Here is a 230686-nt window from a genome sequence, read left to right on the forward strand (position 1 = left end):
TTCTCAGCCCCTTATAATGCGCCCCACTTCCAGCGACAACGGAACGCGAAACTCCTTGAGATTCAACGAGTTAGCGATTTTGAAGCGGTTGGAAGCGCTTTAGTCTCCGGATTGAATGCGGTGAAAAAGGTGGTTGACAGCAGGTTGTAACGCTGTAGAATTCGCCTCCCGCTTCAAGAGGTAGTGAAGCGAGTCAAGTGGTTGATGTTTCAAAGGTTTTAACGAAAACTTCTGAAAATAAACGCTTGACACGAAATGAGGAAAGCGTAGAATGCGCGCCTCGGTTGAGACGAAAGAATCAACCAACGCTCTTTAACAACTGAATCAAGCAATTCGTGTGGGTGCTTGTGAGTTGGACTGATGGTCAACAGATTATCAGCCTCACAATGACTCATACGAGAATTCGAATGAGTTTTTCTTCGTTATACGAAGATTGCGATGGCTGAGCCAGGTTTAGGGTTTTCTCAAAACCCAAAAGCAGTATTGAACTGAAGAGTTTGATCATGGCTCAGATTGAACGCTGGCGGCAGGCCTAACACATGCAAGTCGAGCGGCAGCACGGGAGCTTGCTCCTGGTGGCGAGCGGCGGACGGGTGAGTAATGCCTAGGAATCTGCCTGATAGTGGGGGATAACGACCGGAAACGGTCGCTAATACCGCGTACGTCCTACGGGAGAAAGTGGGGGATCTTCGGACCTCACGCTATCAGATGAGCCTAGGTCGGATTAGCTAGTTGGTGAGGTAATGGCTCACCAAGGCGACGATCCGTAACTGGTCTGAGAGGATGATCAGTCACACTGGAACTGAGACACGGTCCAGACTCCTACGGGAGGCAGCAGTGGGGAATATTGGACAATGGGCGAAAGCCTGATCCAGCCATGCCGCGTGTGTGAAGAAGGTCTTCGGATTGTAAAGCACTTTAAGTTGGGAGGAAGGGCTGTAGGTTAATACCTTGCAGTTTTGACGTTACCGACAGAATAAGCACCGGCTAACTCTGTGCCAGCAGCCGCGGTAATACAGAGGGTGCAAGCGTTAATCGGAATTACTGGGCGTAAAGCGCGCGTAGGTGGTTTGCCAAGTTGAATGTGAAATCCCCGGGCTCAACCTGGGAACTGCATCCAAAACTGGCAGGCTAGAGTATGGTAGAGGGTGGTGGAATTTCCTGTGTAGCGGTGAAATGCGTAGATATAGGAAGGAACATCAGTGGCGAAGGCGACCACCTGGACTGATACTGACACTGAGGTGCGAAAGCGTGGGGAGCAAACAGGATTAGATACCCTGGTAGTCCACGCCGTAAACGATGTCAACTAGCCGTTGGGGTCCTTGAGACTTTAGTGGCGCAGCTAACGCATTAAGTTGACCGCCTGGGGAGTACGGCCGCAAGGTTAAAACTCAAATGAATTGACGGGGGCCCGCACAAGCGGTGGAGCATGTGGTTTAATTCGAAGCAACGCGAAGAACCTTACCAGGCCTTGACATGCAGAGAACTTTCCAGAGATGGATCGGTGCCTTCGGGAACTCTGACACAGGTGCTGCATGGCTGTCGTCAGCTCGTGTCGTGAGATGTTGGGTTAAGTCCCGTAACGAGCGCAACCCTTGTCCTTAGTTACCAGCACGTTAAGGTGGGCACTCTAAGGAGACTGCCGGTGACAAACCGGAGGAAGGTGGGGATGACGTCAAGTCATCATGGCCCTTACGGCCTGGGCTACACACGTGCTACAATGGTCGGTACAGAGGGTTGCCAAGCCGCGAGGTGGAGCTAATCTCACAAAACCGATCGTAGTCCGGATCGCAGTCTGCAACTCGACTGCGTGAAGTCGGAATCGCTAGTAATCGCGAATCAGAATGTCGCGGTGAATACGTTCCCGGGCCTTGTACACACCGCCCGTCACACCATGGGAGTGGGTTGCACCAGAAGTAGCTAGTCTAACCTTCGGGAGGACGGTTACCACGGTGTGATTCATGACTGGGGTGAAGTCGTAACAAGGTAGCCGTAGGGGAACCTGCGGCTGGATCACCTCCTTAATCGACGACCCAGCCACTCATAAGCACCCACACGAATTGCTTGATTCGATTGTAAAGACGATTAGACCCTATATAGGTCTGTAGCTCAGTTGGTTAGAGCGCACCCCTGATAAGGGTGAGGTCGGCAGTTCAAATCTGCCCAGACCTACCAGTTTAGGGGCCATAGCTCAGCTGGGAGAGCGCCTGCCTTGCACGCAGGAGGTCAGCGGTTCGATCCCGCTTGGCTCCACCATGTCCCTTGTGAGAATACAGAAACCAGCGTTCGTATCGAACCTTGCTTTCTGGTTTTTCCAGAATCGTTCTTTAAAAATTTAGGTATGTGATAGAAATTGACTGAAGCTGTGCTTTCACTGGCACAGTTCAGGTCAAGGTAAAATTTGTGAGTATCTACTTGCGGATTTTCGGCGAATGTCGTCTTCACTCATACAGCCTCAGATTGTTTGGGGTTATATGGTCAAGTGAAGAAGCGCATACGGTGGATGCCTTGGCAGTCAGAGGCGATGAAAGACGTGATAGCCTGCGATAAGCTCCGGGGAGTCGGCAAATAAACTGCGATCCGGAGATCTCTGAATGGGGGAACCCACCTAGGATAACCTAGGTATCTTGTACTGAATCCATAGGTGCAAGAGGCGAACCAGGGGAACTGAAACATCTAAGTACCCTGAGGAATAGAAATCAACCGAGATTCCCTTAGTAGTGGCGAGCGAACGGGGACCAGCCCTTAAGCTGTATCGAGATTAGTGGAACGCTCTGGAAAGTGCGGCCATAGTGGGTGATAGCCCCGTACACGAAAATCTCTTTGCAGTGAAATCGAGTAGGACGGAGCACGAGAAACTTTGTCTGAACATGGGGGGACCATCCTCCAAGGCTAAATACTACTGACTGACCGATAGTGAACCAGTACCGTGAGGGAAAGGCGAAAAGAACCCCGGAGAGGGGAGTGAAATAGAACCTGAAACCGTATGCGTACAAGCAGTGGGAGCAGACTTGTTCTGTGACTGCGTACCTTTTGTATAATGGGTCAGCGACTTATATTCAGTGGCGAGCTTAACCGAATAGGGGAGGCGTAGCGAAAGCGAGTCTTAATAGGGCGTTTAGTCGCTGGGTATAGACCCGAAACCGGGCGATCTATCCATGGGCAGGTTGAAGGTTAGGTAACACTGACTGGAGGACCGAACCGACTACCGTTGAAAAGTTAGCGGATGACCTGTGGATCGGAGTGAAAGGCTAATCAAGCTCGGAGATAGCTGGTTCTCCTCGAAAGCTATTTAGGTAGCGCCTCATGTATCACTGTAGGGGTAGAGCACTGTTTCGGCTAGGGGGTCATCCCGACTTACCAAACCGATGCAAACTCCGAATACCTACAAGTGCCGAGCATGGGAGACACACGGCGGGTGCTAACGTCCGTCGTGAAAAGGGAAACAACCCAGACCGTCAGCTAAGGTCCCAAAATCCTGGTTAAGTGGGAAACGATGTGGGAAGGCTTAGACAGCTAGGAGGTTGGCTTAGAAGCAGCCACCCTTTAAAGAAAGCGTAATAGCTCACTAGTCGAGTCGGCCTGCGCGGAAGATGTAACGGGGCTCAAACCAGGTACCGAAGCTACGGGTGTCACTTAGGTGACGCGGTAGAGGAGCGTTCTGTAAGCCTGTGAAGGTGAGTTGAGAAGCTTGCTGGAGGTATCAGAAGTGCGAATGCTGACATGAGTAACGACAATGGGAGTGAAAAACTCCCACGCCGAAAGACCAAGGTTTCCTGCGCAACGTTAATCGACGCAGGGTTAGTCGGTCCCTAAGGCGAGGCTGAAAAGCGTAGTCGATGGAAAACAGGTTAATATTCCTGTACTTCCGGTTATTGCGATGGAGGGACGGAGAAGGCTAGGCCAGCTTGGCGTTGGTTGTCCAAGTTTAAGGTGGTAGGCCGAATACTTAGGCAAATCCGGGTGTTCAAGGCCGAGAGCTGATGACGAGCGCTCCTAGAGTGCGAAGTGGTCGATGCCATGCTTCCAGGAAAAGCTTCTAAGCTTCAGATAACCGGGAACCGTACCCCAAACCGACACAGGTGGTTGGGTAGAGAATACCAAGGCGCTTGAGAGAACTCGGGTGAAGGAACTAGGCAAAATGGCACCGTAACTTCGGGAGAAGGTGCGCCGGCCAGGGTGAAGCATTTACTGCGTAAGCCCCGGCTGGTCGAAGATACCAGGCCGCTGCGACTGTTTATTAAAAACACAGCACTCTGCAAACACGAAAGTGGACGTATAGGGTGTGACGCCTGCCCGGTGCCGGAAGGTTAATTGATGGGGTTAGCGCAAGCGAAGCTCTTGATCGAAGCCCCGGTAAACGGCGGCCGTAACTATAACGGTCCTAAGGTAGCGAAATTCCTTGTCGGGTAAGTTCCGACCTGCACGAATGGCGTAACGATGGCGGCGCTGTCTCCACCCGAGACTCAGTGAAATTGAAATCGCTGTGAAGATGCAGTGTATCCGCGGCTAGACGGAAAGACCCCGTGAACCTTTACTATAGCTTTGCACTGGACTTTGAGCTTGCTTGTGTAGGATAGGTGGGAGGCTTTGAAGCGTGAACGCCAGTTTGCGTGGAGCCAACCTTGAAATACCACCCTGGCAACCTTGAGGTTCTAACTCAGGTCCGTCATCCGGATCGAGGACAGTGTATGGTGGGTAGTTTGACTGGGGCGGTCTCCTCCCAAAGAGTAACGGAGGAGTACGAAGGTGCGCTCAGACCGGTCGGAAATCGGTCGTAGAGTATAAAGGCAAAAGCGCGCTTGACTGCGAGACCCACACGTCGAGCAGGTACGAAAGTAGGTCTTAGTGATCCGGTGGTTCTGTATGGAAGGGCCATCGCTCAACGGATAAAAGGTACTCCGGGGATAACAGGCTGATACCGCCCAAGAGTTCATATCGACGGCGGTGTTTGGCACCTCGATGTCGGCTCATCACATCCTGGGGCTGAAGCCGGTCCCAAGGGTATGGCTGTTCGCCATTTAAAGTGGTACGCGAGCTGGGTTTAGAACGTCGTGAGACAGTTCGGTCCCTATCTGCCGTGGACGTTTGAGATTTGAGAGGGGCTGCTCCTAGTACGAGAGGACCGGAGTGGACGAACCTCTGGTGTTCCGGTTGTCACGCCAGTGGCATTGCCGGGTAGCTATGTTCGGAAGAGATAACCGCTGAAAGCATCTAAGCGGGAAACTTGCCTCAAGATGAGATCTCACTGGGATCCAGAATCCCCTGAAGGGCCGTCGAAGACTACGACGTTGATAGGTGGGGTGTGTAAGCGCTGTGAGGCGTTGAGCTAACCCATACTAATTGCCCGTGAGGCTTGACCATATAACACCCAAGCAATCTGCCAAAGCGCAGATGCGGTGGTGAAGCGACACAGCCGAAAATGCGCACCGATACACACAAAAATCACATACCTGAATTCGCTGCAACGCTCAGGCGCGGCAGCTACCGAATTTCTTGACGACCATAGAGCGTTGGCACCACCTGATCCCATCCCGAACTCAGCAGTGAAACGACGCATCGCCGATGGTAGTGTGGGGTCTCCCCATGTGAGAGTAGGTCATCGTCAAGATTCAAACCCGCAGAACCCCAATCGTGAAAACGATTGGGGTTTTGTCTTTTTCAAGCATCAGAAAAATGACCGGCACAACCCGATACCTTGCGGCGAGGCCGGGAGCCCGCGTAGGGTGTCCACCTTCGGCGAGCCTAAACGGATTTCTTCAATGCCCGCGTCCCCCATCATCCCTGGCTTTATGGTCATCCATGGCAATCAGCCGGAGGACCTGCGCAGCCTGATCCTGGGCGTGATCCAACGTTACCCGCTGGAGCCGCTGGAAAACGAAACAATCCTCGTACAAAGCAATGGCATTGCCCAATGGCTGAAGATGGCTCTGGCCCAGGACCCCGATGATGAACAAGGCGGTGGTTGCGGCATCGCTGCCGCCCTGGACGTGCAGTTGCCCGGCACATTCATCTGGCGCCTCTACCGCGCCGCCTTGGGCAAAGACAACATTCCTGCTGAATCACTGCTGGACAAAGCCCCGCTCACCTGGCGTTTCATGCGCTTGCTGCCGGCGTTGATGAACGAGCCGCACTTCGCACCGTTAGCGCGCTTCCTGCGCGACGACAACGACCTGCGCAAGCGCTATCAACTCTCCGAGCGGCTGGCTGACCTGTTCGACCAATATCAGGTCTACCGCGCCGATTGGCTGGAAGACTGGGCGCAGGGCCGCCACCAGTTACGTGACCACAAAGGCCATGCCAAACCGTTGGCCGAGCAACACCGCTGGCAAGCAGAACTGTGGAGGCACTTGCTGGCCGACGTCGGTGAAAGTGGCATGGCCCAGAGCCGTGCCGGGGTGCACCAGCGCTACCTGCAACATATGGCCAACGCCACGGAGGCTCCTCACGGCCTGCCCAGGCGGGTGATCGTCTTCGGCATCTCCTCGCTACCGGCGCAGGTGCTGGATGCTTTGGCTGAGCTTGCACGCTTCTGCCAGGTGCTGCTCTGCGTGCACAACCCTTGCCGGCACCACTGGGCCGACATCGTTGCCGACAAAGACCTGCTGCGCCACGCCTTCAAACGCCAGCAACGTAAAGCCGGCACCCCGCAGGTGCTCGACCCTGCCACCCTGCACCAGCATGCCCAGCCCTTGCTCGCCGCCTGGGGCAAGCAGGGCCGCGACTACATTCACCTGCTCGAACAGTACGACGACCCGCAAAGCTACCGCGAGCAGTTCAACGATGGCCGCATCGACCTGTTCAGCGAGGTGAGCAGCAACACCCTGCTGGGCCAGCTCCAGGACGACATTCTCGACCTGCGCCCCCTGCGGGAGACCCAGGAATACTGGCCTGCGGTCGACCCACAGGCGGACCACAGCCTGCGCTTTCATGCAGCCCACAGCGCCCAGCGTGAAGTGGAGATCCTCCACGACCAACTGCTCGCCCAGTTCAGCGAAGATCCCACGCTCAACCCCCGTGACGTGATCGTGATGGTGCCGCAGATCGACACCTACGCCCCGCACATCCGCGCCGTATTCGGCCAGCTCGAGCACCGAGATCCCCGCTACATCCCCTTCACCCTGGCCGACCAGAGCCAGCGCGGCCGCACGCCGCTGCTGATCGCGCTGGAACACCTGCTCAACTTGCCGGAAAGCCGCTTCGCCGTCAGCGAAGTGCTCGATCTGCTCGACGTCCCGGCCCTGCGCAACCGCTTCGGCATTCATGAAGCCGACCTGCCGACCTTGCGGCGCTGGATCGAAGGTGCCGGCATCCGCTGGGGCCTGGATGCTACTCAGCGCGCCAGCCTTGGGTTGCCGGAAGGCATGGAGCAGAACAGCTGGCGCTTTGGCCTGCGGCGCATGCTTCTGGGCTATGCAGTGGGCAACGGCGAGGCCTTCGAAGAGATCGAGCCGTTCGACGAGATCGGCGGCCTGGATGCCGCACTTATCGGCCCGCTGGCTGCACTGCTCGACGCCCTCGACAGTGCCCACCAGGCACTCAGCCAGCCAGGTACGCCAGAGCAGTGGGGCGAACGGCTGCAAACCTTGCTGCGGCGCTTCTTCAGTGCAAGTGATGAGCAGAGCGAGTATCTGCTGGTGCAGCTGGAAGCCCTGCGTGACCAATGGCTGGAAACCTGCGAAAGCGTCGGCCTGGTCGAAGCGCTGCCGCTGGCTGTGGTGCGCGATGCCTGGTTGGCTGGTGTCGACCAAGGCAACCTTGGCCAGCATTTTCTCGGGGGCTCGGTCAATTTCTGCACCCTGATGCCGATGCGCGCGATTCCCTTTCGCCGCGTCTGCCTGCTGGGCATGAACGACGGAGACTTCCCCCGCGCCCAGCCGCCGCTTGATTTCGACCTGATGGGCAGTGACTACCGCCCCGGTGACCGCTCACGCCGCGAGGACGACCGCTACCTTTTGCTCGAAGCCTTGCTCTCGGCCCAGGAGCGCCTCTACATCAGCTGGGTAGGGCGCAGCATCCGTGACAACAGCGAACGCCCTGCATCGGTGCTCATCGGCCAGCTGCGCGACCACCTGGCCGCCGGCTGGAGGCTGGCAGATGGCGGCGACTTGCTGCACGCACTGACCACCGAGCACCCATTGCAGCCGTTCAGCCTCCAGTACTTCCAGGCCAACAGCCCGCTCGCCAGCTATGCCCGCGAGTGGGAAGCGCTTTACCAGCACCACCCCGCACCGATGGCCGAAGCACCACTGCCGATGCTGCCATTGCAGGAGCCTCTGGACCCGACCCTGCTGCAAGACTTCCTGCGCCAGCCCGTGCGGCACTTCTTCCGCCAGCGGCTGAAGGTCTATTTCGAAGCCGTGGAGCCCCCAGTGCCAGAGGCTGAGCCTTTCAGCCTGGATGGCCTGGAGCGCTATACCCTGAGCGAAGCACTGCTGGCCCAAGCGATTGCCCATCCGCAAGAGTTAGCAGCCGAACACCTTTCCCGCGCTGCGGTTCGTTTGCAAGGGCAGGGCGCGCTGCCCATGGCCGGCTTTGGCGAGATGGCCCAGGCCACCCTGGTGGAGCCGTTGCCTGCTTTGTTGCAACGCTACCACCAACTGCTGGAACGCTGGCCTGAGCCATTGCAGGGCGCGCTACCAGCCCGTTTCGAACATGCCGGCATCGTCGTCGAGGGTTGGTTGGCCGGGCTGCACCGTGGCGAAAGCGATGAATTGCTGCATGCCACGCTGGTGGCAAACGCGTTGGGCGACGGCCCGAAGCGCAAATGGCATCGCCTGCTGCGCAGTTGGGTCAACCATCTGTTCACCTGCTCACAAGGGCACCGGCTCACCACGGCGCTGGTGGCCACCGACTGCACCTTGCTCTTGCCGCCGATGGACCGCATTCACGCCGAGGAACACCTGGCAGCCCTGCTCGATGCCTGGCGCGTCGGTATTTGCAGCCCGCTGCCGGTCGCCACGCGCACGGCCTTTGCCTGGCTGCGTGAAGGCGACCCGGAAAAGGCCCAGGCGCTGGCCAGGCCGGTTTATGAGGGCGATGCCAACATCAGCGCCGAGCGCGATGAAACCGCAGCCCTGGCCCGCCAATACCCGGACTTCGCCAGCTTGGCCGACGGTGGCGGCTTCGCCCATTGGAGCCAGGCGCTCTATGGGCCGATCATGGCGGCTGGATGGCAGCACCAACCCGCCCAGGAGGGCGCCGAGTGAGCGAAACCTTGCCCCTGGCGCTGCGCTTTCCCCTGCGCGGCAGCCAACTGATCGAAGCCAGTGCCGGCACTGGCAAAACCTTCACCATTTCGGCGCTTTACCTGCGCCTTGTGCTGGGCCACGGCACGGTCGATACCGCCTTTGGCGAGCCGTTGCTGCCGCCGGCGATCCTGGTGGTGACGTTCACCGACGCCGCCACCAAGGAGCTGCGCGATCGCATTCGCGCACGCCTCGCCCAGGCCGCGCGCTACTTTCGCGAAGAATGCCCAGCCCCCGATGGCCTGGTCGAAACCCTGCGTGAAGCCTGGCCGGTCGACCAATGGCCGCTGTGCGCCAACCGCTTGGACGTAGCTGCGCAGTGGATGGACGAAGCCGCCGTATCGACCATCCACGGTTGGTGCCAGCGCATGCTGCGCGAGCACGCCTTCGACAGCGGCAGCCTGTTCACCCAAACCCTGGAGCCTGACCACAGCGACCTGCTCGGTGAAGTGGTACGCGATTACTGGCGGCGCTTTTGCTACCCATTGGCTGGCCCCGCGTTGCAGTGGGTCGACAGCCAATGGGGCACCCCCGACAGCCTCGCCGCCAAGGCGCGGCCGTTGTTCGCCAGCGCCGAACCGGATGCAGCGCTCGGTGAGCTGAGCCTGCTGATCGACCGTGAACTCCAGGCCCGCGAACAAGCCCTTGAGCAGATCAAAGCCCCGTGGGCGGATTGGGCCCGTGAGCTGCGCGAAGTGTGCCGCGCCGCTGTGGCGCAAAAGCAGGTGGATGGCCGCAAGATGCAGGCGCGCTTCTTCGAGCCCTGGTTCGACAAGCTGCTGGCCTGGGCGCAGGACCCAGCGCAGACCGTGCTCGACCTTGGCACCGGCTTCACCCGCCTTACGCCAGAGGGCATGGCCGAGGCCTGGAAGGGCGAGCCGCCAGAGCACCCGCACTGCCCGCGATGCAAGCGCTGCCTGGGCAACTGGCGGCATTGCCCGACCCTTCCAGCGCGGCGCTTGCCCATGCTGCCGCCTGGATCCGCTTGGCCTTCGATGCGCAAAAGCGCCAGCGCGCCGAGATGGGCTTCGACGACATGCTCACCCGGCTCGACCACGCCCTCGCCGGCCCCTCCGGCGACAGCCTGGCGCAATTGATTCGCCAGCAGTTCCCGGTGGCAATGATCGACGAGTTTCAGGACACCGACCCGGTGCAGTACCGGATCTTCGATTGCATCTACCGCATCAGCGCCGACGACCCCGCAACCGGCCTGTTCATGATCGGCGACCCGAAGCAGGCGATCTACGCCTTCCGCGGCGCCGACATCCACACCTACCTGATGGCGCGCCGGGCCAGCGCCGGGCGGCTGCACACCCTGGGCACCAACTTCCGCTCGACCCAGCCGATGGTCGATGCGGTGAATCACCTGTTCCTGCATGCCGAACAGCGGCCGCAAGGGCGGGGCGCATTCCTGTTTCGCGGCCCCGACGGTGACAACCCTGTGCCGTTCCACGCGGTTCAGGCTCAGGGCCGCCCGGAACACTTGGTGATCGATGGCCAGGCCCAGCCGGCGCTGACCTGCTGGCACCTGGCCGAAGACCAGCCGCTGAGCCTTGCTCAGTACCGCCGGCAGATGGCCGACAGCTGCGCCAGCGAAATCACCCGCCTGCTCAATGCCGGCACACACAATGCTTGTGGCTTTGCTGCCGACGGGCAGCCGTTCAAGCCCCTTCGCCCTGCCGACATCGCCATTCTGGTGCGCGATGGCCAGGAGGCCCGGCTGATTCGCCAGGCGCTGGATGCACGGGCGGTGCGCAGCGTTTACCTCTCCGACAAGGACTCGGTGTTCGCCACCTGGGAGGCGCTGGACGTGCTCGCCTGGCTCAAGGCGTGCGCCGAGCCTGATGCCGAGCGCAGCCTGCGTGCGGCACTGGCCAGCCTGACCCTCGCGCTGCCGTTGGCGGAGCTGGAGCGCTTCAATCAGGACGAGCAGGCCTGGGAGAGCACGGTGATGGCCTTCCGCAGCTACCGCGTGCTCTGGCACAGCCAGGGCGTGCTGGCCATGCTGCGGCGGCTGATGCATGACTACGACCTGCCTCGGCGCCTGGCCGCGCGCACTGATGGCGAGCGTACCCTCACCAACCTGTTGCACCTGACCGAGCTGCTTCAGCAGGCGAGCGCCACCCTCGACGGCGAACAGGCACTGATTCGCCACCTGGCCGAGCAGTTGCACGGCGGCGCGGCAGGCGAAGAGCAGATCCTGCGTCTGGAGAGCGACGAGCAGCTGGTGAAGGTCATCACTGTGCACAAGTCCAAGGGCCTGGAGTACCCGCTGGTGTTCCTGCCGTTCGTGGCCAGTTGCAAGCCGGTCGATGGCAAGCGCCTGCCGCTCACCTGGCATGACGATCAAGGCCGCGTGCAATTGAGCCTGGTGGCTGACGAAGAGATCGTCGCCCGCGCCGACGACGAGCGCCTGGGCGAAGACCTGCGCCTGCTCTATGTGGCACTGACTCGCGCCTGCCACGCCTGCTGGCTTGGCCTGGCCGACCTCAAGCGTGGCCAGAGCAAAACCTCGGTGCTGCATCAGAGCGCCATCGGCTACGTGCTCGGCGGTGGTGCCCCGCTGGCGAATAGCGCAGGCCTGGGGCAGTGGCTACAGGCGCTGGCTGCCGGGTGCCCTGGCATCGCTGTCGAACCGCTGCCGGAGCCCGAAGCCTGCGTGTTCACCGCCCCGGCACAGGATCTTCCCCTGCGGGGCGCGTTGATTCCGACCCGGCGCGCGGCAGAAAACTGGTGGATTGCCTCCTACAGCGCCTTGCGCATCGCCGATGGCCTGGCGGCCGACTCACCACTGGCGCAAAAGCTCGCCGACGACGACCGCGTTGCCGTGCCCGGCCCGCAGGCAAGCAGTGGCGACATCCACGCCTTCCCACGCGGCCCCGGCCCCGGCACCTTTCTGCACGGGCTGCTGGAGTGGGCTGGCGAAGAAGGTTTCGCCAGCGTCGCCGCCGACCGGCCGCGCCTGCTCGACAGCGTGGCGCGGCGCTGCAACCGCCGCGGCTGGGAAGGCTGGATCCCGACGCTCGCACCTTGGCTCGAGCGTTTGCTGCAATTGCCGATGCCCCTGCAAGGCGCAGCCCCGGCCAGCCTCACCGAGCTTGCCAGCTACCGCACCGAAATGGAGTTCTGGTTCGCCAGTGACCAGGTGGACGTCGGCCAGCTCGACGCATTGGTGCAGCGCCACACCCATGCCGGCCTGCCGCGGGCGGGCGCGTTGGGGCGGCCGCTCAACGGGCTGTTCAAGGGCTTCATCGACCTGTGTTTCGAGCACGAAGGCCGCTATTACGTTGCCGACTACAAATCCAACTGGCTCGGCCCTGACGCCAGCGCCTACCTGCCCGCCGCCATGGAGCAGGTGATGCTCGAACACCGCTACGACCTGCAATACGTGCTCTACCTGCTGGCGCTGCACCGCCAGCTCAGCGCGCGCCTGCCCGGCTATGACTACGACCAGCACGTCGGCGGCGCGCTGTTCATCTTCCTGCGCGGCCTGGAGGCTCCGGGCCACGGCGTGTGCCACCTGCGCCCGCCGCGGGTGCTGATCGAAGCCCTGGATGCGCTGTTCAAGGGCCAGCCGCTGCCCGAGGAGGCCCTGTCGTGAATTCCCAGGACGACCTGTTTCCCGAAACCCTGCCCGGTGCCACCGCGCAGGGCGCGCCGGCGCTGCAGAGCGTGCCTGCCCTGCTGGCGCTGTTCGACGCCTGGGCCGAGCGCGGCTGGTTGCGCGCGCTGGACCGCGCGTTCACCGGCTTCCTTGCAGAACGCTGCCCTGATGCCGAGCCGTTGGTGCTGCTGGCCGCCGCCCTGGCCAGCCACCAGCTTGGCCATGGCCACGTGTGCCTGGACTTGCGCCAGACCCTCGCCGAGCCGGACTTTGCGCTGTCACTGCCGCCCGAAGGCGACCTCAGCAGTGGCGCCCTCATGCTGCCTTCGGCCCTGCTGGCCGGTGTCGATGCCGCGCAGTGGGCCGAACGCCTGGCCGCTTCGCCTTTGCTTGCCGGCCCCGGCAGCCCGATGGTGCTGGCCGGCACGCGGTTGTACCTGCGCCGCTACTGGCATTACGAACGGCAGGTGGATCACAACCTGCACGCGCGCCTGCGCCAACGCCAGGCGGTCGACGCCGACACCTTGCAGCGCCTGGAGCAACTGTTCCCGGCAGAGCGCAACGGCCGCACCGACTGGCAGAAGCTTGCCTGCGCCCTGGCCATGCGTTGCAACCTGAGCATCATCACCGGCGGCCCCGGCACCGGCAAAACCACCACCGTGGTGCGCCTGCTGGCGCTGCTGCAAGGCCCGCGTGTGGCCGCCGGGCAGCCGCTGCGGATTCGCCTGGCCGCGCCTACGGGCAAGGCCGCTGCGCGCCTGACCGAGTCGATCGGCGCACAGGTGCAAGGCTTGCAGGTCGATGACGCGGTCAAGGCACGCATCCCGGTAGAGGTGACCACCGTGCACCGGCTGCTGGGCAGCCGCCCTGGCACTCGGCATTTTCGCCACAACGCGGCCAACCCGCTGCCGCTGGACGTGCTGGTGGTAGACGAAGCCTCGATGATCGACCTGGAGATGATGGCGCACCTGCTGGCTGCGCTGGCGCCCAGTGCGCGCCTGGTGCTGCTGGGCGACAAGGACCAGCTCGCCTCGGTGGAAGCCGGCGCGGTGCTGGGCGACCTGTGCCGTGACGCCGAACACGGCCGTTACTCCCCGGCGACTCAAGCCTGGCTGGAGCAAGTGGCCGGGGCTGCGCTCAACGAGCCGGCGCTGTTGCCGGGAGGTGAACAGCAGTACCCGCTGGCTCAACAGGTGGCGATGCTGCGTTATTCCCGGCGCTTCGGCGAGGGCAGCGGCATCGGCGAACTGGCGCGGCGCGTGAACGCCCAGGACGCCATTGCAGCCCGGCGCGCCTTCAGCGAGGCAGCCTTTGGCGACCTGCATCACCTGGCCCCGGGCAACCAGGAGGGGCGCGCCATGGGCCCGCTGCTGCTGGGCACCAGCGAGCTGGCCGGTTACCGCGATTACCTGGCCCTGATCCCGCAAGGCCGGCCGCCTGCCGGCGAACCTTTGGCCTCACCCGCTTGGGCAGAGTGGGCGCGCGCGGTGCTGGCCGCGTTCGACCGTTTCCAGTTGCTCTGCGCGGTGCGCAAAGGGCCTTGGGGCGTGGAAGGGCTCAATGCCCGCGCCCAGGCGATGCTCGCCAGTGCCGGCCTGATCGACCCACGCAGCCGTGGTACGAAGGCCGCCCGGTGCTGATGACCCGCAACGACTACGGCCTGGGCCTGATGAACGGCGACATCGGCATCACCCTGAGCATGCCCCAGGCTGATGAGCCTGGCCGCCAGGTGCTGCGCGTGGCCTTTCCGCGCAACGACGGCCAGGGCGGCGTGCGCTTTGTGCTGCCCAGCCGGCTCAACGACGTGGAAACGGTCTACGCCATGACCGTGCACAAGTCCCAGGGCTCGGAGTTCGAGCACACCGCGCTGGTGCTGCCCGAGGCGCTGAACCCGGTGCTGACCAAGGAGCTGATCTACACCGGCATCACCCGCGCCAAGCAGGTATTCACGCTGGTCGAGCCACGTGCCGGGGTATTCGAAGAAGCAGTGCGGCGCCGCGTCAAGCGCCTGAGCGGGCTGATGCTCGAAGCGCCCGAGGGTTAGCCGCCGAGCTTGACCTCGCCTTTCATCACGTTGGCGTGCACCGGGTAGGAACAGAAAAAGCTGTAGGCGGTGCCGGCCTTGAGCAGCGCAGTGTCGAAGGTCACGCTGTCCTGCTCGCCGGCGCCGATCAGGCGGGTGTGCGCCAGCACGCGGCTGTCGCCGGGCTTGAGGTAGTTGTTGCTTTCACCTGCATCCTGGCCGTCGGCGTCGATGCCTTCGAGGTCATCGGTCTTGGCCAGCACCCAGTTGTGGCCCATCACGCTCACAGGCATTTCACCGGGGTGCTTGAGGGTGACGGTGAAGGTCTTGCAGCTTTTCGGGATTACGATTTCGCTTTTGTCGTAGGTCATCTGGTCGGTGCCGGCGATATCGGTGCTGCAGGCGTCATTTGCCCAAACAGGGGCCGTGGCGAGTGCGAAAAGGGCCGCGATGAGCGTTCGAGCGTTCATGTAACATCCTTAAACAAAATGGGCGGGCGGGCGCTCAAGCGCCGTTTACCGGCATAAAGACGAGCCCGTGCGCGGCGTCTTTATGAAAGCGCGCTCCCTGAGCCTGAATTTCATCTGCCGCCGTTCGTTGCTCAGGCTGACGAGAACTCAAGAACCGACGGAATCAGTGCAATGCTCAAAACAAGGCGAGGCTGGGTGGCCGGTGTGATCGGGGTAGCGGCCCTGGCGTTGCTGGGAATGAAGATGCACAACGCCGGCCCCAGCGCTGCAGGCCTTGAAACCGAAACCCTCGGCACTGGCGACATCGAAGCCACGGTCAGCGCCATCGGCAAGCTCAAGCCGCGCAATCAGGTGGAAGTCGGCGCCCGCACCTCCGGGCAGATCGACCGCATCCTGGTGAAGGTGGGCGACCACGTCGAGCGCGGCCAGTTGCTGGTGGAGATCGACCCGCGCATTCCGCAGGCCACGGTCGACGCAGGCCGCGCCCAGATCGCCAACCTGCGCGCCCAGATCGTCGAGCAACAGGCGCAGTTGCAACTGGCCAGCCGCCAGCGCGCGCGCCAGCAGGCGATGCTCAAGGATGGCTCCACTCGCCAGGAAGACGTCGACACAGCGCTCGCCGCCTACCAGACCGCCGCCGCGCGCATCGACCAGCTCAAGGCGCAGGTCAAGCAAACGCAGTCGACTCTGAGTGGCAGCGAAGCCGAGCTGGACTACACCCGCATTTACGCCCCGATGGCCGGCACCGTGATCGCGCTGAACGCCGAAGCCGGGCAAACCCTCAACGCCACCTATCAGACCCCCAGCGTGCTGCGCATCGCCGACCTCTCTGCGATGACCGTGTGGACCGAAGTTTCCGAAGCCGACGTAACCAAGGTGCGCGCCGGCATGCCGGTGTACTTCACCACCCTGGGCGGCGAAGGCCGGCGTTGGGCCAGCAGTGTGCGCCAGGTGCTGCCGGCGCCGCCCAAGCCCGAGGGCCAGACCGACAGCACCCCGCTGGCGCCCACCCAGAACAAGGTGATCCTCTACACTGCGCTGTTCGACGTGGACAACCCCGATGGCTCGCTGCTGCCGCAGATGACCGCGCAGGTGTCTTTCGTCGCCGCCTCCGCCAAAGGCGTGCTGCGCGCACCTTTGCCGGCCCTGCGCCCGAACAGGGACAAGCCCGGCCAGTACCTGGCGCGGGTGCTCAACGACAAGGGCGAGGTGGAAGTGCGCGATGTGCGCCTGGGCGTGCACAACCGCCTGGACGCCGAAGTGCTCAGCGGCCTGGCACCCGGTGAGCGGCTGGTTACCGGTGAAAGCGGCGGCGATGGCGAGCCGTCGAGGTTCCAATGGTGACTGCCGAGCCGCTGATTGCCCTCAAAGACATTCGCAAATGCTACGGCGGCGGCGACAGCCCGGAGATCGAAGTGCTGCGGGGCCTGTCGCTGAACATTCATGCCGGTGAGTTCGTCGCCATCGTTGGCACCTCGGGCTCGGGCAAGTCGACGCTGATGAACATGCTCGGCTGCCTCGACCGCCCCAGCAGCGGCACCTACCACTTCGCCGGGCGCGATGTGGCCGCGATGAACAGCGATGAGCTGGCCTGGCTGCGCCGCGAGGCCTTCGGCTTCGTGTTTCAGGGCTACCACCTGATCCCGACCGGCACCGCCCAGGAAAACGTCGAGATGCCTGCGGTGTACGCGGGCATGTCGGTCGCCAGGCGCCACGAGCGCTCTGCGCAGCTGCTGGAGCGGCTGGGCCTGGGCGAGCGCATGGGCCACCGCCCCAATCAGCTTTCCGGCGGCCAGCAACAGCGGGTGTCGATTGCCCGCGCTTTGATGAACGGCGGGCGCATCATCCTGGCCGACGAACCTACCGGCGCGCTGGACAGCCGCAGTGGCCAGGAGGTGATGGCCTTGCTGCGCGAGCTGTCGGCGCTGGGCCACACGGTGATTCTCATCACCCACGACCGCAAGGTCGCCGACCAGGCCCAGCGGGTGATCGAGATCCTCGACGGGCAGATCGTCGCCGACAGCGGCCCGGCCGTTCCGCCAGAGGGGCAGCAGCAACTGGCGCTCAACACCGATGCTCACGGCGCATCGTGGCTGGCAGACCTGGCCGAGGCCGGGCGCGCGGCCTGGCGAGTGATGTGGGTGAACCGCTTTCGTACGGCCCTGACCTTGCTGGGCATCGTCATCGGTGTGGCCTCGGTGATCGTGATGCTCGCCGTCGGCCTCGGCGCGCGGCAGCGGGTGGTGGCGCAACTGGGCGCGCTGGGTACCAACCTGATCTTCCTGTCTTCGGTAGGGGAGAGCTCGCGCATTCCCGGGCGCAGCATCACTTTGCAGGATCTGGAGGCGCTGGAAAATATCCCCAACATCACTCACATCCTGCCCAACGTCACCGGCAACAAGGTCATCCGCTTCGGCAGTGTCGACACCCAGACCTATGTGCGCGGCACGGGGGCAGCGCTTCCGGTGTTGCAGACCTGGCCGGTGGGCAAGGGCACCTTCTTCGACGAACGCGACGACCAGCAATTGGCAAGCGTTGCCGTACTCGGCGCCAAGGTTGCCAAAACACTGATGCCGGACATCGATAACCCGGTCGGCCAGCAGATCCTGATCGACAACACGTTATTCCTGGTGATTGGTGTGATGAGCGAAAAAGGCCGGCTGACCGGCGACCGCGACGATGACGATGTGGTGTTCGTGCCGTTCAACACAGGCGGCGTGCGGGTGTTCGGCCAGCGCGAGCCGACCTACACGGTGCTGGCCGTGCATGATCTGGCGCGCATCACGCAAACCCAGGAGGCCATCGAGGCGATGCTGCTCAAGCGTCACGGCATCAAGGACTTCGCCACCGGCAACGCGGCTGCCAGCATCGCCGCCCAGGCCAAGACCCAGGACAGCATGACCGTGATGCTCAGCCTGATCGCTGCGGTCTCGCTGGTGGTCGGCGGCATTGGCGTGATGAACGTGATGCTGATGACTGTGCGCGAGCGCACCCGCGAGATCGGCATCCGCATGGCCACCGGCGCCCGCCAGCGCGACATCCTGCGTCAGTTTCTCACCGAGGCGGTGCTGGTGTCGCTGGTGGGCGGCGTGGTGGGCGTGGTTGCAGGCTTGCTGATCGGCGGTGCGCTGATCGCCTGGGAGGTGCCGCTGGTGTTCTCGGTCAGCGGCATCCTGGGGGCCTTTGCCTGCGCGCTGTTCACAGGCTTGTTCTTCGGTTTCATGCCGGCACGCCAGGCGGCGCGCCTGGATCCGGTCACAGCGTTGGGGAGTGAATGATGGATGTGCGCTGTAGCTTGATCCTGGCGGTTTTGCTGGCCGGCTGCACGGCGGCCGATGGCCCGCCGCAGCCGCCACAGCCTGCGTTGCCCGCGCAGTGGCGCAGCCCGGTCACCCCGGAGGCTGTGCAGGTGGATGCGCAGTGGTGGCAGGCTTTTGGCAGTGCCGAATTGAGCGCGCTGATCACTCAGGCGCAGGCGTCGGGGCTGGACGTGCAAGCGGCCGCAGCCCGCGTGTTGCAAGCCGAGGCCGCTGCCCGTGCCAGCGGCGCAACCCTCTGGCCAACCCTCGATGGCGCGGTCGCCAGCACCCATGAAGGCCGGCTGGGTGGCAACGCGTCGGTGGACGACAACAGTTATTTCGTCGGCCTGCAAGCCAGCTTCGATCCCGACCTGTGGGGCCGCAACCGCGCCCTGCGCGACGCTGCGCTGGCGCGCCTCAAGGCCCGGCGTTTCGACCGCAGCGATGTGCAGCTGACGCTCACCAGCAGCGTGGCCGATCAGTGGCTTTTGCGGGTGAGCCTCGGTCAGCGCCTGGCGATTGCGCGGCTGAACCTGAGCAACGCCGAGCGGGTGCTCGATACCGTCAGCTCGCGCCAGCGCGCCGGCAGCGTTACGCCGCTGGACCTGGCCCAGCAGCGCGGTGTGGTGGCCGAGCAGCGCAGGCAGGTGAGCAGCCTGCAGCAGCAAGCCAGTGAGGCGGAGATTCGCCTGGCCTTGTTGCTCGGGGTGCCGGTGCAGCAAGTCAGTGTGCGCACCGAGTCGCTCGACAACCTCGCTTGGCCACAGGCCAATGCCGGCCTGCCCGCCGAGCTGGTGCTGCGCCGCCCGGACGTGGCCCGCGCCGAGTCGGACCTGGCCGCCGCGCAAGCGGACGTGAAAGCCGCCCGCGCGGCGTTGTTGCCCAACATCACCTTGGGGTTGCAGGTGGGCGGCAGCGCCGAGCATTGGTCCCGCGTGTTCGACAGCCCGGTGTACGCGCTCACCGGCAACCTGGTGGCGCCGATTTTCAACGGCGGCAACCTGCGCGCCCAGCGTGATGAAGCGCAAGGGCGCAAAGAAGAGTTGCTGGTCGAATACCGCCGCGCGCTGATCACGGCGCTGACGGACGTTGAGTCCGGGCTCAACGCCGCCGGTGGCATCGAGGGGCAGTTGAGCGCGCAGGACGAACAACTGGCTCAGGCCAAGGAAGCTTTCCGCCTGGCCGAGTCACGCTACCGCGCAGGTGCTGAAACCCTTCTGGTGCTGCTCGATGCACAGCGCTCGCTGTACACCGCCCAGGACGAATGGGTGCAACTGCGCCTGCAACGGTTGCAGGCCAGTGTTGCGTTGTTCAAGGCGTTGGGTGGCGGCTGGCGTCGGGCTTGAGGACTAGCCCGTTGCACGTCGCCCGGCAAGCCGGCCTCCCACTTTTTGATGTGCGGCGCAGGGTCTTCAAGTGGGAGGGCGGCTTGCCGCGCGACGTGCTAGCCCTCAGGCCTTAGCCAATTCCACCGACTTGCGGCAATGCACCAGTGCATCGCGAATCATGAAGTTCACCAGGGTCGGCGACACGCCCAGCTCCTTGGCGATGTCCTTCTGCTGCACCCCGTGCAGGCGATACATCTCGAAGGCATAGCGCGTGCGCGCCGGCAGTTCCCCCAGGGCGGAGTCGATCTGCGCCAGGGCTTCATGGTTGAGGTTGTTCACCTCCGGTGTGTCGCTGGGGTTGCAGGCGTAGAGGCCCTCTTCCTCGCTGCCGGAGTACTTGAGCTCCATCGCCTGCTTGCGATAGTGATCGATGGCCAGGTTGCGAACGATGCGGAACACATAGTTCACCTGCGCCTTGAGCGGCAGGGTGATGTTCTTGATGCTGGAAAGACGCAGAAAGGCATCCTGCACAACGTCTTCCGCTCGGCTCGGGCAACCGGTGATACGCGCGGCGGTCTTGACCAGCGTCGAACGATTTTCGACCAACGCCTGGAGCAAGGCCGGGGCGGCCACGGTGTTGCACTCTAAGGTTCCAAGGTCCTGCATGGTTGCACCTTTGCGACGAGAAGTTGCGACAAGGTCGGGTCGTCCTTGCGACGCCGAGCAAGGTACTGGCGCTGATAATGGTTGTCAAATAAGAATATTTACTCTTTGAATCACTTTTTCATCTAAAAAGGAACTTTGCCGGAAAGGTGGCTGTGCGCCACCATGGTGCGCGATCCGCTACCCGCACCGTTTTGGCAATCCTTCTTCCGAGAAAAGTAGATACCAATCATTACCGTTCTCCTGCCCCCAGCTTAATTTTCCCCTCGCTCGGTCCGTCATCGTCGGCAAGGACCGAGGCGTAGCCGCCTCGTTGGCATACGCAATGAGCAGGTGAACCCATGTTGAAGACCTTCGAACGGCCCGCGTCTGTTGCCGCGGCTTTGATGCGCCATGCGTCTGCCCGGGGAAGCGAACCGGCGCTGCGCTTTCTGAGCGCGGATGCCGAAGACGGTGAAGTGCTCAGCTATGCCCAGCTCGATATGCGCGCGCGCGGCATTGCCGCTGCCCTTGGCCAGCGCCTTGAGATCGGCGCGCGCGCGGTGCTGCTGTTTCCCAGCGGCCCGGATTACGTCGCGGCGTTCTTTGGCTGCCTTTATAGCGGCGTGATCGCCGTGCCGGCCTACCCGCCGGAAAGCCACCAGCCGCAGCACCTGCGCCGGCTGGTGTCGATCATCGAAGACGCCCGCCCCGGCGTGATTCTCACGGTCGACGCCTTCGCCGGCCCCTTGCGCGAGATGGCCCTAGCCCTCGGCCGCCCACTGCCCGACGTGCTGGCGGTCGACACCCTGGCCTGCGACCTGGGCGAACACTGGCCGGCCCCTGAAGTGCCCACCTCGGCCACAGCCTTCTTGCAGTACACCTCCGGCTCCACCGCCACGCCCAAGGGCGTGCAGGTGACCCACGGCAACCTGGAAGCCAACGAGTGGCTGATCCGCCAGGGTTATCGGATCGGCGAAGGCGACTGCATCGTCAGCTGGCTGCCGCTCTATCACGACATGGGCCTGATCGGCGGCCTGCTGCAAGGCATCTACAGCGGCGTGCCGGTGGTGTTGATGTCGCCGCAATACTTCCTGGAGCGCCCGGTGCGCTGGCTCGAAGCGATCACCCGCTACCACGGCACCATCAGCGGCGGCCCGGATTTCGCCTACCGCCTCTGCCATGAACGCATCGCCGAGGCCAAGCTGGCCGAGCTGGACCTCTCCAGCTGGCGCGTGGCGTTCTCCGGCGCCGAGCCGATCCGCCAGGACAGCCTCGAGGCGTTCGCCGAGCGCTTCGCACGTTGCCACTTCAATCGCACCCAGTACCTGGCCAGCTACGGGCTGGCCGAAGGCACACTGTTCGTCACCGGCGGACGGCCGGGGCAGGGCATTGCAGCGTTGCAACTGGACGCCGAGGCATTGGCTGCCCACAAGGCTCGCCCCGGCAAGGGGCCGGTGCTGATGAGCTGTGGCTGGGAGCAGCCGGAGCACCCGCTGATGATCGTCGAGCCCGAGACCGGCCGCGTGCTGGCCGATGGCGAGGTGGGCGAGGTCTGGTCCTCTGGCCCGAGCGTCGCCAACGGTTACTGGCGCAACCCGGAAGCGACCGCGCAGGCGTTCGTCGAACGCGACGGCCGCACCTGGCTGCGCACGGGCGACCTGGGCTTTCGCCACGAAGGCGAGCTGTTCGTCACCGGGCGGCTCAAGGACATGCTGATCATCCGTGGGCAGAACCTCTACCCGCAGGACGTCGAGCGCACCGTCGAAGACCAGATCGAAGTGGTACGCAAAGGCCGTGTGGCAGCGTTCGCCATCGAGCGCGATGGCCAGGAGAGCCTGGGCGTGGCTGCCGAAATCAGCCGCAAGGTCGCCCGCCAGTTGCCGCTGGATGAGCTGGTGCAGCAGATTCGCCAGGCCGTGGCCCAGGAGCACCGCGAAGCCCCGAGCGTGGTGGTGTTGCTCAACACCGGTGCCTTGCCGAAAACCTCCAGCGGCAAGCTGCAACGCTCGGCCTGCCGCGTGCAGTTGCTGGAGGGCAGCCTCGACACACTGGCGGTCTGGCAGGGCGGCGAAACCACCGTTACCGGGGCGAATGAGGCCGAGCAAGCCAGCGCCGCGCCGCTGCCCGAGCGTGTCGCAGCGATCTGGAAGCACGCCCTGAAGGCCGAGTACCTGGCGGCCAGCACGCATTTCTTCGGCCATGGCGGCAACTCGATCCAGGCCATCCAGATGATCGCCGAGCTGCGCGACCAGCTGAACCTTGAAGTCGAGCTGCGCGACCTCTACCAGTTCCCCGAGCTGGGCACCTTCACCCAACACCTGGAAAGCCTCTGCCAAAACGGCCCGAGTGCGCGCATCGAACGCCAGGCCGACGGCGCCTGGCTGCCGCTCTCGCCCGGCCAGCATCGCCTCTGGCTGCTGGCGCAGAAAGAACCCGACAGCACCGCCTACAACATCCCGGGCGGGCTGCACCTGCGCGGCGAAGTCGACCCCCAAGTGCTGGGCCGCGTGTTCGCGCAGTTGCTCGAACGCCACCCGGCCTTGCGCACGCAGTTCGTGGAGCAGGGCGATGAGCCCCGCCAGCGCGCGGTTGCGGCCGAAGGCTGGCAGGTGCAGCACGACGACCTGAGCGACCTGGACGCAGCCGGCCGCCAGGCGCGCGCCGAGCGCATTCGCCATGAAGAAGCCCACCACCGCTTCGACCTGGCTCAAGGCCTGCTGCTGCGGGTGCGCCTGGTGAGCCTGGATGAGCAGGAACACCTGCTGCTGGTGACCGTGCACCACATCGCCGCCGACGGCTGGTCGCTGGGCATCGTGCTGGAAGAGTTCGCCCGCCTCTACGGTGCCGAAAGCCAGGGCCAAGCCCTTGAGCTGCCCGCGCTGGCGCTGCGCCCGGCCGACATCGCCGCCTGGCAACAGGCCAACCCCGCGCCCGAGCAGGAGCTTGCCTACTGGCAGCAGCAACTGGCCGGCGAGCACGAAGCGCTGGCGCTGCCGTATGACCACTTGCCCACGGGCAGCGCAAGCCCGGCTGCGCGGCTCACCAGGAAGCTCGACAAAGCCTTGTCCCAGCAAGTGCTGGCGCTGGCCAAACAGCAAAAAACCACGCCCTTCGTGGTGCTGATGGCGGCTTTCCAGGCCGTGCTGCACCGTTACACCGGCCAGGCCGATATCCGCCTCGGCGTGCCCAGCGCTGGCCGTTACCTGCCGCAGGCCCAGGGCCTGGTGGGCTTTTTCATCAACACCCAGGTGCTGCGCGTACAGCTCGCGCCACGCCAGCCCTTCGCCGCGCTGCTGGCTACGGGCGCCGAGCACCTGGCACACGCCCAGGCGCACCAGCGCGTCGACTTCGAAGTGGTCGCGCGTGCGCTGGGCAATGCACAGCCTTTCGAGGTGATGTTCAACCACCAGCAGCGTGACCTCGGCGCGCTCAAGCGCTTGCCAGGCCTGCTCGCCGAAGAGCTGCCGTGGAACAGCCAGCAGGCCAAGTTCCCGCTGCAACTGCACACCGAGCAAGATGCCCAAGGCCGCATCAGCCTGGCCTTCGACTACGCCACCGAGCTGTTCGACCGCGCCACGGTCGAGCGCCTGGCCGGGCATTACCAGCGGCTGCTGGCCCATGCCTGCGAGCAACCTGAGCAAGCCCTCGAAGACCTGGCGCTGCTGCCCGACACCGAGCGCGACCAACTGCAACGCTGGAGCCAGGGCCCTGCCACACCTGCCGCCGCCCTGGTGCCGCTGCGCCTGCTGAGCCAGGCAGGTGCAACTCCCGATGCGGTTGCCCTCATCAGCAGCGCCGGCCAGCTCACGTACGCGCAGCTCGACGCCCGCGCTGAACAGCTGGCGCGCCACCTGCGTGCTCGCGGCATTGGCCCGGAGTCGCGCGTGGGCCTGCTGGCCGAGCGTTCGCCTGAATTGATGATCGCGCTGCTGGCGGTGATCCGCGCGGGCGCCGCCTGGGTACCGCTGGACCCGACCTACCCCCAGCAGCGCCTGCGCTACATGCTCGAGGACAGCCAGCAAGCCTTGCTGATCGGCCATCGCGCCCTGATCGACGCCGTCGCGCCGCCCGAAGGCCTGGCCACGCTGGCGCTCGAAGATCTGGCCAGCCTTGACGCGCTGCCCGCCAGTGCCCCGGCCACCGTGCTGCCCGGCAACCTGGCCTACGTGATTTACACCTCCGGCTCCACTGGCCAGCCCAAGGGGTGGGCATCTCCCACCAGGCCCTGGCCGAGCGCTTGCAGTGGATGCAGGCTGAATATGGGTTTGGCGCCCAGGACGTGTTCCTGCAAAAAGCCCCGCTGAGCTTCGATGTGTCGGTGTGGGAATGCCTGCTGCCGCTGGTCTGCGGCGCGCGGCTGGTGCTGGCCGACCCCGGCGACCAACGCGACCCGGCGCGCCTGGCGCAGTGGGTGCGCGAGCAGGGCGTGACCGCGCTGCACTTCGTGCCGCCGCTGCTGCAACTGTTCATCGAAGAACCCGCCGTCGCCAAGTGCCACAGCCTGCGCCTGGTGTTCTCCGGCGGTGAGGCGCTGTCGGTGGAACTGGCCCGGCGTGTGCGCCAGTGCCTGCCGGGTGCGGCGTTGCACAACCGCTATGGCCCGTCCGAGGCGGCGATCAACGCCAGCCATTGGGCGGTGCGTGAGGATGAGCACGGCCGTGTGCCGATCGGCCTGCCGCTGGGCAACAGCCTGTGCGCGGTGCTCGACGCCAGCGCCCAGCCGCTGCCGGCCGGGGCTGCCGCCGAGCTGTTTCTGGGGGCGTGGGCCTGGCGCGAGGCTACCTCGGCCGGGCGGCGCTGACCGCCGAGCGGTTCGTTCCCGCCGAGGGCGGCATGCGTCTGTACCGCAGCGGCGACCGCGCCCGCTGGCGGGCCGACGGCGCCCTGGAATACCTGGGCCGGCTCGATGAGCAGGTGAAGCTGCGTGGCTTTCGCCTAGAGCTGGAAGAAATCCGCAACCAGTTGCTGGAGCAGGCGGGCGTGCGCCAGGCCGCCGTGGTGCTGCGGGGCAGCGCCCAAGGGCCGCTACTGGTGGCCTACCTGTGCGCCGATGAGGCCGATGACGAGCTGTTCGAAAGGATCAGAACCGCCCTGGCCGAGCGCCTGCCGGAGTACATGGTGCCCGCGCAGTTCGTGCGCCTGGCCAGCCTGCCACTCAGCCCCAGCGGCAAACTCGACACCAAGGCCCTGCCTGAGCCCGAATGGCAAGCCCGTGAATACACCGCCCCCGTCACCGACACCGAGCAACGCCTGGCAGCCATCTGGGCCGAAGTGCTGGGCCTGCCGCAGGTGGGTTTGAACGATGACTTCTTCGCACTCGGCGGCCACTCGCTGCTGGCAACCCGCATCGTTGCCCGTGCCCGCCAGGCCTTCGACGTGGAGCTGCCATTGCGCAGCCTGTTCGAAGCGACGCGCCTTGATGATTTCGCCGCCTGGGTCGAGCGCGCCCGCGCCGCTGGCCAGCGCGACAGCCAGGGCGCCATCGCGCACATCGACCGCAATCAGCGCGTGCCGCTGTCTGCCTCGCAGCAGCGCATGTGGTTCCTCTGGCAGATGGAGCCGGGCAGCCCCGCCTACAACGTCGGCGGCATGGCGCGCCTGCGTGGTGAGCTGCACATCGAGCTGTTCGACCAGGCCCTGCAGGCCCTGATCGCCCGCCACGAAACCCTGCGCACCACCTTCCCCAGCCAGGCCGGCAAACCCTGGCAGCGAGTAGCGGCCGAATCGAACCTGGTGATGCAGCGCCTGGACCTGCGCACCGCCGACACGGCCCAGCTGCAACAACGCCTGCAAGCCCTGGCCGATGAGCAGGCGCACCAACCCTTCGACCTGGAGCGCGGCCCGCTGCTGCGGGTGTGCATGGCCCGCACCGGCGAGCAGGAGCACCACCTGGTAGTCACCCTGCACCACATCGTCACCGAAGGCTGGGCGATGGACGTGTTCGCCCGCGAGCTGAGCGCGCTCTATGAAGCACTGGTGGCCGGCGAACCGTCGCCTTTGGAACCGCTCGCCGTGCAATACCTGGACTACAGCGTGTGGCAACGCCAGTGGCTGGAAGCCGGCGAAGGCCAGCGCCAGCTTGCCTACTGGCAAACCCAGCTGGGCAGCGAGCACCCGCTGCTGGAAATGCCCAGCGACCGCCCGCGCCCGGCCGTGCAGAGCCACGACGGCGAGCTGTACCGCTTCGACCTGAGCCCTGAGCTGGCCGCCCAGGTGCGGGCCTACAACCAGCAGCATGGCCTGACGCTGTTCATGACCATGGTCGCCAGCCTTGCCGCGGTGCTCTATCGCCATAGCGGCCAGCCGGACCTGCGCATCGGCGCGCCGGTGGCCAACCGCACCCGCCCTGAAAGCGAAGGGCTGATCGGCGCCTTCCTCAACACCCAGGTGCTGCGTTGCCAGCTCGATGGGCAGATGAGCGCGCAAGCGCTGCTGGCGCAGGTGCGTGGCACGGTGATCGACGCCCAGTCGCATCAGGATTTGCCCTTCGACCAACTGGTCGAAGCCCTGCAACCGCCGCGCAGTGCGGCCTACAACCCGCTGTTCCAGGTCATGTGCAACGTGCAGCGCTGGGAATTCCAGCAAAGCCGCCGCCTGGCCGGGATGCAGGTGGACTACCTGCTCAACGATGCGCGGGCGACCAAGTTCGACCTGTACCTGGAAGTCACAGACCTCGACCAGCGCCTGGGCTGCTGCTTCACCTACAGCCGCGACCTGTTCGACGAGCCGCGCATCGCGCGCCTGGCTGAGCACTGGCGCAACTTGCTGGCGGCGATGGTCAGCCAGCCCGAGCAGCGCCTGGCCGAGTTGCCGATGTTCAGCCAGGGCGAGGCCGCCGGCGGCTTTGCCGGCGAGCCGGGCACCCAGGCCCGTGGCGAAACCCTTCACCAACTGTTCGCCGAGCAAGCGGCGCGTACGCCTGAAGCCGGCGCGCTGACCTTCGCCGGTACCACCCTCAGCTATGCCGCGCTCGACCGCCGCGCCAACCAGCTCGCCCACCACCTGCGCCAGCGCGGCGTGGGCCCGGAGGTGTGCGTGGGCCTGGCGCTGGAGCGCTCGGCGGAAATGGTCATCGGCCTGCTGGCGATCCTCAAGGCCGGCGGCGCTTACGTACCGCTCGACCCGGAGTACCCGGCCGAACGCCTGCACTACATGATCGAAGACAGCGGCATCCAGCTGTTGCTGGGCAGCCAGGCGCTGTTCGACAGCCTCGGCGAGCTGCCGGCAGGTGTCGGCTGCTGGGCCGTCGAAACCGATGCCGCCGCGCTCGATGCGCTGCCGGTTGCCGCGCCAGCGGACCTCGCCGGCCCTGGAAACCTGGCCTACATCATCTACACCTCCGGCTCCACCGGCCGGCCAAAAGGTGTGGCAGTCGCCCATGGCGAGATCGCCATGCACTGCCGGGCGGTGATCCAGCGCTTCGGCCTGCGCAGCAGCGATTGCGAGCTGCATTTCTATTCGATCAATTTCGACGCTGCCAGCGAGCGGCTGCTCACGCCGTTGCTATGCGGCGCCCGCGTGGTGCTGCGCGCCCAGGGCCAGTGGGGTGCCGAGGAGATCTGCACGCTGATCCGCGAGCAGCAGGTCAACATCCTGGCCTGCACGCCCAGCTACGGCAGCCAACTGGCGCAGTGGCTGGCCGGGCGCGGCGAGCGCCTGCCGATGCGCCTGTGCATCACCGGTGGCGAGGCGCTGACGCCTGAACACCTGCAACGCATCGGCGAAGGCTTTGCGCCGCAGCAGTTCTTCAACGCCTACGGCCCGACCGAAACCGTGGTGATGCCGATGGCGAGCCTGGCCCCTGCGCAGTTGCCCATTGGGGCGCTGAGCGTGCCGATCGGCAGCCTGGTGGGCGACCGCGCTGCCTGGCTGCTCGACCATGACCTGGCGCCCCTGCCGCAAGGCGCGGCCGGGGAGCTGTACCTGGGCGGCAAAGGCCTGGCCCGTGGGTATCACGCACGCGCCGCGCTCACCGCCGAACGCTTCGTGCCCGACCCCTATGGCGCCCCAGGCGCGCGGCTGTACCGCAGCGGCGACCGCGTCAAGCAGAACGCCGAGGGCCTGGCCGAGTACATCGGCCGCATCGACCAGCAAGTGAAAGTGCGCGGTTTCCGCATCGAGCTGGGCGAGATCGAAGCGCGCCTGCTGGAGCACCCGGCGGTGGACGAGGCCGCCGTGCTGGCGGTCGATACGCCCGCTGGCCGGCAACTGGTGGGCTACGTTGGCACGCGTGCCATTGATGAGGGCCTGCGCGAACAGCTCAAGGCGCACCTGCGTGCGCAACTGCCCGACTACATGGTGCCGGCGCACCTGAGCCTGCTCGAACGCCTGCCGATGATGCCTAACGGCAAGCTCGACCGCCGCGCGCTGCCAGCGCCGGACCTGAGCGCCGCCGCGCAGGCCTACGCCGCGCCCCGCGATGAGCGCGAGAACGCCCTGGCCCAGGCCTGGCAGGCGGTGCTCGGGCTCGAGCGCGTCGGGCTGGACGACAACTTCTTCGAGCTGGGCGGTGATTCGATTCTGTCGATCCAGGTGGTGAGCCGCGCTCGCCAACTCGGCTGGCACTTCAGCCCGCGCGACCTGTTCCAGCACCAGACCGTGCGCGAGCTGGCACCGGTTGCCAGCCGCGAGCAACTGCGCCAGGCCGAGCAAGGCCTGATCGAGGGCGGCAGCGGCTTCACGCCGATCCAGCGCTGGTTCTTCGAGCAACCCATGGCCAACCGCGCGCACTGGAACCAGGCGCTGCTGTTCGAGCCGGCCGAAGCGTTGGACGGCCAACGGCTGGAGGCCGCGCTGCAAGCGCTGGTGCAGCATCACGATGCCCTGCGCCTGCGTTTCACCGAAGGCGCCGAAGGCTGGCAGGCGCGGCATGCTGCGCCTGATGGGGCGCCGATTCTGAGCCAACACCACGTCCCTAGCCTTGAGGGCTGCACTGCGCTCTACGAGCAGGCCCAACAGAGCTTGAACCTGGCGAATGGCCCCTTGCTGCGTGCCGTACTGGTCACCGACGGCGAGGGCGCCCAGCGCCTGCTGCTTGCGATTCACCATCTGGTGGTGGACGGCGTTTCCTGGCGCGTGCTGGTCGAAGACCTGCAGAACCTCTACCGGCAACCCGAAGCGGCGCTGCTGGCCAAGACCAGCGCCTTGCGCGACTGGGCCGCGCGCCTGGCCGCCTACGCCGGCAGCGAGTCGCTGCGTGAAGAACTCGGCTGGTGGCAAGGCCACCTGCAAGGCCCTGCTGCCGCGCTGCCGTGCCCGCGCCCCGAAGGCGCCAACACCGAAGCAGAGGCTGCGCAGGTGGTGGTCGGGCTGGGCGCCGAGCACACCCGGCAACTGCTGCAACAGGCGCCAGCGGCCTACCGCACCCGCGTCGACGACCTGCTGCTCAGCGCCCTGGCGCGGGTGCTGTGCCGCTGGGCCGGCCAGCCCAGCGTGCTGGTGCAACTCGAAGGCCACGGCCGCGAGGCGCTGTTCGATGAGCTGGACCTGACCCGCACCGTTGGGTGGTTCACCAGCACCTACAGCCTGCGCCTCACCCCGCAGGCCGAGGTGGGCGCCACCCTCAAGGCGATCAAGGAGCAATTGCGCGCCGTGCCGCACAAGGGCCTGGGCCATGGCGTGCTGCGTTACCTCGCCGATGCACCGGTTCGCCAGGCCATGGCTGCGCTTCCTCAGGCCGCGGTGACCTTCAACTACCTCGGCCAGATCGACCAGGGCTTTGCCGGCGCGTTGCTGCAGCCGCTGCAAGGCGGCGCCGGGGCGGTGCATGACAGCCAGGCGCCATTGCCCAACGAGCTGTCCATCGACGCTCAGGTGCAGGGCGGCGAGCTGAGCCTGCGTTTCACCTTCAGCCAGGCCCGCTACGACCAGGCAACCATCGAGGCCAAAGCCGCCGAGCTGGTCGATGAACTCCAGGCGTTGATCGCCCATTGCCTGGAGGAGGGCGCCGGTGGCCCGACGCCGTCGGACTTCCCGCTGGCCCGCCTGACCCAGGCGCAGCTGGACGCGCTACCCGTGCCGGCGGCCGACATCGAGGATGTCTACCCGCTCACGCCGATGCAGGAGGGCCTGTTGCTGCACACGCTGCTGGAACCCGGCACCGGCATCTACTACATGCAGGACCGCTACCGCATCAACGCGGTGCTCGACCTGCCGCGCTTCTGCGCCGCCTGGGAGCACGTGGTCGGCCGCCATGAAGCTCTGCGCGCCTCGTTCAGCTGGAGCGAAGGCGAAGCGATGCTACAGATCATCCACAAGCCCGGCGCAGCCCAAGTGGAGTTGCTCGACTGGAGCGAGCAGGCCGAGGCCGACAGCGAAATTCGCTTGCAGGCGTTGCACAAGGCCGAGCGCGAAGCCGGCTTCGACCTGCTGCGCCGGCCGCCTTTCCATTTGCGGTTGATCCGCGTGGGCGAGGCGCGCTACTGGTTCATGATGAGCAACCACCACATCCTCATCGACGCCTGGTGCCGCGGCCTGCTGATGAGCGACTTCTTCGAGCGCTATGCGGCGCTGTGCGAAGGCCGCCCCGCGCAGTTGGAGAGTGCCCCGCGCTACCGCGACTACATCGCCTGGCTTGGCCATCAGGATCAGGCCGCCTCCCAGGGCTGGTGGCGTGAAACCCTGCGCGGTTTCGAGCGGCCCACGCCGCTGCCCAGCGACCGCCCGATCCTGCGCGAGCAGGCTGGCGCAGTGCCGGTGCAGGATCGCTACACCCGCCTGCTGCCGGAACAGGGCGCGCGGCTGCGCGAGCTTGCCCAGCGCCACCAGCTGACCATCAACACCTTCGCCCAGGCCGCCTGGGCGCTGGCCCTGCGCCGCTACAGCGGCGACCGCGACGTGGTGTTCGGCGTGACCGTGGCCGGGCGCCCGGTGGAGCTGCCCGCGATGCAGCGCACCGTGGGGCTGTTCATCAACAGCATCCCGCTGCGGGTGAAGCTGCCGGGTGTGGGCGAGTGCCTGAGTGTGCGCAACTGGCTGCGCGGCCTGCTCGACAACAACATGCAGCTGCGCGAGCACGAATACCTGCCGCTGGTGACGATCCAGGACTGCAGCGAGCTGCCCAAGGGCCAGCCGCTGTTCGACAGCCTGTTCGTGTTCGAGAACGCCCCGGTCGAAGCCGGGGTGATGGACCAGGCCAAGACCCTCAACGCCACGTCCGATTCGGGCCGCACCCACACCAACTTCCCGCTGACGGTGGTGTGCTACCCCGGCGACGACCTGGGCCTGCACCTGTCCTACGACCCGCGCTGGTTCAACGACGACACCATCGAAGAGCTGCTGAGTGAGTTCAAGCGCCTGCTGCTGGCCCTGGCCGACGACCTGGATGGCGAGGTGGCGGCCTTGCCGCTGATCGCGGAGGCCGAACAGCAGCAACTGCTGCAAGCGCACAACCGCAGCGAGGCGGGTTACCCGCTGGAGGCCGGCTATACACGGCTATTCGAAGCGCGCGTGGCGGCGCACCCGCAGCGCGTGGTCGCCCAGTGCAGCGGCGAGCAGCTGACCTACGCCCAGCTCGATGCTCAGGCCAACCGCCTCGGCCATGCGCTGATCGAGGCCGGCGTCGGCTTCGACCAGCCGGTGGCCTTGCTGGCCGAACGCGGGCTGGGCTTGCTCGGCATGATGATCGGCGCGTTCAAGGCCGGCGCCGGTTACCTGCCGCTGGACCCCGGCCACCCCGAACAGCGCCTGCTGCGCATCCTGGAGCTGAGCCGTGCGCCGGTGCTGGTGTGCAGCCAGGCCTGCCAGGCGCAGGCACAGGCGGTGCTCGCTGCGCTGGGAGGCGTGAGCCAAGCGCGCCTGCTGGTGTGGGAAACCGTGCAGGCCGGCGGCTATGCCACCGCCGCCACCGGGCGTTACGTCGGCCCGCAGCACCTGGCCTACGTGATCTACACCTCCGGCTCCACCGGCCTGCCCAAAGGCGTGATGGTCGAGCAGGCGGGCATGCTCAACAACCAGCTCGCCAAAGTGCCGTACCTGAACCTCGGCGAGCAGGACGTGATCGCCCAGACCGCCTCGCAGAGCTTCGACATCTCGGTGTGGCAGTTCCTCGCCGCGCCGTTGTTCGGCGGCCAGGTGCGTATCGTGCCCAACGCCATCGCCCATGACCCGATCGCCTTGCTCGACTGCGTGCGCGACACCGGCATCAGTGTGCTGGAGAGCGTGCCCTCTTTGATTCAGGGCATGCTCGCCGAAGGCACTGCCGCCACCGGGCAATTGCGCTGGCTGCTGCCCACCGGCGAGGCGATGCCGCCGGAGCTTGCGCGCCAGTGGCTCAGCCGCTACCCGCACGTGGCGCTGGTCAACGCTTATGGCCCGGCCGAGTGTTCCGACGACGTGGCGTTCTTCCGCGTGGACGAGGCCTCCACCGCCGGCACTTACCTGCCGATCGGCACGCCGACCGACAATAACCGCCTGTTCGTGTTCGACGGCGCGCTGGACCTGGTACCCGGCCGTGCTACCGGCGAGCTGTGCATCGGCGGCACCGGCGTGGGCCGTGGCTATGTCGGCGACCCGGTGCGCACCGCGCTGGCCTTCGTCCCGCATCCGCACGGCCAGGCCGGGGAGCGGCTGTACCGCAGCGGCGACCTGGCGCGGCGCCGCGCCGACGGGGTGCTGGAATACGTGGGCCGGGTCGATCACCAGGTGAAGATTCGCGGGTTCCGCATCGAGCTGGGCGAGATCGAGTCACGCCTGCACGAACAGGCCGAGGTGCGCGAAGCCGCCGTGGCCGTTCAGCAAGGCCCGAACGGCGCTTACCTGGTCGGCTACCTGGTGCCGGTACAGGCCCTGGCTGCCGCTGACCCCGCTACCCGCGTGGTGGCGCAGAGCGAGCTGTTCGAGCGGCTCAAACAGGCGCTGCGTGCCACCTTGCCCGACTACATGGTGCCGCTGCACTGGTGCCTGCTCGACCGCCTGCCGCTCAACGCCAACGGCAAGCTCGACCGCAAGGCGCTGCCGGCGCTGGAGATCGGCCAGGTGCAGGCGCAAGCCTACATGGCGCCGCGCAACGAGCTGGAGGCGACACTGGCCGGGATCTGGGCGCAGGTGCTGAAAGTGGAGCGGGTGGGGGTGCATGACAACTTCTTCGACCTGGGCGGGCATTCGCTGCTGGCCACGCAAATCGCCTCGCGCCTGCAAAAGCAGCTGCAGCGCAGTGTGCCGTTGCGGGCGATGTTCGAGTGCCACAGCGTCGAGGCGCTGGCCAGCTACATCCAGTCGCTTGAAAGCAGCGCGCTCACCGAGCAGAAGGCCGACCGCCTCGACGACCTGATGTCGCGGCTCGAAGCCTTGTAACGGCGGGTAAAGGCGAGAAGGGCTCAACCGTCTTTCTCGCAGAATCTTTGCGTTTCGATGGAGAACCGATCCATGAACAGTGCAGTGGCCGAATCGCTCGCTCGCGGGGAGGGCGCCGAGCAGGGGCTCTTCCAGTTCGAAGACAACCCCTTGCTGCAACGCCAGAAGCAGCAGGAGTCCAACGCCCGCAGCTACCCGCGGCGCATTCCGCTGGCGCTCAAGCGAGCACGTGGTGTGCATGTCGAGGACGTCGAGGGGCGGGTGTTCATCGACTGCCTGGCCGGCGCCGGCACCCTGGCGCTGGGGCACAACCACCCGGTGGTGGTCGAGGCGATTCAGCAGGTGCTCGCCGACGAGCTGCCGCTGCACACCCTGGACCTCACCACGCCGGTGAAAGACCGCTTCGTGCAGGACCTCTTCGGCTTGCTGCCCGAGGCCTTGGCACGCCAGGCCAAGGTGCAGTTCTGCGGCCCCACCGGTACCGACGCGGTGGAAGCAGCGCTCAAACTGGTGCGCATCGCCACCGGACGCAGCACGGTGCTGGCCTTCAGCGGCGGCTACCACGGCATGAGCCAGGGCGCCCTGAGCCTGATGGGCAACCTCAAGGCCAAGGCGCCGCTGGGCGCACTCACCAGCCAGGGCGTGCAGTTTTTGCCGTTCCCTTATGACTACCGCTGCCCGTTCGGGCTGGGCGGAGAGGCGGGTGTGCAGGTCAACCTGCGTTACCTGGAAAACCTGCTCAGCGACCCGGAAAGCGGCGTGCAGCCGCCGGCTGCGGTGATCGTCGAGGCGGTGCAGGGCGAGGGCGGCATGATCCCGGCCGCCGACAGCTGGCTGCGCGGCCTGCGCGAGATTACCCAGAAGCACGGCATCGCCCTGATCGTCGACGAGATTCAGGCCGGCTTCGGCCGCACCGGCAGGATGTTCGCCTTCGAGCACGCCGGCATCGTGCCGGACGTGGTGGTGCTGTCCAAGGCCATCGGCGGCAGCCTGCCGTTGGCGGTGATGGTCTATCGCGAAGGCCTGGACCAGTGGCAGCCCGGTGCCCACGCCGGCACCTTCCGCGGCAACCAGATGGCCATGGCTGCGGGCTCGGCGGTGATGCGCTACCTGCGCGAGCACGACCTGCCCGGCCACGCCGCGCGCATGGGCGAGCGGCTGCAGGGGCAGCTCAAGGCCTTGCAGGCCGATTTTCCGCAGATCGGCCAGGTGCGCGGCCGCGGCCTGATGATCGGTGTGGAGATCGTCGATCCGCAGCGCCCGGCCGACAGCCTCGGCCACCCGCCTCACGACGGCGCGCTGGCCTCGCGGGTGCAGCGCGAGTGCCTCAGGCGCGGAATGATCATCGAGCTGGGCGGCCGCCATGGCAGCGTCGCGCGGTTCTTGCCGCCGCTGATCATCAGCGCCGAACAGATCGACCAGGTGGCGCAGATCTTCGCCGCCGGCTTCGCGGCCGCCGTGAAGGGCTAACTTTTCGCCGGGCTCGCCCGTTTCCAGCTTATCGGCCACGGCAGTGGCGCCTTACTCGCCTCAAGGAGCAATACCCATGACATCCGTATTCGACCGCGAAGACATCGTGTTCCAGGTGGTGGTCAATCACGAAGAGCAGTACTCGATCTGGCCGGACTACAAAGAAGTTCCCAACGGCTGGCGCACGGTGGGCAAGAGCGGCCTGAAGAAAGACTGCCTGGCCTACATCGAAGAAGTCTGGACCGACATGCGCCCGCTGAGCCTGCGCCAGCAGATGGACGCCGCCGCCGCTGCCAACTGAGGCTCAAGACATGCCGCAACTGACCCTGTACTGCCTGCCCTATTCGGGCGCCAGCGCCATGGTCTACAGCCGCTGGCGCCGCAGTTTGCCGGAATGGCTGAGCGTGCAGCCGGTGGAGCTGCCCGGGCGTGGCGCACGCCTGGGCGAGCCGTTGCAGACCGACATGGCAGCGCTGGCCGGGCAACTGGCCGATGAGCTGCTGCCGCGCCTGCAACAGCCCTATGCGCTGTTCGGCCACAGCCTCGGCGCGCTGCTGGCGTTCGAGATGGCCCATGCCCTGGGCGAGCGCAACGCACCGGCCCCGCTGGCCTTGTTCGCTTCCGGCACCGCCGGCCCGAGCCGGCGCGATGACTACAAGCAGGGCTACTCGACGCCCAAGAGCGACCAGGAGCTCATCAACGAACTGCGCACCCTGCAGGGCACCCCGGAAGAGGTGCTGGCCAACGCCGAACTGATGAGCCTGACGCTGCCGATCCTGCGCGCCGACTTCCTGCTGTGCGGCCGCTATCGACAGCGCGAGCGCACGCCGCTGGCATTGCCGATCCATGTACTGGGCGGCAAGGAAGACGAAAGCACCATGGAGCAACTCCTCAGCTGGCAGAAGGAAACCGCCACCGGCTTTTCGCTGGACATGCTGCCGGGCGGGCACTTCTTCATCCATGAGCACGAGGCGCGGGTGCTCAAGCTGCTGCGTAATTACCTGCAAACGGCGCTGCGCCGGCCGGTGCAGCCGCTGGCTCGGGTGGGTTGATCCGCCCCGTCACACCTTGATTCCGGTGGAAGGGCGATTTGCCATGCGGCAGGCTGCATCAGCCTGAGGCCTGATCATCGCCCGGCGAGCCGGCCTCCCACTGAAACTCTGCGGCGCACTTGAAATGGTGGGAGGGCGGCTTGCCGCGCGACAAGCTGCATAAGCCTGAGGCCTGACCATCGCCCGGCAAGCCGGCCTCCCACTAAAACTCTGCGGCGCACTTCAAATGGTGGGAGGGCGGCTTGCCGCGCGACAGGCTGCATAAATCTGAGGCCTGACCATCGCCCGGCGAGCCGGCCTCCCACTGAAACTCTGCGGCGCACTTGAAATGGTGGGAGGGCGGCTTGCCGCGCGACAGGCTGCATAAATCTGAGGCCTGACCATCGCCCGGCGAGCCGGCCTCCCACTGAAACTCTGCGGCGCACTTGAAATGGTGGGAGGGCGGCTTGCCGCGCGACGTGCCCCCACTAAATCACCCCCCAACCCCTTCGTTTGTCTGACATCGCCCGGTTGTCAGGACACCCCTTGCCATGAATGCAGAACAGGCCCTCAAACTCGCCCGCCGTTTCATCGAGCTGCCGCTGGAGAAGCGCCGGCTGTTCCTGGCCGGGCTGCAAGCCGAGGGAGTGGCCTTCCCGGTGCTGCCGATCGCCGCCGGGGTGGAAGTGCCCGAGCGCGAGGGGCTGTCCTATGCACAACAGCGCATGTGGTTCCTCTGGCAACTCGACCCCGCCTCGGCCGCCTACAACCTGCCCATGGCGGTAGGCCTGCGTGGGCCTGTGAACATCACCGCCCTGCGCCAGGCCTTCGAAGGCCTGGTGGCGCGCCACGAAACCCTGCGCACGCGCTTCGTGCAACTGGGCGATCAGGTACTGCAACGGGTCGACGCCACGCAGCCGGTGACTGTGCGCCAGGACGACCTCAGCGCTCACGCAGCCCCGGACGCGGAGGTGGAGCGCATCGCCGACCTGGAAGCCCAGGCACCGTTCGACCTCGTCGACGGCCCGCTGTGGCGCGTGCGCCTGTTGCGCGTGGCGGCCGACCACCACGTGCTGCTGCTGACCCTGCACCACATCGTCGCCGACGGCTGGTCGATGAACGTGCTGATCGAGGAGTTCGTGCGCCTGTACGACGCTGCCGCCCAAGGCCAGGCCGCCGGCCTGCCGCCGCTGGCGATCCAGTACCGCGACTACGCCCTGTGGCAGCGCAGCTGGCTGGAAGCCGGTGAGCAAGCCCGCCAGCTGGCCTACTGGCAAGCCCAGCTGGGCGACGACCATGCCCCGCTGGAAATGCCGCTGGATCATCCGCGCCCGGCCCAGCCCAGCTACCGCGGCGCACGCCATGAATTCAGCCTGGACGCCACGCTCACCGAGCGCCTGCGCGGCCTGGCCCGGCAGCACAACGTGACCCTGTTCATGGTGCTGCTGGCCAGTTTCAAACTGCTGTTGCAACGCTACAGCGGCCAGCGCGAGGTGCGCGTCGGCGTGCCGATCGCCAACCGCAACCAGGCCCAGACCGAAGGGCTGATCGGCTGCTTCATCAATACCCAGGTGCTGCACACCGACCTGGATCCGCTGCTGACCGTGCCGCAGTTGCTGGCTCGCGTGCGCGACACTGCGCTCGGCGCCCAGGCTCATCAGGAGCTGCCGTTCGAGCGGCTGGTCGAGGCGCTCGACGTGCCACGCAATGCCCAGTCGCCGCTGTTCCAGGTGCTGTTCAACCACCAGGCCAACGTTGCCGATGTCGAGGAGATTCGCCTGGCCTCGGGCCTGAGCCTGGCGCGCATGGCGCTGCGCAAGCACAGCGCGCGCTTCGACCTGGCGCTGGACACTCACGAACGCGGCGGGCAACTGCACGCTGCCTTCACCTACGCCCTCGACCTGTTCGATGAGGCCAGCATCGTCAGCCTCGGTCAGCACTGGCTGAGCCTGGTCGAAGCGCTAGCTGCCCAGCCGATGCTGGGGATCGGTGAGCTGGCACGCGTGACGGCCGAGTCCGTGAACACCCAAGCCATCACCCAACCGACGATGCTGGTACCGCAATGGACCGAACAGGCCAGCGTGCCCAGTACCTTGGCTGTCGTCGCCGGCGATGACCGCTGGAGCCATGCCGAGCTGCGCCAGCGCGCCGACGCGGTGGCTACCCATCTTCACGCCGCCGGCGTGCAGCCAGACGAAGTGGTCGGCATCGTCGCCGACCGCAGCGCTGCGATGCTCGCCTCGATCATCGGCGTATTGCGCGCCGGCGCCGCCTACCTGCCGCTGGAACCGGAGCAACCGACAGAGCGCCTGCAGTTCATGCTCGCAGGCAGTGGCGTGAAGCGCGTGCTGGCGCCCGCTGCCTGGGCCGCGCAATTGCCCGCAGGCGCCTTGCGTATCGACCCGGCGACCCTGCCGGCCGGCCAGCCCTTCAGCGCGGTGGCCGTGCAACCCGGCAACCTGGCCTACGTGATCTACACCTCCGGCACCACCGGCCAGCCCAAGGCCGTGGGCATCAGCCATGGCGCGCTGGCCAGCTACTTGAGCGGCGTGTTCGAACGCCTGCCGATGGACGCGCTCGGCAGCCTGGCGATGGTTTCCACCCCGGCCGCCGACCTCGGCCACACCGTGCTCTTCGGTGCGCTGTGCACCGGTAAAACCCTGCACCTGCTAAGCAAGGACCTTGTGCTGGACGCCAGCGCCTTCGCCGCTTACCTCGCCGCCGAGCGCATCGATGCGGTGAAGATCGTGCCTTCGCACCTGCAAGCACTGCTCGGCGAGGGCCGTGACGCACTGCCGGCACGCTGCCTGGTGCTGGGCGGCGAAGCGGTGCCGGCCAGCCTGCTGGCGCGTATCCGGCAACTGGCGCCGGAGCTGGCGGTGATCAACCACTACGGCCCCACCGAGACCACCGTGGGGGTCATCACTGCACCGCTGGCCGGCCAACCGCTGCTCGGCACGCCGCTGCGGGGCGTGCGTGCGGCAGTGCTCGATGGCGGCCTCCATCCGGTGCTGCCGGGCGTGAAGGGCGAGCTGTACCTGGGCGGCGCCAGCCTTGCCCGTGGCTACCTGGGCCAACCCGCGCTCACGGCCGAGCGCTTCGTGCCGGCCGCTGGTGGCGAGCGGCTCTACCGCAGCGGTGACTGGGTGCGCCAGGATGCCGAGGGCTGCCTGCACTTCGTCGGCCGCATGGACGGCCAGGTGAAAATCCGCGGCTACCGCGTGGAACTGGCCGAGATCGAAAAACAACTCGCAGCCCTGCCGGGCATCCGCCAGGCCGTGGTGCGCGTGCTGGGCGAAGGCGAGGCGCGCCACCTGGCCGGCTGGCTGGTGGTGGAGCACGCCCCGGAATCAGGCGAAGCCGCCCTTGAGCATTTGCGCGGCCTGGCCCGCCAGCGCCTGCCCGAGCACATGCTGCCCAGCCACCTGATGCTGCTCGAGCACCTGCCGGTGACCGCCAACGGCAAGCTGGATGCCAAGGCGTTGCTGCTGCCACAGGCGCAGGTCACCGAGTACATCGCCCCGCACACCGAGCTGCAAACCCAGGCCGCCGCGATCTGGGCGCAAGTGCTGCAGGTGCCGCAAGTAGGCTTGGGCGACAACTTCTTCGCCCTGGGCGGCCACTCGCTGCTGGCGACCCAGGTGGTTGGCCGGCTGCGCCAGCAACTGCAACTGGACGTGCCGCTGCGCCTGCTGTTCGACACCGCCGACCTCGGCGCCTTTGCTGCTGAGCTACAGCGCTTGGAGCAGGGCACCGGCCAACCCATCGCCGTGCTAGATCGCAGCGGCCCGCTGCCGCTGAGCCCGGCGCAGCATCGCCAATGGCTGTTCTGGAAGCTCAACCCCTCGAGCGCCGCCTACAACACCCCCATGGCCGTGCGCATGCGCGGCACGCTGGACCGCCAAGCCCTGCAAGCGGCTTTCGACGCTCTGGTGGCGCGCCACGAGTCGCTGCGCACCCGCTACGTGGAAGTCGATGAACAGCCACATCAAGTCATCGAAGCGGCGGCACCTGTGGCCCTCGTCGAGCAAGACCTGCGCGGCCAGCCCGCCAGCGCGGTGGCGAGCCAGGTCGAGGCCGAAATCCTCGCCACCTTCGACCTTGAGCACGGCCCATTGCTGCGTGCGCGCCTGCTGCAGGTGGACGACGATGAACACCTGCTGGTGATGACCCTGCACCACATCGCCTCCGATGGCTGGTCGATGGGTGTGCTGGTGCGCGAATTCGCCGCCTTCTACAACGCCCGCGCACGCCAGCAGGCCCTGGTGCTGCCAACGCTGCCGGTGCACTACGCCGACTACGCCAGCTGGCAGCGCGAGCAGCTGGAAGGCGGCTTGCTCGATGAGCAACTGAGCTACTGGAAAACCCAGCTCGAAGGCGACTTCAGCGTGCTGCAACTGCCGACTGATCGCCCACGCCCCGCGTTGCCCAGCTACCGGGGCGGCAAGGTCGACCTGCGCCTGCCGCCCGAGCTGGTCGAGCGCCTGCGCCAGCTCGCCAGCGGCAGCAACGCCACGCTGTTCCACGTGTTCCTGGCCGCCTTCGCCTTGCTGCTGTCGCGCTACAGCGGGCAGAGCAGCCTCAACATCGGCGTGCCGATGACCCACCGCAACCGCCTGGAGCTCGAAGGCCTGGTGGGCTTTTTCGTCAACAGCGTGGTGGCGCGGGTCAAGGTGGACGCGCTGGGCAGCGTCGAGCAGTTTCTCGCCAGCGTGCGCGAAACCGCCCTGCAGGCCCAGGCACACAAGGACACGCCGTTCGACCTGCTGGTGGACGCCCTGCAACCGGCGCGCAACCCGGGCCACAACCCGCTGTTCCAGGTGATGTTCAACCACCTGCGCGATGTCGGCGAGCGGGTGAACGGCGCGGCGCTGGAAGGCTTGCAGGTGGAGGAGGTGGTGCTGCCGGAGCGCACGGCGCAGTTCGACCTGGCACTCGACACCAGCGAGCGCAGCGATGGGGTGCTGGCCACGTTCAGCTATGCCAGCGACCTGTTCGACGAAGCACGCATCGAACACCTGGCCGAGCATTGGGTGAACCTGCTGCGCAGCATTGCCAGCAGTGCGAGCGGGTGCGTTGGCAGCCTTTCGATGCTGAGCGCCGCCGAGCGCCAGCGCGTAGCGCACCACTGGAACCTGCCTGCTCGCAGCTTCCCGGCCGGGCAGTTCGTGCACCGGCTGATCGAGGCCCAGGTGCAGCGTACGCCTGACGCACCGGCCCTGGTGCTCGGCGGCGAGGAGATGACCTACGCAGCGCTGAACCGCGCCGCCAACCGCCTGGCCCATCGCCTCATCGAACTGGGCGTGGGGCCGGAGGTGCGGGTCGGCATCGCGGTCGAGCGCTCGCTGGAGATGGTCGTCGGCCTGCTGGGTGTGCTCAAGGCCGGCGGCGCCTATGTGCCGATGGACCCGGAATACCCCGCCGAGCGCCTGGCCTACATGCTCGAAGACAGCCAGATCGCGCTGCTGCTGACCCAGGCAAGGCTCACCGAGCGCCTGGCCACCGCCGGGCCGGTGCACCTGCTGGCGCTCGACGCCGACGACCTCGGCAACTACAGCGCGGAAAACCCGGCCAACCGCGCACTCATCGATAGCCTGGCCTACGTGATGTACACCTCCGGCTCCACCGGCAAGCCCAAGGGCGTGAGCATCGCGCACCGGGTGCTGGGCACCTTTGCCCAGGTGGCGGCGGATTATTCGCACCTCACCGCCCATGACCACGTATTGCAGTTCGCCACCCTGAGCTTCGACGGCTTCGTCGAACAGCTTTATCCGGCGCTGTGCGTCGGTGCGCGAGTAGTGCTGCGTGGTAACGGCCTGTGGAGCACCGAAACCCTGCGTGAAAACATCCAGCGCTACGGCGTGACGGTGGCCGACCTGCCAGCGGCCTACTGGAAAGTGCTGGCTCTGGAAGGCAGCGCTGCGGGCCTGGCCAGCCTGCGCCAGGTACACGTGGGGGGCGAGGCGATGTCCACCGAGGCGCTGGCCGCCTGGTTGCAGGCCGATACCCGCGGCATCCGCCTGCTCAACACCTATGGCCCCACCGAAGCCACGGTGGTCGCCACCACCTACGATTGCGCTGCCCCGAGGCGGGCGCGGTGCCCATCGGCAAGCCGCTGTTCGGCCGCGCCACTTATGTATGCGACAGCCAGCTGGAACTGGCCGCCCCCGGTACCCTCAACGAACTGTTGATCGCAGGCCCCGAGAGCCTGGCGCGTGGTTACCACAACCGCCCGGCGTTGACCGCCGAGCGCTTCATTCCCGACCCGTTCAGCGAGCAACCGGGCGGGCGCCTGTACCGCACCGGTGACCTGGCCCGCGCCCGTGCCGACGGCGTGCTCGAATACGCCGGGCGCACCGACCACCAGCTCAAGATCCGTGGCTTTCGGATCGAGCCGGGGGAGATCGAAGCGCGGTTGCTGGAGCAGCGCGCGGTGGCCAACGTGGCCGTCATCGCCCAACCGAGCGCAAACGGCCCGCAACTGGTGGCCTATGTGGTGCCCCGCGATGTTGCGCTGGCCGAACCCGGCGAGGCCCAGGCGCAGCTGTGCCAAAGGCTGCGCGAGGCGCTCAAGGCTGAGCTCCCGGCCTACGTGCAGCCCGCGCACCTGATGCTGCTCGGCGCACTGCCCCTGACCCTCAACGGCAAGCTCGACCGCAATGCCCTGCCTGTGCCGAACGGGTCAGCGCGGCAGGACGCCTACGTGGCACCGGCCACTGAGCTGGAACAGGCGGTGGCGGGTATCTGGCAGGCATGCCTGAACGTCGAGCGCGTGGGCCTGGCCGATGACTTCTTCCAACTGGGCGGGCACTCGCTGCTGGCCGTGCAGATCGTATCGAGGATCCGCCAGCAGCTCGAGCGGGAAGCGGGCTTGGGCAGCCTGTTCGCCCATCCGGTGCTGGGCGATTTCGTCGCCACCCTCGGTGACGCCAGCGCGCCTGCGTTGCGTATCGAAGCGGCCGAGCGCAGCGGGCCGATGCCGCTGTCTTCTGCGCAGCAGCGGCAGTGGATTCTCTGGCAACTGGCGCCAGAAAGCCCGGCCTACAACATCCCCAGCGCGCTGAGCATCAGCGGCCGGCTGGACGTCCGCGCCCTTGAACGCAGCTTCGGGGCGCTTGTTCAACGCCACGAAGTGCTGCGCACCACCTTCAGCGCCATCGAAGGCGAGCCTTGGCAAATCATCCACCCGCACGCCGATGTCGCCCTTGCGCAGTACAGCCTGGCGGCCGATGAGGTTCAGGCGTTCATCGCGGCCCAGGCCCGTGTGCCCTTCGACCTCGGCAACGGCCCGCTGCTGAGGCTTGCGCTGTTGTCGCTGAGCGCAGATGAACACGTGCTGCTGATCGTTCAGCACCACATCGTCTCCGACCAGTGGTCCATGGGCGTCATGGTCAAGGAACTGCTGGCGCTTTATGGCGCCTTCAGCACCGGGGCGCAGCCCGCGCTCCAGGCGCTGCCGATCCAGTACGCCGACTACGCCCACTGGCAGCGCCAGTGGCTGAACAGCCCGGCACAGGCCCAGCAGCTGGCGTATTGGGTGCAGCAACTGGGTGGCGAGCAGCCCGTGCTGGAACTGCCGCTGGACTACCCGCGCCCCGCCACCCAGGCCCACCGCGCCGGGCGGGTGGAGGTGACGTTGCCGCCGGCCCTGGCCCAGGCGATTCGTGGGCTGGCAGCCCGCCATGGCATGACCTCCTTCAGCGTGCTGCTGGCCAGCTTCCAGGCCTTGCTCTACCGCTACAGCGGCCAGCCGGACATCCGCGTCGGCGTGCCGGTGGCCAACCGTACGGCGCTGCAAACCGAGCAACTGCTGGGCTTTTTCGTCAACACTCAAGTGCTGCGGGCGCAGGTGCAGGGCCATCTGCCGTTTACCGAGCTGCTGGCCGAGGTCAAGCAGGCCTTCATTGGCGCGCAGGCCAACCAGGACCTGCCTTTCGAACAACTGGTAGAGGCCCTGCGGCCGGAGCGCGACCTGAGCCGCACGCCGCTGTTCCAGGTGATGTTCAACCACCAGAGCGCCGAAGCGCTGGGCGGCCAGCTGCCGCAACCGCTGCCCGGGCTTCGCATCGAGCCCATGGAGTGGGGCGTAGGCGCGGCGCATTTCGACCTGGTGCTCAACGTTCAGGAAGGCGAGGGCGGCTGGGCAGCTTCCTTCACCTATGCCGCAGACTTGTTCAAGGCCGCCACGGTGCAACGCATGGCCGAGCACTGGCTGCACCTGCTCGACGCGATCGCCGCTGGCCCGCAACGTGCGGTGGCCGAGCTGTCGATGTTGTCGAGCGCTGAGCGAATTCAACTGGGTGGCCGCAGTGCGAGCCTGCCTGAGGCCTGCGACCGGCCACCGGTTCATCGGCTGTTCGAGCAGCGTGCGGCTGCCGAGCCGGATGCCGTCGCGTTGATCTTTGGCGAGCGCCAGCTCAGCTATGGCGAACTCAACCGGCTGGCCAACCAGCAGGCCCATCGCCTGATTGCCCTGGGCGTCGGCCCTGAGGTGAAGGTGGGGGTGGCGCTGGAGCGTGGCCTGGAGGTGATCGTGGCGCTGCTGGCCGTGCTCAAGGCCGGCGGCGCCTACGTGCCGCTCGACCCGGATTATCCACAGGACCGCCTCGCCTACATGATCGCCGACAGCGGCATTCGGCTGCTGCTCACCAGCGGCGAGGTGGCGGCGCGCATCCCGTGCCCGGCACAGGTCGAGGCGGTGCTCGTCGAGCTCGACGGCGGCCAGGCAGAGGCGGGCAACCCGCGCCCGCCGTGCCACCCCCATCAGTTGGCTTACGTCATCTACACCTCTGGTTCCAGCGGCCTGCCCAAAGGCGTTGCCGTGGCCCATGGCCCGCTGGCGATGCACTGTGAAGCCACCGCTGCCAGCTATGAAATGACCTCGGCCGACCGCGAGCTGCACTTTCTGTCGTTCGCCTTCGACGGCGCCCATGAGCGCTGGTTGACCACCCTGCGCCAGGGTGGCTCGCTGCTGATCCGCAGCAATGAGCTGTGGACGCCTGGGCAAACCTACGCCGCGATGCGTGAGCATGGCGTCACCATGGCGGGCTTCCCGCCGCTGTACCTGCACCAATTGGCGGAGCTGGCGCAGCAGAGCGGCAACCCGCCGCCGCTGCGCTTGATCAGCTTCGGCGGCGACGCCATGCCGCGCGCAAGCTTCGAGCGGGTGCAGCAGGCGTTGCGCCCGCAGATCATGATCAACGGCTACGGCCCCACCGAATGCGTAGTCACGCCCGTGCTGTGGAAAACCGCCGCCGAGCAAGGCTGCCCCACCGCCTACGCGCCGATTGGCCAGTGCGAGGGCGAGCGCTGCGCGTACGTGATGGACAGCGACATGAGCCTGCTGCCCGATGGCCAGGCCGGCGAGCTCTACCTGGGCGGCTACGGGCTGGCCCGCGGCTATCTCGACCGGCCGGGCCTGAGCGCCGAGCGCTTCGTCGCCGACCCTTTCAGCGAAGGCGGCCGGTTGTACCGCACCGGCGACCGCGTGCGCCGGCTCGGCGACGGCAACCTCGAATACCTCGGTCGCCTGGACAACCAGGTAAAAGTGCGGGGCTTCCGCATCGAAATCGCCGAAATCGAAGCCTGTTTACCAACAGTTGGCGCCGGTCAGCGAAGCGGCCGTGGTCGCCCACGACGGCCCGGCCGGCAAGGCGCTGTTCGCCTACCTGGTGCCGGCCGATGCTTCACTGCTCCAGCAGCCCGAGCAGGCCCAGGCCAAGGTCTTCAGGCAGTTGCGCGCGCAGTTGGCCGAGGCGCTGCCCGAGTACATGCTGCCCAGCGGCTTCACTGCCTTGCAGAGCCTGCCGCACACCCCCAACGGCAAGCTCGACCGCCGCGCGCTGCCGGCGCCCACCCGGCTGGCGTCGGCCCATGCCTACCAGGCACCGCAAACCGACACGGAAAAACGCGTCGCGCAGATCTGGCAGGAGGTGCTCAAGCTCGAGCGCGTCGGCCTGGGCGACCACTTCTTCGAGCTGGGCGGGCACTCGCTGCTGGCGACCCAGGTGACCTCCCGCCTGCAGGCGGAATTCGGCGCCGACGTGCCGTTGAGCGCGCTGTTCCAGGCCACCTCGCTCGGCCATTACCTCGAATTGATGACCCCGTATTTAAAACAGGCTGCAGAAAGCGACTTCGACGAGTTGAGCGACTTTCTTTCTGAGCTGGAGACCCTCTGATGCGCAACAGTGATCAACTCGCTCTGGTTCAGCGATTCATTCGCCTGCCGCTGGCTCAACGCCGCGCGTTTCTGGAAAAGCTTCAAAGCAAGGGCATGAGCCTTGCGCAACTGCCCATCCCGCGCGTGGAAGGGCATGAGGGTGATCTGCCGCTGTCGTACGCGCAGCAGCGGCTGTGGTTTCTGTGGAAGTTCGAGCCCGAGAGCTCGGCGTACAACATCCCTTCGGCACTGCGCCTGAAGGGCGCGCTGGACACGGCGGCGTTGCAGTTCGCCTTCGAGCGGCTGATCGAGCGCCACGCATCCCTGCGCACGCGCTTCATCGAGCGCCAAGGGCAGCCCTGCCAGTGGGTCGAGCCCAGCGCCGAGCTGCCGCTGCGGCGTGTCAGCGTGCCGGAGGGTGAAGCGGTCGATGCCTGGGTGAAGGGCTTCATCGAGCGTGAAATCCACGCCCCGTTCGACCTGGAGCAGGGCCCGCTGCTGCGGGTGTGCCTGGTCGCCACGGGCGCCGACGAGCACGTGCTGGTGATGACCGTGCACCACATCGTCGCCGACGGCTGGTCGATGCCGGTTCTGGTCAAAGACCTGACGCGCTTCTACCAGGCCAGCCTGGCAGGCCAGGACGCGGCGTTGCCCGCGCTGTGCATCGATTACAGCGACTACGCCCTCTGGCAGCGCAGCTGGATGGAAGCGGGCGAGTGCCAACGGCAGCTCGCTTACTGGACGCAGCAACTGGGCACCGAGCACCCGGTGCTCGAACTGCCCACCGACCGCCCGCGCAAGGCCATTCAAGGCGCCGAAGGCGCGACGCTCGAATTCACCTTGGGCGAGGCCTTCAGCCAACGCATCAAGCAGTGCGCGCTGGCCGCCGGCGTGACGCCCTATGTGCTGCTGCTGGCCGCATTCCAGGCCTGGTTGCACCGCTACAGCGGCCGGCCGGACATCCGCGTCGGCGTGCCGGTGGCCAACCGCAACCGCGTGGAAACCGAAGCGCTCATCGGCTTTTTCGTCAACACGCAGATCATGCGTGCCCAGTTCAGTGCGGGCCTTTCGTTCGCTCAGCTGCTGGAACAGGTCAAGCATGCGGCGGTCGAGGCGCAAACCTATCAGGACCTGCCCTTCGACCAGTTGGTCGAGGCGCTGCACCCGGAGCGTTCGCTCAGCCACAATCCGCTGTTCCAGGTGATGTTCAACTACCAGCGCGACAGCGGCGCCGGCGCCAGCGCGCAGGTGATCGGCGGTTTGCAGATCGAGGGCATGCAGTGGGACAGCCACTCGGCGCAGTTCGACCTGAGCCTGGATGTGATCGACAGCGACAAGGGCTTCTCGCTGGCCTGGAACTACGCCAGCGACCTGTTCGATGCCCCGACCGCGCAGCGCATGGCGCGGCATTGGCAGAACCTGCTGGAAGCGATCATCGAGGCGCCGGGCGAGCGGGTCGACACCCTCGGGCTGCTCGATGATCAGGAGCAGCGGGCGGCGCTCACGGCGTGGAACCGTAATGGCCTCGAGTACCCGAGCGCGCAGCCGGTGCATGCGTTGTTCGAAGCGCAGGTGCGGGTTCAGCCTGAGGCTACGGCACTGATCTTCGAGGATCGGGCGCTCAGCTACGCCGAGCTCAACACTCAGGCCAACCGCCTGGCGCATCAGTTGATTGCCCAGGGCGTTGGCCCGGAAGTGCTGGTCGGCATTGCGGTGGAGCGGTCGCTGGAGATGGTGGTGGGCATCCTGGCGGTGCTAAAGGCTGGAGGCGGCTATGTGCCGTTGGATCCGCAGTATCCGCAGGACCGGCTGTACTGCATGATCGAAGACAGCCGCATTGCGCTGTTGCTGACCCAGAGCGGGTTGCAGGCGCAGTTGCCGATTCCTTCAGGGCTGCCGGTGCTGTTGCTGGACGCGCCGCTGGCGGCTGACCTGCCCGTCAGCAATCCCGATGTGCCCGTAGCCCCGCAAAACCTCGCCTACGTGATGTTCACCTCCGGCTCCACCGGCCGGCCCAAAGGCGTGGGCATCAACCACCTGTCGCTGACTCGCCACGCTTACGTTTCGCTCGACTTCTTCAACCTCGGCGGCAGCGACCGCGTGTTGCAGTTCTCCACCTTCAACTTCGACGGCTTCGTCGAGCAGCTCTATCCGGCGTTGGTGTGCGGTGCGAGCGTGGTGATTCGTGGCCCTGATATCTGGGACAGCGAGACTTTCTATCGCCACTTGATCGATGACCGCATTACCACTGTCGACCTGACCACAGCCTACTGGTACCTGATCACCAAGGACTTCGCCCAGCACGGCCCGCGTGATTACGGCCTGCTGCGCCAGGTGCATGCCGGCGGTGAAGCGATGCCGCCGGAAGGCATCGCGGTGTGGAAGCAGGCGGGGCTTGAGCACGTGACCTTGCTCAACACCTACGGCCCGACCGAAGCGACGGTGACAGTCACCGCGCTGGACTGCTCTGATTATGTAAACGGCAACAAACCCATCCCCGCGATGATGCCCATCGGTGATGTGCTGGGTGGCCGCTCGATCTACCTGCTCGATCAGGCTTTGCAGCCCACACCCCAAGGCGTAGCCGGCGAAATTCTCATCGGTGGCGAGCTGCTGGCCCGCGGTTATTTCGGCCGCGCTGCTTTGACGGCCGAGCGCTTCGTGCCCGACCCGTTCGAAGGATCAGGCCAGCGGTTGTACCGCACCGGCGACCTGGCCCGCGCGAACGCCAGCGGCACCATTGAATACGTCGGCCGCATCGACCACCAGGTGAAAATCCGCGGCTTCCGCATCGAACTGGGCGAAATCGAAGCCAAACTGCTGGCCGACAGCCGCGTGGGCGAGGCCATCGTGCTGGCCCGCGAATCCGCCAATGGCCTGCAACTGGTGGCCTACGTGGTGCCCAACGCCCCCTGCGACGAGGCCGAACTGCGCGATACCCTGCGCGCAGACCTCAAAGCCAGCCTCCCGGACTACATGGTCCCCGCCCACTGGCTGGTGCTGGAACGCCTGCCGCTCAGCCCCAACGGCAAGCTCGACCGCAAGGCCCTGCCGGCACCCGACCTGGCCGCCCAGCAAGACGCTTATATTGCGCCCGTCACTGCCCTTGAACAGGCCGTCGCCGGCATCTGGCAAACCCTGCTGAACGTCGAACAGGTCGGCCTCAGCGATCACTTCTTCGAGCTGGGTGGCCATTCGCTGCTGGCCACTCAGGTGATTTCGCGCATCCGCCGTGGCCTGAACCTGGAGGCCAGCCTGCGCACGCTGTTCGAGCACCCGCAACTGGGCGCCTTCGTCGCCGCGCTGGCCCCGGCTCAGGGGCGCGACGTGCCGGCCTTCACCCTGGCCGACCGCAGCCAGCCGCTGCCGCTGTCTTTTGCTCAGCAACGCCAGTGGATTCTCTGGCAGCTGGAGCCGCAGAGCGCGGCGTACAACATTCCGGCGGCGATGACGCTCAAAGGGGCGCTCGACACCGCCGCGCTCGAGCAGGCGTTCAATGCGCTGATCCAGCGCCACGAAACCCTGCGCACCACCTTCGCCCAGCACGACGGCGAGGCGCTGCAAGTGATTCACGCCAGCCTGCCGCTGGTGTTGGCCGTCGAAGAAGGCCCATCGAGCGCGGCCGGCATCAAAGCCCTGGTCGAAGCGGAAGTCGCTCGCCCGTTCGATCTGGAAACCGGCCCGCTGCTGCGCGTTCGCCTCGTGCGCATGGGCGCCGATGAGCATGTGCTGACGCTCACCTTGCACCACATCGTTTCCGACGGCTGGTCCACGCCGATTCTGGTGCAAGAGCTGGTGCGTTTGTATGCAGGGTTCGCCCAAGGCCAGCCGGCCGAGTTGCCCGCGTTGCCGATCCAGTACGCCGACTACGCCCAGTGGCAACGCACCTGGATGGAAAAAGGCGAGCGCGACCGCCAGTTGGCCTACTGGACGGCGCAGTTGGGTGGCGAGCAACCGGTGCTGGAGCTGCCGCTGGACCGCCCGCGCCCTGCGGTGCAAAGCCTGCGCGGAGCCAGTATCGAAATCGAGATTCCGGCGGGTTTGAGCGAGGGCATCAAGGCCTTGGCCAAACGTGAAGGCGCCACACCCTTCATGGTGCTGCTGGCGGCCTACCAGGCGCTGCTGCACCGCTACAGCGGCCAGCCCGACATTCGCGTCGGGGTACCGATCGCCAACCGCAACCACCTGGAAACCGAAGGCCTGATCGGCTTCTTCGTCAATACGCAGGTGCTCAAGGCGACCTTCGATGCGCCGGCAAGCTTCAGTGCGCTACTGCAGCAGGCCAGGCAGGCATCGCTTGCGGCGCAGCGTTACCAGGACCTGCCCTTCGACCAACTGGTCGAGGCGCTGCAACCTGAACGCAACATGAGCCACAACCCGCTGTTCCAGGTGATGTTCAACTACCTGCGCGACGAAGGTCCGCAAGACGTATTCAGCACCCTGGACGGCATTGGCATAGAGGCGCTCGCCTGGGACAGCCACACCACCCAGATCGACCTGGCGATGAGTGTCGACGAGCGGCGGGAAACGTTCGGCGTATCCCTGGCCTATGCCACCGACCTGTTCGACGAGCAGACCGTGCAACAACTGGCACGCCACTGGATGAACCTGCTGGCGGCAGCGGTGGCGCATCCCGCGCAGTTGATCCATGAACTGCCGATGCTGGCGGCTGACGAGGCCGAGCGGACGTTGCGGGGGTGGAACGGCACGCAGCACACCTGGGCCGATGAGCAGCCGGTGCATGTGCTTTTCGAGCGGCAAGTACTCGCTCAGCCGCAACATACGGCTTTGTTGTTTGGCGATGCCTCGCTGACTTATGCACAGGTGAATCAGCGGGCCAACCAGCTCGCGCATCAGTTGATCGAGCTGGGCGTGGGGCCGGAAGTGATCGTCGGCATCTCGGCCGAGCGTTCGCTGGAGATGATCATTGGCCTGATGGCGATTCTCAAGGCAGGCGGTGCTTATGTGCCGCTCGATCCTGAGTATCCGCAGGACCGGTTGAGCTACATGTTCGAGGACAGTGGCATCGATCTGCTGCTGACCCAGGAACACCTGCTGCCAGGCTTGCCGGCGTTTGCAGGCCGGACTCTGCTGCTGGAGTCCGATTTCAGTCATTTCTCTTCTGAAAACCCGGCTGTTCACGTTGAGCCAGAGAACCTCGCCTACGTCATCTACACCTCGGGTTCGACCGGCAAGCCCAAGGGTGCAGGCAACCGCCACACCGCCTTGCACAACCGCCTGGCGTGGATGCAATCAGCCTATCCATTGGACGCAAGCGACACTGTCCTGCAAAAGACTCCGTTCAGCTTCGACGTCTCGGTGTGGGAATTCTTCTGGCCACTGATGACCGGCGCTCGCCTGGCCATTGCCGCCCCGGGCGAACACCGCGAACCGGAAAAGCTGATCGAAACCATCCAGCGCCACAGCGTGACCACGCTGCACTTCGTGCCCTCGATGCTTCAGGTGTTCATTCATGAGCCGGGTGTGGAGCAGTGTGTGAGCCTCAAGCAGATCATGTGCTCAGGCGAAGCGTTGCAGGTCGATGCCCAGCAGCAGGTGTTTGCACGCCTGCCGAGTGCTGGCCTCTACAACCTTTACGGCCCGACCGAAGCGGCCATCGACGTGACCCACTGGACCTGCCGCGATGAAGGCGTGGATACGGTGCCCATCGGTGAGCCGATCGCCAACCTGTACACCCACATTCTCGACGCTTCGTTAAATCCGGTACCGCAAGGCGCGACTGGCGAGCTGGTGCTCGGCGGCCTCGGCCTGGCCCGTGGTTACCACCGCCGCCCGGCGCTGACGGCGGAGCGCTTCATCCCGGACCCGCACGCCGAAGTACCGGGCAGCCGCCTGTACCGCACGGGCGACCTGGCCAAATATCGGGAAACGGGCGTCATCGAGTACCAGGGCCGGATCGACCATCAGGTGAAAATCCGTGGCCTGCGGATCGAGCTGGGCGAGATCGAGGCACGATTGCTGGAGCAGGAATCGGTCAAGGAGGCCGTGGTGCTGGCGGTAGAGGGTGTCGGTGGCCTGCAACTGGTGGCCTACATAGTGCCGGTGGCCTTCGATGACGATGCCTCATCTCAAGCTGCGCTTCGCGACACGCTGAAAACGGAGCTTAAAGCTCACCTGCCGGACTACATGGTCCCGGCACAAATGCTGTGCCTCGCCAAACTGCCGGTCACTCCGAACGGCAAACTGGACCGCCGCGCATTGCCGGCGCCGGAGGCGGCAAGCTCGCAAGCCGTCTATATCGCGCCAGTGACCGAGCTGGAACAGGCAGTCGCGAAGATCTGGCAAGGGGTACTCAAAGCCGAACAGGTCGGCCTGAACGACCACTTCTTCGAGCTCGGCGGCCATTCGCTGCTGGCGACCCAGGTCGTGTCGCGCATTCGTCGCAGCCTCGGCATCGAGGCAGCATTGCGCACGCTGTTCGAACATCCACAACTCGGCGGCTTCGTCGCCGCGCTGGACCCGACACAAGCCCGTGACGTGCCGGCCTTCACCCTGGCCGACCGCAGCCGGCCGCTGCCGGTGTCGTTCGCCCAGCAACGGCAGTGGGTGTTGTGGCAGCTGGACCCGCACAGCGCGGCGTACAACATCCCGGCGGCGATGACGCTCAAGGGGCCATTGAATGTAGAAGCCCTCCAACAGAGCTTCAACGCCCTGATCCAGCGCCACGAAAGCCTGCGCACCACCTTCACTCAACAGGAAGGCGAGGCGTTGCAAGTTATCCACAGCAGCTTGCCGCTGGCGATTCACGCAGAAGAGGGGCAGTACGACGAAGCAGGCATCAACGCCTTCGTCGAAGCCGAAGTCGCTCGCCCGTTCGATCTGGAAAACGGCCCGTTGCTGCGTGTTCGCCTGCTCAAAGTGGGCGCCGAAGAACATGTACTCACCCTGACCCTGCACCACATCGTGTCCGATGCCTGGTCCACTCCGATTCTGGTGCAGGAACTGGTGCGCTTGTACGCAGGCTTCGCCCAAGGCCAACCGGCCGAGTTGCCGGCCCTGCCGATCCAGTACGCCGACTACGCACTGTGGCAGCGCACCTGGATGGCCAACGGCGAACGCGACCGCCAACTGGCCTACTGGACGGCCCAACTGGGTGGCGAACAGCCCGTGCTGGAACTGCCGCTGGACCGCCCACGGCCTGCGGCGCAGAGCTTCCGTGGCGCCAGTGTCGACCTTCAGATCACGACCGCGTTGAGCGCAGGCATCCGGGCATTGGCCAAGCGCGAAGGCGCCACGCCGTTCATGGTGCTGCTGGCCGCTTATCAGACCCTGCTGCACCGCTACAGCGGCCAGGCGGACATTCGCGTCGGTGTACCGATCGCCAACCGCAACCACCTGGAAACCGAGGGCCTGATCGGCTTCTTCGTCAATACGCAGGTATTGAAAGCCGACTTCGACGCGAACACGAACTTCAGCGCCTTGCTCAAGCAGGTCAAACACGCCTCGCTGGACGCCCAGCGCTACCAGGATTTGCCGTTCGACCAATTGGTCGAGGCGCTGCAGCCTGAGCGCAACATGAGCCACAACCCGTTGTTCCAGGCGATGTTCAACTACCTGCGCGCCGAGGATCAGCAAGGCCTGGTCGACAGCCTGGGCGGGTTGAGCATTCGGGGCCTGGGGCGTGATACCCATACTGCCCAGCTGGATCTGACACTGGACGTTGGCGAATCGCCGGAGGGCTTCAGTGCCTCGCTGATCTATGCCACGGACCTGTTCGATGCCACCACCGCACAGCGCCTGGCCAGCCATTGGCTGCAACTGCTCGAAGCGGTGGTGGCTGAGCCGCAGCGGCGGCTCAGCGCGCAGAGCATGCTGGCTGTCGAGGAAACTCGGGCCACGTTTGCCGCCTGGAACCCGCAGCCGGCCAGCTTCGAGATCACGCAGTGCATTCACCAGCGCATCACCGAGCAGGCGATGCTCAACCCCGAAGCCATCGCTGCAACCCTCGATGGCGAGCATCTGAGCTACGGCGATTTGAACGCCCAGGCCAACCAGCTCGCTCACCACCTGATCGAAGCCGGCGTGCGCCCCGAGGCCCGTGTTGGCCTGGCCACCGGCCGGTCGCTGGAGATGGTCGTCGGCCTGCTGGCGATCCTCAAGGCCGGCGGTGCCTACGTGCCGCTGGACCCTGAATACCCGCAGGACCGCCTGGCCTACATGATGCAGGACAGCGGCATCGCCCTGCTGCTGGTGCAGGAAGCGGTGCAGGGCAAGTTGCCGGCCTTCGACGGCCAGAGCTTGCTGCTGGGCGCTGATCGGTCGGCCTATGGCGCCGAAAACCCGAATGTTGCCGTCGATCCTGCGAACCTGGCCTACATCATCTACACCTCTGGCTCCACCGGGATGCCCAAGGGCACCTTGCTGCCGCACCAGAACGTGATGCGCCTGTTCGAGGCCACCGAGCAGTGGTTCGGCTTTACCGAGAACGACGTGTGGACCCTGTTCCACTCCTACGCCTTCGACTTCTCCGTGTGGGAGATCTTCGGGGCGCTGATGTTCGGCGGCCGGCTGGTGATCGTGCCGTACCTGGTGAGCCGCTCGCCGGAGGACTTCCATCAGCTGCTGTGCGACGAAGGCGTGACGGTGCTGAACCAGACACCTTCGGCGTTCCGCCAGTTGATGCATGTGGCTACGCAAGACAAGCAGAGAGACACCTCGCTGCGCTACGTCGTCTTCGGCGGCGAAGCGCTGGAGGTAGAAAACCTGCGCCCCTGGTTCGAGCGCTTCGGCGATCAACAGCCGCAACTGATCAACATGTACGGCATCACCGAAACCACGGTGCACGTGACCTACCGGCCGATCACCCTGGCCGACCTCACTCAAGGCGCCGCCAGCCCCATCGGCGAACCGATCCCGGACCTTTCCTGGTACCTGCTCGACGCCGACCTCAACCCGGTGCCGCGCGGCTGCACCGGCGAGCTGTACGTGGGCCGTGCGGGCCTGGCACGGGGTTACCTCAACCGCGGCGACCTCTCCGCGACCCGCTTCATCCCGGACCCGTTCGGTGAAGCGGGCGGCCGCCTGTACCGCACCGGCGACCTGGCGCGCTATCGCGCCGATGGGGTGATCGAGTACATCGGCCGCATCGACCACCAGGTGAAGATCCGCGGCTTCCGCATCGAGCTGGGCGAAATCGAGGCCAAGCTGCTGGCACAGGCCAGCGTGCGCGAAGCGGTGGTGCTGGCGCCGGAGATCCTCGGCAGCCAGCAGCTGGTGGCGTATATCGTGCCGCAACAGTACGAGGCCGATGCGCTGGAGCAGGGCGAGCAGCGTGAAGCGCTCAAAGCCGCGCTCAAAGCAGACTTACCGGATTACATGGTGCCGGCGCACCTGCTGTTCCTCGAGCAGCTGCCGCTGACCGCCAACGGCAAGCTGGACCGCAAGGCGCTGCCGGCGCCGGATGCCAGCCAGTTGCAAGGCGACTACCTGGCGCCGCGCAGTGACCTCGAACAGCGCATCGCCGCGATCTGGCAAGACGTGCTGCGGCTGGAGCGCGTGGGCCTGGCTGACAACTTCTTCGAGCTGGGCGGCGACTCGATCATCTCGATTCAGGTGGTCAGCCGCGCCCGCCAGGCCGGCATTCGTTTTACCCCCAAAGACCTCTTCCAGCACCAGACGGTACAAGCGCTGGCGGCGGTGGCACAGGTGGGCGAGCAGGGCCTGCTGATCGACCAGGGCCCGGTGACCGGGCAGGCGCTGCTGCTGCCGATCCAGCAAGCGTTCTTCGCCGGTGACATCCCCGAGCGCCATCACTGGAACCAGTCGGTGCTGCTGAAAACCTCGGCCGCGCTGCAACCGGCCCTGTTGGAGCAGGCACTGCAGGCTCTGATCACGCATCACGATGCGCTGCGCCTGACTTTCAGCCAGCATGCCGAAGGCTGGCAGGCGCACTTTGCCGGCGCCGGCCAGCAGCACAAGGTGCTGTGGCACCGCACAGTCGAAAGCACCGATGCACTGGAGGCATTGTGCGAACAGGCCCAGCGCAGCCTGAATCTGGAGCAGGGCCCGCTGCTGCGCGCCGTGCTGGCCGACCTGCCCGACGGCAGCCAGCGTTTGCTGTTGGCCATCCACCACCTGGCGGTCGATGGCGTGTCGTGGCGCGTGCTGCTCGAAGACCTGCCAAGGGCTTATCAACAGCTGCAACAGGGGCAGCCGCTGAAGCTGCCGGCCAAGACCAGCTCGGTGCAGGCCTGGGCGCAGAAGCTGCAAGGCTATGCGCAAAGCGACACGCTGCAAGCGGAGCTGGGCTACTGGAAAACCCTGCTGGCGGGCGCCCCGGCGGATCTGCCGGTGGATAACGCTCAAGGTGGCCTGCAAGCCAGCCACGCGGGGCAGGCCAGCACCCACCTGCCGCGCGAGCTGACCCGGAAACTGCTGCAACAGGCCCCGGCGGCCTACCGCACGCAGATCAACGACCTGCTGCTTACCGCGCTTGCGCAAGTCATCAGCCGCTGGACCGGGCAGGCCGACGTGTTGCTGGAACTCGAAGGCCACGGCCGCGAGGAGCTGTTCGACGACGCTGACCTCACCCGTACCGTAGGCTGGTTCACCAGCGTATTCCCGGTGCGCCTGGCCACCTCGGCGAGCCTTGGCGAGTCGATCAAGCAGGTGAAGGAAAGCCTGCGCGCGATCCCGGCCAAAGGCATCGGCTTCGGTGCACTGCGCTACCTGGGCGATGCACAGGCTCAACAAGCACTGGCGGCGCTGCCCGTACCGCGCATCACCTTCAACTACCTGGGCCAGTTCGACGGCAGTTTTGCCAGCGACGATGGCCAGGCGCTGTTCGCGCCTGCCCCGGAAAACAGCGGCGCCGAGCAGTGCGAGCAGGCGCCGTTGCAGAACTGGTTGTCGATCAATGGCCAGGTTTACAACGGCGAGCTGAGCCTGGGCTGGAGCTTTAGCCGCGAGATGTTCGACGAGGCCACAGTGCAACGGCTGGCAGCCGATTACGCCCAGCAATTACAGGCGCTGGTCGAGCACTGCTGCGCGGCCGAGGCGGGCGGTGTAACGCCGTCGGACTTCCCGCTGGCGCAGATCACCCAGGCTCAGCTGGATCGCCTGCCTGCCGCGCGCGAGGTCGACGACCTCTATCCACTGTCGCCGATGCAGCAGGGCATGCTGTTTCACACGCTGCTCGGGCAGGGCTCAGGCGACTACGTCAACCAGATGCGCCTCGACGTGGCAGGCCTGGACGTGGAACGGTTCCGCGCTGCCTGGCAAGGCGTGGTCGATGCCCACGACATCCTGCGCACCGCCTTCCTGGCCAGCGCCGACCAGCCGCAGCCGTTGCAGGTGGTGTACCGCAACGTGACGGTCGACTTCGCCGTGCAGCAGGCTGAGTGCCAGGCGCTGGCCGACGCCGAATTGCGCCGTGGCTTCGATCTTGAGCAGCCGTCGCTGATTCGCCTGCGCCTGGTGCCGACCGGCCCGGATAGCCATCACCTGATCTACACCAGCCACCACATCCTCATGGACGGCTGGAGCAACTCGCAGCTGCTGGGCGAGGTGCTGGAGCGCTACAACGGCCACACCCCCGCCGCCAGCGCCGGCCGCTACCGCGATTACATCGCCTGGCTGCAACGGCAGGACGCCCAGGCCGACCAGGCCTTCTGGGCCGAGGCACTGAAGGGGCTGAACGAGCCGGCCTTGCTCGAACGGGCAGTGGCCAGCGGGCCGACCGGCGAGCACGGTTACGGCAAGCAGGCACACAGCCTGAACACGGGCTCGACCGCGCGCCTGGCCGAATTCGCGCGCACCCGCAAAGTGACCGTCAACACCCTGGTGCGAGCAGGCTGGCTGCTGTTGCTGCAGCGTTACACCGGGCAGGCCTGTGTGGCCTTCGGCGCGACCGTCTCCGGCCGCCCCACGGAACTGGCCGGGATCGAGCAGCAGATCGGGCTGTTCATCAACACCCTGGCCGTGGTGGGCGCGCCGTTGCCCGAGCAGCCACTGGCTGCGTTTCTGGATGAGTTGCAGGCCCAGAACCTGGCGTTGCGCGAGCATGAGCATTCGCCGCTGTTCGATGTGCAGCGCTGGGCGGGCCGTGCCGGCGAAGCGTTGTTCGACACCTTGCTGGTGTTCGAAAACTACCCGGTGGCCGAGGCGCTGGAGCAGGGTGCGCCGGCAGGGCTGGCATTCGGGCAAGTGCAGAGCAGCGAGCAAACCAACTACCCGCTGACACTGATCGTGAACCTGGGCCAGCAACTGGTGCTGGAGTTCAGCTATGCCAAGGCCAGTTATCACAACGCGCTGATCGAGCAGTTGGGGGCTCACCTGGTGCAGCTGCTGGAGGCGATGGTCGCCAGGCCTGAGTGTGCGGTCGGTGAGTTGCCGATGCTGTCGGGCGTCGAGCAGCAGGCCACCTTCAACGACTGGAACCCGCAGCCCGAGGCGTTTGGCGTCACTCGGTGCATTCATCAGCGCATCACCGAGCAGGCGATGCTCAACCCCGAAGCCATCGCTGCAACCCTCGATGGCGAGCATCTGAGCTACGGCGATTTGAACGCCCAGGCCAACCAGCTCGCTCACCACCTGATCGAAGCCGGCGTGCGCCCCGAGGCCCGTGTTGGCCTGGCCACCGGCCGGTCGCTGGAGATGGTCGTCGGCCTGCTGGCGATCCTCAAGGCCGGCGGTGCCTACGTGCCGCTGGACCCTGAATACCCGCAGGACCGCCTGGCCTACATGATGCAGGACAGCGGCATCGCCCTGCTGCTGGTGCAGGAAGCGGTGCAGGGCAAGTTGCCGGCCTTCGACGGCCAGAGCTTGCTGCTGGGCGCTGATCGGTCGGCCTATAGCACCGAAAACCCGAATGTTGCCGTCGATCCTGCGAACCTGGCCTACATCATCTACACCTCTGGCTCCACCGGGATGCCCAAGGGCACCTTGCTGCCGCACCAGAACGTGATGCGCCTGTTCGATGCCACCGAGCAGTGGTTCGGCTTTACCGAGAAAGACGTATGGACCCTGTTCCACTCCTACGCCTTCGACTTCTCTGTGTGGGAAATCTTCGGTGCGCTGATGTTCGGCGGCCGGCTGGTGATCGTGCCGTACCTGGTCAGCCGCTCGCCGGAGGACTTCCACCAGCTGCTGTGCGACGAAGGCGTGACGGTGCTGAACCAGACACCTTCGGCGTTCCGCCAGCTGATGCATGTGGCGGTTCAGGATCCACGAGGCACTGCCCTGCGTTACGTGGTGTTCGGCGGCGAAGCGCTGGAAGTGGAAAACCTGCGCCCTTGGTTCGAGCGCTTCGGCGACACCACGCCGCAACTGATCAACATGTACGGCATCACCGAAACCACGGTGCACGTGACCTACCGGCCGCTCACCCTGGCCGACCTCACTCAAGGCGCCGCCAGCCCCATCGGCGAACCGATCCCGGACCTTTCCTGGTACCTGCTCGACGCCGACCTCAACCCGGTGCCGCGCGGCTGCACCGGCGAGCTGTACGTGGGCCGTGCGGGCCTGGCACGGGGTTACCTGAACCGTGGCGACCTCTCCGCCACCCGCTTCATCCCCGACCCGTTCGGCGAGGCAGGTGGGCGCCTGTACCGCACCGGCGACCTGGCGCGCTACCGCGCCGATGGGGTGATCGAGTACATCGGCCGCATCGACCACCAGGTGAAGATCCGCGGCTTCCGCATCGAGCTGGGCGAAATCGAGGCCAGGCTGCTGGCACAGGCCAGCGTGCGCGAAGCGGTGGTGCTGGCGCCGGAGATCCTCGGCAGCCAGCAACTGGTGGCGTACATCGTGCCGCAACAGTACGAGGCCGATGCGCTGGAGCAGGGCGAGCAGCGTGAAGCGCTCAAGGCCGCGCTCAAAGCAGACCTGCCGGATTACATGGTGCCGGCACACCTGCTGTTCCTCGAGCAGCTGCCGCTGACCGCCAACGGCAAGCTGGACCGCAAGGCGTTGCCGGCGCCGGAGTCGGCACTGGCCCAAGGCGCCTACCTGGCACCGCAGACCGAGCTGGAATGCGGCCTGGCGGCGATCTGGGAAGAAGTGCTCGGCGCCGAGCGTGTAGGCCTGGGCGACAACTTCTTCGAGCTGGGCGGGCATTCGTTGCTGGCGACCCAGGTTGTGTCCAAGGCGCGCCAACGCCTGGCCACCGCACCGGCGCTGCGTGACCTGTTCACCTGGCCGGTGCTGGGCGAGCTGGCGGCACACCTGGCCGGCCACCGCGCCGAAACGCTGGAGTACCCGGCCCTGCAGGCCCGTGAACACCACGGCCAGGCCTCGCTTTCGCTGGCCCAGCGGCGCCTGTGGATCGTCGAGCAACTGGCCGGCGGCAGCGCCGCCTACGGCATGCCGCTGGCCCTGCGCCTGCACGGCGCGCTGCAGGTGGACGTGCTGCGTGCAAGCCTTGCCGAGGTGGTGCAGCGCCACGAAGTGCTGCGCACCGCTTACCCGATGGACGATGAAGGCGACCCGATTGCGCTGATTCAGGCGAGCATCGACGTGCAATTGCCGTTGCTCGACCTGAGCGGCCTGCCGCCGGCGCAGCAAGAGCATGAGGTCGCCGAGGCGGCGCTGGCCAACGCCAGCCTGCCGATCAGCCTGGACAGCGCACCACTGTGGCGTGCGCGCATCCTGCGCCTGGCCGCCAACGAGCATGTGCTGCTGTTTTCCATGCACCACATCCTCTCCGACGGTTGGTCGATGGGCGTGCTGGTCGATGAGCTGACCCGTTGCTACGGGCGGTTGATCGAAGGCAAGCAGCCAAACCTGGCGCCGTTGCCGATCCAGTACAGCGACTACGCCGACTGGCAACAGGCGCTGGAAGATCGCGGCATCCTCAAGGCCCAGGCCGGTTACTGGCAGCAGAACCTCGCCGGCTACAGCGGCCAGCTGGCCCTGGCCACCGACCATCCACGGCCGGCGCGCGCCAGCCAGGACGGCGCCAGCGTGAGCTTCAGCCTGCCAGCCGAGCTCAGCGCCCGCGTGCTGGAGCTGTCGCGCCAGCACGGCGTGACGCCGTACATCACCTTGCTCACCGCCTTCCAGTGCCTGCTGCACCGCCTGGCCGGCAGCGATGACGTTGTGGTGGGCGCCGACATCGCCGGGCGCCATCAGCCGGAGTTGGAGGGGCTGATCGGCTTCTTCGTCAACGTGCTGCCTCTGCGTTCGCGCTTCGCCGAGGGCGCGCGTTTCGCCGATTGCCTGGCGGCGGCCAAGCAGAACACCCTGGGCGCCTTCGAGCACCAGGACCTGCCGCTGGACATGATCGTCGACGCCAGCGGCGTGGCCCGCCACCCCGGCATGAACCCGCTGCTGCAGGTGCTGTTCGTGATGGACAACCTGCCGCCGCAGGCCGGGGGGCTGGCCGGCATTCGCGTGGAACAGGTGCCGGTAGCGCAGGAGCATTCCAAATTTGACATGGCCTTGTTCGTTACAGAGCAAGGCGGCCAATTGCACGGCAATTGGGTTTACGCCACCGATCTATTCAAACAAGAAAGCATCGACCGCTTTGTGAGCGCCTGGACAGGAATCCTCGAGCAGGTTTCTGCGGATCAAGGTATGACACTGGGAGAAATCACCATGCCTGCATCGCTCGCCGCCAACCCGGCAGATGCCGCGCCCGTCGGCAAAAAAGCCGACAAACTCGGCAAGTTCTTGAAAAAAGCCCCCGGCCTGGCCAAGCCAGCCGTGGCGCCCATCCGTGAGTCGTTGCTGGTGCCGGAACAGGCCTTCCCGCTGCTGATGGAGCCGCAGGACGCCAGCCTGGACATCATCGAATGGATCAAAGCCAACCGGCCGCTGGTCGAGCAGAAGCTGGGCGAGCACGCCGGCATTCTGTTCCGCGGCTTTGCGCTCACCGGCATTCACGACTTCGAAGCCTTCGCCGAAGCCGTGCAGCCGGGCCTGTACGGCCAGTACGGCGACCTGCCGAAGAAAGAGGGCGGCAAGAACACCTACCGCTCTACGCCGTACCCCGAGCAGAAGATGATCCTGTTCCACAACGAGAGCTCGCACCAGGACCGCTGGCCGCGCAAGCAGATGTTCTATTGCGAGCTGCCGTCGCCTGTGGGCGGCGCAACGCCGGTGGTCGACTGCCGGCTGATGTTCCAGCGCCTGCCCGAAGGGCTGCGCCAGGTGCTGGAGGAAAAGGGCCTGCTTTACGTGCGCACCTTCGCCGGCCAGCTCGACGTGCCGTGGCAGCATTTCTTCAAGACCGAAGACCGCGCCGTGGTCGAAGCCCGCTGCAGCGAGAGCGGCATCGACTGGGAATGGCTGGACAACGACGAGCTGCAGATCCGCACCTGGTGCCCGGCGATCATCACCCACCCGGTCACGGGTGATCGGTCGTTCTTCAACCAGGTGCAGTTGCACCACACTTACTGGCTGGAGCCCGAGGTGGGCGAGGACATGCTGGCGATGTTCGGCCCCGAGCGCATGCCGCGCCACGTGTACTTCGGCGACGGCAGCCCGATCAGCGATGCCGACATGCAACTGATCGGTGACCTCTACGAAGCCTGCGCCGTGCGTTTCGACTGGCAGAAGGGCGACGTGATCCTGCTGGACAACATGCTGGTGGCCCACGCCCGCGACCCCTTCGAGGGCCCGCGCAAGATCGTGGTGGCCATGGGCGACATGTACGAACGCGCCGACCTGCCCGAGGGCCAGCGCCCCGGCCAGCACGCTGGCGGCCGCACGCATAAGGAAGGTATCGACGCATGAGCAGCACACCTGTGCACACCATGGACGCAGGGCTGCCGTTGAGCCCTGAACAACAGGCGCTGTTGCAGCGCCTGCCGGAAGCGCCGAGCTGGGCGGATGCCGCTCATGCGCTGGCCTTCGAGGTTGAAGGCGAGTTGAGTATCGAACGCCTGGAGGCGGCGCTTGGGCGCTTGCTGGCCGGCCATCAGGTGCTGGGCAGCCGTTTCGGCAGCGCTGTGGGCTACCGGGGTGTTCGCCAGTTCATCGAGCCAGGCTCCAGGGCCGTAATGTTGGAAAGCGGGCCGCAAGGTTCGCTGCAAAGCTGGCTGGCCCAGCCATTCGAAGCCCAGGGCGCGCCGCTGGTACGCGCAGCGGCCTGGCCGGTGGCGGCGGGGCAATGGCGGGTGTATCTGGCGGTCGCCAGCAGCCTGATCGACCCCGCTTCGCTGGCGATCCTGCAAGCAGCGCTGCCTGAAGCCTGGGCCAATGAAGCCGAGCCTGACGAGGAGGCGGCGCAGTTCAGCCAATACCTGGAATGGCGCGCCGAGGTGGTGCTCGACGAGGACGCGCCGCAAGGCAAAGCCTATTGGCAGGCCCATCTCAAGCCTGCCGCTGGCGAGTTGCTGGCGCCACACCCGGCCTATCGCCGCGCGCCGACCGATGGCGAAACGGCTGTGGTGGAACATTCGCTGGCCGATCAAGGCCTCGATGCGCTGGCGGCTCAACTGGGCCAGCCGCTGCCGGTGCTGCTGCAAGCCGCGTGGTGGGCGCTGCTGGGCCGGCTCAGCGGCAGCGAGCAGTTCCTCGCCGGCTGGCGCCACGACGCGCGGGAAGACTACGACTATTTCGAAACCGCCTGCGGCCTGTTCGAGCGGCAGTTGCCGCTGCTGGTGGCGTTGCCGGCCGCTGAAAGTTTCGCGGGTTGGGCACAGCGCCTTGGGCAGACGCTGGACGAACATCGCACCTGGCAGGAGTACTGCGCAGCCGATACACCCGCCAGCCCGTACAGCTTTGCCTGCCGCGCGCAGGCCAGCGAACCGGGCCACGGCTGGCGGGCCGCACAGCGCCTCGCGCCGCAGCGCGCCGGGGAACTGCACCTGAGCGTAACCCTTGGCAGCGGCGTGCACCTGCGCCTGGAATACGCCGCCAGCGCCTTCAGTGCTGCGGCTGCCGAGGCCCTGCTGGAGCAATATCAAGCGCTGCTTGGCCAGTTGGTTTCGCAGGCGCATCAGCCGCTTTCGACCCTGAGCCTGCTCAGCGGCGCCGAGCGCGAACGGCATCTGGCGCAGGGGCAGGGGGCTGCATTGGCAGGCGCTACCGCACTGCCTGCGCGCATTGCCGGTTGGGCGGCGCGTACACCCGATGCCCTGGCCCTGGATGATGGCCAGAAACGCCTCACCTATGCCGAGCTGCACGCACAGGCATTGCGGGTGGCGGGTTATCTGCACAACAGGCAGGTGCGCGCCGGCAGCCTGGTGGCGTTGGCACTGCCACGTTCCACTGACTGGGTGGTGGCCATGCTCGGCGCCTGGTATGCCGGAGCCGGTTACCTTGCGCTCGACCCGCAATGGCCCGCCTCGCGTCAGGCTTTGATCCTCGAACAAGCCGGGCCTGCGCTGGTGCTGGGCGATCAGGAAGCCTTCGCTGGCCTTGCCGAGCTGGGCATTGCCATCGAGCCCATGGATCGCGCGCTGGGCGCCGAGCCGCTGGCTGCAGCGCATGAGCCTGCGCTCACCGACATCGCCTACGTGCTGTTCACCTCCGGCTCCACCGGCACCCCCAAGGGCGTGCTGATCGAGCAGGCACAGCTGGCCAACTATGTGGAAGCTGCCAGCCAGGCCTTGAGCCTGGCCGAACCTCGGCACTTCGCGCTCGGCTCCACGGTGGCGGCAGATCTGGGCCACACGGCATTGTTCGGTGCGCTGGGCAACGGCGCGGCGCTGCACATCGCCGACGATGCCACCTTCCAGGATCCCCAGGCTTTCGCGGCCTTCATCCAGGCGCACGGCATCGATTTCCTCAAGATCGTGCCGTCGCACCTCAGTGCCTTGCTCGACGGCGAGCAGGCCTGCGTGCCGCAGGTGTTGGTGCTCGGTGGCGAAGCACCTTCGGCACCCTTGCTGCAGCGGGTTCGTGCGTTGCGCCCACACGCCCGGGTGTTCAACCACTACGGCCCCACCGAAACAACCGTCGGTGTGCTGGTGCATGCGCTGGATAGCGCCAGCAGCAGTGCACCCCTGACGCAGGTGTTGGCCGGCAACCGCATCTACGTGCTCGACGCGCAGCAGGCGCTGGTGGGCACCGGTGAACTGGGTGAGCTGTACATCGGCGGCCAGCAGCTGTGCCGCGGCTACCTCAATGCCGAGGCTGACCACGCGTTCATCGCCGACCCGTTCAACGCTGGCCAGCGCCTGTACCGCACCGGCGACCTGGCGCGTTACCGCCCTGAAGGCGGCATCCAGCTGGCCGGCCGCCGCGACCAGCAGGTCAAGGTGCGCGGCTATCGCATCGAACTGGCCGAAATCGAACAGCAATTGCTGGCGCTGGCGGGGGTGAGCGAAGCGGTGGTAGTGGCTGAGCCGGTGCAAGCGGGTGAGCTGGAGCTGCTGGCTTTTGTGGTAGGGCAGGGCCTGGAAGCCGAGAGGCTGGCGAGCGAGCTTCAGGCGCGCTTGCCCTCGGCCATGGTGCCGGGGCATGTGCAGGTGCTGGCAAGCATGCCGCGCCTGGCCAACGGCAAGGTCGACCGCCGTGCGCTGCTCTCGGCGCTGCAGCGTGATGCCGGTGAATACGTCGCGCCACGCACTGCGCTGGAAACCCTGCTGGCCGATCGCATGGCCAAGCTGCTGGGCCTTGAGCGGCTGAACGTGGAGCAGGACTTCTTCGCCGCCGGCGGCCATTCGCTGCTGGTGATCAAGCTGGTGGCGGGTATTCGCAAGCTGCTGCAGTGCGAGGCCCAGCCGGCCATCGTGTTCGACCACCCCAGTGTTGCGGCACTGGCGCAGGCGCTCAGCGCAAAAGAGAGCGCGCCCGGCCAGTTGGAGAAGGTCGCGCAGTTGCGGCTCCGGCTCGATGCCATGTCGCCTGAAGAAAAAGCGCAACTGGCCGCTCAGGCCAGGCAACAAAGCAGCAACCCTGCCTGACGTTTTTCCGTCACTGAAACGGCTCTAGCGCAGGCCTGCCCGATAACCGCCAAATTTATTTCCGGTTTTCGGGCAGGTTGCGTTTTACGCCGCACTAAAAATAGCTGTAAACGCAAATCATTATTAAAAAACTGGGGAGTTTATCGATGTCTGCTGCTGAAAAAGGGGCGCGCCTGCTGCTGTCGCACCTGGCCAGGCGAGGCCTGGCAATGTCTTCGCCTGTCGTGATGCTGGCTGCGCTGGGGCTGTCGCCTGCCGTGCATGCGCAGGTGGTGAAGCTGAACATTCCCGCCCAGCCCTTGGCGGGCGCATTGCAGGCATTCGGGCAGCAGACCGGCATGGAGGTGCTGTATTCGCCACAACTGCTCGAAGGCAAGCGTGCCAGCGCCGTGTCGGGCAGCCTTGAGCCGGCCGATGGCCTCCGACAGTTGCTTGCCGGCACCCAACTGACCTACCAGGTGCAGGGCAATACCCTGGTGTTAATGCCTGCGGCGCAGGGCGATGCTGTGCAATTGGGTGTGACCAGCGTCAGCGGCCAAGGGCTGGGCGTTACAACTGAAGGCAGCGGCTCCTACACCACCGGTGCGGTGACCATGGGCAAAACGACGCAGTCGATCAAGGAAATTCCCCAGACCGTCAGCGTGATCAGCCGCCAGCGCATCGAGGATCAGAAGCTCACCAACCTTGACCAGGCGCTGACGCAGACCACCGGCATCACCCGGTACCAGGGCAGCATGACCTCATCGCGCTATTTGTCGCGCGGGTTCGAGATCACCAATTTCCGTGTCGACGGCAGTGCCGCCATCGGCGATTCGGTCTGGCCGGACGTCGATACGGCGATCTACGACCATATCGAGCTGCTCAGGGGCGCTGACGGGCTGTTCGCCGGCAACGGCGAGCCTGGCGGCACGATCAACCTGGCGCGCAAGCGCCCGACCTACGACAACCAGCTCAGCATCACCAACTCCGTGAGCCGCTGGGACCACTACCGCACCGAGATCGACGCCAGCGGGTCGCTGGCCTTCGACGGCAAGCTGAGCGGGCGGGCGGTGGTGGTCAGCCAGAGCCAGAATTCCTTCATGGACTACGTCGGCTCCAACCGCGATCTGTTCTATGGGGTGTTGCAGGCCGACCTGACCGACACCACCACCTTGCTCGCCGGCATCACCCACGACCGCAGCAACTCCAGCGACCAGGCCTACGGCTTGCCGCGCTACAGCAACGGCGATGACCTGAAACTGCCGCGCAGCACTTACCTGGCCGGCTACAAGGACCGCTACACCCGCACCGATGACTCGTATTTCCTGCGGTTGGAGCAGCAACTGGCCGACGACTGGAAGTTCTCTCTCGACGGCGTTTACACCAAGCAGAACGTCGTCAGGGATTTCTACAACTTCAATGGCAGCGTTGACCCGGCCACCGGCAGTGGCGTGAGCGCAAGCTGGGGCTATCAGAAATACGAGCCGAGAGAGCGCTCCTTCGATGCCACCGTCACTGGCAGTTTCGATTTGTTCGGGCTACGGCACGACGTGATCGCGGGCTGGATGTGGCACGACTACAAGGTTGTGGTGCCAGGCTACGAGTCGGCCAGCGGCGATGTAGTTGTACCCAACATCTTCCTGTTCAACCCCCGTGACTACCCGAGCCTCAGGGGTTCCGAGACCCTGTCGAGTACCGGGCACACCTACCGGCGCTCGGACGGCGCCTATGGTTCCCTGCGCCTGCAACTGGCCGAGCCACTGCACCTGATCCTGGGCGGCAGCTTGACCAATTACAACTACAGCTATCTGGAGCTGGACCCCGCTGGAGTGGGCGACCCTACCACCTACGAAGATCGCAACGTCTTCGTGCCCTACGCCGGCCTGACCTACGACCTGACGCCCGAATGGACCGCCTACACCAGCGTCAGCGAAATCTACAAATCACAAGCGGACCGCCTCAAGGGCCCAGTGCCGGGTACCTCTTCGCTGGACCCGATCACCGGGCGGAACTACGAAGTGGGCCTGAAGGGTGAGCTGCTGGACGGCAAGCTCAATACCTATCTGACGGTCTATTACACCAAACGTGAAGGGCAAGCCGTCAGAGATGGCGGCCTAACCAGCTCCAACCCGAACGATGGTGCCTCCTGCTGCTGGCTTCCCAATGGCGAGGCCGTCAGCAAAGGCATCGACTTCGAGGTCAGTGGTGAAGTCCTGCCAAGGCTTCAGGCAACCTTCGGCTACACCTACAACCACATGGCCACGCGCAACGCCGTGGCCTACAGCTCGCTGACACCCAAGCACCTGGCCAAACTCTTTGCCAGTTACCAGATGCCTGGCGCGTGGGCAAAACTCAGGGTAGGCGCCGGCGTGGTGGCGCAGACCACCAGCTATGTGTCGGGCGAAGTCGTCAACTCGGCGGGAGACACTGTCGATTACAAATTCAATCAGTCCGGCTACGCGATCTGGAGTGCCTTTGCCAACTATCAGATCGACAAGCACTGGTCGGCCGCGCTCAATTACGAGAACGTCTTCGACAAGACCTACTACTCGACAGTGGGCGAAAGCGGTTACGCCAACTTCTATGGCGAGCCACGCAATTACACCCTTTCTCTGACCGGCAAGTTCTGATCCCCAGGCAACGGGGTGCGCAAGGCACCCCTTACCACGCCTGAAGCGCCCCTTGCGGGGCGCCACCTCCTTACCCCAATGCGCGCTTGAGCGAAGCAATCCATTGCTGCGAAGCAACCATCTCGGCGTGCTCGATGCTCAGGCGCTCGGAGGTGCAAGGTTGTTTGCCGCCGTTCTGTTGGGCTACCCGTGCGTGCTGTCGATCCAGTACCTGTGCGCTGTGGGTAAGGCTGGACCACCAGCAGTGCGTGGCCGCCTCGAAGCGTGGGTACTGCACGCCCTGGGAGATGCGGTCCAGGTGAGCGTAAACAGCTTTGCCCATGGCGAAATCGGTGCCGTCGGCGGTGGTTTGCAGTAGCCCGGCCAGTTCGCTGCGCTGTATTGGGGTGTGCTGCGTGGCCCACTCGAGGAAACGCTCCTTGAAGCGTTCATCGAGTTCGGCAGGGCCGTACTGCTCGAACCACGCGTACGCGGCGTGCGCATGGGCGGGGAAGAACAGGCCGAACATCTCCAGCACATCGTGCACGTTCAATTTGCGCGAACCTGCGAAAACCTCGTCGATATCGGCCTGGCAAGCAGCTTCCGGGGTCGGGTCGACCAGCCCCAGGAAGCTCACCATCCTGCCTGATTGCTCAAGCCGCTGAGCGATGCCCATGGCGATCGGGCCGCCGATGGACCAGCCCAGGAGGTGGTACTCACCGCTGGGCTGGTCGCGCAGGATGGCCTGGGTGTAGCGCTCGATCATCTCCTGCCAGCCTGGCATCGGTGCATTCGGCTCGACCAGGGCCGGGAAAATCAGGCCCTTGACGTGCCAGGTCGATTGCAGCGCGTTGGCCAGTGCCCGATAGCGATACGGCGAGCCACCGGCCGGCGGCACGCAGAACAGCGTTCTTGAAGCACCTGGCGCATTCAGCTCGGCCAGCAGCGAAGTGGCCGCCGAGCCTTCGAGCTTCTGGCAGAGCTGCGCGAGGGTCGGGTACATCATGAAGTCCTGCAGGGTAACGCTGGCATGCGCACGCTGTTTGATCAGCGACACGGCGTTCAGCGCCTTGAGGGAATGGCCGCCGAGTTCGAAGAAGTTGTCGTGCCGGCCGACGGTTTCCAGGCCCAGAACCTCGGCCCAGAGTTGCGCCACCTTCACTTCAAGCTCGGTCTGCGGGGGTTGGCAGTGGCTTGGCGAGGTGGCCACCGCCAGCGAGCTCAGGGCCTTGCGGTCGAGCTTGCCGTTGGGGCTCAGCGGCAGGCGTTCCAGCACCAGCCAGTGGGCCGGCACCATGTAGTCCGGGAGGCTGGCCTTGAGATCGGTTCTTAAACGATCGCGCAGTGCGGCCTCGTCGCAGGGCGCGTTGGGCACCACGTACGCCACCAGTTGCAGGCCATTGGCGGATTCGCGGGCCAGCACGATGGCCTCGCCCACGCGGCTGTCGGCCAGCAGTTTGGCTTCGATCTCGCCCAGTTCGATGCGGAAACCGCGGATTTTCACCTGGTGGTCGATGCGGCCGACGTACTCGATGGTGCCGCTGGCGTTCGCGCGGGCCAGGTCGCCGGTGCGGTACATGCGTTGGCCAGCGCCCTCGAACGGGTCCGGTACGAAGCGCTCGGCCGTCGAAGCAGCGCGGCCGAAGTAACCGCGTGCCAGCAGCTCGCCGCCGATGAGGATTTCGCCGGCCACACCTTGAGGTGTGGGCTGCAAAGCCTGATCGAGAAGGTAGATCGAGCGGCCACCGAGCACATCGCCGATGGGCATCATCGCCGGGATGGTTTTTTCGCCGTTCACGTAGGGCGCGCAGTCCAGCGCGGTGACGGTCACGGTCGCTTCTGTAGGGCCGTAGGTGTTGAGCAAGGTCACATGCTCAAGCCCCGCCTGCTTCCATACCGCGATGCCTTCGGGCGGCATCGCCTCACCGCCGGCATGCACCTGGCGCAGCAGGCCGTAATCACGCGGGCCGTGCTGGGCGAAGTCCTTGGTGATCAGGTACCAGTAGGCGGTGGTCAGGTCCACGGTGGTGATGCGGTCGTCGATCAGGTGGCGATAGAAGGTTTCGCTGTCCCAGATTTCCGGGCCACGAATCACCACGCTCGCACCGCACACCAACGCCGGATAGAGCTGCTCGACGAAGCCGTCGAAGTTGAAGGTGGAGAACTGCAACACGCGGTCGCTGCCGCCGAGGTTGAAGAAGTCGAGCGAAACGTAGGCGTGGCGAGTCAGCGAAAGATGGTTGATGCCCACGCCTTTGGGCCGGCCGGTGGAGCCGGAGGTGAACATCACGTAGGCCAGGTTTTGCGGGACCACAGGCACGTCCGGGTTGCTGACGGGCAGATCAGCCGCCAGCGGCGCGTCCAGCAACAGCACTGGCAGCCCCGAAGGAATCGGCAACTGCGCCTGCAACCCGCTCTGGGTCAGCAACAACGCAATGCGGCTGTCCTCGATCATGCAGTGCAGCCGGTCCTGCGGGTATTGCGGGTCCAACGGCACGTAGCCGCCGCCAGCCTTCAACACCGCGAGGATGCCGACCACCATCTCCAGCGACCGCTCCACCGCAATGCCGACCAGCACTTCCGGGCCAACGCCTTGGGCAATCAGCTGATGCGCCAGGCGATTAGCCTGGGTATTGAGCTCGGCATAACTCAGCTCCCGATCCTCGAAGATCAGCGCCGTAGCCTCAGGCTGAACCCGTACCTGCGCTTCGAACAGCGCATGCACCGGCTGCTCGCTGGGATACCCGATAGCGTTGCGGTTCCAGTGCTGCAGTGCCTGCTCCCGCTCAGCCACTTCGAGGACGCTGAGGCTTCCCAGGTGGGCCTCTTTGTCGGCATGGGCCATGGCCAGCAACAGCTGCATGAAATGGCGGCCGATTTGCGCAATCGCTGCGTTGTCGAAGTAGCTCCGATCAAAGCTGTAATGCACAGCCAGGGCGGTATCCAGTACCACGCCCAGTGTCAGCGGGTAGTTGGCCTGTTCCTGATTACCGATGCTGGCGAACTCGAGCTCGGAGGGAGCCGCTTGCTCCAGCGCTTCGGAAACAGGGTAGTTTTCGAACACCAGAATGTTATCGAACAACGCCTCACCGCCTTGGCCAGCCCAGCGCTGGATCTCGAACAGTGGCGTGTGCTCGTGTTCACGCAGCGCCAGGTTCTGAGCTTGCAGTTGCTGTAGCCAATCGGCCAAGCGAGCGTCCTGCACCGGCGTGGCGATGATGGGCAAGGTGTTGATGAACAAGCCTATCTGTTGTTCAGCGCCTTTGAGGTCGGCCGGGCGGCCAGCGACTGTGGCACCGAAACTGACCGAGGCCTGGCCGGTATAGCGCTGCAACAGCAGCAGCCACGCTGCCTGTACCACCGTGTTGGGCGTCACCTTTTGCTGGCGAGCGAACTCGATCAGCGCCGCTGTCTGATCAGGGCTCAAGCCGTTGGTGTGCTCGGCATATCCAGCCTGCGAGCTCGATCGGGGCAGTGCGATTGCATCGGCCAGATAAGTAGGCTCATTGAAGTTGCCAAGTTGTTGTTCCCAGAATGCCTGGCCGGCATGAGTGTCCTGTTTCTGTAGCCAGGCAATGTAGTCTCGGTAGCGGCCGGCAGCCGACCGAGGCATCTGGCCGCTATAACGCTGGAGCACTTCGCCAAGCAACTGTGACTGGCTCCAGCCGTCCATCAGGATATGGTGGCTGGTGAAGATCAGGTGCTGTTCTTCCGTGCTCCCCGGCACGACCTGCAAGCGCAGCAGCGGTGGTGCTGCCAGGTCAAAGCCTTGCTGGCGATCCATCAGCGCCAGGTGTTCCAGGGCTTCTGTGTTCATCGGTGTGTGTTGCACGAACGATAACGTGGCTTGTTTGTGAACCACTTGCAAAGGTTGCGACAGTGCACCGTCCCATACAAAGCCGGTTCGCAAGATATCGTGCGCTTCAACAGTGGCCTGCCAGGCGGCTTTGAAACGCTCGACATCCAGCCCCCGTGCATTCAGGCGAAGTTGGTTGATATAGCCGCCTGAGTGTTTTTGGTAAAGCGTGTGGAACAGCATGCCTTGCTGCATGGGTGAGAGCGGATACAGGTCGTCGATCTCGCGCGCGGCGATCGGCAGCTCATCGAGTTGCAGCTGGGTGATGCGTGCCAGCGGGAAGTCCGAGGGAGTGACTCCGCCGTTCTGTTCGTTGCAGCAGTGCTCGATCAGCGCCTGCAACTCGGCAGCGTAGTCGGCAGCGAGCCGTTCGATGGTCGCTTCGTCGAACATCTCGCGGCTGAAGGCCCAGTTCAGGTTCAGCTCGCCGTTATAGACCTGGCCGTTGATCGAGAGCCAGTTTTGCAACGGGGCCTTTTCAGACTGTTCGGCGCCGCCGTGCTCTTGCGCGGGGTTGAACAGCGCTTCGCTTTCACCACTGCCGAATTGGCCATCGAATTGGCCCAGGTAATTGAAGGTAATTCGTGGGGTCGGCAAGGCTGCCAATTCGGCTTGTGCATTTTCAGGCCCGAGGTAGCGCAGTGCGCCAAAGCCGATACCTTTGTCCGGAACGGCACGCAGTTGCTCCTTGATCTGTTTGATCGAGCTGGTCAGTGCCTCGGTTGCCGTCAAACGCACCGGGTACAGGCTGGTGAACCAGCCCACGGTGCGGGTCAGGTCGATGTCGTCGAACAGGTCTTCGCGGCCATGGCCTTCCATCTGCACCAGGGTATCGGCGTGGCCGGTCCAGCGGCTGATGACCCGGGCCAAGGCGGTGAGCAGCAGATCGTTGACTTGGGTGCGGTAGGCGGCTGGCGCCTCTTGCAGCAACTTCTGGGTCAGTTCGCGTGGCAGCGAGGTATTGGCACTGGCGCTGTGCGCGTTCTGCATGCCGCCGTTTGCGTGATCCACAGGCAAATCGGCCTTCACATCCGTCAGCAAACTCTTCCAGTAACCCAGCTCAGCTTGCAGCTTCTCGCTTTGCGCATAGTGTTGCAGCTTGTGCGCCCAGGCCTTGACAGAGCTGGTCTTGGCCGGGAGCTGAATTGCCTGCCCCTGTTGCAGTTGCGTGAAGGCGGTTTGCAGGTCTTCCAGCAACACGCGCCAGGAGACGCCGTCTACGGCCAGGTGGTGGATCACCAGCAGCAGGCGCTGGCTGCCGTCGGGCAGGTCGGCCAGCACGGCGCGCAACAGCGGGCCGGTTTCGAGGTTCAGGCTGGCTTGTGCCTGTTGGCAGAGGGCTTCGAGGGCTGCGGTGTCAGTCACGGTGCGGTGCCAGAGCACGTCTTGCGTGGTAGCGGCAAACGATGCGGTCTGGTCGGTGAACACCAGGCGCAGGGCGTCGTGGTGCTGGGTCAGTGCTTCCAGTGCCTGCTCGACCAGGTTCGCATCCAGCTGCACCGAGGTTTTCAGCAATACCGACTGGTTCCAGTGGTGAGGCTCGGGGATTTCGGTGTTGAAGAACACCTGCTGGAACGGCAGCAGCGGGGTTTCGCCGGTGACCGGGCCTTGGTCGAGCATCAGCGTTTCACCGCCAATGCGAGCGACCTGGGCCAGCCCTTGCACCGTTTGGTGCTCGAACAGCTCTTTGGGTGTGAAGCGAATCCCGGCCTGCCGCGCGCGGCTTACGACCTGGATCGAGATGATCGAGTCACCGCCCAGTTCGAAGAAGTTGTCGGTGATGCCGACCTGTTCGCGGCGCAGCACGTCTTGCCAGATCTGGGCGATGCGTTGCTCCAGCTCGCTTTGCGGGGCGATGTATTCGCCTTGCAGTTGGCTGGCGTCGGGGGCTGGCAAGGCGCGGCGGTCGAGTTTGCCGTTTGGTGTGACTGGCAAGCTGGGCAGGCATAGCATTTGCGCCGGGACCATGTAGTCCGGGAGGTGGGTTTTCAGTTCGGCTTTGAGGATTTCGCGCAGCGCGGCCTGGTTTTCAGCCGTTTCGCTGTACTGGGATGGGACGATGTAGGCAACCAGTTGCAGGCCGTTGACACCTTCCAACGCAAGCACCACGGCCTCCTTGACCGATTCCTGATCCAGCAATCGTGCTTCGATCTCGCCCAGTTCGATCCGCAGGCCACGAATCTTCACCTGATGGTCGATCCGGCCCTGGTACTCGATCACGCCCGTTTCCCGATATTTGGCCAGGTCGCCCGTGCGGTACAGGCGGCTGCCCGGTACTTCAGCGTGCGGGTCCGGGATGAAGCGTTCGGCCGTCAGCGCCGGGCGGCGGTGGTAACCACGGGCCAGGCCGAGGCCGCCGAGCACCAGTTCGCCAGTCGCGCCTTGCGGTACCGGGTTCAGCGAAGCGTCGAGAATGTGGGTGTACAGGTTGGCAATCGGCTCACCGATGGGCACCGCGTCCACACCTTCGTCGCGGCAGGTCCAGTGGGTCACGTCGATGGCCGCTTCGGTCGGGCCGTAGAGGTTGTAGAGGCCAGCACTCGGCAGGCGTGCAAACACCTGCTGCTGGGCATCGACCTGCAACGCTTCGCCTGAGCACATGATCTGCTTGAGGCTCACACACTGCTCCACACCCGGCTCATGAATGAACACCTGAAGCATCGAGGGCACGAAGTGCAGCGTGGTCACGCTGTGGCGCTGGATGGTCGCGATTAGCTTTTCCGGCTCGCGGTGTTCGCCGGGGGCGGCGATGGCCAGGCGAGCGCCGGTCATCAGTGGCCAGAAGAACTCCCAGACCGACACGTCGAAGCTGAACGGAGTCTTTTGCAGAACCGTATCGGTTGAGTCCAGCGGGTAAGCGCTTTGCATCCATGCCAAACGGTTGTGCAAAGCGGTGTGGCGGTTGCCCGCGCCCTTCGGCTTGCCTGTGGAGCCAGAGGTGTAGATCACGTAGGCGAGGTTTTCAGCACCAACGTGAACAGCCGGATTTTCAGAAGAGAAACGGCTGAAGTCAGATTCCAGCAACAGGGTACGGCCTGCAAACGCCGGCAAGCCTGGCAGCAGGTGTTCCTGTGTCAGCAGCAGATCAATGCCACTGTCCTCGAACATGTAGCTCAACCGGTCCTGCGGATACTCCGGGTCTAGCGGCACATAAGCACCGCCTGCCTTGAGAATCGCCATCAGGCCGATGACCATCTCCAACGAACGCTCGGCCGCGATGCCGACGATCACTTCCGGACCGACGCCCAATGCGATCAACTGATGCGCCAATTGGTTAGCCCGCCGGTTCGCCTGTGCATAAGTCAGCGAGGCATCGCCAAACAGCAAAGCCGTGTGTTCCGGCTGAGCCAGCACCCGCTGCTCGAACAACACGTGAACCGGCTGTTCATCAGCCCAGCTACGTTGAGTCACGTTCCAGCCACGCAATGCCTGTTCGGCCTCATCAGCCGAAAGCATCGCCACCTCACCAATCAACCGCTCAGGCTGCGAAACCACAGCAGCCAGCACATTGAGCAAATGTGCAGCGAATCGTTGGATCGTGCGGCCCTCGAACAGGTCCGTCGCGTAGGTGAACGATGCATTGAAGCCTTCAGCGAATTCGGACACCTCCAGCGTCAGATCCAGCTGGGCAGTATGGGTATCACGCCCCAGGCTATGAATGCTCAAACTACTCAGGCTTTCTACCAGGCCTTGCTGATCCTCGGCGCGCAGGTAGTTGAACATCGCCTGGAACAACGGGTTGTGGCTCATGTTGCGCTCAGGCTGCAGTGCTTCCACCAATTGGTCGAACGGCAAATCCTGGTAGCGCTGGGCGTCCAGCGAGGCGTGTTTGACCTGCTGCAGTAGCGCGCTGAAGCTCGCCGGCGCATCGAAGTTCGCCTTGAGCACCTGCGTATTGACGAAAAAGCCGATCAGGCCCTCGGTTTCCAGGTGGTTACGGTTGGCGATCGGCACACCGACGCGAATGTCCGCCTGGCCGCTGTAGCGGTGCAGCAGGGTCTGATAAGCGGCCAGCAGCACCATGAACGGCGTGGCGCCTTCGCGCTTGGCCAATGCCCGGATGCCTTCGCTCAACGCGGTCGGGATCTGGAGGTCGACACTGGCACCACGGAAGCTCTGCGCCGCAGGCCGTGGGCGGTCCAGCGGCAGTTCCAGCACGGGCTGTTCGCCACCCAGTTGGGCCGTCCAGTAGGCCAGTTGGCGGTCGCGTTCGCCGTTGGCCATCCAGGTGCGCTGCCACAGTGCGTAGTCGGCGTACTGGATCGGCAGGGCCGGCAACTCGGCCGGTTGGCCTTGGGCGAAGCCTGCGTACAAGCGCACCAGTTCCTGCACCAGAATCGGAGTGGACCAGGCATCGGAGACGATGTGGTGCAGGGTCAGGGTGAGTACATGTTCTTCGGCGCCCACTTTGAGCAGGCGAACACGCAGCAACGGGCCGTTTTCCAGATCGAACGGGCGAGCGACTTCGGCTTCGACGAAGGCGTTGATGCCTGCTTCGTCGTACTGCCCCTCTTCTGCGTGAATCGCCAGCGGCAAGCTGCTGTGGATAACTTGCAACGCCTCGCCTTCCTGTTGAGTGAAGGTGGTGCGCAGGCTTTCGTGGCGCTGGATCAGGGCGTTGAAGCTCTGTTGGAGGGCTTCTACATTCAATGGCCCCTTGAGCGTCATCGCCGCCGGGATGTTGTACGCCGCGCTGTGCGGGTCCAGCTGCCACAACACCCACTGCCGTTGCTGGGCGAACGACACCGGCAGCGGCCGGCTGCGGTCGGCCAGGGTGAAGGCCGGCACGTCACGGGCTTGTGTCGGGTCCAGCGCGGCGACGAAGCCGCCGAGTTGTGGATGTTCGAACAGCGTGCGCAATGCTGCCTCGATGCCGAGGCTGCGACGAATGCGCGACACGACCTGGGTCGCCAGCAGCGAATGGCCGCCGAGCTCGAAGAAGTGGTCGTTCAGGCCGAGCTGTTCGGCTTTGAGTACCTCTTGCCAGATCTGCGCGACTGCCTGTTCCAGCTCGGTCACTGGTGCGATATAGACGGCTTGCGAGATTACCGCCTCCGGCGCCGGCAATGCACGGCGGTCCAGTTTGCCGTTCGGAGTGACCGGCAGTTTGGCGAGGCACAGCATTTGTGCCGGGACCATGTAGTCCGGCAGGTGAGCTTTAAGCTCCGTTTTCAGCGTGTCGCGAAGCGCAGCTTGAGATGAGGCATCGTCATCGAAGGCCACCGGCACTATGTAGGCCACCAGTTGCAGGCCACCGACACCCTCTACCGCCAGCACCACGGCCTCCTTGACCGATTCCTGCTCCAGCAATCGTGCCTCGATCTCGCCCAGCTCGATCCGCAGGCCACGGATTTTCACCTGATGGTCGATCCGGCCCTGGTACTCGATGACGCCCGTTTCCCGATATTTGGCCAGGTCGCCCGTGCGGTACAGGCGGCTGCCCGGTACTTCGGCGTGCGGGTCCGGGATGAAGCGCTCCGCCGTCAGCGCCGGGCGGCGGTGGTAACCACGGGCCAGGCCGAGGCCGCCGAGCACCAGCTCGCCAGTCGCGCCTTGCGGTACCGGATTTAACGAAGCGTCGAGAATGTGGGTGTACAGGTTGGCGATCGGCTCACCGATGGGCACCGTATCCACGCCTTCATCGCGGCAGGTCCAGTGGGTCACGTCGATGGCCGCTTCGGTCGGGCCGTAAAGGTTGTAGAGGCCAGCACTCGGCAGGCGTGCAAACACCTGCTGCTGGGCATCGACCTGCAACGCTTCGCCTGAGCACATGATCTGCTTGAGGCTCACACACTGCTCCACACCCGGCTCATGAATGAACACCTGAAGCATCGAGGGCACGAAGTGCAGCGTGGTCACGCTGTGGCGCCGGATGGTCGCGATCAGTTTTTCCGGTTCGCGGTGTTCTCCCGGCGAAGCGATGGCCAGGCGGGCGCCGGTCATCAGTGGCCAGAAGAACTCCCAGACCGAGACGTCGAAGCTGAACGGGGTTTTCTGGAGCACTGTGTCCGCGCTGCTCAGCGGATAAGCGCTTTGCATCCACGCCAAACGGTTGTGCAAGGCGGTGTGGCGGTTGCCGGCGCCCTTGGGCTTGCCGGTCGAACCCGAGGTGTAGATGACATAAGCCAGGTTCTCTGGCTCAAGGTGAACAGCCGGGTTTTCAGAAGAGAAACGACTGAAGTCCGATTCCAGCAGCAAGGTTCGGCCTGCAAACGCCGGCAAGCCTGGCAGCAGGTGTTCCTGAGTCAGCAGCAGATCAATCCCACTGTCTTCGAACATGTAGCTCAACCGGTCCTGCGGATACTCCGGGTCTAGCGGCACATAAGCACCGCCTGCCTTGAGAATCGCCATCAGGCCGATGACCATCTCCAACGAACGCTCGGCCGCAATACCGACGATCACCTCAGGCCCTACACCCAGCGCGATCAACTGATGCGCCAGTTGGTTGGCCCGCTGGTTCGCCTGTGCATAAGTCAGCGAGGCATCGCCAAACAGCAATGCGGTGTGCCCAGGCTGAGCGAGTACTTGCCGCTCGAACAACACGTGCACCGGCTGCTCGTCAGGCCACTGGCGCTGCGTGCCGTTCCAATCACGCAGCAGCGATTGCTTGCCAGCCCCGAGCATGTCCAGCTCGCCAACGCATGTCGCTGCGTGGCTTTCGATAATGGCAGCGAGCATTTGCATCAAATGTTCGCTCAAGAGGGCTACCGTTGCCGCGCTGTGGCTGCTTTGGTCATAGCTGAACTGCAGATTCAATGTTTCGCCCAGGTTCACCATCAACGTCAGCGGGTAGTGCGTCTGCTCTTTGCTCGTGATCTCCCCGAACTCAAGCTCACTCGGCGCACCCTGCTCCAGGGCTTCGGAAACCGGGTAGTTCTCGAACACCACAATGGTGTCGAACAGCGCTTCACCGGCACGGCCTGCCCAGCGCTGGATGTCGAACAGCGGCGAATGCTCATGCTCGCGCAAGGCCAGGTTTTGCGCCTGTACCTGTTGCAGCCACTCAGTGACAGCCTGCTCGGGCTTGAGCGTACCGACCACTGGCAGGGTGTTGATGAACAACCCGATCTGCTGCTCGACGCCTTTGAGTTCAGCCGGGCGCCCCGCCACCGTCGCACCGAAGGCCACCGTGGCCTGGCCGGTGTAGCGCTGCAGTAGCAGCAACCAGGCAGCCTGGATCAGCGTATTGACAGTGACCTTCTGCCGGCGGGCGAACTCGCCCAGTTCGATGGTGCGAGCTTTTTCAAGTACCTGCCAATGGTCGGCGTGGCCGGCTTGGCTGTGGCTTGGGCTGGAGAGTGCACGGGCAAGCAAGGTCGGCTCGTCCAGTGCGCTCAACTGCTCTTGCCAGAAGGCCTGGTCGGCCACTACGTCCTGGCGTTGCAGCCAGGCAATGTAGTCGCGGTAGCGCCCTGGCGCCTGGCCTGAGGCTTGGCCGCTGTAACGCTGCAGCACTTCGCCCAGCAGCTGAGAGCTGCTCCAGCCGTCCATCAGGATATGGTGGCTGGTGTAGATCAGGTGCACCTGGGTGGCGGCAGTGCGCACCAGCGTCAGGCGCAGCAACGGTGCCTGAGCGAGGTCGAAGCCCTGCTGGCGCTCCTGCTCGGCCAGTGCATCCAGCGAAGCCGGCAAGCCCTGTTGGCTTTGCCAGTCATGTAAAGCGAACGGCAGCGTGGCCTGCCGGTAAACCACTTGCAGTGGTTGCTCGCCCTCTTGCAGGAAGGCCGTGCGCAGGATGTCGTGAGCATCGACGGTCGCTTGCCAGGCCGCTCGGAAACGCTCCACATCCAACCCACGCGCGTCCAGCCGCAATTGGTTGATGTAGTCCCCGAGCCCTGTTCGAACAAGCTGTGAAACAGCATGCCCTGCTGCATTGGCGACAGCGGATACAAGTCGTCGATCTCGCGCGCGGCGATCGGCAGTTGATCCAGTTGCACCTGGCTGATGTGCGCCAGCGGGAAGTCTGAAGGGGTTACACCGGCGTTTTGCTCGTTGCAGCAATGCTCGACCAGCGCTTGCAGCTCGGCGGCGTAGTCAGCGGCCAATCGATCGATGGTCGACGCGCTGAACATTTCACGGCTGAAGGTCCAGCCCAGGTTCAGTTCACCGTTGTAGACCTTTCCGTCGATTGACAGCCAGTTTTGTAAGGGTGCCCGTTCGGATTGCCCATCGCCTGCATCTTCCCCGGCAGGTCTGAACAGTGCTTCGGTTTCACCGTCAGTAAAACTGCCGTCGAACTGGCCCAGATAGTTGAAGGTAATGCGCGGCACTGGCAGTGCAGCCAGTTCACTGCGGATGTGTTCGGTTCCCAGATAGCGCAAGGCGCCAAAGCCGATCCCCTTGTCCGGGATTGCGCGCAGCTGTTCCTTGATCTGCTTGATCGAACTACCGAGCGACTCGGTGGCGGTCAGGCGCACCGGGTACAGGCTGGTGAACCAGCCCACGGTGCGAGTCAGGTCGATGTCGTCGAACAGGTCTTCGCGGCCATGGCCTTCCATCTGCACCAGGGTATCGGCGTGGCCGGTCCAGCGGCTGATGACCCGCGCCAGGGCGGTGAGCAGCAGGTCGTTGACCTGGGTGCGGTAGGCCGCGGGGGCCTGTTGCAGCAGCTTCTGGGTCAGTTCGCGTGGCAGCGAGGTATTGGCAGTGGCGCTATGCGCGTTCTGCATGCCGCCGTTTGCATGATCCACAGGCAGGTCCGCCGGTGTGCCGGCCAGCAGAGCTTTCCAGTAGCCCAACTCCGCTTGCAGCTTCTCGCTTTGCGCATAGTGTTGCAGCTTGTGCGCCCAGGCCTTGACCGAGCTGGTCTTGGCCGGGAGCTGAATTGCCTGCCCCTGTTGCAGTTGCGTGAAGGCGGTTTGCAGGTCTTCGAGCAACACGCGCCAGGACACGCCGTCTACGGCCAGGTGGTGGATCACCAGCAGCAGGCGCTGGCTGCCGTCGGGCAGGTCGGCCAGCACGGCGCGCAACAACGGGCCGGTTTCGAGCTTCAGGCTGGCCTGTGCCTGTTGGCAGAGGGCTTCGAGGGCTGCGGTGTCGGTCACGGCTCGGTGCCAGAGCACGTCGCCAACCTGGCTTGCGAAGTGTGCCGTTGTGCCCTGGAAGGTCAGGCGCAGCGCGTCATGGTGGCCGAGCAGTGCTGCGACGGCCTGTTGCACGGTGGCCGCCGGCAAGGGTTTGGCTAGATCGAGCAGCACTGACTGGTTCCAGTGGTGGCGCTCGGGGATTTCGGTGTCGAAGAACACTTGCTGGAACGGCAGCAGTGGGGTTTCGCCGGTGACCGGACCTTGGTCGATGGCCAGCGTTTCGCCGCCGATACGAGCCACTTTGGCCAGTCCTTGCACCGTCTGGTGCTCGAACAGCTCCTTGGGTGTAAAGCGGATCCCGGCCTGGCGGGCGCGGCTTACGACCTGGATCGAGATGATCGAGTCGCCGCCCAGTTCGAAGAAGTTGTCGGTGATGCCGACCTGTTCGCGGCGCAGTACGTCTTGCCAGATCTGGGCGATGCGCTGTTCCAGCTCGCTTTGCGGGGCGATGTATTCGCCCTGAAGCTGGCTGGCGTTGGGGGCTGGCAGGGCTCGGCGGTCGAGTTTGCCGTTTGGTGTGACTGGCAAGCTGGGCAAGCACAGCATTTGCGCCGGGACCATGTAGTCCGGGAGGTGGGTTTTCAGTTCGGCTTTGAGGATTTCGCGCAGCGCGGCCTGGTCTTCAGCGGCTTCGCTGTAATCAACCGGCACGATATAGGCCACCAGTTGCAGCCCACCGACACCCTCTACCGCCAGCACCACGGCCTCCTTGACCGATTCCTGTTCCAGCAGCCGAGCTTCGATCTCGCCCAGTTCGATCCGCAGGCCACGAATCTTCACCTGATGGTCGATCCGGCCTTGGTACTCGATCACGCCCGTTTCCCGGTATTTGGCCAGGTCGCCGGTGCGGTACAGGCGGCTGCCCGGCACTTCTGCGTGCGGGTCCGGGATGAAGCGTTCGGCTGTCAGCGCCGGGCGGCGGTGGTAGCCACGGGCCAGGCCGAGGCCGCCGAGCACCAGCTCGCCAGTCGCGCCTTGCGGTACCGGGTTCAGCGAAGCGTCGAGAATGTGGGTGTACAGGTTGGCGATCGGCTCACCGATGGGCACCGTATCCACGCCTTCATCGCGGCAGGTCCAGTGGGTCACGTCGATGGCCGCTTCGGTCGGGCCGTAGAGGTTGTACAGGCCGGCACTCGGCAGGCGTGCGAACACCTGCTGCTGGGCATCGACCTGCAAGGCTTCGCCCGAGCACATGATCTGCTTGAGGCTCACACACTGCTCCACACCCGGTTCATGAATGAACACCTGAAGCATCGAGGGCACGAAGTGCAGCGTGGTCACTTGGTGACGCTGGATGGTTGCGATCAGTTTTTCCGGTTCGCGGTGTTCGCCGGGGGCGGCGATGGCCAGGCGAGCGCCGGTCATCAGCGGCCAGAAGAACTCCCACACCGAAACGTCGAAGCTGAACGGGGTTTTTGAAGCACGGTGTCCGCGCTGCTCAGCGGATAAGCGCTTTGCATCCACGCCAGACGGTTGTGCAAGGCGGTGTGGCGGTTGCCGGCGCCCTTGGGCTTGCCGGTGGAGCCAGAGGTGTAGATCACGTAGGCGAGGTTTTCAGCACCAACGTGAACAGCCGGATTTTCAGAAGAGAAACGGCTGAAGTCAGATTCCAGCAACAGGGTACGGCCTGCAAACGCCGGCAGCCCGGCTTGTAGATGCGCTTGAGTCAGCAGCAGATCAATCCCGCTGTCCTCGAACATGTAGCTCAACCGGTCCTGCGGATACTCCGGGTCTAACGGCACGTAAGCACCGCCGGCCTTGAGGATCGCCATCAGGCCAATGACCATCTCCAGTGAACGCTCGGCCGCGATGCCGACGATCACTTCTGGGCCCACGCCCAGCGCAATCAGTTGATGTGCCAACTGGTTAGCCCGCTGATTCGCTTGTGCATAAGTCAGCGAGGCATCGCCGAACAGCAAAGCAATACGTTCAGGCTGAGCCAGCACCTGCTGCTCGAACAACACGTGAACCGGCTTTTCATCAGCCCAGCTACGTTGAGTCATGTTCCTGGCACGCAGTGTCTGTTCGGCCTCATCGGCCGAAAGCATTGCTAACTCACCGATCAGTTGTTGAGGCTGTTCAACAATCCGCACCAGTAAATTGAGCCAATGCGAGATCAGCCGTTTTGCACTGTCCTTGCCAAACAGATCGGTTGCATAGGTGAGTTCACCCGCAAAACCTTCAGGCGAATCAATCACGCTAAGCCTCAGATCTACCTGGGCGGTGTGGCTGTCCCAACTCAGCGGATTGATATCTACCCCGCCCAGCTGTTCGGCCAGGCCTTGTTGATCCTCTTCGCGCAGGTAGTTGAACATCACCTGAAACAGCGGGTTGTGGCTCATGTTGCGCTCAGGCTGCAGCGCCTCGACCAATTGGTCGAACGGCAAATCCTGATAACGCTGGGCATCCAGAGAGGCGTGTTTGACCTGCTTGAGCAAGGTGCTGAAGCTGGCCGGCGCGGCGAAGTCAGCCTTCAAGACCTGCGTGTTGACGAAGAAGCCGATCAGGCCTTCGGTTTCCAGGTGGTTGCGGTTGGCGATCGGTACGCCGACGCGGATATCTGCCTGGCCGCTGTAGCGGTGCAGCAGCGCCTGGTAGGCGGCCAGCAGCACCATGAAGGGTGTGGCGCCTTCGCGCTTGGCCAGGGCCTTGATGCCGTTGCCCAGTTCCACCGGGATGTCGATACCGACACTGGCGCCACGGAAACTCTGCACCGCAGGCCGTGGGCGGTCCAGCGGCAGTTCCAGCACCGGCTGTTCGCCACCCAACTGCGCCGTCCAGTAGGCCAGTTGGCGGTCGCGTTCGCCGTTGGCCATCCAGGTGCGTTGCCATACGGCGTAGTCGGCGTACTGGATTGGCAGGGCCGGCAGTTCCGCCACCTTGCCTGCGGCGAAACCGGCGTACAGGCGTACCAGCTCTTCGACAAGAATTGGGGTCGACCAATCATCGGAGACGATGTGGTGCAGGGTCAGGGTGAGTACATGCTCCTCGGCGCCCAGTTTGAGCAGGCGAACACGCAGCAACGGGCCGTTTTCCAGATCGAACGGGCGAGCGACTTCGGCTTCGACGAAGGCCTTTATGGCTGCTTCGTCGTACTGTCCTTCTTCTATGTGAATCGCTAGCGGCAAGCTGCTGTGAATCACCTGCAGCGCCTGACCTTCCTGTTGAGTGAAGGTGGTGCGCAAGCTTTCGTGGCGCTGAATCAGGGCGTTGAAGCTCTGTTGGAGGGCTTCTACGTTCAACGATCCCTTGAGCACCATCGCCGCCGGGATGTTGTACGCGGCGCTGTGCGGGTCCAGCTGCCACAGCACCCACTGGCGTTGCTGGGCGAACGACACCGGCAGCGCCTGGCTGCGGTCGGCCAGGGTGAAGGCCGGCACGTCGCGAACCTGAGCCGGGTCCAGTGCGGCCACGAACGCCCCCAGTCGCGGCTGTTCGAACAGCGTGCGCAGTGACACTTCGATGCCCAGGCTACGGCGGATGCGCGAGACCACCTGTGTGGCAAGCAACGAGTGGCCACCGAGCTCGAAGAACTGATCGTTCAGGCCGACCTGCTCGACTTTCAGTACCTCTTGCCAGATCTGCGCGACAGCCTGCTCCAGCTCGGTCACCGGGGCGATGTAGACGTCCTGCTGAGCGCTGGCGTCCGGCGCCGGCAACGCCTTGCGGTCCAGCTTGCCATTCGGGCTCAGCGGCAAGTGCTCCAGCACCATCCACTGTGCCGGCACCATGTAGTCCGGGAGGCTGGCCTTGAGGTCAGCGCGCAGGGTGTCGCGCAGTTTGGCCTCGTCGCAGGGGGCGTTGGGCACCACGTACGCCACCAGTTGCAGGCCATTGGCGGATTCGCGGGCCAGCACGATGGCCTCGCCCACGCGGCTGTCGGCCAGCAGTTTGGCTTCGATTTCGCCCAGTTCGATGCGGAAGCCGCGAATTTTCACCTGGTGGTCGATGCGGCCGACGTACTCGATGGTGCCGCTGGCGTTCGCGCGGGCCAGGTCGCCGGTGCGGTACAACCGCTGGCCTGATCCTTCGAACGGGTCGGGCACGAAGCGCTCGGCCGTCAAAGCAGCGCGGCCGAAATAACCGCGCGCCAGCAGCTCGCCACCGATGAGAATTTCGCCGGCTACGCCTTGGGGTGTGGGCTGCAAAGCCTGATCGAGCAGGTAGATCGAGCGGCCACCCAGCACATCACCGATGGGCATCATCGCGGGGATGGGTTTTTCGCCGTTCACGTAGGGCGCGCAGTCCAGCGCGGTGACGGTCACCGTCGCTTCGGTCGGGCCGTAGGTGTTGAGCAAGGTCACGTGCTCGAGGCCTGCCTGCTTCCACACCGCGATGCCTTCGGGCGGCATCGCTTCACCGCCGGCATGCACCTGGCGCAGCAGGCCGTAATCACGCGGGCCGTGCTGGGCGAAGTCCTTGGTGATCAGGTACCAGTAGGCCGTGGTCAGGTCGACAGTGGTAATGCGGTCGTCGATCAAATGCCGGTAGAAGGTCTCGCTGTCCCAGATCTCAGGGCCACGAACCACCACGCTCGCACCGCACACCAACGCCGGATAAAGCTGCTCGACGAAACCGTCGAAGTTGAAGGTGGAGAACTGCAGCACGCGGTCGCTGCCGCTGAGACTGAAGAAATCGAGTGAGACGTAAGCGTGGCGAGTCAGCGACAGGTGGTTGATGCCCACGCCTTTGGGCCGGCCGGTGGAGCCTGAGGTGAACATCACGTAGGCCAGGTTCTGCGGGGCCACGGCGACATCAGGGTTGTGTGAAGCCAAATCAGCCGCCAACGGCGCGTCCAGCAACAGCACCGGCAGCCCTGAAGGAATCGGCAACTGCGCCTGCAACCCGCTCTGGGTCAGCAGCAAGGCAATACGGCTGTCCTCGATCATGCAGTGCAGCCGGTCCTGCGGATACTGCGGGTCCAACGGCACATAGCCGCCGCCAGCCTTCAGCACCGCGAGAATGCCCACCACCATTTCCAGCGAGCGTTCCACTGCGATACCGACCAGCACTTCCGGGCCAACGCCCTGGGCAATCAACTGATGCGCCAGGCGGTTGGCCTGGATGTTGAGCTCGGCGTAGCTGAGCGCCCGATCCTCGAAGATCAGTGCCGTAGCCTCAGGCTGAACCCGCACCTGCGCCTCGAACAGCGCATGCACTGGCTGCTCGCTGGGATACCCGATAGCGTTGCGGTTCCAGCGCTGCACTGCCTGGCGATGTTCCTCATTCGATAGCAGCGCAAGCTCATCGATGCGGCGGGTTGGCTTGCGAACGATCTCGCTCAACAGGTTTTGCCAGTGCGATGCCCACCGCGCGATGGTGGTTCGTTCGAACAGCGCTTCGCTGTATTCGAACGAGGCGGAGATGGCCTTGTGGCTGTAACCGATGTCCAGCGAGAGATCGAACTTCGCCTCGCTCAGCCCAGCGTCCAGAAAGTCCACTTCCAGATCACCCAGCCTGAGCGCTGAGCCTGGGCTTTCCTGCATCACCGACCAGTTGAACATGGTCTGAAACGCAGGGTTGGCCTGCTGGCTACGGTTCAATTGCAGCGCTTCCAGAATCAGCTCGAATGGATAGTCTGCGTGCTCCAACGCCGCGAGGGTCTGCTGGCGCAGGTCGCGCAGGTAATCCAGCACTGGCTGGCTAGGCTGCACCTGCGCGCGGATGATCTGGCTGGTGACGAACAGCCCTACCAGTTCCTGGGTTTCGGCCTGATTGCGAGTCGCATTGGGCAAGCCAACGGTGAAGTCGGCCTGCCCGCTGTAGCGGGCCAGCAGCAATTGCCAGGCACCGAGCAGCACCACCATCGGCGTAAGCCTGTGCTCGCTGCACAGGCGCTCGATGCCTTGCAACAAGTCACCCGGCAACACCAGGTGGTGATAGGCCGCAGGGTGCGCCTGGTGGGCCAGGCGAGGGCGATCGGTGGGCAGGGCAAGCGGGGTAATCTCGCCACCGAGGCGGTGCTGCCAGTACTTGCCACTTGCGGCTTTCAGCTCGCTGCTCAGGTAGACCTTGCGCTGCCACTGCGCGTAGTCGGCGTACTGCGCCTCAGGCCTGGGCAGCGGGGTCGCCTCGCCCTCGCTGGCCAGCGCATAGGCCATGCCCAGGTCGCGAATCAGGATCGGGTTCGACCAGGCATCGGACACGATGTGGTGCAAGGTCAGCAGCAACACATGCCGCTGCGCACCCAGCGTGAGCAGGGTGCCGCGAATCAGTGGTGCCTGGCTCAGGTCGAACGGCTGCGACGCCTCTTCGGCGATGCGCTGCTCAAGGTTTTGCGCCGCCGTATCCAGGCCACTCAGGTCGATGCGCGCCAGGTTCAGCCGAGCCTGATGGTCGACTCGCTGCATCGGCACCCCGTCCAGCTCTTCGAAGCGAGTGCGCAGGATGTCGTGGCGGTCGATGACGGTGTTCAGTGCCCGTTCGAGCACCTCGGCATCCAGCTCGCCCTTGAGCTCCAACGCGCGCGGCAGGTTGTAGGCCGAGCTTTCCGGGGCGAAGCGTTGCAGGAACCACAGCCGTTGCTGCGCGTAGGTCAGCGGCACCGGGCCCAGGTCGATGCTGCCGGAGGCGAAGCTGGGGGCGGCCTCTTCATCGGCCATCAGCAGGGCCAGCAGGTCATCATCCAGGAGGGGGCTGTTCGGGTTCATGGTCGGCTCTCAACGAATTCTGCGGAAAACAGGTTGATAGCTAGACGAAGGGGGTGGCGGGGGGTTTAGGTGTGGCGCAAGCAGAAAGCGTGTAGATGAGAGCGTCGCGCGGCAAGCCGCCCTCCCACCAAAGTTTGAGTTTTCAACTCACTTTCTGGTGGGAGGGCGGCTAGCCGCGCGACAAGGCCGCTGCGGGCTTTAGGCGTTAGCCGCCGCCCGCAGGGTTTCACTGGCCGGCGCAGCCTTGCCCAGCGCCCGGTACAGCGCCTGGCCGATCTCTTCACTGCGCACCGGTAGCACCGACAGCAGCGTGTCGCTCAGCCCGTGCGAGGCTTCGCAGAAGCCTTGCAGGAACACCGCCGCTTTCAGCTCCGGCACCGCCAGGGCGCGGTAGTCGCGGTCCACTTCGTAGTTGTGCAGCAGCGGCTCCAGCGGCGCGAGCAACTGCCGGTGTGAGCTGCGCTCGTAACCGGTGGCCAGGATCACCGCGTCGTAACGGCGGGTCTGCTGGGTGCCCAGGGTCAGGTCGCGCAGGCTCAGCTCGATCCCTTCGCCTGCGTCGGTCACGGCTTCCACCTGCTGGCGGCACATGACCGCGTGGCGGAACTGCCGTGCGACTTTCTGCCGGTAAAGTACCGCGTAGATGCGCTCGATCAGGCCCTGGTCGACCACCGAGTAGTTGGTGTTGTGGTACTCCTGGATGTGGCTGGCCCGTTCCTGCGGCGGCTTGCTGAACACCAGGTCCGTATAGAACGGCGCGAACACCTCGTTCACGAACGGCGTGTCGTCGGCAGGTTTGAGGGCCGAACCGCGTACGATCATGTCCACCTTCACCGCCGGGAAGCTGTCGTGCAGGTCGATGAACGCCTCGGCTGCGCTCTGGCCCGAGCCGATGATCGCGATGCGCAGTGCGCGGCCCTGGGCCAGTTGCAGCTGCTCCACGCCGCTCAGGTAGCGCGAGTGGTGGAACACCCGGGCGTCATCCTTGAACGGCTTGAACAGCTCCGGCACCTTCGGCGTGCCGCCGGTGCTGACCACCACCGAGCGGGTGTAGCGGGCGTGCTCGCGGCCCTGAGCATCGCGGCTCACCAGCCGCAGCTGTTCGATGCTGCCGTTGCTGGCCCGCTCCGGCTCGATGCGCAGGATCTCCTCACCGAACGCCGACTGCTCGGCGAACTGCTCGCCCACCCAGCGCAGGTAGTCGTTGTACTCCATGCGGCAGGGGTAGAAGGTGCCCAGGTTGATGAAGTCCACCAGGCGGTCGTGCTGCTTGAGGTAGTTCACGAAGCTGTAGGGGCTGGTGGGGTTGCGCATCGACACCAGGTCCTTGAGGAACGAGATCTGCAACTCGCTCTGGCTGGCCAGGGTGTCGCCGTGCCAGCGGTAGTGCTGCTGTTTCTCGATGAACAGGCTGTTCAATGCCTTGCCGTGGCGTTGGGCAAGCTCTTCCAGGGCGATGGCCAGGGCCAGGTTGGAAGGGCCGAAGCCCACGCCGATGAGGTCATGGACCGGGTGGATCGAATGCTGGGTCATGGTTGCAATCCGTGTCGAGGTTAGGGGGCGCAGATGCTTCGGCTCTACGGACTGCCGGTTCGCCGAGAGCACATCCCGGGCCGCGCCTGCTGCCTGCCAGCGCTGTGCAGGCCGGCAGGGGGTATCGAAAAGACGAACGCTGGGCGGTGATATTGAAACCGCCCGCGCGCTCAGCTGACGCAGGTCAAAGGGCACGGTCTTCGAAGAACTCTCGCTCCAGCAACAGCAACGCGGCCCTTTTGTGCTTGAACTGGATGTTCTTCAGGTGCCCAAAACCCTGCGACTTGAGAAAGTCGATCTGCCGCGTGTGGTCTATGCGCGGCTCGCCGAGGATGCGCTGGGTGCGCGCGTCGTCGAGGAACATGTAGTGCATCAATGAGTTGAACCAGGCCTTGAGCTTGCCGGCGCCCTGGTGCTTGCTCTCGCCGATCACCACGTGCCAGCCACGGTCGAAATCGCCGGCGTCGTAGTAAGGCGCGATGCGGTCTTCCTTGCACCAGTACAGCTCGAAGTAGGCGAACGGTTCATCGTCGAAGCAGCCGATCAGCGGGTGCACGCGCCGGTCGGCGAGCATCTCGCCCAGGTACTGGGCGTGTTCTTCGAGGCTGCCGGTCTGTTCCCAGAAATAGGCGACCTGCTCCAGGTTCATCCACTTGTTGAAGGCTTGCAGGTCGCGGTCGACGTCCACGGTGCGCAGGCTGAAGGTGGCATTGAGGCCCGGCAGGTGGCGGCGGTACACCTCGCCCGCCGGCAGCGGCGGCCGGCGCGGGTGGCGTTTTTCGCCGCTGAACACCCAGGCCGGCGCGGTGTGGCCGCTGGCAGGTGCGGTGAGCCAGGGCAGTGGGTGCTGCCAGAAGCTGGCGCGGCTGGCGTGCAGCTCGAAGGTGCCGGGGCGCAACGGGATGAAGTGGTCGATCACCCCCAGGCGCGCGGCCTCCACCGCGAAGGCTTCGCTGGCAGCGGTTTCAAGCACCAGGTGGGCGAGCTTCTTGCGCCGCGCGAAGCGGCTGCCCAGCAGTGCCAGCAACGCCTGGGCCGGGAAGCCTTCCGGTAACGCAGCCAGGTGCAGGCGGCCGCCTTCTTCGTGAAACGCCAGCGGCGCCAGGCCGCTGACCTGCAATTGGCCGGCACCTTCGGCGGTGTCGACGACATGGGCGTGCTGGCCGGCGCCGAGCGCCAGGGTGAACAGGGGAGCGGTCATGGGCGTGTCCAGTGGGCAGGTGATCGGTCAGAGCTCGCGGGCGACGCGAAAGCCCAGGAAGTCGCCGCGCACGGTCTTGTAGCGGCCGTTGCGGTTGCCGGAGCGCGAGAAGATCGGCGGCTCGCCCCAGTCGTTGCCACGCATGATCGCGCGGTCGCACTGCGGGTCGGTGATCCAGGCGCTGCCGTCGCTGGGGGCGCCGTCGTAGTCGTCGGTTTCGCAGTCGGCGGTCCATTCGTAGACGTTGCCGTGCATGTCGTACATGCCGAAGGCATTGGGCGGGTAGCTGCCGACCGGGGCGCTGTAGGTGTAGCCGTCCTTGGGCCCGTAGGTGTTGGCGTGCTGGTTGATCTCGTACTTGCCCTTCTCGTCGAAGTCGAACGGGAAGGCACCGGTGGAGCCGGCGCGTGCGGCGTACTCACGCTCGGCCTCGCTCACCAGGCGGTAGGGCTTGCCGGTGGTCTTGGCCAGCCACCTGGCGTAATCGCCGGCTTCGAACCAGTCGATGCACACCGCCGGCTGGCGCGGGCCTTGCGGGTAGCTGGGCTTGCTCGCCTCGCACCAGCGGCCGGGGCGGGTGTCGCCACTCTTGATCACGGTGCCGGTGGCCTTGACGTAGGCGCTCAGCTCGCCGGCGGTGACGGTGTAACGGCTCATGGCGAAGGGCCTGGCGAAGGTGACGGTGTGCTGCGGGCCCTCATCGTCCTGGCGGCCCAGTTCGTTCCTGGGCGTGCCCATCAGGTAGCTGCCGGCAGGCAGCACGACCATCTCCGGGCAGTCCTTGCAATCCTTGAAGACGGTGCCGGGTTTCGGCTCCGGTGTATCGGCATGGGCTGCACCGCTGGCCAGGGCCAGCAGGGCGAAGGGGGTGAGCAGGGCAGTCAAGCGCATGGGGGCTCCGTATCAGCGAATGGTCAGGCGCGGTAGCGCTGAGCGAGCAGCGCCACCACCTGGTCGATCTGGGCTTCGGTGTTGAGCAGGCCGGGGGCCAGGCGCACCACAGGGCCGGCGTCGCGGTCCACCGCGTCGGTGATCACGCGGTTTTTCAACAGCCACGCGGCCACTTCGTCCTGGTCCTGGCCTTTGAGGCGGAAAAACGTGAACCCGGCTGACAGCTCAGGGCTCAGCGGCGTGACCAGCTCCATGTTGGCCAGGGTCCCCAGGCGCTGCTTGCAGTAGCGGTTGAGCTGATGAATGCGCGCCTGCACCCGCGCCTTGCCCAATTGCAGGTGCAGCTCGAACGCCTTGGCCAGCGCCCAGCGGTGCTCGAAGGCGTGGTAGCCGCCGGGGCTCAGGGTGGTGCCGAAATTCTCCGGCTCGTCGAAGGTGGCCAGGGTCGGGCTGATATCGTCCAGCGTCTCTTTTGCGCTGCAGACGATGCCGGTGCCGCGCGGTCCGAACATCCACTTGTGGGTGCCGGCGATGAAGAAGTCGCAGTTCAGGTCAGCGAAGTTGGCATCTTCCACGCCGAAGCCGTGCACGCCGTCGACCACGAACAGGATGCGCTCCTGTGGCGTGCGGCCGTTGTTCTGCTGGGTGATCCAGCGGCCGATCTCGCCGATGGGCAACTTCACGCCGCTGCCGGAGTGTACCCAGGTGAGGCCTATCACCCGGGTTTCGGGGCGCAGGTTGCTGGCGATATTGGCGAAGATCTCTTCGCGGCTGGCGCTATGCGCATCCTTGAACAGCTCGATGCGCCGCACCGGCGTGCCGTCGCGTTCGTGGCGGAAGTTCATCGCGGCCTTGGCGGCGCTGTGCTCGTGCACGCTGCTGAGGATTTCCTGCCCCGGCGCGATGTGAATGCCGGCGTAGACCATCCCCAACCCTTGGGTCGTGCTCTCGGTGAGCGCCACCTGGCCGGGCTTGGCGTTCAGGTAGCGGCCGGCCCATTCGCGCACGTTGTGCTCGTTTTTCGGGCCGATCTGCAGGTCCCAGTCCATCATCAGGCCGGGGTTGGCGTCGAGCTGGGCGCGGTAGCCCGCGATGGCGTCGCGCACCACTTTGGGGTGCGAGGTCACCAGGAAGTTGGCCATGTGCAGGTAACCGGGCGCCAGCTCGAACTGCTGGCGAAAGCTTGCCCATTCATCGCTGCCGGCGCTGGCTGTGGCGGCACCGGCGGGCAGGGCGCTGGCCAGCGGCAGGCCGGCCGCCAGCACGCCGGCGCATTTGAGAAAGTCGCGGCGCCCGCTCACGGCTGGCGCTCCTGCGGCGTGGTCGCGCTGCGCTGCACTTGCTCCCAGACCCGCAGGAAGTTGCCGCCCCAGAGCTTGGCGATGTCTTCGTCGGAGAAGCCACGCTGGATCAGCTCGGCGGTCACGTTGCGGGTTTCGCTCACGTCGTTCCAGCCGTCGATGCCACCGCCGTCGTTGAAGTCCGAACTGATGGCGACGTGGTCGATGCCGATTTTCTTGACCGTGTACTCGATGGCGTCGCCCAATTCCTTGAGGCCAGCGCGTGGTTCTTCATCGAGGATGCCGTACAGGCGTTTGGCGTACTGGCCGAAGCGCTGCTCGGGCCAGATGGAAAACACCGGGTCCGCCGGCATGCTGGCCTGGCCGAGGTTCTGCACGGCTGGCAGCTCGAATTCGGCGCGCATCTGGTTGACCTTTGCCAGCGTCTGCTCGCTGAACGGCTTGAGCTGCGAGGAGAAGCCAACGATGCTCACCAGCCCGCCGGTGGCCGCCACCTCGCGCATTTCCTTGTCGGTGAGGTTGCGCGGCAGGTCCACCAGGCTGCGCACCGCCGAGTGCGAGGCGATCACCGGGGCCTTGCTCAACTGGGTGACCTGCTCCAGCGCCAGGGTCGACATTTGCGAGACGTCGATCACCACGCCCAGGGCATTCAGGCGCTGCACCGCCTGCCGCCCCAGCGGCGAGAGGCCGCCGTGCTCGTCGGGCGAGTCGCCAAAGAACGGCATCGGCCGCGAGGAGTCGGCAAAGGCGTTGTTGCCCACGTAGCTGAAGCCGAACACACGCATGCCGCGGGCCGCCCAGTCGTCGAGCTTGTCCACGCTCTCGCCGAGCGGGTAGGCGTTGAGCATGCTGATCACGATGGCGAACTTGCCCTCGTGCGCCAGCCGGCGGAAGTCGTCGGGGTGTAGGCAATGCCGGCCTGGTTTGGGTAATCGCGTGCGATGCCGGTGATGATGCGGTAGCGCGCTTCCTGCTCGGCTGCGGCCGCCTCGACGAAGCCGGCGTTGGGCGGTGCGGGGCGTTGGGGCCGATCCAGAAGTCCGGCCAGGCGAAGATGGCGATGGCCGCGCCGCTCAGGCGGCCCTTGGCGGCCTTTGGGAGGTCGAATTGGGTGGGGCCATCAACGTTGGCCTCCTGGCCGTCGCTGCCGTAATCCAGCGGCACGTCCATGTGGGTATCAATCGCCAGGATGCGCTCCTGCAAGGCCTCGGCGCGCCGCTGCACGTCCGATGAGTAGGGGGCGAGCGGCCGCAGCCAGTACCAGCCTGCGGCAGCGGTGGCGGCGGCCAGCACCAGCAAGGCGGCGATTGCGATCAGTAACTTGGTGTTGGCCAGGCGCAGTTTTTTCATCGGTTTCCCACGTGCACGGGTGCCGGCCGGTGGCCGGGCGATTGCAGGGGAGACGAGCGCGGCTGCGTTGGATTTAACCGCGCGGCGACGATAAATCCCGGGTGCGTGTGTTCGTTCTCGCAGGAGTGGTTTCAGGCAGGCGAATGCATGACGTTTTCTCGGCGAGGTTTTGTAGCGGGCTTGGCAGCGGTGGGCGCGGTGGCGCTGCCGGTGGCGGGCTATCGCGCCTATCGGCAGCACCAGGAAAAGGAGCAGGCCGAGCTTGCCTCCGATGAGCCCGGCACACCGGTGCCGGTACTGGAAGAGGCGCTGCTGGCCGATCGCCTGGGCGGCATCTGGGACGTGCGCGTGCTGGCCGGCACCTTGCCGGGGCTGAACCTCGACGGCGCACAATTGCTGCTCGACGCAGGCCCCGGCGCCCGCACCGTGCGCGGCGTGCTTGGGCATGCCCCTTGGCAGGCGGCGTTGCAGGTGTTCGCCCAGCTCGATACCGAAGCGGCGCCCCGGCTGCGGCTGGCCCTGGCCGATGGCGCTGGCACACGCTACGAATGCGAGGCGGTCTTCGACGAGATCTGGGGCGTGTGGAGCAGTGGCGGCGGCAAGGCCACGCTCACTGCGCGCATCCGCCCGGCCGGCGTGCAGGTAGGCGAGTCCACTAAGGCGCTGGAGGTGCTGTTCATCCGCCGGCCTTTCGTGCCGGGCCGTGAACGCTTGCCCTTCACCGCCGAGCTGCACACGCGGCTGGTGTCGCCGGGCATGCGCCTGTTCCACCAGGTGTGGCACGCCGGCCGCGACCGCTGGCACAAGATGGGCAGCGAGCGCCAGCAAGGCGTGCGCGCGCTGGGCTGGCAGCCTGGGCCGCTCGGCCATGAGCGCGACGCGCGCGGCAAGCACCGCCACCGCAACGGCTCGGGCGAAGACTTTCTCTACATGCACCGGCACATGCTGATGCAGGCGCGCAGCCTGCAACCATTGCCGTCCTGGCCCAGCCTGCCCGCGCCACGGCCGTACCTGGGCCACGGCGAGCAGGCGTTCGCCGACTACGTCGACAACCGCAACGGGTTCTCCGTGCCGCCGCCGTGGGAGGCGGAGGACGATGAGCCGTTCAACCAATGGCTGCACTACATCAAGAGCAGCGACGGTTACTTCGCCAACTTCCAGCTGTGGGAAGCCCGCTACCGCGACCCGGATTACCTGGCCACGCTGTGCCTGGGCGAGTTCGGCTCACGCATCGAGCTGGGCATCCACGACTGGCTGCACATGCGCTGGGCGGGCCTGCCGCGCGACCCCACCAGTGGGCTGCCGATGGCCTATGCCAGGCGCCCCGACGACTTCGCCGAGCGCTGGTTCGACGCCGGCAACGATTACCTGGGCGACCCGTTTTCCTCCCATGTGAACCCGGTGTTCTGGCGTTTCCATGGCTGGATCGACGACCGCCTGGACGACTGGTTCATGGCCCACGAGCGGGCACACCCCGGCGAGGTGAAGCGCCAGGTGGTCGGCGGGGTGAGCTGGTTCGCCCCCGGCCGCTGGGTGCAGGTCGCCGAACCCTGGCTGGGGCCTGCGGTGGGCGGTTGCGGCGCGTGGGGGCGCGGCAACCTGACGCTGCCGGGCATTTCGACATCGAGACCATGAAACTGGTGGCGCGGATCATCTTCGGCGAAGACGCCGAGCTTGCCCGCCTGCAACCACGCATTGCGCGCCGGCCCTGGTATGGCCGCCACCTGGCGGCGGGGGCGGCGCGCCTCTAGGCATCATCCTATCGGGGAGAAACGACCATGCAGATGCAAGCGGTATTGCACCGCCTGTTCAGCGGCGCCCAGGCCGTGGGCGCGCAGGGGGTGTTCCAGTTCGTGTTCAGCGGCCAGGACCGCGTCTGGGCGTCGGTGGGGAGCAGGTGGTGCTGGAGACCGGCCTGCACCCGGCGGCGGACGTGACCATCGAGCTTGCCACCGAGCACTTCATCGGGATTCTGGAAGGCGAAGAGGACGTCGAAGACCTGTTCGCCAGCGGGCACCTGAAGATCAGCGGGCAGATGGGCCTGGCCACGTTACTGCCGCAGATGATCAGCGCAGCCCAACGGGGTGAAGAGGCCGCACCAGTGAAAGCCAAGGACCAGCGCTACCCGGCGCCCGAGCGCGAGGCCGACCGTGTGTCGCAGGCCCAGCCCTGGTTCGAAGCGGTGGAGCGCTGCCCGCACAGCGAGATGAGCGTGGCGCGCTTTCGCGAGCATTACCTGCCGATTGGCAAGCCGGTGATCATCACTGGCGCGCTGGGGAGCTGGCCGCTGTTCAACATGACGCTTGAAGAGTCGGCCGCGCACTTCGGCGACGTGCAAGGCATCAGCCGCCACGGTGACTACGTCAGCAAGACGTTCTCCAGTGACCGGGACTTTCGCCAGGGGTCGATGGCCGAGTTCATCCGGCAACTGGATGCGCCGGCCGAACCCGGCAATGACGCACGCCCGGCGTACATGGGCAACAACGCGGTACCGGCACAGCTGATGGAGCACATCCGCCTGCCGGAGTACTTCGACGAGGCGTTGTACATCAAACCGCGCATCTGGATCGGGCCCAAGGGCACGCTCACGCCGTTGCACCGGGACGATTCGGACAACCTGTTCGCCCAGGTCTGGGGGCAGAAGTCGTTCATCCTGGCCGCGCCTCATCACCGTGAGGCGCTGGGTACCTGGTCGACCTCGGTCGATGGCGGGCTGGAGGGCTGTGCTTTCAACCCGGATGCGCCGGATTACGAGGTATTCCCGGCTGCGCGAGAGGTGACGTTCTACCGGATCGTGCTGCAGGCGGGGGACCTGTTGTTCCTGCCGGATGGGTGGTTTCACCAGGTGGAGTCGGTGACCACGTCGTTGTCGGTGAATTTCTGGGTGACCTGCGGGCGCGGGTGGTCTGCCTAGCGGATTGTCAGATGACCTGTATTGCCGAATTCCAGGTGGGAGGCCGGCTTGCCGGGCGACGGGGGGCTTGTCGCGCGGCAAGCCGCCCTCCCACTTTGTAATCAGCCAGATTCTTCAGGGTCGGCACAGATCAAATTGTGGGAGGCCGGCTTGCCGGGCGATGGGGGCTTGTCGCGCGGCAAGCCGCCCTGCCACTTTGTGATCAGCCGAGTTTTTCAGGATCAGCACAGTTCAAATTGTGGGAGGCCGGCTTGCCGGGCGATGGGACTTGTCGCGCGGCAAGCCGCCCGCCCACTTTGTGATCTGCATGATTCTTCAGGGTCAGCACAGTTCAAATTGTGGGAGGCCGGCTTGCCGGGCGATGGGACTTGTCGCGCGGCAAGCCGCCCGCCCACTTTGTGATCTGCCTGTTTCTTCAGGGTCAGCACAGTTCGAGTTGTGGGAGGCCGGCTTGCCGGGCGATTGGGCTTGTCGCGCGGCAAGCCGCCCTCCCACTTTGGGATCAGCCGGATTCTTCAGGGTCAGCACAGTTCAAAGTGTGGGAGGCCGGCTTGCCGGGCGATGGGGCTTGTCGCGCGGCAAGCCGCCCTCCCACTTTGGGATCAGCCGGATTCTTCAGGGTCAGCACAGTTCAAAGTGTGGGTGGCCGGCTTGCCGGGCGATGGGGCTTGTCGCGCGGCAAGCCGCCCTCCCACTTTGTGATCTGCATGATTCTTCAGGGTCAGCACAGTTCAAATCGTGGGAGGCCGGCTTGCCGGGCGATGGGGGCTTGTCGCGCGGCAAGCCGCCCTCCCACTTTGTGATCTGCATGATTCTTCAGGGTCAGCACAGATCAAATTGTGGGAGGCCGGCTTGCCGGGCGATGGGACTTGTCGCGCGGCAAGCCGCCCGCCCACTCGCTACTGCCAGGCGCTAGGCATGAAGCTCCTCCGCCGGCTGAGCCACGGCCCGCCCACCCTGCATTTCCACGATCTGATCGGCCACATGGAAGTAGCGGTCGTCATGGCTGATCACCACCAGCGTCTTGCCCAGCGCCTTCAACTCCGGCAGCAGCTCGGTATCGAACACCCGCCGAAACACCGGGTCCTGGTCGGCGGCCCATTCGTCGAACACCAGAATCGGTCGCTCATCGAGCCAGGCGTTGATCAGCGCCAGGCGCTTGCGCTGGCCGGTGGAGAGGTCGGTGGTGGTGAACAGGCCGTCCTGGATGCTGACCTTGTGGGCGATATCCAGCCGCGCCAGGTAATCCCCCGCGTCCGCCGGCAGGCGTTTCTGGCCCGGCAGCGGGTCTTCGAACAGGTAGTAGTCGGCGAAGATGGTGGTAAACAGCTGGCGATAGTCGTCGCGGGCGTCGGCGTGCAATGGCTTGCCGTCGAGCAGGAGCTGGCCCTGGCTGGGGCTGTACAGGCCCAGCAGCAGCTTGATGAGGGTGGTCTTGCCGCCGCCGTTCTCGCCGACGATGAACAGGATCTCGCCCCGCTTGATGGTCAGGTCGATCGGCCCCAGGCCGAACGGCTCGCTGCCGGGCACTGCCGGATACTGGTAGCGCACGCCACGCAGCTCCAGTGTCCGGGGCGCTGTGAGGTTGTCGTTGCCAGGTGCGTGCTGAAGCAGGGTCGCCTCCTCGTTGCTGAACAGGTGCGTCAGCTCGGCGATGCGCGCGAACGCCACCTTGGCCCGGCCGATGCTCGGCAGGCCGTCGATCAGCCGCTCCAGCGGGCCTTTGAGGTACAGCATCACCAGCACGAAGCCCGCCAGCACGGTCTTGTCCAGGCTCGGCCACAGCGCCTGGCAGGCGATGGCCATGCCGATCACTGCAAAAAACAGCATCGAGCCGAAGGTCTCGGCGCCGACGAAAATATTCGCGCCACGCACGTTGGCTTCGCTCACCTGCTCGGTGGTGTCGTGGAATTGCTTGAACAGCAGGTGGTGGCGGCGCTGGCGGTGGATACGCAGCTCCTTGGCGCCGACCGACAGCGCCTGGTAATGCCGCTGCAGGTCGTCTTCACCGGCCCTGGCCACTTCAAGGCTGCGCGTGCCGAATACATAGGACAGAAACTGCGCGCCGATGCCGATGCCGATGGTCAGCAGCGTCAGCAGCATGATCGGCCATGACAGGCTCGCCAGGTACGCCAGGCAGCCCACGCTGATGGTGAAGGCGATGATCATCGGCGCCAACGAAAGGGCAAAGGTGCTCACCGTGCCTACATCATTGAGCAGCACCGGCATCAGGCGGTGCGCCCGGTAGCGCTCCAGTTGCTCGATGGGCGCGGCGGCGATGCGCGCGGCCATGTCACGGCGCAGCTTCACCACCACACGCTGGCCGATGTAGTTGGTCAGCAGGTGCGAAACCATGGTGCAGGCCAGGGTGCCGACGCAAAGGGCGGCGAACAGCCAGGCCATGCGCGGCACGTCCTCGGGTGGCGCGCCCAGAGTGCGGTTGACCGTGGCCAGTAATGCAGTGATGCCGAACCCGCCGAGCATGCCCAGGGCGGTCGCCAGCGTGATCTGCCACCAGAATGGGCGCAGCAGGCGCAGGGTTTCGCGGGCAAGGCTTGGGGTGGGGGAGGTCATTGGCGTCTCTCGTGTCCGGGCCGTTGGCCGGCCTCTGGCGTGAGGCAGGCTCCGGAGGGTGAGACGAGCTCGATGCGGGGGGATTTAACCTTTCGGTGCCTGGCGGCTGTTGATCACGGTGGCGCCGTCGGTGTTCTGGCTGAGGCTGACCGGCAGCACCGTGGGCAGCACGCGCAGCAGCTCGCCTGCATTGCGGGTGTTGTAGATGCCGCCGATGCGCAGGTGGCCGGCGGCGTTGTCGCCGAGGCGCGCGGGCACCGGCAGGTAACGGTTGATGCGCGGCAGGGCTTCGGCCAGGGTCAGGTCGTCGAGAATCAGTTGGCCGTTGCGCCAGGCCAGCGCGCGTTGCGGATCGATGCGGGAGAGCTCCGGGAGCGTTTCGCTGGCATCGTAGTGGGCCTGCATCCCGGCGTCAGGTAGGCAACCTGATTGGGCTGGTGCACATCGCTGAGCACTTTCACCGAGCCCTCGGTGAGGGTCACGATGACCTGGCCCTGGTAGGTCCAGACGTTGAACTGCGTGCCGGTGACGGTCACGCTGCCAGTGCCGGCCAGCACCACGAAGGGGTGGCTGGCGTCGTGATGCACCTTGAAGAACGCCTCGCCGCTGCGCAGTGTCACCTGGCGCTGGTCGCGGTAGTTGGCAAAGCTGATGGCCGAGTTCAGATTCAACTGCACTTCGGTACCGTCGGGCAGCTCAACGGTTTGCAGCGCGGCCTCGGTGCTGTAGCGGTGGTAACTGCTGGGCAGCCAGTTCTGATACCAGCCCATCAACCCTGCCAGAGGCAACGCCACCACCGCCGCCGCCACGGCCCGTGCCAGCCAGCGGCGCCTGCGCGGGCGGGCCACCACGGTGGGTGCATCGGGCCTGGGCAAGTGTGCGCTGAGCGACCAGATGTCCTGCATGGCGCGAAATTCGCTGGCATGCGCCGGGCTCTGGCTCAACCACTGGGCGAAGGCTTCACGCTCCTGCGCAGTGCAGTCGTCGGCGTGCAGGCGCATGCACCAATGCGCGGCGGCTTCGGTGATGCTGTCGTCGGAGTGTGGGGTGGGCTCGTTCATAGGGCGGAGAATATCGCACATTCGTGCTGGAAAAGAGAGGGTGACGCCACGCCGCAGGGCTTTTAATAACGATGAGAATCATTATAATTTGCACCGCCTGAGTACAAGCGCAGCCAGCCATGGCCTCAAGGCAAGGCCAATGGCGGTTCGGAGCGACCATGGATCTGGAACGTTACTATCAGCAGCTGATCGGCTACCTCAGCATCCGCCTGCGCGACCGCAACCTGGCCGCCGACGTGGCGCACGATGCCTACCTGCGCGTGCTTGAAAACACCCGCCCGGAGGCGCTGGAGTATCCCCAGGCGTATCTCTACCGCACCGCCCGCAATCTGGTGATCGACCAGGGCCGGCGCCGCGCGGCCCGCCGCACCGAATGCTCCGAGCACATCGAACAGCACGCCGGGCGCGACGCCGACACCCCGCACGAGTCCCTCTACACCGCACAGCGCCTGGCGCTGATGCAGCGTGCCATCGGCGAGCTGTCCGAAAGCTGCCGCACCGCGTTCCTGCTGCGCAAGCTCGAAGGCCTGGCGCACCCGGAGATCGCCGCGCGCATGGGCATCTCCAAGGACATGGTCGAAAAGCACATCGTCAACGCCATGAAGCACTGCCGGCTGCGGGTCAAGGAAATGGAATATTCCAAGGCCGATGCCGACGACGCCGCCAAGCGTTTTCGGCCCTCGCGCGCGGTGCCGTCCCTGCCCGGGTGAAACCTGCGGCCTTGCGTTAAATTCGCCGGCGGGTTGCACGTTTATTGCCCATCACGCACGGTGGACAAGGACCTCGCATGCTCAGACTGTTAACCGCCGCCACGCTGCTGGCCGCCACCCCTGCCTATGCCTTGCAGGCCGCCAGCACAGGCCTGGAAGCCGAGATCCGCTGGACCTCCGAAGGCATCCCGCACATCGAGGCCGGTGACGAACAGGGCCTGGGCTACGGCGTGGGTTACGCCTACGCGCGCGACAACGCCTGCCTGCTCGAAGACGAAGTGCTTACCGCACGCGGCGAGCGCGCTCGCTACCTGGGTGCGCAGGGGCAGTCGTCGGCGCAGCTGGATAACGTCAGCTCCGACCTGTTCTATCGCTGGCTGAACACCGACGCCGCCGTGCAGGCGTTCTGGGCCCGGCAGCCTGCGCCGGTCCAGGCATTGATCGACGGCTACGTGGTGGGCTTCAACCAGTACCTGGCCAGCCAGCAGAGCTATCACTGCCACGGCCAGGCCTGGGTCGAGCCGCTGGTGCGCGAAGACCTGGTGCGCCTGGCCCGGCGCCTGCTGGTCGAGGGCGGGGTAGGGCGCTTTGCCGAGGCGATGCTCAATGCCGCCCCGCCCGCTGCCGGCACCCCGGTGGCCGGCACCCCGGTGGCCGGCACCCCGGTGGCCAGTATCAGCGATCCGATGCACGGTTTCGCCAGCGAGCGCGGCAGCAACGCCATCGCCGTGGGCGGCGAGCGCACCGAGAACGGCAAGGGCCGGCTGCTGGCCAACCCGCACTTTCCCTGGGCAGGCGCAATGCGCTTCTGGCAACTGCACCTGACCATCCCCGGCAAGCTGGACGTGATGGGCGCGGCCCTGCCCGGCCTGCCGCTGGTCAACATCGGTTTCAACCAGCACCTGGCCTGGACCCACACCGTCGACAGCTCCGCACACTTCACGCTGCATCGCCTGCAGCTCGACCCGGCCGACCTCGGCCGTTATCTGGTCGACGGCAAACCCCACACGCTGCGCAAGGTGAGCGTGAGCATCGAGGTGCTGGGTGCCGATGGCGTGCTCAAGCCGCTGGAGCACACGGTCTATGGAGTGACTTCGGCCCCTTGGTGAACTGGCCGGGCAAGCTGGACTGGACCGCCGACCACGCCTACGCGCTCAAGGACGCCAACCTCGGCAACACGCGGGTGTTCGAGCAGTGGTACGCCATGGGCCAGGCGCAGAACGTGGCCGCGCTGCGCCAGAGCATCGAGAAGATCCAGGGCATCCCGTGGGTCAACACCCTGGCCGCCGACGATCAGGGCCAGGCGCTGTACCTCAATGGCGCGGTCATCCCCAACGTGCCGTTGCCGCAGCTGGCGCAGTGCGCCGACCCTGCGTTGGCCGCTGCCGGCTTGCCGGGGCTGGATGGCAGCCGCAGCGAGTGCGACTGGCAAGCCGACGCCGGCGCTGCGCAGCCGGGCATCGTCGCCGGCGCACACCTGCCCGCGCTGCTTCAGCCGCGATGTGCTGCAGAACTCCAACGACAGCGCCTGGCTCACCAACCCTGCCACACCCCTGACCGGCTTTTCGCCGTTGATCAGCCGTGAAGGCAAACCGCTGGGGCTGCGCGCGCGCTTCGCCCTGAGCGAACTGGCCAAGCTTGCAGGCCAGCCGCTGCGTGCCAGCGCCTTGCGTGAGCTGGTCACCGCCAACCGCGTGTACCTGGCCGAGCACACGCTCGATGATCTTGCCGCGTTCTGTAAGGGCCACCCACTGCCGGCCGGCGCAGCAGGCGTTTGCCAGGTACTGGGGCGCTGGGACCGCACGGCGAACCTGTCCAGCAACGCCCGTGGCTACCTGTATTTCCAGCAACTGGCCAGTGCGCTGAACGATATCGACGGCGCCTGGCGCACCCCATTCGACCCGAAAGACCCGATCAACACCCCGCGGCATCGCCTGGCAAACGCCGGGGGTCGCCAAGGCGCTCACGGCTGCCTTGCAGGCCATCGCCGATGACGGCGACTTGCGCAAGGTGCCGGCCCAGGCACAATGGGGCCATATCCAGCAGAGCCACGGCGTGCCGATCCCGGGCGGTGACGGGCACTTGGGCGTGTACAACGCGATCAAGAGCGAGCCGGCTGCTGATGGGGACCTGGAGGTGGAGTCGGGCAGTAGCTATATCCAGCTGGTCAGCTTCGACGAGCACGGCCCGCAGGCCAAAGGCGTGTTGAGCTTCTCCCAGTCCAGTGAACCCGGCTCGCCGCACTTCGCTGACCAGACGCGGCGCTTTTCGGCGCAGCAGTGGGGGCCGCTGCCGTTTACCCGAGAGCAGATCGAAGCGGATCCGTGGTTGAGGATTTTGCGGTTGAGGCCGTGATGGCTTTACCTCTTCATCCAGAGAAGCCGCCTGCGGGCGGCTTCTTTGTGAATGACGAGAAACATTCTTGTTGGTTATACTATAACATTCATAAATCATGGATGTTATTTCATGCCTCACCCCGCCTTTCGCCCGCTGGCCCTGGCCAGCTTCGGGTTATTCACCCTGCCTGCGCTGGCTGACGAGCCCGTCGAGCTCGACACGTTGCACATCACCTCCGAACGCTCCGCCAGCGAAGCCGAAGGGCAGAGAAGCTACCGCGTAACCCGCGCCGCCTCCGCCACCCGCACCGACACCGACCTGCGCGACGTACCCAGGCGGTGAGCGCCATCCCGGCGAGCGTGCTGCAAGACCTGGGCAGCCACGATGTGCAGCGCGCACTGGAGTTTGCCGGCGGCGTGGCGAAGCAGAACAACTTTGGCGGCCTCACGCTCTACGAATACAGCATTCGCGGCTTCACCACTTCCGAGTTCTACAAGGATGGCTTCAGCGCCAACCGGGGTTATCCCAGCAGCCCGGATGCCGCCAACATCGAGCGCATCGACGTGCTCAAAGGCCCTTCAGCGAGCGTATACGGGCGTGGCGACCCCGGCGGCACGGTCAACATCGTCACCAAAAAACCAGAAACCGAACGTTTCGCCCGGCTGCAGGCCAGTGCCGGCAGCTGGGACCGCTACCGCACCACGCTGGATGTGAACGGCCCGCTGGATGAGCAGCAAAACCTGCTTGGGCGGCTGAACCTGGCCGTGCAGGACGACAACAGCTTCCGTGACCACGTCGAGGCCAGGCGGTTTTTCGCCGCACCCTCGTTGAGCTGGCAACTGAACCCAGCCACCAGCCTGCTCCTGCAAGCCGAAATCATGCGCCATGCCTCCACCTTCGACCGCGGGGTGGTGGCGCCGAACAACGCGCTCGGCGGCGTATCGCGCTCCACCTTCTATGGCGAGCCCAACGACGGCCTCATCCACAACGACAACAATCAACTGCAAGGCGAGCTGCGCCACGAGCTCAATGAGCGCTGGGCACTGCGCCTGGCCAGTCATTACAAGCAAGGCAGCCTCGACGGCTACGCCTCGGAAAGCCGCGCCCTGGCGGCCGACGGGCGCACCCTCAGCCGGCGCTACCGTGAACGCGACATGGCCTGGCATGACAGCATCACCCAGGCCGAACTGGACGGCCTGGTAAGTTTTGCAGGCCTTGAGCATCAGCTGCTGCTGGGCAGCGAGTACGAACGCTATGGCAAGCACGAGCGGGTGACCGCCATCGCCGGGCCTTACGCGATCGACCTCTACAACCCGGTGTATGGCCAGCCCAAACCCACAGGTGCACGTTCAGGTACCGATTTCTACGAACAGGTGCAGAGCCGCGCGCTCTACCTGCAAGACCAGATCGCGCTCACCGAAAAACTGCGTGTGGTGCTGGGCGCGCGTTACGAACACTTCGATCAGAACATCCGCGATCACACCGGCGGCGCCGGCAGCCGCCAGCGCGATGACGCCTTCACCGAGCGCGCCGGGCTGTTGTACCAACTCACCCCTGAGCTGGGCCTGTTCACCAACGTTTCCACCTCGTTCAAGCCCAACAGCGGCCTGGACGCCGCCGGCAAAGGCTTCAAGCCTGAAGAGGGCCTGGGTTACGAGGCGGGCGTGAAGGCCGCACTGCTCGACCAGCGCATCGATGCAACCCTGACGGCGTTCTACATCGAAAAGGAAAACGTGCTGGCCCTGGACCCTGCCACCGACACCAACAGAGCGATGGGCAAGGCGCGCAGCCAGGGCGTAGACCTGCAACTGGCCGGGCAGGTGACCGATGCCGTACGGGTGATAGGCGCCTGGGCGTACATCGACGCCAAGGTCACCCAGGGCGATCGCAGCATTCCAGCCGGCAGCCGCATCCTCGGCGTTGCCCGCAACAGCGCGAGCCTGCTGGGGGTGTATGAGTTCCAGGAAGGACTGCTGCGCGGCTCCGACGTGGGGGCGGCCTGGACGTATGTCGGCAACCGCTCCGGCCAGGCCGGAGGGAATTTCGTGCTGCCGGCCTATCGCACGGTCGACCTGCTGGCGCATTACAAGGCCAGCGATACGCTGAGCTTTGGCGTGAACCTGAACAACCTGTTCGATGAGAAGTACTACGAGCGCAGCTACAGCAATTACTGGGTGACGCCGGGGGAACCGAGGAATCTGACGTTGAGCATGAATGTGGCGTTGTGAGGCTTGGCGTGAGGGCCTGCTTTCGGCAGGCCCTGAGGTCGTTCGTCAAACCCGCCTTGTAGCGGAGACGTAAACCTCGTCATCTCTGCGTGCCCCTATGCAAAGCACCAACACGATTTCATTCCCGTTGATGCGATAGACAATCCGCACGTCTCCCGTGCGGATCCGGCGAAAGCCCGCCAGCTCACCTCTGAGCGCTTTGCCGATCTTGTCCGGTTCTCCGCCTGCGATTCGTTCACGAATCACCTTGAGCACCCGTTTGGCCTCAGCGCTACCTAGCAGCCTGAGGTCTTGTTGTACCAGTGGGTGGAACCTGACTTCCCAATTCATTGTTATTCGCCTAGCGGAACTGCGCCTCCATCTCCTCGAGGCTCAGCGTGTTGTCGTTGTCGAGGGTGCGCAGGCGTTCGATGGCCAGCACCTCGGAGCGCAAGTCTTCCAGTTCGTCCTGCATTGCCTGATAGGCCTCTACGCCTACCAGCACTGCAGCCGGCTCGTTGTCCTTGAAGATGACCAGGTGCGAGATTTCGCCGCTGGTCACGTCCTTGAGGCGCGCGCTGAAATTGCGAACCATGGTGGTGGCGGATACGGCCTGTTCAGCTCGGTCGAGTAGGGCTGTCATACGAAATTCCTCGGTGTGGTGCGCGTGGCTTGATTGCCCCTGGCGTCGATGTCCAGTTCATGAATGGGCCGCGCTGATAGATGCCATAGCTGTCGAGGTAGGGAATTGTCGAGCAACAACTGCGCATATATTTGCGTATAATTGTGCGTATTTCAAGTGCCGCTGAGTAGAAGGTGATAGCTCATCCATGCCTGTCAGGCGCTTTAAGCCTGCCGTGGATCCCCAGCAACAGCGCGCTGCTCGCCTCCACCTGGGTTCGAATGAAATCCCATAACACCGTCACCCGCTTCAACTTCCTCAAATCTTCCCGGCAATACATCCAGAACTGCCGCGTCACCTCCACCTCATCCACCAGCAGCGGGATCAACCGCGCATCCTGCGCTGCCAGAAAGCACGGCAAAATCGCCAGGCATTTGCCTTGCAGCGCCGCCACGTACTGCGCCACCACGCTGGTGCTGCGCAGGTTCGCCTGAGCGTTGGGCAGCAGGTGGTTCAGGTACAGAAGCTCCGGGCTAAAGGCCAGGTCGTCGACATAGCTTACGAACGGGTGGCCTGCCAGTTGCGCGACCGATTCGAGCGGCCCGTGGCTGTCCAGGTACTCCTGGGTGGCGTACAGCCGCAGGCGGTAGTCGGCCAGCTTGCAGCACACGTACGGCCCGTGCTCGGGGCGTTCCAAGGCGATGACGATGTCGGCCTCGCGCTTGGACAGGCTGATGAAGTGCGGCAGCGGCAGGATGTCCACGGAAATCGCTGGCCATTGTTCGACGAAGCGGCTGAGCAACGGGGTGATGAAAAAGCTGCCGAAACCCTCGGTGCAGCCGATGCGCACGTGGCCGGAGAGCGCGACGCCGGAGCCTGAGACCTGCTCGCAGGCCATGTGCAGCGTGCTTTCGATCGGCTCGGCGTAGGCCAGCAGCCGCTCGCCTTCAGGCGTGAGTACGAAGCCGTTGGTGCGCGACTTTTCGAACAGCAGTGTGCCGAGGGCCTTTTCCAGCGAAGCGATGCGCCGCGACACGGTGGTGTAGTCCACTCCGAGCCGCCTGGCTGCGGTGCTGGCCTTGCGGGTGCGGGCGACTTCCAGGAAGAACTTCAGGTCGTCCCAGTTCAGGGCAGCCAGCGAGGTGAGGTCTTTTTGCATGATGGTCGCGCTTTTATCCGCATTCTTGTTGGAGTTTTGCATACCTATACTTCAAGGGCCGGGCGAACGCCAGGCAGCTTTCCGACGCATAACAACAATCACGCGGAGGTGTACATGAACCAGCCCCAGGCCGAGCCTGCGAAGCTGCTCATCGGCGGGCAATGGCTCGCGTCCCGAACCGATCACTGGCAAGACATCGTCAACCCCGCCACCCAGCAGGTACTGGGGCGCGTGCCGTTCGCCACGGCAGATGAAGTCGATGCCGCCGTTGCAGCCGCGCAGGCGGCCTTCCCGGCGTGGCGCAACACACCGGTGGGCGCGCGCATGCGGATCATGCTCAAGCTGCAAGCGCTGATCCGTGAACACAGCCAGCGCATCGCCAAGGTACTGTGCGCCGAGCAGGGCAAAACCCTGGCCGACGCCGAGGGCGACATCTTTCGTGGCTTGGAGGTGGTGGAGCACGCCTGTTCGGTAGGCACGCTGCAGATGGGCGAGCATCTGGAGAACGTGGCCGGTGGCGTGGACACCTACACCCTGCGCCAGCCGCTGGGGGTGTGCGTGGGCATCACCCCGTTCAACTTCCCGGCGATGATCCCGCTGTGGATGTTTCCCATGGCCATCGTGTGCGGCAACACCTTCGTGCTCAAGCCCTCCGAGCAAGACCCGCTCTCGACCCTGCTGCTGGTGGAGCTGGCGCTTGAAGCCGGGGTGCCGGCGGGCGTGCTGAACGTGGTGCATGGCGGCAAGGAGGTGGTGGATGGGCTGTGCAGCCATCCGGATGTAAAGGCCGTGTCGTTCGTCGGCTCCACTGCCGTGGGCACCCATGTGTATGACCTGGCCGGCCGCCATGGCAAGCGCGTGCAGGCGATGATGGGCGCCAAGAACCACGCCGTGGTGCTGCCCGACGCCAACCGTGAGCAGTCACTCAATGCCCTTGTAGGTGCGGGCTTTGGCGCCGCCGGGCAGCGCTGCATGGCCACGTCCGTGGCGGTAATGGTGGGCGCGGCGCGGGAATGGGTGCCGCAGCTCAAGGCCTTGGCCGAGCGGCTGAAGGTCAATGCCGGGCACGAGCCAGGCACCGATGTCGGTCCGTTGATCTCGGCCAAAGCGCGCGAGCGGGTTCTGGGCTTGATCGACAGCGGCGTAAGCGAAGGCGCCACGTTGTTGCTCGATGGCCGCCAGGTGCAGGTGCCGGGCTACGAGCAGGGCAATTTCGTCGGGCCAACGCTGTTCAGCGATGTGACCGCAGACATGCGCATCTACCGCGAGGAAATCTTCGGGCCGGTGCTGCTGGTAATGTGTGTCGACACTCTGGACGAAGCCATCGCACTGGTGAACCGCAACCCCTTCGGCAACGGCACCGGCCTGTTCACCCAGAGCGGCGCGGCGGCGCGCAAGTTCCAGAACGAGATCGACATCGGCCAGGTGGGCATCAACATCCCCATTCCGGTGCCCGTGCCGTATTTCAGCTTCACTGGCTCGCGCGGTTCCAAGCTGGGAGACCTGGGCCCTTACGGCAAGCAGGTGATGCAGTTCTACACCCAGACCAAGACCGTCACCGCCCGCTGGTTCGACGACGCCAGCGTGAACGATGGCGTCAACACCACCATCCACCTGCGCTGACGAGGAGCCTGCCATGCGAATCGCATTCATCGGCCTGGGCAACATGGGCGCGCCCATGGCGCGCAACCTGCTCAAGGCCGGCCACAGCCTGGAACTCTACGACCTCAACCAGCAGGTGCTGGAGGGCCTGGCCGAGAAGGGCGCCAAGATCGCCAGCTCACCGGCCGCCGCCGCTGCCTTGGCGGACCTGATAATCACTATGCTCCCGGCCGCAGCGCACGTGCGCCAGGCCTGGCTCGGGGCTGAAGGCGTGCTCGCCGGCGCGCGCTCCGGCACCCTGGGGCTGGACTGCTCGACCATCGACCCGCAGAGCATCCGCGATGTGTCCGACGCGGCAGCCAAAGCCGGCGTGGAGCTGGGCGATGCGCCGGTGTCCGGCGGCACCGGCGGGGCGGCGGCGGGCACGTTGACCTTCATGGTGGGCGGCAGCGCCAAACTGCTCGAAGGCGTGCGCCCGGCCCTGGCCGACATGGGCCGCAATATCGTGCACTGCGGGGAAACTGGCACCGGGCAGATCGCCAAGCTGTGCAACAACCTGCTGCTGGGAATCTCGATGATCGGCGTGGCCGAGGCCATGGCACTGGGTGATGCGCTGGGCATCGACACCCAGGTGCTGGCCGGCATCATCAACAGCTCTACCGGCCGCTGCTGGAGTTCGGAGGTGTGTAATCCGTGGCCGGGGGCGGTAGAGACGGCACCTGCATCGCGCGGTTACAGCGGAGGCTTTGCCGGGCAACTGATGCTCAAGGACCTGGGCCTTGCCACCGAGGCGGCGCGCCAGGCGCAGCAGCCTGTGATTCTGGGGGCGCTGGCGCATCAGCTCTATCAGGCCATGAGCAAGCGTGGGGAGGGGGGTTGGACTTTTCGGCGATCGTCAAAGCGTACGTTGGGCCGAAGTGATTTGAGTGAGGCTGTCGCGCGGCGAGCCGCCCTCCCACGGGGTTTCGCGGTGGCACCGGACGTGCTGTGGGAGGCCGGCTTGCCGGGCGACGCCCTTCCACGGGTTTAGCGTTTGTGCTGGATGTGCCGTGGGAGGCCGGCTTGCCGGGCGACGGGCGGCGAGCCGCCTAGCACCGGCTCAACGCATGATCCGGCCGCGCTCGTTGCGCACATCGTAGATCAACTGCGTCGCTTGCTCCTGGCTCAACGCGCCCTGGCCGCGCAATTGCTGAATTTCGTCCACCAGCTCGCCCACTGCGTTGCCTAAGGCGCGCACAGGCTGGCGGTGCAGGCTGCGGATGCGTTGGGTGATGCGGGCGGTGTGTGGCATGGCGAATTCCTTATCGAGACGGGCTCCTGATCGCTGATATGCCAAATTTTCCCCGGCATTGCCACCTTACCGGCTTGCCGAGCCGACACACGGTCGATCGGCCGCGACGGCCCGCGCCATAGCTGCCTGCCCGCGTGCGCGGCGCCAAAACCTTAAGCATTACCCTAACTGTTTGCGCCAACTGTTTGATTAGTTCGGAATCATCGTCCTTAATGACCCTGGAAACCGAGCCACGCAGGGAATGACGATGCGTCTCTTATTGATCAAAGCGCTAGCCCTGGGGATCACCCTGGTGGCCAGCACTGATGCGTGGGCCGTGACGCTGGAAGCAGGCGCCGTGGCCTCACCCGACCGCTACGGCGCCGATGTGGCAGCCCAGGTCCTGAAAAGGGCGGCAATGCCGTCGATGCCGCTGTAGCAACCGCCTTCACGCTGGCGGTCACCTTCCCCGAAGCCGGCAATATCGGCGGTGGGGGCTTCATGACCTTGTACGTCGGCGGCAAGCCGTACTTCTCGATTACCGCGAAACAGCCCCAGCCGCCGCCAACCGCAACATGTACCTGAACGAAAAGGGCGAGGTGATCCCCAACCTCAGCCTGGTGGGCGCCAAGGCCAGCGGCGTGCCCGGCACCGTGCAGGGCCTGTGGGAGGCGCACAAGCGCTTCGGCAAGCTGCCCTGGGCCGAGCTGATCGCGCCAGCCATCGGCTATGCCCGCAACGGCTTCACCGCCGCCGAAGGCCAGTACCAGTACCGCGAAAACGCCTTGAGGCTGTTCAACGGCCAAACCAACTTCGGCCGCTATTTCGGTACCCTCAAGGCCGGCGAAACCTTCCGCCAGCCGGAGCTTGCCGACACCCTCGAACGCATCGCCCAGCAAGGCGGCCAGGAGTTCTATCACGGCAAGACCGCCGACCTGCTGGTGGCGCAGATGGAGCGCGACAAGGGCCTGATCACCCGCCAGGACCTGGCCAGCTACAAAGCCCACTGGCGCGAGCCGCTGCACATCGACTGGCGCGGCAACAGCATCTACACCGCACCTTTACCCAGCTCTGGCGGCATTGCGCTGGCACAACTGCTGGGCATCAAGGACATCCGCGCCGCCGACTTCAAGGACGTACCCCTGAACTCGGCCCGCTACATCCACCTGCTGGCAGAGATCGAAAAGCGTGTCTTCGCCGACCGCGCCGGCTACCTGGGCGACCCGGATTACCGCGACGTGCCGGTGAACAAGCTCATCGCGCCGGCGTACCTGATCACCCGTGCCGCTGAGGTGAACCCTGAGGCCATCTCGCCCACCGAAGCAGTGCGCGCCGGCCTGGAATCCACACAAACCACGCACTTTTCCATCGTCGACAAAGACGGCAACGCGGTGAGCAACACCTTCACCCTCAACTTTGATTTCGGCAGCGGTGTGGTGGTGGAGGGCGCGGGCTTCCTGCTCAATGACGAGATGGACGATTTCAGCTCCAAGCCGGGCGTTGCCAATGCCTTCGGCGTAGTGGGCGGCGATGCCAATGCCATCGAGCCGGGCAAGCGCATGCTCTCGTCGATGACCCCGACCATCGTCACCCGCGACGGCCAGGTGAGCCTGGTGATCGGCACGCCGGGCGGGTCGCGGATCTTCACAACGATCTTCCAGGTGCTCAACGACCTCTACGACTACCACATGCCGCTCCAGGCCGCCGTGGGCGCGCAGCGCGTGCATCATCAGTTGCTGCCCAAGGACACGATATTCTTCGACAGCTATGCACCGTTGCAGAACCCGGTGGCCGAGCAACTGACCGGCATGGGTTACACGCTGAAGAACCAGGGCTGGCTGATGGGCAACGTGCAGGCGATTCGGGTCAAAGACCGCAAGGTCGAAACCGGTGTCGACCCGCGAGGCCGCGGCGTAGGCTTGATCGTAACGGGTGCTGGCGTGGAGAAAGCGGCGGAGGCTGAAAAGTAAAAAACCCGCCGAGGCGGGTTCTTTAGCACCAGACCATTCCAACTCCTTGTCGGCGGCCTCCAGGCCATGGTCGATCATCCTTGATACTCGCAGCACTCCGTGTGCTGCGTGGGTTAGGTATAGATCAGGCCTTGGGCGGCCTTGGCAATAGTCGACGATCACGCATTGTCGTGTAAGCCTTTGGCTATAGTTGGCCCCAGCCTTATACCCGGAAGTGGTTGACCATCTGCTGCAATTCCCGCCCAGGCGTGCCAATTCGACGCTGGACGCGGCAGTTTCCTCGCTGGCGGCGGCTGTCTGTTCCGAAACCTCGCGCACGTTCACCACGCTGCGGCTGATCTCGTCGGCCACGGAGCTTTGCTGTTCGGCGGCGGCAGCGATCTGCTGGTTCATCGCCTGGATGCTCGACACCGTGCGGCCAATGCTGCTCAAGGCGTCGCCGGCCTCGCGGGTGAGCGCCACGCTGCTGTCGGTCAGCTCGCGGCTCGAATCCATGGCCTGGGCCACGTGCTGGGTGCCGCTCTGCAGGCCGGCGACCAGGGTTTCGATCTCTTCGGTGGACTTCTGCGTGCGCTGGGCCAGGCCCCGCACTTCATCGGCCACCACCGCAAAGCCGCGGCCAGCCTCACCGGCGCGCGCAGCCTCGATGGCGGCATTGAGCGCCAGCAGGTTGGTCTGCTCGGCCACCGCCTTGATCACATCCATCACCGAGCCGATCTTGTCGCTCTCGGCTTGCAGCTCTTCCATGGCGGCGCTGGAGCGGCGCACTTCCTCGGCCAGGCGTTCGATCTGGCCAACGGCCTTGGCGACGACCTGATCGCCGTTGCGCGCCTGAGCGTCGGCTTCGGTGGCCGCGGTGGAGGCGTCCACGGCATTGCGCGCCACTTCCTGCACGGTGGCGGCCATTTCCTGCATGGCGGTGGCGACCTGGTCGGTTTCCACCTTCTGGCTGTTCACGCCTGCGCTGGTCTGTTCGGTGACGGCCGAGAGCTCTTCGGCGGCGCTGGCGATCTGCGTGACGCTGTCACGGATGCCGCCGATCAACTGGCGCAGGGTCTGGTTCATGGTGGCGATCGCAGCTTGCAGCGCACCGATTTCATCGCGGCGGCGCACATCGAGGGTGTGGGTCAGGTCGCCACCGGCAATACGCTGCACCAGGCTCAGGGTTTGCGCGAGCGGGGCGGTGATTGCCCGGTAATCAGCCAGGCGGCCAGCACTCCCAGCAGCAGCGCCAGGCTGGTGGCAATGATGAGCACTTTCTGGGAGCGGGCGCTGTCGGCGTCGCTTTGTGCATCCTGGCGATTGAACAGCTCCTGGTTGGCCTTGATCATCGCCGCGCCACTGTCTTCCATGCGCTCACGCACAGGCGCCACCTGGGCATTGATGTCGCGGAAGCGTTCGACGGACTGGCGGTAGGCTTGCAGAGCGCTGGCAAACCCTTCGAGGCTTGCACTCTCGCCGGGGTATTGCGCCTGGAGGGCTTGCAGTTGCGCCCGGGTGGCGTCCATCTGCGCGAAGGCAGCCTGTTCGGTTTTTGGATTGACGTTGTTGGTGTAGCCGCGCACTTCGTAGCGCACTTTCTGCAATTGGTCCTGGGTGAAGGCCGCGACCTGCTCGCGTGCCTGGCGGGCCGGGTCTTCGCCGTCCAGCGCCTTGGCGGCAGCCTGCACCTGGGCAACCTGCGCGATCACCTGTTTGGCGGTGCCGGTCATCTGGTCGCGGGCAGCATTCGCGTCTCGGTCGCCGGCAATCACCTGGCGAAGGTCGGCGATGTATTGATCGGACTGGGCCTTTTCGTCGTTGATCAGCTGAACGTTGGCAGGGTTCTTGAACTTGCCGCTGATCTGCTCGAGGTGCTGGCGGTAGGCATCGAACAACGCCAGGGTGTGCTGGGCGGCGGCTTCGTCACCGTTGCTCATCAGGTAGCGCAGGCGGCCTACACGCAGGTCATTGAGGCGATTCTGCAGTTCGGTAACGTCACCTACTCGGTCGATACGTTCGACCACGCTGGCCAGGCCTGTCCAGGCGGAAACCGCCAGAAGCAGCGTCAATGCCAATACGGCGCCGAAGCCCAGCGCGAGTTTCGCCCTGACGCTGATGTTGCTGAACCAAGCCGTCATGTCTTGCTCCTGTCATTTAATGCGTACGTTCATCGTCTTCGGCTTTCATGTTCATCCAAGCCGTTCGCTTTCGCCTTATCGGCGGGCAGGGCGGTCGCTGAAGGGTGGCCGTTTCGAATCATCTAGATGAATCGGCCGGGCACAAAAACGGCGCGGTGTGAGCCGCGCCGTTCGTTGAGCTTCTGACGAGATGAAATCACTTCACCGCGTCATGGCTCCACTCGCCATTGACCAGCCGGCGCAGGCCCAGTGGGTTTGCGTTTTGCAACGCTTCGGGCAACAGCGCGTCGGGGTAGTTCTGGTAGCACACCGGGCGCAGGTAACGATCGATGGCCAAGGTGCCCACCGAGGTACCGCGGGCATCGGAGGTGGCCGGGAAGGGGCCGCCGTGCACCATGGCTTCGCACACTTCAACGCCAGTGGGGTAGCCATTGACCAGGATGCGTCCGACCTTGTCTTCGAGCACCGGCACCAGCCAGCGGTAAGCTTCCAGATCGCCCGGCTCGCCGATCAGGGTCGCGGTGAGCTGGCCACGCAGCGCCTGCAGCGCTTGCTTGAGCTGGGCGTCGTCCTCGACTTCGATCAGCACGGTGGTGGGGCCGAATACCTCTTCCTGCAACAGTGGGTCGCCTTCGAGCAGCACGCTCACATCAGCCTTGAACAACTGCGCCTGGGCCTGGTTGCCTTCCTGGGCGTTACCGGCCAGGTGGGTGATGCCGGGATGGTCGTGCAGGTGATGAACACCTTTGCCGTAGCTACGCAGGCCGCCGGCATTGAGCATGGTTTGCGGGCCTTGGGCGGCGATGGCCGCGCCCAGTTGCTCGACGAACGCCGTGAGCTCAGGCGAGCGCACGCCAATCACCATGCCGGGGTTGGTACAGAACTGCCCTGCGCCCATGCACACCGAACCTGCCAGCTCCTTGGCGACCGTTTCGCCACGGGCCTTGAGCGCCTGCGGCAGCAGGATCACCGGGTTGATGCTCGACATCTCGGCGAATACCGGGATCGGCTCGGGGCGCTCGGCGGCCAGCTTGCAAAGGGCGGTACCGCCGCCGAGCGAACCGGTGAAGCCGATCGCCTTGATCGCCGGGTGCTTGACCAGGTCCTGGCCTACGCCATTGCCGAAGATCATGTTGAACACACCCTTGGGCATGCCGGTTTTGGCCGCAGCACGCTCGATGGCACCGCCGACCAGGTCGGCCGTCGCCATGTGGCCGCTGTGCGCCTTGACCACCACCGGGCAACCGGCGGCGAATGCCGAGGCGGTATCGCCGCCGGCAGTGGAGAACGCCAGCGGGAAGTTGCTGGCGCCGAACACGCCGACCGGGCCGACGCCGATGCGGTACTGGCGCAGGTCGACACGTGGCAGCGGTTTGCGCTCTGGCAGGGCCAGGTCGATGCGCGCGCCCAGGTAGTCGCCGCGGCGCAGCACCTTGGCGAACAGGCGCATCTGCCCGGAGGTGCGGCCGCGTTCGCCCTGGATGCGGGCAGCGGGCAGGGCGGTTTCACGGCAGACGATGGCGACGAAGTCATCGCCGAGTGCGTCCAGCTCATCGGCCACGGCATCGAGAAACTCGGCGCGCTTGGCCGGGCTCAGCTGGCGAAATTCAGGGTAGGCCGCTTCGGCGGCGCGGGCAGCCTGGTCAACCTCGGCGGCGGTGGCCTGGTAAAAGCTGTAGGGCAGGGCATCACCGGTGCTGGCATCGATGCTTTTCAGTGTGGGCTCGCCGCTGCCGGTGCGTTGGCCGGCGACGAAGTTTTTACCGAGAACGTCAGGCATTGATATCTCCTTGTCTTGTAAACAGAGGATGACGGGTGATGCGCCATCGGGGCGTGTGGAGTTGAGCCGGTTCGCGGGGGCGAGGTTCAATCCCATCATTATTGTTGCCAGTCATCATACGACTACGCTTTTCGTACCACAAGTTGAACCACTCGTCTGTGCAGGGTCGAAGCTGCCACGCAAAAGAGGGTCGTTTTTGCTATTTATGGACCCAACCCTATCTCTCTGCGTCATCAGCACTGGCAAAATGCTATGAAGCGCGTTTAAAGTGCTGGCATGCCGCCCCGCGTGCACCCCTGGAGTGAGACGTTCTGCATGGCCGCTGTCCCCCTGCTTATCTGTGATGACTCGAACATGGCGCGCAAGCAGCTGCTGCGTGCGTTGCCTGAAGATTGGTCGGTCTCCGTCACCCAGGCCGTCAATGGCCGGCAAGGGCTGGAGGCGATACGCCAAGGCCTGGGCCAGGTGGTGCTGCTCGACCTTACCATGCCCGAGATGGACGGCTATGAGGTGCTCGCGGCCTTGCGTGAGGAAGGCCTGGCCGCCCGCGTGATCGTGGTGTCCGGCGACGTCCAGGAAGAGGCGGTGCGCCGTGTCATGGCGCTGGGCGCCCTGGCATTCGTGAAAAAACCCGCCGAACCCGAGGAGCTGCGCCGCGTACTGATCCAGTGCGGCGTGTTCGTGCCGGGTGGCCCGGTGCAGGCCGTGCCGCTGGAAGCGGCCAACCAGGTGATCGGCTTCAACGACGCCTTCCGCGAAACGGTGAACGTGGCCATGGGCCGCGCTGCCGCCTTGCTGGCCAAGGTGCTGGGTGTTTTCGTGCAGTTGCCGGTGCCCAACGTCAACGTGCTGGAGGTGGGCGAGCTGCACATGGCGCTCGCCGATGCCCAGGGCGGGCGCCAGCTCACTGCCATCTGCCAGGGCTACATCGGCGGCGGTATCGCCGGCGAGGCACTGCTGATGTTCCATGACAGCAGCCTGGCCGACATGGCGCGGCTGATGGAGCGCGAGAGCAACGACGACTCGAACATGGAGATGCTGCTCGACCTGTCTGCCATCCTGATCGGTGCCTGCCTGTGCCGGCATCGCCGAACAGGTGGATGTGGTGTTCTCGCAGAGCCACCCGCAGGTGCTGGGCGAGCATGCGCGCATCGACGAACTGATCCGGGTGAACCAGCAGCGCTGGAAGAAGACCCTTGCCGTGGAGATCAGCTACAGCGTGGAAAGCCACGATATCCACTTCGACCTGCTGCTGTTGTTCACCGAGAAGTCGGTAGAGCGGTTGAACAGCAAACTTCAATACCTGATGAGCTGAACCCATGAGCGCGCCTATTGAACTGACCGAGCTGCATTGGCTGCTGGCCATCACCCAGAGCATCGATGTGGGCGTGGTGGTCTTCGACCGCGACTTCCGGGTCAAGGTGTGGAACACCTTCATGGAGAACCGCTCCGGGGTGATCCCGCGCGACGCTCAGGGGCGGGTGTTCTTCGACCTGTTCCCGGAGGTGGACCGCACCTGGTTCAGCAAGCGCGTGGAAAACGTCGTCACCCTCGGCACGCCCTCTTTCACGGTCTGGGAACAACGCCCGTACCTGCTGCGCTTCGACAACTACCAGCCCATCACCGGGCAGGAAGCGTTCATGTACCAGAACACCACGCTGTTCCCGTTGCGCTCGACCAACAATGTGGTCGAGCACCTGTGCCTGGTGATCTATGACGTGACCAACGTGGCCACCAACCGGCGCCAGTTGCAACAGGCCAACGTCGAACTGCAGAAGCTTTCCAGCACCGACCGCCTGACCGGGCTGTACAACCGTGGCCACTGGGAAGAGGCGCTCAAGCTCGAATACGCACGCCACACCCGCTACGGCAATGTGTCGTCGCTGATCATGTTCGATATCGACCACTTCAAGAAAATCAACGACACCTACGGCCACCCCACCGGTGACCGGGTGATCCAGCAGGTCGCTGAAGTTGTGCGCCAGCACGTGCGCGATTCCGACATCTGCGGGCGCTACGGCGGTGAAGAATTCACCATCCTGCTGCCCGATACCGACAAGGCCGGCGGGCGCACCCTGGCCGAGCGGCTGCGCCAGTCGATCGAGGCGATGGTGGTGGAGCACGACGGCAAGCTGGTGCGTTTCACCATCAGCCTGGGCGTGGCCGACCTGAGCCGGCCGGCCAGCGAGTACAAAGAGCTGATCGAGTGGGCTGACCAGGCGCTCTACGCCTCCAAGCATGGCGGGCGCAACCTGGTCACCGTGCACACCTGATCAGCCGCCGGGGTAGGCGTCGAAAATGGACGAGTCCTGCTCGCCATAGCCGCCCAGGAAGGTACGCGGCACCTCGTACAGGTCGCGGGCGATGCGCTCGATCGCATCACGCAGCTCAAGCGCTTGCAGCCAACGCTGCGGGATGCCCGCAACGCCTGATCGCAGGCCCAGCAGGTGGCCAGCGATCAGGCCGGTGCTGTCGCTGTCACCGCTGTGGTTGACCGCCAGCCTCGCGCCCTCCTCGAAATCCCCGGCAAACAGCGCGCACCACACGCCGATCGCCAGCGCCTCCTCGCCTACCCAGCCACCGCCGAACGCATCGATGCGCTGCGGCGTGGGGGCGATGCCCTGGGCGTGAAACGCCAGCACCCGTTGCAGCGCCGCTGCCGTTTCCTCGATGCCCTCGCGCTCACGGTGCTCGGCCAGGCTTTGCCCGGTGGCTTGTGCCAGAGGCAGGTCAGGGGCCAGGTAGAGGCGGCGCAGCAGGTCGGCGAACAGCCCGGCGCTCAGGTAGCCACTGGGGTGGGCATGGGTGAGGCGGCCGGTGTCAGCGGCGAGATCGAAGGCGCCTTCGAAAAAGGCGCACGAGGCCACACGCATCACTGCGCCGCAGCCTTTGGAGGTGTTGCTGGGCAGGTCGCCGAAATGTTTGGCCGAACGCAGCGCCGTGAGGCAGGTATTGCCCGGCGCGCGGCGTGCCCACAGCTCCTTGCGCTCGATCAGCCAGCCTTTTTGGTCGACGTCGGTGGCGGGGGTTTCACCTTGCGTCACCAGCCAGCGCAGCAGCGAGTGGTGCACCACCCCGGGCCGATGGCAGATGCCACGGCTGGAGCCGCGCACATGGCCGCGCAGCAGGCCTTCGGCGGTGAACAGCATCATCTGCGTATCGTCGGTGATGCGGCCCAGGCCTCCATAGGCGGTGGCAAAGTCAAGAATGCCGGCGTCGCCGAAGGCGCTTTCGATGGCCGGCCAGGCCATGAACTCCACGGGCGCGCCCAGGGCGTCACCCACGGCGCCGCCCAGCAGGCAGCCGGTGATGGTGTCGATGTGAGGCATGTCCGAATCCTTCAGAATCATATGTCGGGCATCCTATCTGTAACCAGTTGCGAATAGCACGCGACATAAATGACAATGAATCTCTTTTACGCCCGCCAGCAGCCTTCCGATGCCCGAACTGCCCGCCAGCTCTCATACGCATACCGTGGCCACTCTCTACAGTGAACACCACGGCTGGCTGCATGCCTGGCTGCGCAAGCGCCTGGGCTGTTCGCAGCGTGCTGCCGACATCGCTCAGGACGCCTTCCTGCGTGTGCTGTTGCTGGCCGACCCACGGCAGATCGGCCAACCCCGCGCCTTCCTGGCCACCACCGCCAACCGCCTGCTGATCGACAAGGCCCGGCGCCGGCGCATCGAGCAGGCCTATCTCGACGCTTTGGCGGTGCGCAGCGAGGAGGCTTCGATGGCCGACCCGCAGGCCATTCATGCGGCGGTGCAGGCGCTGGACCGGCTGTGCGACATGCTCGAGGGCCTGCCGGCCAAACCGCGCGAGGCCTTTTTGCTCAACCGCCTCGATGGCCTCGGTTACGCCCAGATCGCCGAACAGCTCGGCGTGTCGAGCAGCATGGTCAAGCAGTACATCGCCAGGGTGCTGGTGCATTGCTACGCCGTTGTGCATGGGCCCGGCAACTCATGAGCGGGTTCGAGCCCACCGAGCAGATGGTCGCCGAAGCCGCGCTCTGGCTTGCGCAATTGCAGGACGAGCGCGCCGATGCGCAGGTGCGCCAGGGCTTCGAAGCGTGGCGCGCGCAGCACCCCGGCCATGCGGTGGCGGCGCAGCGCATGCAGGCGTTGTGGGGTGGGTTCGAACCGGCGCGGGGCGCGGTGTCGCGAGCTGCGCTCACACGTGGCCTGAAGGCACCGAAACGGCTCGGCGCGCGCAGCGTGCTGGGGCTTGCCCTGGCGGCCAGCCTCGCCTGGGTGCTGCGAGCCGAAGTGCCGGTGTGGATGGCCGATCAGCGCACTGGCGTGGGCCAGCGCAGCGAACTGACCCTGGCCGACGGCAGCCGTTTGCAGCTCAACAGCGATTCGGCGGTGGACATTCACCTCAACGGGCACCAGCGGGTGGTCGAGCTGCTACGCGGTGAGGTTTGGGTGATCGTCGCCAAGGACCCCGGCCGGCCGTTCGTGGTGCGCACCGAGCAGGGCAGCGTGACTGCGCTGGGCACGCGGTTTCTGGTGCGGCGCGAAGGGGCCGAAACCACGCGCGTCAGCGTGGTGGAGTCGGCAGTGGCCGCCCAGGCCAATGGTGAGGCGCCGGTGCGCGTCGCCGCCGGGCAGTGGGCGCTGTTGCACGACGGGCAGGTCAGCACGCCCCAGCGCGAGGCGGGCGGTGACCCGGCGGGCTGGACACGCGGTGTGCTCAGCCTCGATAACGCCCCCTCGGTGGCTGTGCTCGACGAGCTGGTGCGTTACCGCCACGGGGTGCTCAGCTATGACCGCCAGGCCCTTGCCAACCTGCGCGTGTCGGGCGTGTTCCAGCTGGGTGACACTGACGCAGCCTTGCAGGCCCTGGCCGACAACCTGCCGATCGAGGTAAGCCACCTGACGCCGTGGTATGCCTCGGTCAAGCTGCGCGAAAGCGAGAGCAAATAAAAAGCAGTCGCATTCACTGTCCCTTTTCTCGCCTGTGCGTCTCGGTGAAAGAAGCCAACTCTGTCACCGAAGGAATTTCCATGCTGCGCCCCGCGATCCGTTTGCATCCGCTGGCCTTGAGCCTGCTGCTGGGCTGTGCCCTGCCCACCGCACAGGCTGCTGAACCGCCAACCTCCACCTTCAACGTGCCCGCCGGCGACCTGGCCCAGGCCTTGAATCGCTTTGCCGAACAGGCGGGCCTGGCGCTGGCCTATGACCCGACGCTGGTGCAGGGGCGGCGCAGCCAAGGGTTGGCCGGCAGCCACTCCACAGTGCAAGGCATCGCCCAGTTGCTGGCCGGCACGGGCCTGCAAGCGGCGCCCATCGCCAGCGGCCGCTACCGCATCGAGCCGGTGCCGCAGGCCAGCGGCGACACACTGATGCTGCAAGCGACCGACATCTCCACCACCTACGCCACCGAAAGCCCGACCGGGCCGGTGGCCGGGTTCGTTGCCAAACGCAGCCTGGCCGGCACCAAGACCGACACGCCGCTGATCGAAACGCCGCAGTCGATCTCCGTGGTCACCAAAGACCAGATGCGCGCGCAGAACGCAGAGTCCCTCGGCCAGGTGCTGCGCTACTCCGCCGCCGTGGTGCCGGAAACCCGTGGCGCCACGGCTTCGCGCCTGGACCTGCTGAGCATTCGCGGCTTCTCGCCGTCGCTGTACCTGGACGGCCTGAAGCTGCCCGGCAGCCGTGACGCCGCGCCGCAGCTGGATTCGTTCGACCTGGAGCGGGTCGACGTGTTGCGCGGCCCGGCCTCGGTGCTCTACGGCCAGGGCACCCCGAGCGGGGTGGTGAACATGGTCAGCAAGCGCCCCACCCGTGAGCCGTTCCATGAGGTGGGCGTGGAGTACGGCACCTACCAGAAGAAGCGCACCACCTTCGACCTGTCCGGGCCGATCGATGAGCAGGGCGTGTACTCCTATCGTGTTTCCGGCCTCTACGACAGCGCCGACGGCCAGGTGGAACACACCGAAACCGAGCGCCGCGCGATTTCCGCCGCGCTCAGCTGGCGCCCCAGCGACGACACCTCGCTGACCCTGCTGGGCCGCTTCCAGAAAGACCCCAAAGGCGCCTCCTACGGCTCGCTGCCGGCCCAAGGGGTGGTGCTGCCCAACCCCAACGGCCATATCGACGTGAACCGCTACGACGGCGACAAACAGTTCGAGAAGAGCGACCGCGAAAACTACTCGGTCGGCTACCTGTTCGAGCACCACTTCAACGACACCTTCACCGTGCGCCAGAACGCCCGCTACATGCGTGCCGAAGGCCTGTACCGCAGCCTCTACAGCGGCGGTTTCCCCAAGGATGCCAACGGCAACATCACCGACTACCGCAACGTGCAGCGCTCCACCATCGCTTCGGACGTGAACATCGACGCCTACGCGCTGGATAACCAGCTGCAGGCCAGGTTCGACACCGGCCCGGTCGCCCACACCGTGCCGCTGGGCGCCGATTACCAGTACACCAGCACCGACACCCTGGCCGGCTCCGGCCGCTACCTCGGCGCGCCGGGCCTGGATGTCTACAACCCGGTGTATGGCGGCGCCGTCGCGGTGCCGGCCTACACCAGCAACGCGACCACGCGTAACCAGCAAAAGGGCCTGTACCTGCAAGAGCAGATGAAATGGGACCGCTGGGTACTGCTGCTCGGCGGCCGCTACGACTGGGCCAACAACCACAATACCTCCAGCAACCTGAGCACCGGCCGCAAGACCCGCAGCAGCCTGGACAGCGAAGCCTTCACCGGCCGCGCGGGCCTGGTGTATCTGTTCGACAACGGCCTGGCGCCGTACATCAGTTACTCGGAGTCGTTCGAGCCGCAGACGGGCACAGGCTTTGGCGGGGCGCCATTCGAGCCCACCGAGGGCAAACAGTACGAGCTGGGCATCAAGTACCAGCCGCCGGGCAGCAACAGTTTCATCAGCGCAGCAGTGTTCGACCTGCGCCGGCAGAACCTCACCACCCTCGACCCGGACCCGAGCCACCTGTGCAACGGCAGCCGCTGCAACGTGCAGGCCGGTGAAGTGCGCTCGCGGGGCTTCGAGGTGGAGGGCAAGGCCAGCCTCACCAACAACATCGACCTCACCGCCAGCTACGCCTACCTCGACAACCGCTTCAGCAAATCCAACACCACCAGCGGTGCCGGCGCCGAGGGCAACACACCCTATGGCATCCCGCGCCACACGGCCTCGGCGTGGGCGGATTACCTGTTCCATGAAGGCCCGCTGCAAGGCTTCGGTTTCGGCGCCGGGGTGCGCTACATCAGCTCCACCACGGATGACGCCAACACCTTCAAGGTGCCGGGCTACACGCTGGTCGATGCGGCCGTGCATTACGACATCCGCACGTCTACACCGCCGGCGACAACCTGCGCCTGGCGGTGAACGCCACCAACCTTGAGAACAAGACCTACGTCACCAGCTGCTACTCCAGCGACTGGTGCTGGTACGGCTCGCAGCGCACCGTGCAGGCCAGCGCGACGTACCAGTGGTGAGAGCTCAGAGGGTTTTGAGCATGTGATGGGTTTGCCACACCGGCTCGGCCTCGGCCAGCAGGGTGTGGAACCCCTGGCGCTCCCAGAAGCCGACGGCGCCTGGCAGGAAAGGGTGGGTGTGCAGGTAGAGCTGCCTCACCCCGCCAGCCTCGGCGTGCTGTTGCAGGCGCTCGAACAGCGCACTGCCCAGCCCCGCGCGGCGCAGGTTCGGTTGCACATACAGACGCACCACCTCGGCGCAGCCTTCGGCGCCACAGCCAGTGCGGCGAAGCGCCCGTCGTAGGGGCGGTAGGCGATGCTGCCGATCACCTCGCCCTGGCTGCCACGGGCCAGCAGGAAGCAGGCCCCGGCGCGGCAATAGGTCGCGGTGAAACCGGCCAGGTCCGCTGGCAGGCCGGTGCTGCCTGTGCGCTGCGCGAACAATTCAAGCCAGGCCCCGTGGGCGAATGCGACTGCGTCATGGGTGCTGGTACTGCCAGCGTCGACCACTTCGAACATGCTGCCTCCTGTTGAGAGGCGCAGAGGGTGCGCCGGCCGGCGGTGTTCAGGCAAGCCCGACGATGGTATGTTGCGCGCCATGTTCTGCCCACGCCCCTCCCGCGCCCTGGCCACCTGGCTGTTGCTGGCGCTGATCCTGTTCAATGGCTTGGCCTGTGCGATAGGCCACGGCCAGATGATGGCTGCGGCGCCGCCCGCTGGGGCGCATGCCGGGCACGAGATGGCCGGCATGGCCGGTATGGACATGGGCAAAGGCGCCGTTCACAGCCTCAAGTCGCCCTTCGAAGACTGCTTCTTCGCCGGCAGCGTGCCGCTGGCGATGCTGGTGTTCGCCGCCCTCGGCTGGCTGGCCCGCCACCGCCCACTCCGTGTTCCTCGCCGAGCTTTCGGCACCCAGGCGCCACCGCGCTGGCTGCTACCGGCCCTCAACCCCCGGGCACCCTGAGTTCCCCCTCGCACCCGTTCGATCACACCTGTTGCTATCGACGCGCGTGGCCGTGGCCGCGCGCCTGTGAGGGATATCGCCATGGCTGTCGCCAGCGTTTCGCCCGTGCACGCCTTGCTTCGGCGTTTGCACTTCTACATCGGCCTGTTCGTAGGCCCGTTTCTGTTCATCGCCGCCCTCACCGGGGTGGCCTATGCCTTGACGCCGCAACTGGAGCAGTGGCTCTACGCCGAGGCGCTCTACACCCCCAGCCAGGGCCAGCCGTTGCTGCTGGCCGAGCAGGTGCAACGCGCCCGCGATGAGCTGCCCGCCGAGTTTTCGATAGCGGCTGTGCGCCCGGCCAGTGCGCCGGGCCACACCACGCGCGTCATGTTCAGCGTGCCCGGCCTGGGCGCTTCGGAAAACCGCGCGCTGTTCATCGACCCGGTCACCGGGGACGTGCGTGGCGACCTGAAGGTCTACGGCACCAGCGGCGTGCTGCCACTGCGTACCTGGATCGACCAGTTGCACCGCGGCCTGCTGCTCGGTGACGCCGGGCGCCTCTACAGCGAACTGGCCGCTTCCTGGCTATGGGTGGTGGCGCTTGGCGGCCTGTACTTGTGGTGGCAGCGCCCCCGTGCCAGCGCCAGGCGTGGCGGCCTGCGCGCGCTGCACAGCAGCACCGGGCTATGGCTGTTGCTGGGGTTGATGTTCTTCTCGGCCACGGGGCTGACCTGGTCGCAGTACGCCGGCGACAACATCGGCGTGCTGCGCAACCAGTTCGGCATGGGCACCCCAGATGTGAAGACCACCCTGGCCGCCGACCCACATGCTCAGCACGCCGGCGGTGAACACGCCGAGCACCACATGGCGATGCCTATGGGAGCCCAGGCACCTGCGTTGATCCCCGCGTTGTTCGACCAAGCGTTGGCCGCCGCCCGCGCAGCCGGCCTGCACGCCGGCAAGATCGAAATCCGCCCGGCCCAGGCCGCCAACAAAGCCTGGACCGTCAGCGAAATCGACCGTGGCTGGCCCACGCATGTAGACGCTGTGGCCATCGACCCGAGCGACCTGCGCATCGTCGACCGCACCGAGTTCGAACACTTTCCGCTTGCCGCCAAGCTCACCCGCTGGGGGATCGATGCGCACATGGGCTCGTTGTTCGGGTTGGCTGATCAGGTGCTGCTGGTGGCCGTTGGCGCCGGCCTGGCAGCGATGGTGGTGATGGGTTACCTGATGTGGTGGCGCCGCCGCCCGGCGCTGCGCCACGGCCCCACCCTGATCGACGCCTGGCGCGCCATGGGCCGGGCGGGGCAGGGCGGTTGGGTGCTGGCGGCGGTGCTGTTGGGGGTGAGCTTGCCGGTGTTGGGCGTGAGCCTGGTGCTGTTGCTGGTGGTGGATGGGTGGTTGACGCTGAGGCCGGCGGGGAGCCGGCGTTGGGTTGAACCCTGCGCGTCGCGCGGCAAGCCGCCCTCCCACCGCAGATCAGCAGATCACCTAGTGGGAGGGCGGCTCGCCGCGCGACACGCACAGAGGTGCGTCATATTCGCGAAGGTGTCAGCCCACACACCGCGTCACATGCTTGACCCCCTGATACGCCGCCAACCCCCAAGGCCCCAGCTCCCGGCCGATGCCGCTGCCCTTGGTGCCGCCCCACGAGGTTTCGACGAACACCGCCTGAGCCGAGTTGATCCACACATGGCCCACCTCCAGCGCCGCAGCGACTCGCTCGGCGCGGGCGAGGTCAGCGCTGGCGACGGTGCCCACCAGGCCGAAGCGGCTGTCGTTGGCAAGCGCGATGGCCTGCGCTTCATCGATGAACCGCTGGGCGCACAACACCGGGCCGAAGATCTCCTCGTTCCACAGCCGGCTGGTGCTTGGCACGTCGGCGTAAAGCGCCGGGCGTACGAACCAGCCTGCGCCCTGTTCCACGTTGCCGCCGGCCAGGCAACGCAGCCCTTCTTCACGCGCCAGCGCCAGGTACCCCCTGACCTTGTCGAATTGCGCGCGGCAACTGATCGGCCCGATGGCTTCGCCCAGCACCATGGCATCCAGCGCTTGCGCCAAGCGGGCCAGCAACGCATCGGCAATAGGCTCGTGCACCAGCAAACGCGAAGTGGCCGAGCACATCTGCCCGGCATTCCAGCACAGCCCTGCGATGATCCACTCCACCGCCTGCTCCAGGCCACAGTCGTCGAACACGATGATCGCTGACTTGCCGCCCAGCTCCAGTGTCACCGGCCGGCACCACTGGGCACTGGCCTGCATCACCAGGCGCCCGGTGGCGTTGCTGCCGGTGAAGGACAGCTTGTCGAGGCCGGGGTGCTCGCTCAAGGCACGGCCAGTGGCGGCCTGGCCGTTGACGATGTTCAGCACCCCGGCGGGCAGGCCCAGTTGCTCGGCGATTTCGCCATAGGCAAGCTCGGCCAGGGGCGTGATGTCCGAGGGCTTGAGCACCACTGTGCAGCCTGCGGCCAGCGCCGGCGCGAGCTTCCAGGCGCTGGTCACCAGCGGGAAATTCCACGGCACGATCAACCCCACCACGCCCACCGGCGCGTGATGAACCGTGGCGCGGAAACCCTCTACCGCCAGCGGCACGTCACGCCCATCGGCCTGCCGCTCGATGAGGCCGGCGTAGTAACTGAAGGTAGCGATGGCGTCGTCCAGGTCCACCTGCGCCTCGTGGCGCGGCTTGCCGTTGTTGCGCATTTGCAGCGCCAGCAGGGCATCGCTGCGGGCAGCGAGCTGTTCGGCAAAGCCTCGCAGCAACGCTGCGCGCTCGGCCACCGGTGTGGCTTTCCAGCCAGGCAGTGCGGCGCGGGCGGCGGCCACGGCCTGGTCGACCTGCGCGGCGCTGGCACTGCGCAGCTCGGCGAAAGGCTGGCCGAAGGCGGGGTCGAACGCGCTGAAGCTGTCCTTGCCTTGGCCTTCGGCCCATTGGCCATCGATGAAATGCAGGTGGTTCATTGCAGGGACGCCTCGAAGGTTGTGCGCGCCGGGGCCTTGCAGCGCACCCAGCGCGGGCCGGCCGGGCCATACACCGCAGCCGGTTCAGGAAAGAGGTTGAGCAGGGCCAGGTACAGCAGCGCAGCCAGGCCCAGGGTCAATGGCAGGCTGATGTCGATGCCGCCGGCCAGCTCTCCCAACGGCCCGACGAACTGCCCCGGCAAGTTGACGAAACACAAGCCGAGCGCTGCGCTTGGAATCCACGCGCCCAATCCGCGCCAGTTCCAGCCATGGTGGAACCAGTAGCGGCCACCGCGCAGGCCACGGGTGAACACCTGCAGGTCGTCGGCGTCGTAGAAGCCGCGGCGGGTCACCAGGCCGAGCATCATGATCACCATCCACGGGCTGGTGCAGGTCACGATCAGCACCGCGAAGGTGGACACGCTCTGCACCAGGTTGAAGGTGAAGCGGCCGATGAAGATGAAGCCGATGGCGATCACGCCGATCAGCAAGGTGGCGCGGGCGCGGCTGAGCAGGTTGGGGAAGATGCTCGACATGTCCAGGCCCGTGCCGTAGAGCGCGGTGGTGCCGGTGGACATCCCGCCGATCACCGCGATCAGGCACACCGGCAGGAAGAACCAGCCCGGCGAGATCGCCAGCAGCCCGCCCACATAGTTGTTGGCCTCGATGTACTGCGGCGCCTGGCTCGCCACCAGGGTGGCGGTGCGCAGGCCGAACAGGAACGGGATCAAGGTCGCGGCCTGCGCCGCGATCACCGCCAGCATGATGCGCCGCTTGGGCGTTTCACGCGGGATGTAGCGCGACCAGTCTCCGAGGAATGCGCCGAACGACACGGGGTTGCTCATCGCCAGCAACGCCGCACCCACGAACGCTGCCCAGAACCCCGGCTGGCCGAGCGCTGTGCTGCCGGCAAAGCCTGCGTCGAACGGCCCGGCAAAGGCGGCGATGCCCAGCAAGAACAGCAGGCTCGACGCCCACACCGCGATCTTGTTCACCCACAGCATGAAGCGAAAGCCGACGATGCACACCAGCAACACCAGCACCGCGAACAGCCCGTAGGCCAGGCCCAGGCTGGTGTCGTTTTCCGGCAGGCCAACAAGGCGCTGGGCGCCGCCCACCAGGGCGTCGCCCGAGCTCCAGACCGAAAGCGAGAAGAACGCCACGGCGGTGAGCAGCGACAGGAACGAGCCGACGATGCGCCCGTGCACGCCGAAATGCGCTCCTGAGGACACCGCGTTGTTGGTGCCGTTGAGTGCGCCGAACAGCCCCATCGGCGCAAGGATCAAGGCGCCGGTGAACACGCCGAGGATGATCGACCATAGCCCGGCCTGGAACGACAGCCCGAACAGCACTGGGAAGCTGCCCAGCACGGCAGTGGAAAAGGTATTGGCGCCGCCGAAGATCAGCCGGAACAGATCCAGCGGCGAGGCGTCGCGCTGGCTGGCGGGGATCTGCTCGACCCCGAAGGTTTCGATACGCGAGGAGTGGCTCATGGTTGCTCCGTTGCCTGTCACGGTTGTTTTTATTCAGTGCTTGGCAGTGCGGCAAAGCCGCGAAGTACAGCGCTTTCGTTGTTATAGGGATGCAAGTGGGCGGCTTGCTGTTACACGTCGCCCGGCAAGCCGGCCTCCCACGGCGCCGCCGCTGAGACAAGTGGGGGGCTAGCCGTCGCCCGGCAAGCCGGCCTCCCACGGCGCCGTCGCTGAGACAAGTGGGGGGGGGCTAGCCGTCGCCCGGCAAGCCGGCCTCCCACGGCGCCGTCGCTGAGACAAGTGGGAGGGCGGCTGGCCGCGCGACTGCCCCACCTCTCAACCAGCGGGCACCCCCGACAGATGCTCATGAAACGCCAACCAGTGCCCACCCTCCCGGCGAAACACGATAGTTTCACGTTCCTGCAACTGATGTTCCTCGCCCGCTACCCTCAGGTGCGTCTCGACACGGTGGGTAAACGCCGCCACCTCGCCATGCACCAAGGCCCGCCCGTCGCTGGAACGGCAGCCCAGCACCTGGAACCCATCGGCCTCCCACTCCCGCCACAGCGCTTGGTAAGCCTCACGGCTGCCCAGCGCTTGCGGTGTGCTGTGAAAAATGAAGGTCGCGTCGCTGCTGAAGCAGGCGAAATAACCGTCGCTGTCATGCGTGCCAAAGGCCCGCACCAGCTCGGCCGCTGCCTTGAGCACTTCGTCTTCGCGGCTCATCGGCGCAGCACTCCGGGCAACACGCAGAGCATTTCATACAGCAGGTTCGCCCCCAGCAACGCGGTGTTGCCGCTGGTGTCATGGGTGGCGACACTTCCACCAGGTCACAGCCCACCAGGTCCAGGCCCTGGCAGCCACGGATGATCTCCAGCGCCTGGATGGTGGTGAGCCCACCCACCTCCGGTGTGCCGGTGCCGGGTGCCCAGGCCGGGTCGATGCCGTCGATGTCGAACGAGAGGTACACCGGCCCGCCGCCGACCTGCTCACGCACCTCGGCCATCGAAGGTGCCAGCGAGCGGTGCCAGCGCTCTTCGGCCTGCACCACGCGAAAGCCCTGCTTGCGGCTCCAGTTGAAGTCCTCGCTGGTGTAGCCCTGCGCCCGCAGGCCGATCTGCACCACGCGCTGGCTGTCGAGCAGCCCTTCTTCCTGCGCACGGCGGAAGGTGGTGCCGTGGGCAATCTTCTCGCCGAACATGTGATCGTTCACGTCGGCATGGGCATCGATGTGCACCAGCCCGACCTTGCCGTGCCTTTTCTTGATGGCGCGCAGGATAGGCAGGGTGAGGGTGTGGTCGCCGCCCAGGGTCAGCGGGGTGATGCCGTGCGCCAGGATGCGGTCGTACTCGGCCTCGATGATGCGCACGGCCTCGGCAAGGTTGAAGGTGTTGATCGGCACATCGCCGATGTCGGCCACGTTCAGCGAGTCGAAGGGCGCGGCGCCGGTGGCCATGTTGTAGGGGCGGATCATCACCGACTCGGCGCGGATCTGCCGGGGGCCGAAGCGGGTGCCGGAGCGCAGCGAGGTGCCGATGTCCAGGGGGATGCCGATGAAGGCGGCGTCGAGTGCGGCGAGCCCTTCAGGCGTTTGCACATGGGGCAGGCGCAGCATGGTGGCGATGCCGCCGAAACGGGGCATTTCGTTGCCGCCCAGGGGCTGGTGGAAAGTGTTGTCCACGGTCGGGCCTCAGCGTGTTATGGGTTTTGTCGGCCGATTGTGGGCAGCGCTGCGTCAGGGAAAATCCCCCACGGCAAATAATCAGTTCAGAGATTTCTAAACTATCGGCGTACACTTCCAAGCCTGTTCTCTTACGCTTACGCCCTGCCATGGCCAGCCCAACGCCCGACCTCAAGCTGCTGCGCATCTTCGCAACCGTGGTGCGCCACCAGGGTTTCGCCGCCGCCCAGCAGTCGCTCAACCTCTCTACATCGGCTATCAGCACCTACATGAGCCAGCTCGAAAGCCAGCTCGGCATCGTGCTCTGCCACCGCGGCCGCGGCGGCTTCCGGCTCACCAGCAAGGGCGAACTATTCCATCAGGAAACCCAGCGCCTGCTTGCCGAACTCGAAAGCTTCGAGCGCTACAGCGCCGCGCTCAAAGGGGAGCTGCGCGGCACGCTGAACCTGGGCGTGCTCGACTCCACCGTCAGCGACCCGGCGCTGCCGCTCGCCGAAGTGATCGGCGCCTACAGCCAGGAACACCCCGCCGTGCACCTGCACCTAGCGGTGCTCAGCCCCGCCGAGCTGCAACTGGGCCTGCTCGAAAACCGCCTCGACCTCGCCATCGGCGCCTTCTCCGTGCGCACCAACGGCCTGCACTACCAGCCGCTGTACCGCGAACAGCACTGGCTGTATTGCAGCGACCGCCACCCGCTGTTCAGCGAGCGCGGCATCCCGGCGGAAGTCATCACCCAGCAACGCATGGTCGGGCGCGGCTACTGGACCCAGGCCGAGCTCGCCCGCCACGGCTTTCGCCACAGCGCCGCGACGGTGGAATCGATGGAGGCGCAGCTGATTCTCGTGCTCTCCGGCGCTTACATTGGCTACCTGCCGGAGCACCATGCACAGCAGTGGGTGGAGCGGGGGCGGCTGAAGGTGCTGCTGCCCGGCACGTTCGGGTACCAGGCGCCTTTCGCTTTGGCGCTGCGCCGCGGGCGGGCGCGGGAGCCGTTGATTCAGAGTTTCAGGGATCGGTTGAAGGCGGAGTTGGGGTAGGGGGCGTGGCGAAAGGTGGAAGTAATGAAACAGCCACGCAGGTAAAAAAGCCATTTCAGCTTACAGAACAATCAGCTCTTCTTTGTAATACCCAACCGGCCAGTGGCCGGCATGGTAGATGTCGACTATGCGCTCCCAGATATCATTCAGGGCCTTATTCGGTGCATGTTCACGGCGGTTGAAAATGATAGCTGGGAATCTGGCCAATAAAACGATGCCTGCATACTCGGCCGTGGCAGTTTAAGAACCTTTGGGCACACAAGGCCAGACAGAAATTCAAAGCTTAAAAGGTTCGCAGATCGAATTGCATCCGCCTTGTGATGCTGTCAAGGAAAGCTCCAGTGTTGTTCCATTCCTTTTGAATTTGACACAATGGCTTCCAGGTGAGAATTGCAATATTTGCCCCTGAATCGATGGCGTCCCGTCAGGCTCCAGGCCGCCTCCTGTAGTGTCCTCGCCAGCACCTATGAATACCTGCCCAGACGGAAAGTTCAGGTACAGTGATCCGTCTGCTTTTTCTACATCTTGCACAATTTTTATAAGGTACTCACCGTCCTGGCCAATACCCAGAAACGCTATGTTGCCAAGATTGGTTTCCAGCATTTCATCTTGCGAGATACTCCACCAGTCAGGAGCATCGGCGATTCTATGCCTTATCGCTTCCAAATCAAAGATCACGATGGTCGCGGTGTCGGTTATCACTGAAAATGTGCGAGTCATTTTAAGTACTCTGATCAAAGAGGAATTGTGTAAAAAAAGATATTATCTATAAAAAAGCACTGCACCTGGTTATCAATTCATTCGATTCTCTTTCCGTCAATCCATAAGCCGCGGTTCAGATAAAGAACGCCCCGCTTTACAAACGCGCAACCCACCAGCTCATTATTTACAATGACACACTCTCCAGACAGCGAGTCGTCTTTCAAAGGTAGCACTGTAGCCCTCTCGCTATTTGAGATTGACGATAAATTTTCAACCAGCTCTACCAGCCCCAACGGCTGATCTTCGGAGCCAGCGAGACTTATCATTCTTCTTTGATATGTGCTCAACAAAAATGCGATTGCTTCATCATGCGGGGCTCCCGCCTGAGTTTTTCCGGACATAAGGATCGACTTCAACCCGGGAAATTTCGAGTCACCGCCCGCTGAGAGTACCGTGTTGAGATGCTTTAGATAATCCATGGTTCTATTCATCCTGTCAGCGATATCCCGCATTAGCAGTCGAGTAAAAGCGAAAAAGCCAGATGCGTGCTTATTCTTAACCCTACAAGGCCGATGGCGCCCAATGACCATTTTCATCCAGGCGCTGCTTTTCCTTTATTAGCCACGTTTCATTGTGGCGAAACATCGTAAACCTGAAGTGGCTTTTGAAACCAGCACTTTGTTTGACTAAAAACACTGGCTCATTTTCTTTTTCTACCTCAACGTGATCCCTCTCGGGATCATAGGTGGGAGGAAGGGTGCTCCCTAGATCGACCAATCTATTCCTGTTCACGCCGTGGTGTATGGAATACTGGTCAAAAATAGCCAGAAGCTTCGCTGCGTATCTATCTCTTATGATTCCTATATCGGAGCCGGGCTCATCGGCTTCATCCTGGGCACTGCAGAACTCGATTTCCCAAACGCTCATGGCTGCCATGAAACTCATCAAGGTCTCGTACGCTTCTCTGTTCATAGCCCTTCCTGTTTAAAAGCGCCCTGGCATCAAACACTATCATCTCATTGACGTTCCTCAGCAACTGAGGATCTATTACCATGGAGAATAGCGTTCATCAGGAAGGGCCGTTTCCCGACAGTTGCTGGAGGTAGCTTTGAACAAGCTCAAACCCAGCCACTGCCATCACGTTATATTTTTTTGCCTTGATTTTGTCCAGGTTTCCCAGAAGCACGTCATCACAGTACAGGTTATAGGAAACTCTGAAATACCTGAACGTGAGCTTGGTCGGCGTGAGTGGTACATGCCCGACAATAACCCACTCACCACTGTTCAGTTTTTCTGTGGAAGTGAATATCAGCTGCTCCCGACCTCTGGCGTTTTCAAACTGTAGATAATCCCGTTCGATCAACTCAAGTTCAAGGTCGCTGGATGAAATTTGCATCACGCCGAAAGAAAATATCTTCTTGAACCGGTCTTTGAATACACTGACGATTTGGCACAGTGCAAAGCCACCTGCGGTAATGGGCAGAAGAAATAAATCACCAGGCTCGAATTTATGCTTCATGTTCCCTCCCTCATAGTTCTCATCGCTTATTTCCTGGGTGTGGTGAGATATATGGAAATCTGCGGCGCTGCGACGCTTCGCAATACACCCTGCGCACTCAAGTATTCATGGCCTCATACGTCCAGTATCGCCTGCCGTACGGTTGCACTAAAAAACGCTTCGAAACTGTCATAGGCCAGGACTTTCAATTTATCTCGCTTGAAAGAAAGCCCGGTTTCAACAACCGCAGGCTTTCCCGAAGAACCGAGCGAATGGGTGTCGATTGAATAAATCGGGCCATAGCCGGATGACTTTACGACAATCATTCCGGCGTCAGCATCACCTTGGCTCCTGGCAGTTTCGGTAGCAAAATATACGCAGGGGGCCTCATCGGGCTTTAAACCACTCTGGGTGATTCCATAAAAAGTCTCACCACCAAAAGACAATGCACCGAACCTTCTTAAAAAAATTTTATAATCTTCGGGAAAATTGACTTTCAGTGCATTTTCGAATTCCGTTATAGCCTCATCACTGCAGCCCCCGGCGAATGCAGGGTCGTCTTGACTAGCAGCCATCTCATGTTTCAAAACATCGACATAGCTCATGAATTAATCTCAGAAGGTCAGTTCTTAATTTGCCTTCCAGGCTCTGCATGAAGTAAGCAAGCAGCACCTGTAGGCCCGCAGCCATGCTGCGCGATGTCCTCATCAAAGCCAATGAAATCGCTGGATTTGTCGCCATCATCGCGCAGCTTAGCTGCGCTCCTGCGTAAGCTTGACATTTCCGTACAGAACCTAACAGCGGGCGTGGCAAAAGCGCTGCGCAGGCGCAGGGTCGGCACCGGGCCGCTCTCGGCCAGATCGTGTCCCGGGAAGTGGTGTAATTGAACCAACCGAAGCCGCCCGGTGAGTGAATGCGGATGGTCATCGTGGCTCTTGGCTAAGGGTGAGTCACGCCACTACTTGGGACACGATCAATCGCGGCTTCTATCAGCAAGCAACCATTCGCATCATATGCGAGGCTTCCTGCGTGGTCCGTACGGGTGAACCTTGCCTGCTATCGTGACCGGTTTTTTTCAGAGCCAAGGTAACTCACGGCGCGGTGGTGGACTCACGGTCGATGTCCTCGGGCCACTTCACCTTCGGCGCCCAGCGGCGGAGGGGGCTGTACCAGACGAGTTCGTTCGGGTCGCGTGGGGGGTCGAAGGGGGAGGGCTTCGGGGCCTTTTTCCATGTAGGTGTGGATGTAGAGCCACGGGTCTTCGGATGCGTTGTTGTAAGTCATGCGAAATCGATCGATGACTTCGTTCGTGCCGGGTTTGACGATTGAGAGAGTGATGCCATATTGGTGATTAGACCCTGAGCTGTAATAGAAAAACTCTGCACGAACTTGTGACCAGTCGTAGACGGCGGTTTCGATGGGCCAAGGGCTGAATGGGGCTGTCCAGTGAGGTTTGAAGTTATAGGCGTAGATTTTTTGGCGTGCACGATTGAAGCGAATGGGTTCGTTTAGTGGTGTACTCAGATCTATTCTTAGTAGGGGTATCGATAAAGCTATGATCAGTGCAGATAATAAAAAAAGATAATACCCTCTTCCCGTTCGAGCATTCGCCAGTCCACGATCATAGAGTATATCAGCCAAGGCATGAATATTAGTGTCGGCAGCGAGCACACTGTAGCCCCGCCCCTGTAGAGCACGCTAACTCTCGAGACCTCGATCAAGGTCTGGTTTCCCATATTGAAATCGCCCCGGTATCGGAACTCACATTCTGTGGTGTGACTGCACTCGTCAGGAGAAATTAGATCTTTCTTCCAGCCTTTGCAGGGTGGTATCAACTGAGGGGATGGCCGAGGGGGACGTCTGCGAAGTGAACTCATGAATTCTTCTGTTTTGGAATTTATGACTGGTTGAGTTTTTATATAATTTAGGTAGATCGACATTTTAAAGTGAGCCAATTTTTTTAATTAGCTGTGCTGGGTTTTTTTTCTCGCGCATGCACCCCGTTAACCTGTCTAAGATAAAACCACAATGGTTAACGCCACTGAATGGGTTCTTTTCTGAAATTCGTACATGCAACGATCAGTATCAGTGTTTTCAGGGCGCAGTTGTGGACTCACGGTCGATGTCCTCGGGCCACTTCACCTTGGGCGCCCAGCGGCGGAGGGGGCTGTACCAGACGAGTTCGTTCGGGTCGCGTGGGGTGTCGAAGGGTGGGAGGGCGTCGGGGCCTTTTTCCATGTAGGTGTGGATGTAGAGCCACGGGTCTTCGCAAAGCGTTTCGTAGTTCAAGGGAAAGCGGTCGATGACTTCGTTTGTGCCGGGTTTGACGATTGAGAGCATCGTGCCGCACCTATGATTAGTCCCGGACCCGCGTGACCAGAGCTCTGCTCTGACTTGTGACCACTCGTAGACCTCGATTTCAACAGGCCATGAACACCAAGGATTCCACCCGCAGGGTTTGAAGTTGTACGCATAGACTTTTTGACGAGCGCGATTGAACCGAATGGGTTCGTTTCGGGGAGCACTGAAATCCAGTCGGTATGCAATCATGACTGTGAAACTCATCACCACGATGGAGAGCATGTCAATAGTCAGCGGAATGATGCTCGGCGAAAGGAGGTGACGGTAAATCATTTGCGCTTCAAGAAAGCAAGTTGGCAGCATCAACAGTATTAGCAGTACGCCAAAGCCGCGAACAGAAAAGCTATGTCTTGGGACCTCAACGTATATGCCATTTCTATAAAGAGGGTATTCCGCATTTTCCGGCGTGCTTCGAGTAATGGCTCCCGGTGCAGCCAGATCAGCTTTCCAACCTTTACAGGGAGGCAGCAGGGTTGGAGTGTTTACGGTCGTGTCAGGCTGTCGGGAAAACATGAAATTCGCTACTCGATGTGATGGTAAGTGGCTGTGAGCTGGATCTGGTATCTGGCCAAAATATAACCACGATCTCCACGAATTTTAAAAGGTGCCTTTTTCTTAATAATATCCCACCTTCTATGACCAGTAATCGTTCTTCGAAGATCTCCTGCTGCCTTTCGATTCTATGTTTACTTTGATCCAGGTCGGCTACTTCGCTTGCATCACTGAGCACGAATTTCCCCTGGTATTCTGATCTGGCTATCAATATCCGAGGACCGCTCCGGTGCCATTGTCGTAAATTTCGAAAGAGTACCGTGAAGTTGTTTGGCTGTAATTAGGCAGTTTTATCCTGTAGCTCAGGATGTCCCGGTTGGAGAATTCAGGGCCGCCCCCACAGCAGGCAGCGGCCTCGTTTTTCTGAAACACCTTCACTGATGAAAGTGGATTGCTTGAACGTATACGCGGCTGCACCTATATAGGCCACATTGAGCTCGTTCACTGATAGCGCTGATTGTTCAGCGGTCAGCCACACCCTATTAGTTGCAGGTAATCCCCAAAGGCATTTTCTTGCCCACATTTCCATTGGCGAGGACTGCTGGGATTTCGCGTAAGAGACCAAGACGTAGGTAGTTAAAGCGATGAGCAACCCTATTCCCAGCCAGCCAAGTAAAAGTCCGCCGGCATAGGCTGCATAAACCAAAGACCCTGTTGAGGCGAAAGCTGTAAAACTTGCAATTCTATATACTCCAGCAGCTTTATCATCCCCCACCAGTGCAAGCCGATTTGCTGCAATGCGATATTGTGTCCCATCCATTAATCCAGCGAGAGCAGCCACAATGCTTCCACCTTTGACGAGTCCCTTACCTACGACCAATGCATCTTTTCCCCGGATACTTATCCACTGAGGCCGAGCCACCTGCACCGCAAACCCCGCCGCCTCAACTCCCATCCCGATCACCCCAAAGGTCGCCGACCCCACCGCCGCCAACGCCTCTGCCCGTTCATCACTGGCAACCTCCAATAGCGCTTTGTACATTACGCAGCAAACTGTCCTGCTGAAACCACAACCCACCCAGGCTCAGCAGCATCGGCGCGGTCCCAGGCTTGTATCCTTTCACTGCATCCTGCAAGTCCCACAGCGCATTCCTGGCCAGCAACTGCGCCACAGAGGCGTTGATCTTCAGCTCCTGCACGCTGTTCGCCAGGCCACTTTGCAACCCGCCCAACCCAATACCGATGGCACGCACATTGGCCATTGCTCCGTTACGCGCGAGCTCGCCCGCCTGGGCAAGCCGTGCCTTCAGCGCGCCAGCACTTTCCAGCGTCCAGAGGGTGACGGTGATCAGCTTCTCGCTGCGGGTTGAGATGGCAGCGGTGAATGCGGCGTTCATGACTGTTGCGCGTACTTTCGCCTGGCCCGGTTTGCGCAGGTTGTCGTCCAGCGTCTTGATGAAGGCTTCGGTGCGGGTGCGCAGGGTGTTGTTGAGCAACTTCAGGTATTCGCCAACCGTGAGTTGCACCGTCATGGGCGTGAAGTACAGGCCTGCATAGCGCAGCATGGCGATGCTGTGGAGATGGCCGACCAGCGCCCGTGCCTGCTGGCTGAGCCGGGGGCCGAGGGTGTGCTGGGCGTTATTGGCGGCGGCGAGCAGTTGGGCGCTGGCGTTCTGCACTGCCTCGGTCATCAGCTTCTTGCCGTCATCGCTGGTGATCAGGCTTTTGACGAAGTCGTACACCTTATACAGGTCATCGCCAGCCAGGCCGGTTTTCACCAGATCGAGCAGCGCTTCATGCTTGGCGACCAAGCCTTGGTAGAACAAGCTATCGGTGTCTTCGAGCAGGCGTTTCCATAGTGCCTGGGTCGGCCCCAGTGGCTGATCTTCAACGGATAGCCGCTCGGTCGGGCCGCCACCCAGCACGGCTGATACCATCTGGATGAAACCTTGAATCGACAGCGGGCAGTCGGCGCTGTAATCGTGCTTGGTGATCAGCGTGAATAGAGGATCGGCGCTGTGTTGGGCGTAAAGCGCACTCAACGCGTCGACGCTCTTTTGCCAGCGATCGAGCTCGCTCTGGTAAGCCGTTTCGAATGCCGCTCGGGCACTTTCGTCATAGCGTTCATCGAGCCGGGCCAGCGCCTCCTCGCGATGCTCTGCGGTGACCGCAGCGGCGTTCACTGGTGGCAGGATGACTTTATCGCCGGCATAGCCGCTGTTCCATTTCTCGCGACGCGCACGCTCCTCTTCGACCGCCTCCTCCGCCTGCGCCTCGGCGCTGCGCTCATAGGCCGCGCGCAGGCCGAGCAACGTTTGCGAGGTGAAGCATTCGAAGCGCCGCTGCGGCTCGGCCCGCCATTGCTGCATGGCCTCGAACCGCGCCAGGCGCTGGGCGTTGAGCTCTTGCAGCACGCCGACCGGGTCGTCGAGGGTGAGCGCCAGCACGCCTTGCGGCAGTTTTTCGCGCTCGGTCAGTGTCTGGATGTAGGCCTGAAATACATGGGGCAGTTTCCAGCGCGAGCAGAAGCCGTGAGTGCTGGCGAATTTATCAAGCTGTCGGGTTGCAAATTCCAGCACCGAATCCAGGCCCATGTGCTTAGCCGCCATGGCGATGCCAAGCTGCGCCGGCTGTTCGCGGGCGACCGCAAGGTCCACTTTCCGAAAGCGCGCCCCTAGCGGCGACCCGCCTTGCACGGCCTTTTTATGAAGATCAAGCACCTCACCCGGCCAAGGGTCGTTGGCGAAAGCCAGCCAGGCCTTGCTGTAGCGGGCGGTGTCGATATTGATGAAGGAGGCAGGAAGCTGGTGATTGTTACGGATGCACTGCTCGGTGACCGGCGCCGGCGGGGCGAGCGGCATCTGCAACGGCACGAACTGCCGCAACAGGCCTTGCTCGGTCACCTCGTAGGCCTGCCATACCCGGGCGTCGAGCAGGACGTACAGGTAACCCTGTCGCAGTGTGCGCAACTGGCCCAATTGCGCTGTGGTTACATCGGCGTCGATATCACCGGCCGGCGTGGCAAAGGCACTGCGCAGCGGCAGGATCGGCAAGCCAGCACGCTGGCAGGTGGCGCAACGGCCCACCGGCACCGGGTCGTTCTCGGCCAGGAGGATTTCGAGGGGTGAGTGCTGCTTCATGGTGGGGGAACCCGTTCCGGCTGCTCGGGAAGCGCATGGGAGCATGCCGGGAACGGGCGGTTGAATAGGCGAAGCTCTGGAACCCGCTTCGCTCACGCGGGCCTTACAGCCGTTTGGCGAACTGCTCCACGGCGCCGACCACCTCGCGTGCGCCGTTCTGGATCTCGACGATCACCGAGCCCGCCTGGCGCGCCAGCCCCAGGCCCTGTTCGGCCTGGGCGCGGCTGCCGCCCATGTTCTGCACCGCATCGTTGACCAGCGTCTGGTTTTTCTGCACCACGCTGACGATGTCGTCGGTCGCGGTGCTGGTGCGCGCTGCCAGCTGGCGCACTTCATCGGCCACCACCGCAAAGCCCCGGCCTTGCTCGCCGGCCCGCGCCGCTTCGATGGCCGCGTTGAGCGCCAGCAGGTTGGTTTGCTGGGCGATGCCGCCGATGGTCTGCACGATGGAGCTGATCAGCAGCGATTGCTCACCCAACGCTTCGATGCCGACCGCAGCCGAGGTCATCTGCTCGACAATGGTGTTCATGGTCGAGACGGTTTCATGCACCACCTGCGCGCCCCGATTGGCCACCGAATCGGTGCGCTGGGAAATCTCGTAGGCGGTGCGCGCCGCAGAGCTCACTTCCTGCTCACGCTGCACCTGCTCGGTCACGGGTGTGGCGAACTTAACCACCTTGGCCAGCTTCTTGTTCACGTCATAGACCGGGTTGTAGGAAGCCTCCAGCCATACCTCGTGGCCGCGCGAGTCGATGCGCTTGAAGCGGTCGGCCACGAAGCGCCCGGCGTTGAGGGTTTCCCAGAACTGCTTCATAGGCAGGCGCCGCCACGTCTTCGGTGGTGCAGAACATGCTGTGGTGTTTGCCGACGATCTGCCCCAGCGCGTAACCCATGGCGTCGAGAAAATGCGTGTTGGCCCACAGCACTCGGCCGTCGAGGCTGAATTCGATCACTGCGGTGGAGCGCTGCAGGGCATTGAGCAACGCGGCATTTTCCTCGGCTTTATCCAGCGCGGCCGTAGCGTCCGAACCGTAAGCGACCATAGCGATGACCTTGCCCTGCTCGTCGAACTGCGGCACCCAGGTCGCGCGCATCCAGGCGAGGGTGCCGTCGGCTTTTATAAAGCGGTAGTCATCGCTCACGCTGGTGCCGTTCTTCATGGCCTGGATGAAGTTCTTGTAGCAGTTGAGCTCTTTGACATAAGCGGGCGTGAAATTGCCCAGCGGCTTGCCTACCACGGCGTTTTCGGTGTTGCCCAGCAAGGCGATGAAATTGGCGTTGGCGGCCTTGATGACCATGTCACGGTCCAGCGTCACGCTGATCATTGCCCCGTCCAACTGGCTTCTCAGGCTCCGGAGCGCGTTCAACTCCAACTGCTGTTGCTGCAGTTTGTTTTTAAGTTTGCTGTTGAACATGGGGCACTCATCCAAGGAGTCGGTTAACACGATATCGAACCGGCCCGCAAAACCTTGAGGGCCGGCACCAGCGGCGCAATGCCGCGCCGGCGCCTTGAGCTTAGTTACCGATCATGTCAGCAGCGCGTTGAGTCGCTTCGGTGGTGCGCGTGGCCAGCTTGCGCACTTCATCGGCCACTACAGCAAAGCCCCGGCCTGCGCTCCCGGCCCGCGCCGCTTCGATAGCGGCGTTGAGCGCCAGCAGGTTGGTTTGCGCCGCGATGCCCTGGATGGAGCCGACGATCTCGGTCACCTTGCGCAGGTTGTCTTCCATTTCCCGATGCTGGGCCTGTTGCGCCTGGCGCAGTTCGTTCTGCTCGTGCACCGCGTGGATATCGGTGAGCGCGCCCACCACGCGCAGGGGTGCGCCGTCGGGGCGGCGGCGGGTCTGGCCACGGGCGCGGAACCAGCGGTATTCGCCGCTCTTGAGCTTGAGCCGGTAGGTGATGTCGAAGGCGGTCTGGCCGCTGCGGTCGTTCAGGTGCGCGCCGAAGGCCTCGATGCTGCGCTGTTTGTCTTCGGGGTGTAGGCGCGAGGCCCAGCTGTCGAGCACATCGGGGAATTCCTCGACGGTCTCGAAGCCCAGCAAGCGGCGGAACTGCGGCGACCACCAGAAGGGGTTGTTCGGGTTCACCGGGTCGCCAGCGATCACTTCCATGTCCCACAGCCCGTCGTTGAGCATTTCGCGGGCCAGCTCGAAGCGCGTCAGGGTCACGTCCAGTTCTGCGTCGCGCAGGCGCTGGTCGTGAATGTCGCGCAGCGAGCCGGCCACCCGCAGCGGCGTGCCCTGGGCATCGCGCAGGGTTTCGCCGGTGGCACGGAACCAGCGGTATTCGCCGGTTTTGGTCGCCAGCCGGTATTCGATGTCGTAGGGCGTGCGCGCGCTGCGGTCGTTGAGATGGCGGGCAAAGGCGTCCAGGGTCGGCTTGCTGTCTTCAGGGTGCAGGCGGTTGGCCCAGCTGCCGAGCTGGTTGGGGAAGTCGCTCTCGTCGCGAAAGCCCAGCAGGCTGCGCAACTGGTCGGACCACCAGAAGGCGTTTTTCGGGTTCACCGGGTCGCCGGCGACCACTTCATGTCCCACAACCCTTCGCTGGTGGCGCGGTTGACCAGGTTGAAGCGGGTTTCCAGCTCCAGTGCATAGGCTTCGCGCTCGGCCAGGCGTGCGGAAAGGTCCTGCAGCTCGCCTTGCACCTCAGCCAGGTTGGACTGCAAGGCCTGATGGCGCTCGCTCGCGCCTTTGATGGCATCGCTCAGGCGTTTGAGCAGGGGAAAGGTAGGCGTAGTGGCGTTCGGCTCAGCCGGCGCGTCGAACCGCTCCAAAGCGGCAGAGGCAATCGGCAGCCAGCGGACAATAGCGAAATGGTTGAAAAGGGACACGCTGGCAGCCTCCACAGCGTAAGAAGAGAAACGGCCAGCCGGGTCGGCAGAGCCTGAATGTCGGCGCCAGATCAATGACGGATGGCGGCCAGTCGCCATCAGATAAGGCGCAAGGCATTTAGTTCTCTGGCCTGAGCAATCTTCCCGGCGATTTGGACGAGCGTGAGGAGGAGGCGGGGAAAAAATGAGATTTATCTGAAGGTATCCATCATGCATTGATGTGAAATACAATCGATCTCATTAACGTCTTTGCAGGTGCCGACCATGCTCGAACGCGCCAATTCCGATGCGCAAGCGTTCCATCACCTTTACCAGGGCAACCGAAGCTGGCTGGAGCAATGGCTCAGCCGCCGCCTGAGCAGCCGACACGATGCCGCCGACCTGAGCCAGGACACCTTCATGAAAGTGCTCGCCGGCTCCCAGCGCATTGCCGACCTTAAAGAGCCGCGCGCGTACTTGCTGACCATCGGCAAGCGGTTGCTGGTGAATTTCCACAAGCGCAACAGCCTGGAAAAAGCCTACCTAGACGCCCTGGAGCACCTGCCGCCGGCCTGCGCGCCGTCGCCAGAGCACCGTTGGCAGGTGCTGCAAACCCTGCACGCCCTTGACGAGCTGCTCGACGGCCTGCCCGACCGCGCGCGCAGCGCCTTTTTGCTGAGCCAGCTCGAAGGGCTGGGCTACCGCGACATCGCCGAGCGCCTGGGCGTGACCGAGCGCAGCGTCAAACGCTACATGGCGCTGGCCTATGAACACTGCCTGCTGGTGGAGCTGTGCTGAACCCCGCCCCGAGCGATGACGCCCGCCGCGTGGCCCGGGCAGCCGCCCGCTGGCTGGTGCGGGTGGAGGCCGGCGAGCTCAGCGAGCGCGACCTTGCCAGCCTGCAACGCTGGCGCCAGGCCTGCGAAACCCATGAGCGCGCCTGGCACAACGCCCAGGCGCTCAAAGGCCGCTTCGCCAACCTGCCGCCGGCGCTGGCCATGGCCACCCTCGACCGCCCACGGCAAAGCCGCCGGCAGCTGCTCAAAGGTGTGCTGGGGCTGGCCGTGGCGGCCCCGGCCGGCTGGCTTGCACTGCGCGAGCTGCCCGTGGCGGCCTGGCGCGCAGACCTCTCCACCGGCACGGGTGAACGCCGCACGCTCACGCTGGCAGACGGCAGCGAGCTGCAACTGAACACCGGCACCGCCGTGAACCTCGACCAGGCCCGCCGCCGCGTGAAGTTGATCCGTGGCGAAATCGCCCTGCGCCTGGCCAGCGCCCAGCCGTTCTTGATCGACACCGCCCACGGGGTGTGCAGCCTGCGCGGCGGTGAAATCAACGTGCGCCAGGATGAGCAGGCCTGCCAGTTCTCGGTGTACAGCGGCGCTGCCGACCTGACGCCGATGCGCTACAGCGCCCTGGCTTTGCGTGGTGGCCAGCGGGTGAGGGTGAGCGATCGCGGCGTGGAGCCGATCAGCCAGTTCGACCCCAGACAGCTCGGCTGGCGCGACGGCGTGCTGGTGGCCATCGACCAGCCGCTGGGTGATGTGCTGCGTGACCTGGACCGCTACCGCCCCGGCGTATTGCGCTGGGCGCCGCAGCTCGAAACCCTGCGCGTGACCGGCAGCTTCCGCCTGGCCGACCCCGACCAGGTGCTCACCGTGCTGGCCGCCACCTTGCCGCTGGAGGTGCAGTGGCGCACCCGCTACTGGGCCACTCTGGTGCCCCGGCAGAAAGCCGTGTGATCTTTATTGAAAAAGATGCGCCCGGCCTGTCCCCTTTTCCGGCTCGCTTGTCATTGGAGGTAAATCACTTTGAAGAGAGCCCGCCAATGCCTCCATCACACCGCCAGCGAGCCCGTTCACGCGGCCGGCTGACGTCCTCGTTCTGCGGCCCCACCCTTTGCTTGAGCATGTTGTTCGCAGCCGGCACCTTCTCAACTGCGGCCTGGGCCGAGAACCGCGCCTACAACGTGCCGGCCGGTGAGCTGGCCAATGCCTTGACCGGCTTCGCCAGCCAGGCCGGGGTGAGCCTGTCGGTCGACCCGAGCCTGGTCAGCGGCCGGCGCAGCGCCGGGCTCAATGGTGACTACAGCGTCGAAGGCGGCTTTGCCCAACTGCTTGCCGGCAGCGGTCTGCAGCTGCGGCCAGTCGCGGAGGGGGCGTATACCGTGGTGGTGGCGCCGCAGAGCGACGCGATGGAAATCGCACCGGTGAACATCACCGGCACCCACACCTCGTTCGCCGACGACGAAGGCGAGGCCTACGCCGGTGGCCAGGTGGCGCGCCGCAGCTCGCAGGGGCTGTTGGGCTCGCGGGACTTCATGGACACGCCGTTCAGCGTGACCACCTACACCAGCGCCGCCGCGAAAAACCAGCAGGCCCGCACCCTCGGCGACATGGTCGCCAGCGACCCGGCCGTGCGCGCCACCAACCCCGCTGGCGGGCGCTTCGAGCAGTTCACCATTCGCGGCTTCAGCCTGTTCAACACCGATGTGGCCTACAACGGCCTCTACGGCCTGCTGCCCACCTATTCGATCGACATGGAGATGGCCGACCGCGTCGACATCTTCCGCGGCCCCACTCAGCTGATCAACGGCATCTCGCCGCGTGGCAGCGTCGGCGGTGGCATCAACGTGGTGCCCAAGCGCGCCACCGACAAGCCCATCACCGAATTCACCGGCAGCTATGCCTCCAACACCCAGGTGGGTGGCGCCGTGGACATCGGCCGGCGTTTCGGCCCGGACAACCAGTACGGCCTGCGCTTCAACGGCGTGAAGCAGTCTGGCGACACCGAGTGGGACCACCAGAACGTCGATCGCCAGATGGCCGTGCTGGGCCTGGACTTCCGCGGTGATCGCATGCGCCTGTCCACCGACATCGGCCACACCGAGCGCGACACCGATGCCCCGCAAGAGCGGGTGAGCGTCGCCCAGAATGCACCCGTGCCCTCGGCCAAGGACGTGCGCCACAACTACGCCCAGCCCTGGACCAAGGGCCGCACCAACGACACCTTCGGTGCCGTGAACGGCGAGTATGACGTCAGCGATTCGGTGATGGTCTACGGCGGCGTGGGCGCGCGCAGAAGCGACCACGACTTCCTGCGCCACAACGTGCAAGTCACCAACGCGGCCGGCGACTTCACCGTGCAGCCGCGCGACTTCACCCGTGACGAAAACGTGCGCACCGCCACCGCCGGCGTGCGCAACTGGTTCAGCACCGGCCCTGTGAGCCACGAGGTGAACCTGGCCGCCAGCTACTTCTACATGGACTACACCAACGGCGGCGCGCGTTACGCCACTGGCAGGAGCAACCTCTACAACCCGGTGGACCTGCCTGACCCGACCACGCCAATCCGGCAGGATGCCGAGGTGTACAACGAAAGCCGCTACACCGCGGTGGCGTTGTCCGACACGCTGGGCTTTCTTGACGACCGTTTGCTGGTCACCGTCGGCGGGCGCTGGCAGCGGGTGAAAACCAACACCTGGACCGACAACGTGCCTGACACCACCAACTACGACGAGGAGAAGTTCTCGCCATCCGGTGGCGTGCTCTACAAGCTCACCGATCGGCTGTCGCTCTACGGCAACTACATGGAAGGCCTGAGCCAGGGCAAGATCGCTCCGTCCACTTCCGCCAACGAAGACGAGGTGTTCGCGCCGTTCATCAGCCGGCAGGTCGAGGTAGGCGCCAAGTATGACTTTGGCCGTGTCACCTTCACCGCGGCTGCGTTTCGCATCAAGCAGCCGGCCTACGAGACCAAGACCGACCCGATCCCGGCCAACCGCCTGTTCGGCCCCAACGGCAAGCGCGAGAACAGCGGCATCGAGCTGAGCGCGTTCGGCGAGCCGGTCGACGGCATCCGCGTGCTGGGTGGTGTGATGTTCATCGACAGCAAACTCAAAGGCACCACCGATGGCGCCAACGACGGCAACCGCGCTCCGGCCACCCCACGCTTCAACGCAAACCTGGGCGCCGAATTGGACGTGCCCGGCCTGCAAGGTGTAACCCTCACCGGTCGCGGCATCTACACCAGCTCCCAATACCTGGACCAGGCCAACAGCAAGGAAATCGGCAGTTGGGAACGCTTCGACGTGGGCGCACGCTACGCCTTCAAGGTCGACGGCAAGGACGTGACCCTGCGCGCCAATGTCGAGAACGTGATGAACAAACGCTACTGGGCCTCGGCCGGCGCGTCGGATGACAGCGACCCGGGCCTGACCCTTTCTACCCCAGAACCTACCTGCTCTCGGCAACGGTGGGCTTCTGACCCCCGGGCCCTGCGGGGCCCACCTGGACACAACCCCCAACGATCAAGGATGACGATCAGGCACGCCCTGGCGTGCCGCGATGGCTTTGCGTGATGTAACACCGCTGATGAGTGCACCACCCACTCGACAAGGCCCCCAACGGGCTTTTGAACAGGAAAGAGGAGAGCACGATGTTAAGCGAAACCAGGGCACCACTCGATGCGTACGAGCCGGTGGCCGCTGCCTTGAACAATGCCCATTACCTGGGGCGCCAAGGGCGCTTCGAATCCAACGTGCGCAGCTACCCGCGCAAGCTCCCGCTGGCGATCGCCAAGGCGCAAGGCGTGTGGGTGACCGACGTCGAGGGCCGCCGTTATCTGGATTGCCTGGCCGGTGCCGGCACCCTGGCGCTGGGGCACAATCCGCCGGCGGTGGTCGATGCTTTGGCCGGCTTCCTGGCCTCCGGCGCGCCGATGCACACGCTGGACCTGACCACCTCGGCCAAGGATGCCTTCAGCGAAGCGCTGCTTGAGCTGCTGCCCAACCAGGGCCGCGATTACTGCCTGCAATTTTGCGGGCCTTCTGGCGCTGATGCCGTGGAAGCCGCGCTCAAGCTGGCCAAGACCGCCACTGGCCGCACCAATGTGGTGGCCTTCAGCGGTGGCTACCACGGCATGACCCATGGCGCGCTGGCGGTGACCGGCAACACCGGCGTGAAGAACGCCCTCGGCCCGCTGATGGCGGGCGTGCAGTTCATGCCCTACCCGCATCAATACCGCTGCCCCTTCGGGCTGGGCGGTGAGGCGGGCGCCGAGGCGATGGCGCGCTACTTCAGCGACTTCATCGATGACGTGGAAAGCGGCGTGTGCCGGCCGGCGGCGGTGATTCTCGAAGCGGTGCAAGGCGAGGGTGGGGCCAACCCGGCGCCGGATGCCTGGCTGCGCACCATCCGTGAGGTGACCCAGCGCCACGGCATCGTACTGATCCTCGACGAAGTGCAGGCGGGCTTCTGCCGCACCGGGCGCATGTTCGCCTACGAGCACGCCGGCATCGAGCCGGACATCATCGTCATGTCCAAGGCCGTGGGCGGTGGCCTGCCACTGGCCGTGCTCGGCCTGCGCCGCGAGCTGGACGCCTGGCAGCCCGGTGCCCACAGCGGCACCTTCCGCGGTAACCAGATGGCCATGGTCAGTGGCCTGGCGACCTTGCGCACCCTGCGCCGCGACCGCCTGGACGAACAGGCCGCGCAGCGCGGCGCTTCGCTGGCGCGTGACCTCAAAGCCCTGGCCAAGGATTACCCGGCCATCGGCCAGGTGCGTGGCCGTGGCCTGATGCTGGGCCTAGAGATCGTCGACGAGCGCCAGCGCGCCGATGCCCTCGGTGCCCACCCGATGGACGCGGCCCTGGCGGCGCTGATCCAGAAGCATTGCTTCGAGCAAGGGCTGCTGCTCGAACGCGGAGGGCGCAACGGCAGCGTGATCCGCCTGCTGCCGCCGTTGATCATCGAGCCGGCGCAGTGCGCCGAAGTGATCGCCCGTTTCGAACGCGCCGTGCACGGCGCACTGGGTGAAGCCCGTGGCTGAGCGCGCGCGGTCTTGCGCCGCCCTCCCGAGCCAACCTCAGCTGGCTGAGCCTGCCGAACCCTGCACCCGCGCGAGCGTCTCGCAGGTGGTCAGCGAGCTGGCCGCCACCCACGCCTTGCTCAACTGCCTGATCAAGGAATTCGCGCTGCCCGAGCAGCGCTTGAGCTACGCCTGGCCCGCCCACGTGCGTGGCATGGCGCCAGGCGGTTACCTGCGTGCGCTGCGCGGCGGCGGCCTGCCGCTGGTGATCAGCCTGCCCGAAGGGCGCCAGCTGTTCGTGCTGGTCGACCGCCAGGACCCGCTCGGCAGCCAGCGTTACCTGGGCGATGTGTACACCCGCGTGGGCGACGGCGCCTGGGCCTGCCCAACCTTCACCGACCTTGCCACGCAACTGCTAGGCGCCTGCGAGCACATGGCCGGCGCGCGCAACCAGGAGCTGCACGCGCAGGTGGCGCAGAGCCAACAGGTCACTGCGGCGATCATCGCCCATGCCCTGGCCAACGGCCGCCCGGCGCCGTTGCGCGATTACCTGGCGAGCGAACAAGGGCTGCATTTCGGCCACCCCAACCACCCGGCGCCCAAGGCCCGGCAGTGGCCCGAGCACCTCGGCCAGAACGCCTACGGGCCGGAGTTCGGCACCCAGGTGCGGCTGCACGCGCTGGAAGTACCGCGCGACGGCCTGGCCATTCGCGCCAACGGCCTGAGCCAGGCCGAGGCCCTGAACGGCTTTGCCGACCAGCGCCAGGCCGCCGCCGGGCGTGCGGTGATCTACCTGCACCCGGTGCAGGCGCAGCTGTTCATGGCCGATGCCCGCGTGGCCGCGCTGCTGGACAGCGGCCAGGTGGTCGACCTCGGCGAGCAGGGCGCGCTGGCCAGCCCTACCGCCTCGATGCGCACCTGGTACATCGAAGGCCATAAGTACTTCCTCAAGGGCTCGTTGAACGTGCGCATCACCAACTGCGTGCGCAAGAACGCCTGGTACGAGCTGGACAGCGCATTGCTGATCGACCGGCTGTTCCAGCGCTTGCAAGCCGAACAGCCGGCCAGCCTCGGTGGTGCCGCGCTGGTACGCGAGCCTGCCTCCCTCAGCTGGGCCCCGGCCGGGGCGAACGCCGACGACGCGCTGTGGTTCCGCGAGCAGACCGGCGCCATCCTACGGGAGAACTTCTGCCGCCAGGCGCACCCAGGCAGCTGCTTGATGGCCGGCACCCTGTTCGCCCGCGACCTGCAACTGCGCCCGCTGGTGCAAACCTTCCTCCAGGGCAGCGGCGGCCAGCCGGCCAGCGACGCGCAACTGCTGGGCTGGTTCGAACGTTACCAGGCGCTGCTGCTGCGCCCGGTGCTGGCGCTGTTCTTCAACCACGGCGTGGTGATGGAGCCGCACTTGCAGAACGCCGTGCTGGTGCACGACAACGGCCAGCCCGCGCAACTGCTGCTGCGCGACTTCGAAGGCGTGAAGCTCACCGCCGAGCTGGGCGTGCAGTACCTGGATGCCGACGTGCCGGAGCGGGTGCGCCAGTCGTTGACCTACCCGCGCGAGCAAGGCTTCAAGCGCATCAGCTACTGCCTGTTCGTCAACCACCTGGCCGAAGCCGTGCTGGCGCTGAGCTGGGACCGCCCGGAGCTGGCCACGGCCATGTGGGCCTGCGTGCACCGGCAACTGGCCGAAATCCGCGATGAGCTGCAGCGCCCCGCGCCGGAGCTGGACGCGCTGCTGGCCGGCGAGCCGATCGCCTGCAAAACCAACCTCAAGGTGCGCCTGGCCGCCCAGGCTGACCGCCATGCCGCTTATGTGCAACTGCCCAGCCCGTGGGCGGGGAGGGTGGCCCCATGAGCCAGGTGCCTATCAACGTGCGCAAAGCCATCGCCCAGGCCCAGGCGGCCCAGGCCGACCCGCTGGCGCTGTTCGTCTACGACCTGGGCGCGCTCGCCGAGCATGCGCGCCAGGTGATGGCCGAGCTGCCGCCGGGGTGGAGCTGCATTACGCGATCAAGGCCAACAGCGAGGCGCCGATCCTGCGTACGCTGGCGCCGCTGGTCAGCGGCTTCGAGATTTCCTCGGCGGCGAGATCGAGCGCTTGCAGGCCGCCGGCAGCACCTTGCCGTTCGTGTTCTCCGGCCCCGGCAAGCTCGACTCGGACCTGCGCGCGGCCATCGGCCAGGGCGTGGCGGCCATTCACCTGGAGAGCCTGTCGGAAATCCCTCGCGTGCAGCGCATCGCCGAGCAGGCCGGGCGGGTGCAGCGGGTGTTCATCCGCATCAACCCCGAGCTGCCGGCGCAGATGTCGAGCCGCCTGGCGATGGCTGGCACTGCCACGCCGTTCGGGCTGGATGAAAGCGAAGTGGCCGAGGCCATCGCGCGGGTGCAGGCCTGCTCGCACCTGGAGCTGCAAGGCTTTCATGTGCATGCGCTGTCGCACCAGCAGCAGGTGGAGCGCCACGAGCAACTGCTGGAGCTGTACCTGGAGCGCTGGGCGCAGTGGAAGGCCTTGGCTCCGCGCCCGCAGAGCATCACCCACTTGAACGTGGGCGGCGGCATCGGCGTGGATTACCTCAGTGGCGAGCGTTTCGACTGGGCCCGGCTGTGCCGGCACCTGGGGCGGCGCCTGGATGCGCTGGCCGACCGCCCGGTGGTGCGCTTCGAGCCGGGGCGCTTCATCAGCGCTGACTGCGGCTACTACGCCATCGAAGTGCTCGATACCAAGACCAGCCACGGCAAGCACTTTGTCGTGTGCCGTGGCGGCACGCACCAGTTTCGCCTGCCGGTGGCGCAGGGGCACGATCACCCCATCGTTCACCTGCCTGCTGGCGGCGGCGAACCGCGTGGCCCGGTGCGGCCCTGCACGGTGGTCGGCCAGTTATGCACGCCCAAGGATGTGCTCAGCCGCGATTGGCCGCTGGCAGGTGTGGCGGTGGGGGACGTGCTGGTGCTGCCGATGGCTGGCGCCTACGGCTACAACATCTCCCACGCCGACTTCCTCTGCCACCCACGGCCGTTGCAGTGCTTTTTGCAGGCCCACGGAGGTGAGGGATGAGCCCTGCGCGGGTGCCGCGCGCGCTGGTGGTGGTGAATGTGCTGCTGGGTACCATCACCGTGAGCCTGAACAACAGCTCGCTCAACCCGGCGTTGCCGGCGTTCATCGAGGCGTTCGAGATAGGCCCGGTAATGGCAACCTGGATCGTCGCGGCGTTCATGGTGAGCATGGGCATGGCCATGCCGCTGACCAGCCACCTGGCCCAGCGCTGGGGCGCAAGCGCCTCTACCTGTTCGGCCTGGGCGCGTTCACCGCCGGTTCCTTGCTCGGCGCGATGGCCGGCTCGATCGAGGCGGTGATCGTGGCGCGGGCGGTGCAGGGCGCTGCCAGCGGGCTGATGATCCCACTGTCGCTGGCGATCATCTTCGCCGTGTATCCCAAGGGCGAGCGTGGCCGTGTCACCGGCCTGTGGGGCGCAGCGGTGATGCTGGCGCCGGCAGTGGGGCCGCTGTGCGGCAGCCTGATGCTGGAGGTGTTCGACTGGCGCGCGTTGTTCCTCATCAACGTGCCCATCGGCGTGCTGGCCATGGCGCTGGGCGGCCGCGTGCTGCCCGAGAGCGATGCCGGCAAGCCCAAGCCGTTCGACGCCACCGGTTATGCGCTGGTGGCGCTGGGCATCGGCGCGTTGATGGTCACCCTGGGCCAGTTGCACGGCCTGGCCGCGCTGAGCGAGCCGCTGAACCTGGCCGGCCTTGCGCTGGCGCTGCTGTGCCTGGCGGGCTTCGTGCGCCATGAGCTGCGCCACCCGGCACCGTTGCTGGAGCTGCGTGTGTTCGCCCTGGAGGGCTACCGCTCCAGCGTAGTGATCGCGGTGGTGCAGTCGATCGGCATGTTCCAGTGCCTGGTGCTGATCCCGCTGCAGGTGCAGATGGTGATGGGCCAGAGCGCGCTGTGGACCGGCACCGCGTTGCTGTTCACGGCCGTGGCCGCCAGTGCCTTCGGGCAATGGGGCGGGCGCCTGCTGGACCGCTACGGGCCGCGCGGCGTGGTCTCGGCCGGGTTGCTGCTCACCGGCGGCGCCACCTTCGCCCTCGGCACCCTGGGCCCCACTGCCGGCTTGCCACTGCTGTGCCTGCTGATGGTGGTGCGCGGCGCGGGCCTTGGGCTTTCGTACATGCCGGTGACCACCGCCGGGCTGGACGTGCTGCCCGAGCACCTGGTGACCCAGGGCGCGGCGATGAACAACATCTCCCGGCGCGTGCTTTCGTCGCTGGCCATCGTGCTCGGCTCGCTGTGGCTGCAGGCCCGTGCCGGCAGCGCTTTCAGCGCGGGCGACGCTGCCCTGGCCGGCGCGGTCGGCGAGGTGTTCAACGCCACCGGCGCGCTCATTCTGCTGGCCCTTCCTCTGGCCTGGCGCTTTCCACTCACGCCAAGCCTCGACGCGGCTGCCGCCGACCCGGCAGCCCGCGAACACCGTACTTGAGGTACCGACATGAATTCCTTGACCCCTATCGAACAGATCAACACCCCGGCACAGGCCGACCCCGAGATTTACCGCCGGGTAGCCGAGCGCGTGCTCGGGCAACTGCTGCAAACGATGCTCTACGAAGACGTGCTGCCCTACCGCCACGAGCGTGCGCAGGGCGGTGACCTGTTCACCCTGCAAGGCCACACCGCCGATGGGCAGCCGGTGCAGTACCGCTGCCAGGGCCTGCTCAGCGACAGCTTCCAGATCATCCGCCTGGATGCGGCCACGCTGGAGCGCATCGATGCCCAGGGCCAGGCCAGCACGCCGACCCTGCACCAGGCGCTGTCGGAGCTGCTCGGCGACTTTCACGAAGCACCGCACATGGCGCGCTTCGTTCAGGAGCTGGAACACACCCTGGCCAAGGACCTGCAAGCCCGCAGCCAAGGCTACCGCCCGCCGGTGCCGGCACAGCAACTGGGCGCCGACGCGCTGGAGCGGCACTTCATGGATGCCCACAGCTACCACCCTTGCTACAAGTCGCGCATCGGCTTCTCGCTGGCCGACAACCGCCAGTACGGCCCGGAGTTCGCGGCGCCGCTGGCGCTGGTGTGGCTGGGCATCGAGCGCGGGTTGGCCAGCAGCGGCCTGTCGCGCCAGCTCGATGAGGCCCGCTTCTGGAAGGAGGCCGTGGGCGAACAGCGCTGGGCCGAATTCGACGCCGCGCTGGCCGAGCAGGGCCGCACGCTGGCCGACTACCAGGTGATCCCGGTGCACCCGTGGCAGTGGGAGCAGGTGATTCAGCCGAGCTTCCAGCAGGAGCTGGCCGAGGGCCGCGTGCTGCACCTGGGCACGTCCGCACCGGCCTATCGCGCGCAGCAGTCGATCCGCACCTTGGCCAATGTCGACCAGCCTTCGGCGCCCTACGTGAAGCTTGCGCTGAGCATCACCAACACCTCCAGCACGCGCATCCTGGCGCGGCACACCGTGCTCAACGGCCCGCTGATCGCCGACTGGCTGCAAGGGCTGATCGCCACCGACGCCACCGCCCGCGCCCTGGGTTTCGTGATCCTCGGCGAGGTGGCCGGCGCCAGCTTCGATTACGCGCAATTGCCGGCCACGCGCCAGGCCCAGGTGTACGGCACCCTCGGCGCGATCTGGCGGGAAAACCTGAATGTGTATCTGGAGCCGGGCGAGGAGGGCGTGCCTTTCAATGGCCTGAGCGCACTGGAAAACCGCTACGGCGGCGGCGAGGTGGCACCCTTCATCGCTCCTTGGATCGAGCGCCACGGCCTGCGCGCCTGGACCGCGCAACTGCTGCGGGTGAGCATCGCGCCCATCGTGCACATGCTCTACGCCGAAGGCATCGGCATGGAATCGCATGGGCAGAACATCGTGCTGATCCACCGTGACGGCTGGCCCGAGCGCATCGCGCTGAAGGACTTTCACGACGGCGTGCGCTACAGCCCCGCGCACCTGGCGCGCCCGGAGCTTGCGCCGGAGCTGGTGCCGCTGCCGGAGAGCCACGCGCGGATCAACCGCAACTCGTTCATCCTCACCGACGACCTGGGCGCGGTGCGCGACTTCTCCTGCGATGCGTTCTTCTTCGTGTGCCTGGGCGAAATGGCGATCTTCTTGCGCCAGCACTACAACCTCGCCGAGGCGGACTTCTGGGCGATGGCCGCGCAAGTGGTGCTCGACTACCAGGCCGCGCACCCGCAGCACGCCGCGCGCTTCGCTGCCTTCGACGTGTTCGCGCCCAGCTATGAAGTGGAAGCACTGACCCAGCGCCGCCTGCTCGGCGATGGCGAGCGCCGCTTCAAGGTGGTGCCCAACCCCCTCCATCCGCACAGGCCCACCCCATGCTGAGAACCAACCGCCTCAAGGCCGCGCTGGTGGCGAGCGAGCCGGTGCACGGGCTGATCGCCTCGATCCCGAGCCCGGTGGCCATCGAGCTGATTGCCGAAGCCGGCTACGACTTCGCGATCATCGACATGGAACATGTGCTCATCAACCCGGAAACGGTAGAGAACATGATCCGCACCGCCGAAAGCTACGGGCTCACCCCGCTGGTGCGGGTGCCGGACCTGTGCCCCAAGCGCATGCTGCGGCTGCTCGACGGCGGCGCGCAGGGGATCGTGCTGCCGCGCGTGGAACAGGTGGCCGAGCTCGAAGGTGCCATCCGCGCCTGCAAGTACCACCCGCTGGGTGAGCGCAGCCTCAACGCCGGGCGCCCCGGATCGTTCGGCAAAGCACGGCTGGCCGACTACGTGGGCCTGGCCAACGCCCAGGTGATGGTGGTCGCGATGATCGAAAGCGCCGAAGGCGTGCGCCAGGCCGAGCGCCTGGCGGCGGTGCCGGGGCTGGACATGATCCTCGAAGGCGCCGCCGACCTCTCGCAATCGCTGGGCCTGCCGTGGCGCATCGGCGAGCCACCGGTGCAGCGAGCGCTCACCGACACCTGGCGCGCAGCGGCGGCTGCCGGCGTGCCCTACTGCGCCATCCCGCGCGAGCCGGGCGACCACGCCCGCTGGCGCGAGCGTGGCGTGAATGCATTCGTATTGGGCGACGAACGCGGCATTGCGTTCCGCGCCCTCCAGGCCAAACTGGCCACGACCTCAGACCGAGGAACCGATTGAGATGAACCCACACAACACCCCCACCGGCGCCGCGCTGGTGATGCAAGACCTGTTCGACTGCCTGGTGGCTGAAGACTTCTTCGGCGCCCTCGACCCTCACCTGATCAGCGCTGCCGAGTGGCACAGCCGCCACCCGCAGGCGCCGCTGGCACTGGACGCGGTGGAGCCGCGCGTGTGGCACTGGGTTTTTGATCCCAGCGAGCAACGCGGGCTGGCCGTGGCGGTGCGCCCCGGCATCACCCAGGCCTGGGAAAAGGTGCCCGGCACGCAGGTGTTCGCCACCCAAGGCAGCAGCGCCCAGGCGCTGGCGCCGGAAGCCTTCATGGCGATGGCCGTGCGCGGCATGGGCCAGGGCGAGGCCGGCCAGGAGGAGGGCGTGAAGCTGTTCCTCGACGTGCTGGGCATCAGCGTGCGGCAAACCGAGCTCTCGTTGGCGCACCAGGTGCAGCCACAGGCCGCGATGGCCCAGCGCGGCGCGGCGTTCTTCCTGGCGATGGAGCAATGGGCCTCGCTGCGCGACCGGCCCTTCCACCCGCTGGCCAAGGCCAAGCAAGGCCTGGACGACGCGCAATACCAGGCCTGCCAGGCCGAATTCGGCCAGCCGGTGCCGCTGAACTGGGTAGCCGTGGCCAAGGATTGCCTGGCGTTCGGCCAGGGCGTGGCCAGCCTTGCCGATGAACAGCCGGCGGATTACCTGCTCACGGCCGCCGAGCGTGCAGCGTTGCAGGCCGAGATTGAGCAATCGGGCCTTGCCGATACGCACCTGGCGCTGCCGGTGCACCCGTGGCAACTGGAGCACAAGCTGCCGGAGATGCTCGGCGCGGCTTTCGAGCAGGGCCTGTGCCGGGTGCTCGCGTTCAAGCAGGGCAGCTTTCACCCCACCTCGTCGTTGCGCTCCCTCGCAGCCGGCGCCAGCGCGGCCGACCAGATCAAGCTGCCGATGGCGGTTTACTCGCTGGGCGCCTCGCGTTACCTGCCGGCGGTGAAGATGATCAATGCCGACAAGAGCGAAGCACTGCTGCGCCTGGGCCGCGAGCGCGATGCGCAGCTGCGCGCCAGCCTGCACCTGTGCGAAGAGGGCCGCTGGTGGGCGTTCATGCCGGCCGGCGCCACCCTGTTCGACGAAGCGCCACGGCACCTCTCGGCGCTGGTGCGGCGCTATCCGCCGGCCCTGCTCGAAGGCGATTACCGCCTGCTGCCGATGGCCGCGCTGGCAACGCCGTTGCCCGGCCGTGCCGGGCACTTCTTCGATCACTGGATGCAGGTGCGCGGGCTGCCGGCCTCGCCCGAGTCGGTGCTGCAACTGTTCGGCGAGCTGTGCGACAGCTTCTTCGACGTGAACCTGCGCATGTTCCGCCTGGGCATGCTCGGCGAGGTGCACGGGCAGAACGCCGTGCTGGTATGGCGTGATGGCAAGGCGGAGGGGCTGCTGCTGCGCGACCACGATTCGCTGCGCCTTTATGTGCCGTGGCTGGAGCGCAACGGCCTGCTCGATCCGCAATACCGGATCAAGAAAGGCCATGCGCAAACCCTCTACCACGAGCGCCCTGAAGACCTGCTGTTCTGGCTGCAGACCCTGGGCATCCAGGTGAACCTGCGCGCGATCATCGAGACCTTGGCGGCGGTGTACGAAGTGCCCGCCGTGGACGGCTGGCGCGTGCTCAGCCACGTGCTGCGGGCGCGCATCGAGGCGATCGGGTTCGACGACGAGGCGCGGTCCATGCTGCAGCGCGAGCTGTTCGACGCACCGGCCTGGCCGCAGAAGCTGCTGTTGCGGCCGATGATCGAGCGCGGCGGCGGCCCGGGCAGCATGCCGTTCGGCAAGGGGCAGGTGGTGAACCCGCTGCGCAGGCTGAGCCTTGGCCGCTGAGGGGCCGCGGGCGCTGCCACGGAGGCAGGTGTTGGGTTTTGCGTTGGGCCTGGCCGGGGCGGCGTGCCTGCCGCCGCGTGCCTGGGCGCAGGCGCCCCTGTGGCAGGCACCCCTGCGCGTGGTGACGCTGTTTCAGGGCGCCACCGACACGGCGGTGGCCCTCGGCGTGCAGCCGTGCGGGGTGGTGGATTCCTGGAGCGAAAAGCCCATGTACCGCTACCTGCGCCCGGCGCTGGCCGGGGTGCCGCACGTGGGCCTGGAAACCCAGCCGAGCCTGGAAGACATCGCCCTGCTGCAACCGGACCTGATCGTCGCCTCGCGGTTTCGCCATGAGCGCGTGGCCGGGTTGCTGTCGCGGCTGTGCCCCACGGTGATGCTCGAAGAGGTGTTCGACTTCCAGAAAACCCTAGCGGTGATGGGCCAGGCCTTGCAACGCCAGGCGCAGGCCGCTGCGCTGCAAGGTGCCTGGGATGCCCGCGTCGCGCGCCTGCGCGAGCGCTTGCAGGCGCGCTTCGGCGCGCACTGGCCGCCCACCGTCTCGGTGCTGGACATCCGCGACGATCACCTGCGCGCGTACCTGCCGGCGAGCTTTGCCGGCATGGTGCTGTCGCAGCTGGGGTTTGTGTGGAACAGCTACAGCCAGGCCGCCAGCGGCGTGTCGCTGAAGATCACCAACCGCGAAAGCCTGCCGGCGGTGGATGCCGACGTGTTCTTCGTGTTCGGCCATGGCGATGGCCCGGCGGTGAAGCGCCAGTACCAGAGCGTCAGCAGCCACCCGCTGTGGCAGCACCTGGCCGCGCCGCGTGACGGGCAGGTGTGGTGGGTCGACGGGGTGGCGTGGATCTTGTCCGGCGGCATTCTCGGTGCGCAGCGGGTGCTGGACGATGTCGAACGCGCGTTGTTGGGAGGGCCCGGCCAATGAAGGTGGGCAGTCGATTTTTCATCGGCCTGGCGTTGTTGCTGGGCTGTGCGGCGCTGAGCCTGGCCAGCGGGCCACGCTGGATCGCGCCGGCCACGGTGTGGGCGGCCTTGAACGGAGCCGACCCGCTGGATGTGCAGCAGGTGCTGGTGCTCTCCACCCGCCTGCCGCGCACCTTGATCGCCATGGCGGTGGGTGCCGGGCTGGCGGTGGCCGGGGCGCTGATGCAGGCGATGACCCGTAACCCGCTGGCCTCGCCGGGGTTGTTCGGCATCAATGCCGGTGCCACCTGCGCGATCATCCTCAGCCTGTCGCTGTTTTCCCTGAATGCGCCGCAGCAGTGGCTGTGGGCGGCGTTCGTGGGCGCGGCGGTGGCCGGTGCGCTGGTGTGGGGTGTGGGCACACTCGGGCGTGGCGCGTTGAGCCCGCTGCGCATGGTGCTGGCAGGCGCGGCGATCACCGCGCTGTTCAGCGCCTTCAGCCAGGCGATGCTGGTGGTCGACCAACAAGGGCTCGACACCGTGTTGTTCTGGCTGGCCGGCGCCCTCGGTGAGCGCAGCCTGGCCAGCGCCGCGCCGATGCTGGCGTGCGTGGCTGCCGGGCTTGCGTTCGCCTGGCTGCGTGCGGCGCAGGTGAACGTGCTCAGCGCCGGCACCGAGATCGCCACCGGGCTTGGCCAGCGCACCGGCTGGGTGCGCCTGCAACTGGCGCTGCTGGTGATCGTGCTGGCGGGCAGCGCGGTGGCGTTGGCTGGCAGCATCGGGTTCGTCGGGCTGATCGTGCCGCACCTGGCGCGGCGTGTGTTCGGCATCGACCACCGGGTGATGCTGCCGGGCTGCGCGCTGCTGGGTGCCTGCCTGTTGCTGCTGGCCGACGTGCTGGCGCGGGTGCTGATCCTGCCGCAGGAGGTGCCGGTGGGGGTGATGATGGCGTTCATCGGCGGGCCGTTTTTCATCCTGCTGGCGCGCCGGGGGGTACGTAATGGATAACTTGCTGGTGTGGCGCTGGGGTGCGTTTTCCCGGCGCGTGGCGCCGCTCACGCTGCGCCGTTTAGGCCTGGCGCTGTTGGTGACGCTGGCGGTGATGCTGCTCACGCTGTCGCTGGGCAAGGTGCCGCTGTCGCCTTCGGCCTTGTGGCAGGGCCTCACCGGGCCGGGCGAGGCGGGCATCGGTTTTATCGTGCAGCAACTGCGCTTGCCACGGATGCTGCTGGGCGGGTTGATCGGGGCGGCGCTGGCGGTGAGCGGGCTGATCTTGCAGGCGCTGATCCGCAACCCGCTGGCCTCGCCCGACTTGCTGGGGCTTTCCAGCGGCGCCAGTGCGGCAGCGGTGTTGTACCTGAGCACGCTGGCCGGTAGCTGGGGCCTGGGCTACCTGCCCGCCGCCGCGATGCTCGGTGCCGGCGGCGCGGTGCTTGCGATCTACCTGCTGGCCTGGCAGCAAGGGGTGTCGCCGTTGCGGCTGGTGCTGATCGGCGTGGGCGTGTCGGCGATGCTGGCGGCGGCCACCACCTTCATGCTGGTGTTCAGCCCGCAGACCACCACGCTCTCGGCCTACGTATGGCTCACCGGCAGCGTGTACGGTGCCGACTGGGGCGCGGTGGGCAGCCTGGCGCTGTGCCTGGCCGGGCTTTGGTTGTTGCTGGTGCCGCTGGCGCGGCAGGTGATGGTGCAGCAACTGGACGAGGGCCTGGCCACGGGCCTTGGCGTGCGCGTGCAACTGATGCGCGCGGCGCTGCTGGCGGTGAGCGCAGCCCTGGCTGGCGCGGCGATCGCCTGGGGCGGGGCCATGGCCTTCGTCGGCCTGATCGCCCCGCATATCGCGCGGCGCCTGGTGCCACCGGGGTTCGTGGGCCAGGCGGCGATGGCCGCGCTGGTGGGCGCGAACCTGGTGATGTTGGGCGACCTGGCAGGCCGAACGCTGCTGTTACCGCTGGATTTGCCGGCGGGCATCTTCGTGGCAGCCTTCGGCGCACCGTACTTTCTTTACCTGCTGATCAAGCAGCGACACTGAGGTGGTTGAAATGAATTCCCTAGCCAGCCAAGGCCTGCACCTGGGCTATGCCGGCCGCTCCATCATCGAAGGGCTGGACCTGGCCCTGCCGCGCGGGCAGGTGAGCGTGCTGATCGGCAGCAACGGCTGCGGCAAGAGCACCCTGCTCAAGAGCTTCGCGCGGCTGCTCAAGCCCAGTGCCGGCAGCGTGCTGCTCAACGGCCAGGACATCCAGCGCAAGCCCACCGCCGAGGTGGCGCGGGAGCTGGCGATCCTGCCGCAGATGCCGGTGGCGCCCGAGGGCATCAGCGTGCGCCAGTTGGTGAGCCTGGGCCGTTATCCCTATCAGACCTGGATGCACCAGTGGGCCGCCGACGACGAAGCCGCCGTGGCCCGCGCCCTGCAACGCACCGACCTGGAAACACTGGCCGCGCGCCCTGTGGACGAGCTCTCCGGCGGCCAGCGCCAGCGCGCCTGGATCGCCATGGCCCTGGCCCAGGAAACCGAACTGCTGCTGCTCGACGAGCCGACCACCTTTCTCGACCTCGCCCACCAGATCGAGGTGCTCGACCTGCTGCGCGAGCTCAACCGCCGCGAGGGCAAGACTGTGGTGATGGTGCTGCACGACCTGAACCTGGCCAGCCGCTACGCCGACCACATGGTGGCGGTGCACGGCCGGCGCGTGTGCGCCCAGGGCCGGCCTTCGCAGATTCTCGACCAGGCGCTGGTCAAACAGGTGTTCGGGCTGGAGTGCCGGATCATTCCCGACCCGTTCTTCGGCACGCCGCTGTGCATTCCCTTCGGCCGTGACATCGCGCCATGACGTTCAGCGCCGATGAGTGGGAAGCCCTGGCGGGCCCGTTGCGGTTGTGCAGTGCTGCCGATGCTGCGCTCGGCCTGCCGGCGGCGCAGTGGCTGGACGAGGCGCTGTGTGCCGAGCGGTTGGATGCATTGAGCCCAGTGATCGGCTCGCCGACGCGGCGCATCACCGCCTCACTGCTGGGCAAGCGGCTGTCGTTCCTGATGACCGGCGCCTGCCTGTACGCGATGTCTGCCTACGACAAGGGCCTGGCGCTGACGCTGGATAACACGGTGGTCGATGCCCGCCACGATGGCCGGGTGTGGATATCTTCCTTGCCGCTTCGCGACCTCGGCACCAGCGCACCCAGCCCCGGCCAGCGCGAGGCTTGGCGCCTGAGCCTTGCAACTCTGTTGTTCGCCGGGCTGCTGCAGCCGTTGTGGGAGGTGTTCTACAAGGTGAGCGGCGTGCCGCGGCGCATCCTCTGGGAGAACACCGCCGTGCGCGTGTATTCGCTCTACGAACGGCGCCTGGCCAAGCACGAAAGCCCCGAAGTGCGCGAGCGCGCGAGGGCCGACCTGCATTGGCTGCTGGCCGAGGCATCGAACGAGGTGTTCGGCCTTTCCTACAACCCGCTGGCGCATTTCGACCGGCCGCACACGCCTATCCCGGGCAGCGACCGCAGTGTGCGCGTGCGCCGCACCTGCTGCTTCTATTACAAGGCCAGCGACCCGGTCGAGTACTGCTCCACCTGCCCCTTGATCTGCCCGAGGCCCTCCCGATGAACAGCCAAACCTCTCCCGTGCCTGAGCTGGCCGAGGCCTATCGCGACATCAGCAGCTCGACCATCGGCCACTTCGGCCGTGAAGGCCACTTGCCCGGCCTCATGCCGCTGGCGCCTGACGTGAGCCTGGTGGGGCGCGCCTTTTGCGTGGAAGTGCATGCGCCGGACGGCGCGATCCTGCGCGAAGCATTGATCGCCTGCCCGCCGGGGGCGGTGCTGATGGTGGCCTGCGTGGGCGAGGCGCATTGCGCCTGCTGGGGCGAACTGCGCAGCCTGGCCGCGCTGGTCAAGGGCGTGGCCGGGGTGGTGATCGATGGGCCAGTGACGGATGTGCGCGCATTGCGGCAACTGCCGCTGCCGGTGTTCTGCACGGGCGCCAGTGCGTACACCACGCGCTCGATTGGCGAGCAGGGGCGTGTGGGCGAGCCGGTGCAATTGGCTGGCGTGTGGGTGCGGCCGGGGGACCTGATCGTGGCGGATGATGACGGCGTACAGGTGCTGCCGGAAGGCCGGGCCTGGGAGATGCTTGGGGCGTTCGAGCAGAAACAGCGGCAGGATGCCGAGCGGCGGGAGGCGTTGTTTCAGCGGTGGCAGCAGGGTGGTTGACCGCCTCGTCGCGCGGCAAGCCGCCCTCCCACCGGGTTGGCTGAGGCGCAGATCATCCAGTGGGAGGCCGGCTTGCCGGGCGACGGTGGGTTTGCAGATAGGCCTGTCGCGCGGCAAGCCGCCCTCCCACCCGTTCGCCCGCGTAGGAGTGCGGCTGCGCCGCGCGACGCGATGATCGTGACGTTGATTACTCCGCCTGCACCTGATGAGTAAAGGTCTCCACCGCACTCACCACCCGCTTGGCACCGTTCTGGATCTCGCTGATCACGGTCCCGGCCTTGTTCGCCAGCGTCAGCCCGGATTCAGCCTGCGCCTTGCCCGTGCCGATGGTCGACACCGCACGCGAGGCCAGCGCCTGGTTCTGCTGCACCACATTGGCGATTTCCACCGTGGCTTGCGTGGTACGCGACGCCAGCTGGCGCACTTCATCGGCCACTACCGCAAAGCCGCGCCCTTGCTCACCCGCCCGCGCCGCCTCGATCGCAGCGTTCAACGCCAGCAGGTTGGTCTGCTCGGCAATCGAGCTGATGGTCTTGATGATGGTGGAGATCACCTGGCTCTGCTGGTCCAGCGCCTCGATGCCTTCGGCGGCGTCCTGCATGTGCACGGCCAGCTCAGCCATCACCGATACCGCCTCTTTCACCACCTGCGCCCCTTCTTGAGCGCTGTTGTCGGTCTGCACCGACGTGCGGTAGGCCATGGTGGCCGCGTCGGCAATCGCCGCTTCGCGCTGCACCTGCTCGGTGATGACGGTGGCGATCTTCACCACCTTGTAGAGCTTGCCGGTCGCGTCGGAAATCGGGTTGTACGACGCCTCCAGCCACACCTCACGGCCATGGCTGTCCACCCGCTTGAAGCGGTCGGCCACGTATTCGCCGCGGCGCAGGCGGTCCCAGAGCATCTGGTATTCAGGCGAAGCGGCCATTTCCTGGGTGCAGAACTGGCGGTGATGGCGCCCGCGGATCTGCTCCAGGCGGTAGCCCATCGCATGCAGGAACGGGTCATTGGCTGTGAGCACGTGCCCTTCGAGGTCGAACTCGATCACTGCCGTGGAACGCATCAGTGCCTTGATGAAGTCATCGGCATGGCGCGAGCTTTCGATGGTGCGGGTCAGGTCGTTGGCGTACACGGTGAAGTTCAGGAACTCGCCGTTGGCGCCTTGCACCGGCACCAGCATCACCCGCAGCCAGGCTTCGCCGCCGTCCTTGCGCATCAGGCGCATGGCTCCGCCGAAGTATTCGCGGCGCTGCATGGCCGTGCGGATGCGGCCGTGGAAGTCGGTGTTGACCACACTCTTGGGAACAAAGGCCTCCAGCGGCTGGCCTACCATTTCGGCGTTGCGGTAATTCAGGGTGCTCTCGAAGTTGGCGTTCACACTGATGAAGCAGCCATTGCCGTCCAGGCGCATATGAATCGCTGCCGCATCCAGGCGGTCGCGAATTTGTTTGAACACAGCCACTTCTTCACGAAGGGCGGCAAGCTCGGCTTTCAAACGGCGCGTCTGGAACATGATGGTAGACCGGGCAGATAGGTTGTATCTCTACATCGGCACGCTCTGAAAATTATTTATCGCGCTAAGAAAAAATACTGACAGGCGGTGGTGCGGCATTGCCACACGGTTGGCGGTCACTCAACGAGGAGGCAAGGATGGCGTTTTTCATTTTCCTGATCGCCTGCGGCGCCGCAGGCACCACAGGTGTGCTGTTCAAGCCCGGCGCCTGGTACGCCGCGCTGAAAAAGCCCAGCTTCACCCCGCCGGACTGGGCCTTCCCGGTGGCGTGGTCGCTGATTTACCTGCTGCTGGCCGGCGCCGGTTACCGATTGAGCCTGATGCCCGGCAGCCAGTTCGCGCTGGCGCTGTGGGCTGCGCAGATTGCCTTGAACACTTTGTGGACGCCGGTGTTCTTCGGTGCCCACAAGCTGTTCATCGCCTTGGTGGTGCTGGGCCTGTTGTGGCTGATTACCGCCCCCCTGCTGGTGGCGGCCTTCGGCCTGGACGCTCTGGCCGGCTGGATGCTGCTGCCGTACCTGGTGTGGCTGAGCCTGGCCGGCGCGCTCAACTTCTGCCTGTGGCGCGACAACCCTTGAGCCGCCTCACAGCCTGAAGCGGCCGAGCATCCGCTCAAGCCCCGTGGCCAACTGGGACAGCGCCTGGCTGGCCTGCGCAGTCTGCTCGGCGGCGTCGGAGGTTTGCGCCGCCAGGTCGCGGATGCGCACCAGGTTGCTGTCCACCTCATGCGCCACATGCGCCTGCTGCTCGGCCGCCGCGGCGATCAGGGTGTTGCGTTCGTTGATGCCGAGCGCAGCGGTGTAGATGCGTTCCAGCGCGCCGCCCGCGTCGGTGGCCTGCACCAGCGTGCCGTCGGCCTGGCTGACGCTGCTGTGCAGGGCGTTCACCGTGTCCTGCGTGCCGCGCTGCACGGCTGTGATCATCCCCTCGATCTCGCTGGTGGACTCGGCCGTGCGCTTGGCCAGCCCGCGCACCTCATCGGCCACCACCGCAAAGCCGCGCCCGGCCTCACCGGCCCTGGCCGCTTCGATGGCGGCGTTGAGGGCGAGCAGGTTGGTCTGCTCCGACACCGAACGGATCACCTCCAGCATCTTGCTGATGCTGCCGGTTTGGGTCGACAGCGCCGTCGCGTGGGCCGAAGCGCTCTGCACATTGCCCACCAGCACCTGGATCGAAGCCACCACCTCGCCCAACCGGCCCTGGCCTTCGCCCGCCGCTTGAGTGGACTGCCGCGATTGCTCCAGCGTCGCCGCCGCGTTGTGGGCCACATCGTCCACCGCCGCGCTCATCTCGGTCACCGCCGTGGCGGCCTGGTCCAGCTGATCGTTCTGCTGGCGCAGCGCGTCGCTGCTCTGGCCCATGGTGGTGGTCATCTGCTCGGTGGCGGCGGCCAACTGCGCGGCCGCCCCGGCGATTTCGCCCAGCGCCACCCGCAGGTTGGCCTGCATCCGGCCCAGTGCGCCGAGCAACTGCCCTGGTTCGTCATTGCCATCGGCTGCAACGGCGTGGCTGAGGTCGTTGTCGGCAATCCGCTGCGCGGCATTGAGCGCTGCCTTTACCGGTTGAATCACGCTGCGGCTGAAGCGCCAGGTCAGCAACAGCCCCACCAGTACGCCGGCCAGCGTCAGCCCCAGTGTCCACGAAACCGAGGCGTGATAGGTGCCCTGTGCCTCGGCCTGCTCAGCCTGCGCCTCGGCTGCGCCCAGGCCGGCCAGCTTCTCCATCTGCGCCATCATCGGCGTGGCATAGGTGTTGAGCCCGCGCATCGCCTCCAGCGCTTCGGCGCGCTTGCCCTGGCTGAGCAGGTCGATGATCGGCCGGGCCTTGCCGAGGTATTCCTCGAACAAAGCATTCAGCCCGGCCAGCGACTGCTTGCCCGCGTCATCGGCCACGTAAGGCGCATACGCCTTGAGGGTGTCGCGGATGTGCCCGGTCACCGTGTCCCACTTCTTCTGGTTGTCGGCGAACTCCGCCGGCCGGTCGAAGGTGTAGAGCTGGAACATGGTGATGCGCATGCGCGCCAGGTACAGGTTCAACTCCGCCGCCAGCGACTGGCGCGTGATGGACTGGCTTTGCAGCGTCTCCACCGAGTGATAGAGCGCCGAGCTCTGCCACAGGCTGAACCCGCCCATGCCGATGAGCAGTGTGATCAGCAGGGAGAAGGCGGCGAGGGTGCGGGGCGTGATGGGGAAGGACCGCAGCATGAGGGGGCGCTCCTGGGGGTGGTTTTTGTTGTGGGGATGACGGGGTATCGGCGGGGAGGGTGGGGGGCTTTAGTAGAGGGGATGGGTGGTAGGGGTCAGGATTTGGGCTGGTGATCTTTGCCGATGGGGCAGTAAAGGGAGTTTTGGGGCAAGCTTACCGCCATCATGCGGAAGGGGCCGAGCCCGGAGGAGAGCAGAAAATGATTTATCCCATCGCGGTTTTCCCCGGTGATGAGCAAAACGCCTGGGGTGTAGAAGTACCAGATATTCCAGGCTGTTTCTCAGCCGGTGATGATTTTGACGATGCGCTGGCCATGGCCCGAGAGGCGATTCAAACTCATCTGCAGTTACTCGCGGATGACGGCGCTGCGATTCCAGCCCCGCAAAGCGCTGCGGTCCATTCGGCCGAGCCTGAGTACGAGGGCTGTGTTTGGGCGATGGTTGATATCCGCTAGGCAAGGCACCAAAAAATCGCTCAATGCATGCGCTCAAAAGGCGGAATAGCGTCGCCCGTTACACGTCGCCCGGCAAGCCGGCCTCCCACCAGAATTCAGCGGCGCAGATCAAAAAGTGGGAGGGCGGCTTGCCGCGCGACGCGCGCCGATCTGCTAGCCGCCTTGGTTGCTCTCTTGAGGATGAAAACCGCACGCTCAAAGGCTCTGCATCGCCCTGCACTTCGGAAACCCCGAACACCCCCAAAACTGCTCCCCGGCATTCGCGCCCGTCTTGCGCGTGCGCACCACCAACGCATTCCCGCACCGAGGGCATTTGCGTTCCGCGTTCACATCACTGCGCTTGTTCAAGTTATCCACATGCTCCCGATGCGTAGCCCGCGTCGGCGCCAGGCGGCCGCTCTCTAGCGCATGGAACAGGGCATCCACCTCCTGCTCGCTGAACACCACCTGCTGGAACGACCGGATGTACCGAACGAACTGCCCGCCCTGCGTGACATTGGCCGGCATCCGGGTTTTGAACGTACTGCCGCCCACAAAGGTAACCACCGAATGCACATGCTCCGGCGCAACCCCAAGTGCCGCCTCCAGCGCCTTGAGGTGCTTGAAGTTCTGCCGCAGCGGGTTCTGGAACCTGAACGAGCGCCGTGGAAACTTCTGCGTCCACTGCGCCTGGGTTTCGCTACCGAAGATCCAGCCGCTCATGTTCTTGGTTTCCAGCACGAAGATGCCGTAGGCCGACACGAACACGTGGTCGATCTGCGTGGTGCCGTCGAGGGTGGGGATTCTAGCGGAAGGGGCAGGGGTGGCACTATGGAATTGCGATGGTTGGGAAGGCTTGGGTGTCGGTGAAAGCCGGTAGGTACTCCCTCTGCTCGGCATTTCAACTCACTGACTGTGCAAGTTGTGAGATAGGCGCGTCGCGCGGCGCAGCCGCTCTCCTACAATCTGGCGCCAAACCACATCTACGGCCTGGCGCAAAATCAATGGTAGGAGAGCGGCTGTGCCGCGCGACGCGCCGATCTACCTCACGCCGCGCCGGTCACATGATCGGCCGCCACACCCACTACCTCCACAGCCTGATGCGCCTCCGCCACGGTGGGAACGCTGGCCACCACCAGATTCTCCGCACTGAAGGTCTTGGCGAAATTCCCCTCCAGCCCAATCTCGAACCGATCCCCCTGGGCATCGGCATCGAAATCCTTCAGGTAGGTCCGGCCGTTGCCTTGGTCATACACCACCTTCAACGTCCCATCGGTGCCGTCACCCAGCCCGGTATACCCCAGCGCCGAGACATCGATCTTGTCCTTCTGGGTATCGAAGTTGACGATCAGGTCACTGTTGCCCCGCAGGCTGTCGCTCTTGTCCAGGTAGCGGAAGGTGTCTGCACCCGCGCCGCCTTTGAGGTAGTCGCCCCAGCCGTGGCCGATGAACACGCCGCCTTCGTCGCCGGCCGTGAAGATGTCGTGATAGCTATTACCGGTCAGGGTGGCGGTGCTGCGATCGACCGTTTCGTCGCCGGCGAAGATGAAGCGGTCGACGTCCAGCAGGCCGTTTACGCCGTAACGGTCGCTGGTGGTCAGGTGCAGCATGAAGCGGTTGCCCTGCGCATCGGTTTCGAACGACTGCACCACCACCCGGTTGATCGCCGCGTCGAAGCTGTAGTTCAGGGTGCCGTTGTAGCCGTCGCCCAGCCCGGTGAAGCCCAGGCGGGAGACATCCAGCAGGTCGCTGCCCACTTTGAACAGGTACACCTTGTCGAAGCTCGACGTGCCGGCAGCGTCGTTGACGAAGCTGTCGGTGATCTGGTCGAACTGCACCGTGGTGCGAGACTGGCCGGCGTAGACGGTGTCCGCCCCCGCACCGCCGTCGAAGGTGTTGACGTATTTGGGCGTAGAGACCACGTCATCACCGTCGCTACCGGTGACATGCCATTCCTTTTCACTTTGGAAGTAAGGAAAGCGAGTACCCGGCTCAATTGTGTAGGTGAGCGCAAAGTTGGCGGTGTTCAGCCCCGAATGGTCGCCCGCCAGGCGCACTTCGAAGGCGTTACCGTTGGCGTCCTTGTCCAGCGAATACACGTAAGTCACATCTTCCCCAGCGTCGTAACGCACCGCCAGGTCACCGTTGCGGCCGTCCCCTACGCGCTCCAGGCCCAGGGCGGTGAGGTCGAGCACGTCCCGTTCATCGTCGAAATCGACGATCAAATCCGAATGCGAGCCTGAGGCGTCGTAGTAGCTGTCGGACAGCGCGGTATAAACGAACTGGTTGAGCGAGGAAGAGTATTGATGGTGGTGCGAAATCAGGGTGTCCGCGCCTGCCCCGCCGATGAAGGTGTCTGAACCGGCCACCCCGGTGATCGTGTCGTCACCGGCGCCGCCGATCAGGATGTCGCGCTTTTCAGTGCCGGTGATCGTGTCGCCAGCGTCGGTGCCGATGAAGGTGGTGTAGACAGGGCGGTTGATCTGCTGGATGTCGTCGCTGTTCGCATTGGGCATGGCAGGGCTCTCTGAGCTCAAGAGGGTGGCCGGGAGCGACTGCCGTGCATGCGAGTGGCCAGGAGGCTCGCGCGCTGCTGCTCAAGCAACTTTTGCCCGCGAAAAAGGCGTTAAGTTCCGCGCGGCTGATGAGCAGCTCCAGTGGGAGATTCTATGGTTTTTGCAACCCTTGTCTCTGACCATCTTGCAGCCCCGGTGTAGCGCCAGGGTCACGCTGCCAATGCGTGGGAGGCCGGCTCGCCGGGCGATGCGGGGCCCCGCAGCTGTACTCGCGCCCAGCCGTAAGCGCCGAGGTGACAGAATCGCCTCGGTTGGTTCTCACCGCTTCAAACCTCCAGCAGCTTTTTCAGGCGCTAACGGTGGCCCCATAACTTCTCGTGACGGCCTGGTACTCGGTGCCACCCTTCATCAACGCGAATGCCACACGCGCCAGCTTTCGCGCGAGCATGACCAGTACCTGTGTCGTTGCCAGCCCTCTGGCCCGGTGATGTTCGTAGAATCCTTTCCACTGTGCGGTGCGGCTGGCACTCATTCCAGCGTTGTGGAGCAGGCGTCTGATCTCACCACAGCCTCGCTTGCTCAGGCATCGCTGGCCCTGTTTCCTGCCTGAGTCCGACACGCGCAAGTCCAGGCCGAGGAAGGCGATGAAGGCGTCGGAAGACGTGAAGTCGCCGCGGATGAAGGCCATGATCAAGCCAGCAGCCGTCAACGGGCCTATGCCCTCGATGGCCTGAATACGTTTGGCGTGACTCAGCAGGTTGGCCTCTCTGAGCGCCTCGTGGATCTTCTTTTCCATGCTGCGAAGCGCAAGCCCCAGCTGCCGCTTGATCTGCGCAAGTTCGGCTTTCAGTGCCGGCTCGCCGTCCAGGCTCAGCTGCATGCACTGCAGGCTTTTAACCACCACCGCGCGCCGGCGCAAGAGGCTTTGAAGCTTGCGGTAGGCTGGTGGAGGGGGCGACCAGGGGCGCTGTTCGTCACCTTCGTTTTTCAGATAACGCGCCAGCAAACGCGCATCGCAAGGGTCGGTCTTGGCCCGCTGGCCGATTCCCTTACGGTAATTGTTCAAGCGGTAGCCATCGATCACAAACACGTCGAAGCCGGCTGCATGAGCCAGTTCCGTCACGTCATAGTGATAGGCATTGGTAGGCTCGAGTGCGATCGCGGTCTGGGCGGGCAGCGATCTGAGCCAGGCCTTGATTTGAGGTTTTGTATTGGGGATGCGCGTCAGGCTGTCGCAATCGCTGCGGTAGATCACCAGTTCGTCCTTGGCGACATCGACACCCAACTCGGTACGTTGCACACGGTTTGCCATGGTCGGCCACTCCGGTTAGCTTTGACGATACTTGAAGGGGGCACCCAGTGGCGCAGCCTTGTCGCTATCGTCGTTTACGACCGAAGCATTCTTTATCGGCGCTTGGGTGAAGGGGGAGGGACGTTTTCTCTCACTGGCTGTATTGCTGGTCAGAGCAATCAGATGGGCGGCTTGTCCCTCCTCCCCCTTCAAGTATCACCATACAAGGGCGGCTTGCCGCGCGACGCGAGGATTTCACTACCCAGCAAGTTGGCAGGCTGTCCTTCGCCCGGCAAGCCGGCCTCCCACCCCAATTGAGCTGAGCCGCTCAGAATGTGGGAGAGCGGCTCGCCGCGCGACGCGAGGATTTCACTACCCAACAAGTTGGCAGGCTGTCCTTCGCCCGGCAAGCCGGCCTCCCACCCCAATTGAGCTGAGCCGCTCAGAATGTGGGAGAGCGGCTCGCCGCGCGACGCGAGGATTTCACTACCCAACAAGTTGGCGGGCTGTCCTTCGCCCGGCAAGCCGGCCTCCCACCCCAATTGAGCCGCGCCGCTCAGAATGTGGGAGGGCGGCTTGCCGCGCGACGCGAGGATTTCACTACCCAGCAAGTTGGCAGGCTGTCCTTCGCCCGGCAAGCCGGCCTCCCACCCCAATTGAACTGCGCCGCTCAGAATGTGGGAGAGCGGCTCGCCGCGCGACGCGCTGATCTACCTCACGCCGCAGCACTCACATGATCGGCCGCCACACCCACCACCTCCACAGCCTGATGCGCCTCCGCCACCGTCGGGATACTGGCCACCACCAGATTCTCCCCACTAAACGTCTTCGCAAAATTCCCCTGCAACGCGATCTCGAACCGATCCCCCTGCGCATCGGCATCGAAATCCTTCAAATACGTCCGATGGTTCCCTTGGTCATACACCACCTTCAACGTCCCACCCGTCCCGTCACCCAGCCCCGTATACCCCAGCGCCGCCACGTCGATCTTGTCCAGCTTGGTATCGAAATTCACGATCAGGTCATTGTTGAAACGCTGGCTGTCGCTCTTGTCCAGGTAGCGAAACGTGTCCGCCCCCGCACCGCCAGTCAGCAAATCACCCGCACCATTACCAATCAGCACACCGCCCTCTGCACCGGCAGTGAAAATGTCGTGCTCGTTGTCGCCAGTGAGCGTGGCCTTGGCCCGGTCGACCGTTTCATTCCCCGCAAAGATAAAGCGGTCCACATCCAACAGCCCGTCCACGCCGTAGCGGTCGGTGTTGGTCGCATGCAGCACAAAGCGATTGCCCTGCGCATCGGTTTCGAACGACTGCACCACCACCCGCTCGATCGACTTGTCGAAGGCGTAGTTAAGGGTGCCGTTGTAGCCATCGCCCAAGCCGGTGAAGCCCAGCCGCGAGACGTCCAGCAGGTCGGTGCCGAGCTTGAAGTAGCGCACCAGGTCGACACTGGAGGTGCCCGCCGCATCGTTGACGAAGCTGTCGCTGACCTGATCGAACTGCACCGTAGTGCGCGTTTTGCCCATCAAGTACGTGTCGGCCCCCGCGCCGCCGTCCAGGGTGCTGTTGTATTTCGGGGCGATGATCAAGTCGTCGCTCTCCGAGCCGGTGACATGCCACTCCTTGAGGCTGTTGCCATGCGTGAAGGTGCCGCCCGGCGCGATGGTGTAGCTGAGCATGAAGTTGCCGGTGTACAGCCCCGAGTGGTCGCCCGCCAGCCGCACCTCGAAGGCGTTGCCGTTGGCGTCTTTATCCAGCGAGTACACGTAGGTCACGTCTTCCTCGGTGTTGTAGCGCACCGCCAGGTCGCCATTGCGGCCGTCGCCCACGCGCTCCAGGCCCAGGGCGGTGAGGTCGAGCACGTCGTTGGCGCCGAAGTTCTGGATCAGGTCCGAGTGTGAGCCTGAGGCGTTGTAGTAGCTGTCTGAAATCTCGGTGTAGACGAACTGGTTGGCCCTGAACATATACGGGCTCTCGTGGGCAATGATCGTGTCGGCACCCGCGCCGCCGATGTAGGTGTCGGAGGCCGTGTAACCGGCGACCCCGTCGAGCGTGTCGTCGCCCGCACCGCCGATCAGAATGTCGCGCCCGTCGGTGCCGGTGATGCTGTCGTTACCGTCGGTGCCGATGAAGGTGGTGTAGGCCGGGCGGTTGATTTGCTTGATGTCGTCGTCGTTCACGTTGGGCATGGCAGGAGTCTCTCAGCTGCAAAAGGTGGCCGGGAGCGACTGCCGTGCATGCGAGTGGCCGGGAGGCTCGCGCGCTGCTGCTCAAGCAGCCTTTGCCCGCGAAAACGGCGTTAAGTTCAGTGCAAACGATGGGCATCGGGCTGCCACCGGCTGAACGGCGGCAGCCTGGGCGCCTACTGCGCCGGGGGTTTGAGCTGGTGGATAGCGCCGTCGACCAAGGCCTGGCTGGTGGTGGCCAGGATGCCGATGGCGGTGATCAGCGCACGGCTCAACGGCAGGCTCGCGTCACAGGCCTCGGCGGCCAGGGTGGCGGCGGTGTCGAGGAGGCGGCTGGCGCGTTGGAGTTGGGCGCATGGGGGGTGAGGGGTGGGGTCGGTCATGTTGGGCAGATTCCGATCGTGTGGTTGGAAGATGCCATCGCTCGCCGTCAAACAAGTGGTGGCAACTGTACATGGGTTGACGGACCGGTCACACGCGAACCCGGCGCACCCGAAGGCGCCCCATGCACAGCTGCCATAGAGTTTGGTTTGGATGCAGGTGCACCTTCACCAAGTCCTGTTGGACTGCGCGTTCTTGTGTGGGACAGGCCGTCAAACCTGATCGCGCATGTGGCGCGACGGGCGGAAGGATAGTGGTGGTAGCGGGGTAGGTCAACACAGGGGAAAAAGCAGGAAAAGGGCTGAATAGTGGCCGTTGGCCTTGTTACTGGTTGAAACCTTTTTGTTCTTTATGGAATATGCGAGTTTTCCTACAGCCAGTGACGGCAAGGGGTACTCGTGGCTATCAAAGCAGTTACCAAGGAACGGATTGATCGAGCGCTTGCTGTTTTCGATCGTGATTATCGAGATACACCTCAGTGGCGGGAATGGCATCTCAGCCAGGCTCACCGATACGCCATCAACGTTGGCGGCACGCTATACCCCGCAAAGAAAGTTGTTTCCTTGGCAACAGGGATTCCTGTCATAGATTTTCACGGCGGGCGTGAAACCAATACCTATCTTGAAAAACGTGGCTTTGAAGTAGTCGAGCTGCCTCGCGGCAAGCAGGCGCCCGTACTCCAATTCACACCGGACGCTTTATACGACCGTAAAACTGAAATTAACGGGCCATTTGGCGGAAGTCGCCAGAGCGGGATTGCGTCATCTGCTCAATACCCTGCGGTGTTTTTGTTCACAGGGGATACCGGCGAGCAATACGGGTACGCGGATCACTGGGAAAAGGGCGCGTACTTCTATACGGGTGAGGGTCAACGTGGCCCGATGACGCTAACTCGCGGAAACCGCGCCATTGCCGACCACGCCAAAGACGGCAAGGCGCTGCATCTCTTCCACGCATTGGGCAAAGGCAAAGGGTGCCGGTATATAGGTGAGTTTGCCTGCGCTGGCATTATCGAACGCACTCAGCCGGATGTAGAGGGCAAAGACCGCACCGCGTTGGTGTTTCAGCTGGTGCCGGTCGTTGCTAATGAAAGTCCCCGTGAGGAAGACGTTGAGCAGGACGCGCCAGCTTTACCTACGTCATTAGAGGCTGCCCGCGTTGCTGCACTTCAAGCGTGCAATCCGTCCGTCAGCGAACCAGGCGAAACTGGCCCACGCAAGCTGTACCAGCGCAGCCGCAAGGTGTCGCACTATGTTCAGCTTAGGGCGGATGGTGTGTGTGAGAGTTGCCGTAAGCCAGCGCCATTTCATAGAAAAGACGGCACGCCCTACTTAGAGCCGCATCACGTCAACCGGCTTTCCGATGGTGGGCTGGATCATCCCCGTTATGTGGGAGCTATTTGCCCGAGTTGTCATCGGGAAATTCATTCAGGCGTTAATGGCGGCGAGGTGAATGAACGGCTCAAACAGTGGCTTGCACAGAATGAGGTGGCCTAATGGGAGGCCTCGGCGTCTTCACTGACCTCTTGCCATGCACCGCGCCCGGCGTTCGTCTACTCGCTGGGCGAACCAAGCTGTGGTCAGGTGGCGGGTAATCTTGGGACTTTCCAGCGTGATGCCCGGCAAGATCGCTCGCGGCACGGTTTGGCGTGCTACCTGATCAGCCAGTTCGAAAACCCGCTTATACACGTGCGTTTTCTCAAAGCCTTGCTCATTGCCCTGGCGCAATTCGCTGTAGATCGCCGAATTGCTCATATCCAAGCGACTGCCCAACGAGCGAACGGCCAACTCAGTTTGCCCTGGTTCAGTAGAGCCGTAATTGATCAAGTCGCCGTCCAAGGCCAGGCGTACTTTCACCAATCTGTTTAGCGCTGCCTGGAAAGCAGCGTTCCGGCTGGCATAGTGGCCAGCGTTGTAATCAGCGAAGCGATAGATCGGTTTTGGGTAATCCGTGTGGTAGCCCAGCAAATGCGCCGTACCGAAGTACACACCGCCTTGGCGACTGAAGACGGCTTGGCGGATGGTGCCGGAGCGAGAGTAGGGATAGCCGCTGGCGTTTTGCTCGGCGAAGGCGACTGCTACCTGCATTGGGCCGCCTGTGTGAACCGGGTTGAAACGGCCGAAGAGTTGTTGCCCCAAAGGAGCCATGGCGATGAAGTCGTCGAAGACATCGCTGAGTTCTCGTTCGGTGCGGACTTTGGCGATGCGCTGGGCGTAGGTGGTGCCGGTTGAGGATCGCAGGCTTAGGGCGGCGTCTACTAGGAAGCCGGGAACATGCGCTTTAGAGGCGCGGCGGTCAATTTCTTCGCGGGCGATGCGGCCTAGCCCAGGAACTTGAGGGTCGGCTTGGAAGTTGGACTCTTGCTCGATGATGGCGATGACGGAGCAGAGGTTGTCGGGTGTTGGATCGAGGGATTGGGCCTCGAAAGCAGTTTGGATGTCATCGGCCCAGCCGGTGCGGTCGGGGATGTTGGAGGGGAGAAGGTGGGAGAGGCGGGTGCGGGTTTCAGCGGGGGTGTGGGTAGGTACATAAGAAATCTGAGAACATGCCGCCAGTTGCAGTAATACAAATGACAAAAGGGGAAGTTTTTTGATCATGAGATACGGGCTAATCCATTGGCTAAATCTATGAGGCTCGATTGTGTGTTAGTCATTTTTAACATGAGGTGATTCAAACGAAATTTTAAAGCGAAGGCTGTTTGTTTAAAACTACAAAGCGGATCTATCATATGCCGGAGTCAAGCATTCGTCGCTCTACTAAAAAATATCCTTCTAAGCTCAAGAGAACAGAAATATCAAGATCAGATTGGTCACGGCTATGTTTAAAAGAGAAACACCGCCATCCGGACTCGTCGTCCATAAAAGTAACGTTGAATTTGATATGCTTTAGAGAGTCGAGTGTTCGGGTAATAATGAGCTTAAATAAATACTGTGTAATGACAAGCTTGAGTCGAATTTTAAATTTCGCCAGTGTCGATGCAGCATGTGCTCCCGGTATTGCATATTTGCGGAATATATATAAATGGAAGTTAGCGCTATGAGACCTAATAAAGAAGTGGTTTCATCTCTTTTTCTGGAACGTAGTAAGTTTGTCGTTATAGGCCTAACCGGCCGCACCGGATCTGGATGCACTACAGCTGCCGATATTTTGGAAAGTAATAATCCAAAATTCCCAAAGTCCGATGCTGTTCAGTATAAAGGGAAACCTTTTTTTGATCGGTTGAATGCAAGGCGCTACGAGATCCTAAAGAACTACGCTGAGAAAAATATTTTTCAATTTTATTCAATAAAGGTGAGTGATTTAATATCGGCATATTTACTGTCGATGGAGCAGGATGAGTTCTTTCTGTTTGTAATGAGCTCTTTGGAGGTTCAGATAGAAGGAGTTAAGCTGCTTGATGTCATCCGCAATGGCGCGTATGGCAAAAGTAAAATCAAAAAAAATTTTTCTTCAATTATAAATAAATTGCTAGATCACGAGGAAAAATTTTCTTTGTTGGAAAAAGAGAAGAATAAATTCATATCCTTCATGCGTTTAATAAGAAAGTTTACTAATGACTTCAAGAAAGATCTTAGATCCATAGATAATGGTCTGTACGTTTCTGTATATCAGTCGGCGGGAAATTCAATACGGAAAATAGGATGTATTGATAAGGACTACAAACTAGTAGAGTTTTTGCCTGCCAGCGTCTTTCATCTACCTGAAACAATAAATAGAGTCATCAAGGGAATTAGAAGCATTAAAGCCAAGGCTCTTGTGGTCGTAGACGCTATAAGGAATCCATATGAGGCGAGATTTTTCAAAGACAGATATTCGGCATTTTATTTGGTTTCAATTAATGCACCCGATGACGATCGATCAGCCTATCTTCAAAGTGTTCACAAATTTACGGCTGATCAGCTTTTGGATATGGATAGGAATGAGTCGGGAAAGACCGATATTACTCATGCAAACTTTGTAAGTCAGAACGTCAAGCAATGTATTGAAATGTCTGATATTCATGTGTTTAACCCGAGAGGCGAGTTGGATAATAACAATATACTTAAAGCTCAGCTGGCATGGTATGTTGCATTGATGCTCCATCCAGGATTGGTTTCCCCTACTTCAATGGAAAGGGTTATGCAGATAGCCTATTCGGCTAAGAGTAATTCCGGCTGCATCTCCCGGCAAGTGGGAGCGGTGGTTACTGACGTTGATTTTTCAGTAAAAGCTGTAGGCTGGAATGACGTAGCAAAGGGGCAAATACCATGCTCCCTCAGGTCTATGGAGGGCTTGATAAATGAATTTGACCCAATTGCTTACAGCAAATACGAAAGAATGAATGCGGAGTTTAGAGGTAGTGCAGGGAGAAAATACATTAAGTTGGCAGACATCTTAAGCAGTGCCGGCCAGAATTTTTCATATTGCTTTAAAGACATTCGTAACGGTTTGGTAAGTAGTGATGCGACAAGAGGTAATCAAGTTCATACTAGATCGCTTCACGCCGAGGAAAATGCTTTTTTGCAAATTGTTAAGTATGGAGGGGCGGCGATCGAAGGTGGAAAGCTTTTTACGACTGCCAGTCCATGCGAATTGTGTGCAAAAAAAGCTTATCAACTTGGCTTAAAGGAGATCATATTTATCGATCCATATCCAGGCATTGCAAATGATCATATACTGGAGGTTGGTGAGAATCCTCCTGAACTTAAGCAATTTTATGGCGCAGTAGGTAAAGGATACCATCAGCTATATGATGCAATACTACCCTATAAGGATGAGCTTGCTTATATGGGGTCTTGAATCAGGCTGGGAGTATTGTAGTTGTGGTGGGCTGAATAACTTCTAACCTGCAGATCTAAATGTATAAGCTATTTGGTAGATTGGCAGGTTGGGAGGAATTATGATCAGTGGCGATTTTTACACTGCTAGTGGTTAAGTTTGGAGTGCAGGGCGGCTGATTTGCGTTTTATATTGACTTGGGACGGCCGCTTCGTGGGTCTATGTTTAATTTCAACGCTTTAATCTCAATAGCAGCCTGCATTCGATAGCGATAGCAGGACTGCCGAAGCGCCTCAGCTTCTTAGCGGTTTCTGACAGAAGACATCTACAGCGTTTGCGTGGACGGCCACTAACGGTTGGGAGTTGGGCGCCATCCAAGAGGGGTTGAGCGTAGTTGATGTTGCTGGCATTAGCGCCTGAAAGTAGAAAGCGAAGAGGAATTCCGTTAGCGTCGCACAGCATATGAATCTTGGTCATGAAGTCCCCGGCTGAGGCCTGGAGCCTGGTCAGCAGGTTCTTCAAGCCCCCTTTTCTCCAGGGGCCAGATAAGACTCAGGTTGCGCGTACAGCAGTCGAGTCGATCATCCAGGTCCTTAGCTCAATCCAAACCCTGTTCATTCAACCTCAGGTGCAAGCGTATGAGCGTCTGATCGAACATGTCTTAGTTTCGCGAACCACGAAACCGTTGATACACCGCTGACCAAGGGCTAAAGCGTCTCGGCATATCTCGCCAGACAGCAACCGAGCATATATAGGATTCACGCAATCAATGCCCGAGCAGTACTCTCTAGTTTTTCTAGAAAATATGTCAGTACCTCTTTGCGGGCACATGGGCCTGAGGTTGGTGTTGATGTCAGTAGCTCTCCGGGCGAAATTGCTGATAGGGGCGGAGTCAATAGAATATTTTGAACGACCTTTGCAAAATCTCTTTCACTTTCTGACGAGTTGTGGGCGATATGGTTGCGTATTTTCTTTGCCTGTTGAAGGTGGTTCAGAGAGGCTGAGACCGCGCTCTTCACTGGCTCGCCGGTCTGAATGTAAGTTTCTGCACGTTTCATAACTACAGTAGGGCTGGTCCAATCCAAAAAAGGCTGAGAGGACGTTATCATTGCTCGGGCATGCTCTTTGTCAATCGGGGAAACAAAAGCTGTCACTAAGGTGCCAGAAGCCGTATTCTCACCTGATACGTAAGCTAGGAATACGTTTTCCAATGAAATTTTCGTAGGCCCTATAGATTCTCAGAAAAATTGCTTCATAAAGAAGATGTCGCTCCGTATCCAACAACCCTGTTGCAGCACTGTTCGCTTTCGCGCGTAGGTCTGTTGCGATACTCTTTGCATGCAGAAATCCGTTGAAATCATCTAAAATTGCCATGCATTAAATTGCCTCGTAAAGTTTTTTGCAGATAAATTCAGTACGAGATCTACGAACGGATAGATCCGTTGTCGCCCGACGTGATGCTTCAATAAAATCTCGGTAATCATCGTCGGGTGGCAACGCATCTTTGGCGGTAACTTCATCATAGCGCGCACTTATCTCGTCGAGAACATTGCGAATCTGGCCAATATTTTTTTCACCAATCTCTATGCGAGGTACGTCGTCGAGATTTGGTACGAGATGCAAGCAATGTGCAATCGAAATGAAAAGTGTGTAGAAGAAGTGGACTCGATGGAAATTCGTTTCCTTCAGACTATCGGATGAGTAGATAGCGCCTAAGACGGCCATAACCCTGTCAAACCGCTCGGCGGCATCGAGACTAGCCTGCTCGTTATCATCATGCTTTTTGTAGAGATTCGGGATAGCTTTTTTCGGCTGAATCCCTTCGATCAAAGAACCCAGCAGATCTGACGACAGCTCAGCTTCGGCCATTCGCGTGACTTCTTTTTCGGATAAAACATTTGCTTCAATCCAGTACGCTGCATATTTGAAACCCAGCGAGTATGCTGATTGCTTGAAGTATCCCAGATACTGTGCATTTAATAGTTCTTGTGGATTGAGCTTTACAGAGTAAGTATTTAAGCGGGCAAATACATCTAGAATATCTTCGAAGGCTAGGTCAAAAAGCATGTCCACGCCTATCTCATATTTCAGATATTCTGATTTTACATCTTCAGGTAAATCTTCAAATAGAAGGCCTGCATAGTCTCGGTTGTGGGCCCTTGAAACTTTGAAATCACCATTAATAAAACCAAGGATCGCTCGAAGCCTCTGCTGGCCATCGACTACGGTACGAACATTTCGTCCTACATTCAGCGTCTGCGTAATTAGGATTTTCGGGATCGGTTTTCCTCTAAGTACAGTATCAACTAAATACGATTTGGCTTTTTCAGTCCATACTGAGCGACGTTGGAATTTTGGAGATAACTCTAGAAGCCCAGTTTGCTGCCATTCAAGAAAGTCAGATATATTGTATGCGCGCGTATCAAAATTTTTCATAGGTCACCAATTATTTAAAACTATATTACCTCGCGGGTAAGATAACTCTCACCGCGTGATAGCCTCTGTCGTTATCCTAATGCAGCTAAGGCCCAGTCTACAATGCTGGTGTATCAGATTAGGCAAAACTACTTTCCAAGCCGTCCAAAATCCTGGAATTCTCATCCTTTCCAATGAGCTGTTCACATGGCCAGCGCTACGAAACAGTAGACGGATTTTGTACGTCGATCGCTTGTCTATTGATCGATTTCTCAGTTAGCTAAAAGCGGATGATTGGCTTATGCTCAAGCAAATCTTGTAAATTCTCTTTTCCAGTCCTGCCTAGGCTCTGTACGTAATTGGCAGAAACTCAGCCAAACCCACACCGCAGAGCAGTTGCCGTAGAGTCTCCCGCCATCCAGGGAAAGGAGTCCTCTGATGGCCAGTCGATACGATATTTCAGATGAAGCTTGGGATTTGGTTGCAGATCTTTTCATAGGTCCGCAGCGCAAAGGCCGCCCGCGTCGTGATGACCGGCAGATGCTCAATGGCATTCTGTGGGTACTCTGTTCGGGAGCACCATGGCGCGACATGCCGGAGGATTTCGGGCCCTGGTCAAGCGTCTATCAGCGCTTTCGTGATTGGCGAAACCAACGTGTCTTCAACCAGATGCTCAAACGGCTGCAACTGAAGCTCAACGAAAAAGGCCGGATCGATCTGAAGACCTGGATGATCGATTCAACCGCCATACGTGCCTCCCGCTCGGCCTCCGGCGCGGGTAAAAAAGGGGGCCTGACGAACCTGCCGACCATGCTCTAGGCCGCAGCCGCGGGGGCTTCACAACCAAGATTCACATGCTGTGCGACGCTAACGGCATTCCTCTTCGTTTTTTACTTTCCGGCGGCAATGCCAGCGACATCAACTACGCCCAACCCCTCTTGGACGGCGCCCACCTGCCAACTGTTCGTGGCCGGCCACGCAAGCGCTGCAGATGGCTCCTGGCAGACAAAGGCTATGACGCCGAGGCGCTACGCCAATACTGCGACCGCTATCGAATGCAGCCCGTCATTCCCCTTCGGATGATGAAGCGCAAGCCGAAACCGGGCTTGCCTCGCCTGTTCGACAGGCCCAAATACGCGCAGCGGAACATCATTGAGCGGATGTTCGGCTGGCTCAAAGACAACCGCAGAATTGTTACGCGCTATGACAAGCTGGCAGAGAGCTTTGCCGCTATGGTTTCGCTGGCGTGCTCGTTGCGGTGTTTGAAACAGTTGGTTTCGTACAGAGCCTAGAGTGGCGCGCCTTTAGGCGCAAGCCTTTGGCCATACTCCAAGGGGCAGTGCACGATAGCCATTAAATGCACCCCCACATATCATTGAGACCGCCCGTAACGTCTGCCGCGAACCACGGCAGGCCACGTGCATCGCAATGAGTCTGACTAACTCCCCCTCACAACCTCTTCGCATTCCAAACCAACAATACCTTCGCATGAATCGTCAAATCATCAATCCGCGCCGTCTGATCCTTATGCTTCTTGTTATCCGAAATCAGCCACATATGCTCCTCATCCATCCGCTGCAGCCGCTTGATGAACAGCTCCCCCAGCCACGTCACCAGGTACACCCCTTCACCCACATACTCGGTCACCCCCCGGTCGACGATCACCGGGTCTTTGTCGTTGATGGTCCCTTCCATGCTTTGCCCCCAGCCGGTCACGATCGCGAGCGAGGTGGGCTGGGTGTAGGTGACGCCTTTTTCCTGTAGCAGATCGGCGCTCACGATGATGTTGCGGATGGCCTGGTTGTAATCGGACGGCACCTGGCCGTGGCCCATGGCGGCGCGCACGTCGTACTGGGGATCACGATTTCGTCGGGCTTGCCGCGCAGGGCAGTGACGTTGCGGGGGGCCGGGGTGAGCGGCAGGTCGCTGGGCTCAAGTGCGGCGGCTTCGATGCGCAGGCGGGCTTCGGCGGAGAGGCCTTTGACCTTGGTGAGCATGTGCTTGACCTGGTCGGAGGTGGAAAGGGTGGGGGTGGGTTTGGCCGGCGCGGCGGGCGCGGTGGCGCTCAGCAACAGCGATGAGGGATCGACGCGCAGGGCGGCGGCCATGGCTGTGATATCGGCCAGGGACGGTTCGCGGGTGTCTTTCTCGTAATTGCCGACACGCGACTGTGATTTCCAGCCGCAGGCCTCGGCCAGCTGGGCCTGCGAGAGGCCGGCGGCGGCGCGGAAGCGCTTGATGCGTTGCCCTAATGATTCGTTCATGCGCGGGATTCAAACACGGATTGAAATGACAGTGTTTCACTTTTTGTGTTTGAAATAAACACATAATGTGTTTAGGCTTGGTTTCAGATGCAGGGCTGGCATGAGGTGAACGGTCCTGCGGCAATACACACAGCAGGGCTACTGGCGGTACCGGTGGCCTGTGGAATACGGGGGAGTGAACCATGAAGAAACGGACTTATGTCGGCAAGGCGATGGGTGATACGGAGTGGCTGCTGGAGCAGTGGGGCTGGTGGCGGATGGATGGGGTGGGGGTGCCGCGGTACACCTCGCCGTTGTATGCGCTGATTCGGGATAACACGCCGTGTGAGGGGGCGGGCGGCGGTATTCGTTGACGGATGACCAGGCGCTGGCGATCGATGGGGCGGTGGCACGGTTGACGAAGCGGGATGCGCAGATGGGGGATTTTATCTGGCTGTATTTCGGGGCGAAGTACCCGGCGTTGCGGATTGCGCGGTTGGCGGGGATCAGTGAGGCGAAGGTGCGGGAGTTGGTGCGGGCGGGGGCGGCTTGGGTGGATGCGGCGTTGGAGGGGTTGCGGGGTAGGGAGGAGGAGAGTGTGCGTGTGGGGAGGGTGGCTTGTGTGTAGGGGGATTTGGGGCGGTAGGGTGTAGATGTGCATGCTGCATGTCGCCCGGCTAGCCGGCCTCCCACTTTTGAATGTGTGGGGGTGGGTTTGAAGAAGGTTTCCGCGCGGATAAGAGGGCGGTTTTATGAGGGCGTGGTTTGGTTGTTTGGTTGATTCAGGTGTTTTGAGACCCCGGTGTTGATGCCGGGGTTTTTTTGTTTTTGGAGGGTGGCGCGTCGGGGCGATCAGGGGGCGGCGAGCAGCAGTTTGATGCGCTCGGCCATGGTTTCCATGGCGAAGGGTTTGGTGAGTACCTGCATGCCGTCTTCGAGTTGCACGTCGCCGATCACGGCCTGTTCGGCGTAGCCGGTGATGAACAGCACTTTGAGATCCTGGCGAGCCCGGCGTGCGCGGTCTGCGACCTGGCGGCCGTTGATGCCTCCGGGCAGGCCCACGTCTGTAATCAGCAGGTCGATACGGGCGGTGGACTCCAGAATGGTCAATGCGCCTGCACCGTCGGCGGCTTCGAGGGTGATGTAGCCCAGCTCTTCCAGCACTTCGGCCACCATGGTCCGGATGCTGGGTTCATCATCGACCACCAGCACCGTGTCACCCACTCCTGCGATTTCAGCCTGTGACAGGCGGGCCGCCTCGAGTGGTTGAAGGGCTTCGCCTTCATGGCGCGGCAGGTAGATGTACATCGCCGTGCCTACATTGACCGTAGAGTGCACCCTGACCTGGCCCCCGGATTGTTTGGCGAACCCGTAGATCATCGAAAGCCCCAGGCCGGTGCCTTTGCCGATGGGTTTGGTGGTGAAGAACGGGTCGAAGATGCGGGCGATGACTTTTGGCGGCATGCCCAGCCCGGTGTCGCTGACGCATAGGCACAGGTATTCACCCGCCGGGAGATCGAAAGACGCAGCCATGCGGTTGTCGATCACTTTGTTCGACGCCTGGATCACGATTCGGCCGCCATCGGGCATGGCGTCCCGGGCATTGATGCACAGGTTGAGCAATGAGTTTTCGAGCTGCGAAGCATCTACCCGTGCATTCCATAGGTCGGGCATCAGATTGAGCTGTAGCTCCACCTGCGGCCCGACGGTGCGCCGGATCAGTTCTTCCATCTCCACGATCAACCGGGCAGCGTCGGTGGGTTTGGGGTCCAGCGTTTGCTGGCGGGAGAAGGCCAGAAGCCGGTGGGTCAGGGCGGCGGCTCGCCGCGCCGCACTTTGCGCCGTGCCGACGTATCGCTCGACGTCATTGAGGCGCCCCTGGGCCAGGCGCCTTTGCAACAGTTCCAGCGAACCGCTGATGCCAGCCAGCAGGTTGTTGAAGTCGTGAGCGAGGCCGCCGGTGAGCTGGCCTACCGCTTCCATCTTCTGGCTTTGCCGTAACGCTTCTTCGGCTTTGGCGAGGGCTGCAACCTGTTCCTTTTCGGAGGTCGCATCACGGCCAACAGCGATGATGAAGTCATCGGAGGGGCCCGCCGTCCAGGAGATCCACCGATAATTTCCGCTTTTTGTTCGATAGCGGTTTTCGAAGCGATTCAAGTGCTGCTTCTGCGCCGCAATGGTTTGAGCGCCCTGTTCGGTATGTTGGAGGTCTTCAGGGTGTATCAGCTCGAAGAGGTTGGCGCCAAGCAGGTCTTCTTCAGCCCAACCCAGCACTTCCGTCCAGGCCGGGTTGATGGCGGTGATCGTGCCATCGAAGCTTGCGACCAACATCAGGTCACTGGAGAGCTGCCACAGCCTGTTTCGGTCCAGGGTGCGCTCTTGTACCTGCAACTCGAGCGACGCCGCCAGTGTGTTCAGCTCCTGTTCGGCCTTGTAGCGCTGAACGGCTGAGCGGGTATTGGTGGCCACGCTCTGGATGAAGGCGATATCACCGTTCGACCATTGGGTAGGCTTTGCATGGTTCACAAAAAAGAATGCAGCCAGCCGTTTGGCTTCGATCAAAGGGACATGCACAAGTGCGCTACTGCCGAATGCCAGGAAGTGCTGAACGTGGGCCTTGGTTCTCAAGTCCTTGGAAACATCATCGATGATGATCATCTCGCCCAGATCGAGTGCCGAGATGGAGCTCCCGAAATCCTCCGTTCGATGTGTGCCCGTGCCCTTGGGAAGGCGGGGCAGGCACCAGTCGTGCTCAACGGTGAACACTGTGCCGTCTGCACTCACCGTCGCGTAGCCGGCCCGGTCGGCATTGAGTGTGCGCCCAAGGATCTGCGACGCCTTGTAGGCGAGCGCAGCAGGGTCCTCGATCAGCCTGAAGGCCTCGTTCAACTCGATCAGCGCTGCGCGCCGCTGTTCTTCGCGTTTTCGAGCGCTGATGTCCGAAAAAGAATGGCGACCTGGCGTTGCTCGGGCTCGCCCATGCGGTAGGCATACACTTCGTAATGCCGATTGCCCAGGCACTTTGCCGTGTGCTCGAACCTGGCCGGTTGGCCGTTGCGAGCGACCTCGGCGTAACGGTGAAAAAAATACTGCTCATGCTCGGGGGCCAATGTTCGCATCCACTGGCCAACAACGTTTTTAAGCCCCGTCTGGTGTTCGAATGCCGAATTCACCTCGAGGAAGCGATAGTCATAAGGGTATGAGGCGTCGTCGCATTGGACTTCGACGATACAAAAGCCGTGATCGAGTGCGTTGTACAGGGAGCGATAACGATGTTCGCTGAGCTCCAGTACTTTCTCGGCGGTCTTGAGTGCGGAAATATCGCGGGATACCGACAGGATTCTTTCTGGCTGCCCATCGGCGCCGTTGATGGGCGTGACCTGAACGTCCCACCAGCGAGGGTTGCCGGCGAATGTGGCCGCCTCGCCTTGAAAGCGGCCGGTTTGGCCAACACGGGCTGCAGCCAGTGCGTTCTTTGCGTCGACATTGCCATCGCCTTCCCAGAAATCCGGCCAGGGGCAGCCGCGGATGTCGTTGAAGTCGCTGACTTCCATGGCCCTTTTGCCGCCCTCGCTCATGAAAGCGAGGCGGCCCTCCAGGTCCAGCACCTTGATACAGTCGCCCGAGGCGCTCAATACGCTTTCCATGAAGTCAGCGTCGGCTTTGTGCTTTTGATAATCCAGGTGCTGCTGGGTCTGATCGCGAAGTACCTTGATATAGCCGTGCAGCGCGCCGGCGGCGTCCCTCAACGGCATCATTTCGCCGCTGCCCCAGAACAACGAGCCGTCGTTGCGCAAATGCCAGCGTTCGTCATTGGCACGCCCCTGGCTGAGCGCCAGGCCCATCTCTTTTTGAGGCATGTGCGCAAGCCGGTCCGACTCGGTGAAGATGCAGGCTATGGGTTGGCCCCGCATGTCGTCGGTACCCCATCCCAGGATGCGCACTGCCCCCTCATTCCACTCGGTGATCGAGCCTTCGGCATCCAGCGTGATAATCCCGTAGTCGACAGCGCTGTTGATGATCATGCCATAGCGTTGCTCGGACGCCGCTGCCGCTAGTTGAAGCTGTTTTACCTGCGCTTGCAGCGATTCGATCTGCGCTGCCGGGTCGGCTGACGAGAGGGATTCAGGCTTGGATTGGTTGGTCATCGGGGTAGAGGACAACGAGGTGGGGTTTTTGAGGTTTTACCGCATTTATGCGCCCGCTGCAGCCTCGCGGGGTGGCGGCCAGTAGATTGATTGCAGAAACGGCCTCGATCAAGCGGCTGGCGCCGGGCGGCAAGGATATAGGGTTCACACGCCAGGCGGCAGGCATGGGGCGAAACAGGTTGTGAAAAAAGGCTTTCCGCGCGGATAAAGGGGTGGTTTTATGGCAGCGTGGATTAGTTGTTGGGTTACAGCGTTTTAAGGGGAGGTGGGTGGTGTTTTGTTGATGGGGCGTCGCGGGATGAAGGTCTTAAATCTGGACCACTATCCAGGTTACGTCATCATCGATATGCGTAGGATCAGGTGTCTCGGGATCAAGCATCTGAGCTTGATGCCTATCGCTTAGATCCGCCCAGAAACCATCAGTGGCAAAAACCAGTGTGTCACCTTGAATGGCTACCCTCTTTATAAAATCAGGGTCTGGCGTTCTCCGTGCTTTAAAACTGCGGGTAATTATATGTCGCGTTACATCTGAAGCCAGTTGTCTATGGCCGCGATCTCGCTTCCAATTGGCCAAGCAATGAGGCGGGGTAAGCCAGTCAATAGGATTGTTTGGGGCTGCCACGCCCGCACTGCAGTCACCTTCGTAAGCAATGGTCAGGAGTCCGCCAGAAACCACCGCTATCAGATAGCTCGCCGACCCAGTAGCCCTCTCCGAAAAGAGCGAAGAGTGCGCGTTGTGCAACACGCATCTCAATACCGACTCAACCTGCTCATGGTTGGAGTCTAGAGCACCCCTGTCGATCTGAGTTCGGTACCCGTTGACGATATGGTCAACAAAAGCTGGAGCCAATAATTCACTACCTGGTTTGGATGTTCCGTCGGCCACCACAAAAACACCACGAACGCCATCATACTGAGCCATTGCACAATCGCGATTTTCTGTCCGATCACTCCCTTGAACCGTTCTAATGGTGTACTGAATCATTTCAAGTTGCTCAATCTTTTAAGGCGTTCAAAAATAACCTTCCCTCGGCCCGGATTAGAGACTACAGAATGGGAGCTGTCTATTACATGAGCCAAATTATCGAGTTTGAGCAAGCCGGAAATTCCGCTCGCGATATACGCTCTTAGCGCTTGGTCTGCCTGGGCGACTTCTTCATGTAAGCGCTCTCGGCCGTCTACGACCACAATGATATCCTCTACATCCTTGTGGTAGGCGTCACCCTTGCCGCGGCCTTTGAATGCTTCAAGCTTTGTGGCTACAAAATAGGTCGGTTTGAAGATTTTGATCGCGAAACCACTGGGAATAGTAGTGGTGTATGCGTGCGCCAACCCGTCCACAAACCAGCGATTTTCATATCCGAGTATTTCCTTCACTGACGGCATGACATCTACAATTATGTCGTTAAAGACGAACCTACACGTCACATCGCTGTGCTCGGGGGTGATTTTGAATCCCTTTCTTGCCAAGCGCTCCGTAAGCTTTTGCCAGTCAGCGATGCCGCCCAGCTCGATGACTAGATCAACGTCGTCGGTACTGCGGATATCATCCAATACATTTTTATCTGTGCAAAGAAGCCAGGTTGTAGAGCCGCCGACAAAAGCGACTTCATTCAGGAGTTCCTCCCCAAACCTTCGGCGACCAAGCTTAACATCTCATAATTGTGTTCCAAGGCAGTGCTCAAAACCCCATACCTCTCTTAAGTAGTTGAATCGCGACGGTCATTTCGCGCGGGCCGCCCATCCTGATGGAGTCCACCAAGGCCAAATAGTGATAAAGGGTTCTGTCTTTTTTAACAGCTTCAGGGACTGTTTTGTAAACGGGCTCGATCATCTGCCCCCGCTCAGTGCCATTAGGGTCAGGCCAGACATGTATGTTTTCACCAGCACTTTTCAGGTGTTTGGACAGCATCGGAGATGCAAAACCCGTCGGAATCCCCCTGGCCAGTGCGCCGGGCTTTGCTGGAAAGAAGTACTTCAATGCATGCTCGGTTATTTTCAGAAGAGCAACGCGGTTAACTTTTAAAAAAGAGGTTTCATAATCATTGGTTATGAGGCCAGATGCTCGGCAGCGTGAGATCGAGTTTGATATTTCACTTTTGCTTAAACCCAATGACTCCGCAAGGGCCCTCAGAGTGTAGCGATCTTCCCATTTCGGTTCAGCCTCCTCTGAAGGGCTGTCCTCCACCGCATCCCATCCCCGCCATCTCAGCGAGTCAGCCTCAACGAAACGGTCGATGAGAACGCGTATATCAGCGCGGGGCTCTTCTGCGGCGGGCGCAAAGGTGAGCAGCTGTTCGGATGCGTAGTCTTCGCGCAGGTAATCGAGCTCCGTGAGGCCTCCCAGCGTTTTTGTGGGATGACCCAAGGGCGTGCTTACCTCCCGAGCGTGGAGGCTCGCTAGCTTGAACAGAAGTAATATGTCTTGACCTTTCAGCATGAGTGACCTTTTGGATGTCCACATTCCATGGATCGTGGACAAACTTCCATTTTTCTCATGAATGTCAATTTTTGGGCGCCTCAGTCACGGGAGGAGGCGTTCGATCGGCATTTCGGACTAAAAGGTAACGATTACCAGCATGCAGCGCCCAAGCCGGCTGGTTATGTAAAAGTACGCTACTGGAATTACCTGTGTCACCGGTGCAATGGGCCAGCCGGCGCGCCGGCACTGGCAGCCGGTCCCATAGATACTTTTTACAGTTTTGAAAAAAGGCTTTCCGCGCGGATAAAGGGGTGGTTTTATGGCAGCGTGGACTGTTTGGAGCGTTTCACAAGAAGGTAGATAGTGTTTTGTTGATCGGACGTCGCCCGTTACACGTCGCCCGTTACACGTCGCCCGGCTAGCCGGCCTCCCACTTGGTGGATTTAGATAGTTTTGAAAAAAAGCTTTCCGCGCGGATAAACACCTGTTTTTATAGCAGCATGTTCTGTTTGCAACACACTTTGAACCCCGGCCTTGGTGCCGGGGTTTTTGTTTTCAACTTGAATATCGAACCCTTACAGATAGATACCAGGAACCAATATGGACCCTACTGACCTCGGCGCAGGCACGCTCACCTGGGCGGGCGGTAGCGTCACTGTGATATTGGGCGGTTTGCTGTGGCTGCGGCGGTTTTTGTCCAAGGATGCGGCGGAGCGCGTGATGGACAACGCCGACATCGGCACGGTACGCCGCCTCAACGATTTGCTCGACTCCGAGCGCGCGGCTCGCCAGGCGGCGGAGGCGCGGGCGGATCAGTTCGCCAGGGAGCGTAACGAGCTGGCCACGGCAGTGGGCCGGCTCGAAGGAAAGATCGAAGCGCTGATCGGCCAGGTCGCGTTGCTCAATGCTGAGGTGGCGCGTTTGCGCGGCCTGGCTGCAAACGTTGCCTGACGCGCCATGCGCCAGCCGGACGGCCCCGTAGAAACCTGAACACACCACGCCCCCAAGGGCGCATTGGCCTGATGCGATCACGCCCGTGGCAACCACGGCGCGGCATTCAGGCAACGAATCATCTTCGAGGAACCCCATGAAAATCACATCCGTGGTGTTGCAACTGCAACAGCGCTGCCCCGTGTTCGGCGAACGCGTGAGCGGCGGTATCGATTTCGACGCGGCCTTCGCCAGCCAGCAATTGAGCCGCCCGGCGGCGCTGGTGATCGCCACCGGCAGCACGGCCGGCGACAACGACCTGGCCAATGGCGTGCGCCAGGCCATCACCGACAGCTTCGACGTGGTGGTGCTGCTCGACAACCCTGACCACAGCGGCGCCCAGGCCGCCGATGCGCTGCAGGCGATTCGCCTGGAGCTGTGGCGCGCGTTGGTGGGCTGGCAGCCGAGCTACGAATACGACCTGGCCACCTTCAAGAACGCGGCACTGCTGCGGATCGACTCGTCGCAGGTGGCCTACCGCTTCAGCTTCCAGACCGCATTCCAACTGGGCCGCAACGTCGCCAGCCAGCCGGCCGAAACCTGGCACGAGCAGCTGCTCGACGCTCTGCCCGCGCTGGAAGGGCTGGACATCGATGTGGACTGCATCGACCCGGCCGACCGAAACCTGAAACACCCAGGCCCTGATGGGCGCATTGAAATCCACCTGAAAGAGGACCTCGCATGAACCGCATGACTGTGAAACCGGCCAAGGGCCGCGCAGTGCCAGACCCGGAAACCGGGCTGCTGCTGCCGGCCCAGGGCCGTGATGTACCGGACGACACCTACTGGCGCCGCCGCCTGGCGGATGGCGACGTCACCACCACTACCACTACCACCAACACTGAAGAGGCTGCCAACCCATGAGCGTAGGCTTCCAACAAATCCCGCAAGACGTGCGGGTGCCGCTGTTCTATGCGGAGATGGACAATTCCATGGCCAACAGCGCCGGCAGCACCTTGCGCCGGCTGATCGTCGGCCAGGTCAACGATGCCGCTGCGGCGGCTGAAATCGGCAGCCTGGTGCTGGTCTCCAGCCTCGCGCAGGCCAAGGCCATCGGCGGCCAGGGCTCGATGCTGGCGGCCATGTACGAAACCTGGCGGCAGAACGACCCGGTCGGCGAGGTGTGGTGCCTGCCGCTGAAGAACAGTACCGGCGCGGTGGCGGCGGGCAAGGTCACCTTCACCGGCACTGCGACCGAAGCGGGCCTGGTGAACCTGTACGTGGGCGGCGTGCGTGTGCAGGCGGCCATCCCGTCGGGCAGCGCCGCAGCTGCAGCCGCCGCTGCCTTGGCGGCGAAGGTGAATGCCAGTGCCGACCTGCCGGTGACGGCGGCGGCTTCGGCCGGCGTGGTGACCCTCACCGCGAAGTGGACGGGCGATTCGGGCAACGACATCAGCCTGATCCTCAACCGCCTGGGCCGCAGCAACGGCGAGGCCACGCCTGCGGGCCTGACCGTGGTGGTCACCGCCATGGCCGGTGGCGCCGGCACCCCGGATGCCACTGCCGCGCTGGCGGCCTTGGGCGATGCGCCGTTCGAGTTCCTCTGCGTGCCGTGGGCCGACGCTGCCACTCTGGATGCGTGGAGGGTGGCGATGAGCGACCTGAGCGGGCGCTGGTCGTGGGCCAAGCAGCTTTACGGCCACGTGTTCGGCGCACTGCGCGGCACGCTCGGCACCTTGGTGGCGGCAGGCTCTGCGCGTAACGACCAGCACGCGACGATCTTCGGCTTCCCGGCCGGCGTGCCGCAGCCGTTCTGGCGCGTGGCGGCAGCGGCGGCGGCGCGGCAGGCGGTGTTCATCTCCGCCGACGCCAGCCGGCCGACGCAAACCGGCGCGCTGGTGGGCATCGACCCGGCACCGGAGGGCAGCCGCTTCACGCTCACCGAGCAGATGTCGCTGCTGCAATACGGCATCGCCACGCTGACTTACGAAGGTGGCTACACGCGCATTCAGCGCGCCATCACCACCTACCAGAAAAACAGCGGCGGCCAGCCCGACGACTCGTACCTGGACAGCGAAACGATGCACCAGAGCGCGTACATCGTGCGCCGCCTCAAGGGCATCATCACCAGCAAGTACGGCCGCCATAAGCTGGCCAACGACGGCACCCAATTCGGCGATGGCCAGCCGATCATCACCCCGAACGTGATTCGTGGTGAGCTGATCAGCGAGTACGCGAACCTTGAGCGTGACGGCCACGTCGAGAACGCCGAGGCCTTCGCCCGCTACCTGGTGGTGGAGCGCGATGCCAACAACCCTGGCCGGGTGAACGTGCTGTACCCGCCGGACTACGTGAACGGCCTGCGCGTGTTCGCGCTGCTCAACCAGTTCCGCCTGCAATACAGCGCCGACGTGGCCTGACCTTAACCCGTTCGATCCCAGCCCGCCTCGAGCGGGCTTTTTCTTTTATGGAGGCCCAACCATGGGGCAGAAAGTCGCTGGTACCTGCTACGTCAAAGTCGACGGCACGCAGTTGATTCTCAAGGGTGGCGTAGAAGCGCCGCTGATGGACAAGACCCGGGAAACCGTGGTGCCCGGTTACTTCAAGGAAGAGGACAAGGCGCCCTTCGTAAAGCTCACCGCGGTGCACACGCCGAACTTCCCGCTCAAGGCGCTCACCGATGGCATCAACATGACCATCACCGCCGAGCTCAAGAACGGCAAGGTGTACACCCTCTCCGGCGCCTACCTGGTGTCGCAGCCCACCAGCAAAGGTGAAGACGGCACCCTCGAGCTGCAGTTCGACGGCATCAAGGGGTGTGGTCGTGACCGACGCCATCGCACTCAACACGCCGATCCAGGCCCACGGTGAAACCCTCACCGAGCTGACCTTGCGCCGCCCCACCGCCAAGGAGGCGCTGCCGTACAAGATCGACGCCGACCAGGCCGTGAGCCTGGACCTGGACGTGGCCGCCAAATACATCGCGGCCTGCGCCGAGATCCCGCCGTCGTCGGTCGACCAGCTGGACCTTGCCGACCTCAACACGCTGGCGTGGCAGGTTGCGGGTTTTTTCATGGTGCCGGCGTCGAAGACCTTGGCGGCCTGATCACGCTGGCCTATGACCTGGCCTACTTCTGGAAGGTTGACCCCGACCAGATGTTGGCCAGGCCACTCGATGTGCTACTCGAAGCGCTGGCGCATGCCCAGCGCATCCATTCAACGCAGCAGGCAGGGGCAGGGTGATGGCCGACACATCAATGCTTAAAACACTTGTTACAGGTGTCGACCAGCTCGTGCCCAGGCTTGGGGCGATGAGCGAGAAGGTCGCCACCTTACGTAAAAACATCGATGCCACAGGGCTCAGCGGCCTGAGCCTCAAAGCCGCATTGAACGGCGGCGAGCTGGCCAAGCCGTTCGTGAGCAGCGTTCAAGCAGCGAGCGCGTTCGAAACCGCCATGGTGGCGGTGGGCAAGGCAGTGCACTTCGACACCCCGGCGCAGTTCAAGGCCATGGGTGACGACATTCTCAAGCTGTCGACGCGCGTGCCCACGGCGGCCAAGGACATCACCGAGCTGGTCGCGGCCGGTGCCCAATCGGGCATCGCCCGCGGTGAGCTGGTGGGCTTTGCCGAGGATGCGGTGAAGATGGGGCTGGCCTTCGACCAAAGCGCTGCGCAAAGCGGCGCGATGATGGCGGCCTGGCGCACCGCGTTCAAGATGACCCAGGCCCAGGCGCTGGGGCTGGCCGACCAGATCGCCGACCTGGGCCATCACGGCCGGGCCAGCGGCCAGCAGATTCTCGACATCGTCAACCGCGTCGGGCCGCTGGGAGGGGCGGCCGGCAACGTGGCAGGGCAGGTCGCTGCATTGGGCGCGACCCTGGTCGGGCTTGGGGTGGGGCAGGAGCAGGCTGGGGTGGGCGTCCGGCAACTCATGCAGGCGCTGGCTCAGGGCGGCGCGGCCACCGATGCACAGGCCGAGGCGTTCAAGGCGCTGCGGCTGGATTCCAAAGACGTGGCGGCGGGCATGCAACAGGATGCCCAAGGCACGCTGATGGAGGTGCTGCGGCGCGTGGCTGCAACCGATGCCAATCAGCGACCGGCGCTGCTGGCGACGCTGTTCGGCGGCGATTCGGCGGCGGCCATCACACCGCTGCTCAATAACCTGGGGCTGCTTGAAAGCAACCTGGCGCGCACCGGCAATGCCTCGCAGTACGCCGGGGCCATGCAGCGGGACTTCCTTGCTCGCGCCGGCACGGCGGATAGCCAACTGACGATGATGCGCAGCGCGCTGGGCGCGGTGAGTGTGAAGTTTGGTGAGGCGTTGTTGCCGGCGGTGGCTGCCGCCGCTACAGCGCTGGTGCCGCTGATCGACAGCCTGGGCGATTTCATCGGCAGCCACCCGGCCCTGGTACAGGGCTTGGCGGCGGCAGGCATGGCCTTTCAAACGTTTCGGGTGGTGCTTTCGGCGGTCGCTGGCACAGGGGCGTTGCTGAACCCGCTGATGCTTACCGGCTTGGGTATTGCAGCGGTGGCTGGTCTGATCGTGGCCAACTGGGATTCGATCAGTGCGTTCTTCCAGGGCCTGTGGGCCAGCATTCAAAAGTATGCCGGCATCGCCTGGTCGTTTCTCAAGCTGCTGTTCGACTTCAGCCCGCTGGGCATGATCGTCAGCCATTGGGAACCGATCCTGGGCTACTTCAGGGGCTTGGTCGACAAGGTTCGGCCGCTGCTCAACGCCTTGGGCCTTGGCTCGGATGAATCGGGCCGGCTGCCGCAGGCGCCGCGTGTGGGCATGGGCGCCGGGGACGGTGCGTTCGTGATGGCGGGCGCACCACAGTTGGCTGCCCAGCGCCAGTTGCAGATGAACCAGCGCTTTCTCATTCCGCCCACGGGCGACCTGCTTTCTGCCGGTGGCGGCAACACACGCCTCAACGGTGAGCTGACGATCCGCCTGGAAGGCGACACGCGGGGCATCCGCCCCATGGCCGCCACCAGCGACCAGCCCGGTTTGCTGATCACCACCAACGTGGGCCGCCGCACCTTGTCTGGAGGGCAACAATAATGGCCGATACCTGGCGCGAACGGCTGCTGCCGGCGTCGTTTCGCAGTGTGCAGTTCCTGATCGAAAACACCTCCGTGCCCATCGGGCGCAAGGTGCAGTTGCATCAATACCCCAAGCGTGACGAAGCCTTCGCCGAGCCGATGGGCAAGGTGGCGCGGGTGCACAAGGTCACCGCCTACGTCATCGGCCCGGATTGCTTCGCGCAGCGCGACAAGCTGCTCGATGCGCTGGAGGCCGAGGGCGAAGGCACCCTGGTGCACCCGTGGCTGGGCCGCATGGCGGTGACGGTGGGCGTGGGCAGCATGAAGCACAGCCGTGCCGAAGGCGGCATGGTCAGCTTCGAGCTGGAGTTCTACCCGGCCACACCGCTGCTAAACCCCGCCGCCATCGCCAACACGGCCCGGCTCACCGGGCTGGCTGCGCTGAGCTTCTGGCGTGGGGCGCTGGCGCGGTACAACGCCGCGATGGGCGCCCTCGACAGCGTGCGGATCAACGTGCTGGGCCTTGAAAACGCCTTGGCCGGTGTGTTCGTCGCGATCAATCGGCAGTTCGCGCCGCTGGCCGAAACCCTCGGCTCGCTGCGCTCGATTGCGCACATGTTGATCAATGCGCCCGAAGCATTGGCCAGCCTGTTCGAGGGCGTGCTGAGCGAGGCCAGCCTGCCCCGCTTCGAGCGCTACAGCGGCGCAGTGGCGGCGCTGGCCAGCCAGGCCGAAGACGCGGCCAGCATCGACGCGGTGAGCAAGGCCAGTGGCGCCGACACCGCCGCAGCGGCCCAGGCGTTCGCCGACCTGGTGCAAGGCGCGCTGCTGGCGCGGGCTGTGGCCACCGCCGCGCAGATGCCGGTGCTGGCCACGCCTGTGGCGCTCGGCACGGCGCCGTCGCTGGAGCAACAAGTGGCCCAGCCGGTCGCCCGCGCCGAGGTGCCGGTGGCCGACGATGTAATCGCCGCCCGCGACGCGCTGGACGCGGTGTTCTGGCAGGCCGCGCTCAAGGCCGATGCCAGCGATTACCCGCTGATCAACGCCGCGCGGCAGCAGATGGTTCGCCACCTCACCGCCGTGGCGGCCTCGGTGTGCAGCTGGTGACGGTCACGCCCCCGGAAACCCTGCCGGCCCTGGTGCTGGCCTATCGGCGCTTCGGCGATGCCACCCGCGAGGGCGAAATCGTGCAACGCAACCTGATCACTCACCCCGGCTTCGTGCCGGCGGTGCCCCTGCAACTCGCATTGGAGTAACTCGATGTCCGACCCGTCGAAGGCCGTGACCTTGACCGTCGACGGCCTGGATTATGCCGGCTGGACCTCGGTCGAGATCAACGCAAGCCTGGAGTGCCAGGCGCGCAAGTTCACCATCGGCATCACCTGGAAGTGGCCCGGCCAGAACCTTGCCCGGCCCGTGCAGCCCGGCGCGCGCTGCGAGCTGCGCATCGGCGGTGAGCTGGTGATCACCGGATGGGTGGATGCCGCACCCATCAGCTACGACCACGAAAAAGTCACCGCCAGCATCAGCGGCCGCTCTCTCACGGGCGACCTCTGCGACTGCGCCGCCATCAACCGGCCGGGCCAGTGGAAGGGCCAGAGCGTGCAGGCCATCGTCGCCGCAATCGCCGGCGAGTATGGGGTGGCGACCACCAGCGAAATCGAAGCCACGGCGAGCCTGGCCGACCACACCCTCCAGCCCGGCGAAACGGCCTTTGCCTCCATCGACCGGCTGCTCACGCTTTACCGGGTGTTCAGCACCGACAACGCCCAGGGCCAGCTGGTGCTGGCCAAGGCCGGCAGTGCAGGCCGCGCCAGTGACAGCCTGGAGCTGGGCCGCAACGTGCTCGGCGCCACGGCGGCGATGGATTTCACCAAGGTGTTCTCCGAATACCGGGTGATCGGCCAGCGCGCCGGCACCGACCAGGCGTTCGGCGTGGCCAGCAACGAGGTCAACGCCAATGCCAGCGACCCTCGGGTCACGCGCAAGCGGGTCAAGCTGATCCAGCAGAGCGGCCAGCTCAGCGACGCGCTGGCCGCCGGCCGCGCCAATTGGGAGCGCGGCACCGCCCTGGGCAAGGCCCTGGAAACCACCTACCAGGTGCAGGGCTGGCGCCAGGCCAACGGTGCGTTGTGGCTGCCCAACACGCTAGTGCGGGTGGTGGACCCGCTGCTGGGGTTCGACCGCGACATGCTCATCGCCGAGGTGACCTACCGGCTCAGCGAAAACGGCACCACCTGCACGCTGCGGGTGGGGCCGCCGGATGCCTACGTTCAAGCGCCTGACGCGCCCAAACCTGCGCCCAAGGCGCCGGGCAAGGATGCGTTCGGCCATTTGTTGCCCCCCGACGGAGCCCCTTCATGAACCGATTGATGAACCTGTTCGCCCGTGGCGTGGTGGCCCTGGCCAAGCCCACCGGCAAACTGCAAACGCTGCAGATGCGCCTCACCGCCGGTGAGGTGAAAGACGGCATGGAGCATTTGGAGCCTTATGGCTTCACCAGTTGCCCGCAACCCGGGGCCGAGGCGCTGGCCGCCTTCATGGGCGGCGACCGCTCCCACGGCGTGGTCGTGGTGGTCGCCGACCGCCGTTATCGCCTGCAGACCCTGCAAGCCGGGGAGGTGGCGATCTACACGGACGAAGGCGACGCGATTCATTTCAAGCGCGGCCGCATCATCGACATCCACACCGCCACCCTCAACATCCGCGCCAGCGCTGGCGTGCACATCGACACCCCGAGCATCACCCAGACCGGCAGCATCGTCAGCCAGGGTGATCAGGTGGCCGGTGGGGTCAGCCAGATCAAGCACCTGCACACCGGCGTGCGCTCGGGCGGCGACCAGAGCGGCCCGCCCGTGGCCGGAGGTGGCGCATGACCTTATTGGTGATCGACGACCAGGCCAGCCTCAAGCGCGCGGTGGAGATCAGCCTGTTCACCTGGCGCCGCGCCAGCGCCGCCGACCCGGTGGACGACGCCGAACGCTATGGCTGGTGGGGCGACAGCTTCCCGCAGGTGGCCGGCGACCGGATCGGCTCGCGGTTGTGGCTGCTGCGCCGGCGCAAGCTCACCGCCGAAACGCTCGACGCCGCCGTGGCCTATGCCCGCGAAGCCTTGCAGTGGCTGCTGGACGACGGCCATGCGCTGGATGCGCAGATCCTCGCCGACCGCGCCGGCAACGACCGCCTCAACCTGGGCGTAACGCTGACCTTGCCGGATGGCCAACGCCTGGACATTTCCCCTCATTCGACCTGGCAGGTGCTTTATGCCGTTCGATACCCCGACTTTACCGGTGCTGATCAGCCGCACCGTGGCGGACCTCGCCAGCGACGCGCTGCTGCGCTCTGATGCGCAGGTGCTGGCGCGTGCGCTGAGCGGCGCCGCTTATGGGCTGTATGGCTACATCGGCTGGGCGGCCCGGCAGATCCTGCCGGACACCGCCGATGAAGCCACCCTTGAACGCCAGGCGCGGCTGCGCCTGGCCACCGCGCGCATCGCCGCCAAACCCGCCAGCGGCCGCGCCAGCTTCAACGCTGCGGCCGGCGCCGTGCTCGACGCCGACCGTGTGCTGCAAGCCAGCGACGGCCGCCAGTACCGGGTGGCGGCAGCGGTCACCACTGTGCAGGGCGTCAACAGCGCCGCGCTCGAAGCGGTCGACGGCGGCACGCTGGGCAACGCTGCCGCCGGGCTGGTGCTGACACTGGTGCAGCCGGTGATCGGCGTGGACGACCAGTTCACCGTGCTCACCCCGGGCCTCACCGGCGGCACCGATCAGGAAAGCGTGGAGTCGCTACGCGCCCGGGTGATCCGCAGTTATCAGGTGATCCCCCACGGCGGTGACGCCGACGACTACGTGACCTGGGCGCTGGAATGCGCTGGCGTCACCCGCGCCTGGACCGTGCGCAACTACATGGGGCCGGGCACCGTGGGCGTGTTCTTCGTGCGCGACGGCGACAGCGCCATTGTGCCGGACGCCAACGAGGTCGCCACCGTGCAGGCCTACCTCGACAGCAAAGCGCCGGTGACGGCCGAGGTGTACGCCCTGGCACCGCTGCTCAAACCGGTGAACTACCGCATCACGCTCACCCCCGACACCTCTGCCGTGCGCGCGGCGGTCACCGCAGAGCTTGCCGACCTGCATGCCCGCGAGGCGGGCCTGGGCGACGGCCTGTTGATCAGCCACATCCGCGAAGCAGTGAGCAGCGCCCGTGGCGAAACCGACAACGTAGTGGCCAGCCCCGTGGCCGATGTGCCGGCCAACGCCAACCAGCTGCTTACGCTGGGGGTGATCACATGGAAGTGAGAAACGCAGCCAAGTACCTGCAGCAACTCAAGGCCCTGCTGCCGCAAGGCCCGGCCTGGGACAGCGAGCGGGTGCCGGAGCTGGGCGTGGTGCTCACAGGCCTGGCCCAGGAACTGGCGCGGGTCGACGCCCGCGTGATGGCGCTGAGCGCCGAAATGGACCCCGCCGGCGTCACCGAGCTGGTGCCGGACTGGGAAGCGGTGATGCAGCTGCCGGATGCCTGCCTGGGCAACTCGCCGTCGTTCGGCGACCGCCAGTTGGCCGTGCAGCAGCGGCTCACTGCCGTCGGCGCCCAAACACCTGAGTACTTCGTGAACATCGCCAAGGGCCAGGGCTACCCCGACGCCCGCGTCACCCAATACCGCGCCCCGCGCTTCGGCCGCGCGCGGTTCGGCAAGGCGCATTTCGGCACCTGGCAGGTGCAATTCATGTGGGTACTCAACACCGGCGGGCGCCAACGCATTGGCCGGCGCTTCGGCGTGAGCTACTGGGGCGAACGCTTCGGCGTCAACCCAGGCAGCGCCCTGGAGTGCCTGATTCGCCGCTACGCACCGGCGCATACCGTGGTGCACATTCGTTATGACTGAGGAGAGCAAGTAGATGGATTATCCGAAGAGTGTGGCCAACGTGGGGTTGGTCAATGGGAAGTTTGTGGATGAGAACACCGTAACCGGTGTGGTGGGGTCGTTGATTCCATCGGAATGGGGCAACGCGGTCACCGATGAAATCCTCGCCGTGATTGCGGGGGCGGGGCTCAGCCCGGCGGAAGCCAAGGTTGACCAGCTGCTGACCGCGATCTGCCAGATCATCCAATCGGGCACGGTGAGCTACGCCACCGACACGGGTTCGGCCAACACCTACAAGGCCGCTTACACCCAGACGGTCACGGCGTTGACTGACGGGCTGATTCTTCGATTCAAGGCCAAGACGGCGAGTACCGGCCCGGCCACCTTTGCGCCGGACAGCGTGGCAGCAAAGCCGATTACCACGAGCTCGGGCGCGGCTCTGATTGGCGGAGAAATTGCTGTTGGCGGCTTCGTTACCGTTCAGTACAGCTCAGCGCTAAATGCCTGGCTGTTGCTGTCCTCAACTGGCGGCACTGTCAACGAGGGTCGGCTGCTGCGTGTGTGGGTCTTCGATGCCGCCACCACCTATTACCCAATCGCGCAAGTCCGCAGGGTTGAGGTTGAGCTGGTGGGCGGCGGGGGCAGCGGCGGCGGCTCTGTGGCGCTCAGCAGCGGCAATTCCTGTGTGGGCGGTGGCGGAGGGGCGGGTGGTTATGCTCATTCGCTGATTGACGTGACTGACGCCATGCGCACGGCGGGGGTGCCGATCACCATCGGAGCCGGTGCCGCTGCCAGCCAAGCCAACGGCAGCGCCGGTGGCACTTCTTCGTTCGGTACCTACCTTTCCGCGTGGGGTGGAGCGGGTGGTTCACGCACGGTGGCCGCCAGTACCAACCTCATCATCAGTTCCGCCGGCGTAGGCGGTGGCGGCGCGACTGATGGAGTCTTTCCCAGCTGTGCGGGTGAGGACGGCGCATATGGCCAGAACAACCCCTATCAAAGCTCTGCCAGCCAGGGCGGTGCAGGCGGCCGTTCGGCAATGGGTTACGGCGGCCAGGCTCAATCGATCAATGCCAACGGTAACAACGGCAACCGGGGCGGCGGCGGCAGCGGCGTTGTTTCGGTTTCCACGACAACGGCCTACAACAGCGGCAAAGGCGGCAACGGTTGCTGCGTGATCCGGGAGTATTACTGATGACCAAATATGCACGTATCGACCAAGGCGTGGTGATGGAACTGTTCGAAACCGAGGCGGATATCGCTACGTTGTTTCACCCCGACCTGGTCTGGGTTCGTTGTGACGGGCAGCAGGATGTTGCCGAGGGGTGGACCTACACCAGCGAGACATTTGCACCTGCGCGGGTGATTGACCCCGCCACCTCCGTGCCGGAGCTTGTGAGCATGATGCAACTTCGCTTGGCGATGCTGAATGCTGGCCTGCTGGACCGGGCCCAGGCTGCTGTGGACGGCATGACTGGCGAAGCAGGCAGAACGACTCAGATTCAATGGCAATACGCCCAGCAAGTGCGCCGAGACTGGCCCTTGTTAGCCAGCCTGCAAAAGGCGCTGAAACTGAACGACAAGGCGCTCGATAACCTCTTCATCGCTGCCGCAGCCATTCGCTAGCGCACATGCCCGCCTATCCCGGCCCGCCTCGCGCGGGTTTATTTATGCCTGGAGAAAATCCATGAAGACGTCCCCAAGAGGGCTTGATCTGATCAAGTCCTCCGAAGGCTTGCACTTGCGGGCCTACCCCGACCCCGGAACAGGGGCCGAACCGTGGACCATTGGTTATGGCTCTACTGGTTGCGTGAGTGCAGGCATGACTATCACCGTCGCGCAGGCCGAGCAAAGATTGCAGAACGACCTGAGCCGGGTCGAGGCTGCGGTCACTCGGCTGGCCACTGTGCCGCTGACCCAGGGCCAGTTCGATGCTTTGGTGTCATTCACCTACAACGTGGGTGAGGGCAATCTCGCTCGCTCCACCTTGCTGCGGTTGGTCAACACCGGAGAGCCTGCTGCCGCTGCCGAGCAGTTCGGCCGCTGGGTGCGGGCGGGCGGCAGGGTATTGCCGGGCCTGGTAACGCGCCGCGCCGCTGAACGGGCCATGTTCGAGTCGCCTGCGTGATGCCGGGGCAGGGCAGATGGCTGCCCGCCGTCGCCGTACTGATCCTTGCGACAGGCCTGGGCATCGGTACGGCGGTAGGGTACTGGCTCACAGCCCGCCATTACCGGCCGTTGCTGGCCAATGCCCGAAGTGACGCTGCGCAGGCAGGGGAGGCACTGGCAGGCTGCCAGATCACCCGTGGCTCGCTCGAAGGGCAGGTCGGGGAGCAGAACCTTGCGATCAAGAGCCTGCAGGCCGCCGAGCAGCAGCGGGCGATGGATGCCAGAGCAGCGGTTTCCCAGGCGCATCAGGCGGCCGAAGCCGACTACCGGGCCGCGAACCGTCTTCAGCAAGAGCGCACAGGAGGCGACCCCGCAGCCGCTGCGGCGGCCATCATCGATCAGGAATTGGGGTTATGAGATGGCGGGTGGCGGCTCTGGCTGTTGTGCTGGCCGGTTGCGCTACTCAGCCCGCCGTTTTGCCTGAGCCGCGGGTGGTGCGCGTCGAAGTGCCCGTTCAGGTGCCGTGCCGGGCGCCTTCTGTCACGGCGCCGCCTTGGGCAGCCAGTGGGTTGCGCAAGGGGATAGCCTTGAGGTGAAGGTGCGGGCGCTGCTGGCCGAGCGCAGGCAGCGGATCGGATATGAAGGCGAGCTGCGGGCGGCTTTGGGGGCGTGCCGGTGATCGAAATGGTGGGAGGGCGGCTTGCCGCGCGACGGAGCCTTCCGGATCGGCACGTCGCCCGGCAAGCCGGCCTCCCACGGGCAATTACTGGTGGCACTTATCTCAACACCGGGCGCAGGAAGCTGCGTTCATAGCTGATGATGAATTTGAGTGCTGTCGCCTCTTGCACCAGGGCCTGGCATTCAGGGTCGGCCGCCGACACCTGCCGATAGCGCTCATAGTCGGCCAGGCTCGGGAAGCTGAACAGGCAGTAAGCGATGTTATTGGCGCCTTCCGACGGCAGGAAATAGCCGTGGTGCTGGCCGCCCAAGCGCTTGACCAGGGTTATCCACTGGGTTGAGTAGCGTTCGAAAGCGGGCAGTTGATACGGGTCGATGACGTATTTGACGTGGCAGGTGATCACAGAAGCGGGCCTTAGTGCTGGGGAAACAGCAGAGGATCTTACCCGCTTCTTGAGCCCGCCCGGCGGCGTGTGCCCCGGTCGCACACACAACAGGCACTACAAACATTCAAGGTGTACAGAATGCTGAAAGACTACCGATGCGGTAAATGCACCCGGCTTCTGGCACGGGTCGGCAGTTTCACCGAGCTCCAGATCAAATGTTCCCGCTGCGGGACGTTGAATCACGTGAAGGCCTCGAGCCCCGAGCAAACGCCCCCGAGCGTGGATAGAGCAGCTCGACTGCCCTCAACTTCTATTCATGACGAGGTATCACTCCATGGCTAATTCCAGCACTGGCATCAACGCCCTGACCAACATCCCGCTGTTGGGGATCAACCTGGGCTCACACGCCAACGCCCGCCAGATCGTACCCGGCGAGGCAGGTACTCATTATTTCTGGCCCACCCGCGACACTATCACCCTGTGGGTAAAACAGCGTGGCGTGCGCTTGATCCGCTTCCCGTTCGAAGTGCAGCGCGCTATCAACCTGACCAACGAAGGCTTGCCTGGGCAGGGCGCAAGCTTGGACACGACCTTCGTCAGCAAGTGGAAAGAGCTGCTAGGGTGGATTCGGGCAGATTCGAACGGCGAAGCGAAGATCATCCCCGACCCACACCACTACATGCGCCTGATGCGTTACGAGACCGCCAACGGCAAGATGACCGGCCGGTTGTTGCCCGCCAATGAGGCGGGTAACCAAGGTAACCGCTGGAAAGCGACCGAGCCGGTTCTGATCAACGACAGCAACAGCATCAGTGGCGCCGCCTGGACGGCAATTCACCTGGCGAACTTCCATCAGAAGCTGGTCCAGTCTTGTGACGATCCGATGGTACTGGGCTGGGGGCTGGGTAACGAACCCTACGAGCGCACCGATATTGCCAGCGCCACCGACTACATCACCAAAGACGGCATGAAGACCCTGTACATCAACACGATGAACACGGTGCTGAAATACCTGCGTAACAGCTCCAGCAAGCCTGTCTTCATCTGTGGGCTTCACTATGCAAGCGCGCGGAGCTGGGCGGATTATTCCGCCGACCTGCAATCGCAGATCGTCGATCCGGCAAAAGCCATTGTCTGGGAGGTGCATGGGTACGGCGACGTGGACAACAGCTCCAGCGGTACCTACGCCGGCGACAACACCAAGATCGCGGCCAATGTGTTCACCGATACGGTGTTCGGCCCGATGTTCACATACGCCAGCAACAACAAAATGGCTATGTACATTGGAGAGGTGGGCATTCCTGGCACCGATGCCGGGCGAACGGCGCTGAAGAACCTGCTGGAAAAGATGAAGGTCGAGAAAGTGCCAGCCACGCTGTGGATTACCGGCCCGGGCTCGGACACCGAGAAAATGAGCCTTGAGCGTTCTGACCAGGCTGCAACGGTGACTATGGTGACCCCGTACTTCGCTCAGAGGCTTAGCCATTGGAACTACTCGGCTTCTTGATCGCGGGGTGTTTCACATGCGTTACCCCAGGCGCAGGCCTGGGGTTTTTTTTAGGTGTAGATTTGTGCTCGTCTGTTGGCGTGAGTATTTGTATCAGGCTGTAGAAGATGGGTTTGGGGGCCTTGGGTGGCCCGCCCTGTGCACGCATGCCACTTGACCGTGTGATGCATTGGCCGATATGGGCATGGCCCGGCGCTTGCTCTGATTCTGGACACAAAAAAGGCACTGGCGAGATTCGCTCAGTGCCTTTTTTGTGAAGCTTTGTTTGGTGGGCCGGGGTAATCTGAAACGATTAGCTATCTTGTTGTAATATATTAGAAAAGTCTGGTTTGATATTTAACTGGAATACCTTTTGGAATACCGAGTGGCTGGATTTTTAGCTCAGCATCCCGTAGCGCTCCTTGTGGCTGGCCTCGCGGTCTCTGCCGGTGGAACGGTATTTAGACATCGGCGAGGTATAAGCCAGCGTCAGCCTCCATCCTCACTAGGTTCTCAATGATTTGAGAGCGTTTCACGCGATGTGTCTCAGCTAGCGCATCAAGCTGAGCGATCACCGCTTTTGAGAGCATGACGTTGACCTGCTTCTTGTCTGCGGCGCGTTCGTCGAACTGCTTACGGGCCCATCGCTTCTTGATCTCTCGAATCATCGCCGCCCGTTCGTAACGGCCTACATCAGCATGGTCGAAGAACATCAGCAGTTCTTGGTGGTTGCCTATTGGCGCTTGCCTGGATAGCGGTGACAGATGCTTCTTCTCAAGCCATTCCCAGGCGCAAGCACAGCGCCTTTCGCTCTCCTTTTTATCAGCAAACCACTCGAACTCGACGTCCTTCGCCTTGTGCCTACGCCAGTCCCGGTGAAGGTCATCGACCTGGACGCCTTCTCAGCAATATCGACATCCCAAAGGTCGACCATGGCGATGAGGCGATCCCTGCCAGTGAGGTGGACTAGGCCGCGATGCAGGCGCAGGTCAGTCATCTGTTCGATCTCGCGGATCAGCCACCGGTGCTGCCGTTCATCCTCTTCGATCCAGTCCAGCTTTTCGTTTGGAAGTAGGAATCGGTCCTTCTGTCTAGGGATGCGGGACTGGAAGAACCTCTGGCTCCTCAGGGCCCTGGCTATCTCGTCACGCATGGTGAGGCCGTTGCAGGTTCTGAGATCAAGCCTGGCCTCTCTGTAGTAGTTGAGGAACAGCCACAACCAGATGTCGTGGCGATGGTTTTGATGAGGCTCTTGGAGGAGCTCGCTCAACCTGTCCGCATCCTTATTGCGTGCGCGATTGTTGATTTCCATGTCATCTCATCCAGATCTAGGGGTGGCTATGGTGGCAAAATCTAGATGATTCTACGTTGATTCTATAACTGTTCTAAATGGATTCTTACTGATTTCTATAAGTATTCTACGGAGATTCTAGAATCATATTTTCTAGTTATCTCGAGATTTCATTGGGGTTTATTGAGGTTATTACAGGCTACAGAGTCTCTTTTAGCTTTCCCTTGTGCAATAGGAGAGCTCAGGGCGAGACGCCGTTATTGGAAGCATGGCTTTGCTAGCCACGCTCAGGCGGGTGAAAGTGCATCTGGGGAGACTGGTCTGATGTACAAACTCAAGCCGGATGTTCTGCTGGGCGTGGCGTGAGTCCGGGCGGTTTCTGAGTTAGGTCGGGTAGTCTCAAGGTGGACTAGGGTCTGAGTCAGCGCTCGGGACCAGAGCGCTGTACGCATGTACGTTCACAGCTTGAAGGTGCACTGTAGGAGCGCCCGCGGATCAGTTCTTCAGTGTTTTTTTACCGGCTCTGCCAATCCTCTGAACGATTACGAGGAGCCCCGTTCATGAGGATCATCCGTCTGAAAGAAGTCATAGACTCGACAGGCCTTGCCCGGTCGACCATCTACAAATACATCGCGGAAGGCACCTTCCCGAAACCGGTGTCACTGGGCGACCGCTGCGTCGGCTGGGTCGACAGCGAAGTGCATGACTGGATCCTGGCAAGGATCGAGGAGCGGGACTTGGCTGATGGGGCTGCGTTGCGCCCGACCAACCACTTAAGCGTGGCTAGCTAAAAATGACCATCTGCGCCATGACCGGCTAAGGCTGGTCATGGAGTTTATGCCGCTGGAAAGCCCAGCGCTCTCAGCTAACTCTCCCAGGAGGAAACTCGGTGAATCTCTCGGCAGGTTCGGCAATGTTGCTCCCCATTGCCTGGCCAGCCTGGGATGGCCGCTGGGGCTTGCGTCGGGATCTAGTTATATAGCTCAGGCTATCTGTTTATAACCACTCAATAGGCTGAGCTCTAACGGCAACACGAGCTCTATCATCCTGCCCATTGGTTAGGTTATCGATTAAAAAATACACAACACGTACCTGGTATGCGAGATCACCAATCAGGTACACAACCATGACCGAACGAAATACCAACACCCCTCGATCTCAGTCCGATACTGCTATCCGGATTGAGCGCCTCATCAAAGCCATCCAGCGTACAGATTGCCTAGCCTACCGAGTCACATACTCGAAGCATGGAAATGAGCAGATCAGTGAAACTAGACTGTCAAAATACTTCGATGGGATCGTGCAGATGGTCGCACTGTTCGATTGTGATGCGGACTACCAGCGCAGCTGGCAATTAAGCCTTTTTCAGGAAGCCTGCCAGGCCATTGGGGTTGAGCGCAGTCCCTTTGGCATTACCTGCTTGAACGAGAGTGGAACACGCTATCTGAGCATCAGCGAGGCGCTGAATGAGCTGACCAAGAGCATCCGAACTCTCCTCACCCAAAAGAGATTCAAGCGTAGGGAACACGACCAGCGCTACCAGGCGATTCAGCAAGAGATCGAGGTAGGCCGCTACGTTGATGCCGTGCTTGATCGCTATGCCCGTACCTGCGTAGTCAGGGTTGATCTGTATTACCGAACTGAGGCCCAAGCTAGGTTGCGTGTGGAGCACGTATTCGACGACCTGAACCGGTTGATTGCTGAGCGTGAACGTAACCTGATTTTCGATAATGAAACCGGCTACATCTGCAGCGTTGAACAAGGCGAGGATCGTGGGTATCACATCCATGCTGCTTTCTTCTTCAACGGCGCGGAAGTGAGTGCCGACATCTACAGGGCACAGCGGATCGGAGAGCTGTGGCAGCGCATCACCCGTGGTCAGGGCTGCTTCAACAACTGCAATCTCGAAAAAGATAAACATCAAGACAGGCTGGGGATTGGCCTAATCCACAGGCGAGATCTGCATGCTCGGGCTAACGTGCACCACGCCATGCGTTACTTGGTCAAGAATGACCAGCACCTGCGGCTCAAGCCTGAGGGCGTTCGTTGCTTGCGTAAAGGCGTGGCTAAGAAGGCGCGCGGGACGACTAATCGACCCATTGCCCGGTGGGCGTAACTCATCAGGCGGGTTGGTTTGGTAGTTCCGGCCCGCGCTGGTGATGCCGATGGAGTCATGGACTACCGATGGTTTAGGCTCCGCCCAGGAATTTATGACTGAAGGGGATTTTGGGGGCAGAGAAAGGAGAACGCTGGACTGTCTGCGAGAAACATCCGAAAGGCAGCGCTGACTCGGCCAAGGCAATTCTCGCGTTCTGGACCAGCGACCTAAAGTCGCTTTCTAAGTAATTGAAGCTGCAGCCTCGCACGCCTGCGCTGGGCCTGTACGAGCAGCCTTTCTACAAAGTCGGCCGCTACAGTTTTCAGTTTCCCTGGGTTGGCGCGCAAAAGAACAACCTGATGGCGGCCAACAATAACTTTCGACGGGTAAAAGCTCGTCGGGCCGACATGCAGGCAGAAACTCAGCGAGTAGAAGTGGCGCTGGCCGAGAGCCTTAGGCAGCGCGGCTTTGCTGTTGAGGTGGGTTATCGACCATTGGCGACCGAAGATGACGATGCCGGCGAGTTTGATCTGATCTGCCACCAGGATGGCGCAGTGCTGCTCCTAGAGGTCAAGTCGGGGTATATCTGCTCGACCGCCCATGAAGTCTGGCTGCATCGTACCAACACGTTACGCAAGGCCACCTGGCAGTTACGGCGCAAGCAGGTTGCGGTACTTAGTGCGCTGATGGCTGATCAAGAGCTGTGCGCCAGATTGGGTTATCGCGGTCAGCAGCCTGAAGCGGATCTGCAGGCCTGGATCGTCGATACCTCCATTGAGCTTGATGGGCAATCAGTCGATGGGTTCAGAGTGGTATCTAGTGAGGCACTTGAGGTCATTCTGCGTGACGAGCAGCATCTTCTCCGGCCCGTGGATGAGCTTGGCGAGGGGGCTCGGGATTCATTGTTTCCTCGCGGGTTTACTGCTGGCCGATTTATAGCTGTTGTCGAGTCCGATGAGCTGTGGCGAGGCATCTGCTAGTGCTGAGTCTAAGGATGTACGTGTTTCAATATCCTGGCCACCAATCCACTTTGTCTAGCTCTGCTGCCCCTGGCTACATCGTGCAAGGGAATATCCTGCTCTGGAGCTTAACCGCAGGGTATAATGAAAATTGTGCAATCAGATGAAGTGTTATGGGATATGTCGATTTTGCTGGCATGGTTGGGAAATGCCGATTTACGCTCATCTGAGGCCCGAGATCTTACAGGCGAAGGGCCGGTGCTTGGTGCCATCAACGCCTTGTCCTTTGATGAGGTGCACCTGCTGTCTGATCATGGGGCGTCTGCTTCAAGCGCTTATGTGAAGTGGCTGAAGAGGCAGACGGGAGTCGGCGTGACCTTGCATTTGTTTGAGCTGCCCAGTCCCACTAATCACGAAGCGATTTATCGTGCGGCGTCTCAAGTCGCTGAGTTGGTATGCCGAGAGCGCCCTGGAGCAGATCCAACCTATCACCTGAGTCCTGGTACGCCAGCCATGGCGTCTATCTGGATTCTGCTTGCCAAGACCCGCTACCCAGCCCGATTGATCGAGTCCTCCAAGGAGCAGGGGGTCAAGGAAGTCTGCATCCCGTTTGAGTTATCGGCTGAGTTTGTTCCCCTCGCTAAAAGGGCCGATGATGTACTGACGAGGCTCATGCAAGGCCTGCCACCAGAATCCCCAGCTTTCACTGCCATCATCCATCGATGCGCAGCTATGAATCGCACTGTTGCCATGGCCCACCGGCTGGCGTTACGCGACGTGCCAGTGCTTATTCAGGGCGAGTCAGGAACTGGCAAGGAGCTATTTGCTAGAGCTATCCATCAGGCAAGTAATCGTAGCACTCAGCCGTTCATTGCCATCAATTGTGGTGCTATCCCGCAAGAACTGGTGGATGCGGAGCTTTTCGGGCATGAAAAAGGAGCGTTCACTGGAGCGGCGACTGCACGTGCCGGCTACTTTGAGTCTGCCGATGGTGGCACGCTGTTCTTGGATGAGATTGGTGAATTGCCCCTGGCGTCCCAGGTTCGGCTGCTTCGGGTGTTGCAGGAGCGTGAGGTTACGCGTGTTGGTGCCGCGAATCCGAAACCCATCAATGTTCGCATCATTGCGGCGACCAATCGTGTTTTGCCTTCAGAGATTCAGGTAGGGCGCTTTCGAGAAGATCTTTTCCATCGACTCGCAGTTGGTGTTCTGCTGCTCCCCCGCTTCGTGAGCGCGAAGGTGATCTTGGTTTGCTGATCGATTCCATGTTGGCTGCTATCAATGCCGAGGCATCATCACAGCCAGGCTATAAGCATAAAAAAATAGATGCTTCTGCAAGGAATATTCTGATTGGTCATCCATGGCCGGGTAATGTGCGCGAACTGCATAACACTCTACTTCGGGCCAGCATTTGGGCCTCGGGTGACAAAATTACCGGCGAAGACGTCGCTGCTTCGCTGGTTATGACTGTTCTGCCCAAAGGCGACTCGGCGCCGGGGCGCCCGCTGGAACAAGGTATTTCTTTGCCAGATCTGATGGCGGACGTGGCGCGTCACTACCTAGAGCGCGCCATGGCGCAAGCCCATGGCAATAAGTCTGAAGCTTGTCGACTTTTGGGCCTAGGCAGTTACCAGACCCTCAGTAACTGGCTTCAAAAGTATGGGGCTAGATAATTGGCACGCGTTCTGCTTAAGGTGTGTATAACAACTTTTATTATGGCCAAGGCCGAAACCAAGAATTAATAAGTAAGGCAACCGGAATGGCACGCAACGAACGACTGACCTGCAAGGAACTGATCGAGCCTCAACTGGCAGCGCTGGGTTGGTCATGGCAGGAACAACTGCGGATCGGGCCGGGACGGGTCAACCTCACTGGCGATGCGATGTACGACGAAACACAGTCGATCATCGCGGATTACCTACTGCGCTTCAAAGGCGTACCTTTGGCGATTCTGGAGGCTAAATCCGAAACCGTAAGTGCGGCCGACGGCATGCAGCAGGCTTCGCGCTACGCCCGTCGCCTATCTCTGCGCTTCTCGATTGCCTCGAACGGCAACGACTGGATTCTGACTGACAACGAAACCGGCAAGTTCGAGTCGCTGAACGCTCCACCGTCGGCTGAAGAACTCATTGCCCGTTCGGGGGCGCAGTTGACTGGTCCCGCTGGGAAGGCGCGTTCGCCGCTGGTTACCACATGGATCAGGTTTCACGCAAAGGCGTGCGTCCGTATCAAGATATCGCAATCAATAAGGCGTTGTGGCAGTTCGCCCTGGGTGACGACCGTGTGTTGTTGCTTATGGCAACCGGCACGGGCAAGACTTTCACCATTTTTCAGCTCATTTGGAAGCTGCTCAACGGCAAGTCGCTGAAGCGCGAACATGTGCTGTTCCTGACCGATCGCAACAGCCTCAAAGACCAAGCCTATCGCGCTTTCTCGGCCTTCTCGGCGTCGGAGCGCGTGCAGATCGACAAGGATACCGTTGCTCAGGGCCAGCACTTGGTCGGCAAGGTCTTCTTTGCAAATTACCAGAGTCTCGATGAGGAGCTGGATGGCAAGAAAGTTTATGAACACTACGACTCCGACTTCTTCGATCTAGTCGTGATCGACGAATGCCACCGCTCGGGCTTTGGGGACTGGTTCGGTGTACTCAAACATTTCGGCAGCGCGTTGCAGTTGGGCCTGACAGCTACCCCGCGCGAGCTCGAAGAGGGCGACCGTTCGCTGACCGCAGAAGAGAAGCGCCGCGACACGCAGCACTATTTCGGCGATCCAGTCTTTACCTACAGTCTCAAGCAGGCCATCGAAGATGGCTTCCTGGTGCCCTATCTGCTTGAAGAGCGCATCACCAACATCGATGAAGAGGGCTACACCGGCTCCGACGGCAAGCGCTACACCACTGCCAACTTCGAGCGCGACATCCGCATGCCGGACCGCACAAAAGCCATTGCCGAAGACCTCTGGGAGGTGCTGGGTAAGTACGATCTGCGCGATGAGAAAACCATCATCTTCTGCGTGGACGATACCCATGCCGCCTTTATGGCACAGGAGCTGCGCCGCCTTTCGGGTAGCGCCGACTACGCAGCTCGCATCACCAGGGCTGAGCGCAACAGCCACCAGCTCGAGCGAAACTTCGCTGTAGTGGGGCCCAGCAACCCACGCGTGGCTGTCACGGTGGATCTTCTCACCACGGGCTTTGATGCGCCCGATGTGAAGAACGTTGTCTTTGTACGCCCGTTGCGCAGCGCCATCCTCTACAAGCAGATGAAGGGCCGCGGTACCCGGCTGTGCGAGGACATTAACAAGCGCTACTTCACCATCTTCGACTATTCCGGCGCTAGCCAGCTTGAGGATGCTGAGTTTGACGGCCACCCTGCGAATCGGCAGAAGGCTGTCTCCACCAGCAGCAAACCAAAGAAAAAGGGCGACGACAGTACCCCTAAGCCTGTGGGTAATGGTGTTTCGGTGGTGATCTCCACCGAGAACCGCTATGTGTGTCTAGCTGATGGGCGCAAGGTGCCGTTCGAGGAATATACCGAGCAGTCCCGCGAGTTTATCCTCGACGTCAGTCACAAGGGTATGGATGAGTTGTTGCGCATCTGGATCGACAAAGGCAGCCGACAGGAGCTGCGTGAAGCCTTGCGCGACCGCGACATTTACCCGTCTGCTTTCCGGCATTACCTGGACCTACCTGACGCCGACGACGTCGATGTTCTAGCCAAGATTGGCTTTCAGCTGCCCCGCGTGCCCAATCGTGCGGACCGTGCCAACAGGCTGTGGGATGAAGATCAGTTTTGGCTGTTAAACCAGATGGGCGAAGCTGCGCTACCCGAGAGTCAGCGCTTTAAAACCCATCTCTGGCAAACAGCACTAGACCATTACCGCCTTTTCGGCATTGATGACCTCGAGCAGGCACGCACCTACAGTGCCCCGCAGTTCGCCGAACAGTTCGGCAGCTTTACCACCCTTACCCAGCGTTATGGCGGTCCAGCCCTGCTCAAGGCCGACCTCGAACTGGTGAAGCAACGCCTTTACGTGTCCATGGCCGCCTGATGCGACCGGACCTAGAAGAACAACAGGAATCTACATGACCAAGAACAACACCGATCACCGCCGCCAGGAAGTGCAGCAGATCGTCAAAAACGCCTGTGATCAGCTTAATGCTGAGGGGGTGGATGCCCGTAACTACGTGGAGCAGCTTGCCTGGCTCTTCTTTCTCAAGGCCTTCGACGAAACCGAAACACGCAAGGAGGAAGAGGCCGCCTTCGACGACATGCCCTACGAGCGCCGTCTGACGGGAAATTACGCCTGGAGCCATTGGGCAAAGGACACCGACCACCCCGACGACATGCTCGAGTTTGTCGATGGCAAGCTGTGGATCAAACTCACCAGCCCCGATCCGGCCATAGGCCTGGGCAATGATGCGCTGGCCCAGCGCTTCCGTCGCATCTTTGACAACGTGCGCAATTACAGTCGCCGGGGCGTGAGCTTTGCCAAGGTCGTGCAGCAGGTCGATAGGCTGCACTTCTCCAGCGAGACCGACGTCATCGTGCTGTCGGAAATCTATGAAGACTTGCTTAAGCGCGTGGCGGCCGACTCAGCCGGCTACGCTGGCGAGTTCTACACCCAGCGCCACATCATCCGTGCCATGGTGCAAGTGGTTCAGCCGCAACCCGGCGAGCGTGTGTACGACCCCTGCTTCGGCACTGCCGGTTTCTTGGGGAAGCGGCCGACTATTTGCGTCACCACAGCACCATGAGCGGCAATCAGCTTGATGAGTTACAGCATAAGACCTTCTTCGGTCTGGAGCTCAAGCCGCTGACCTATCTGCTGGGTTCGATGAACATGATTCTGCACGGCATCGAGGGTGCCAATCTCGAGCTGGCCAACACGCTTGAAGTGCACAGCCAGAACGTTGCCGAGAAGGACAAGTACCAGGTCATCCTTGCTAACCCGCCCTATGGCGGCAAGATGGCGCAGGAACTGCAAACCAACTTTCGGGTTCGCTCCAGCGCCACGGAGTGTCTGTTCCTGCAGCAAATCATGGCCAACTTAGCCAAGGGCGGCCGCGCAGCTGTGGTCATTCCCGAGGGTGTGTTGTTCCGTGGTGGCCCTGATCAGAAGGTACGCAAGGAGCTGCTAGAGCAGTTCAAGGTGCACACCATTTTGTCGCTGCCGGCAGGCTGCTTTCTGCCCTATACCGGCGTCAAGACCAATGTGATCTTCTTCGACCGTGCGCAAGACGGATCGGGCACGGAGTCTGTCTGGTATTACGATCTGACCAATGACGGCTTCGAACTCAAGCAGACGCGCAAGCCGATTGCAGGCAACCAACTGCCTGACTTCCTGGCCAAGTGGCAAGGCCGCGTGGAGGGGGACAACTCCTGGGCAGTGCCCCTGGCTGACATCGTGACCAAGGGCTACGACCTCTCGGCCAAGAACCCGAATAAGGTGAACGACTACGAGCATCGGCCTGCACTGGAGCTGGTGCAGTCGATCAAGACCAAGGAAGCCCGAATCACCGAGCTACTGGATGAACTCGAAACCTTGCTGGAGCGTGCTGAATGACGCTCCCAACTACGTGGGCAACTTATAAGCTTGGGGAGCTTGCCGAATATGTAAACGGTCGAGCGTTCAAACCTGAAGAATGGGAAAACGCAGGTATCCCAATTGTTCGTATCCAGAATCTGAACGACCCCACGAAACCGTTCAACTACTTCTCTGGCACGTACGCAGAAAAGCACAGAATTGATTCAGGCGACGTGCTGCTTTCTTGGTCAGGAACGCCGGGAACCTCATTTGGTTGTTTTATTTGGCGTCGGGGCGAGGCGCTAGTCAATCAGCACATCTTCAAGGTAAAGATTAAGGAAGACTTAGTCTTGCGAGAGTATTTCGTTTACGCAACCAATAGTCGCCTCGAAGAAATGATCGACCTGGCACATGGTGCGGCCGGTTTACGCCACATCACCAAGGCCAAGCTGGAGGCGATCGAGCTTCCTGTTCCGCCTCTTGATGAACAGCGTCGCATCGTCGACCGCATCAAGGAATGCATGGAGCGGGTGGATGAAATCGACGGGCTGCGGCGGGAAACATTTCAAGAAGCAGCCGCGGTGCTTCCTTCTGTGCTGAATGAGGTCTTCGCATCGCAGGCCAGCATTGCCACGCTGATGACTATCGGCGAGATTGCGATAGAGACACGATATGGCACCTCACAGAAATGTCATACAGAACCAATGGGCATGCCGATATTACGCATCCCGAACGTCGCGCGGGGTGCGGTGAATTTAGACGACCTGAAGTATTGCAATCTCAGTGATGCTGATGCTGAACGTGTTCGTCTCTCGACTGGCGACCTGCTGTTTGTCCGAACCAACGGCAGCCGTGACTTGGTCGGGCGCTGTGCAGTGTTTGATGGAGAGGATCAAGAGCATTCCTACGGCTTTGCGTCGTACCTGATCCGCGTTCGCGTTGATCAGACGAAGGTGTTGCCACGTTACCTCGCCTATTTCTTGAACAGTACAAACGGGCGATCCGAAATCGATAGCCGTCGACGTACTTCCGCCGGACAGTTCAACATCAATTCAGAGAATTTGCGCTCGATTCCTTTTCCGGTGCCGACTATTGCTGAGCAAGAGCGCTTGCTTGAGCAGATGGAACAGCGCGAAGTGCAGGCCAACCAGCTCGTTACCGAACTGATATCGGCAAGGTCTGAAAGCGAAGGGGTGCGCGAAGCCATCCTGCGTAAAGCCTTCGCCGGGGAGCTGTGAGCATCGTGCAAGACAAGCAACTGCGCGAAGCCACTTCCCAATGGGTTGCTGCGTTGGATGTGCTGCGCAGCGAGATGCCTGCCAGCGAGTCCAGGTCGCTGATACGAGAGGTGTTCGCCGCCTTTTTACTGCTGCGCTGGGCTGATCTGCAGGATGCCGAGCAGGAAGCGATGGCGGTCTTCGAAGACCGAACCTACCAGGCGCTGTTGCCCGAACCGCTGCAGTGGCGGCACTGGGTGTGGCTGGATCACCCTTACGCTATCGCCGAGAGACTGCGGGAGCTGGCGCATTATGTGGAGGGGTTGCGCGGCGATGCGGCGCACCCGCTTGCAGCCTATCTGCACGCACTGGCTGAGCCGTTACGCCGCGTGCTGAGGGTGAACTTCGCCTATCTGCACGACTTCGTGCGTTGGGTGGCCGATCTGCCGTTCGATACTCCGAGCGAGCGCCGTGCGCTACTGGAATTGTTCGATCAGGCCATCGCCGAAACCGGCGATCCTTACGATGGGCAGTACTCCACGCCGGTCAATATCGCTCGCCTCGTTGCAGTGCTGGCAAACCCACAACCGGGCGAGCGCATCTACGACCCGTGCTTTGGTTCTGGCAACTTCTTGGTGGCTGCCTGGTTGCAGGCCGAGCGCAGTCGCAACGAACTACTTCGCCCCGGCGCTTTGCTGGAGGTAGCGGGGATTGAAATCAATACCAGCGCCTTCCTGATCGGCCTGACGCGGATGTTGCTGGCGGGTATTGAAGCGCCCCGCCTGGAGTTGGGCAATAGCCTGGAGCGAGAGCCGTTGAGCAGTCCCAGCCGCCAAGGCTTTGATGTGGTTCTGGCTAACCCGCCCATCGGCGCTAAGACCAGCCGCGAGCCGTGGCGGTACCAGCACTTCGCTATTGCGACAAATGACAGCACGGGCTTGTTCATTCAGCACGCGCTTTCGCAGCTAAAACCTCAAGGGCGTGCGGTCATAGCTGTGCCTGAGGGTTTTCTGTTTCGTGGTGGGGCAGAGCGAGAGTTGCGTCGCTACCTGTTGGAACAGGGGCAGGTTGAGGCCGTGATTGGGCTTCCAGCTGGGGCGTTTGCTCCATATACCGGTGTGAAGGGCAGTTTGCTGGTGCTCAGTAAACAAGGTGGTGCTAGCCGGGTACGGATGGCAGATGCCAGTACTTTGTTTGAGCCACGGTCTGGCCGCAAGGCTCCGGCGATCCGAGCGGAGGTTGCCGAGCAACTCGCAAGCGAGCTTCGCCGTCCCGAGCTTCGAAAGCCAATCAAGGGACACGAAGAAAACACTTCGGATAGGGGCATGATCAGCCGCCTCTCTTGGGAGCTCAGTAGCAGTGAGCTTGAAGCTGCGGAATGGGATCTCAGCCCACGCCGTCGTGAGAAGGGGGGGCTTGATGACTTGCTGGCCAGCCTCAAAGAAGCCTTGGGCGAAGCCGGCGCAGTGGTTTCGCTCGCCGAAGTGGCTCAAATTACAGCCGGGCGATCCATTAAATCTGCTGATCTGTTGGGGGAGCCCCCAAGTGAGCGAGCGGTGGGCTATGTCCGGATCAAAGACCTCAGTCAAGGAAAGGTTGGACGCAGCACGAGTTGGCTGCGCCCGGATCTGGTCAGCGTTGAACAGCGTTGGGCCTTGCTGCCGGGTGACGTGCTGGTATCTAAATCCGGCACCATCGGAAAGACAGCCTTGGTGCGCAACGGTGCTGTGGGTGCTATCGCGGCTAACGGTCTCTACGTGCTGCGGACTGATCAGGAGCGGCTCGATGCGGGTTTTTTGTTGGCTTATCTCGCCAGTCCTGCTTGTCAGAACTGGCTTGCCGCTCAGTCACGTGGAGCAGTGATTCAACACCTCAACCGAGCTGTACTTGATGGCTTGCCGGTGCCGCTGCCTCCACTGCAGATGCAGGCGCGTGCTGCTGCGCAGTTCCGCGAGTTTGGCACTGATGCACTTGCGTTTCTGTCCCAGGCAACGGGGAGCAGTGAATCAGATCGCCTCACCGCATGGTTGGCGGAGCTAGATGGCAAGGTTCCCAAATTTTCAGGTGGCCTAGACGACACGCCAGCACTCAGTCACTTCGAACCCATCGTCGCCTTGGTCAGTAGGGCCAGGAACTGGGTGGCTCATGAGCAGGTCAGCAGCCAGGCTGGACGTTGGCTAACGCCGCTGAACCAGGCACTGCTTCCTCTAGCGGGCGTCACTCAGATTCCACAAGGCCCTGGGCTGTTAAATGTATTGCAGGATGCTGAGCGAGGAGTGCAAGCCACGCTAGAGCAGACCACCGGCCACCTACCCTCTGAATCGCAGGCGCGTGCCGTTAGCGAGCGTCTGCGGGAGTGGTTGCGCGCTGCGATTGCAGACCTGATCGATTCGAATGGACTGCAGGTGCGTACCTCGCCGGAATCACTGGTGGCGGGTAGCTTCGCCGAGTTTACCGCGGAGCTGGAAAATCCCGGGGCCTTGCCGCTGCGTAATGTGCGTGTGGAAACTCAGCCGGATTGGGGCATCGTCGAGCTACCGTATCTCGCAGAGCGGGGTGCGTTCGCGATCAATCTGCGAGGGGACGTTTCCAAGCAAGTTGGCGATCTGACGCTGCGCCTGATATGGCGGGCACGAGCCTTGTCGGGGCAGGAAGTCGATGGGGAAATTGAATTGGTCATCCGCGTGGCCGAGCCCGAGCTAGTGGCCAACACTGTGCCCGCCGAACTGGGCGGAAGCCCCTATGTGACCGGCAGCCCGCTGGAGCCTCAACATGGTCATAGCGTTTTCTACGGCCGCGACGAGCTGCTCGGTAAGATCACCCGTCAAATCGCGACCCATGGAAATGTGGTACTGCTTGAAGGTAATCGTCGGGCCGGCAAGACTTCGATCCTCAAGCATCTTGAAGGGTGTTTAGCGATCCCAGGTTGGTTGGCGGTGTATGCCAGTCTGCAAGGGGCTGAAGGCGCTGCTCAAGTCGTGGGTGTTCCGACGGCCGAAGTTTTCCGTGAGATCGCCCGCAGCATCGCTACGGCGCTAACCAAATTGGGCATCGATGTACCATTGCCCAATGGCCAGACGCTTGCAGCCGGGAAACCTGCGTTGGGCGTGGCGCGAGCCTGCCGCGAGGGCATCGGTGACGAGTCACCGTTTACCGAATTCCGTGAGTATCTGGAGCTGGTGCTGACCGTTCTGGAGCACTTGGGGCTTGGCCTGGTTTTGATGCTCGATGAGTTCGACAAGCTGCAGGAGGGCATCGACAACGGGGTGACCTCCCCTCAGGTACCAGAGAACATCCGCTTCCTCATCCAGACCTACCCGAGATTCTCGGCGATCCTGACCGGATCACGCCGCCTGAAGCGGCTACGCGAAGAATATTGGTCAGCGCTGTACGGACTGGGAACGAGTATCCCGGTGACGACACTCGATATGGAGAGCGCACGCAAAGTGGTCACCGAGCCTGTGCGTGATCAGTTGGCCTTCTCCCAGGAGGCCATTGAACGGGTGATCGAGGTCACTGCGCGCCATCCTTACCTGATGCAGTGTCTGTGCAACCGTGTGTTCGACTACGCGGTTCAGACTAAGAGCCGGTCAATCACCGTGAGTGTCGTTAATGACGCAGCGCATGCGTTAGTGCGGGACAACGAGCACTTCGCCAGCTTGTGGGATTACTCAGCCCAGGGACTCAAGACGGGCCGCCATCGCCGGCAGTTGATCTTGCTGCTGTGTGCGCTGAGCTTCAAACAGGGAACGCACATCGGTTTTGGCACCTTACACGAGCAATTGGCTCAAGCCGGCGTGGACGTCAACGATGAAGCGCTTGATGCCGATCTGAGTTATCTACGTGAGCTGGAGCTTATCGAGTTCTCAGGCGAAATCGGCGATGGTGAATATCGCTTGGCCATCCCGCTGATGACGGACTGGATAGAACAACAACACGATGCAGACGTGGTGGCCAGCCGCGCGCGCACGGAAGCGGAGGAAGAAAATGCCTGACACTCAATTCCCTATATTGGGCACTTCTGTACCACCGATGCTCGGACGAGGGGCCATTCTGCAAAAAATGATGGGCGCGCTGACCAAGGCGACTCCGGATCATCTTCAAGTGGTCGGGCCAAGGTTTGCAGGCAAAACAGTGCTTCTGCATGAGTTGGCTGCCCGCTTGCGTCAGGCAGGGTCACCCTACTCGGCTGTCCTGCTATGGGACTTAGGTCATCAGACGCCTGGGACTGATGCACTCTTCATGCAACGATTGGCGAGCGAGCTCTCTGCAGCATTAAGGGGCAGCCACACCGACTATGCCAATCATCTCAAGGCGTCTCAGGACAACCCTTACCAGGACATCGCTGAGGTGCTGGATATACTGAAGGATGAGGGCGTCAAAGTACTAATAATCATGGATGGCTTTGATAAGCCGCTATCCAATGGGCAACTGACGCGCAACCTATGGGATCAACTGCGGGAACTGGCGCTTAAACCCAGCCTCAGATTGGTCACTGCCAGTCGGCGCACATTGCGCGATCTGATTCGCAATCCAGAGGCTCAGACGAGCGATTTCTGGAATATCTTCGTGCCAAATCCGGTGCGTGTGGGATGCTTCGATGAGAACGACTTGGCGGCTGTTTTGGAAAAGATTCCGGAGTGGCAGCTTGCTGCGGGTGCCCATACAGAGCTTTGGAATGCGAGCAATGGCTTCCCGGTACTAATGCTGGGTGTACTCAACACCGTATGCGAGTCTTGTGGGCCGGGGGATGTGAGTGCAGTAGCCATGCAGGCTGCCTGTGAGAGTGCATTCCCAACGATTTCTGACAAGCTGGATGCTCTCTGGACCGACTGCCCCCCTTCTTCTCAGGATCTCCTGCGACGCGTTCTAGATGAAAGCTCTGTCGTACGGGCTGGCATCGTTGCCTCAGATACAGAGACGCTGACTGATCGTGGGTTCGTGCAAATCGTGGCAAACAAGCTGCAGAGACCCAGTCGGCTGCTTGTGCGTTACCTTGAGGAACAGCCGCACGAGGGCAGCTCACTCGTTCGTTTGTTCGGGACGGATGATGCCTATCGGAAGAATCTAAAAGGGGTGCTGGAGCGCCGGATCGGACAGCTCGGTGACATCGATCCAACGTTGAAGCGCTATCTAGAACGCGGCACAGAGGAGCTGCCAGACCACCCTGATATATTCTTGAGCAACGTGCGCGGCATCGTGAACCAGGCGTTTGAGCTGATTTGGAAAGCTGAGACACCAGGCAGGCGTATTCCATCTGAGTGGATGGCGGTTTGGAAACGAAATGATGAGCGTCGGCTCGATGAGTGGGAGACTACTTTCCCGCAGGGAGTTCATCGTGTCCGTCTGCTCAACCTCATGACAGGCACAGAAAAGAGTGCTAGGTGTGCAAAGCACATCACGAAGGGAACCTTTGTCTTGATGAATGCGGTGCACGCTTTTGGAAACTTCGGACAACACCAAGAAGGAGCGCCGATCGATCCGGGCATGGCGTACGCGGTCCTTCATCTTTGTGTTGAACTGTCTGCTGCACTCGCTCGTGAGTTGCCATTGAACGCATAAAAAGAAAAATGTAGGGAGGGCATTAGCCCTCCCTACATTTTTAGTCGGTTGAATTGAGACTCAAAGGTGGTGAGTGTTTTGGTTTGATGTGTGCTGCAGCCTGAGCATGTGTCTTAGTATCCAAAGCGCAAGTAGCACAACGACCAGCAGTGGCGGGAAACGCAGAATCAGCACAATGCTAAACACCAGCGCTCCTGACGCAGCAATTGCACCAATGAGGATAAATAAGCAGAGCAGAAATCGAAGTAGCGCCATAAAGGGTCCCTGAGGTAGGTTGCCCAGCCCTATGTGTTTAGGCTAGGCAGGTAAGGATTCAGTTGACGGACGAGGCGAGCGCTTCCAGCTTGCCAGCGAGTGAGTTGGATGCCGATTGCAGCTCCTCTTCCTGGGCAGTATCAGTTTCCGCATCTGCACTCGAATAAAATTCCTCGATCACGGCGCTGCTATCTTCTTCGCTTTCTTCGAAGGCTCCATTACCAAGCCCATGTCGAGCCACGCGGTCCAATGAAGCCTGGTCGAAGCCCGCGTATTGGCGTGCTTGCTCCAATTGCTGGGCAGCCAGTAATGCTTCCTCAATGTTCAGTCCGCTACGCATGATGAGATCAACATAAAAGATCGGCGTGCCATGGCTCTGCCAGGTCGACTTGCCACGCAGGCGTAGCTCCAGCGGTAAGCAGGCCAGCCGATTTCCGGAAATGGCCTGGAAGTAATGCAGGCGAGCAGCCAGGGTGCGGATGCTGTTAAAAACAGTGGTACGAAACACGAAACTGCCCAACGGATCGTCATCACCGATTAGTACGTTCAGCCGGCCATAGGGCTTGCAAGCACCACCCTTAGCCAGTGGGCAGGCATCCGGCGACGGGCATGGCAATGACTGCATTCCGTCTTGAGTGACCCGCTTGCAGGTCTCTCCATTGCCCACGCATAACGGCCTGCCAGACTGCCGATCAAATATCGTGTAGTCAGCACGGAAGTTAAGTTCCGGTTCGTTGAACAGCAGGCGCACCGGGATGCTACGTAGTTTGTCGTTCTGGTTTTTACGCAGCTCATTATTGAGTGGGTGCAGCAGCCAGCCGTCCTTGCCTTGCACCTGTGAAGTGATGGTGAATTGATCATCCTTTTCCGGCAGACGTTTGCCGTTTTTCTCGATGACCTTACCAATAGAAATCCGTCCGAGAACCGGCGGGGTAATAGCCAGACCTTTGAGCATGGTGGTTCTCCTGCAAACGAAAAAAGCCCAGCCACGCAGCGTTAGCTGCATGGACTGGCCAAGGGAGGGCATGGTTGAGTTTGGAAAATCAGCCGACCAGGAAGCGCCGGCTGCCTTGCTTGAGCTTGGTGTAGCGCACCTGCAAGTAGGGCTTTTCTTGGAGCATGCGATCCACGTCGAACACGTTGCTGTCCTTGGCTTTCTTCCAGCTGATAAAGCCGTGGCTGAACTCCGCGCGGGTGGCATCACCCATGGCCTGTTGCAGCATCTGCTTGAGCTGCGCCTCGCGGGTTTCCTTCTCGCTTATGGATTGGCGCACCGCCTTGAGCTCCAGGTAGGCCGCTGCCAAACCGGCGCGGCCACTGAAGTCGACGGTCTGGCCGTTGTCCTCCGGATAGAGCGCACGCAGGGCCATATCAGCCGAGGCTGAGCCATCAGCGGGTGGAGGCGTGTCGGTCTCCACGTAATGCCAGAATTTGCGCTCTAGTTCGATCAGGCGAGCAATCATCTGCTCGTCCCGTTCGATGCGGTGGATCTCCAGCGTCTGGCCGCCCAGTAGTACCGCGACATCCGCAGCTTGCTTGCCGGTGACTGCGAGCTGATGCATTACCTGCAGTTGCACATACTCGGGCACGCCTTCTTTCCAGAGGCGTGCGCCGTTTATGCCGGCTGTCTTGCACTCAAGGATCTGCACATCGTCAGCACCGATCACCTCGCGGTCGATGTTGGCCAGCATCCAGGGCAGCTCAGGATCAGGGTGCTGCAGCACGGCGTTGATGCGCCGCACCTTATTCTTCGTGCGCTTGCTGTAATGCCAGGCCACGACCGGCTCCAGCACGATGCCCCAGTACATCGGGCTTTCTTCATCGTGCGGATCGGCCTTGGGTAAAGTGGTGTCACGCCCGGTTTTCTCCATCCATAGTTCTAGCTGCGACTTATAGGGATTTAGGCCAACGGCCGCGCCTGCATCAGAACTGCCGATGCCCTGCTTGCGCACCACCAACCAGTCTTCACGCGGTAGTTCATTGGTACTGATCAAGCGCAGCGCCGGGCGCGGCCTGCTGTTGCTGCTCAACGGAGTAGCTGTCATGGTGTTCACCTTGCGGAAAAAGAAACGCCCGATCAGCAATTAGGCTGATCGGGCGTTATTGGGTGGGTAGGTAAGCGGTCAGGCGACCAGTTGTAGAGCGGTGTCTAAGGCACGTTGCTTGATCTGCGCGCCCTGGCCGAACCACGCCGAGTCCATGCGGTACTCGGTGCTGCGTGCACGACGTTCGTGATCAACAAACTCGGTCACGGAGTTGAGTAGGCCCCAAGCGGTGCCGCGTGCCGAGTCGAGTTGGCTGCCCCGGCCCCGACCCTCGTACAGCTCCTGGACTTTGCGCAGTGCACGCTCGTTGGGCAGTACCTCTGGCAGCGCGCCGGTCGGGTTGGTCTCGCACAGCACGCTCATAAAGAAGCCCAGCACCTCATGCCACTGCACTTTGCGCTCGGCCAGTGCACGCATGCGGTACATAAAATCGTCCCATTGCGAGACGGCGATTCCGAGCTGTTTCTTCACCACCGTTGAATCGAAGCGCGTGTTGTGCGGCACTTTTATCGCGCGGCTGGTGCCGTCCAAGGCGATGGTCAAGGTGTTATTGCATACCACGCGAACAGTGGTCGGCGTTGCTGTCGTGGCCAGGGTACCGTCGCAGGAGGTAGCCAGCAGCAAGTAGCCATTCACCTGGTCGTTGCCCTTGAGAGCAACGCCTTGCCCGGTACGCGCCAGCGCCCAGAACTTGCGCCCGCTCTTGAGTACTCCGGCCGTTTCCAACTCGTAGCCGGAAACCTCGGTGAGGTCGCGATAAAACTCCAACACTTCTCGAGGTTGCACCGTGTGGTAGCGCTGAGAGACTACCGATAGCGGTGCCTTGGTGTCGGAGCGATAGAGCACCTTCTGCTCTGGAAAAGAATGGATAGCTCCCAGGTGGCCGATGGCATCCGACTTGAAATGCACGGGGCTTTCCAGGATCTGCCAGGCCATGCCGGCTTCGCGTTGCCAGATTTCGATGGGCTGTTTCTGGGTGAGTTGATTGCCAAGGCCGTGCCAGGGAGTAGCGCCAGCGTAGGCCATGGTTTCGACGAGATGTGTCATGTGAACGATTCCTTTGGGTGCAGGCCGGCACAAAGCGCTGCGCACGGCGCAGCACTGTCCGGACGAATAAACGGAAGGAGAGAGGGCCAATCAGGCCGGCAGGTTGAAGCGATGACCGCAGAGCAGGCAGAGGTTGTGGGCCAGGACGTGGCGGTCGAGTGATTCACCGAGCTGAGCGCCGAGTGCACAGCCACCGACACCGCCGGCCAGACCGCTGAGGATGGCACCCGATACGGAGCCGAGGGTAATGCCGACCGGTCCGGCGATAGCGCCGATGGCTGCGCCGGTCTGGCCACCAGCTAGAGCCGCGCTGACGCCACGCGCAACACCGCCCACGGTGCCGATGGTCGCGCCGACTTTCATGGCGTGATGGAAGGAAGCGACTTTTGGGGAGTGACATTTGGGGCACTGCAATGACATGGGACGAACCTCCTGCGTGGTGATGTCATTGCGGTAATGTGTGATTGAGATTTTCTCGAATCGAATGGCCGCTTTTCAGCAGCGAAACCAATGGCATAACGGGCAACAGTCGGCCAAAACTGGACGTCTGATCTAGGGGCCTTAGCCGATAGCTGTCTGTCACGAAGAGCTGCAAACAACCAATACGGGTGACTATTCCGAGCACTTGCTCCTTCTTGTGGCTAGGTAGGTACTGCATTTTTTTGAGGCTGTGAGGTGGCGACGCTGCTGGCGGGCGCACCACTTCCTTACGTTTATTTCATTGCGGCTCATAGCGAGTACTCGGCCTAGCCACCCTCTTGCCGTTCGGCACCTGAGGTATTACCTTCCAATGGGGATGGGCGTGGCATAAAGCCTCCATCGTAAGGACTTTAGCGAATTCGCGGATTCTGCAGGGAGGAGGGGGATAAGATTATCGTCATGCCAAGCCAGTGGTGCTCCATGTAGTGTGCGACTGTCTTTACGTTTTACTGCAACCCACTAGGCACAACCCAATCTTGGCCGGTGGTATTGCCATGGGCCCCAAAAAGCCTGAGTGCAAAACACTCATGGGCAGTCCTAAACATGATGTTAACGGCGCTATTAAACAGCCTATCAATGGATGGAGATGCTGGATTGCTTGATTTTCTTTCACGCCTGCTGAGCGTGCTTGAGCCTTCTCCTTCAGAACGTAATTCTCGGTCGGAGCGCTCGAGTCGGACGGCTACGTCCTCTCGTCCAGCTAGAGAAACGAGTGCGCCGATGGGTCGAGAGAATTGCGGAAGGATTGTCGCAGGCAGCGTGGTAAAAATTTTGCCAAAATCTGTGCTCGTAAAGTATCAGGACACATCTGTCTTGATTCCTCAGCATGAATTGTTGAGCACAAACGCCAAGGTCGAAAACCCAGTAAGCCTATTTAGCGTGGGCGACCACCTGGAGTTCGTATTAACCAGCCTTGATGAAAAGGGCTGGAAGGGGAGTGTCCATGCGCTAGCTGAGGCTCGGCTACGCAATGCTTTGAGCAATTTGCAACCAGGCACTATCGTGAAGGCGCAGGTAGAGCGTTTTGATGATCGAGGCGCCTGGCTGATGGCCGGACAACTGCGCCTCTGGGTACCATTGGCCGAGATCAGTTGGAGCTGGATTGATCATCCTTCTGAAGCTCTGAATATCGCTCAAGAGCACAACGTGCAGATCAGCAATCTTCTGCTTGAGGAGAATTGGCTCACTGACAAACGTGCCCGCAAGGGGCGTGTTACCGCAAGCATCAAGGCTTGCTCGCTGCGACCAGAGTCACCGTGCATCACGTTGTATTTTAAAGCGATGGAATTTCAGGTGCGCACATTTGCCCGGGTGCCCCGACGTTGTGATGCCGTAGGGCTTTTTGTCCTTGAAGCACTGGGTCAACAATTGAACGTCAATGAAATTGCCGAGCTGACTGGCTTGCCGTTGATTTCAGTCCAAGACATCGTTGAGTTGCTTGTCGAGGAAGACCTGGTAGAGGGACAAATCATCAGGCGCTCGGGCGAACGATTGTTGGCAGGCGTGGCCACCTCAAAACTGCTCAATGACGCTGGCGTCGGTGGATTGTTTGCAAGCGCAGCACCTGCCGATCAGCAAATTCACCCAAATCATGCAGTGGCTCAAACATACCCTCGCCATCTTCCAGCGCCCGTATTCAGCCATAAACAGCAGAAGCGCTTCATGCGTTTAAGGGGCAGCGAACTGCCGGATAATTTGCTGATGCGCGCTCAAATCAGCGAGGCGCAAGGCGAGCAACTGATTGCCATGCTCCGAAATCCCCACGTTCGCGTGTTCTTGTCTCAAACCCCAAACTGGAGAGCCCTGGAACTTGATGTGCCGTTGCATTGGGTGCTTGCAGGCCTGTGGAAAAACTTTCAACCAGTTGGAAAACCACCGTTCAGGCCTGCGCCCAGAGAGAAAGGGTGCGACGCGTTGCTTATGGTTCGTTATCTGGAAGCAGGGCAACCACTCTTCTGGGAGCCCGCAACCCGCACCGTATGGGCGCCACGGGATGGTCGCATCAAAGCCCAAGACGCTGATGTGTGTGAGGAGGACTTCACTCAATACATGTCTCCTGACATCGCCCAGCGTGTGGCAAAGGCAGGCACTGGTACATGGTGTTGGGTACAGCTTTGAAATGGAAAAATTATGAGCACTCAGATACCAAGGCATGCGTTCTACTTTACAAAGACCTTCATCTCCGCCGCCAGCCGACATGGCATTAAAGAGGGCCTGAAAAAAGCGTCGGCCGGTGCCAATCCGGTTTTGATGAGCATCGAAGCAGCATCCGCAGTATTGGGAGCTATCGACTCTTACTTGAAATTGCGCCAAGCCCGTGCGCACCGAGACGGTCTAAAAGCTTTGATACCCCAAGAAGAAAAGCGTCTCGAGCTTGAGCGTGCAGCGCTGGCCCAAGACATTGACCTGGCTCGAAAAGAAATGGAACAAGCAGTAAAGGTTCGCCAGGTGGTGGGACGGATGACGCTTCAATGCGTGCAACTGACACGTCATTGTTTGGATGAGTTGTCGTTGATAAGGAGCAGCGATTTGCCAGATGCTCGGTCATTTGACTCGGCGTTTGAGCGTTTGATGGAAGCAGACCAAGGGCTGCGCCGCAGTGCGGAATATTTCAATACCAGTGTTAATTGAACGGAGTCTTAGCCATGTCCAATGAGCGATTCAAACTGCCGGCCAGCCTTGCCAAACCCAGCGCGGTCAGCAAGTCGAGCGATGCCCTTGACCTTGCCAAGGAAAAAACATTGCAGGAGCAAATCAAGCGTGAAACCGCGTTTAGTGGAGATCGCGCCCAAGTGCTGACTGAAGGCATTGGGCTGCTTCGCGACCTGGTTGGTGTGCTGCAATCAGCTGTCGAATTGAAAAAAACGTCTACTGAGTGGAAGCAACGCGTCAAGTTAGCTGAAAAAGAAGTGCAGAAAGCTCAGGCAGACCTCGAAAAAGTCAAAGCACAAACGGCGCCTGAGCTCCTGCGATTGAACCAGGTCGACAGTGTCCTCACGCCGGTTCTGAAAGCCTTCGAGAAACTCGAAGCGGTCATGGATCCTTCGTTGATCGACGACGACCATCAACGGCAGATTCGGGCAAGCATTGAGGTCATGGTCGGTCGTATGGTCGACTTGGTCCAGCCAGGGAAACGCTAATTAATGTTCATGCTATTGCTGGCGGGCATCACCTTAACCTCCACAGCCATAAGTTGGTGGAATGGGAAGCGCTTGGACGACGTTAACACCGAGATTGAAGCGTTGGAGGCTGAACTGGCCGCCATTCACGCGATGCATGAACGCAAAAGTGCTGCCCTTATTCGTCCGTACCTGATTCAACTCGTGAAGATGTTTGAAAGTGAGCTGGCGATGCGCGTGGAAATCGCCAGCGAGCTGGAGCGGGCACACGCTCGTGCAAGGTACATATTGAGAAATCAGTTCGGCGCTCGTGAATCCGCCAATTTTCGTCGGATGATGCTTGAAATCGAGCTTGCCCGCGGCCGCATCACTGCTGAGCGCGCCTATCTCCAATCCACAGCACAATACATTCGTACCTTGTATGGCGAGGTGCCGGCGCAGTTGCCGACCGTTGCCTGGCTCGAAATGCCGGCGGATTATCCCTGTGAGGGCGCAGTGGTTTCGCTGCCACAGGGTTTACCTGGACGCCTTCAAAATTACATCATCGAGTCTGAAGTCTTTGATGGCCGAGGGGTCTTTTACGCAGTTGACCATGAGACACGCTTCGCCCGCATTGGCAGCGACAAGGTGAAACTCTTGGACGCGGCGACAGCAAGCGGTGGCGAGACGCTGACAGGCACCGTCGTGCGCCTGGACAACAATGAAGCCCAACTGCAGATGGATGATGTCATCCTGCGTTTGCCACTTGGCAGACAGGAAGGGCAATGGATAAAACCCGGCATGGAGCTGCAGGTATTCGCTGACGGTTGGACACTCACTGACGTACTCGGCGACTCGCAGTCCCAAAATTTGCTTGTGAGATTGCACCCCCGCATATCAGGGCTCGAGGAGTACTGGTGGCCGGTCGCGCTTGGCGTCAAAGATGATCAGATAGCGCTGATCCAAAACATGTGGGGCTATTTTCAGACACCGGCAATCCAGGACAGGCCTTGGCATATTTATGAGAACGATGACGGCCGTCTCGTCTTTCAGCTGGGGCGCTATGCCTTGGTCACCGAAACCGATGCTCAACAGCGATGTTTTCGATTGCTGCATGTGCTAGAGGATAGTGAGTCGCCTGAAGACGTTTTACGCAGCTACGTCGCCCTTTCCCCTATTTTGATAGGGAGTGAGGATGACGAATTGACCAAACGCAATCGCTTCCAGTCTTTCGTGTGTGCCTTGAATGAAGAGCGGCTTGGCCAGCGAAACGCTGCCCGTCAGCGAGAAGTCGCCTTGCATTTACGCAAGCTGTCATTGGTGTACCGTGAGCAGCAGCTTTACTTGGAGCAGAGCGCAAGCTGTGGTTTTCTTCCCGGCAAGGTCGAGGAGAATGGACGCAAAGTGACAGGTCTGCTGAGCTCGCAAGGCATTCCCAACTGGTTGAAAACTGCACTGAGCGAGCAAGGTGCACCTCGTTTGCGGGCCGTCGGACGAGATCGAGTATGG

General features: G+C 63.3%; 125 protein-coding genes, 2 tRNA genes, 3 rRNA genes and 35 pseudogenes (1 of these 165 cut by a window edge). 96 read left to right on the forward strand and 69 right to left on the reverse strand.

The features are described from left to right. Positions 1-485: 485 nt before the first annotated feature. The 8 genes and pseudogenes from LN139_RS00005 to recD all read left to right on the forward strand — a co-directional run bounded on the left by LN139_RS00005 (position 486) and on the right by recD (position 14896). Positions 486-2024, forward strand: a 16S ribosomal RNA gene (locus tag LN139_RS00005). A gap of 74 nt (positions 2025-2098) precedes the next feature. Beyond that, positions 2099-2175: transfer RNA gene (locus LN139_RS00010), tRNA-Ile, on the forward strand. Positions 2176-2180: 5 nt separating this feature from the next. Next, a tRNA-Ala gene (locus tag LN139_RS00015) sits at positions 2181-2256 on the forward strand. Between the two features lie 220 nt (positions 2257-2476). Next, a 23S ribosomal RNA gene (locus tag LN139_RS00020) occupies positions 2477-5364 on the forward strand. Between the two features lie 131 nt (positions 5365-5495). Beyond that, positions 5496-5611: ribosomal RNA gene (gene rrf, locus LN139_RS00025) — 5S ribosomal RNA — on the forward strand. Together the 16S, 23S and 5S rRNA genes with 2 tRNA genes alongside form the textbook arrangement of a ribosomal RNA operon. A 151-nt stretch (positions 5612-5762) precedes the next feature. Further along, the gene (gene recC, locus LN139_RS00030) at positions 5763-9209 is read left to right on the forward strand and encodes an exodeoxyribonuclease V subunit gamma (RefSeq protein ID WP_236357752.1); all 3447 of its coding nucleotides are present in this window, start codon (positions 5763-5765) and stop codon (positions 9207-9209) included. Then, positions 9206-12849: pseudogene (recB, locus tag LN139_RS00035) on the forward strand (exodeoxyribonuclease V subunit beta). Before recC ends, recB begins: the two are co-directional and overlap by 4 nt. After that, positions 12846-14896, forward strand: a pseudogene (gene recD / locus LN139_RS00040) (exodeoxyribonuclease V subunit alpha). The pseudogenes recB and recD overlap by 4 nt, the downstream one beginning before the upstream one ends. Here recD and azu read toward each other — a convergent pair. Then, the gene (gene azu / locus LN139_RS00045; protein ID WP_236357754.1) at positions 14893-15345 is read right to left on the reverse strand and encodes an azurin; all 453 of its coding nucleotides are present in this window, start codon (positions 15343-15345) and stop codon (positions 14893-14895) included. The pseudogene recD and the gene azu sit on opposite strands and share 4 nt — an antisense overlap. Before the next feature lie 171 nt (positions 15346-15516). On the opposite strand from azu, the gene LN139_RS00050 reads away from it, so the two are divergent. The 3 genes from LN139_RS00050 to LN139_RS00060 are packed head-to-tail and all read left to right on the forward strand — an operon-like array spanning position 15517 to position 19990. Next, positions 15517-16689 (forward strand): efflux RND transporter periplasmic adaptor subunit, encoded by a 1173-nt coding sequence (locus LN139_RS00050; RefSeq protein ID WP_236357756.1) that lies wholly within the window; start codon positions 15517-15519, stop codon positions 16687-16689. After that, the gene (locus tag LN139_RS00055; protein WP_236357758.1) at positions 16683-18623 is read left to right on the forward strand and encodes a MacB family efflux pump subunit; all 1941 of its coding nucleotides are present in this window, start codon (positions 16683-16685) and stop codon (positions 18621-18623) included. The genes LN139_RS00050 and LN139_RS00055 overlap by 7 nt, the downstream gene beginning before the upstream one ends. After that, on the forward strand, positions 18623-19990 hold the full coding sequence (locus tag LN139_RS00060) for an efflux transporter outer membrane subunit (RefSeq protein ID WP_236357760.1): 1368 nt from the start codon (positions 18623-18625) through the stop codon (positions 19988-19990). Before LN139_RS00055 ends, LN139_RS00060 begins: the two co-directional genes overlap by 1 nt. A gap of 105 nt (positions 19991-20095) precedes the next feature. On the opposite strand, the gene LN139_RS00065 is transcribed toward LN139_RS00060, so the two are convergent. Further along, on the reverse strand, positions 20096-20638 hold the full coding sequence (locus LN139_RS00065) for an RNA polymerase factor sigma-70 (RefSeq protein WP_236357762.1): 543 nt from the start codon (positions 20636-20638) through the stop codon (positions 20096-20098). Between the two features lie 338 nt (positions 20639-20976). Between LN139_RS00065 and LN139_RS00070 the strand changes: the two are divergent. The 10 genes and pseudogenes from LN139_RS00070 (at position 20977) to LN139_RS00110 (ending at position 68993) form a co-directional block, all read left to right on the forward strand. Then, positions 20977-33910: pseudogene (locus LN139_RS00070) on the forward strand (non-ribosomal peptide synthase/polyketide synthase). 72 nt (positions 33911-33982) lie between these two features. Beyond that, positions 33983-35380, forward strand: coding sequence for an aspartate aminotransferase family protein (locus LN139_RS00075; protein ID WP_236357764.1), 1398 nt, complete (start codon positions 33983-33985; stop codon positions 35378-35380). A gap of 76 nt (positions 35381-35456) precedes the next feature. After that, the gene (locus LN139_RS00080; RefSeq protein WP_236357766.1) at positions 35457-35681 is read left to right on the forward strand and encodes an MbtH family protein; all 225 of its coding nucleotides are present in this window, start codon (positions 35457-35459) and stop codon (positions 35679-35681) included. 10 nt (positions 35682-35691) lie between these two features. Further along, positions 35692-36432: a thioesterase II family protein gene (locus LN139_RS00085; RefSeq protein WP_236357768.1), complete on the forward strand. Its 741-nt coding sequence runs from the start codon at positions 35692-35694 to the stop codon at positions 36430-36432. A gap of 530 nt (positions 36433-36962) precedes the next feature. Next, positions 36963-42602 (forward strand): non-ribosomal peptide synthetase, encoded by a 5640-nt coding sequence (locus LN139_RS00090; protein ID WP_268944794.1) that lies wholly within the window; start codon positions 36963-36965, stop codon positions 42600-42602. Positions 42603-42853: 251 nt separating this feature from the next. Then, a pseudogene (locus LN139_RS00095) lies at positions 42854-45994 on the forward strand (amino acid adenylation domain-containing protein); the annotation flags it as partial. Positions 45995-46034: 40 nt separating this feature from the next. After that, positions 46035-46589, forward strand: coding sequence for a phosphopantetheine-binding protein (locus tag LN139_RS25270; protein WP_442964404.1), 555 nt, complete (start codon positions 46035-46037; stop codon positions 46587-46589). Further along, complete coding sequence (locus LN139_RS00100) at positions 46589-63265, forward strand: non-ribosomal peptide synthase/polyketide synthase (protein WP_236357771.1); 16677 nt, start codon at positions 46589-46591, stop codon at positions 63263-63265. Before LN139_RS25270 ends, LN139_RS00100 begins: the two co-directional genes overlap by 1 nt. After that, positions 63262-66384 (forward strand): non-ribosomal peptide synthetase, encoded by a 3123-nt coding sequence (locus LN139_RS00105; protein ID WP_236357773.1) that lies wholly within the window; start codon positions 63262-63264, stop codon positions 66382-66384. Before LN139_RS00100 ends, LN139_RS00105 begins: the two co-directional genes overlap by 4 nt. Before the next feature lie 146 nt (positions 66385-66530). Then, positions 66531-68993 carry a TonB-dependent siderophore receptor gene (locus LN139_RS00110; RefSeq protein WP_236357775.1) on the forward strand — a complete coding sequence of 821 codons (2463 nt, stop codon included), beginning with the start codon at positions 66531-66533 and terminating at the stop codon, positions 68991-68993. A gap of 70 nt (positions 68994-69063) precedes the next feature. On the opposite strand, the gene LN139_RS00115 is transcribed toward LN139_RS00110, so the two are convergent. The 9 genes and pseudogenes from LN139_RS00115 to LN139_RS00145 form a co-directional block, all read right to left on the reverse strand. Further along, positions 69064-80619: an amino acid adenylation domain-containing protein gene (locus tag LN139_RS00115; protein WP_442964358.1), complete on the reverse strand. Its 11556-nt coding sequence runs from the start codon at positions 80617-80619 to the stop codon at positions 69064-69066. Positions 80620-80807: 188 nt separating this feature from the next. Then, a pseudogene (locus LN139_RS25275) lies at positions 80808-85537 on the reverse strand (amino acid adenylation domain-containing protein); the annotation flags it as partial. A 111-nt stretch (positions 85538-85648) separates the two neighbouring features. Beyond that, positions 85649-87121: pseudogene (locus tag LN139_RS25280) on the reverse strand (amino acid adenylation domain-containing protein); the annotation flags it as partial. A 15-nt stretch (positions 87122-87136) separates the two neighbouring features. Next, positions 87137-88564 (reverse strand): annotated as a pseudogene (locus tag LN139_RS25285) (condensation domain-containing protein); the annotation flags it as partial. Between the two features lie 198 nt (positions 88565-88762). Further along, on the reverse strand, positions 88763-90097 hold the full coding sequence (locus tag LN139_RS00125) for a lysine N(6)-hydroxylase/L-ornithine N(5)-oxygenase family protein (RefSeq protein ID WP_236357777.1): 1335 nt from the start codon (positions 90095-90097) through the stop codon (positions 88763-88765). Positions 90098-90281: 184 nt separating this feature from the next. Beyond that, positions 90282-91298: a GNAT family N-acetyltransferase gene (locus LN139_RS00130; protein WP_236357779.1), complete on the reverse strand. Its 1017-nt coding sequence runs from the start codon at positions 91296-91298 to the stop codon at positions 90282-90284. Between the two features lie 27 nt (positions 91299-91325). Further along, entirely contained in the window at positions 91326-92189 is an 864-nt protein-coding gene (locus tag LN139_RS00135; RefSeq protein WP_236357781.1) for a formylglycine-generating enzyme family protein, read from the reverse strand. Positions 92190-92212: 23 nt separating this feature from the next. Beyond that, positions 92213-93490, reverse strand: a complete 1278-nt coding sequence (gene pvdN, locus LN139_RS00140) for a pyoverdine-tailoring periplasmic protein PvdN (RefSeq protein ID WP_236357783.1) — start codon at positions 93488-93490, stop codon at positions 92213-92215. Then, positions 93487-94840: pseudogene (locus tag LN139_RS00145) on the reverse strand (dipeptidase). Before LN139_RS00145 ends, pvdN begins: the two are co-directional and overlap by 4 nt. 147 nt (positions 94841-94987) lie before the next feature. Between LN139_RS00145 and pvdP the strand changes: the two are divergent. Together pvdP and LN139_RS00155 are read left to right on the forward strand one after the other, a co-directional pair. Then, a pseudogene (gene pvdP, locus LN139_RS00150) lies at positions 94988-96591 on the forward strand (pyoverdine maturation tyrosinase PvdP). 27 nt (positions 96592-96618) lie between these two features. Next, positions 96619-97754: pseudogene (locus tag LN139_RS00155) on the forward strand (cupin-like domain-containing protein). A 912-nt stretch (positions 97755-98666) separates the two neighbouring features. On the opposite strand, the gene LN139_RS00160 reads toward LN139_RS00155, so the two are convergent. Then, the gene (locus tag LN139_RS00160) at positions 98667-100328 is read right to left on the reverse strand and encodes a cyclic peptide export ABC transporter (protein WP_236357784.1); all 1662 of its coding nucleotides are present in this window, start codon (positions 100326-100328) and stop codon (positions 98667-98669) included. An 84-nt stretch (positions 100329-100412) separates the two neighbouring features. Further along, positions 100413-101389: pseudogene (locus LN139_RS00165) on the reverse strand (FecR family protein). Positions 101390-101553: 164 nt separating this feature from the next. Between LN139_RS00165 and LN139_RS00170 the strand changes: the two are divergent. From LN139_RS00170 to LN139_RS00190, 3 genes and pseudogenes are all read left to right on the forward strand, one after another. Then, complete coding sequence (locus tag LN139_RS00170; protein WP_236360179.1) at positions 101554-102099, forward strand: sigma-70 family RNA polymerase sigma factor; 546 nt, start codon at positions 101554-101556, stop codon at positions 102097-102099. A 77-nt stretch (positions 102100-102176) separates the two neighbouring features. Then, positions 102177-104454 (forward strand): annotated as a pseudogene (gene pvdQ, locus LN139_RS25290) (bifunctional acylase PvdQ). Positions 104455-104565: 111 nt separating this feature from the next. Further along, positions 104566-106664 (forward strand): annotated as a pseudogene (locus LN139_RS00190) (TonB-dependent siderophore receptor). A gap of 45 nt (positions 106665-106709) precedes the next feature. Here the strand turns inward: LN139_RS00190 and LN139_RS00195 are convergent. The 3 genes from LN139_RS00195 to LN139_RS00205 all read right to left on the reverse strand — a co-directional run bounded on the left by LN139_RS00195 (position 106710) and on the right by LN139_RS00205 (position 108424). Then, positions 106710-106994: a type II toxin-antitoxin system RelE family toxin gene (locus LN139_RS00195; RefSeq protein ID WP_236357786.1), complete on the reverse strand. Its 285-nt coding sequence runs from the start codon at positions 106992-106994 to the stop codon at positions 106710-106712. 10 nt (positions 106995-107004) lie between these two features. After that, on the reverse strand, positions 107005-107286 hold the full coding sequence (locus tag LN139_RS00200) for a type II toxin-antitoxin system Phd/YefM family antitoxin (RefSeq protein WP_236357787.1): 282 nt from the start codon (positions 107284-107286) through the stop codon (positions 107005-107007). A 181-nt stretch (positions 107287-107467) separates the two neighbouring features. Continuing rightward, positions 107468-108424 (reverse strand): LysR family transcriptional regulator, encoded by a 957-nt coding sequence (locus LN139_RS00205; RefSeq protein WP_236357789.1) that lies wholly within the window; start codon positions 108422-108424, stop codon positions 107468-107470. A 114-nt stretch (positions 108425-108538) separates the two neighbouring features. On the opposite strand from LN139_RS00205, the gene LN139_RS00210 reads away from it, so the two are divergent. Continuing rightward, positions 108539-110047 (forward strand): CoA-acylating methylmalonate-semialdehyde dehydrogenase, encoded by a 1509-nt coding sequence (locus LN139_RS00210; RefSeq protein ID WP_236357791.1) that lies wholly within the window; start codon positions 108539-108541, stop codon positions 110045-110047. A gap of 13 nt (positions 110048-110060) precedes the next feature. After that, positions 110061-110947 (forward strand): annotated as a pseudogene (gene mmsB / locus LN139_RS00215) (3-hydroxyisobutyrate dehydrogenase). Between the two features lie 178 nt (positions 110948-111125). Here the strand turns inward: mmsB and LN139_RS00220 are convergent. Beyond that, entirely contained in the window at positions 111126-111317 is a 192-nt protein-coding gene (locus LN139_RS00220) for a hypothetical protein (RefSeq protein WP_236357793.1), read from the reverse strand. Positions 111318-111564: 247 nt separating this feature from the next. Between LN139_RS00220 and ggt the strand changes: the two are divergent. After that, positions 111565-113266: pseudogene (ggt, locus tag LN139_RS00225) on the forward strand (gamma-glutamyltransferase). Between the two features lie 366 nt (positions 113267-113632). Here ggt and LN139_RS25295 read toward each other — a convergent pair. The 4 genes and pseudogenes from LN139_RS25295 to LN139_RS00235 all read right to left on the reverse strand — a co-directional run. Then, positions 113633-114331, reverse strand: a pseudogene (locus tag LN139_RS25295) (methyl-accepting chemotaxis protein); the annotation flags it as partial. A 42-nt stretch (positions 114332-114373) separates the two neighbouring features. Further along, positions 114374-114421, reverse strand: a pseudogene (locus tag LN139_RS25300) (hypothetical protein); the annotation flags it as partial. A 5-nt stretch (positions 114422-114426) separates the two neighbouring features. Continuing rightward, positions 114427-115386, reverse strand: a complete 960-nt coding sequence (locus LN139_RS25305) for a methyl-accepting chemotaxis protein (RefSeq protein WP_442964359.1) — start codon at positions 115384-115386, stop codon at positions 114427-114429. A gap of 196 nt (positions 115387-115582) precedes the next feature. Next, entirely contained in the window at positions 115583-117166 is a 1584-nt protein-coding gene (locus LN139_RS00235) for an aldehyde dehydrogenase (NADP(+)) (RefSeq protein WP_236357795.1), read from the reverse strand. A gap of 315 nt (positions 117167-117481) precedes the next feature. Here LN139_RS00235 and LN139_RS00240 point away from each other — a divergent pair, with 315 nt between their 5' ends. Together LN139_RS00240 and LN139_RS00245 are read left to right on the forward strand one after the other, a co-directional pair. Then, positions 117482-118489 carry a response regulator gene (locus LN139_RS00240; RefSeq protein WP_442964360.1) on the forward strand — a complete coding sequence of 336 codons (1008 nt, stop codon included), beginning with the start codon at positions 117482-117484 and terminating at the stop codon, positions 118487-118489. After that, a complete protein-coding gene (locus tag LN139_RS00245; protein WP_236357797.1) occupies positions 118486-119439 on the forward strand; it encodes a sensor domain-containing diguanylate cyclase in 954 nt (317 codons plus the stop codon). Before LN139_RS00240 ends, LN139_RS00245 begins: the two co-directional genes overlap by 4 nt. Here LN139_RS00245 and LN139_RS00250 read toward each other — a convergent pair whose 3' ends face one another. Continuing rightward, complete coding sequence (locus LN139_RS00250; protein ID WP_236357799.1) at positions 119440-120495, reverse strand: ADP-ribosylglycohydrolase family protein; 1056 nt, start codon at positions 120493-120495, stop codon at positions 119440-119442. A gap of 109 nt (positions 120496-120604) precedes the next feature. Between LN139_RS00250 and LN139_RS00255 the strand changes: the two genes are divergently transcribed. The 3 genes and pseudogenes from LN139_RS00255 (at position 120605) to LN139_RS00265 (ending at position 124630) form a co-directional block, all read left to right on the forward strand. Then, positions 120605-121132: a sigma-70 family RNA polymerase sigma factor gene (locus LN139_RS00255; protein WP_236357801.1), complete on the forward strand. Its 528-nt coding sequence runs from the start codon at positions 120605-120607 to the stop codon at positions 121130-121132. Continuing rightward, on the forward strand, positions 121129-122091 hold the full coding sequence (locus LN139_RS00260) for a FecR family protein (protein ID WP_236357803.1): 963 nt from the start codon (positions 121129-121131) through the stop codon (positions 122089-122091). Before LN139_RS00255 ends, LN139_RS00260 begins: the two co-directional genes overlap by 4 nt. Before the next feature lie 80 nt (positions 122092-122171). Beyond that, positions 122172-124630, forward strand: a pseudogene (locus LN139_RS00265) (TonB-dependent siderophore receptor). Positions 124631-124634: 4 nt separating this feature from the next. On the opposite strand, the gene LN139_RS00270 reads toward LN139_RS00265, so the two are convergent. Further along, complete coding sequence (locus LN139_RS00270) at positions 124635-124862, reverse strand: GNAT family N-acetyltransferase (protein WP_329610988.1); 228 nt, start codon at positions 124860-124862, stop codon at positions 124635-124637. Then, positions 124766-125128 (reverse strand): hypothetical protein, encoded by a 363-nt coding sequence (locus tag LN139_RS00275; protein ID WP_236357807.1) that lies wholly within the window; start codon positions 125126-125128, stop codon positions 124766-124768. The genes LN139_RS00270 and LN139_RS00275 overlap by 97 nt, the downstream gene beginning before the upstream one ends. Positions 125129-125195: 67 nt before the next feature. Here LN139_RS00275 and LN139_RS00280 point away from each other — a divergent pair, with 67 nt between their 5' ends. Next, positions 125196-125573: a DUF2946 family protein gene (locus LN139_RS00280; RefSeq protein ID WP_236357809.1), complete on the forward strand. Its 378-nt coding sequence runs from the start codon at positions 125196-125198 to the stop codon at positions 125571-125573. A gap of 81 nt (positions 125574-125654) precedes the next feature. Continuing rightward, a pseudogene (locus tag LN139_RS00285) lies at positions 125655-126743 on the forward strand (PepSY-associated TM helix domain-containing protein); the annotation flags it as partial. A gap of 366 nt (positions 126744-127109) precedes the next feature. Here LN139_RS00285 and LN139_RS00290 read toward each other — a convergent pair. The 4 genes and pseudogenes from LN139_RS00290 to speB form a co-directional block, all read right to left on the reverse strand. Further along, on the reverse strand, positions 127110-128519 hold the full coding sequence (locus tag LN139_RS00290) for an aldehyde dehydrogenase family protein (RefSeq protein WP_236357812.1): 1410 nt from the start codon (positions 128517-128519) through the stop codon (positions 127110-127112). Then, positions 128516-130012 carry a purine-cytosine permease family protein gene (locus tag LN139_RS00295; protein WP_236357814.1) on the reverse strand — a complete coding sequence of 499 codons (1497 nt, stop codon included), beginning with the start codon at positions 130010-130012 and terminating at the stop codon, positions 128516-128518. Before LN139_RS00295 ends, LN139_RS00290 begins: the two co-directional genes overlap by 4 nt. A 315-nt stretch (positions 130013-130327) precedes the next feature. Further along, on the reverse strand, positions 130328-130717 hold the full coding sequence (locus LN139_RS00300) for a YybH family protein (protein WP_236357816.1): 390 nt from the start codon (positions 130715-130717) through the stop codon (positions 130328-130330). Further along, positions 130714-131672, reverse strand: a pseudogene (gene speB, locus LN139_RS00305) (agmatinase). Before speB ends, LN139_RS00300 begins: the two are co-directional and overlap by 4 nt. Positions 131673-131821: 149 nt before the next feature. Here speB and LN139_RS00310 point away from each other — a divergent pair. Next, on the forward strand, positions 131822-132709 hold the full coding sequence (locus tag LN139_RS00310) for a LysR family transcriptional regulator (RefSeq protein ID WP_236357818.1): 888 nt from the start codon (positions 131822-131824) through the stop codon (positions 132707-132709). Between the two features lie 276 nt (positions 132710-132985). Here LN139_RS00310 and LN139_RS00315 read toward each other — a convergent pair whose 3' ends face one another. From LN139_RS00315 to LN139_RS25330, 14 genes and pseudogenes are all read right to left on the reverse strand, one after another. Next, positions 132986-133429: a DUF6386 family protein gene (locus LN139_RS00315; RefSeq protein ID WP_236357820.1), complete on the reverse strand. Its 444-nt coding sequence runs from the start codon at positions 133427-133429 to the stop codon at positions 132986-132988. Between the two features lie 77 nt (positions 133430-133506). Then, positions 133507-133890 carry a hypothetical protein gene (locus LN139_RS00320; RefSeq protein ID WP_236357822.1) on the reverse strand — a complete coding sequence of 128 codons (384 nt, stop codon included), beginning with the start codon at positions 133888-133890 and terminating at the stop codon, positions 133507-133509. A gap of 82 nt (positions 133891-133972) precedes the next feature. Beyond that, positions 133973-134383, reverse strand: coding sequence for an NTF2 fold immunity protein (locus tag LN139_RS00325; RefSeq protein ID WP_236357823.1), 411 nt, complete (start codon positions 134381-134383; stop codon positions 133973-133975). 97 nt (positions 134384-134480) lie between these two features. Continuing rightward, a complete protein-coding gene (locus LN139_RS00330) occupies positions 134481-134930 on the reverse strand; it encodes an Imm26 family immunity protein (RefSeq protein ID WP_236357825.1) in 450 nt (149 codons plus the stop codon). A 113-nt stretch (positions 134931-135043) separates the two neighbouring features. Further along, on the reverse strand, positions 135044-135514 hold the full coding sequence (locus LN139_RS00335) for an SMI1/KNR4 family protein (protein ID WP_236357827.1): 471 nt from the start codon (positions 135512-135514) through the stop codon (positions 135044-135046). Between the two features lie 505 nt (positions 135515-136019). Next, a complete protein-coding gene (locus tag LN139_RS00340; protein WP_236357829.1) occupies positions 136020-136580 on the reverse strand; it encodes a DUF6708 domain-containing protein in 561 nt (186 codons plus the stop codon). A 423-nt stretch (positions 136581-137003) separates the two neighbouring features. Next, a complete protein-coding gene (locus LN139_RS25025) occupies positions 137004-137783 on the reverse strand; it encodes a DUF6708 domain-containing protein (RefSeq protein ID WP_329610989.1) in 780 nt (259 codons plus the stop codon). A 364-nt stretch (positions 137784-138147) separates the two neighbouring features. After that, positions 138148-138804: a hypothetical protein gene (locus LN139_RS00350; protein WP_236357832.1), complete on the reverse strand. Its 657-nt coding sequence runs from the start codon at positions 138802-138804 to the stop codon at positions 138148-138150. Then, positions 138773-140902, reverse strand: coding sequence for a T6SS effector BTH_I2691 family protein (locus LN139_RS00355; protein WP_236357834.1), 2130 nt, complete (start codon positions 140900-140902; stop codon positions 138773-138775). Before LN139_RS00355 ends, LN139_RS00350 begins: the two co-directional genes overlap by 32 nt. Before the next feature lie 103 nt (positions 140903-141005). Further along, positions 141006-141716, reverse strand: coding sequence for a methyl-accepting chemotaxis protein (locus LN139_RS25310; RefSeq protein WP_236357836.1), 711 nt, complete (start codon positions 141714-141716; stop codon positions 141006-141008). Beyond that, positions 141601-142227 (reverse strand): PAS domain-containing protein, encoded by a 627-nt coding sequence (locus tag LN139_RS25315; protein ID WP_236357838.1) that lies wholly within the window; start codon positions 142225-142227, stop codon positions 141601-141603. The genes LN139_RS25310 and LN139_RS25315 overlap by 116 nt, the downstream gene beginning before the upstream one ends. Before the next feature lie 217 nt (positions 142228-142444). Further along, a pseudogene (locus tag LN139_RS25320) lies at positions 142445-142660 on the reverse strand (methyl-accepting chemotaxis protein); the annotation flags it as partial. Between the two features lie 99 nt (positions 142661-142759). After that, a pseudogene (locus LN139_RS25325) lies at positions 142760-143437 on the reverse strand (PAS domain-containing protein); the annotation flags it as partial. Next, entirely contained in the window at positions 143404-143733 is a 330-nt protein-coding gene (locus tag LN139_RS25330; RefSeq protein WP_236357840.1) for a hypothetical protein, read from the reverse strand. The pseudogene LN139_RS25325 and the gene LN139_RS25330, both read right to left, overlap by 34 nt. A 264-nt stretch (positions 143734-143997) precedes the next feature. Between LN139_RS25330 and LN139_RS00385 the strand changes: the two genes are divergently transcribed. The 16 genes and pseudogenes from LN139_RS00385 (at position 143998) to LN139_RS00460 (ending at position 163589) form a co-directional block, all read left to right on the forward strand. Beyond that, positions 143998-144510 carry a sigma-70 family RNA polymerase sigma factor gene (locus LN139_RS00385; RefSeq protein WP_236357842.1) on the forward strand — a complete coding sequence of 171 codons (513 nt, stop codon included), beginning with the start codon at positions 143998-144000 and terminating at the stop codon, positions 144508-144510. Next, positions 144504-145454, forward strand: a complete 951-nt coding sequence (locus LN139_RS00390) for a FecR domain-containing protein (protein WP_442964361.1) — start codon at positions 144504-144506, stop codon at positions 145452-145454. Before LN139_RS00385 ends, LN139_RS00390 begins: the two co-directional genes overlap by 7 nt. 167 nt (positions 145455-145621) lie before the next feature. Next, positions 145622-147978, forward strand: a pseudogene (locus LN139_RS00395) (TonB-dependent siderophore receptor). 171 nt (positions 147979-148149) lie between these two features. Then, positions 148150-149541, forward strand: coding sequence for a diaminobutyrate--2-oxoglutarate transaminase (locus LN139_RS00400; RefSeq protein ID WP_236357844.1), 1392 nt, complete (start codon positions 148150-148152; stop codon positions 149539-149541). A gap of 40 nt (positions 149542-149581) precedes the next feature. Further along, the gene (locus LN139_RS00405) at positions 149582-151375 is read left to right on the forward strand and encodes an IucA/IucC family protein (protein ID WP_236360185.1); all 1794 of its coding nucleotides are present in this window, start codon (positions 149582-149584) and stop codon (positions 151373-151375) included. Then, positions 151372-152575 (forward strand): annotated as a pseudogene (locus tag LN139_RS00410) (type III PLP-dependent enzyme). The gene LN139_RS00405 and the pseudogene LN139_RS00410 overlap by 4 nt, the downstream one beginning before the upstream one ends. Next, positions 152572-153998 (forward strand): annotated as a pseudogene (locus LN139_RS00415) (DHA2 family efflux MFS transporter permease subunit). The pseudogenes LN139_RS00410 and LN139_RS00415 overlap by 4 nt, the downstream one beginning before the upstream one ends. A gap of 9 nt (positions 153999-154007) precedes the next feature. Next, positions 154008-155849 carry an IucA/IucC family protein gene (locus LN139_RS00420; RefSeq protein ID WP_236357846.1) on the forward strand — a complete coding sequence of 614 codons (1842 nt, stop codon included), beginning with the start codon at positions 154008-154010 and terminating at the stop codon, positions 155847-155849. Then, positions 155843-156619: an HpcH/HpaI aldolase family protein gene (locus tag LN139_RS00425; protein WP_236357848.1), complete on the forward strand. Its 777-nt coding sequence runs from the start codon at positions 155843-155845 to the stop codon at positions 156617-156619. Before LN139_RS00420 ends, LN139_RS00425 begins: the two co-directional genes overlap by 7 nt. A 1-nt stretch (position 156620) precedes the next feature. Further along, complete coding sequence (locus tag LN139_RS00430) at positions 156621-158489, forward strand: IucA/IucC family protein (RefSeq protein ID WP_236357850.1); 1869 nt, start codon at positions 156621-156623, stop codon at positions 158487-158489. Then, a complete protein-coding gene (locus tag LN139_RS00435; protein ID WP_442964362.1) occupies positions 158479-159411 on the forward strand; it encodes an ABC transporter substrate-binding protein in 933 nt (310 codons plus the stop codon). The genes LN139_RS00430 and LN139_RS00435 overlap by 11 nt, the downstream gene beginning before the upstream one ends. Next, a complete protein-coding gene (locus LN139_RS00440; RefSeq protein ID WP_236357851.1) occupies positions 159408-160397 on the forward strand; it encodes a FecCD family ABC transporter permease in 990 nt (329 codons plus the stop codon). Before LN139_RS00435 ends, LN139_RS00440 begins: the two co-directional genes overlap by 4 nt. Next, on the forward strand, positions 160390-161421 hold the full coding sequence (locus LN139_RS00445; RefSeq protein WP_236357853.1) for a FecCD family ABC transporter permease: 1032 nt from the start codon (positions 160390-160392) through the stop codon (positions 161419-161421). The genes LN139_RS00440 and LN139_RS00445 overlap by 8 nt, the downstream gene beginning before the upstream one ends. A gap of 10 nt (positions 161422-161431) precedes the next feature. Next, positions 161432-162223, forward strand: coding sequence for an ABC transporter ATP-binding protein (locus tag LN139_RS00450; protein WP_236357855.1), 792 nt, complete (start codon positions 161432-161434; stop codon positions 162221-162223). Continuing rightward, on the forward strand, positions 162220-162984 hold the full coding sequence (locus LN139_RS00455) for an IucA/IucC family C-terminal-domain containing protein (protein ID WP_236357858.1): 765 nt from the start codon (positions 162220-162222) through the stop codon (positions 162982-162984). Before LN139_RS00450 ends, LN139_RS00455 begins: the two co-directional genes overlap by 4 nt. Further along, positions 162981-163589, forward strand: coding sequence for an RraA family protein (locus LN139_RS00460; protein WP_236357859.1), 609 nt, complete (start codon positions 162981-162983; stop codon positions 163587-163589). The genes LN139_RS00455 and LN139_RS00460 overlap by 4 nt, the downstream gene beginning before the upstream one ends. 187 nt (positions 163590-163776) lie before the next feature. On the opposite strand, the gene LN139_RS25335 is transcribed toward LN139_RS00460, so the two are convergent. Then, entirely contained in the window at positions 163777-164289 is a 513-nt protein-coding gene (locus tag LN139_RS25335) for a methyl-accepting chemotaxis protein (RefSeq protein WP_442964405.1), read from the reverse strand. 30 nt (positions 164290-164319) lie between these two features. Further along, a pseudogene (locus tag LN139_RS25340) lies at positions 164320-165099 on the reverse strand (PAS domain-containing protein); the annotation flags it as partial. Positions 165100-165236: 137 nt separating this feature from the next. On the opposite strand from LN139_RS25340, the gene tspO reads away from it, so the two are divergent. Continuing rightward, positions 165237-165677, forward strand: a complete 441-nt coding sequence (tspO, locus tag LN139_RS00470) for a tryptophan-rich sensory protein TspO (protein WP_236357863.1) — start codon at positions 165237-165239, stop codon at positions 165675-165677. A 6-nt stretch (positions 165678-165683) separates the two neighbouring features. On the opposite strand, the gene LN139_RS00475 is transcribed toward tspO, so the two are convergent. Further along, positions 165684-167303, reverse strand: a complete 1620-nt coding sequence (locus LN139_RS00475) for a methyl-accepting chemotaxis protein (RefSeq protein WP_236357864.1) — start codon at positions 167301-167303, stop codon at positions 165684-165686. A gap of 200 nt (positions 167304-167503) precedes the next feature. On the opposite strand from LN139_RS00475, the pseudogene LN139_RS00480 reads away from it, so the two are divergent. Continuing rightward, positions 167504-167752: pseudogene (locus LN139_RS00480) on the forward strand (type II toxin-antitoxin system HicB family antitoxin); the annotation flags it as partial. Positions 167753-167953: 201 nt separating this feature from the next. On the opposite strand, the pseudogene LN139_RS00485 reads toward LN139_RS00480, so the two are convergent. The 6 genes and pseudogenes from LN139_RS00485 to LN139_RS00510 form a co-directional block, all read right to left on the reverse strand. Further along, positions 167954-168535, reverse strand: a pseudogene (locus tag LN139_RS00485) (NERD domain-containing protein); the annotation flags it as partial. 248 nt (positions 168536-168783) lie between these two features. Next, on the reverse strand, positions 168784-170253 hold the full coding sequence (locus tag LN139_RS00490) for a M10 family metallopeptidase C-terminal domain-containing protein (protein WP_236357867.1): 1470 nt from the start codon (positions 170251-170253) through the stop codon (positions 168784-168786). Positions 170254-170599: 346 nt separating this feature from the next. After that, complete coding sequence (locus LN139_RS00495; RefSeq protein ID WP_236357869.1) at positions 170600-171565, reverse strand: IS110 family transposase; 966 nt, start codon at positions 171563-171565, stop codon at positions 170600-170602. Between the two features lie 188 nt (positions 171566-171753). After that, entirely contained in the window at positions 171754-172155 is a 402-nt protein-coding gene (locus tag LN139_RS00500) for a hypothetical protein (protein ID WP_236357872.1), read from the reverse strand. Positions 172156-172259: 104 nt separating this feature from the next. Continuing rightward, on the reverse strand, positions 172260-173735 hold the full coding sequence (locus LN139_RS00505) for a M10 family metallopeptidase C-terminal domain-containing protein (RefSeq protein WP_236357874.1): 1476 nt from the start codon (positions 173733-173735) through the stop codon (positions 172260-172262). A 173-nt stretch (positions 173736-173908) separates the two neighbouring features. Then, positions 173909-174115: a hypothetical protein gene (locus LN139_RS00510; RefSeq protein ID WP_236357876.1), complete on the reverse strand. Its 207-nt coding sequence runs from the start codon at positions 174113-174115 to the stop codon at positions 173909-173911. Positions 174116-174511: 396 nt separating this feature from the next. On the opposite strand from LN139_RS00510, the gene LN139_RS00515 reads away from it, so the two are divergent. Beyond that, the gene (locus tag LN139_RS00515) at positions 174512-175609 is read left to right on the forward strand and encodes an HNH endonuclease (protein WP_236357879.1); all 1098 of its coding nucleotides are present in this window, start codon (positions 174512-174514) and stop codon (positions 175607-175609) included. Positions 175610-175627: 18 nt separating this feature from the next. Here the strand turns inward: LN139_RS00515 and LN139_RS00520 are convergent, their stop codons facing one another. Further along, positions 175628-176710 carry a DUF1615 domain-containing protein gene (locus tag LN139_RS00520; RefSeq protein WP_236357881.1) on the reverse strand — a complete coding sequence of 361 codons (1083 nt, stop codon included), beginning with the start codon at positions 176708-176710 and terminating at the stop codon, positions 175628-175630. A 424-nt stretch (positions 176711-177134) separates the two neighbouring features. On the opposite strand from LN139_RS00520, the gene LN139_RS00525 reads away from it, so the two are divergent. After that, positions 177135-178892: an anti-phage dCTP deaminase gene (locus tag LN139_RS00525; protein ID WP_236357883.1), complete on the forward strand. Its 1758-nt coding sequence runs from the start codon at positions 177135-177137 to the stop codon at positions 178890-178892. A 175-nt stretch (positions 178893-179067) separates the two neighbouring features. Here LN139_RS00525 and LN139_RS25345 read toward each other — a convergent pair. From LN139_RS25345 to LN139_RS00535, 3 genes and pseudogenes are all read right to left on the reverse strand, one after another. Next, positions 179068-179622 (reverse strand): annotated as a pseudogene (locus LN139_RS25345) (IS5/IS1182 family transposase); the annotation flags it as partial. 7 nt (positions 179623-179629) lie between these two features. After that, positions 179630-180082 carry a hypothetical protein gene (locus tag LN139_RS00530; RefSeq protein WP_236357885.1) on the reverse strand — a complete coding sequence of 151 codons (453 nt, stop codon included), beginning with the start codon at positions 180080-180082 and terminating at the stop codon, positions 179630-179632. A gap of 166 nt (positions 180083-180248) precedes the next feature. Next, positions 180249-181307: a DUF262 domain-containing protein gene (locus LN139_RS00535; protein WP_236357887.1), complete on the reverse strand. Its 1059-nt coding sequence runs from the start codon at positions 181305-181307 to the stop codon at positions 180249-180251. A gap of 417 nt (positions 181308-181724) precedes the next feature. Here LN139_RS00535 and LN139_RS00540 point away from each other — a divergent pair. Then, a protein-coding gene (locus LN139_RS00540; RefSeq protein ID WP_442964363.1) for an IS5 family transposase occupies positions 181725-182578 on the forward strand; the annotation gives its coding sequence in 2 pieces (ribosomal slippage) (positions 181725-182066 and positions 182069-182578; 852 coding nt in all). A gap of 157 nt (positions 182579-182735) precedes the next feature. Here LN139_RS00540 and LN139_RS00545 read toward each other — a convergent pair. Further along, positions 182736-183550 (reverse strand): annotated as a pseudogene (locus LN139_RS00545) (XRE family transcriptional regulator). 182 nt (positions 183551-183732) lie between these two features. Between LN139_RS00545 and LN139_RS00550 the strand changes: the two are divergent. After that, a pseudogene (locus tag LN139_RS00550) lies at positions 183733-184157 on the forward strand (antiterminator Q family protein). Positions 184158-184381: 224 nt separating this feature from the next. On the opposite strand, the gene LN139_RS00555 reads toward LN139_RS00550, so the two are convergent. The 6 genes and pseudogenes from LN139_RS00555 to LN139_RS00580 all read right to left on the reverse strand — a co-directional run bounded on the left by LN139_RS00555 (position 184382) and on the right by LN139_RS00580 (position 190141). Continuing rightward, the gene (locus LN139_RS00555; RefSeq protein WP_268944865.1) at positions 184382-185998 is read right to left on the reverse strand and encodes a response regulator; all 1617 of its coding nucleotides are present in this window, start codon (positions 185996-185998) and stop codon (positions 184382-184384) included. Then, positions 185999-186418, reverse strand: a pseudogene (locus LN139_RS24600) (GAF domain-containing protein); the annotation flags it as partial. It lies immediately after the preceding gene. Positions 186419-186423: 5 nt separating this feature from the next. After that, positions 186424-187677 (reverse strand): PAS domain-containing protein, encoded by a 1254-nt coding sequence (locus LN139_RS00565; protein WP_236357889.1) that lies wholly within the window; start codon positions 187675-187677, stop codon positions 186424-186426. 307 nt (positions 187678-187984) lie between these two features. Next, the gene (locus LN139_RS00570; protein WP_236357891.1) at positions 187985-188662 is read right to left on the reverse strand and encodes a PP2C family protein-serine/threonine phosphatase; all 678 of its coding nucleotides are present in this window, start codon (positions 188660-188662) and stop codon (positions 187985-187987) included. Next, positions 188659-189362, reverse strand: a pseudogene (locus LN139_RS00575) (hypothetical protein). The gene LN139_RS00570 and the pseudogene LN139_RS00575 overlap by 4 nt, the downstream one beginning before the upstream one ends. Then, positions 189359-190141, reverse strand: a complete 783-nt coding sequence (locus LN139_RS00580) for a MarR family transcriptional regulator (protein WP_236357895.1) — start codon at positions 190139-190141, stop codon at positions 189359-189361. Before LN139_RS00580 ends, LN139_RS00575 begins: the two are co-directional and overlap by 4 nt. A 558-nt stretch (positions 190142-190699) precedes the next feature. On the opposite strand from LN139_RS00580, the gene LN139_RS00585 reads away from it, so the two are divergent. The 19 genes and pseudogenes from LN139_RS00585 (at position 190700) to LN139_RS00670 (ending at position 203728) form a co-directional block, all read left to right on the forward strand. Beyond that, positions 190700-191050, forward strand: a complete 351-nt coding sequence (locus tag LN139_RS00585) for a chemotaxis protein (protein ID WP_236357897.1) — start codon at positions 190700-190702, stop codon at positions 191048-191050. Between the two features lie 136 nt (positions 191051-191186). Further along, entirely contained in the window at positions 191187-191774 is a 588-nt protein-coding gene (locus LN139_RS00590; RefSeq protein WP_236357899.1) for a phage tail terminator protein, read from the forward strand. Beyond that, complete coding sequence (locus tag LN139_RS00595; RefSeq protein WP_236357902.1) at positions 191771-191953, forward strand: DUF2635 domain-containing protein; 183 nt, start codon at positions 191771-191773, stop codon at positions 191951-191953. The genes LN139_RS00590 and LN139_RS00595 overlap by 4 nt, the downstream gene beginning before the upstream one ends. Next, the gene (locus LN139_RS00600; RefSeq protein WP_236357903.1) at positions 191950-193449 is read left to right on the forward strand and encodes a phage tail sheath subtilisin-like domain-containing protein; all 1500 of its coding nucleotides are present in this window, start codon (positions 191950-191952) and stop codon (positions 193447-193449) included. The genes LN139_RS00595 and LN139_RS00600 overlap by 4 nt, the downstream gene beginning before the upstream one ends. A 61-nt stretch (positions 193450-193510) precedes the next feature. Next, complete coding sequence (locus LN139_RS00605) at positions 193511-193900, forward strand: phage tail tube protein (protein WP_236357904.1); 390 nt, start codon at positions 193511-193513, stop codon at positions 193898-193900. Further along, positions 193854-194135, forward strand: coding sequence for a phage tail assembly protein (locus LN139_RS00610; protein WP_236357906.1), 282 nt, complete (start codon positions 193854-193856; stop codon positions 194133-194135). The genes LN139_RS00605 and LN139_RS00610 overlap by 47 nt, the downstream gene beginning before the upstream one ends. 136 nt (positions 194136-194271) lie before the next feature. Further along, entirely contained in the window at positions 194272-196092 is a 1821-nt protein-coding gene (locus LN139_RS00615; protein ID WP_236357909.1) for a phage tail tape measure protein, read from the forward strand. Next, positions 196092-197180, forward strand: coding sequence for a DNA circularization protein (locus LN139_RS00620; protein ID WP_329610990.1), 1089 nt, complete (start codon positions 196092-196094; stop codon positions 197178-197180). The genes LN139_RS00615 and LN139_RS00620 overlap by 1 nt, the downstream gene beginning before the upstream one ends. After that, a complete protein-coding gene (locus tag LN139_RS25040) occupies positions 197168-197329 on the forward strand; it encodes a hypothetical protein (protein WP_329610991.1) in 162 nt (53 codons plus the stop codon). Before LN139_RS00620 ends, LN139_RS25040 begins: the two co-directional genes overlap by 13 nt. Before the next feature lie 4 nt (positions 197330-197333). Continuing rightward, positions 197334-198437 carry a phage baseplate assembly protein gene (locus tag LN139_RS00625; RefSeq protein WP_236357911.1) on the forward strand — a complete coding sequence of 368 codons (1104 nt, stop codon included), beginning with the start codon at positions 197334-197336 and terminating at the stop codon, positions 198435-198437. Beyond that, entirely contained in the window at positions 198434-198949 is a 516-nt protein-coding gene (locus tag LN139_RS00630; protein WP_236357913.1) for a phage baseplate assembly protein V, read from the forward strand. The genes LN139_RS00625 and LN139_RS00630 overlap by 4 nt, the downstream gene beginning before the upstream one ends. Continuing rightward, positions 198946-199344 (forward strand): annotated as a pseudogene (locus LN139_RS00635) (phage GP46 family protein); the annotation flags it as partial. The gene LN139_RS00630 and the pseudogene LN139_RS00635, both read left to right, overlap by 4 nt. Further along, positions 199337-200374, forward strand: coding sequence for a baseplate J/gp47 family protein (locus LN139_RS00640; RefSeq protein ID WP_236357915.1), 1038 nt, complete (start codon positions 199337-199339; stop codon positions 200372-200374). The pseudogene LN139_RS00635 and the gene LN139_RS00640, both read left to right, overlap by 8 nt. After that, the gene (locus LN139_RS00645; RefSeq protein ID WP_236357917.1) at positions 200365-200961 is read left to right on the forward strand and encodes a YmfQ family protein; all 597 of its coding nucleotides are present in this window, start codon (positions 200365-200367) and stop codon (positions 200959-200961) included. The genes LN139_RS00640 and LN139_RS00645 overlap by 10 nt, the downstream gene beginning before the upstream one ends. A 13-nt stretch (positions 200962-200974) precedes the next feature. Beyond that, on the forward strand, positions 200975-202135 hold the full coding sequence (locus LN139_RS00650; RefSeq protein WP_236357919.1) for a glycine-rich domain-containing protein: 1161 nt from the start codon (positions 200975-200977) through the stop codon (positions 202133-202135). After that, positions 202108-202566, forward strand: coding sequence for a hypothetical protein (locus tag LN139_RS00655; RefSeq protein WP_236357921.1), 459 nt, complete (start codon positions 202108-202110; stop codon positions 202564-202566). The genes LN139_RS00650 and LN139_RS00655 overlap by 28 nt, the downstream gene beginning before the upstream one ends. A 61-nt stretch (positions 202567-202627) precedes the next feature. Beyond that, positions 202628-203068 carry a lysozyme gene (locus tag LN139_RS00660; protein WP_236357923.1) on the forward strand — a complete coding sequence of 147 codons (441 nt, stop codon included), beginning with the start codon at positions 202628-202630 and terminating at the stop codon, positions 203066-203068. After that, positions 203068-203466, forward strand: a complete 399-nt coding sequence (locus tag LN139_RS00665; RefSeq protein ID WP_236360189.1) for a hypothetical protein — start codon at positions 203068-203070, stop codon at positions 203464-203466. The genes LN139_RS00660 and LN139_RS00665 overlap by 1 nt, the downstream gene beginning before the upstream one ends. Then, positions 203463-203728, forward strand: a pseudogene (locus tag LN139_RS00670) (hypothetical protein). The gene LN139_RS00665 and the pseudogene LN139_RS00670 overlap by 4 nt, the downstream one beginning before the upstream one ends. Before the next feature lie 97 nt (positions 203729-203825). Here the strand turns inward: LN139_RS00670 and LN139_RS00675 are convergent. Continuing rightward, positions 203826-204131: an NIPSNAP family protein gene (locus LN139_RS00675; RefSeq protein WP_236357925.1), complete on the reverse strand. Its 306-nt coding sequence runs from the start codon at positions 204129-204131 to the stop codon at positions 203826-203828. Positions 204132-204251: 120 nt separating this feature from the next. Here LN139_RS00675 and LN139_RS00680 point away from each other — a divergent pair, with 120 nt between their 5' ends. After that, entirely contained in the window at positions 204252-204455 is a 204-nt protein-coding gene (locus LN139_RS00680; RefSeq protein WP_236357927.1) for a Com family DNA-binding transcriptional regulator, read from the forward strand. Beyond that, on the forward strand, positions 204448-205620 hold the full coding sequence (locus LN139_RS00685; RefSeq protein WP_236357929.1) for a cellulase family glycosylhydrolase: 1173 nt from the start codon (positions 204448-204450) through the stop codon (positions 205618-205620). The genes LN139_RS00680 and LN139_RS00685 overlap by 8 nt, the downstream gene beginning before the upstream one ends. A gap of 440 nt (positions 205621-206060) precedes the next feature. On the opposite strand, the gene LN139_RS00690 is transcribed toward LN139_RS00685, so the two are convergent. Together LN139_RS00690 and LN139_RS00695 are read right to left on the reverse strand one after the other, a co-directional pair. Then, positions 206061-206312 carry a hypothetical protein gene (locus LN139_RS00690; RefSeq protein ID WP_236357931.1) on the reverse strand — a complete coding sequence of 84 codons (252 nt, stop codon included), beginning with the start codon at positions 206310-206312 and terminating at the stop codon, positions 206061-206063. Between the two features lie 20 nt (positions 206313-206332). Continuing rightward, a complete protein-coding gene (locus LN139_RS00695) occupies positions 206333-206911 on the reverse strand; it encodes a hypothetical protein (protein WP_236357933.1) in 579 nt (192 codons plus the stop codon). A 539-nt stretch (positions 206912-207450) separates the two neighbouring features. On the opposite strand from LN139_RS00695, the gene LN139_RS00700 reads away from it, so the two are divergent. The 12 genes from LN139_RS00700 (at position 207451) to LN139_RS00750 (ending at position 222252) form a co-directional block, all read left to right on the forward strand. Continuing rightward, the gene (locus LN139_RS00700; protein ID WP_236357935.1) at positions 207451-207681 is read left to right on the forward strand and encodes a helix-turn-helix transcriptional regulator; all 231 of its coding nucleotides are present in this window, start codon (positions 207451-207453) and stop codon (positions 207679-207681) included. A gap of 335 nt (positions 207682-208016) precedes the next feature. After that, positions 208017-209006 carry a YagK/YfjJ domain-containing protein gene (locus LN139_RS00705; protein ID WP_236357936.1) on the forward strand — a complete coding sequence of 330 codons (990 nt, stop codon included), beginning with the start codon at positions 208017-208019 and terminating at the stop codon, positions 209004-209006. A gap of 230 nt (positions 209007-209236) precedes the next feature. Then, positions 209237-209968 carry a hypothetical protein gene (locus LN139_RS00710; protein WP_236357938.1) on the forward strand — a complete coding sequence of 244 codons (732 nt, stop codon included), beginning with the start codon at positions 209237-209239 and terminating at the stop codon, positions 209966-209968. 123 nt (positions 209969-210091) lie between these two features. Continuing rightward, complete coding sequence (locus LN139_RS25045) at positions 210092-211204, forward strand: sigma-54 factor interaction domain-containing protein (RefSeq protein ID WP_329610992.1); 1113 nt, start codon at positions 210092-210094, stop codon at positions 211202-211204. Next, positions 211198-211620, forward strand: a complete 423-nt coding sequence (locus LN139_RS00720; RefSeq protein WP_236360191.1) for a helix-turn-helix domain-containing protein — start codon at positions 211198-211200, stop codon at positions 211618-211620. The genes LN139_RS25045 and LN139_RS00720 overlap by 7 nt, the downstream gene beginning before the upstream one ends. 86 nt (positions 211621-211706) lie before the next feature. Continuing rightward, a complete protein-coding gene (locus tag LN139_RS00725) occupies positions 211707-212315 on the forward strand; it encodes a type I restriction endonuclease (RefSeq protein WP_236357940.1) in 609 nt (202 codons plus the stop codon). Then, complete coding sequence (locus LN139_RS00730) at positions 212201-213997, forward strand: DEAD/DEAH box helicase family protein (protein ID WP_236360193.1); 1797 nt, start codon at positions 212201-212203, stop codon at positions 213995-213997. The genes LN139_RS00725 and LN139_RS00730 overlap by 115 nt, the downstream gene beginning before the upstream one ends. A gap of 34 nt (positions 213998-214031) precedes the next feature. Beyond that, the gene (locus tag LN139_RS24605; RefSeq protein WP_268944800.1) at positions 214032-214703 is read left to right on the forward strand and encodes an N-6 DNA methylase; all 672 of its coding nucleotides are present in this window, start codon (positions 214032-214034) and stop codon (positions 214701-214703) included. Next, entirely contained in the window at positions 214700-215512 is an 813-nt protein-coding gene (locus LN139_RS24610; RefSeq protein WP_268944801.1) for an HsdM family class I SAM-dependent methyltransferase, read from the forward strand. Before LN139_RS24605 ends, LN139_RS24610 begins: the two co-directional genes overlap by 4 nt. Beyond that, the gene (locus LN139_RS00740; RefSeq protein ID WP_236357942.1) at positions 215509-216711 is read left to right on the forward strand and encodes a restriction endonuclease subunit S; all 1203 of its coding nucleotides are present in this window, start codon (positions 215509-215511) and stop codon (positions 216709-216711) included. The genes LN139_RS24610 and LN139_RS00740 overlap by 4 nt, the downstream gene beginning before the upstream one ends. Positions 216712-216716: 5 nt before the next feature. Beyond that, positions 216717-220685 carry an N-6 DNA methylase gene (locus tag LN139_RS00745; RefSeq protein ID WP_236357944.1) on the forward strand — a complete coding sequence of 1323 codons (3969 nt, stop codon included), beginning with the start codon at positions 216717-216719 and terminating at the stop codon, positions 220683-220685. Next, positions 220678-222252, forward strand: coding sequence for an ATP-binding protein (locus LN139_RS00750; RefSeq protein ID WP_236357945.1), 1575 nt, complete (start codon positions 220678-220680; stop codon positions 222250-222252). The genes LN139_RS00745 and LN139_RS00750 overlap by 8 nt, the downstream gene beginning before the upstream one ends. Positions 222253-222565: 313 nt before the next feature. Here LN139_RS00750 and LN139_RS00755 read toward each other — a convergent pair whose 3' ends face one another. The 4 genes from LN139_RS00755 to LN139_RS00770 form a co-directional block, all read right to left on the reverse strand. Next, entirely contained in the window at positions 222566-223462 is an 897-nt protein-coding gene (locus LN139_RS00755) for a recombination directionality factor (RefSeq protein WP_236357948.1), read from the reverse strand. 88 nt (positions 223463-223550) lie between these two features. Further along, positions 223551-224552: a YqaJ viral recombinase family nuclease gene (locus LN139_RS00760; protein ID WP_236357950.1), complete on the reverse strand. Its 1002-nt coding sequence runs from the start codon at positions 224550-224552 to the stop codon at positions 223551-223553. Between the two features lie 78 nt (positions 224553-224630). Further along, positions 224631-225599, reverse strand: coding sequence for a DUF932 domain-containing protein (locus LN139_RS00765; protein ID WP_236357952.1), 969 nt, complete (start codon positions 225597-225599; stop codon positions 224631-224633). Between the two features lie 90 nt (positions 225600-225689). Next, the gene (locus LN139_RS00770) at positions 225690-226019 is read right to left on the reverse strand and encodes a complement resistance protein TraT (RefSeq protein ID WP_236357954.1); all 330 of its coding nucleotides are present in this window, start codon (positions 226017-226019) and stop codon (positions 225690-225692) included. A gap of 780 nt (positions 226020-226799) precedes the next feature. Between LN139_RS00770 and LN139_RS00775 the strand changes: the two genes are divergently transcribed. The 4 genes from LN139_RS00775 to LN139_RS00790 form a co-directional block, all read left to right on the forward strand. Next, a complete protein-coding gene (locus LN139_RS00775; RefSeq protein WP_236357955.1) occupies positions 226800-228197 on the forward strand; it encodes a hypothetical protein in 1398 nt (465 codons plus the stop codon). 12 nt (positions 228198-228209) lie between these two features. Then, positions 228210-228710, forward strand: a complete 501-nt coding sequence (locus LN139_RS00780; protein ID WP_236357957.1) for a hypothetical protein — start codon at positions 228210-228212, stop codon at positions 228708-228710. 14 nt (positions 228711-228724) lie between these two features. Continuing rightward, positions 228725-229219, forward strand: a complete 495-nt coding sequence (locus tag LN139_RS00785; RefSeq protein ID WP_236357959.1) for a hypothetical protein — start codon at positions 228725-228727, stop codon at positions 229217-229219. 72 nt (positions 229220-229291) lie between these two features. Continuing rightward, positions 229292-230686: the beginning of a DEAD/DEAH box helicase gene (locus LN139_RS00790; RefSeq protein WP_236357961.1), read on the forward strand. Its footprint extends 1641 nt past the window's final position; the window shows 1395 of its 3036 coding nt (coding positions 1-1395); its start codon is at positions 229292-229294; its stop codon lies beyond the right edge, outside the window.

The sequence above is a fragment of the Pseudomonas sp. KNUC1026 genome, assembly GCF_021650705.1.
In the GTDB taxonomy this organism is placed as follows: Bacteria; Pseudomonadota; Gammaproteobacteria; order Pseudomonadales; family Pseudomonadaceae; genus Aquipseudomonas.

Bases quoted from the DNA above. Each gene is read 5' to 3' on its own strand.
- recC (WP_236357752.1), top strand. From the start codon at position 5,763: ATGCCCGCGTCCCCCATCATCCCTGGCTTTATGGTCATCCATGGCAAT.
- azu (WP_236357754.1), bottom strand. From the start codon at position 15,345: ATGAACGCTCGAACGCTCATCGCGGCCCTTTTCGCACTCGCCACGGCC.
- LN139_RS00050 (WP_236357756.1), top strand. From the start codon at position 15,517: ATGCTCAAAACAAGGCGAGGCTGGGTGGCCGGTGTGATCGGGGTAGCG.
- LN139_RS00055 (WP_236357758.1), top strand. From the start codon at position 16,683: ATGGTGACTGCCGAGCCGCTGATTGCCCTCAAAGACATTCGCAAATGC.
- LN139_RS00060 (WP_236357760.1), top strand. From the start codon at position 18,623: ATGGATGTGCGCTGTAGCTTGATCCTGGCGGTTTTGCTGGCCGGCTGC.
- LN139_RS00065 (WP_236357762.1), bottom strand. From the start codon at position 20,638: ATGCAGGACCTTGGAACCTTAGAGTGCAACACCGTGGCCGCCCCGGCC.
- LN139_RS00075 (WP_236357764.1), top strand. From the start codon at position 33,983: ATGAACAGTGCAGTGGCCGAATCGCTCGCTCGCGGGGAGGGCGCCGAG.
- LN139_RS00080 (WP_236357766.1), top strand. From the start codon at position 35,457: ATGACATCCGTATTCGACCGCGAAGACATCGTGTTCCAGGTGGTGGTC.
- LN139_RS00085 (WP_236357768.1), top strand. From the start codon at position 35,692: ATGCCGCAACTGACCCTGTACTGCCTGCCCTATTCGGGCGCCAGCGCC.
- LN139_RS00090 (WP_268944794.1), top strand. From the start codon at position 36,963: ATGAATGCAGAACAGGCCCTCAAACTCGCCCGCCGTTTCATCGAGCTG.
- LN139_RS00100 (WP_236357771.1), top strand. From the start codon at position 46,589: ATGCGCAACAGTGATCAACTCGCTCTGGTTCAGCGATTCATTCGCCTG.
- LN139_RS00105 (WP_236357773.1), top strand. From the start codon at position 63,262: ATGAGCAGCACACCTGTGCACACCATGGACGCAGGGCTGCCGTTGAGC.
- LN139_RS00110 (WP_236357775.1), top strand. From the start codon at position 66,531: ATGTCTGCTGCTGAAAAAGGGGCGCGCCTGCTGCTGTCGCACCTGGCC.
- LN139_RS00125 (WP_236357777.1), bottom strand. From the start codon at position 90,097: ATGACCCAGCATTCGATCCACCCGGTCCATGACCTCATCGGCGTGGGC.
- LN139_RS00130 (WP_236357779.1), bottom strand. From the start codon at position 91,298: ATGACCGCTCCCCTGTTCACCCTGGCGCTCGGCGCCGGCCAGCACGCC.
- LN139_RS00135 (WP_236357781.1), bottom strand. From the start codon at position 92,189: ATGCGCTTGACTGCCCTGCTCACCCCCTTCGCCCTGCTGGCCCTGGCC.
- LN139_RS00160 (WP_236357784.1), bottom strand. From the start codon at position 100,328: ATGACCTCCCCCACCCCAAGCCTTGCCCGCGAAACCCTGCGCCTGCTG.
- LN139_RS00195 (WP_236357786.1), bottom strand. From the start codon at position 106,994: ATGAATTGGGAAGTCAGGTTCCACCCACTGGTACAACAAGACCTCAGG.
- LN139_RS00200 (WP_236357787.1), bottom strand. From the start codon at position 107,286: ATGACAGCCCTACTCGACCGAGCTGAACAGGCCGTATCCGCCACCACC.
- LN139_RS00205 (WP_236357789.1), bottom strand. From the start codon at position 108,424: ATGCAAAAAGACCTCACCTCGCTGGCTGCCCTGAACTGGGACGACCTG.
- LN139_RS00210 (WP_236357791.1), top strand. From the start codon at position 108,539: ATGAACCAGCCCCAGGCCGAGCCTGCGAAGCTGCTCATCGGCGGGCAA.
- LN139_RS00220 (WP_236357793.1), bottom strand. From the start codon at position 111,317: ATGCCACACACCGCCCGCATCACCCAACGCATCCGCAGCCTGCACCGC.
- LN139_RS25305 (WP_442964359.1), bottom strand. From the start codon at position 115,386: ATGACGGCTTGGTTCAGCAACATCAGCGTCAGGGCGAAACTCGCGCTG.
- LN139_RS00235 (WP_236357795.1), bottom strand. From the start codon at position 117,166: ATGCCTGACGTTCTCGGTAAAAACTTCGTCGCCGGCCAACGCACCGGC.
- LN139_RS00240 (WP_442964360.1), top strand. From the start codon at position 117,482: ATGGCCGCTGTCCCCCTGCTTATCTGTGATGACTCGAACATGGCGCGC.
- LN139_RS00245 (WP_236357797.1), top strand. From the start codon at position 118,486: ATGAGCGCGCCTATTGAACTGACCGAGCTGCATTGGCTGCTGGCCATC.
- LN139_RS00250 (WP_236357799.1), bottom strand. From the start codon at position 120,495: ATGCCTCACATCGACACCATCACCGGCTGCCTGCTGGGCGGCGCCGTG.
- LN139_RS00255 (WP_236357801.1), top strand. From the start codon at position 120,605: ATGCCCGAACTGCCCGCCAGCTCTCATACGCATACCGTGGCCACTCTC.
- LN139_RS00260 (WP_236357803.1), top strand. From the start codon at position 121,129: ATGAGCGGGTTCGAGCCCACCGAGCAGATGGTCGCCGAAGCCGCGCTC.
- LN139_RS00275 (WP_236357807.1), bottom strand. From the start codon at position 125,128: ATGTTCGAAGTGGTCGACGCTGGCAGTACCAGCACCCATGACGCAGTC.
- LN139_RS00280 (WP_236357809.1), top strand. From the start codon at position 125,196: ATGTTGCGCGCCATGTTCTGCCCACGCCCCTCCCGCGCCCTGGCCACC.
- LN139_RS00290 (WP_236357812.1), bottom strand. From the start codon at position 128,519: ATGAACCACCTGCATTTCATCGATGGCCAATGGGCCGAAGGCCAAGGC.
- LN139_RS00295 (WP_236357814.1), bottom strand. From the start codon at position 130,012: ATGAGCCACTCCTCGCGTATCGAAACCTTCGGGGTCGAGCAGATCCCC.
- LN139_RS00300 (WP_236357816.1), bottom strand. From the start codon at position 130,717: ATGAGCCGCGAAGACGAAGTGCTCAAGGCAGCGGCCGAGCTGGTGCGG.
- LN139_RS00310 (WP_236357818.1), top strand. From the start codon at position 131,822: ATGGCCAGCCCAACGCCCGACCTCAAGCTGCTGCGCATCTTCGCAACC.
- LN139_RS00315 (WP_236357820.1), bottom strand. From the start codon at position 133,429: ATGACTCGCACATTTTCAGTGATAACCGACACCGCGACCATCGTGATC.
- LN139_RS00320 (WP_236357822.1), bottom strand. From the start codon at position 133,890: ATGGATTATCTAAAGCATCTCAACACGGTACTCTCAGCGGGCGGTGAC.
- LN139_RS00325 (WP_236357823.1), bottom strand. From the start codon at position 134,383: ATGAACAGAGAAGCGTACGAGACCTTGATGAGTTTCATGGCAGCCATG.
- LN139_RS00330 (WP_236357825.1), bottom strand. From the start codon at position 134,930: ATGAAGCATAAATTCGAGCCTGGTGATTTATTTCTTCTGCCCATTACC.
- LN139_RS00335 (WP_236357827.1), bottom strand. From the start codon at position 135,514: ATGAGCTATGTCGATGTTTTGAAACATGAGATGGCTGCTAGTCAAGAC.
- LN139_RS25025 (WP_329610989.1), bottom strand. From the start codon at position 137,783: ATGTTTTCCCGACAGCCTGACACGACCGTAAACACTCCAACCCTGCTG.
- LN139_RS00350 (WP_236357832.1), bottom strand. From the start codon at position 138,804: ATGTACAAAGCGCTATTGGAGGTTGCCAGTGATGAACGGGCAGAGGCG.
- LN139_RS00355 (WP_236357834.1), bottom strand. From the start codon at position 140,902: ATGAAGCAGCACTCACCCCTCGAAATCCTCCTGGCCGAGAACGACCCG.
- LN139_RS25310 (WP_236357836.1), bottom strand. From the start codon at position 141,716: ATGAAGCAGTTCTGGGAAACCCTCAACGCCGGGCGCTTCGTGGCCGAC.
- LN139_RS25315 (WP_236357838.1), bottom strand. From the start codon at position 142,227: ATGATCAGCGTGACGCTGGACCGTGACATGGTCATCAAGGCCGCCAAC.
- LN139_RS00385 (WP_236357842.1), top strand. From the start codon at position 143,998: ATGCTCGAACGCGCCAATTCCGATGCGCAAGCGTTCCATCACCTTTAC.
- LN139_RS00400 (WP_236357844.1), top strand. From the start codon at position 148,150: ATGTTAAGCGAAACCAGGGCACCACTCGATGCGTACGAGCCGGTGGCC.
- LN139_RS00420 (WP_236357846.1), top strand. From the start codon at position 154,008: ATGAATTCCTTGACCCCTATCGAACAGATCAACACCCCGGCACAGGCC.
- LN139_RS00425 (WP_236357848.1), top strand. From the start codon at position 155,843: ATGCTGAGAACCAACCGCCTCAAGGCCGCGCTGGTGGCGAGCGAGCCG.
- LN139_RS00430 (WP_236357850.1), top strand. From the start codon at position 156,621: ATGAACCCACACAACACCCCCACCGGCGCCGCGCTGGTGATGCAAGAC.
- LN139_RS00440 (WP_236357851.1), top strand. From the start codon at position 159,408: ATGAAGGTGGGCAGTCGATTTTTCATCGGCCTGGCGTTGTTGCTGGGC.
- LN139_RS00445 (WP_236357853.1), top strand. From the start codon at position 160,390: ATGGATAACTTGCTGGTGTGGCGCTGGGGTGCGTTTTCCCGGCGCGTG.
- LN139_RS00450 (WP_236357855.1), top strand. From the start codon at position 161,432: ATGAATTCCCTAGCCAGCCAAGGCCTGCACCTGGGCTATGCCGGCCGC.
- LN139_RS00455 (WP_236357858.1), top strand. From the start codon at position 162,220: ATGACGTTCAGCGCCGATGAGTGGGAAGCCCTGGCGGGCCCGTTGCGG.
- LN139_RS00460 (WP_236357859.1), top strand. From the start codon at position 162,981: ATGAACAGCCAAACCTCTCCCGTGCCTGAGCTGGCCGAGGCCTATCGC.
- LN139_RS25335 (WP_442964405.1), bottom strand. From the start codon at position 164,289: ATGGCCTACCGCACGTCGGTGCAGACCGACAACAGCGCTCAAGAAGGG.
- tspO (WP_236357863.1), top strand. From the start codon at position 165,237: ATGGCGTTTTTCATTTTCCTGATCGCCTGCGGCGCCGCAGGCACCACA.
- LN139_RS00475 (WP_236357864.1), bottom strand. From the start codon at position 167,303: ATGCTGCGGTCCTTCCCCATCACGCCCCGCACCCTCGCCGCCTTCTCC.
- LN139_RS00490 (WP_236357867.1), bottom strand. From the start codon at position 170,253: ATGCCCAATGCGAACAGCGACGACATCCAGCAGATCAACCGCCCTGTC.
- LN139_RS00495 (WP_236357869.1), bottom strand. From the start codon at position 171,565: ATGGCAAACCGTGTGCAACGTACCGAGTTGGGTGTCGATGTCGCCAAG.
- LN139_RS00505 (WP_236357874.1), bottom strand. From the start codon at position 173,735: ATGCCCAACGTGAACGACGACGACATCAAGCAAATCAACCGCCCGGCC.
- LN139_RS00510 (WP_236357876.1), bottom strand. From the start codon at position 174,115: ATGACCGACCCCACCCCTCACCCCCCATGCGCCCAACTCCAACGCGCC.
- LN139_RS00520 (WP_236357881.1), bottom strand. From the start codon at position 176,710: ATGATCAAAAAACTTCCCCTTTTGTCATTTGTATTACTGCAACTGGCG.
- LN139_RS00525 (WP_236357883.1), top strand. From the start codon at position 177,135: ATGGAAGTTAGCGCTATGAGACCTAATAAAGAAGTGGTTTCATCTCTT.
- LN139_RS00535 (WP_236357887.1), bottom strand. From the start codon at position 181,307: ATGAAAAATTTTGATACGCGCGCATACAATATATCTGACTTTCTTGAA.
- LN139_RS00565 (WP_236357889.1), bottom strand. From the start codon at position 187,677: ATGACCAACCAATCCAAGCCTGAATCCCTCTCGTCAGCCGACCCGGCA.
- LN139_RS00570 (WP_236357891.1), bottom strand. From the start codon at position 188,662: ATGATTCAGTACACCATTAGAACGGTTCAAGGGAGTGATCGGACAGAA.
- LN139_RS00580 (WP_236357895.1), bottom strand. From the start codon at position 190,141: ATGTGGACATCCAAAAGGTCACTCATGCTGAAAGGTCAAGACATATTA.
- LN139_RS00585 (WP_236357897.1), top strand. From the start codon at position 190,700: ATGGACCCTACTGACCTCGGCGCAGGCACGCTCACCTGGGCGGGCGGT.
- LN139_RS00590 (WP_236357899.1), top strand. From the start codon at position 191,187: ATGAAAATCACATCCGTGGTGTTGCAACTGCAACAGCGCTGCCCCGTG.
- LN139_RS00595 (WP_236357902.1), top strand. From the start codon at position 191,771: ATGAACCGCATGACTGTGAAACCGGCCAAGGGCCGCGCAGTGCCAGAC.
- LN139_RS00600 (WP_236357903.1), top strand. From the start codon at position 191,950: ATGAGCGTAGGCTTCCAACAAATCCCGCAAGACGTGCGGGTGCCGCTG.
- LN139_RS00605 (WP_236357904.1), top strand. From the start codon at position 193,511: ATGGGGCAGAAAGTCGCTGGTACCTGCTACGTCAAAGTCGACGGCACG.
- LN139_RS00615 (WP_236357909.1), top strand. From the start codon at position 194,272: ATGGCCGACACATCAATGCTTAAAACACTTGTTACAGGTGTCGACCAG.
- LN139_RS00620 (WP_329610990.1), top strand. From the start codon at position 196,092: ATGGCCGATACCTGGCGCGAACGGCTGCTGCCGGCGTCGTTTCGCAGT.
- LN139_RS00625 (WP_236357911.1), top strand. From the start codon at position 197,334: ATGTCCGACCCGTCGAAGGCCGTGACCTTGACCGTCGACGGCCTGGAT.
- LN139_RS00630 (WP_236357913.1), top strand. From the start codon at position 198,434: ATGAACCGATTGATGAACCTGTTCGCCCGTGGCGTGGTGGCCCTGGCC.
- LN139_RS00640 (WP_236357915.1), top strand. From the start codon at position 199,337: ATGCCGTTCGATACCCCGACTTTACCGGTGCTGATCAGCCGCACCGTG.
- LN139_RS00645 (WP_236357917.1), top strand. From the start codon at position 200,365: ATGGAAGTGAGAAACGCAGCCAAGTACCTGCAGCAACTCAAGGCCCTG.
- LN139_RS00650 (WP_236357919.1), top strand. From the start codon at position 200,975: ATGGATTATCCGAAGAGTGTGGCCAACGTGGGGTTGGTCAATGGGAAG.
- LN139_RS00660 (WP_236357923.1), top strand. From the start codon at position 202,628: ATGAAGACGTCCCCAAGAGGGCTTGATCTGATCAAGTCCTCCGAAGGC.
- LN139_RS00665 (WP_236360189.1), top strand. From the start codon at position 203,068: ATGCCGGGGCAGGGCAGATGGCTGCCCGCCGTCGCCGTACTGATCCTT.
- LN139_RS00680 (WP_236357927.1), top strand. From the start codon at position 204,252: ATGCTGAAAGACTACCGATGCGGTAAATGCACCCGGCTTCTGGCACGG.
- LN139_RS00685 (WP_236357929.1), top strand. From the start codon at position 204,448: ATGGCTAATTCCAGCACTGGCATCAACGCCCTGACCAACATCCCGCTG.
- LN139_RS00690 (WP_236357931.1), bottom strand. From the start codon at position 206,312: ATGTTCTTCGACCATGCTGATGTAGGCCGTTACGAACGGGCGGCGATG.
- LN139_RS00695 (WP_236357933.1), bottom strand. From the start codon at position 206,911: ATGGAAATCAACAATCGCGCACGCAATAAGGATGCGGACAGGTTGAGC.
- LN139_RS00700 (WP_236357935.1), top strand. From the start codon at position 207,451: ATGAGGATCATCCGTCTGAAAGAAGTCATAGACTCGACAGGCCTTGCC.
- LN139_RS00705 (WP_236357936.1), top strand. From the start codon at position 208,017: ATGACCGAACGAAATACCAACACCCCTCGATCTCAGTCCGATACTGCT.
- LN139_RS25045 (WP_329610992.1), top strand. From the start codon at position 210,092: ATGAAAATTGTGCAATCAGATGAAGTGTTATGGGATATGTCGATTTTG.
- LN139_RS00725 (WP_236357940.1), top strand. From the start codon at position 211,707: ATGGCACGCAACGAACGACTGACCTGCAAGGAACTGATCGAGCCTCAA.
- LN139_RS24605 (WP_268944800.1), top strand. From the start codon at position 214,032: ATGACCAAGAACAACACCGATCACCGCCGCCAGGAAGTGCAGCAGATC.
- LN139_RS24610 (WP_268944801.1), top strand. From the start codon at position 214,700: ATGAGCGGCAATCAGCTTGATGAGTTACAGCATAAGACCTTCTTCGGT.
- LN139_RS00740 (WP_236357942.1), top strand. From the start codon at position 215,509: ATGACGCTCCCAACTACGTGGGCAACTTATAAGCTTGGGGAGCTTGCC.
- LN139_RS00750 (WP_236357945.1), top strand. From the start codon at position 220,678: ATGCCTGACACTCAATTCCCTATATTGGGCACTTCTGTACCACCGATG.
- LN139_RS00755 (WP_236357948.1), bottom strand. From the start codon at position 223,462: ATGCTCAAAGGTCTGGCTATTACCCCGCCGGTTCTCGGACGGATTTCT.
- LN139_RS00760 (WP_236357950.1), bottom strand. From the start codon at position 224,552: ATGACAGCTACTCCGTTGAGCAGCAACAGCAGGCCGCGCCCGGCGCTG.
- LN139_RS00765 (WP_236357952.1), bottom strand. From the start codon at position 225,599: ATGACACATCTCGTCGAAACCATGGCCTACGCTGGCGCTACTCCCTGG.
- LN139_RS00770 (WP_236357954.1), bottom strand. From the start codon at position 226,019: ATGTCATTGCAGTGCCCCAAATGTCACTCCCCAAAAGTCGCTTCCTTC.
- LN139_RS00775 (WP_236357955.1), top strand. From the start codon at position 226,800: ATGGGTCGAGAGAATTGCGGAAGGATTGTCGCAGGCAGCGTGGTAAAA.
- LN139_RS00780 (WP_236357957.1), top strand. From the start codon at position 228,210: ATGAGCACTCAGATACCAAGGCATGCGTTCTACTTTACAAAGACCTTC.
- LN139_RS00785 (WP_236357959.1), top strand. From the start codon at position 228,725: ATGTCCAATGAGCGATTCAAACTGCCGGCCAGCCTTGCCAAACCCAGC.